We start from the raw sequence: 230686 nt of genomic DNA on the forward strand, positions 1-230686 counted from the left end.
GCTGACGAATACTAATCGATCGAGGACTTAACTAAATCTAATGGAAAGATAGTCGTTGAATGATCTCTTATTTAGTTTTTAAGGTATGATCCATATTTTTTGATAAAAAGTACTTGCTTTTTTTACGAAAACAATTATAATAAGGCTTGTGCCTATTTTTTAGAACAATATAAACATCATGTCTGGTAGCAATAGCGGAGAGGTCACACCTGTTTCCATACCGAACACAGAAGTTAAGCTCTCCAGCGCCGATGGTAGTTGGGGCTTTGCCCCTGCAAGAGTAGGACGCCGCCAGGCATACTAAGAAAAACTGACCTTTTTTAAAATGGTCAGTTTTTTGTTGTTGTGAAAAGGAAATAATGATGATAACAGCACTCTATGTAAGTAGTGAAATAAATCAGGATCTTGTAACTTTAATCGGCCTCAGTTAGGTCAATTTTCTCCTTTTAATAAACACTTGTATAGACGAAATTTTCATACTATATAATTGTCTATTTTTAAGGTAGAATGAATTTAACTTATTAACTCGACCAATGTAGGAATATAAGGAGGGATGATCATTGAAAGAGATGGTGCACGAATTATTGGGTGATAACTTTTATATCATATTGACACGTCTCTTGATAGCATTAGTTCTAGCAGGAGTAATTGGATTCGAACGGGAATTGAAAAATCACTCTGCAGGTTTTCGAACACATATGGGTGTGGGTTCTTGTTTAATGATGCTGTTATCATTATTTGGTTTTGAAATGTTTCTAGAGGAATATGATAATATTCGTTTTGACCCTGCCAGAATTCCTTCTTATGTAATTAGTGGAATCGGCTTTCTTGGTGCTGGGACAATTATTGTTTATGGAGGAACGATAAGAGGATTAACTACTGCCGCTTCCATATGGACAGTTGCAGGTTTAGGATTAGTTGTTGGTGCGGGAATGTACGCAGCTGCTGTATTGACAACAGTAATTATTTTACTTAGTCTTATATTTCTCAATAATTTTGAACGTTTATTTCGACGTGGAAAAGCTCCCAATGTCATTCAAATTGTTACTCTACCGGATGTTCAGATAAATGAGGTAGTTAAAGTATTTGATAAGTTCAATATAGCTATAAAAAAAGTTGAGGTATCAAAAATAGAAAATAATTTGCGAAATATCTTTATCGTTATGGAAACTAATCCGGAATTGGATCGGATTTCTTTATTTGACGAAATAGCTCATGTCGATTATGTAAAAAATGTAACAGAGCTAACATAATTGCATAATTACCCCTACTAGTAGCGTGTATACTGGTAGGTTTTTTCAAGTAAATAAAAATTTATTTCACATTTAAGGTGTGCATTTCAAGAGTGATATGCCCGGGTTTAGCCTTTATTACTACTTATCTGTAGGGGATGAAGGAAAAGTCCTACTGATAGAAGTTTCACTTTATGCATCTTTTTTTTAGGATTTTCAAAAAGGTATAAAACTATAGATATAAAGTTTCGTTTTTGCAGGTAGGCGTAACAAGACAATATTCAGTTCCATAGGATTGATCGGCATCTTTTTTAATCTATCCTGTATTAGTGAGCAATAATCCCATCTTTTGTGGTAAGCAAAAATAGTATTTAAATATTCGTCTGTTGATATTTGGTTTCGTATTCGTGATTTTTGTCTAAAATAAACATATACAATGTATTTGCATCTTCATTAAATTTCCGTATAATAGGAGTATAGTCAAAGATAGTCAAAGTCAAAAGGATGAGGCTGAAGTAAAAGGGGGTGGGCATATGAGTAATATATCAGATATCATTGAGCGATATTTAAAAGAAATCCTTCAACAAAAAGGGAAAAATGTAATTGAAATAAAAAGAAGCGAAATTGCTGACCAATTTAAATGTGTCCCCTCACAAATTAACTATGTGATTAATACTCGTTTTACAGTGGAAAAAGGGTATATAGTAGAAAGTAAGCGAGGCGGTGGCGGTTATATTCGAATTATCCGAGTGACTCATCAAGATGAGTCAAAGCTGATTGATGAAATCATTGAAATGATTAACCCTTCTGTTTCACAACAAAAAGCATTAGGTGTATTAGAACGATTATTAGAAGAAGAACTGATCACAGAACGAGAAGCTAAAATTATGTTAAGTGCTATTAAGCGAAGTACGTTGGCGTTTAAGTTACCATTAAGAGATGAAGTACGTGCTCGTGTACTAACATCAATGTTAACGACACTCAAGTACCTAAATAAGTAAGGGGGGGTATAAATGGAATGTCAAGAATGCCATGAGCGGCCCGCGACAGTTCATTTTACACAAGTTATTCAAGGACAAAAAATGGAGGTTCATGTTTGCAAAGTGTGTGCAAAGGAAATGGGCTACATGAGTTACCCCGAAGAAGGACATTCCTTGCATAATTTACTTTCCGGACTCTTTAATTTTGATACCTCAGGCTTAACTAAACCTCAAGGGAAAACCTATCAACAAATACACGATTTACAATGTCCTAAATGTGAAATGACATTTTCGCAATTTAAACAAGTTGGTAAATTTGGTTGTGCTGTTTGTTATGAAACTTTTAATGACAGGTTAGATCCTATTTTTCGAAGGGTACATGCAGGTAATGTGAAGCATAATGGGAAAATACCAAAACGTCAAGGAGGATATTTGCATAAAAAGAAACAACTGGAGGACTTAAAAGCACATTTAAAGAAACTAGTAGAGAATGAGGAATTTGAAGAGGCGGCAAAAGTAAGAGATCAAATACGTGAATTAAGTCAACAGGATGATTCAGAGGCAGGTGACCAAGCATGACGCTGCAACACTTTATGAACGAAGCAATTAGCCCCTGGATGCGAAAAGAAGGCCCCGATAGTGATATCGTATTAAGCAGTAGAATCCGGCTTGCGCGTAACTTTGCAAATGTCCCTTATCCCATTGCAGCCGATCCAAGTCAACTAGAGGAAATTCGTAGTTTTTTTAAAGAAAAATATGAAGGTAAATCTTTCGGAGCATACAAGAATTTTGCATTTCTATCCATTCGTGATTTAACCGTGATAGAGAAACGTGTTCTAGTCGAAAAGCATTTGATAAGCCCGTTACTGGCCAAACATTCTGAGTCTGCTGCAGCACTAATATCAGAAAATGAACAAGTGTCCCTAATGATAAATGAAGAAGACCATATACGCTTACAATTATATGTTCCGGGTTTTCAGCTATCTGAAGCGTTGCAACAGGCTTTTGAAATAGATAATTGGCTGGAAGAAAAAATTAATTATGCATTTGATGAAAAGCGAGGATATTTAACAAGTTGTCCTACAAATGTAGGTACAGGGATGCGGGCGTCAGTTATGATGCATTTACCAGCACTAGTAGTAACGAAACAAATTAATCGCATGCTTCCAGCTATTAACCAGTTAGGTCTTGTAGTAAGGGGCATTTACGGTGAAGGTAGTGAAGCGCAGGGTAATATTTTCCAAATATCCAATCAAATAACGTTAGGAAAACCTGAAGCGGATATTGTAGCCGATTTACAAAGTGTGGTAAAGCAATTAATTGAGTATGAGCGTTATGCAAGAGAACAGTTAATAAAACAATCAGGAGTTCAATTAGAAGATCGTATTTATCGTTCATACGGTGTTTTAGAATATGCTCGAATCATCGAGTCTCAAGAGGCCGCTAGCTGCTTATCCAATGTTCGTCTAGGAATTGACTTAGGGTTAATAAAAAATATTTCACGAAATATATTAAATGAATTAATGATATTGACACAGCCAGGTTTTTTACAACAATATGCTAAAAAAACTTTAAATGCAAATGAACGTGACCAATTACGAGCATCACTTATTCGCCAACGCTTACAATTGGAGCAATAGCTAAGGAGGTAATTTTTATATGATGTCAGGACGTTTTACAGAAAGAGCGCAAAAAGTATTTGCATTAGCTCAGGAAGAGGCTGTTCGACTGGGTCATAACAATATTGGAACGGAGCATATTCTTTTAGCCCTTGTTCGTGAGGGAGAGGGTATTGCTGCTAAAGCATTGCAATCCCTAGGTTTGGAAGTTTCCAAAATACAGCAGGAAGTAGAGAAATTAATCGGTATTGGAAAGCAACCGATGCAAACAATCCATTATACGCCGCGGGCCAAAAAAGTAGTAGAGCTTTGTCAAGATGAAGCAAGAAAGCTCGGACACTCTTATGTAGGCACGGAGCATATTCTTCTTGGTCTCATCCGTGAAGGAGAAGGTGTTGCTGCTAGAGTTTTAAATAATTTAGGGGTTAGCCTTAACAAGGCGAGACAACAAGTACTGCAGTTGTTAGGGAGCAATGAGTCGCAAGCAAATCGTCAAGGTCGTGGACAGCAATCAAATGCTAATACACCAACACTTGATTCCCTTGCTCGTGATCTTACCGTTAGTGCAAAAGAGGGGAATATTGATCCAGTTATTGGACGTAGCAAGGAAATTGAACGTGTCATTCAAGTGTTAAGTCGACGTACAAAAAATAATCCGGTTTTAATTGGTGAGCCTGGGGTTGGTAAAACAGCTGTTGCAGAAGGGCTTGCACAACAAATTGTTAACAACGAGGTTCCGGAAACGTTACGGGATAAACGAGTGATGACACTTGATATGGGTACTGTAGTTGCAGGTACCAAGTATCGAGGAGAATTTGAGGATCGTTTAAAAAAGGTAATGGAAGAAATTCGCCAAGCTGGTAATATCATTCTATTTATAGATGAGCTTCATACTTTAATCGGTGCTGGCGGGGCAGAAGGAGCAATTGATGCTTCCAATATATTAAAGCCTTCGCTTGCCCGTGGTGAATTGCAATGTATTGGTGCAACAACGTTAGATGAATATCGTAAATATATTGAAAAGGATGCTGCTCTTGAGCGTAGGTTCCAGCCCATTCAAGTAGATGAACCTACTTTAGAAGAAACAGTACAAATTTTAAAAGGCTTGCGTGATCGTTACGAAGCGCATCATCGTGTGACGATTACCGATGAAGCTATTCATGCTGCAGTAAACCTATCTGATCGCTATATTACGGATCGCTTCCTTCCTGATAAAGCAATTGATCTCATTGATGAAGCTGGCTCCAAAGTGCGTTTGCGTTCTTATACGGTTCCGCCAAATCTAAAAGAGCTAGAACAGAAGCTGGAAGAGGTTCGCAAGGAAAAAGATGCTGCTGTACAAAGCCAAGAATTTGAAAAAGCTGCTTCACTTCGTGATTCAGAACAGCGGCTTCGTGAGGAAGTAGAGGAAACGAAGCAAAAATGGAAGGAAAAACAAGGCCAAATGGACTCAGAGGTCACAATTGAGGATATAGCAAGCGTTGTATCCATATGGACCGGAGTACCTGTTTCTAAATTGACGAAAGATGAAAGTGACCGCTTATTAAATCTAGAAAAAATCCTTCATAATCGTGTAATTGGTCAAGAAGAGGCCGTAAATGCAATCGCTAAGGCTATTCGAAGAGCTCGAGCAGGTTTAAAAGATCCGAAGCGACCAATTGGCTCATTTATTTTTTTAGGGCCAACAGGGGTTGGAAAAACAGAATTAGCCAGAGCATTGGCTGAGGCAATGTTTGCAGATGAGGATGCGATGATTCGAATTGATATGTCTGAGTATATGGAAAAACACGCAACCTCTCGCTTGGTTGGTTCTCCTCCTGGCTATGTTGGTTATGAAGAGGGCGGTCAGTTGACAGAAAAAGTACGTAGAAAGCCGTATTCCGTTGTATTGTTAGATGAAATTGAAAAGGCACATCCAGAAGTATTTAACATTTTATTACAAGTACTTGAAGATGGACGATTAACTGATTCAAAGGGCCGTGTAGTAGACTTTCGAAACACTGTGTTGATCATGACATCAAACGTTGGAGCTAGTGAATTGAGGCGAAATAAATACGTTGGCTTTAATATTGGAGACGAAAACCAAGAATATAAGGATATGAAGGCAAAAGTCATGGATGAATTGAAAAAAGCCTTTCGCCCAGAATTTTTAAACCGTATTGACGAAACCATTGTGTTCCATTCCTTAGAGAAAAAGCATATGAAGAGCATTGTTATACTCATGATTGAGCAGTTACAGCGTCGTCTGAAAGAACAAGGGATTGAATTTTCGCTAACTGATAAAGCAATTGAAAAAATTGCTAACAAAGGATTTGATCCTGAATATGGTGCAAGGCCGCTTCGTCGTTCCATTCAAAAGAATATAGAAGATTTATTATCAGAGGAGCTTTTGAAGGGAACTATTGCTAAAGGACAAAAAGTGAAGATAGGCTTGAATAATAAAGGGGCATTTATTATTCTTAAATAACCTTTATAACCAATAGATTAATAAAGTGAAACTTCTATCAGTAGGACTTTTCCTTTACCTCCTGCTGATAGGAGTAGAACAAAAGATAAAAACTGACTTCCTTGAAAAAGCGCTTTTTTGCGTGCAATGTGTCGTTGTTCAAACTTCCTTATCCTTGAAAAACCGCGGTGTATTGCTGCCGTAGTAACTCTGTCCTATCCATCCGAATGAATTGGCCTTTAGGAGAACCGTTATCTCCCATTTAGACTTCTAGTGGAAAACTTACCCCATTTTATATTCGGAATAAACGGAAGTAGCTACACCAAGACTCTTATATAGCCTTCCGCAAGGTTTTGTGGAAGGCGTTTTATCCGTATAAAATAGCCTTCATTTTCCTTTTACTAAGAAGCCTTCAAACAAATATCGGATGGAAATAAAAACTCCCCCTAGATAAAGAGGATGATCAAAAAGGCGGTCAAAAATGATATAACGAATTTCTTGATGGGTTAGAATCAAAATTTAAGCTGTATCAATGCCGTAAATTTCTTAGAGCTTAAGTATTTGTTAACTAGGCGAATTTCTTATCAAAAGAATTAGTGCTAGTCAAATTTTCTTTATTGCCTAGGAAATAATATCCGTTTTTTCCATGGTGGATAACTTTTTTTGTAGTTTCGTCGTTTACTAATGCTCGAGGACTAGCAAAATTCAATTCTTTTCCTACGCTAATCGACATTGATTCGAACCTAAAGGAAGGCCGACTAAAAGCCTGCTTGCCGCCTAATCTCGGCTTACCCTTGTTTTAGAGGCATGTTTACTTTATCTCGAATATAAGGGGTCGTATTTTCCTCATCTATAAAATTTGCTTATTATCTTCCGTTCTTTATGAGAGAAGTGGCTCCTAAACTCTCGATTTGTTCGCATCGATAGGACATGGAACTGAAAGGCTATGACAGCGATGCATCGTACGTAGAAAAAGCGTTCTTCTTTTTCAAGAACAAAAAAACTTCGACAGTGACACATAGTGGTTTTTCAAGGAGAAAAGCACTCCTTGAATGAAGTTACACGTGAAGACATCGGATTTCATCGCTACCGGAGCGCCTTTGTTTTTGTTTGCTTGCTTTTGGAGTTCCTGTTGCTAAATGTAGGCTTCGCTCAATGACATTGCCTCAAACTTCGTGGCTCTTTTTGAACAAACATTATAATATAGAGAATTCTATAGTGCTTCACGCTTTCCAATAAAGAACATTAGAAAAACTTAGCTTGTCGCCAAGTCCTTAGCGAAAGCTGTAGCTTTTCTTATGACTATAAACCCTAAAATTTTATACTTTCCTATAGTATAAAGAAAGTTAATTACACATTGCTTAGAAAATCAAGAGCTGGAGAATGGCGGTTATCCAATATGACGGATAAGTAAAAACTCCTGGGTATGTTGAAACATTTTTTCTATACTAAAATATGTTAAACTTAATTCAATTAGAGAAAAGAAGTAGTCAAAAAAATGGCAAAAAGTTTTAAATGTGTTTCTCGAGTATGTAACTAAAAAATTCCGCTCATCCAAATCATCTTTAAATTATTGGTAATTTTCACCTTTTTAAAACAGAAATCAGCCTTTACTAGATGTTAAAATTATTCTTTGTTTCCTGGTTGCAATCCTGTTAAAAACGCATAAATACAACAGTATCTTCTGAGAAATTGTGGCAGGACTATGGAATTTCGTAGCTAAATTGATAGGAACCTGTAACCTAATGATTGCCAAAATCGTATATAATAGATAAATGAAGGGGTAGTGAATAAGTTGGCAAAGCGAAAAACGAAATTTGTTTGTCAGGAATGTGGCTATGAGTCAGCAAAATGGATGGGAAAATGTCCTGGCTGCAATAATTGGAATACATTCGTTGAGGAAGTTGAAATTACAGGTGGGAGACAGAGCCATGCGTTTCAAACGGGAAAAAGATCTGTTGGTAGACCTGAAAAAATAACAGCTATCAAAGCTCAAAAAGAACCAAGAATAACAACTGCAATGAAAGAATTCAATCGTGTACTTGGTGGTGGAATTGTTCCTGGTTCGCTCGTATTGATAGGTGGCGATCCTGGGATTGGTAAATCCACATTATTATTACAGATATCTTCGCAATTAGCAGATAAGCAATTGTCGGTATTATACATTTCGGGTGAGGAATCAACTAGGCAAACAAAGTTGCGGGCTGATCGTTTAGGAGTGATAGCCGATTCCTTATATGTCTTAGCAGAAACAAATCTGTTAGACATCACGAATACAATTGAGGCAGTTAAGCCATCTTTTGTTGTCATTGACTCGATCCAAACCATCTTTCGTGAAGAGGTTTCTAGTGCTCCAGGTAGTGTTTCTCAAGTACGGGAATGTACAGCAGAGTTAATGAGAATTGCCAAAACGAACGGAATCCCAATCTTTATTGTGGGACATGTTACGAAAGAGGGGGCTATCGCAGGTCCTAGGCTGTTAGAGCATATGGTAGATGCAGTGCTTTATTTTGAAGGTGAACGTCACCATACGTATCGTATCTTACGCGGGGTAAAAAATAGATTTGGCAGTACGAATGAAATGGGAATTTTTGAAATGAAGGAAGAAGGTTTGCGTGAAGTTTTAAATCCTTCCGAAATATTTTTGGAAGAGCGTTCGCAAGGTGCATCAGGTTCGACTGTTGTTGCGTCAATGGAAGGAACGAGGCCAGTTCTTGTTGAGATTCAAGCGTTAATAACCCCTTCGGCATTTGGAAACCCACGTAGAATGGCCACGGGAGTTGATCATAACCGCGTTTCATTGTTGATGGCAGTGCTTGAAAAACGTGTAGGATTAATGCTGCAAAATCAGGATGCATATATTAAGGTTGCTGGTGGAGTGAAGTTAGATGAGCCAGCCATTGATTTAGCCATTGCTGTTAGTATTGCTTCTAGCTTTAGGGATCAACCTACCAAGCCAGAAGATATTTTTATTGGAGAAGTAGGCTTAACTGGTGAAATTAGAAGGGTATCGAGAATTGAACAACGTATTCAGGAAGCGGCAAAGCTTGGCTTTAAACGAGTAATTTGCCCACAAAATAATTTAGGTGGTTGGACAATCCCCGATCAAATTGAAGTCATCGGTGTGGATTCTGTGCAAGAAGCGTTGCAAATCGGAGTAAGTAGATAAGATAATCTATAATTTTCACTGCTATTATATGATAATATAACCTATTACCAAATTTTTTACAGTAATAAAGAGAGCGGTATATGGAAGGTATTTCACTTTATTACTTTTTAAGGATTATTTTTTTTCATCCTAGGCAATAATATAAGTTAGGAGGTGGCATTGCTGATGAAAAAGATTGTTCATCTATTTTTTATTATTTTAGGAGGCACCATCGGTTATTTGTATGTTCCGGTTATTTTAGCACTTTTAAATATTGCCGATGTCAACTGGATATTATCCCCTTATGTGGGTATGATAACAGGTGCTATTATTTTCTTTCTCATTTCATATTGGTTTGTCGATTATATTGTAGGGTTTTTAAAGTGGATTGAAGAAGCGTTAATTCGTTTACCTGCGGGTGATTTATTTGCTGGAACATTAGGGCTGATGGGAGGTCTGGTAATTTCCTATTTAATTACCATTCCTTTAAGAGATATTAATATTAAGCTAGTTTCACAAGTTCTCCCACTATTTAGCACAATCTTATTAGGATATTTAGGATTTCAGGTCGGATTTCGTCGGAGAGAAGAATTTGTAAATATTTTAGCTCTCAATAAACGGGAAAAACGTAAGGCTCCTGAAGCTGATAACGCATCACCAGCTCAGCCAAAAGCAAAGATTTTGGATACTAGTGTTATCATTGATGGTCGGATTGCTGATATTTGCCAGACAAACTTTTTAGAAGGAACGATTATTATTCCACAATTTGTACTTAGCGAATTGCAACATATTGCGGATTCTTCCGATGTATTAAAACGGAATCGTGGTCGTAGAGGTCTTGATGTGTTAAATCGTATTCAAAAGGAATTACCAGTAAAGGTGGAAATCTATGAAGGTGATTTTGAAGAGATTCATGAAGTAGATAGTAAATTAATTAAGCTAGCAAAAGTAATTGATGGAATTGTTGTAACCAATGACTTTAACTTAAATAAAGTATGCGATTTGCAAGGTGTGTCCGTTTTAAATATTAATGATTTGGCAAATGCAGTTAAACCAGTTGTATTACCAGGCGAAGAATTAGTTGTGCACGTTATTAAAGATGGGAAAGAACATAACCAAGGTATCGCATATCTTGATGATGGTACAATGATTGTTGTAGAAGAAGGCCGAGACTATATCGGAAAGACAATTGAAGTTCTAATAACAAGTGTGCTACAAACATCAGCCGGACGAATGATATTTGCTAAACCAAAATTACTTGAAAAAGCCCTTTAAAAGGGGTATAACTTATAGAGGATAGACAAAGTGATAACATCAATTGTTATCACTTTTGTTATACTATAAAGGAAAGTATAATTTGTATAGTGTAAAAGGAGTTAATCGACCTAAGGTTGGCTAAGATCGCAACATCATTTCAGACTTACTTATGCTTGTAAGATTAGATTAGGGAAGCCATCGTAACCATTTCTTTGTAAATGTTCGTAAAAGCGATTACGAGTAGTCTCAGATTCCGTGCATACTTTTAGTCTGATATATTTATTAGCATTTACATGAACTAGCAGTCATACTTCCTCCAGACTTTAGCACAGGCAGATGAGGAGTAAGCTGCATTTTACTAACTACCATGAAGATAGAGAGAATTCTCCGTGGTGGAAAGTCTTACTTTATAACAGAAAGGGGAAGAACCATGACAAATCAGGTTCGAGTACGCTATGCACCAAGCCCAACCGGCCATTTGCATATTGGAAACGCGCGTACAGCATTATTTAATTATTTATTTGCAAAACATTTTTCTGGAAAAATGATTATTCGTATAGAGGACACAGATGAAAAACGAAATGTTGCTGGAGGTGAAGAAAGCCAGCTTAAATTTTTAAAGTGGTTAGGTATTGAATGGGACGAAGGAGCAGATATCGGCGGTGATTACGGCCCGTATCGCCAAATGGAACGGCTTGATATTTACAAAAAATATGTGGATGACCTCTTGGAAAGAGGATTAGCATATAAATGTTATATGACTGAAGAAGAGCTGGAAGCAGAAAGAGAACAACAGCGTGCAAAAGGACAAGTTCCAAAGTATTCTGGTGCACATCGGGATTTAACCCAGGAGCAAATAGCTGCATTTGAACGGGAAGGACGTTTACCTAGTATTCGTTTTCGGGTTCCTGAAAATAAGACGTATATCTTTAATGACCTAGTTCGAGACAATATTACATTTGAATCTAGTGATTTTGGTGACTGGGTTATCGTGAAAAAAAATGGGATTCCAACGTATAATTTTGCTGTAGCAATTGATGACCATTTAATGGATATTTCGCATGTTTTGCGTGGAGAGGAGCATATTTCAAACACTCCGAAACAAATGATGATCTATGAAGCATTTGGCTGGGAACCGCCTAAATTTGGCCATATGACTTTAATTCTTAATGAAGAACGGAAGAAATTGAGTAAGCGTGATCAACATATTATCCAATTTATTGAACAATATCATGACTTAGGATACTTACCAGAGGCGCTGTTTAATTTTATTACATTATTAGGGTGGTCCCCAGTTGGGGAAGAAGAGATTTTTGATAAGGAAACATTAATTGACATATTTGATCCAAATCGTTTATCAACCTCAGCGGCGATATTTGACCGCCACAAATTAAAATGGATGAATAATGAATATATTAAAGCAGCTGATCTATCAAAAGTGATTGATTTGGCAATGCCGCATTTAGTAAAAGCAGGGAAATTACCTGAAGATATGGATGCTCAGACTAGAACTTGGGCAGAGAAGATCATTGCTTTGTACAAAAATCAATTACGATATGGAGCAGAGATTGTAGAATTAACCGACTTGTTTTTTACCAAAGATCTTTCTTTAGATGATGCTGCCTGGGAAGTGTTGCAAGGAGAACAAGTTCCAGAAGTATTACAAGTATTTACAGATAAGTTGATTCATTTGGATGATTTTTCTCAGGATAAGATTAAGGCTCAAATCAAAGCAACGCAAAAAGAGACGGGTCACCGTGGTAAAAAATTGTTTATGCCAATTCGTGTAGCTACTACTGGTCAAACGCATGGTCCTGAGCTGCCAGCGTCTATCGAACTACTTGGTAAAGATCTTGTGATTAACCGGTTGGATACCATTTTAAAAAAGCTTGAGGCTTAATGATTCACAACTTATAAAAAATGTAATATAGTATTACTACACAAATAAAAGAGCGTTGATGAGGGAAAGTAAGAAGCAAATCGCTTATACAGAGAGAATCGCCTTGGCTGGAAGTGATTTTAAGCATTGCTTTTGAAGTGCTCCTCGGAGTCCGTTATGGAAATGAGTACATAACGGCGGTACTTACCGTTATAAGCATGAAGTTGGAAGGAGACCATCTCCTTCAAACAGAGTGGAACCGCGCGAAACAAGCGTCTCTGAATCAAATATACAGAGGCGCTTGTTTTTATTTTTTTAGGAATTTATAAAATTTGTTTATTGTCGTAATCCAGCTTTGCACTTGTCGGGCTGACCAGTTGTTTACGTTCTTGTCTAGGAAAATAATATCTATTTCTACATGGTGGTTAATTTTTTGAAACGTAGTATTGTCTAGCTTTAAACGCTCAAGTTGTAGCAAACTTCACATTTCTTCCTGCGATAAGTCAACATCGGCTCGAATCTAAAGGAAGGCCTGCTAAAAGCGGGCTTGCCGCTAAGGCGTCGGCATACCCCTGTTTTAGAGGCATGTTTCCCTGATCTTGTCGGAAGCTCTCCAGTTTGGATGCCGCCACCAGGCATTTCTAGCTTTTGTTCTATGTGAAAACGGCTAAAAAGGATTATCAAGCTAAGGAATTAAGGGCTTTGTTTCATCGAGTGGAAGGCTTGCCAGGCCTTAGAAACAGGGGGGCTGGAAAAAACCAATAAATAATATTTGCTATACCATGTAATTGTTTTATATGTAACATTAAATTTTCCGCTGCGTTATCTCAACGCCAGCAGCTACAATGATTTTATACATTCTAGGTACAGTTGTTGTACCATTATAATGGCCTTAATAACCCTTTTTAACATTTTCGTAAAAGTAAATATTAACGTTGAAGTTGTTTGTATAAGTATAGATGTAATAGCAGACTGCCTGTCATACTAACAAGGAATAAGTTAACGTCTATCCTGCATCTATAAAAGGTTCACTTTTTTGTTTTTTACCATAAAGAGAAGGAGGTTAATCAAGTGGGAATATGGAAAAGAATGAAGGAAGATATGGATGTGGTGTTTGAACAAGATCCGGCTGCTCGCTCCTATTTTGAAGTTTTCTTAACCTATTCAGGACTACATGCCGTTTGGTGGCACCGAGTTGCTCATATGTTTTATAGGCGGAGAATGTTTTTTATTGCACGTGCAATCTCTCAGCTAAATCGTTTTTTAACAGGGATCGAAATTCATCCTGGTGCAATTATCGGTCGTCGTTTATTTATTGATCATGGAATGGGAGTTGTCATTGGTGAAACTTGCGAAATTGGTGATAATGTCACCATATTTCAAGGTGTCACTTTAGGTGGTACAGGGAAAGAAAAAGGAAAAAGACATCCCACTGTAAAAGACAATGCACTCATTGCTACAGGTGCAAAGGTTCTTGGTTCTATAACCATTGGCGAAAGCGCTAAGATTGGGGCTGGGTCTGTTGTGCTGAAGGATGTACCGGATCACGCAACCGTAGTAGGGGTTCCTGGAAAGGTAGTGAGGCAACGAGGGGAAAAAATTAGAAAAGACCTCGACCATCATAAACTACCTGATCCAGTTGCAAATCGTTGTGAGCATTTACAACAAGAGATTGATGAATTAAGGGCGGAAATAGCTGAATTAAAAGAAATAGTCAAAGGGAAAGAAGGGAATAGATACGATGTCTATAAAAATCTATAATACGATTACACGTAAAAAAGAAGTATTTACGCCTTTACAGCCGGGAAAGGTAAGTATGTATGTTTGCGGACCAACTGTATACAACTATATTCATATTGGTAATGCACGACCTGCAATTGTCTTTGATACGGTAAGACGTTATTTAGAATATAAAGGTTATGAAGTTGACTATGTGCTTAATTTTACAGATGTAGATGATAAAATAATTAAAGTTGCTAAGGAACTTGGAAAAGAAGTGCCTGAGATAGCAGATCAATTTATTTCAGCTTATTTAGAGGATGTAGGAGCTCTAGGTGTAAAGACAGCAACGCATAATCCGCGAGTGACGGAAGCGATGGATGATATCATTGCCTTCATTCAAGCCCTAATTGAAAAAGGATATGCCTATGAAGCTGACGGAGATGTTTATTTTAAACCGAGAGAATTTACTGGATATGGGAAGTTATCGCATCAATCCATTGATGAATTACATTCAGGTGCAAGAATACAAGTAGGTGAAAAGAAAACAGATCCATTGGATTTTGCGTTATGGAAGCAAGCAAAAGAAGGAGAAATTTCCTGGGATTCTCCATGGGGGAAAGGTCGTCCCGGCTGGCATATTGAGTGCTCTGCTATGGTTAAAAAATATTTAGGAGAAACGATTGATATTCATGCAGGGGGACAAGATCTTGCCTTTCCTCATCATGAGAATGAGATTGCTCAATCAGAAGCACTCACAGGAAAAACATTTGCAAATTACTGGATGCATAATGGTTATATTAATATTAATAATGAAAAAATGTCAAAGTCACTAGGCAATTATTTGCTTGCAAGAGATTTAATCAATAAATATGATCCTCAAGTTATTCGCTTTTTTATGTTAAGTGTTCATTATCGTCATCCGATTAACTTTACGGAAGAATTACTAGAAAGCGCAGAAAATAGCTTAGATCGAATAAAAACAGCCTATTTTAATTTGGAGCACCGGAAAACGTCTAGCCTTGATTTAGTAGATCATAAAGAGGAATGGCTGGAAAAACTGGCTACATGGCGAGATCAATTTGAAGCGGAAATGGACGATGATTTTCATACAGCAAATGCTATTTCTGTTCTGTTTGAGGTTGCAAGGGAAGCCAACGTTTATGTACAAATGAAACAAACTTGCAGTCAGGTGATTGAGGATTTTCAAGACACCATTCGTTCACTTTTAAATATCCTTGGGATTGAGTTAAAAATAGAAACGGACTTGCTTGATGAGGAAATTGAGAAATTAATTGAAGAACGAAATGAAGCAAGAAAAAATCGCGATTTCGGGCGTGCCGATGAAATTAGAGATATGCTAAAAGCTAAAAATATAATTTTAGAAGATACACCTCAAGGGGTTAGATGGAAAAGAGGATAGAAATGGATGTTGATGTAAAACAAATGAAAAGCCTTGCTCTCGCTTACATGGGAGATGCTGTTTATGAATTGTATGTAAGGAAGTATCTTCTAAAACATGGTCAAGTAAAGCCGCAGCAGCTGCATCAAAGAGCTATTAAATATGTATCAGGAAAAGCTCAGGCAGCTGTTGTGTTGCACTGGCTGAAATCGGGAACACTAACGAAAGAAGAAGAAAGGATAGTTACTAGAGGTCGGAATGCAAAATCCGGATCGATTCCCAAAAATCTAAATGTACAAATGTATCGTTATAGTACTGCGTTTGAAGCGTTGATTGGTTATCATTATTTACAAAAAAACGAGAATCGACTAATCCAGCTTTTACAAGAGGCAGTGGAGCAAACAGAAAGGAGTGAGCATGAGCATGGAGAAGGAACTAATTATCGGGAAAAACCCAGTCATTGAAGCATTAAAGTCAGGTAGATCTGTAAATAAAGTATTCGTATCCGAGCATTTAAACGCAAACGCTCAAGCAAAGATTTATCAGTTAGGTAAAAAGGCCGGAACGGTTGTTCAGAAAGTTCCAAAGCAAAAAATAGATCAGCTGACGGGTGGCAATCATCAAGGTGTTGTCGCTTATGTAGCACCATATGACTATGCTTCTTTGGACGAGCTATTTCAACGAGCAGAGCAAAAGGATGAAGCACCTTTCTTGCTTATTTTAGACGAATTGGAGGATCCGCATAATTTAGGGTCGATTTTACGTACTGCAGACGCGGTAGGGGCTCATGGTGTTATTATTCCAAAGCGGCGTTCCGTTGGCTTAACTGCAACTGTAGCTAAAACGGCGGCAGGAGCACTCGAACATGTTCCGGTTGCTAGAGTCACAAATATTGCTAATACGATTGATGAGTTAAAGGAACGACATATATGGGTGGTAGGAACTGAGGCAAATGCAAAAGAGGATTATCGACAGTTGGAGGGAACTTTACCGCTCGCTATTGTTATTGGTAATGAAGGAAAAGGAATGAGTCGATTAGTTCGAAAAAAATGCGATTGGACGGTTCGTTTGCCTATGAAAGGAAAGGTGTCTTCCCTTAACGCTTCTGTTGCCTGTAGTTTACTATTATACGAGGTCTATCGTAAAAGATACCCTTATGGTGAATAGTGTATGGTTGTTTTGATAGTGGATGGCTACAACATGATAGGAGCATGGGAAGAACTCCAAAAGTTAAAAGATAGTGATATTGGACAGGCTAGAGATCGTTTAATTGAATTAATGGCTGAATATCAAGCATTTTCAGGACATCGCGTTATTATTGTATTCGATGCTTACTATGTACGGGGCATAGCAAGTAAAATGAAGGCCTATAACGTAGAAATTATCTTTACAAAGGAAAAAGAAACAGCGGATGAATGCATTGAAAAATTAGTCAAGCAAATTAAAGATATCCGAACTCAAGTATATGTTGCTACTTCGGACTATGCAGAGCAGCGCACTATTTTTGCAAGTGGCGCACTGCGCAAATCAGCCCGTGAATTAAGCATGGAAATAAAAAATATAAAAAAGGAAATAGATACAACGATTAAGGACCATCACAAGCAAAAAGTACATACAAAACTCACGTTAGATGAAGAGACGTTAAGAAAATTCGAAAAATGGAGAAGGGGAAAATTGTAAATTTTATATAAATTTAGGCGAATACCACTCCTTCCAGTGTTGACGACTTTAAAGCGCTTCCTGTATAATAAGCTTTAAATTGAGTGCGGTGTAAGTCGGGGGGAGGGTCATCTTGGTGAATCTCAAACAGGAGATTAGCGATAAGCAATTAAACAGGCTGGATGATGAGGGGATTGTGCAGCTTATTCATCAAGGGAATAGCCGTGCCTTGGATTATTTAATACATAAGTATCGGAATTTTGTACGTGCGAAAGCGCGCACCTACTTCTTAATTGGTGCTGATAAAGAGGATATTGTGCAAGAGGGAATGATCGGCTTATATAAAGCTATCCGTGATTATGATGGAGAAAAGTTGTCATCGTTTAAGGCGTTTGCCGAGTTATGTGTAACAAGACAAATTATAACTGCAATTAAGACAGCGACAAGACAGAAACATATTCCTTTAAACTCTTATGTTTCTTTGGACAAGCCTATTTATGATGAAGAGACAGATCGCACCTTATTGGATGTGATTGCTGGTTCGAAGTCGATTGATCCACAAGAACTGTTAATTAATCAAGAAAAATATGGCGACATGGAAATGAAATTATCCGAATTACTAAGTGAATTGGAGAAAAAAGTACTTCGACTTTATTTAGACGGTAAAACGTATCAGGAAATGTCAGTTGATTTAAAGCGGCACGTAAAATCGATTGATAATGCACTACAACGAGTAAAGCGCAAGCTGGAGCAGCTCATAGAAGGAACGGGAATTTCGTTATGAATTCATGTTTCAAAGGACTTAATTGAGTCCAAATGTCAAAGCTGTAAGTTTTCCCATTTAGAAACAAGGATGGCGCTTATATTTAAGCCGTCAAATTTTATAAAGCAGTGAATGAGCTACTAAGCTAATATTTTATACATTTTAATGTAACGAGAAATTTGCTACCCCATTTTAACATGTGACGATCATCTCGTTGTACTTATCCGTTGCAGATAAAGTGTAACTACATTGAAGGACTACTTTTTCAAAGTATAAATTTTTAGAGTTTATAGTATAAGAAAAACTAGGAGCTTTCGCTAAAGACTTGGGACAAGCCAAGCTTTTCCAAAAAGAGTGGGATCAAGGCTAAGTTCGCAAACGTCCTTGAAAAAGAGGTGCATTTTTACTTTATTCCAATGTATTGCATTCGAAGCTTCTCAATCTGAAAAGAAGGACGTTTTTTCTATGTGCGATATATCGAAGACGTAGTTTTCCTTGTCCTTGAAAACCGCGGTGTAGGGCTGTCGTAACATACGCTGTTCTGTAGATTCAAATGAATCGGACATTTAGTCAGCAACCCCGTCTTTTTGTTTTTAAGACAGTAAAGTAAGATAGATTCAATGTCTTTATTTGGTATTATTGCAGGGCCGGCTCAACTTAGTATTAAAAATTATATATATTCTAATATATAAAATTCCATGTGTTATTTTTGTTGGACTTCTTAAACATCCTATATAGGGATACATTGACACATTTTTCTAACCGTGCTAGAGTAAAATAGTAAAGAAAGCTCTCCAGTTTGAGGTGAGAGGATGAAAAAGAAAGTAGCTTTAGCATGTGCAGTGTGTGCTAGCAGAAATTATACAACGAGCAAAAATGTATCCACACAACCTGTACGGCTGGAAGTAAATAAATATTGTAAAGTTTGTGGGAAGCATACGTTACATCGTGAAACAAAATAACAGTTTTGAGTTATGAGAGACGTAAAGAAAAATTGTTTTTAATATACAGCATCACTTTCATCTGCTATATGCGATGGAGGTCGTGATTTTCAGGTGTAGGGGGTACAAGCATGTTTCGTTTCTTGAAAAACGTTTCAAGGGAAATGAAGAAAGTTAGTTGGCCAAGTGGAAAAGAGCTTACTAGTTATACAATCACTGTTATTTCAACAGTAGCTTTTGTAGCCTTGTTTTTCTTTTTAATTGACCTTGGAATTACACAAATTCTGAATTTGCTTTAAGATAGATTGAATATTTACTTGTGAATTATGCTATAATGGTATGTAATAAGAGATTATTTAAAACCCGGTCACTATCGGGTTTTTTAAGTTGGAAGCGAATTTATCGTCGGTTAGCGCAGGAAACGGATAGATTAATCTAAAGGGAGGAAAGGACAAAACAAGTTGTCCAAATAACCATGGAAAAAAATTGGTATGTCGTGCATACTTACTCCGGGTATGAAAATAAAGTGAAAATGAATCTGGAAAAACGAGTGAAATCGATGGGGATGGAAGACAAAATCTTTCGCGTTATCGTACCAGAAGATGAAGAAACGGAAATAAAGAATGGGAAAAAGAAAGTAACCAAGAAAAAGTTTTTCCCAGGCTATGTATTAACTGAGATGATTATGACAGATGATTCTTGGTATGTCGTTCGTAACACCCCGGGAGTAACGGGATTTATTGGTTCCAGTGGCGGAGGAACAAAACCAACCCCATTGCTGCCAGATGAAGTCGAAAGTATTTTAAAACGCATGGGCGTGGCGGACAAAACAGTACAATTTGACTTTGAGCTAAAAGAAAATGTACGTGTAACAGATGGTCCATTTACTGACTTTACTGGTACGATTGAAAATATTGATACGGACAAGCAAAAAGTGAAAGTGCATGTTAATATGTTTGGCCGGGAAACACCTGTAGAATTGGACTTTTCTCAAATTGAAAAGCTAGCATAGCTGATTTAGTTTGTGGAATAACCCCTTGCATTTTTTCATTATTCATGCTAAAATTCTTTTGTTATTCATGCATCTATCCATAGGCTAGAGCAAATAAGAGTGGGAGGGGAAATAAGAGCCCCTATTACCACATCACGGACTTTAAGGAGGTGTGTCTCGTGGCTAAAAAAGTGATTAAACTGGTAAAACTTCAAATCCCAGCTGGAAAAGCAAACCCAGCACCACCAGTAGGACCGGCACTAGGTCAAGCAGGTGTTAACATCATGGGATTTTGTAAAGAATTTAACGCACGTACGCAAGATCAAGCGGGTATGATTATCCCTGTTGAGATAACGGTATTTGAAGACCGTTCATTTACATTTGTTACAAAAACTCCACCTGCAGCTGTACTGTTGAAAAAAGCAGCAGGCATTGAAACTGCTTCAGGTGAACCTAATCGTAATAAAGTTGCAACAGTTAAACGCGATAAAGTGAAAGAAATCGCAGAAACGAAGATGCCTGATTTAAATGCTGCTGATGTAGAAGCAGCGATGCGCATGGTTGAAGGAACTGCACGCAGCATGGGCATTAACATCGAAGACTAATTGTTGCGAACTGGTAAATTAGCATGGATTTAGTAGATGCTAGTTCACTTTCGTTTTTGTTGCCGATTAGTGTGTTAGAAGGATTAACTATACGTGGGTTGCGGTTGGAGTCTCCTCGCAACCTTTTTCGTGAAGATGGTAATTTAGCCCAATAGCTAGATTATCTTCTTAAACTTTATAAAAGCTGTGTGTGGCTTTTATAAGTGGGAGGTACTACCGTTATAACCACATTTGAGGAGGAAATAAAGATGGCTAAAAAAGGAAAAAAGTATCAAGAAGCAGCTAAGCTTGTTGATCGCACAAAAGCATATGATGTAGCTGAAGCAATTGCGCTCGTAAAAGAGACGGCAAAAGCAAATTTTGATGAAACAGTGGAAGCTGCTTTTCGTTTAGGTGTGGATCCTAAAAAGGCAGATCAGCAAATCCGTGGGGCGATGGTCTTGCCGCATGGAACAGGTAAAACACAACGTGTACTTGTTTTTGCTAAAGGTGAAAAAGCAAAAGAAGCTGAAGCAGCTGGCGCTGATTATATAGGAGATGCGGATTATATCAATAAGATTAACCAGGGTTGGTTTGATTTTGATGTTGTCGTAGCAACTCCGGATATGATGGCAGAAGTTGGTAAGTTAGGAAGAGTGTTGGGACCAAAAGGATTAATGCCAAACCCAAAAACTGGAACAGTTACATTTGAAGTTGAAAAAGCAGTTCAGGATATTAAAGCTGGTAAAGTAGAATATCGTGTTGATAAGTCTTCCAATGTTCATGTTCCAATTGGTAAAGTTTCGTTTGATGAGCAAAAGCTTATTGAAAACTTTGTTGCTATTACGGAGACGCTTATCAAAGCGAAGCCACAAGCTGCAAAAGGAAAATACATGAAAAACGCTTCTGTGTCATCTACCATGGGACCTGGAATTCGCGTAGATGTTTCCAGCTTTGTACGCTAATTAGAAAAGTGTTGACTTTTTAGTGTTGTTTCGCTATACTTTGTTTTGTGAATAAAAGAATACGTTGTACCGTAGACAGCAGGGGCATTACACGCTTAATCATCCTGCCGAGGTTATTGATAATGATTTGGTAATATAGAATATTCCAATGATTATAAAGCTCTCATGTCTACGTGAGAGCTTTTTATATGCGTTCGTGCTGGCTAAGATTACGGTATATTATGTATTTTTCAGGAGGTGGAAGAATGTCTAAAGTTATTGAGCAAAAGAAGCAGTTAGTAGAAGAAATTAAAGAAAAATTTCTTGATAGCCAAACATCAGTAGTTGTTGATTACCGCGGTTTGGATGTTGCCGAGGTAACGGAACTACGCAAGCAACTGCGCGAAGAAGGTATTGATTTTAAAGTATACAAAAACACCATGACTCGTCGTGCTGCAGAAGCTGCAGAATTAAATGAACTAACGGAAACACTTGTTGGTCCATCCGCAATAGCGTTTAGTAAAGACGATGCAGTAGCTCCAGCTCGCATTATTAAGAATTTCGCCAAAGACCATGAAGCGCTTAAAATCAAAGGTGGCGTTATTCAAGGTAGTGTTGCTACACTTGATCAAATTAAAGAGCTTGCCGATCTTCCAAGCTACGAAGGTATGGTTTCCATGCTTCTTAGCGTACTTCAAGCTCCGATTCGCAACCTTGCTTACGTTACTAAAGCAGTTGCAGAGCAAAAAGAAGAACAAGGCGCATAATTTGCGTGTAACGGTATAAAAAATATTATTTTAGGAGGATTTTAATTATGACGAAAGAACAAATCATTGAAGCGGTTAAAGAAATGTCTGTATTAGAACTAAATGATTTAGTTAAAGCAATTGAAGAAGAATTTGGAGTAACAGCTGCAGCACCTGTAGCAGTAGCAGGAGCTGCTGGCGGCGGTGAAGCAGCAGAAGAACAAACTGAATTTGATGTTGTGCTTACAGAAGCAGGAGCTTCAAAAATTAAAGTTGTTAAAGCTGTACGTGAAATTACTGGCCTTGGACTTAAAGATGCAAAAGAATTGGTTGATAATGCACCAAAAGCAGTTAAAGAAGGCGTATCTAAAGAGGACGCAGAAGAAGTTAAAGGTAAGTTAGAAGAAGCAGGTGCAACTGTAGAAGTTAAGTAACTTGGTAAATAAACAGAGCTCGTCGTATCTACTGCGGCGGGCTCTCTACGTATCCTAGGTTTGACTTTGGCTGAAATCTTAGCCGACGATCATTCATTCCAACTATTTTAAATAACCTTCAATAATGAATTAAAGTAGGTGCCAAATGAGCGAGCATTACTTTTCACAAAAACCTCAAACAAAAAGTTCACCAAAGACATGGTATTACCAAACAAATGGAAAGCAGTATACGTTTACCAGTGATGTAGGCGTATTTTCGAAAAGAGAAGTGGATTTCGGCAGCCGGCTTTTAATTGAACAATTTAAAGAGCCAACTGTACCTGGAGATTTTTTAGATCTTGGTTGCGGCTATGGTCCAATTGGTATCCTCGTAGCGGATCGTTATCCCTCTCGGCATATGGTAATGGTTGACATTAATGAACGGGCAGTTAAATTGGCAGCGGAGAATGCTCGGCAAAATGGTGTAACCAACCTGACTTGTTTACAGAGCGATAAATTGGCAGATGTAAAAAACCGAACATTTGCAGCAGTTCTGACAAACCCCCCCATCCGTGCCGGTAAGCAAGTAGTACATGAGATGTTTACAGAAGCACAGCAGGTAATTGTACAAGGTGGATCACTATGGGTCGTTATTCAAAAAAAGCAAGGTGCTCCTTCCGCAAAGAAAAAATTAGAGCAATTATTTGCCACTGTTGAGACCGTTGCTAAACGCAAGGGATATTATATTTTACGAGCGGATAAAGTTTGACCAAGAGAAGCTCTTATGGTAAGATAGGTAAATGCTAACATGGCGCTTATTATGTCAAGAGAATAATTGGTGAATTCAATAAGTATATTTCACCAAACTTCGGAAACAATGGTAAAATAGGGAAATTCCCTGCTTGTTTGAAAATATACCCCCACGGAGAGGTGTACGAAATGAAACCATTATTTTCTATCAACATCCATGCGATTAAAAGATACTTGTAATCCTTTTTTGGTTACAAGTTTGTTACTTATGCTTGCACATCATTTGTGAATCGAGCTGATATACGAAAAGCCAAGGAGGCTTTTTGCTTCTAAATTGGCTGTTTTTATCCCGCATGTAAGGTGCCGTAAGACTCCCACTTCAAGAGCCTCCGAGTTGATACAAAAGGTCTAAGTGGGAGAAAACGGCACCTAAATGCCCGATTCGTTCAACTAACATTCCGTAGGAGATGGAAGAAAACTCCTACGGAATGAAGGTTCATTTTATACGTTAAAACGATATATTTTAGTACAGAAGTTGATTCGACGACGTAAAGTTTCTAATGTTTTAGGATAAGTGAAGACTAGCAGGTGCCTGCGCCAGAGGTTTGGCGCTTGCCAAGTTTTCCTTTATTATATTAAATTTCGCGTAGAATTACAATCTACGAAAAAGTATCATTTAAGGGGTGAAGCAGTTGACAGGACAACTAGTTCAGTATGGGCGGCACCGCCAGCGCAGAAGCTATGCTCGCATCAGTGAAGTATTAGAGTTGCCTAATTTAATCGAAATCCAAACAGCTTCTTACGAATGGTTTTTAGAAGAAGGACTGCGTGAGATGTTTCAAGACATTTCACCGATAGAGGATTTTACAGGCAATCTATCACTTGAATTTGTTGACTACAGTTTAGGTGAGCCGAAGTATCCTGTAGATGAGTCGAAGGAAAGAGATGTTACGTATAATGCTCCACTTCGTGTGAAAGTTCGCTTGATTAATAACGAAACGGGCGAAGTAAAAGAACAAGAAGTGTTTATGGGCGATTTTCCATTAATGACAGATACAGGAACCTTTATTATCAATGGAGCAGAGCGTGTTATTGTTTCTCAGCTCGTACGTTCACCAAGTGTTTATTATAATGAAAAAATTGATAAAAACGGGAAAAGAGGCGTAGCTGCAACTGTTATTCCAAACCGTGGTGCGTGGTTGGAATTTGAAACAGACGCAAAAGATGTTGTCCATGTTCGGATTGATCGTACACGTAAATTGCCAATCACCGTACTATTACGGGCACTTGGATTTGGAAGTGACCAGGAAATCCTTGATCTTTTAGGTGAAAATGAATACCTGAAGAATACACTTGAAAAGGATAATACAGAAACAACAGAAAAAGCATTGTTAGAAATTTATGAGCGCTTACGTCCTGGAGAACCACCTACCGTAGAAAATGCAAGAAGCTTATTAATCTCACGCTTTTTTGATCCAAAACGTTATGATTTAGCACATGTAGGCCGTTACAAAATGAATAAGAAACTGCATATCAAAAATCGCTTGTTTAACCAAGTGTTAGCAGAAACAATTGTAGACCCTGAAACAGGCGAAGTGCTGGCAGAAAAAGGCGAGAGAGTTGAAAGAAAGCTATTAAATAAATTACTTCTATATTTAGACCGGGAAGAAGAGAAGCTTGGTCAAAAGGTAATCGATCCTAAAGGTGGCGTGTTAGATGACCCAATCGAGCTTCAGTCGATCAAAATTATTGACCCTACTGACCCAAGTGGTGAGCGAGTACTAAATGTCATCGGGAATGCAAATGTTGAAAGTAGTGTAAAAAATATAACTCCTGCTGATATATTAGCTTCCATTAGCTATTTCTTTAACCTATTACATCAAGTTGGCTATACAGATGATATTGACCATCTAGGAAATCGTCGTCTTCGTTCCGTAGGTGAATTATTGCAAAACCAGTTCCGTATTGGATTATCTCGAATGGAACGTGTTGTGCGTGAAAGAATGTCTATTCAGGATACATCCAGCATTACACCGCAGCAATTAATAAATATTCGCCCGGTGATTGCTTCTATTAAAGAGTTTTTCGGCAGCTCTCAGCTATCCCAGTTTATGGATCAAACAAATCCCCTGGCTGAATTAACACATAAGCGTCGACTGTCGGCACTGGGCCCTGGCGGTTTGACTCGTGAACGCGCGGGTTTTGAAGTACGTGACGTTCATTACTCACACTATGGACGTATGTGTCCGATCGAAACGCCTGAAGGACCAAACATCGGACTTATTAACTCCTTATCCAGCTTTGCTAAAGTTAATAAGTTTGGTTTTATTGAAACGCCATACCGTCGCGTGGATCCGGAAACAGGAAAAGTAACATCACAAATTGACTATCTTACTGCAGATGAAGAAGATAGTTATGTTGTCGCTCAGGCTAATGCCAAGCTGACAGAAGACGGTTATTTTGCTGAAGAGGAAGTTGTAGCGCGGTTTCGTGGAGAAAACACAGTTGTTCCACGTGAAAAAATTGATTATATGGATGTTTCACCAAAACAGGTCGTTTCAGCGGCGACTGCGTGTATTCCGTTTTTGGAAAACGATGACTCGAACCGTGCACTAATGGGAGCAAACATGCAGCGCCAAGCTGTACCCCTATTACAACCGGAAGCTCCAATTGTCGGAACAGGAATGGAATATGTTAACGGAAAAGATTCTGGTGCAGCAATCATTTGCCGTCATGATGGAATTGTTGAAAATGTGGAGGCAAAGCAGGTACTAGTCCGCAGAACTTCTGTAGTAGATGGGAAAGAGGTTAAGGGTGACTTAGATCGATATAAACTGCAAAAATATGTACGTTCTAACCAAGGAACTTGCTATAACCAACGTCCGATTGTACGTGAAGGCGAGCGTGTATCAAAAGGAGAAATACTTGCTGACGGTCCATCCATGGAAAATGGAGAACTCGCATTAGGGCGAAATGTACTCGTTGGATTCATGACATGGGAAGGCTATAACTATGAAGATGCTATTATCATGAGTGAACGCCTTGTAAAAGATGATGTCTACACTTCTATTCATATTGAGGAATATGAATCAGAAGCCCGTGACACAAAGTTAGGACCAGAAGAAATTACTAGAGATATTCCAAATGTTGGTGAAGAGGCTTTAAAGAACCTGAATGAATATGGAATTATTCGTATAGGTGCTGAAGTAAAAGACGGTGATATTCTTGTTGGTAAGGTTACACCAAAAGGAGTAACTGAGTTATCCGCAGAAGAACGGTTATTACATGCTATCTTTGGTGAAAAGGCACGTGAAGTTCGTGACACGTCTTTGCGTGTACCGCATGGTGCAGGTGGAATTGTGCTTGATGTAAAAATCTTTAATCGCGAAGACGGCGACGAATTATCACCAGGAGTAAATGAATTGGTACGTGTTTACATTGTACAAAAACGTAAAATTCATGAAGGTGACAAGATGGCTGGTCGTCACGGAAACAAAGGGGTTATCTCAAAAATCTTACCAGAAGAAGATATGCCTTTCTTACCAGACGGCACACCGATCGATATTATGCTTAACCCACTAGGAGTACCTTCACGAATGAACATCGGACAGGTGTTTGAATTGCATTTAGGTATGGCCGCACGTGCGCTCGGTATTCATATGGCAACACCTGTATTTGACGGTGCTACGGAAGAAGATGTGTGGGAGACACTTGAAGAAGCTGGTATGCCTCGGGATGCAAAAACCATTTTGTATGATGGAAGATCTGGGGAACCGTTTGACAACAGGGTGTCTGTTGGTGTTATGTATATGATAAAGCTTGCTCATATGGTCGATGATAAACTACATGCTCGTTCGACAGGTCCTTATTCTCTTGTTACACAGCAACCACTTGGAGGAAAAGCGCAATTTGGTGGTCAGCGTTTCGGAGAGATGGAGGTTTGGGCACTAGAAGCATATGGTGCAGCTTACACTTTACAAGAGATTTTAACTGTAAAATCAGATGATGTGGTTGGGCGTGTTAAAACATATGAAGCTATTGTTAAAGGTGACAATGTACCAGAACCGGGAGTTCCTGAATCCTTCAAGGTCTTGATTAAAGAATTGCAAAGCCTTGGCATGGATGTAAAAATGCTATCTAGTGAAGAAGAAGAAATAGACATGAGAGAATTAGAAGAAGATGATACTCACCATGCAAGTAAGCTGAATATAGAAGTTGAGGAAAAATAACAATTAACATGAAGCTGGTTGGCTCGATCTGTGGAGCTATCCGCCAGTATTCTACTGATGTACCAACCAGCTGTATACGTTAATCTATCTACAATAAGTATTATTACTGTAAAATAATTGCTCACTAGTTAGGTTTGTCGAAAAACAAGTCGTTGGTAGTTTGCTAAAAACGGACACTAAAAGGGAGGTTGACCCCTTGCTAGATGTAAATAATTTTGAGTATATGAAAATCGGTTTGGCTTCGCCGGAAAAAATTCGTTCTTGGTCATATGGTGAAGTGAAAAAGCCAGAGACAATTAATTACCGTACATTGAAGCCGGAAAAAGACGGTCTATTCTGTGAACGGATTTTTGGACCACAGAAGGACTGGGAATGTCATTGTGGAAAGTATAAACGTGTACGCTATAAGGGTGTTGTTTGTGACCGCTGCGGTGTTGAAGTTACAAAGGCAAAAGTACGTCGTGAACGGATGGGGCACATCGAGTTAGCTGCACCGGTTTCTCACATTTGGTATTTCAAAGGTATTCCAAGTCGAATGGGACTGGTACTAGATATGTCACCTCGTGCATTAGAGGAAGTTATCTATTTTGCAGCTTATATTGTGACAGATGCAGGGGATACGCCATTAGAGAAAAAGCAGCTACTTTCAGAAAAAGAGTATCGAGCTTATTATGATAAATACGGCAAATCTTTTAAAGCTCAAATGGGCGCAGAAGCCATCCGTAAATTATTACAAGACATTGACTTAGACAAAGAAGTAGGATTATTAAAAGAAGAGCTTAAAACAGCACAAGGTCAGCGAAGAACCCGCGCAATTAAACGCTTAGAAGTACTTGAAGCTTTTCGTAATTCAGGCAACGAGCCTTCCTGGATGATTTTGGATGTCTTACCGGTTATTCCTCCTGAAATTCGTCCAATGGTTCAGCTTGATGGTGGTCGTTTTGCTACTTCTGACTTAAATGATCTCTATCGTCGTGTTATTAACCGAAACAATCGGTTAAAGCGCCTCTTGGATCTTGGAGCACCAAGCATTATTGTACAAAATGAAAAGAGAATGCTTCAAGAGGCGGTTGACGCGTTAATCGATAACGGAAGACGTGGTCGACCAGTAATTGGACCAGGTAATCGACCATTAAAATCCTTATCCCATATGCTAAAAGGAAAGCAAGGTCGATTCCGTCAAAACTTGTTAGGAAAACGTGTCGATTATTCCGGCCGTTCCGTAATTGTAGTAGGACCGCATTTGAAAATGTACCAATGTGGACTTCCAAAAGAAATGGCGTTGGAGCTATTTAAACCATTTATTATGAAAGAGTTGGTAGCAAAAGGAATTGCACATAATATTAAATCTGCTAAGCGGAAAATCGAACGTGTTCATCCAGAAGTATGGGATGTACTAGAAGAGGTTATTAAAGAGCATCCAGTACTGCTGAACCGTGCTCCTACACTGCACAGGCTCGGTATCCAAGCGTTTGAACCAACACTTGTGGAAGGGCGCGCAATTCGTTTACACCCATTAGTATGTACAGCATATAATGCTGACTTTGATGGTGACCAAATGGCTGTTCACGTGCCGCTATCAGCAGAAGCCCAAGCAGAAGCCCGTATCCTTATGCTAGCAGCACAAAATATATTGAACCCAAAAGATGGTAAGCCAGTAGTAACTCCATCTCAGGATATGGTATTGGGTAACTACTACCTTACCCTTGAACGAGAAAATGCAATAGGTGAAGGATCTATCTTTAAAGATGTAAATGAAGCGATTATTGCTTATCAAAATGGTTATGTGCACTTGCATACACGGGTTGCTGTTCACGCATCAGGATTAAATAATGAAACATTTACAGAAGAGCAAAACTCTCAACTGCTTATCACAACAGTAGGCAAACTAATCTTTAATGAAATTTTGCCAAATTCCTTCCCATATATAAATGAACCAACAAAGGTTAATCTGGAAGATCGTACTCCAGAAAAATATTTTGTTGAAAAGGGAACGAATATTCCTGAGTTGATTCAATCACGTGAACTCATTAAACCATTTAAAAAAGGTTTTTTAGGCGATATTATCGCTGAAGTCTTTAAACGGTTTAAGATCAGTGAAACATCGAAAATGCTCGATAGAATGAAGGATCTCGGGTTTCGTTATTCTACGAAAGCAGGAATGACAGTAGGTATATCAGATATTGTGGTTTTAGCAGAAAAAGAAGAAATTCTTGATGAAGCACAAAAGAAAGTCGATAACGTATTAAAACAATTCCGTCGGGGTCTTATTACCGAAGATGAACGTTATGACCGAGTTATTTCGATTTGGTCACAGGCGAAGGATAACATTCAAGATAAATTGATGCTTTCATTAAGCAACAGAAACCCAATCTATATGATGAGTGACTCTGGTGCTCGTGGTAACGCATCGAACTTTACGCAGCTTGCTGGTATGCGTGGTTTGATGGCTAACCCGGCTGGTAAGATTATCGAACTTCCGATTAAATCAAGCTTTCGTGAAGGGCTAACCGTATTGGAATACTTTATTTCTACTCACGGTGCTCGTAAAGGTCTAGCTGATACTGCATTAAAGACAGCAGACTCTGGTTATTTAACTCGTCGTCTAGTAGATGTTGCACAAGATGTCATCGTTCGTGAGGCTGATTGTGGAACAGACCGCGGTTTAACGGTAACTGCTTTACAAGATGGTGCAGAGTTGATCGAACCGCTTGTTGACCGTTTGATCGGCCGTACAGCATTTGAAGATGTAAAAGATCCAAAAACAAACGAAGTAATTGTTGCTGCAAATGAATTGATTTCAGAAGATCAAGCAAAGCGGATTACTGCACTTGGTATTGAAGAAGTTACGATTCGCAGTGCTTTTACATGTAATACGAAGCATGGAGTTTGTCAGAAGTGCTACGGTCGAAACCTTGCGACTGGTTCTGATGTAGAGGTTGGAGAAGCGGTAGGTATTATTGCTGCTCAATCAATTGGAGAGCCGGGTACACAGTTAACCATGCGTACCTTCCACACTGGTGGGGTAGCTGGTGATGACATTACACAAGGTTTGCCACGTATTCAAGAGCTGTTTGAAGCACGAAATCCAAAAGGGCAAGCGGTTATCACTGAAATTCACGGTACTGTCCAAGAAATTAAAGAAGTAAAAGACAAACAAGAAATTGTTGTTAAAGGTGAAGTAGAGGAGCGTTCCTACGCTGTTCCTTACAACGCACGTATGAAGGTAACTGTTGGTGATAAAGTAATTGCCGGTCAAGAACTAACAGAAGGTTCTATCGATCCAAAAGAATTACTTCGTGTCCAAGGAGTAGAAGGCGTGCAAAGCTACTTGCTACGAGAAGTACAACGCGTATATCGTATGCAAGGGGTTGAAATTGGTGACAAGCACATCGAAGTTATGGTACGTCAAATGCTTCGAAAGATTCGAGTAATGGATTCTGGCGATACAGATGTTCTGCCTGGATCATTATTAGAACTTCACCAGTTCAAAGATGCTAACCATAAAGTGCTTCTTGAAGGTAAGCAGCCTGCTATTGGAAAACCAGTATTGCTTGGTATTACAAAAGCGTCTCTTGAAACGGATTCCTTCTTATCAGCTGCATCCTTCCAGGAAACAACTAGAGTGCTTACGGATGCAGCAATTAAAGGAAAACGAGATGAACTTCTCGGCTTAAAAGAGAATGTTATTATTGGTAAACTTGTACCGGCTGGAACAGGAATGCAACGTTACCGTAAAGTAAAACCTGCTACAGATGAACCAGTTGAAGCAGAACAGACTGAAGAAACAGAAACTGTACAATAAATAACTGGTGTTTGGTGGACTTCCATTGTACAAAAAGTGATGGTGGAAGTCCTAAGCCAGTTCATTTTAAAAAGAAATATGGCCATGAAACGGAAGCGTAAAAAATATGTAAATTGTGTTGACATTAAAAAAACAGAGTGGTAGAATATTCAAGGTGCTTCCGATATACTTGATGCTTTGGAGGATATGTCATGTCTTATGAAAAAGTAATACATGTGAAGTCACGTGTAGTTATCGGAACCAAGCAAACACTTAAAGCTATGCATAATGGTGAAATAAGTGAAGTGTTTATTGCTGAAGATGCAGATAAACATATGACACAAAAAGTTGTACGTTTAGCTCAAGAGCTTAATATTCCGTATCAATATGTGGATTCAAAGAAAAAGCTTGGAGCTGCTTGCGGTATTGAAGTCGGAGCGGCTGCTGTGGCAATAGAGCATGGATAGTTTTAACGAGTCATTCGTTGAAGCTTTGTTTTTTGCCAAAAGATGAACCACCTGGATGTGTGGGATTACAAGTTAAGCGTAAGAATGGGTTAAACAGATGATATAAAACGAGGAAAGGAGGAAATATAGAATGCCAACAATTAACCAGCTTGTTCGTAAAGGACGCGTAAGCAAACCAAAGAAGTCTGACTCTCCAGCTCTTAATAAGGGGTACAATAGCTTTAAAAAGAAATTCACGGATTTAAATTCTCCACAAAAACGTGGCGTATGTACTCGTGTTGGAACGTTAACTCCTAAGAAGCCAAACTCAGCGCTTCGTAAATATGCCCGTGTACGTTTGTCTAACAACATGGAAGTAACAGCATACATCCCAGGAATTGGTCATAATCTACAGGAGCACAGTGTTGTTCTTCTTCGTGGGGGCCGTGTTAAAGACTTACCTGGTGTACGCTACCACATCGTTCGTGGAGCATTAGATACAGCAGGAGTAGAAGGACGTCAACAAGGCCGTTCAAAATACGGTACTAAGAAGCCAAAATAATTTACAAGTGGTTGTTCAAAAAGAAGGTAAAAAGGACCGAGAACTTTGAGGAGGCGAAGTGTCGAGTGTAGCGCAGTGTATGAAGTACAGATACATGAGCACTAGTGAAGCTTCCTTGAAACACATTCTCATGCAGGAAAAGGGGATATCCTTTTCCAAGGAACGGAGAAACAAGCCAACGCAGAAATTCGATGTGTCATTTTTAGTGCACTTATTGAACGACCTCAACAAGAATAATTATTTTCAGCAGAAAGGAGGAAGGACATATGCCACGTAAAGGACCAGTACCTAAACGCGATGTCTTACCAGATCCAATTTATAACTCTAAATTAGTGACTCGTTTAATTAACCAAATTATGGTTGATGGAAAAAGAGGTAAGGCACAAAAAATTCTTTATAAATCATTCGAATTAGTTGCTGAACGCAGCGGTCAAAATGCAATGGAAGTATTCGAGCAAGCTATGAAAAACGTAATGCCAGTTCTTGAAGTTCGTGCACGTCGTGTCGGTGGATCTAACTACCAAGTACCAATGGAAGTACGCCCAGAGCGTCGTCAAGCTTTAGGGTTGCGCTATATTGTAAACTATGCTCGTCTGCGCGGAGAGAAAACAATGGAAGAACGTCTTGCCAATGAAATTTTAGATGCTTCTAACAACACAGGTGCAGCTGTTAAAAAACGTGAAGAACTGCATAAAATGGCAGAAGCCAACAAGGCGTTTGCTCATTACCGCTGGTAAAATAAATCATATTTAAGTTAGAAAGGAGAAGAATACATGGCTAGAGAGTTCTCCTTGGAAAAGACGCGAAATATTGGTATTATGGCACACATCGATGCAGGTAAAACCACTACTACTGAGCGTATTCTTTTCTATACAGGACGTATTCATAAGATTGGTGAAACACATGAAGGTGCTTCACAAATGGACTGGATGGAGCAGGAGCAGGAGCGAGGAATTACGATCACTTCAGCTGCTACAACAGCTTCGTGGAAAGATCATCGTATTAACATTATCGATACACCTGGTCACGTAGACTTCACTGTAGAAGTTGAACGGTCTTTACGTGTACTCGATGGTGCAGTTACCGTTCTTGATGCTCAATCCGGTGTAGAACCACAAACAGAAACCGTATGGCGACAAGCAACAACATACGGTGTACCAAGAATTGTATTTATTAACAAAATGGATAAAGTCGGCGCTGATTTCCTATATGCAACTGGAACGCTGAAAGAACGTTTAGGTGCCAATGCTCACCCTGTTCAACTTCCAATTGGAGCAGAGGATGAATTTGAGGGGATTATTGACCTAATCTCCATGCATGCTTTCTTTTATGAAGACGATTTAGGTACTCATGCAGAAGAACGTGAAATTCCGGATGAATATAAAGAAAAAGCCGAAGAACTGCGTAACAACTTGGTTGAAGCAGTTTCTGAGCTTGATGAAGATTTAATGATGAAGTATCTTGAAGGCGAAGAAATTACAAATGACGAGCTGAAAGCAGCTATTCGTAAAGCGACGTTAAATGTTGAGTTTTATCCAGTATTTTGCGGTTCAGCATTTAAAAACAAGGGTGTTCAATTAATGCTAGACGGTGTTATTGACTATCTTCCGGCACCAACAGATGTTGCAGATATTGAAGGAATTGTGCCTGGTACAGAGGAGGAAACAACTCGCCCTTCTTCTGAAAATGCACCATTTGCTGCTCTAGCATTTAAAGTTATGACAGATCCATATGTTGGTAAGTTAACTTTCTTCCGCGTATATTCCGGAACGTTAGATGCTGGTTCCTATGTTTTAAACTCTGTGAAAAACAAGCGTGAACGTATTGGTCGTATCCTGCAAATGCATGCTAATTCACGTAAAGAGATCTCGAAAGTGCATGCTGGGGAGATCGCTGCTGCGGTTGGTTTAAAGGATACAAGTACGGGAGATACGCTTTGTGATGAGAAGAATCCAGTTATCCTTGAGTCTATGGAATTCCCTGAGCCTGTAATTGGTGTTGCAATTGAACCAAAAACAAAAGCGGACCAAGATAAAATGGGAATTGCTTTAGCAAAATTAGCTGAAGAGGACCCAACGTTTAAAACCGAAACAAATGAAGAAACTGGTCAAACCATTATCTCTGGTATGGGTGAACTCCACTTGGATGTTATTGTTGACCGTTTAAAACGTGAATTTAAAGTAGAGGCAAATGTTGGAGCTCCACAAGTTGCTTACCGTGAAACTTTCCGTTCTGCTGCCGAAGTAGAAGGTAAGTTTATCCGACAATCTGGTGGACGTGGGCAATACGGTCATGTTTGGATTAAATTTGAGCCAAACGAAGAAGGCGCTGGCTTCGAATTTATCAACAAAATTGTTGGTGGTGTTGTTCCTCGTGAATATATTCCATCTATTCAAGCTGGTATTGAAGAAGCAATGGAGAACGGGGTATTAGCAGGTTATCCGGTAATCGATATTAAGGCAACATTGTATGATGGTAGCTACCACGATGTAGACTCTAACGAAATGGCATTTAAAATTGCTGCATCCATGGCATTAAAAGCAGCAAAAAATAAATGTAACCCAGTGCTTCTTGAACCAATTGCTAAAGTAGAAATCGTTGTTCCTGAAGAATATATGGGAGATATCATGGGAGATGTTACATCTCGTCGTGGGCGTGTGGAAGGAATGGAAGCCCGCGGACCTGCCCAAGTTGTAAAAGGCTTTGTACCACTTTCTGAAATGTTTGGTTATGCAACAGCATTGCGTTCCAACACCCAAGGACGTGGAACATTCACGATGCACTTTGACCATTATGAAGAAGTGCCTAAGAGCATCGCTGAAGAAATTATTAAGAAAAATGCTGGCGAATAATTGATTTTTTAATTAATCTAAAGTATAACTTGTATTAAAGGCTAAGAAGTGATGAATAAGCATTGTTTCTGGCTAACTATAAAATTACAAAACACTTTCATTTAATTAAGGGAGGAACTATAAATGGCTAAAGAAAAGTTCGATCGCTCGAAAAGTCACGTTAACGTTGGTACAATTGGACACGTTGACCATGGTAAAACTACGTTAACTGCAGCAATTACAATTGTAATGCATAAGAGAAATGGTAAAGGTGCGCAAATGGCGTATGACCAAATTGATAACGCACCAGAAGAAAAAGAACGTGGAATTACAATTGCAACTTCACACGTAGAATATGAAACAGAAACTCGTCACTATGCACACGTTGACTGCCCAGGTCACGCTGACTATGTTAAAAACATGATCACAGGTGCTGCACAAATGGACGGAGCTATTCTTGTTGTGTCTGCTGCTGATGGTCCAATGCCTCAAACTCGTGAGCATATTCTATTATCCCGTAACGTTGGGGTACCTTCTATTGTAGTATTCTTAAACAAAGTGGATATGGTAGATGATGAAGAGCTACTTGAATTAGTTGAAATGGAAGTTCGTGATCTTTTAACAGAGTACGACTTCCCAGGAGACGAAGTTCCAGTAATCGCTGGTTCTGCATTAAAAGCTATTGAAGGTGTACCAGAATACGAAGAAAAAATCGTTGAATTAATGAACGCTGTTGATGAGTACATCCCAACTCCAGAGCGTGATAAAGATAAACCATTTATGATGCCAGTTGAGGACGTATTCTCTATCACTGGTCGTGGTACAGTTGCTACTGGTCGTGTAGAACGCGGTGAAGTACGTGTTGGTGATGAAGTAGAAATCATCGGTCTAAACGAAGAAGCTGTTAAAACTACTGTTACTGGAGTAGAAATGTTCCGTAAGCTTCTTGATTATGCAGAAGCTGGAGACAATATTGGTGCATTACTGCGCGGTGTTGCTCGTGAAGATATAAACCGTGGACAAGTGTTGGCTAAACCAGGTTCTATTACTCCACACACTAAATTTAAAGCTGAAGTTTATGTGCTATCAAAAGAGGAAGGTGGACGTCATACTCCATTCTTTGCAAACTATCGTCCACAATTCTACTTCCGTACAACTGACGTAACTGGAGTAATTTCACTTCCAGAAGGAACGGAAATGGTTATGCCAGGAGATAACATTGAAATGACAGTAGAACTTATTGCCCCAATCGCTATTGAAGACGGAACTCGTTTCTCTATTCGCGAAGGTGGACGTACGGTAGGTTCTGGTGTTGTTACAGAAATTGTTGAATAAGAAATTGAAGATAATGGTAAAAACACAGGTGGCGTGACGACGCTATCTGTGTTTTCTGCATGTAATGGATCGGTTTCAATTGAAATCATAAGATGTAATCTATCGATATCTAAAAAAAGTGTAAACCCTCTTGAAATCACTAGTTAAAGTAAGTATAATGTATAAATGTGCAATCACATAGGTTTTTCAAAAAAAGGTTGCAATGACTAGCCATATTCTATATAATGAGAATGTTGGTCATTAAAGGCGATGAAGCAGAAGGTTGTTGGCACACCCGGCCCCTTTGCCATGGCGGTTGGTCAAGAAATTTCTGCAGAGTATGTCTATTTTAATATGGGCGAATAAAGGAGGGAAAATAATGGCAAAAGAAAAGATTAGAATCCGTTTAAAAGCTTATGATCACCGTATTCTAGATCAGTCGGCTGAGAAAATTGTAAATACTGCGAAACGTTCTGGAGCTAAAGTATCAGGACCGATTCCATTACCTACAGAAAAATCAGTATATACGGTATTACGTGCGGTTCATAAATACAAGGATTCACGTGAGCAATTCGAAATGCGTACACATAAACGCTTAATCGATATTGTTAATCCTACACCACAGACGGTTGATTCATTGATGCGTCTCGACTTGCCATCTGGTGTAGATATTGAAATTAAACTATAATGATTGTTTTTAATAGGAGGTGTAACGGATGACGAAAGGAATCTTAGGTCGTAAAATCGGCATGACTCAGTTGTTTTCAGAGAGTGGAGAATTAATTCCTGTAACTGTAATAGAGGCTGAGCCGAATGTAGTATTGCAAAAAAGAACGATTGAAAACGATGGTTATGAGGCAATACAGCTTGGTTTTGCTGATGAAAAGGAAACACGTACAAACAAGGCGGAAAAAGGTCATGCTGAAAAAGCAAACACAACCCCTAAGCGCTACGTTCGTGAAATCCGTAATGCAAAGCTTGACGAATATGAAGTAGGTCAAGAAATTAGCGTTAGTGTATTTCAATCTGGAGATAAAGTTGATGTAACAGGAACAACGAAAGGGAAAGGATTCCAAGGCTCTATTAAGCGTCATAATCAACACCGCGGTCCAATGTCCCACGGTTCTCACTACCATAGAGGCCCTGGTTCTTTAGGTGCGGTAGATCCGATGCGTGTATTTAAAGGAAGACCACTTCCGGGACGTATGGGTGGAGATCAAGTAACTATCCAAAACCTTGAAGTTGTAAAAGTAGATGAAGAGCGTAACCTGCTATTAATTAAAGGTAACGTTCCAGGTGCAAAAAAATCATTCGTAAAAATCACGAGTGCGATCAAGGCTAACTAATCATACAGATGAAGGGAGGATATGTCATGCCTAAAGTAGCACTATTTAAACAAGACGGAGCTCAAGCTGGTGAAATGGAGTTAAACGATTCTGTATTCGGCATTGAGCCAAATACGCATGTTTTACATGAAGCAGTAGTAATGCAACGTTCTTCTATGCGTCAAGGAACCCATGCGGTAAAAAACCGCTCTGAAGTACGTGGTGGAGGACGCAAACCATGGCGTCAAAAAGGTACTGGACGTGCACGTCAAGGTTCTATTCGTTCCCCACAATGGGTAGGCGGAGGTACAGTATTTGGTCCAACTCCACGTAGCTACAGCTATAAATTACCAAAAAAAGTACGTCGTCTCGCATTAAAATCTGCGCTTTCATCAAAAGTAAAAGAAAACGACCTCGTTGTTTTAGAAAGTCTTACTTTTGATGAACCAAAAACAAAAGAAGCTGTGAAAATGCTTGAAGCACTAAAAATTGATAAAAAAGCATTAATCGTAGTTACTGAAAAAGATGACACAATTATTCGTTCAACTAATAATCTTCAATCTGTAAAAGTATTAACAGTTGAGGAAATCAATGTTCTAGACTTGCTTGGACATGACAAGCTGATCTTGACGAAGGATGCAGCTGAAAAAGCAGGGGAGGTGCTTGCATAATGAAAGATCCACGTGAGATTATAAAGCGCCCTGTCATTACAGAGCATTCAGCTGATCTAATGGCAGAAAAGAAATACACATTTGAAGTCGCTCCAAAAGCGAACAAAACAGAAATTAAACTAGCTGTTGAACATGTGTTTGGAGTGAAGGTAGTAAAAGTTAATACAACGAATTTAAAAGGTAAATTCAAACGTATGGGCCGTTATGGTGGTTTTCGTCCAAATCGCAAGAAAGCCATTGTACAGCTCTCAGAAGATAGCAAAGAACTAGACTTCTTTGAAGCATAATTAACAAGATTTCGTGAAGGAGGGAAAAAAGATGGCGATTAAAAAGTTTAGACCAACGTCCAATGGTAGACGTAATATGTCCGTATCTGATTTTGCAGAAATTACAACAGATACGCCTGAAAAGTCCCTATTAAGCCCTTTATATAATCGAGGCGGTCGAAACAATCAAGGGAAATTAACTGTTCGTCATCAAGGTGGCGGTCATAAGCGTCAATACCGTATCATCGATTTCAAACGTGATAAAGATGGTATACCAGGACGCGTTGCTACTATTGAATATGATCCAAACCGCTCAGCAAACATTGCATTAATTCATTATGCTGATGGAGAAAAACGTTATATTTTAGCTCCGAAAGGTTTGAAAGTAAATCAAGAAATTGAATCTGGTGAGAATGCAGACATTAAATTAGGAAATGCGCTTCCTTTAGCAAATATTCCAGTAGGTACAGTCATTCATAATATCGAGTTAAAACCAGGACGCGGAGGACAGCTTGCTCGTTCTGCGGGTGCAGAAGCTCAAGTTCTAGGTCGCGATGGAAAATACTCCTTGGTTCGCTTAGCTTCTGGTGAAGTTCGTTTGATTTTATCTACTTGTCGTGCAACGGTAGGGCAAGTCGGTAATATTGAACATGAGCTCATCCGTATCGGAAAAGCAGGTCGTTCCCGCTGGTTAGGCAAACGCCCTACAGTTCGTGGGTCTGTTATGAACCCTAATGATCACCCGCACGGTGGTGGTGAAGGACGTGCACCAATTGGACGTAAGTCACCAATGTCACCTTGGGGTAAACCTACACTTGGTTACAAAACGCGTAAACGCAACAAACCAACTGATAAGTTTATCGTTCGTAAACGTAAAAAATAATCAAAAAACAGTGGCGGGAAAACAGCCCGTCTTTCCAATCCGAAAGGAGGTTAATCCATGGGTCGCAGTTTGAAAAAAGGACCTTTTGCAGATGACCATTTATTGAAGAAAGTTGAAACGTTAAATGAAAGTGACAAAAAGCAAGTTATTAAAACTTGGTCACGTCGTTCTACTATATTCCCTACATTCGTTGGACACACGATCGCTGTGTACGACGGACGCAAACATGTACCAGTTTATATTACGGAAGACATGGTCGGTCATAAACTAGGAGAATTCGCGCCAACACGCACCTTTAGAGGGCACGGCGGCGATGATAAGAAAACAAAACGCTAATGAGAGGAGGCACATATCATGCAAGCTAAAGCCGTTGCAAAATCGGTTCGTATTGCTCCTCGTAAAGTACGTCTAGTCGTTGATCTTATTCGAGGAAAAAGTGTAGGTGAAGCAATTGCGATTTTACGTCATACACAACGCGGTGCTTCTCCAATTGTAGAAAAAGTATTAAATTCTGCAGTCGCAAACGCAGAGCATAATTATGAAATGGACACGGATAATCTGATTGTTTCTGAAGCATTTGTAAACGAAGGTGTTACGTTGAAACGTTTCCGTCCGCGTGCACAAGGTCGTGCAAGCAGAATTAATAAGCGCACAAGCCACATCACAGTTGTGGTAACAGAAAAGAAGGAGGGATAGTCAGTGGGTCAAAAAGTAAATCCAAACGGTCTTCGTGTCGGTATCATTAAAGACTGGCAGTCGAAATGGTACGCTGATAAAGACTATGCAGACTTACTACATGAAGATATTAAAATTAGAGAATATCTAGAAAACCGTTTAAAAACATCTGCTGTTTCTTCAATTGACATTGAACGTGCAGCAAATCGTGTTAATATCACAATTCATACTGGGAAGCCTGGTATGGTAATTGGTAAAGGCGGTTCAGAAGTAGAATCACTACGTAAAGCTTTGAACAGTTTAACCGGCAAGCGGGTTCATATTAATATTGTAGAAATTAAAAAAGTTGATCTTGATGCAAGATTAGTTGCTGAAAATATTGCTCGTCAATTAGAAAATCGTGTTTCATTCCGACGTGTACAAAAACAAGCCATTCAACGTACTATGCGTGCTGGCGCTAAAGGAATTAAAACACAAGTATCTGGACGTCTAGGTGGAGCAGATATTGCTCGTGCGGAACACTATAGCGAAGGAACAGTACCACTACACACGCTGCGTGCTGACATCGATTACGGTACAGCAGAAGCTGACACTACTTACGGTAAGCTAGGTGTCAAAGTGTGGATTTATCGTGGTGAAGTCCTTCCAACTAAAACTGATAAATAAGGAAGGGGGCACTGCATTATGTTAATGCCTAAACGTGTAAAATATCGTAGACAACATCGTGGAAAAATGAGAGGCCAAGCTAAAGGCGGTACAACAGTATCTTTCGGTGATTACGGTTTGCAAGCAATAGAAGCATCATGGATTACAAGCCGTCAGATTGAGGCTGCTCGTATTGCAATGACCCGTTACATGAAGCGTGGCGGTAAAGTTTGGATTAAAATCTTTCCTGATAAACCATATACTGCAAAGCCATTAGAAGTACGAATGGGTTCCGGTAAAGGTGCTCCAGAAGGATGGGTAGCAGTAGTTAAGCCAGGGAAAATCATGTTTGAAATCGCAGGTGTATCAGAAGAAGTTGCTCGTGAAGCGTTGCGTCTTGCTTCTCATAAGCTTCCGATTAAAACTAAATTTGTAAAACGTGAAGAAATTGGTGGTGAAAGCAATGAAGGCTAATGAAATTAGAGAACTAACCACTGCCGAAATTGAACAAAAAGTTAAATCGTTAAAAGAAGAATTATTTAATTTACGCTTCCAGCTTGCAACTGGACAATTGGAAAACACTGCTCGCATCCGTGAAGTAAGAAAATCAATTGCTCGTATGAAAACTATTGTACGTCAACGTGAATTGGGCGTAAATAACTAGAAATCTCGAGAGGAGGTTAGCCTCAAAATGACTGAACGTAATCAACGTAAAGTATACACTGGCCGTGTAGTTTCCGATAAAATGGATAAAACCATTACGGTATTAGTTGAAACATACAAATTTCATAAGCTATATGGAAAACGTGTAAAGTACTCTAAGAAATTTAAAGCACATGATGAAAATAACCAAGCAAAAATTGGTGATATCGTGACAATTATGGAAACCCGTCCGCTATCAGCTACCAAGCATTTTCGCTTAGTAGAAATTGTTGAAGAAGCGGTAATTATCTAATAAAATTCGCTCGGAAGGTATCTGAAGGGAGGTCACAGCGTTATGATTCAACAAGAGAGTCGTTTAAAAGTTGCAGATAACTCTGGTGCTCGTGAATTGTTAACCATTAAAGTATTGGGCGGATCAGGACGAAAAACAGCTAATATCGGTGATGTTGTTGTTTGTACGGTGAAAGAAGCAACACCAGGCGGCGTTGTCAAAAAAGGCGATGTTGTTAAAGCTGTTATCGTGCGTTCAAAATCTGGTGCACGCCGTAAAGATGGATCATATATTCGTTTTGATGAAAATGCAGCGGTAATTGTTCGTGATGATAAAAGTCCAAGAGGAACTCGTATTTTTGGACCAGTCGCACGTGAATTACGTGATGCAAAGTTCATGAAAATCGTATCTCTTGCTCCAGAAGTATTATAAGAGTGTGTTCAAATAGAGGATAAAAAGGTTTGAAAATTTCATGTCGGTGCCGTTTTGAGCAGCTAGCGTGTAAAAGTTAAATGCATGGGAGCGGAGAAACATGGCAACGATGAATGAAGCGTCGTTTTTATTTGACTTTTTGAACATCCTTTATGAGCTAAAAATTAGCCTTGTTAGGAGGTGCGTTAAGCATGCATGTAAAAAAAGGTGATAAAGTCAAAGTTATTTCCGGCAAAGACCGTGGAAAAGAAGGCACAGTTTTAGAAGCATACCCGAAAAAAGAACGAGTGCTTGTTGAAGGCATTAACATGATAAAAAAACATGCCAAACCTTCTCAGGAGAATCCACAAGGAGGAATTCTGAACCAAGAAGCACCAATCCATGTTTCTAACGTAATGCCGTTAGATCCTAAATCCGGTGAACCAACCCGTGTTGGCTATGAAGTGCGTGATGGAAAGAAAGTCCGCATCGCTAAAAAATCCGGTAAAGCGTTAGATAAATAGGTTTAGCGAAAGGAGGGCGACATGATGAATCAACTGAAGAAAAAATATCAAGATGAAGTAATACCATCGTTAATGAAAAAATTTAACTATAAATCTGTAATGCAAGTACCAGCAATCGACAAAATTGTAATTAATATGGGTGTTGGTGACGCAGTACAAAACTCAAAAGCTTTGGACAATGCTGTTGAAGAGCTTGCATTAATTTCTGGTCAAAAGCCTGTAATTACACGTGCAAAAAAATCAATTGCTGGTTTTCGCCTTCGTGAGGGAATGCCGATCGGTGCGAAAGTAACCCTTCGCGGTGAGCGTATGTACGATTTTTTACAAAAGCTAATTGCTGTATCACTTCCACGTGTACGTGACTTCCGTGGGATTTCTAAAAAAGCATTTGATGGCCGTGGAAATTACACATTAGGTATTAAAGAACAGCTAATTTTCCCAGAAATTAATTATGATAAAGTTAACAAAGTCCGCGGTATGGATATTGTTATCGTGACAAGCTCCAACACTGATGAAGAAGCTCGTGAACTTCTGACTCAGCTGGGCATGCCTTTCCAAAAGTAAGCGAAAGAGCGAATACAAGGAGGGAAAATAGTGGCTAAAAAATCAATGATTGCAAAACAAAAACGACCACAAAAATTTCAAGTTCGTGAATATACACGTTGTGAGCGTTGTGGACGTCCACATTCTGTAATCCGTAAATTTAAACTTTGCCGTATTTGTTTCCGAGAACTTGCCTATAAAGGTCAAATTCCTGGTGTCAAAAAAGCAAGCTGGTAAACCCCTATTCGGGAAGGAGGTAATGATAAATGGTTATGACAGATCCAATTGCAGATATGCTTACTCGCATTCGTAATGCTAATATGGTAAAACATGAAAAGTTAGAACTTCCAGCATCTACTATGAAAAAAGAGATTGCTGACATCCTGAAGCGTGAAGGCTTCGTTTCTGACTATGAGCTTGTGGAAGACAACAAGCAAGGCATTCTTCGTATATTCCTTAAGTATGGTGCAAACGAGGAGCGAGTAATTACAGGTATTAAACGTATAAGTAAACCAGGACGCCGTGTATATGCAAAAGCAACGGAAGTACCTCGAGTACTAAACGGTTTAGGAATAGCTATCGTATCAACATCTAAAGGAGTGCTTTCCGATAAAGAAGCACGTGCACAAGCTGTTGGTGGCGAAGTAATTGCATATGTCTGGTAATTGAGTATTAAATGTTGAGGAGGTGTATGGAATGTCTCGTATAGGACTTAAACCAATCGAAATTCCCCAAGGTGTAGAAGTTAAACTTGATGGTAATGTCGTTACTGTAAAAGGCCCTAAAGGTGAATTATCGAGAGAACTACATCAAGATATTAAAGTAAATATAGAAGGAAATGTGGTTACGTTAGAACGCCCAAGTGATCACAAAGACCACCGCGCATTACACGGAACTACCCGAAGCCTGATCAATAATATGGTTGAAGGTGTAAGTAAAGGATTTGAGAAGTCACTTGAAATTATCGGTGTTGGTTATCGTGCGCAAAAACAGGGAAACAAAGTAGTTATCAATGCTGGTTTCTCTCATCCTGTTGAAATCGAACCAATCGAAGGCATCGAAATCGACGTACCAAAAAACACACAGCTTATCGTTAAAGGAATTGATAAGGAGCAAGTGGGAGCAATTGCATCCAAAATCAGAGCAATTCGTCCGCCTGAGCCTTATAAAGGTAAAGGAATTCGTTACGAAGGCGAATATGTACGTCGTAAAGAAGGTAAAACTGCCAAGTAAGACTAGGTAGCAGAAAGGAGTGACCTAAGTGATTACAAAACCTGATAAAAATGCGGTACGTAAAAGAAGGCACGCTCGTGTTCGTAAGACAGTTCACGGTACAGCACAGTGTCCTCGTTTAAACGTCTACCGTTCAAATAAACACATTTATGTACAATTAATTGATGATGTAAATGGAACTACACTTGCAAGTGCTTCTACCAAAGATAAAGAACTAAATGTAACTGGATCTACTAGCAATGTAGAAGCAGCAAAAAAGGTCGGAGAAATGATTGCTAAACGTGCTCAGGATAAAGGTTACAAATCGGTTGTCTTTGACCGCGGAGGCTACCTTTATCATGGACGTGTGAAAGCTTTAGCAGATGCTGCAAGAGAAGCAGGTCTTGAATTTTAATCGATAAAGGAGGGACATACATGAATAAAAACATTGATCCGAACAAGTTAGATCTTGAAGAGCGTGTTGTTGCGGTTAACCGTGTTGCAAAAGTTGTAAAAGGTGGACGTCGCTTCCGCTTTGCAGCTCTAGTGGTAGTCGGGGATAAAAATGGTCATGTAGGTTTTGGTACAGGAAAAGCACAAGAAGTACCAGAAGCAATTAAAAAAGCAGTTGATGATGCAAAGAAAAATCTAATTACCGTACCAATCGTTGGAACTACAATTCCACATGAAATTCATGGTCAGTTTGGTTCAGGTAATGTATTATTAAAACCAGCAGCAGAAGGTACTGGAGTTATTTCCGGTGGTCCGGTACGTGCTATTTTGGAACTTGCTGGTGTAGGTGATATCTTAACAAAATCATTAGGTTCAAACACACCGATTAATATGATTCGTGCTACTTTAAACGGATTATCAAACTTAAAGCGCGCAGAAGATGTAGCAAAACTACGTGGAAAGTCTGTAGAAGAACTGTTAGGATAAGGAGGGAACTGTTATGTCTAAAAAATTAGAAATCACCCTCACGCGCAGTGTTATTGGTGGAACAGAAGTACAAAGAAAAACTGTTCAAGCATTGGGACTAAAAAAAATTCGACAATCGGTTGTTCATGAAGATACAGCAGCTGTTCGCGGTATGGTTAACAAAGTATCTCATTTACTAACGGTTAAAGAAGTTTAATTACGAAATAAGCGTAAAGAGGAGGTGCTCGCATGAAACTTCATGAATTGAAGGCAGCAGAAGGTGCACGTAAAAATCGTAATCGAGTAGGCCGTGGAATGTCATCAGGCAATGGAAAAACATCCGGACGAGGACATAAAGGACAAAAAGCTCGTTCTGGAGGTGGCACTCGCCCAGGTTTTGAAGGTGGTCAAATGCCACTATTCCAACGCCTGCCTAAACGTGGATTTACAAACATTCATCGTAAAGAGTTTGCCATTGTTAACGTCGATACGTTAAACCGTTTTGAGGATGGTACTGAAATCACACCTGAGCTATTACTGGAAGAAGGCGTAGTTAGTAAATTAAAAGCTGGTATTAAAGTACTAGGTAATGGAACGATTGAAAAGAAACTAACAGTAAAAGCTCACAAGTTCTCTGCTTCAGCTAAAGAAGCAATTGAGGCAGCGGGCGGACAAACAGAGGTGATCTAATGTTCCGTACAATCTCCAATTTTATGCGCGTAGGTGATATTAGACGGAAAATAATTTTCACATTATTAATGTTAGTTGTCTTCCGTCTTGGTACATTTATTCCTGTGCCTTTCACAGATAGGCAAGCAATTGATTTTATGAACTCGCAAAACGTATTTGGCTTTTTAAATACGTTTGGTGGAGGAGCACTGAAAAACTTCTCGATCTTTGCCATGGGAATTATGCCGTATATTACCGCCTCCATTATTATGCAATTACTGCAAATGGATGTTGTGCCAAAGTTTACGGAATGGAAAAAACAAGGAGAAGTAGGCAGAAAGAAATTAGCCCAGATTACACGTTACGGTGCAATCGTAATCGCATTTATTCAAGCAATTGCGATGTCAATAGGGTTTAATACAATGGCAGGCGGTATGTTAATCGCTGATCCTGGTCCGATGAAATTTGCTGTTATTGCCATTGTTTTAACAAGTGGGACAGCATTTTTAATGTGGCTTGGTGAACAGATTACCGCAAATGGTGTAGGTAATGGAATCTCGATTATCATTTTCGCTGGTATCGTAGCAGCAGTACCAAATGGTATCAAGCAGCTATACAGCCAGTATTTTATAAACCCTGGCGATGATCTGTTTATTAATATTGTAATTGTCGCCTTAATTGTCTTGGTAGTTATTGCAGTAACAGTTGGTGTAATTTTTATTCAACAGGCACTGCGTAAAATACCGATTCAATATGCGAAAAAACTTGTTAACCGTTCTCCGGTAGGGGGCAACTCTACACATTTACCATTAAAAGTAAATAGTGCTGGTGTCATCCCGGTTATCTTTGCAATTGCATTTATTATGGCACCAAGTACAGTTGCTAGCTTCTTTGATGGAGATATTGCCGCGACGATTCAACGGATCTTTAATTATACAGAGCCAATAGGTATGGGAATTTATGTCGTACTGATTATTGCTTTTACGTATTTCTACAGCTTTGTTCAAGTAAATCCGGAACAAATGGCAGAGAATTTACAAAAACAGGGCGGCTATATTCCTGGAATTCGACCAGGTAAAAATACGGAAACCTATTTAACAAGAGTTCTGTATCGTTTAACGTTTGTAGGGGCATTATTTTTGGCAGCTGTAGCTGTATTGCCTATTGCTCTTGGTAAAATGGCTAGCCTACCGCAATCCGTACAAATTGGCGGAACGAGCTTATTAATTGTTGTTGGTGTAGCTCTGCAAACAATGAAGCAATTAGAAAGCCAGCTGGTGAAGCGTCACTATAAAGGTTTTATTAAGTAATTTTGCTGAAAACGAGAGCGAGGGGAAATCTGTTGAATTTAATTTTAATGGGTCTGCCAGGTGCCGGTAAGGGTACGCAGGCTGAAAAAATAAACGGAAAATATAACATCCCTCATATTTCAACAGGAGATATGTTCCGTTTAGCTATTAAAGAGGGAACAGACCTAGGTAAAAAAGCAAAAGAGTATATGAATCAAGGGGAGCTTGTTCCAGATGAAGTTACAAACGGCATCGTCAAAGAACGTCTAAGCAAAGACGATTGCAAAAATGGCTTTTTATTGGACGGTTTTCCACGGACGATCGCTCAAGCAGAAGCGTTAGAAAGCATAGTAAAGGATATCAATCAATCCATTGATTACGTCATCCATGTAGATGTACCAGAAGGAAAATTAGTGGAGCGTCTAACTGGTCGTAGAATTTGTCCAACATGCGGAACAACTTATCATGTAGTTTATAACCCGCCAAAAAAAGACGGGATCTGTGATAAAGATGGCTCAGCTTTAATCCAACGGGATGATGATAAACCTGAAACGGTTAAAAAACGTCTATCTGTAAATATAGAGCAAACGAAGCCGTTATTAGACTTTTATCATGATAAAGGTTATCTAGTAACGGTAAATGGCGATCAGGAAATCAATCAAGTGTTTCAAGATATCCAAGCAAAAATAGAAAAATAGTATCTTTAACTGGAAAAGGTGCATTTTTACTGTTGAAAAGTTATAATTAGTCGTGAGTATCATGTGACTATTGATATAAACTTGAATAAATGTGACACAGGATAAAAGTGAGTAAGGTAACTAATCCTTTTGTTCAAAAGGAACCATATAAACTATAGCCTAAGTGAAGGTGATCGCTTGTTGAAGGAAGATGATTCGATTCCGCTGATAGGTCAAGTTGTTCGTATTATGCAAGGACGTGATGCGGGTCAATACGCAGTCGTTATTAATTTAGTCGATGATAAGTATGTCTTGCTTGCAGATGGGGAAAAACGTAAATATGATCGACCAAAGAAAAAGAATCTTCATCATATCGAGTTAATGGATTATATTTCTCCAGAAGTCCAAAACAGCCTTCTAGAAACTGGTCGTGTCACAAATGGTAAATTGCGATTTGCCATAGCAAAATTTGTCAATGAAGTTGTGACTGATTTGAAGAAGGGAGATCAACACGATGGCGAAAGACGATGTAATTGAAGTGGAAGGAACCGTAACTGAAACGCTACCTAATGCGATGTTTAATGTCGAATTAGAAAATGGTCATACGGTATTAGCTCATGTATCTGGTAAAATACGTATGCATTTTATTCGCATTCTTCCTGGCGATAAAGTAACGGTTGAACTTTCTCCGTATGATTTAACAAGAGGACGAATTACGTACCGTTATAAATAAGTGAGCTCCGATATTAAAGGAGGTAAAGATGATGAAAGTCAGAGCATCTGTAAAACCCATTTGTGAAAAATGTAAAGTCATTAAACGAAATGGAAAAGTAATGGTGATTTGTGAAAATCCGAAGCATAAGCAAAAACAAGGATAATAAACAGGAGGTGTTAAAACTTTATGGCACGTATTGCAGGTATTGATATTCCACGTGATAAACGAGTAGTCATTTCCTTAACGTATATTTACGGAATTGGAAAAAAGACTGCACAGAAAATCCTTAAAGAAGCAGGCGTTTCTGAAGACACTCGAGTACGGGATTTAACAGAGGACGAATTAGGAAGAATTCGTAAAGCAGTAGATGAGTATACAATAGAAGGGGATCTTCGTCGTGAAGTTTCTCTAAACATTAAGCGTCTTATTGAAATCGGCTCTTACCGCGGTATTCGTCATCGTCGCGGTCTTCCGGTTCGTGGACAAAAAACAAAAAATAATTCACGTACACGCAAAGGCCCGCGTCATGCGATTGCTGGGAAAAAGAAATAAAAGCTAAAGGAGGTTAACAACTAATGGCACAAAAATCAACCGCGCGTAAACGCCGTGTGAAAAAGAATATTGAGTCAGGTGTAGCACATATCCGTTCTACCTTTAACAATACTATTGTTACCATTACGGATATGCAAGGTAATGCGATTGGCTGGAGTTCAGCTGGTGCGCTTGGCTTTAAAGGCTCAAAAAAATCTACGCCTTTCGCTGCACAAATGGCAGCTGAAACTGCTGCTAAATCTGCACTTGAAAGTGGCATGAAGACACTTGAAGTAACAGTTAAAGGACCAGGTGCTGGACGTGAAGCAGCTATTCGTTCACTTCAAGCAGCAGGATTGGAAGTTACAGCTATTCGTGATGTAACTCCAGTACCTCATAATGGTTGTCGCCCGCCAAAACGTCGTCGTGTATAATTTTACCGTATATAATTTGTCACCCTGTCTATAATGGGTTATGATAGCTAAAAGTCTAAAGGTCGTACTCTTTAGTGAACAGCATCCATGAGACAAGAACGTACGAATGAATAACAGGTAGTGCAGAAACGCCAACTGCCTATTTGGGGAATTTCGGTTAGACATATGGTCTAACCGGGGTTTCGACGTTTTAAAGGAGGGTTTTAAGGAATGATCGAAATTGAAAAACCAAAAATTGAGACGGTAGAAATCAGCGATGATGCTACATTTGGAAAATTCGTAGTCGAACCGCTTGAACGTGGATATGGTACCACTCTAGGAAACTCCTTGCGTCGTATCCTACTATCCTCACTTCCAGGTGCTGCTATTACATCAGTTCAAATTGATGGAGCGCTTCATGAGTTTTCAACAATTGATGGTGTTGTTGAAGATGTGACAACGATTATTTTGAATCTGAAAAAACTGGCTCTAAAAATTTACTCCGATGAGGAGAAGACATTAGAGATTGATGTGCAGGGAGAAGGAAAAGTTACGGCTGCAGACCTAACGTATGATAGTGATGTAGAAGTATTAAATCCGGATTTGCTAATTGCTACATTAAATAGCAAAGGCAGCTTGCATATGAAAATGACAGCAGAACGTGGACGCGGCTATCGTCCTGCTGAAGCAAACAAACGTGATGATCAGCCAATCGGTATGATTCCAGTTGATTCAATCTTTACGCCAGTCTCTCGTGTAACCTATCAGGTGGAAAATACACGTGTAGGCCAAGTAGCCAATTATGATAAATTAACATTGGACGTATGGACAGATGGAAGCATTCGCCCTGAAGAAGCTGTTTCTTTAGGAGCAAAAGTTTTCACCGAGCATCTTAATATTTTTGTGGGATTAACGGATGAAGCAAAGAATGCTGAAATTATGGTTGAAAAAGAAGAAGATCAGAAGGAAAAAGTGATGGAAATGACCATTGAAGAGCTTGATCTTTCTGTTCGGTCTTATAACTGTCTAAAACGTGCTGGAATAAATACAGTGCAAGAACTAGCAAATAAAACAGAAGAAGATATGATGAAAGTGCGCAACCTTGGTCGTAAGTCCTTAGAAGAAGTAAAGTCAAAGTTAAGTGAACTTGGACTTAGTTTGCGTAATGATGACTAATCATATTTGACCACTATAAATAAGCAAATTAAACATCGGAAAGCGGTGTTTGCATATACGAATAACCCATTCATATTAGCCGGCTGCTTCATTCTTTACATCATTTTCCGTTTCACTTAGAGCAAGAGAGATAATTCCGTTTCTGAGGAAGAAAAAAGGTGTACGGTTAAGAGGAGTTTTTGGCATGAATGCCTTAAAAGGCTATAAGTTTCTGGTTGAATGGTTTTTAAGTCATCAAAGAAAAGGAGGGATAGTCCATGGCTAGAAAATTAGGTCGTACAACCGATCAGCGTATGGCTTTGCTTCGTAACCTTGCTTCTGATTTAATTGTATACGAACGGGTTGAAACAACAGAAGCAAAAGCAAAAGAGCTAAAATCTGTCGTTGAAAAAATGATTACATTGGGCAAGCGTGGAGATCTTCATGCACGTCGGCAAGCAGCAGCCTTTTTATACAATAAAGAAGCCAATGAAAATGATAATGTGATTCAAAAACTTTTCAATGATGTGGCTCCGCGTTATGAAGATCGTCAAGGTGGATACACACGTGTTCTTAAATTAGGTGCTCGTCAAGGTGATGGAGCGAACATGGCCATCATTGAACTAGTGTAACTCGGAAAAAAACACCTAGTTTTATGTAACTACAACGACAAGGGCAGGACTGAATCTCTTCTACGAGGTACATCCAAGCCCTTTTTTTGCACCTTAAGAAACGATATTATTTTTTTGAAGTATACTACACAAGTTGGTCATCTGCGCCATTGTTGGTCTAGACAAGCTTTCGCCTGTGATAATCTTTTACTTGTACTATAGGAAAGTATAAAACTTTAGGGTTTATCTATAAGAAAAACGATAGCTTTCGCCATAAACACTTTGGCGACAAGCCAAGTTTTTCTATTGGACAGTGTTGAGAGTTGCTTGTCCACGCAGGTGCTTGTCAGATATCTATGTAGCAATACTAAGTAAGTGAGAGCTGATATAAAAATCGGATACTTTACTTCTTTTGTTTACTAGTATACCAAATCCCCAAGGATAGGAGATATAGGAGGAGTAATAGATGAGCAATAAATTGGTTGAGTTTAGAAATATATCATTTCGATATGGAGAAGAGCAGCCTTGGGTATTAAAAAATTGTAGTTTTGAAATCTATGAGGAGGAATGGGTAGCCATTATCGGCCATAATGGATCCGGTAAATCAACCATCGCAAAACTTATGAATGGACTGTTGTTTCCTCAAGAAGGAGAGATTTATATTGATGGCAAGCTTGTTCAAGAGGAGACGATTTGGGATATCCGAAAAGATGTAGGGATGGTATTTCAAAATCCCGATAATCAATTTGTTGGAACGACTGTACAAGATGATGTTGCATTTGGCATGGAGAATCGAGGCTTTTCAAGAGAAGACATGCTTGCCCGTATAGAAGACGTGCTTGACGCTGTTCGTATGCAAGATTATCGTTTAACAGAACCTCACCGTTTATCTGGTGGACAAAAACAGCGTGTTGCCATAGCAAGTGTCTTAGCTGTATCGCCAAAAGTTCTCATTTTGGATGAGGCAACTGCCATGCTTGATCCAAAAGGAAGAAAAGAAATAATGGCGACCGTTACAGGGGTCCAAGAGAAAAACAATGTAGCGTTACTGACAATTACGCACGATTTACAGGAAATAGTTCAAGCAGACCGCGTTATTGTTATGAATGAGGGTGAAGTATGGCAGGAAACTACGCCAAGAACGCTTCTTTCTCAACAACAGGAGTTGCGGAAAATCGGTTTGGATGTACCGTTTATCGCAACCTTAGCTAATGAATTAAAACAAGCGGGTATTCCGATTAGTCAGGAACCATTAAATCATGAAGAAATGTTGGAGGAATTATGGACATTATATTCAAGAACGTAGGCTATACATATCAGCAGAATTCGCCATTCGCTCATAAAGCTATCGATCAGTTGAATTTTCATATTCCTTCAGGTACATTTGTCGCCATTGTTGGACATACAGGTTCAGGAAAGTCGACATTAATTCAGCATCTAAATGGTTTGCTTCAGCCCACAGAAGGAGAAGTATGGATAGGTGATTATCACTTAACCCCTGATAAGAAGCCAAAGGATATGAAAATGTTGAGAAGTAGTGTTGGCGTTGTATTTCAATATCCGGAGCATCAACTGTTCGAAGAAACAATCGCTAAAGACATTAGCTTTGGTCCGAAAAATTTTGGTGTTGGGGATAGCGAAATACAAAAGCGTATTAATGAGGTGCTGCCAGCAGTCGGATTAACGGAAGACTTTTTAGAACGATCTCCGTTCGATTTAAGCGGTGGGCAAATGCGGAGAGTTGCAATTGCAGGTGTATTGGCGACCAAGCCAAAAGTGCTTGTTCTCGATGAGCCTACAGCAGGACTTGATCCCCGAGGGCAAAGGGAAATGATGGATATGTTCTATGAAAGGCATCAAAAGGAGAAGCTGACGACGATATTAGTTACACATAGTATGGAGGATGCAGTTACCTATGCCGACCATGTTATCATTCTGAACAAGGGGACAAAATATATGGAAGGTAAGCCGGAAGAAGTTTTCGTACAAAAAGCAGCATTACAGAAAGTTCAACTTGATGTTCCAGAAATAGTAGCATTTCTAGATCGGTTTAATAAAAGATTCGGTGTAAGCATTCCTTTTACCCGTCAGACAGAAAAAGAGCTTGCTAGTACGATAGCTAACGTGATCAAGGAGGGAAAAGTCCATGAATAATGCTATTGTTATTGGACAATACGTACCAGGGAATTCCCTTGTTCACCGACTTGATCCACGAACAAAAATCACCATTATTTTTATCTTTGTGTTTATTGTATTTCTAGCGAACAATGTTTGGAGTTATGCCATACTTACTACCTTTGCTTTAGCTAGTATGTTTACATCACGAGTACCGATCCGATTTATTTTAAAAGGTCTCATGCCTGTGTGGTTTTTAATTATTTTTACATTCTTGCTTCACATCATTATTACGAAGGAAGGTACACCCGTTTTCGAGATTTTTTCCTTTACAGTCTATTCAGGAGGCCTTATTCAAGGGTTTGCTATTTCAATGCGCTTCTTTTTGCTTATTTTAGTAACCTCGCTTTTAACACTAACGACAACACCGATAGAAATAACCGATGCGATCGAAAGCCTTCTGCACCCATTAAAACGAGTGAAGTTTCCTGTACATGAGCTGGCATTAATGATGTCTATTTCATTGCGGTTCATACCGACATTATTACAGGAGACAGAAAAGATCTCTAAAGCGCAAGCATCACGAGGAGTGGACTTTCGGACGGGACCGATTAAGGATAGGGTACAGGCTGTCGTACCATTACTTGTTCCATTATTCGTCAGTGCCTTCAAACGTGCTGAGGAACTCGCTATGGCAATGGAGGCTAGAGGTTATCAAGGTGGTGAAGGAAGAACCAAACTCCGTGAATTAAAATTCGGCAAACTTGATATCATTATTTATATATTATTTATGACAGTTATTATTGGATTAATCTTGACAAGAAATTAGGTGAGAAAGGGCAATAAAATGGAAAGATTGAAATGCACCATTCAATATGACGGCTCTTTTTTCTCTGGTTTTCAAATACAACCGGGAAAACGTACGATTCAAGGAATAATAGAAGATGTTTTAATGAAAATGCATAAGGGAAGGCATATCCGGATCCATCCATCTGGGAGGACGGATGGAGGGGCTCATGCCATCGGTCAAACCATTCATTTTGATTCGCCTTATGACATTCCTTTAAATAATTGGAAGCAAGCACTCAATACATTACTCCCTGATGATGTTTACGTTAAAGAGGTAGAGAAGGTTCAAGATACATTTCATGCAAGATACGATGTCGTTGAAAAGGAATATCGCTATTACGTGTTAAATGAAGCCGAACCTAATGTGTTTAAACGTAATTATGCATATTTTTTCCCATATGTTTTAGATATTTCGTCTATCCAACGGGCGTGCCGCTATTTTGAGGGAACCCATGATTTCACGACCTTTTCTTCTGCAAAAGCAGAAACAAAAGGGAGCAGAGAAAGAACGCTGTATCAAGTGTCTTGTGAAAAAAGAGGATCAGAAATCGAATTTATCTTTCGAGGAAATGGTTTTTTGTATAATATGGTACGCATTATCGTTGGATTCTTACTAGATGTGGGCCAAGGGAAGAGAAATCAAGACGAAATAGAGGAATTGTTTGCAAAAAAGGATAGAAGACTAGCAGGTGATACTGCGCCACCACAGGGGCTTTATTTGTGGCGTGTGACGTATTAAAGGAAGGACAAGTACAAAAACCCCTTTAAAGGGTTGAAAAAGCTTGTAAAATGAATATGAGCGATACACGTACTGTATAAATTGTAAGAAGAATAAACGTGTATGTACGTGCTCGTGCTCAAAGGATAAAGAGGAACGAGGTCGGTACAGAACAACGCAATGACCACCTTGAAAGAAAAACATCACTTCTATGAATGATGTTTCACTATTAAAACCTTTTCTTGTCCTAGAAAAATCACTGTGTAATGCTGTAAAGCTACTTTTGTTAATAAAAAAGAAAAGCTCTTTTCTACATGTGGTGTAATGCTGTCGACGGTTTTGCTTGTCGGGGTTACAAAGCTGACACTAGTATGTCCAGTGGCTGTGGCTGCAAAGTTCGAAGCCCGAGGAAGTACTTTTTAATAAACAGAAGGCTTGTATATGGACGTTTTATCCCGCATGAACGGTAGTAAGGACCTCCGCTTTCATGCTACGAGGTGAAACCTAGGAGGATAAGTAGAGGAGCCAACTGCAAGTCAAATGTCCGATTCTGTTCAGAGGCTTTTAGGTCATACTCTTGCGTACTAACATCAGGTAGGGGGAAAGAACACCGTTTTGAAGATCCACTTTATAATGGAAATACAAAGGAAATTCACGGAGGTTATTTTTAAAGGACTTTTGTTTAAAAAGCCTGGTAATAAGGACACTTCGAAATTCTATGTACGTTAGAACGTATAAATGTTTAGTCTTGAAGTTCATTCAACAGAAATTTTTATGTATTAAATGCAATTAAGGCTAGCGTCAACCTTTGCTTGCCACTGGCTAATTTTTCTTTATTGACTTGTTTCTGTGCTCCTTGGAAATGAAGAACACTTTTCCTCCGTGGGAATGAGTCCAAGGAAGCTATACTAGTACTTCATGTATCTAACAAAAGATCTTCTACTAAAAGTGCTCACGTCCTGTGGGCAACGTAGAAGGCATTATGTCCTATACAGCCCATTATCAAAAATTGCGTCGCCTCGAACTTTGATGCAAAGGGATGTGTTAGTGTCGCCGCCGTAACAGGGCAAGGAAATCTATGTCAGCGACGCATCGCACGCAGAAAAAGTATATTGCTTTTTCAAGGACATCTGTGATTTTATCTGACCTTGGCAGTTTTTATCCTCTTTTTGAACACGCACTTATATGAAGAAAAAGTGTGGATAATGAGGAGTAACTCTTGACATTATGCTGGCATTTGGTGTATTATGATCTATGGCATTTTATTTCAAAACCATGATTAGCCCCGGAAACTAATTATGTTGAAATAGACGAACGAATTTGTTTTTGATTTTAAGGATATGGAGGGAAACACTCATGCGCACAACTTTCATGGCAAATGAAAATAACATTGAACGCAAATGGTTAGTTGTTGATGCAGAAGGTAAACGATTAGGTCGTTTAGCTAGTGAAGTTGCTACACTCCTTCGCGGAAAGCATAAGCCAACTTACACACCGCATGCAGATACTGGTGACCATGTAATTATTATTAATGCTGAGAAAATTGAATTGACTGGTAATAAAATTACAGACAAAATATACTACCGCCATACAAATTACCCAGGTGGTTTAAAAGAACGTACTGCAGACGAAATGCGTACGAAATACCCTGAACGTATGCTAGAGATGGCAGTTAGAGGTATGCTTCCTAAAGGCCCTTTAGGACGTAAAATGGCTAAGAAACTACATGTATTCAGAGGATCAGAACATACGCATCAAGCACAAAAACCGGAAGTTTATGAGCTTCGCGGGTAACTAAAAGGAGGTAAAGGAATTTGGCACAAGTACAATACTATGGCACAGGTCGTCGTAAAAAATCAACTGCTCGTGTACGTTTAGTACCTGGAACAGGTAACATTACGATCAACGGACGTAATGCAGCTGATTATTTTCCATATGAAACTCAGCTGTTAATTTTAAATCAACCACTAGTAGCAACTGAAACACAAGGAACATATGACGTAATCGTTAATGTTCACGGTGGTGGTTTCACTGGTCAAGCTGGAGCAATCCGCCACGGAATTGCCCGCGCATTGCTTGAAGCTAACCCAGAATACCGCAGCACACTTAAAGCAGAAGGCTTCCTAACTCGTGACGCCAGAATGAAAGAACGTAAAAAATACGGTCTTAAAAAAGCTCGTCGTGCACCTCAGTTCTCAAAACGTTAAGATGTCTAGTTTCACAAAGCCCCCAACCATAAGTGGTTGAGGGCTTTTACTTTTTATAAGTTTGTTTAAAACGCTGAAAAATCGCACACGTAATATACAAGTAATATACAGGTAATATACATGGATTATGAAAGAAAAAGCTGCTTATTTAAGCGTGTCAATCGCTATAAGCAGCTGTTCAATATCCTTGTGTGTATATACTTTATCTGTAATATCCTTGGATGCATGTCCCATAATTCGTTTGATGGACAACTTGTTCGCCCCGGCGTTATCCATGAGTGTTGCAAATGTGTGTCTGCAGTCATGAGGTCTATGATCCATTTCTAATTGCTCCATGATCTTCTTCCATTTTTCGTGATAGTAGACGTAGTAACTCATTTTGTTGTTTTCGTGATTAGTGACGAGATATTCATTATTTGGATCCATGCGAGCTTCGATAAGTGAATGTATTTTTTTGTGAATGGGGATTACTCGGTTTGTTCCAGCTTCTGTTTTAAAACCCCCCCGGAAGTACCTTTTATCAAGATGAATGTTTTCGTTCTTTACTTCAACTAACTCTCCCGGTCGTAAACCTGTATAGATCATGATCAAGACCGTGTCGATAAAATCTAATCTATCGACGTTTTCCCATAACTTTTTAATCTCATCCAAGTTAAATGGCTGCCTAGAACTTTTCGTGTTATCTCTAGGTAACTCCACAAACCTAGCGTAGTCTTTATGAGTTAGATCATTTTCCATAGCGAATTTATACATCTGATTAAACAGCACTTTTATTTTTCTCTTTGTGCCGTGTGATTTATCACAGTTATCGATAACTGCCTGCAAATGCGCCTTCCTAATATCTACGAATTTTAAGTCATGTAAAGACTCCGAGCGGTTAAAGGCCCCGTTCTTTCTTTAATCTTTCGTACACTTCTTTGAAAGTAATCTTACCGGCAGATTATTTTTTCTACCTGTAGGATTTACCTTTTTTTCTTCTTTTTTCTCAATTTCTAATTTGGTAGCTGCAGCATGTTCTTTTTCCTGCTTTCTTTCCTCAAGCTGGTCTTTTTCTTCTGGTGTTAACTCCGGCATGAAAATACCTGAAATAATAAATACGACTAATGACGATGCTAGTAATATGGATAGTTTTTTAAAGGACATTCCTTTTTTAAATATTGCTCTTACTATAAGTAAAATGATTCCAGCAACAATAGAAACAAAGCTCAAGAAAAATAAGATATCAAATATAAAACCCAAGTTAATTATCTCCTTTCCGTAAAAGTTAGTAAAATAGTATGTGATTCTAATTACCTAGTAATTGTGTAAAATTTTTTAAGGTGACAAATTTCTTTAGGTATTCCATAGGTTAAAGCAAGTTCTTCTATGGTAATGTTTGTGCTTACATACTCATAAATACACTTATCTGGTAAAAGTAGTTCAACAGCAAACTTGTTTGCTTCTTGTTCAATTTTGTCGACAGATAAAAAAGCTGATTTATGATGATCGTATATCAGAAGTAAATAATTTTGAAATTAAACATATTGACGACCAGTTTCACATTAAATTCATGGTTGTAAGTAATGTTGGTGTTTTGGAAATGGAGGAGGTGTTTTAGGTGTTTGAGAATAAGAGCTATGAAAACATTTTGGAAGAAATGCTGGATAGCATCTCTGATGACATAGACAAACGAGAGGGCAGCATTATATATACTGCCATTGCTCCACAAGCGGCGGCATTATCGGAAGCCTATATTTGGTTAGATAACATATTTAACCTAACCTTTGCTGATACGGCAATAGACGAATATCTGGATAGACGTGTAGGAGAGTTTGGGATTCATCGAAGACAAGCTATAAAGGCAAAAAGAAAAGCTGAATTCTATACTGAGAACGATGTACCAATGGATATACCGATTGGTAGTCGTTTTTTTATTGATGATAGATATTATGTGGTAATTGAAAAGCTGGATGATGGTGTTTTCTTATTGGAATGCGAGGAAGCTGGTATAACTGGTAACGTACCAAAAGGGAATTTACTTCCTGTTGACACCATTAGCGGATTAAGTAAAGCGATCTTAACTGACATTATTATTCCTGGGACGGAAGAAGAAACAGACGATCAACTTAGACAGAGGTTTTTTGAAGCTGTTAATGAACCTTCTTTTGGCGGAAACATTTCTGACTATCGGCGGAAAATAAATGCTATGGAAGGTGTGGGCGGAACAAAAGTGTTCCCTGTGTGGAAGGGAGGGGGGACAGTCAAATGTGTTTTCATTAACGCTGATTATGATACACCATCCAGTTCACTTGTAGACAAAATCCAAACGGAAATGGATCCTGAAGTAAATCAAGGAAAAGGAATAGGGTTGGCTCCAATAGGTCACGTAGTAACAATAAAAGGTGTTTCTAGTGTTAATGTAAGTATTGAAACTAAAATCACATTGGGCAATGAATTTACGATAGGTCAAGTAAAAAATGATATTGAAGCAGTTGTGAATAGTTATTTGCTAGAATTACGAAAATCATGGAGTAGCCAAGAAAAATTGATTGTCCGTATATCTCAAATTGAAGCAAGGATTCTAAATGTACCTGGAGTTATTGATATCGCAGATACAAAAATAAATGGTCAAACAGAAAATCTATCTTTGAACGAGGAAGAAATTCCAATTCTAGAAAGGTGACGCTTGTATGATACTTTATAGACTGCCTAAAATCTACCATCAAATTAAGGAGTTTGTAGAATTGATGAATGCTGAGCAGCAGGCATTTGAGAAACTAGAAGCTGCGTTTAATAAGGTGTTAGATAATCAATATGTGGCTACAAGTGATGTTTCGTCTGTAAAGCGGCTTGAGGCTATTCTAAATATCCAAGCAGATCCAACAAAGGAGAGTCTTAGTTTCCGTAGAAAAAGGATATTAAATCGTTATCTTATAAAACCACCATTTACCGTACGTTACCTTCAGCAAAGACTTGATTTTTTGGTAGGTCAAGGAAGAACATTCGTTGAATTAGAGCCGCTAGAGTTTATTATTCGTGTAAAGACGAATGTTGATAATGCTATCCTTTTTAAAGAATTAGAGAGGACAGTAAGGACAACTATTCCAGCAAATTTGATCTATCAGCAACAAACTACTGTACATGACAAGATTCAGTTAAAAGAGCGCATTGTAAGAAAAGAGGTTACTTGGAATTATAAACTTGACTGTACATGGAAACTCGGTGAAAAACCTTTTGCGTCTTACGGTCAGGGGGTTGATGTTAGATGATTGAACAAAAAGTAATCAATGATATTACTAAATTTATATATTCAAAGATCGATAAAGTTGTTTTGAATGGAAATTATTAAATAACAGACTTTATCATGAAGAAAATAACTGAAAATATTATTGTGCTTCATTATCTTGTTCCTGCAGCTGATGTGTCGCATATTAAAAAAATTGATTTGGTGGGTCCGGATGGTGTAGTTAGTTCTAATGATGTAAATATTCCTATGCAAGTAGACCAGAGGATGATTCAGGAAATTGAAGTAGAGGAGGGATAATATGGCGAAAACTGATTGGCATATTGATAGTGATCCTGTCAAGCCGGAGGACATGAACCAAATCGGGCAGGAAATTAACGAAAACAGGCAGGATATAGAAAAACATTCATCCGATAAAAATAACCCGCATGGTGTTACAAAAGCACAGATAGGATTGGGTAATGTTGATAATGTGAAACAAATGCCATTAAGAGAAACTAGGGTTAGTGATATAAATTTAGATGATTATAAAAGTCCAGGAATATATGCTATTGGTGAGCGTAATGAAAATTCCCCCAGTAACTTTAGTACCTTAATTGTTTTTACTTCTTATACCGATAGGATAACTCAAATGCTTACATCAGCAAACAATAGTAAAATATATTTTAGGTTTTTGAGAACTAATGCTTGGTCTAAATGGATAGAAATGGAAAATGTTGAAGGTGCACAAGAAAAAGCAAACAAAGCGAAACAAGATGCAATTAATTGGGCAAAAAGTTTTGGCTTTGGAGCAGAATTAGTTGAGGCAAATGCTGATTCTGTATCTGAAAGTGGCTTATATGCATTAACAGGAAATACACCTGATGGAAATACCTCTTATGGAGTTCATTTACAAAGAACTAATACTCATGCTGCTCAAATTGTAGTAAGACCAACAAATAAAATATATTTTAGGTCTAAAAATAATGGTAAATGGAATGAATGGTTAGTTATTTCAACAACAAACGATTTAGAGAAATTAGCAGCTCTAGTATCTAAGCATACTAGTGACAAAAGCAATCCTCATGGGGTTACAAAAGCACAAGTAGGTTTAAGTAATGTAGACAATGTCCAGCAAGCTACCAAATCGGAATTTAAAACACATGTGGCTGATACCGTCCGCTAAAAGATTGTACAAACCTGTTTTTAAAGATGGGGCGTGGATAAATGGCATATCTGACGAAGAAATAAAGCAGAAACACTTTGACCAAAAGGCTGCCATTCAAACTGAAACTGATCTGCAGGAGAGAATTAGACAAGCACCTGTGGATCTGGTGCAACTTGGCCAAACCACTACGGAACGAGAACTTGAATCAATGGAACAGGGTCAAAAGGTAACCGATTTGGAATTGCAATCCATGGAGCAAGGTCAGAAAACGACAGACCTCGAAATTCAGGCGATGGAGCAAGGTCAACTTGTCACTGAAATGGAACTACGACTACTAACATTGGAGGCGAAAGTAGGATGAATAACATCTTTGAATCTTTAAAAGAACGTTATGAAAGAATTGGTGCCGAAAGGATCAGTTGCAAAGATTTGTGCAGTTGAGTGTAATTACTTCGGAACAATATAAAGAAATTTCGGGGGAACCGTATTCAGATGATAAACAGAACAGATGAAGCTTTCCGTTGAGGAATTTGGATTGTGGTAAGTTAATACATTGCTAGTAAAAAGTTGATTGATAGTAAAGCACTGAAGTTGGTGCTTTTTTTTATGTCAAAATACAGGGGGTTAAGTATGACAGTTGAACTAGGAATTGTAATCGGTATTTTAGGGCTTGCGGTAAGTTATTTGGGTTACCAGCTAAACAAGTCTAAATCAATAAAAATAGACAGCAGAGATACCGCGGAAGTACGTTCAGAACTTGGATATATTCGCAAAGGAGTTGATGACATTCGGATAGATTTAAAAGCCAATGAGAAAAATATTGCGCACTTATCAGAACGAGTTACCAGGGTAGAAGAAAGTAGCAAGCAAGCTCACAAAAGAATTGACAATATGGAGAGTTAAACGGCTAGTCCAAACGGGCAAGTCGTTTTTTAATGTTTAATTTTAAGGGAGGAATTATTGTGAAAATCAATTGGAAAGTAAGAGCAAAGAAGAAATCATTTTAGCTAGCTTTAGTTCCTGCAATTGTATTGTTGATACAAATTGTAGGTAATTGGTTTGGCCCTGAAGTAGCAGCAGAATTACTTAACGCAGAAGCTACTAAATTTATTAATGCTGTTTTCGCTGTTCTAGTTATTTTGGGTATTGTTAATGGCCCAACAACAGCTGGTTTAAACGATAGTAAGCAGGTTTTGAATTATAAAAAGCCTAGAAAGGATAAAGATCGTAATTAAGGTGCTCATATTCATGAGTGCCTTTTTTATCTACAAAAATTCTAAAGGGAGAGGTTATTTTGGTAAAAATTATTAAAGATTTTATATCTGCATCGCAAAAGAAACAGCGACCAGGATATAAAATGAATCCAAAATACATTACAGTACACAACACTGCTAACTCTAGTAAGGCGCTGATGCAGAAATGCATAGCCGTTACTTGCATAATGGTGCAGGTGGTCGTACAGTAGGATGGCATTTTACGACGATAAAGTAATCTATCAGCATTTACCAACAACGAAACTGGCTGGCACGCAGGCGACGGAAACGGCAATGGAAATATGAAATCCATTGGAATAGAGATATGCGAAAACAGTGACAGTGACTTTGATAAGGCTGTTAAAAATGCCCAATGGCTTATTAAGAAACTTATGAAAGAGCATAACATTAGTATTAACAATGTGGTACCACACAAGCACTGGACAGGCAAAAATTGCCCACGACTTTTATTAGGTATGTGGGAAACATTTAAAGATGGCATTAGAAGTGGTAAGCCTGCTAGTGTTAGCAAACCAAGCAAGCCTAAATCATCTAGTAAGAAATATCATAGTGTAGTCGATTATATGAAGGCTCATGGCATGGATTCCAGTTTTGGAAACCGGAAACGTTTAGCTGCTAAATATGGTATTAAATACTATCGTGGTACAGCTGACCAAAATGTTAAGCTATTAAATAAATTGCAAGGTGGCAAATCACGTAAGCCAAGCAAAATCAAATCCTTTAAGCCTGGACAAAAAGTCACTGTAAAAAAATCAGCCAGCAATTTACTACAGGTGAGTCCATTGCTAGCTTTGTTAAAGGTAACAGCTATAAGATTAAACAGGTGAAATCAGATCGTGTATTGCTCGATGGTATTATGTCTTGGGTACGTAAATCAGACGTGTATTTGATATTAAAAAGTCTATTCCTTTGGTTGGGGTAGGCTTTTTTACATATGTTAGACTATCTATTCACTCATGTTTAAAAATATTTATTAAAAACTTAAAGGTAATTGAATGTCCTCACCAAGCGAATCAAGATTTTCATTAGTTGCGCCTGGGATGGCCTACATAATTTTTCTTACTTTGTTTCTATCCCTTCTTTGTTGCTTTTTATAAGCTTTAAATTCTTGTTTTGTCACCTTAAATATTTCACCATTTGCAATATTCTTGACTCTTACCGTTTTAGTTAGTAGCGGTTTAATTATAACATAAATTATAACTAAAACCGTTGATAAGTAATCTGTGGGGACCGATAGTGAAATTCCAGTAATACATAATACAGTATCTAAAGAAAATAAAGAAGGGCGTAATTTCTTTAATATTAATTTTCCACTAGCTGAAGCTTCTGCTTGCTGAAGTAACCTTTCTCTTTGTAAATAGTCTAGTAAATCACCCATACTATATCCCTCTTTTATATATTAATTATTACCAATTATATATCGACCTAAAATTATCTTTATAAATAGCCTACTAAATTTCACGGAAATGCCGTCACGCTTTTTTTGGGAAGATGACACTTTGCCTTTTTTAATACCATTCTTTTCATCCTTTGATAGCATATGACCACCTATAAGTAGTATGCCGATTGATAATGCAATAAACCAAAATTTTGTTAAAAGCCAAATTAAAAGAGCGATTGCTAAAACAGATAATAAAATTGCAATTAGCGTCTCCAATATCAATCCTCCTATGTATTTTATAGGCAAATTTTACCATGAAGAAAAGAATCTATCTATATATTTTAGTACTTTTTTTATGAAGTACCACCTCTTGTAACCATAATCAAAATGAGTTACAGGAAGGTGGCATTTTTATTTTTTCCATAAACAATTCAATAAATTTAGCACTTTTAGTATAATGCAACTAAGGGGGAATTAAGTTTCAACTGAGATGGGAGAAGATGTCTATCAAGGCGCTTTAGTAGGGGAATGTCACCGTCTTATCGACAAAACATTAGCGCAGCTAGAACAAATACATTCACAAATTAAAAACATCCAGAAAAGCATAGAAGGCATTATCGCTTTTAGATGAAGCTTTTAAAGGGAAGATAGCATTCAGGATTATTTTTAGGATAAAAGATCTATCTAAAGTTTACGTAGTTAAAAATATTCATTAAAAACTGGGAAAAATGATGCATGGTGAATGGAAGAATGTAACATTATGATTTATAAAGAGGATAAAATGCTCATTAACAGAAGCAACTAAATGTTCTAGTGATTGAAAAATTAGAAAACAGCATTTTAATTCTAGCATTAAAGGGGTAAAGAAGGAGCTAAGTATAAGGGGGATGGTTCGTGAAGCGGGACTTACAAATCAATTATGGGGTTTTGGATGATATTATAGCGGAGCTTCATTCGTATAAGAATGCTTTGGTAAAAATGAATGATTCCTTAGATAAAGTTTCTACATTTATTCAAACCAACAAGGGAAAAAGTGTTGAGGCATGGGATCAAAATATTGATACATCGAAGGATAAAATCGAAAAATACGAAACACAAATTAATGACTTGTTGTCTTTATTTGAAAACTATTTACGAGACACGACGGTTTACATATCTCCTATTTCCAGAAACCAGATGATGCGGGTAGATCGAAATGATATATGGGCGAATCTCAAGCAAATAGACAAGGGTATGGAAAGAAACGTGCTTAAGGCATTGAACCGAAGTTATCAGACACCTTCCTCTTTTTCGAGCTTGTTTGAGGATCCAACCGATGCGGAAAAAGAAGCAAGCGAGAGTAATAGAAGGAATATGGAACGCATTCAGGAAAGCATTCGATCAACAAGAACAAAACTTCAAAACAACATGGATGACTTGTGGGAGCTGTATAACACAAAGATAAAACGGTTTGAAAATGTTGATGACGCTTATAATGATTTAGCTGGAAATGTAAAGAAAAAATATACGAACTTCTTTGAGGGAGTACAGGATATTGTCGATAGTATAAACAACGGTGTGGATAATCTCGTAAAAGGGTTGGCACATAGCATAGCTGGGTTAGTTGAAGGGTTAGTAACGGTTGCGATGGATGTAGGTGTTGTTGGAATATCAGGTGCTATTCCTGATTCCATTGAACCAGCTTGGTTAAAGGAAAAAGCAGATCAAACGGTTGATAATTACACGCAAGCTATGATACAACTTTTACAAGATCCTATAGGTGTAGTGGAATCTGCTGCCCAGTCTTTCACCGACACTGTAGAACAAGAGGGAGTTATGTATGTAACGGGTGCTGCCTTGCCTTCTTTGATTCCAAGCGCTTGGGCTGTCAAGGGAGTAAAAGGGGTTTCCAAATTAGGAAGTGGAGGAAAATCGCCAAAGCTGACTGGTGGGAAACCTTACAGTAAAAGGTACTTTCAAGAGAAGGTAAATGCAGGTAAAGCAGCACTATCTAAGGTGAAAATGCCTGTGTTCTATCGAGAGCAACTTTCGACAGGCTATTCTACAATTCCGATGATTGGAGTTGGCTCAAAGCCTCTTGGTGAAATTCACCCGCAAATGTATACGGTAACTGAGGGTAGGATTGAAGGTAGTAAGAGAGCTAGTGATATTAAGAAGCATATGGATGACGTTTTAAAAAGATCAACATGTTCTCCAAAGGAATTACACAACTACTTGAATAATATCGATAGTAAATTAGCTGAGGAATTTACCAATACTGGAAAATGGCCAAAAGATATACAAATACCTAAAGACTCTAGCGTATTAACAGCAGATGGAAACATAGACTGGTCACAGGTTCCAAATGGAGGGTATGTGTTGGATGAAGCAGGAAATGCAATCAAAGAGGCATATATACCGAAAGTAGGGGAAATCATTGATAGATATGGAGCAAATAATGGCAGATACACTTCGCCTGTGAAAGATGGTATACCTTATAGTTACGATCAGAGGTCACTACCGTATGTCGAAGACTCCTCAAAATACCATCAGTATAAAGTTGTTGGAGATTTTAACAAGATAAGTAATTATATTGATGATGCTTCTCCCGAATTAAAAAAGGCTGTAGAAGGCTATATGAAAAAATACAACCTAAAAATGGATGATTTAACTACACAAGCTGGAAAAATTGCCCCTGGATTTGGGTCAAAAGGGTATGGCGTACAGTATGAACTTCCTATGCCAGTAAGTTTATTAGAAGATTTAAAGATACTTTTGGAGGTAAAATAGATGAATCTTGAAGAAGCAAAAAAAATTATTGAAAATGAAAAATTGGAGAATTATGTGATGTTTTCTGATGGTTTGAATAAGCCAAACAAGGTCGTTATTCAAGAAGCAAAAAACAATTGGAAGGTTTTTACGAATGATGAAAGAGCTGTCGTAACAGCAGAAAAATGTTATTCATCTTTGTCTGAAGCATTAGACGACTTCATTGAGAGATTAAGAGGAGACAAAGCATATAGGGATTATTTAAGCAGATAATAAAAAAATGAAGTGGATAAAAAGCAATTTATGAATGGAAAAAACTTAAGACACTTTCCGTTTAAAAGATTATGCACAGTTGTCTAAAAATCTGTGGATAAGTGCATGTAATATACGGGTAATATACAAAAGCACTCTAAACCCCTTGTTTTACACGCTACCTCAGTTCTCGAAGCGTTAATATATCAACGTTCAAAGCCCTTTTTCCTCTTTTGGAAAGAGGGCTTTTTTATGATAAAAATTGGTTTGTGACCATGTAATCACTGAACGTATCTGCAGTCTTTTTAGCAACAAATTGGGTGACATGTGTATAACCATTTTCTTTAAAATCTGTAATAGGTAAAGTATTGTTGCGTTTAGGCGCGGGTTTCCCCCTCGTGTTTTTACTAAACGGGGGAAATCATTAGCAATATAGCCATGAGCTTATGCATCACGTAACGATGTTTTTATTTTAAGAAGCACTTCATGTGTTGTTTTTCAAGAATGTGTTTTAGCATATTCATCAATTTTCTTTTGAACGACAATAACATTTAAATCTTTTAATTGGATATCCTAAATAAGTTTAATAACCGCTAAAGTACGAACAATGATGTTTTTCAAATCCTCATCCGAATTGCAATTCTTGATTGCTTCCTGTCAATTGGTGGGCGTATTCGCCTTTATATTCCGCTTCAAATCGCACCCCAATCAATAAGCTCTTTGGCTTCATGACGTAAATGCGCCATGCTTACCACCCAGTTGCTTAGCTTTCTTGTCGTATATGCATAGCGTTGTTAGTTTTGCCGCGTTTGCCAATGTAAATTGTCTCAGTGCGAAAGTCTTTGCTAATATCGCTAATTTTCGATTGATTTTTCTTAAATTTTGTCTGTTCATTCATGCCTGTATCTCACTTCCGTTCGTCCTGCCCTTAAAGAACGATGAATCTGTGCTATATTCACATCCTCATTTTTGAAATCAACCGCCATATCAACACGGCTCAAACGATAAGTTTACTCATCAGATTCAATCAACCTAAAGAATTTGTGTAGATGAATCAAGTATTATCATTTTTCAATAAAATTTTATGCAATTACAAATATTCAAGAAACCGGTATAAATGTATTATACGGATTTTATATACTTAGAAACTATAAATATATTTATTAATATGAACTGGTCTTTATTTTCTCCTAATATACTAGTAAACATTAGATATTAGTATTTAAATTACCTAAAAATAGCAACTCAAATATCGCAATAACACCAATTTTTAAAGCAATAAATATAATTTGGATATTAGTATTGTGTTTGATTTGATAAATCGAGCGAAATGATTTAATTTGTGATATGATAAATTGATATTTTGAAAGAATGGCTTTAATCCAGTTGCGAGTGAGAATATGAAAATTATATGTAGTCCAAGTACTTGTAAAGTACACTACTAAATAAAAAGTGTCTAAGTACAATATAGAAAGTAGGAAAAAAATGATTCCTTTAGTATATGATCAGGTTAATGGTTTGTGCAAAGACGATGAGTTCTTTTTAGCACTATTAAAAAAGTTGCATATAAAAAATAGCTGATTTAGGTTGTGGAACAGGAAGATTGACATCTCATTTTGCGAAAGAGGGCTATCGTATTACAGCTATTGATCCAAATAAAGAAGCGATTGAATATGGAAAAAATAAAAAGTATCCAGGCGATGTGACTTGGATTGTTGGTGACAGCTCAAATTTACAGGAGAATACGTTTGATGCTGTTATAATGACAGCAAATGTTGCGCAAGTATTTCTTACGGATAAAAGTTGGCAACGTAACATTTCCGATGTATATAGGGCATTAAAACCTGGAGGGCATTTTATTTTTGATATTCGTAATCCATTAGCAAAAGTGTGGGAACAGTGGGAAAAAGATAGGACTCCCGACATTGCTATGAATCAAATGAGTGGCGACAAACTTGAAATTTGGACGGAATACGATGGATTTGTTGAAGATATTTATACTTTTTATGAAACTGTGAAAAATGCACATACCGGTGAAGTTCTAATTCGTGAAAAGATGCAACTTAAATTCCGAACACAAGAAGAAATCGATGAATCATTGCAACAAGTAGGTTTCTCACAAATCCAAGTTTATGGAGATTGGGAGTTTAAACAAGCAACTGAGGAAACCAAATCTTTTATTTTTCATAGCGTAAAATAAGTTTCTTAAAAAGTTTTCTTATTCCTTAAAAACAAGATGGAGTATTGTCCCATATGTTTCTCTGATCGGCAGGCCGAATTAAATAAGCATTTGAGATTAATACTTTATTAAATTTTATGTATGAGCTATGGGTTATAGATAAAAGAATAATTAATATTGTATTCAACTAGCAGCTATCATTGGTTCAAGTTAGTTCAAATCACATAGTATCTATGCAGATTGATACTTTTTTATCCAATTATAGTTTTTACGGTTATTGATATAAAAGGATTTTTAAGGAATGGTTATCTTTAGAATTAGGAAGTATATTTCTCAAAACATTAAAAATCCTTGTTACTATTGGGATACAGCTTTTTCTCATATCGTGGAAAGTGCTGTTTTTTGTTTGAAGTTATAGTGACGGCTACCATATTTAAAATCCACATAGTTTTTAAAGCAGATGGGCTGTTTTTTTGTAGCATTGGTGACCTGGGTATAGATAGATGTTCTTCCGTTCGTTTACGTCTTCACTTGCTTCTATCTTTTTGTCATATTCTTTAACCATCACTTTTCCACCACTTTTACAAGTTCTTGGGAGATAGTTCCTCACGCCATCTTTTGAGAGCGTAATAGTTATTCTAAAACGGATTACGATGCCGCTGTCATGCGAATGAAAGATGATTATACACTTGATTATGATTGTTTCCTAATCCAACAGATATATATACATTCATTCCTTTTCTAGATAAAGTCGAGAAAAGCTACCTTGGGTTCCCTGCATATATCATCGCTGATTCAGGCTATGGAAGTGAACAAAATTACGAAGATGTGATGGTTAGCGGAAAGAACACCACGTTGATTACGTTGAACAATTAAAATCTATGAGTGTAGGATTGTTCGGATTATCTGTTGCGTTCGTAATGTACAAAAGCAGAAGGTCGAAAAATATACTGTAACGAAAAATGGGAACAACAAAAATCATGCTTAAGACAGCAGCTTTCAGAATAAAATAAAGTTTAATGCCAATAGTAAGAATAAAAATAACAACAAGATAAAGTGGGTGTTCTGATACTAGTTCGTGCTCAACGCTGATCATGGGACGAAAGTAGATGTGATTCGAAATATAACCGTCACAAATCTCGGTATATTATTGCCTCATTGAGATGTAATATTTCACCTCTTGTTCAATCATCGCTACTGACTTCACAAGTTTAAAGGATAATGTGATTAAAGGTATAGCCAACATTATCGCGATAATTATTAAAAATTTTCGATTCATACAAACCTTCTTTTCTATATTTATTTGCTAAATTATTTGTTTTTCTGTTAACATTCAATGTTGATGATTTACCTATTCTATGAATTCCGCGTATCCAATAGGAATCCATGTAAAGACTAAGTTTACTCACCTCTGCATATCGATCATTTGCTTCGAAAACCTAACAATGAAAGTACGATAACAAGACAATTATTCAGAGAAAAATAAATGTCCGTCTTGAGACAAAACGCATTGCTTTTAATTAACCGGAATTTTATAAAAATTAAACAGAGTTCCAATTAAGGTTGTATTCGTGCAATCGAATTGTAGCGCCATCAGACCATCCCAATGTTAACCATATGTAACCCCTTTATAAAAACGCATTTTTTGTGATGTATATAAGAATGGGTACTTCTTATAATAGCTTTTACTTCTTCCACTTTTTTATATGAAGCTCTAAATTCCACTTTGCATTTTGAACCATAGGATATATTTTCTTTTTTACCTTGAAAGGGGTTAGATGCTTCCAAGGGCTGCCAATATCCTTTTGTTTCACCGTAAGAAACAAAAGGATCATAGTCTCTAACAGTAATAAGTCTATATTTGTTTAGTTCATTACGTAATAGAAATATGTAATCTTCAGGCAGAAGTACTTCAAACTTAACATATTCAAAATTCAATTGGGTTCTTCTTTTTATTTAAATTTCCGTTTTGTAATATCCTCCAGCCAAATACCTGGGGACCTAGGTTCATTATAAATTTTTAATATATTCATGTTTTACTGTGTAATAACTCCTTTTATAAAAAGAAAGGTTGCATGGTTCGTTTATCCCCACCACATAGCTAAAACAAATATAGACCAACATGAAGTAAAAAAACCAACTATAAAAATAACAAACGAATATCTGGAAGAAATGTTTTTACTTAGTATTTTCTTTTTAGCTGCAATGTAAACTAATAGCAAGGAAACTAAAAACATACCAATACTAATTATGGTGCTAACTGTTAAATAATATATAGGATGAATAGCTGAGTACACTTCTTCATTCAAAAAATATGCCAATCCTTGACCGTATAAACCTAATATGGTAGCCATAGAAAGACAAATAACGATGAAAAAATAAAATATCACTATTTGTTTTTGTCTTCCAATCAATTCATATTTCACCTCCAACCAACTACGTAGCTATAGCGATAATAATTCTATTAGGCAATTTTATCGCAAGGTGTTAACTGATTTACATTGTATCGCAATTTCATTCCATGTTAAAATCTTAAATTACCAATATTTTGATCTTTATTCGATTTATAGTAATCTGTTAAACACATTTTTTGATATTTTGTTTAACCAATTAAAGCTTAAAAGCTATAAACAGGAGCTTGTGCAAATAGAAACAATTAAAAAGAGGGTGGCTAAAAAACCAAAGATAAAAAGTGGATTAACATTGGAAACTCATTTTTTTTTATTCCATACTATTAAAACTGTTTATTTTTATTTAGCAAAAACTGACTAGTATCATTCTAGCAGTTACAACACGTATTAAAATATGGAGTACGAAATTAATTTTTAACGTGTTTATTTTCAGATTCATTGCTTCTGATTTTTTCACATAGATCGTACTACTCCCATCAAAGGATATATACCTCAATAAAATTCAAGTCACACAAGTAGACGAGTAAGTCTCTGCCCACTCGCCTTGTCACTTGCTTCGTAGTAATAGATAAATGAAATATGGTGCACCAATAATGGCCACAACAATGCCTGTTGGAATTCCATCAGGCGGTAAGATATTTTTGCCAATCGTATCTGCTATTAATAACAACCAACCGCCAATTAAAACAGCGATAGGCAAGAATAACTGGTGTCTTGGACCCACAAGCCCTCTTGCGATATGTGGTGCCATCAAACCAATAAATGCAATGCCACCTGTAACGGAAACAGTGGCCGCTGCTAATGCTGCTGCTACAATTAATAAGATAACTCTTTCTTTTTGAACTTGCATTCCAAGGCCGATTCCAACTGGTTCACTCATACCAAAAATATTTAATTGATGCGACTTCATGTATGTATATGGAAATAAAATTAGAATCCATGGAAGTAGTGCCAGTATGAACGGCCAGTCCGTCCCCCATATATTTCCTGCCAGCCAGTTCGCAATAAAGTCCACTTTTTCTCTTTTAGCACCGGACATGAGTACGACCATTAAACCAGAAAATGCCATCGAAAATCCGACTCCAACAAGGACAAGATGTACAGGCTTTACTCCCGTTTTCCTTTGATAAGAAAATAAGTAGATTAATATTACAGTGGTCATTGCTCCTATAAAAGCAACGATTGGTATCATATAAACAAAATTTCCAATCTCTATTGGCATGAATAAAAAGAATACTGCAATGGCTACCCCTGCTCCGGAGTTGATGCCAATGATTCCTGGATCGGCCAAGTCGTTTCGTGTTAATCCTTGTAGAATGGCTCCGGAAAGTGCCAACGCCATCCCAGCTAATACAACAATAATAAGCCGTGGTAAGCGAATCGAGAAAAAGACAAAATCTTCTTTGAATGTTCCATCACCCAAGATAGTCGGAATGAAGCGATCAATAGACACAGATGACGGGCCAACACCGATTGCTATAACGGAAGTGATGAAAATGAGCACTACTAAAATGAGTATAATAATACGTTGTTTTCGTATCAGATGTGATGAGATCATTGTAATGCTCTTCCTCCTTTTCGAACAACGAATAGAAAGAATGGAAGCCCAAGAACAGCTACAATGGAAACAACTGGCGTTTCCATTGGTGCGTGAATCGTTCGACCAACCAAGTCTGCAAGTAACATAAAGATGGCGCCGGTAAAAATGGACATCGGAATAATTTGACGATAATCTACACCGACTATTGCTCGTACGATGTGTGGAATCATTAATCCGATAAACGCCAGATTGCCAACTAAGGCCACTGCAGCACCTGCTAAAATGACAATAACGATAAATAATAACCAGCGAATCCGTTTGGTATCTTGCCCTAAGCCAATGGCAACCTCTTCATTTAAGCTTAAAATGGTAACCTGTCGAGAAAGGAATAAGGTAATTACCAACCCTAAAATAATAAACGGAACAATAATAGATAATTGGTGCCAAGTAGTTCCAATTGCACCACCAGCAGTCCAAAGGGAAATGTTTTTCGAAAGTTTGAAATATAACCCAATACCATCGGCAACGGCTTGAAGAAAGATAGAGATTGCCGCACCTGCTAAGACTAACTTTACAGGGGTAAATCCACCTTTTTTTATCGATCCGATACCAAAGACAAGCCCGGCCCCCATGGCAGCACCAATAAAGCATGCGATCATAATACCAAATGTATCTACTTTTGGTAAAAGTGCGAGCGCAAATGCTAATGCAGCATTTGCGCCGGATGTTAAACCAAGTAAACCTGGATCTGCTAATGGATTTCGTGTCATCCCTTGCATAATCGCACCTGATACAGCTAGTGCAGCACCAACAAACATCACTGCAACTTCTCGCGGCAAGCGAATATTTCGGATAATAGAATAACCATCTCCATTATCTTGTTGGATGAGTGCATGAAAGACATCGGAAAAGCTGGTCTCTTTTGCTCCTACTTTTATTGCAATAATGAAGGTGAATAAGCATAAAGTGATGGCTATTATTAATTTGATTGGGAAAGCTGAATCATGGATTTCTTTTTCTACTTGCTTCACTTTTTATTCCCCTAAAAATTTTTCTTTAAAGAACTCGAGTTGAAATTCAAGTGTGGATGCATCATTGAAATAAAATTTTTTCCCATCAATGACGAATACATTTCCTTTTTTTACAGCCGGGATACTTTGGAAAATGTCTGATTTTAAGTATGATGTATCTTTCGCACCGGATTGATCACTAATAATTAAATAATCACCAGCAAATTTTGGAATTACTTCTTCCGACAGTGCATAATATCCGTCTTTTAAGGCGTGTTTCTTCACAGACTCCGGCATTTTCAGCCCCATTGCTTGATATAAAATTTCTGTACCTCTACCCCAGTTATTACCAAATACATACCATTGTTTATCAAATTTTTCGATTACCGATACGGTTGCATCTTTGCCGATTTTATCTTTGATTTGTTTACCTACTTCAGCAGTTTCTTTCTTAAAGTTTTCTACCCACTCGCGTGCTTCTTTTTCTTTATTCACTAGCTTTCCAATTTCAATATGTTGTGTTAAATAATCTACTTTTCCATAAGTATAGGTGACGGTCGGAGCAATTTCTTTTAGTTTATCCAAGTTTTTTGTGGTAGATAAACCAATGATTAAATCCGGTTTTAATTCGATTATTTTTTCTAAATTATCTTCTGAAACGGTTTCAACATCTTTTAATTCTTTAAAACGGGGATTATCTTTTGCCCATGAATCAACTCCAACCACATTGACTCCAAGTTTCAATAAATCACCAGTAAATTGACTTAGTACGACAACACGCTTTGGATGGGCCGGAACTTTGATAGGACCGTTCTCAGATTCATATGTAATCGTATCTTTTTCCGTTTTACTTGATTCATCATCTTTGTTCTTTTCTTCGTTCGTATTACAAGCACTAAGTAAAAGAATGATACTAAATAGCAGTATGAATAGTCTTTTCATGATTGTTTTTCTCCTTTTGTTTTACAAGATCATAGGTCATACACATCGGCTTTCCTGTACGTGGGTCTTTTCCAATCTCGCCATCAATTTCATACACATGTCGCAACATTTCCTTTGTAAATACTTCCTGTGGACTGCCGGATTGAATAATTTGACCTGCACGCATGGCGATTAAAAAGTCACTAAAACGAGCAGCCTGATTAATATCATGCAGTACCATGACGATCGTACGACCTTCTTCTTTATTCAGTCGTTCCAATAATTGTAAAACATCCAGTTGATGTGCCATATCAAGATATGTTGTTGGTTCATCGAGTAAAATAATATCGGTCTCTTGTGCTAGAGCCATTGCAATCCATACACGTTGTCTTTGTCCTCCAGATAACGCATCAACCGTTCGATGTTTAAACGGTAAAATAGCAGTTACTTCCATTGCCCAATGAATAGCTTCTATATCTTGCTGTTTTAATCTGCCAAATCCGTTTTGATGTGGGAAACGACCATAAGATACTAATTCCCCAACCGTTAACCCACTTGCACTATCCGGTGTTTGCGGGAGAATTGCCATTTTCTTTGCGACGTCTTTTGTCTTCATGGTTGCAATTTGGGAACCGTCTAAAAGTGCCGTTCCTCCCTCGTATGGAATAATCCTTGTAATTGCTTTTAACAAAGTAGATTTTCCACAACCATTACTACCAATAATAGAAGTAATTTGTTTATCTGGAATTTCAACGGATAAATTATCGATAATCGGTTCTTTACCATAACCAACACTTAAGTCGTTCGTCGCTAAACGAGACATCATATACTCACCTCTGCTTATTTTTCACCAACTAAATTTGATAATGACCATTGAATAATGCAACGGTTGATAATCGGCTACAGTTTTTGCAAAACTTATCCCGTATCTAAGGTGCCGTCAGGCTCTTACTGCAAGAATTTATAGAGAATACGAAAAGTAAAGTCTAAGTATGAGATAACGGCAATAAATGCCCGATTCGTTTGGAACGACAGGATTAGAGATACTGCTAATAGACATCGCACGCAGAAAAGTGTTTTTCTTTTCAAGGATAAGGAAAGCTTCTTGAATAAGCATCGCGATTTTTCAAGAACAAAGAAGCTTCGAGAGCGATACACCGCAGTTTTTCAAGGACAAGAAAAAGCGATTGTCGGTGATACATCACGGTTTTTTCAAGAACGCACGAGATTATAGCCTTTGTTCTACTTCTTATAAGTAGTGAATAATGCAAATCCGTATTGAATAAAGGTTCACCTTATATTAAATTTATCAATAATTGATAATGATTATCATTAACAAATGATATATTCTTTTCCCATGATTGTCAATTACTTTCTAGTGAGAATACGACATAAATTAAAGTAAAAAATACTTTAGAAGTTCATAACAATAGTTTGATATTTTTCACTTTTAGGCAAAATATTTAGTATAAAAGGTTGAATCATTTCTTAAAATAATGTACGATAAATGCAACTGATAATCATTTTCACTTGCTAGGAGCATTTACATGGTACATATTCCTGATTCAGATCTTTATGATGTCACGATTATTGGAGGAGGTCCCGCTGGTTTATTTTCCGCATTTTACAGTGGACTTCGAGAAATGAAAACAAAAATCATTGAGTACCATTCTTTTCTTGGTGGTAAAGTTCATGTTTATCCTGAAAAAATTGTGTGGGATATCGGAGGACTGCCTCCTATTCCTGGACAACAATTAGTAGAAAATTTAACACAACAAGGACTCACATTTGATCCTGAAGTGGTACTGAATGAGGAAGTTATCTCTATAGATAAAAATGAGGAAGGTATATTTATTATAGAAGCAGCATCAGGAAATAGTCACTATTCCAAGACAATAATCGTTGCTGTTGGCGGCGGTATTCTAAATCCTAAACGGTTACCGCTTCATAACGCAAGAGATTTTGAAGATACCAATTTACATTACGCTGTTAAGTATCTGAAAGACTTTAAAAATAAACGCGTGCTTATTTCTGGTGGTGGTAACGCTGCAACCGATTGGGCAAAGGAATTATCAGGCATTGCAAAAGAAGTATATATTGCTTGCCGTAGTGATTTTTCCTGTCATGAATCACAGATTACATATCTCAAAAATAATTCTGTCGTTTGTTTTACACAAACAGAAATAACGAAATTAGAAGCTAATCGTGCTGGTGACCGTATTGAGAAAGTTGAACTCAGAAACCGAGAGTCTGGTGTGGTCCAGCATTTACAAATTGATGAGGTAATTGTAAACCATGGCTATGAGCGGGACACATCATTACTAGAAAACAGCCCACTTGATATTCAAATTACGGATAACTATTTCATAACTGGATCAAGCAGCAGTGAAAGTTCTGTTCCTGGTTTATTCGCTGCTGGAGATATTTTACACCATGATGGAAAACTGCATCTAATTGCTGGTGCTTTTCAGGACGCAGCAAATGCAGTTAATCAAGCCAAGCTTTACCTTGAACCTGAAGCAACCAAAACTGCAATGGTATCCTCGCACAATGAAAAGCTTTATAAGAGAAACGAAAAGATTGTTGAAGATTTATTAAAAGAATAAAGTAATGTAAAAAATTGGAAATTGCAAAGTTTTTTTATAATCCTTGTAATGTTAAGCCATGGACGAACAAGTTGCGAGCTAAATTCTATAAGAGGTAAATGATACACATAACCTTAGATTCTTGGTTGTTTCTCACGATATGATAGACTAAACTGTAACAATAATATATAGAACGCTAGGGGAGCTATAGCTGAGAAGAGGAAACTCTGACCCTTTGAACCTGATGCAGTTAAAGCTGACGTAGGAAAGTGACTACTATTGATACACCTGTAATGAGATCACTGCCTTAGTGATCTTTTTTTGTATGAAAATTATAAAATTCTACAACTGTGGATAAATAACTTTTTAAAAGTAGTTGTCGCCGTCTAGATTAAGCGCTTCTTTCTGCTTATAAGGAATCTCAAGGAAGGCCAACTAAAAGCGGGCTTACCGCCAAACGTCGGCATACTTTGTTTTAGAGGCATGTTTTTTTATCCCAGATGTAAGAAACCGTAATTTTTTCATTTCAAAAATCTGCTTATGATGTTGTATAATGTTGAGAAAAATGGCTTGTAGACCCCTGAATTGTTTGGGGCGACAGGACAAGGGAAGTTATGTAGCGGCGCATAGCGGTTATTCAAGGGGAAAATCGTTCCACGGAATGATAGTATCACTTTATCTCGTCAGAAGCTCTATCTTCTGTACATCACTAACCTGCGCTTCTAGCTTTTGTTCGATGTTGGAAAAATCATCATGTCGTTGAACAAATTTTAATTATAAGGAGTTGTTTTGGTATGGATATAAAAGAACAAGTTGTCTTGGTTACAGGAGCAAGTAGAGGGCTTGGAGCAGCTATTGCCAAAGCTTTTGGGAGAGCTGGTGCAAAAGTAGTTGTCAATTACTATACGAATAAGGAAAAAGCTGAAGAAGTGGTTGAACAGATTGGAAGGGATCATGCTCTTGCTATTAAGGCAGATGTTCGTAATCAGGAAGAAGTAAATACAATGTTTATAAAGGCGAAAAAGCATTTTAGGAAACCAATTTCAACGATTGTGAATAATGCACTTATTGATTTTACATTTAGCGGTGAGTTACGTAATGAGTTAGATTCGATAAAGTGGAGTGAGTTCGAAACACAATTTGAAGGAAGTGTAAAGGCTGCGTTCCATACAATGAAAGCAGGAAGATCAGATATGGTCAAGCAAAAGTTTGGGCGTATCATTAATATTGGAACGAATCTTGTGCAACATCCAGTCGTTCCCTATCATGATTATAATACTGGAAAAGCTGCATTACTTGGTTTCACTCGATCCATGGCTAAAGAGCTTGGTCCAGATGGAATTACAGTGAATATGGTATCTGGTGGTTTGTTAAGTAAAACAGATGCGAGTGCTGAAACTCCGGATGCCGTTTTTGAGCTGATTAAAGAAGGTACCCCTCTACAAAAAGTGACAACGCCCGAAGATGTCGCTGATGTTATTCTATTTTTTGCCTCTCCATGGAGTCGAGCTGTAACAGGGCAAAATCTGGTGGTCGATGGCGGGTACGTCATGGATTAACAAATTGTATACTATTATTATTATTATTAAAGCTTAGTCATTTTTTGTAGATTTATCCCTTACTATTTAAAATTTACCATTCTGGATAAAATAGATAGAAGCCGTACTATTACTGCTTTATGAAATCCGAAACTAGCACAAAGTGAAGGATAAGTTTGTAAAAGTATAAATGAATTGTACAAGACCCTGAAAAGATAACATTAAAAACGGTTGAAATTTTACATGCAAACCGCTAAATTACTCAATTTATTTGGCGATAAGAACCGCTTTAACTTATATCTTTGTGTCATTTAAACTGTTTAGTGGGAGATAACTAAGATAACTTAAATAATTCATTGCTATCCTATTAAAATAGGTTATAAAATAGGATTTATTTAAAGAAAAAACATCTTTCTTTATGTGTCTAACATACGGAAGCCCCACTATAAAACAAGTTCCAAACGGTGATCCTCCTCAAAAGTTAGATTTTTTACCCTAACCTCTGGGGGAGTATCAACTGTCGGAGCTTGTTTACATAGATAGGCAATTATCTTCATTATACCCAAAGCATCTGACTGTAATTTTAGTGAGGGGAATATGGCTTCAGATATTTAATAATGATACGAATACAGATAAAATTAGTAAAACCACTGGCATACCTGATTGGGAAAGAGGATCTTTTGCACGGATATGTGTAATAATAGCAAAAAACATAATAATTGCTATCCAAATTCCTGACAGGACAGCCACAATTGGATACCATATTCCGACAATCAACCCGATAGCTCCAATCCATTCGAAAATTCCTGTCACAATTCGAAACCACTGTGGCAATCCAAAATGGTTGAACCCTTCAACCATTTTTTCGGAAGTGAATTTCACCAAACCAAACATAAAAAAACCTAATGCCAAGATGATTTGTAAAATAATTGCTAACATAATAATAGTGCCTCCATTTCTCATATTACATTATAGCCCGTATAGTATTTAATGGAAGTAGGCACTTAAAAGTGGTATAGTATCAAAAAAGATACTTAAGGGGATGTGTGTATGCAAGACAATACCTGCAATGGTGTTGAAGTTGCTATAGAAGCGATTGTGGGGAAATGGAAACCGATAATTTTATATCACCTCATGGAAAATAAAATTATGAGATTCAATGAATTAAAGCGATCTATTCCAAACATAACGCAAAAAATGTTGACATCACAGTTAAGAGAACTCGAGCAGCATAAAATCGTGCACCGAAAAGTGTATCCACAGGTACCACCGAAAGTTGAATATTCTTTAACGGAATATGGCCAAGAAGTGATTCCGATCTTGAAATCAATGCAGAAGTGGGGAACATCCCACAAAAACTATTTGCAACAATCATAACAACATAAATAAATGTAAAGTAATTTTTGCCCTTCTCACAGAATAAGAAGGGCTATTTTTAGTTTTATAACAAATTTACTGGTTCTAAAAATATCGAAAGTATAGAAACAGTTAAAGAAAAAGGCATTATGTATAAAACATTCAAAAGACACGTAGCATGTTAATCTTCTTTTATACGTATGGACCACTTGAATTCTTTGAACGCATTTTTAGCAAATTCGTTTCCATATTCAATAATACAGTCACTTACCTTATTTAAATTTTTTCCAAACAAGGATGTTTTTTAGTGTCAGCTATGCGGTATAGTCCATGCAGGTAATTCATTGCTTCTCTAATTAAAAAACTGTCTTTTAGTTTTAGTAGCACAGAAATCACTTCAGGGATACTCTCAAAAGCTTCTTCAGAAGTAAGGTTTTTTAGTGATTTCTTCATAACAATCACTTAAATACCATTCCTTATCTTCTGTTTTATTTTCCCAACTTTGAATGCATCCCATAGTTTCAATATTATCTACAATTATAATCACCTATTTATTCTTGAGTTTAAAGTCATCGAATTTTATGTTCACGGCACCACGCAACTGCACTCATAACACTTTCCTTCCAGGCATCATACGACTCTTTCCATTCTATTCTTTTATTCACTAAAGTCGTTCGACACATTCAAAAATATTGCTAAAGAGATTATGCATGGATGACCTTCATATGTGGATATCTGGATAGCGCTTGACGAATGTGAGCATGTCTGAATAAATGTCCATTGCAACGGACATATTAAAGAAAAAAAAGCACAGATATATGTGATAAAATGAACGTAAAAGAAAGGAGGGTAGATAAACAAGATGTATTTAAGTGAGCGAGAACAGAGCATTATTGATATATTGCTTCAAGAAAACGCTTATATTCCTGCATCAAAAATTGCTGACGCATTAAGTGTTTCTACAAAGACAGTCTATCGAACCATAGATAAAATAAATAAAGATTCCGGTTCTCAACCATTAATTGATTCCAAACTTGGTGATGGATTCAAATTAAATTATGAAGAATATGTAAGAAAGAAATCAAATAAAGATGGTTTTGTTAAGAACTTTACGCCGGTAGAGCGAAGAAACCAGATTCTTATTGATTTACTATTTAGATCACCAAATCCAATAAAAACGACAGACATTTATAATAAATACTATGTTAGTGAGACAGTTATTTATAATGATATCACGATGCTTAATGAAAGACTAGAAAATGATAACTTAAATATATTGAGAAGAGGTAAATATCTTTCAATAAATGGAAATGAGGTTGATATAAGGAAAGTACTAATTAATACGATTAATATTTTTAATTTAGATCATCTTTTATCTAAAGAAAGCCTTAATCAATCCGATACAGAATTTATCATTTCTAACATAAATAGAATGGAAAGCCAACTAAATGTTACGATCCCGTATCCATATAATATTAATATCTTCTCGCATCTCTATATATTAATTAACAGATTTAGAGAGGGAAAAGTAAATGTAGAAAAAATGATAGATGAGCTGAATAAACCCTATAGAAATTTAATTCAAGAAAATATGGAAATTTTTGAGTGGGCAAAGGGCATCATAAGAAATATTTCAGATTACTTGAATATACACTTACCTGAAAATGAAGCGTGGTATTTATTTCAATATTTATTGTCGTCTCGTCTGTTAAACAATAATAGTAAAGAAAACATACAGATACGTAGAGGAATAGAAAGAGAAATAACCGAATTTTATATAAAAGAAGCAGGTAAAGCTTTGAGCAAAGATTTTGATAAAGATATTGTATGGGAAGAATTAATCAATCATATAAGACCAATGGTCAACCGGATGAAAAATAATATTCAAATAAAGAATAATTTACTGGAAGAAATAGAAATAGAGTACGAAGAACTTTTTGGTATTATTAAAGCCATTTCAAAAAACGCGGAAAATAAGTTTAAATTAGGAAAAATCAATAATGATGAGAATGGTTATTTAACTATATACTTTGCTAAATACCTGGAGCAAATGTTTGATACGAAGAGAATCGTTATTATTTGTACTAGTGGTATCGGGACTTCCGAATTACTAAAAGTAAAGGTAAAAAAGGCGTTTCCAAATATTGAAATAGTGGATGTTCTTTCGACTACAGATTTTATTGATCACTATAATACGTATAATGATGTTGATTTTGTTCTTACCACAGTAAATTTGGAAGCGCTTGTAAAGGAAGCCCCCATATTAAAGGAAGTACCTATAATATTAGTAAGTCCTGTTTTTGGAGATAGAGACAAAGAGATAGTAAGTACCTTCATAAAAAGTAAATAATATAGGAAAGGTAATGGGACTTGAATGTTTAAACTAAATGAGGATTTAGTTATTTTGTGTGACAAACCGGTTAATAAAGAAAATGTTATTAAAAAAATATCATTATCATTATATGAACAGGGTTACATTAGCAATATGGAACTTTTTATTGAACATGTACTCGAAAGGGAAAAGGCAGGATCGACATATATAGGAAATAATATAGCGATGCCGCATTGTGAATCAGCAAGTGTCGAATCAAATTCCTTTGTTATTTTTAAAAGTAACCAGCCCCTTAGTTGGAATGAACATAAAGTAAATATTGTAGCTTTGTTTGTACTCCATCCAAATAGCAGTTCTTTGGAAAAGCAATATTACAAGAAATATATAAAAGCACTTGGTGACGAAAAAATAGTAAACGATTTGAAAAAAGCTAACGATAAGGAGAAGATCGTTATGTTATTTGAAAGTTAATAAAGGTAAATTTTAAAGAGAGAAGGATCTTTGATGTATTTTAATAAAGAAATAGTATTGTTTAATTTTGATGAAAGCTCTAAAGAACAGGCTTTAAGGGTCTTATCCGATTATTTTATTAAATATGGTCTAGTTACATCAGATTTCTATGAAGGAATAATATCCAGAGAATCTAATTTTCCGACCGGATTATTTGTTAATGGAACTGGTGTTGCAATACCGCATACAGATAGTGAAAAAGTAATACATCCTCAGATTGGGTTTATGTCACTAAAAAAACCTGTCAAATTTAGGGATATGGCCAATAAGGATAATGAAATAGATGTATCATTAATTTTTATGCTGGCATTAAAAAAATCGGATGAACAGTTGTCCATGCTGCAAAAGCTTGTTGATCTTTTCCAAAACGAAAGATCAGTCAATCAATTAAAAGAATGTACGTCACGGATTGAATTTAAAAACATAATGAAAAATGCAGGAATAGAATAAGGCTCTTTAAAAAGGAGGAGTTTCGATGCAAGTCTTTCAACAGGTAATTCAATGGTTTGTTGATTTAGGAGCAAGTGTCATGCTTCCAATTATTTTCTTGGTATTTGGCTTGATTTTAAGGATAAAGCCAGGGAAGGCCTTTAAATCTGCTTTAACCATTGGGATTGGCTTTATTGGCTTGAATTTAGTCATTGGTCTTTTGACTGATAACTTAGGTCCGGCCGCTGAAGCAATGGTTGATAATTACAATTTATCGTTACAAACAATAGATGTTGGTTGGCCGGCAGCATCAGCGATTGCATATGGTACCCTTTTGGGAAGTATGGCAATAATTGTCGGTATTTTAGTAAATGTGGTGTTACTTTTATTTGGATTGACCAAAACGTTGAATGTTGATATTTGGAACTTTTGGCATATTGCCTTTACAGGATCAATCGTATATGCAGCAACAGCAAGCTTTGCTTTAGGTATTTTCACCATGATTACGCATTCCATGCTTCTCTATTTTATGGCGGATAAGAGTGCAATTTATGTTCAAGAATATTATCAGTTACCTAATATGTCATTTCCGCATGGTTCTTCGACGCCGGGTTTTCTTTTGGCATTACCATTGAACTGGGCTTTTGACCGAATCCCCGGTTTAAATAAAATAAATATCAGCCCTGAATTAGTTCAGAAAAGATTTGGTGTTTTTGGTGATACAACGGTTTTAGGTTTTATTATTGGAATAATTATTGGGTTATTAGCTGGTTATGATGTTAATAATACTTTAAATCTGGGTGTTGCAACAGGTGCTGTCATGTTGCTTATGCCTCGGATGGTTGCTTTATTAATGGAAGGGCTTACCCCCATTTCTGAAGCCGCAAGTAGTTGGGTGCAAAAAAGATTCCCCGGTAAAGAATTATATATAGGAATGGATAGTGCATTGGCTGTTGGTCAATCATCCGTTTTATCTGCTTCGCTATTATTGGTACCGATTGCATTACTGTTAGCAGTCATTTTACCTGGAAATACGGTACTGCCTTTAGGCGATTTAGCCACGATTCCTTTTATGATTTGTTTAATGGCGGCAGTCTTTAAGGGAGACATATTTCGTACCGTGATAGGAGGGGCATTATATATTGTTACAACACTGTATGTGGCATCTTGGGCAGCTCCGCTCATCACCAAGTCCGCAGTAGCATCCAACTTTGATTTAGGAGGAAATTCCTCTATAAGTGTATTAAGTGATGGCGGTGCATGGACGACCATTTTATTTAGCGGTTTGGGAAAAACTTGGTTAGGGATCGGCTTCATTTTCGTTGTTGTCTTATTTGCCTTGATTTACCAAAGCAAGATCAAAGGCAGTAAAAAAATAGAGTCTTAACGCTTGGGTAAAGACAAGATTGGTAAACTTCTATATTAAGGGTTTACATGGAAATAGGGTTTGGAATTTATAAGTTAAAATTTATGGGAGGAATTTAAATGAAAAAATTATTAATTATGTGTGGAACAGGAGTTGCAACATCAACTGTCGTTACAGGCAAAATAAAAGATTGGCTTAAGGAAAACAATTTGGAAAATACAGTGAAGTTATTCCAAAGCAAAATTTCAGATGAAATAAATAGTATTGACAATTATGATGTAGTTATTAGTACAACCATTGTGCCTGATCATCTTAAAAGTAAGGTGATTAATGGGGTCCCTTTATTAACCGGGGTCGGCAAAGAGGACGTTTTTATTCAACTTAAAGAAAAGTTAACAAATTAATATCTTCATTAACAGAATACTAGAAAGGAAATTTTCAATATGATTAACTACAATTTTAAAAAACCGGTTTTTATTGTAAATCCTAAATCATATCTTTACGGAGATGATTTATTAAAGCTAGCTAAGATTTCTAATAGATTGGCAGAAAAATATGATATTGACATACTATTTACAGGGCAATTAGTGGATCTGCCAAAGATAATAGAGAATACAAATCATTTAATCATTACCGCTCAACATATGGATCATTTAACACCGGGAAGAGGTATGGGTCATGTTCTTCCGGATGCTTTAAAAAATATCGGCGTGAAAGCTGTAGTTTTAAATCATGCAGAAAATCCGTTAACTTTATCCAGCCTAGATAAAACAATACGAAGAGCTGATGAATTGGGACTTATTACAATTGTTTGTGCTGACACGGTACAACAATGTAAGGCAGTTGCAGAGTTAGAGCCTAATATGATTATTTGTGAACCAACCAGTTTAATTGGAACCGGTACTACGAGTGAATCGTCTTATCGAGAAGAAACAACATCTGCAATCAAACATGTGAATTCAGATATCCTGGTTCTTCAGGCAGCAGGTGTAAGTACCGGAGAAGATGTCAGACAAGTTATTCGAGAAGGTGCGGATGGTACTGGTGGAACAAGTGGAATTATTAAGGCTCCTGATTGGGAAGCAAAANTTGGTGCCTAGATGCCTTTCGGAAGGACAGTATTATCATCCGGGACCTGAGCATACAAAATTCGGAATAGAACTGCCAAAAGAAGAAATGAGCACTGAGGGCACAGATTTAGTCCCGGATAAACGGTCGTTATTAAATACAGAGGCTCATATAAAAGGTACACTGATTGGCTCTAGTGAGACGTTTATTATTGAGGATTCAGAACTGCAAATTGGAAAAGTAGGTTACATTTATTTTGTAGATTGGGATCAGAATCGAGAAAGAAATAGACAATGCAAAGTGCAAGTTCTTGGGGAATAATGAACCAAACCTTGAAACTTCAATCAAAGGAGAGCGGGCTTAATGCTAGTTACGTTAAAAGAAATTTTGGAGATCGCGGAAAAAAGAGATTGTGGAGTTGCAGCAATAAATACACCCACATTTGAAAGTCTAGTTGCTGCCATAAGGGTAGCCGAAAAAAATAATGCTCCGATAATTATTCAACATGCACAAAGCCATGAATATATTAACCAAATAGAAATGATCGGACCAGCTATGATTGCCTTGGCCAAAAATGCAAGTATACCGGTATGTGCACATGTTGATCATGGTGAATCCATAGAGTATCTGGAGAAAGGTTTAAAGCTTGGATTTACATCCATCATGTATGACGGATCGAGACTAACATATGAGGAGAATGTTAAAAACACGAAAAAGGCGGTAGAACTAGCTCATAAATTTGGTGCAAGCGTGGAAGGCGAACTAGGTATGATGGCAGGAAATGAGCTGGGGGAAGATTCACCAGATGATAACGAAGAAAGTTATTATACGGACCCACAATTAGCCCATCAATTTGTAAAAGAGACAAATATAGACGCATTGGCAGCTTCTTTTGGTACAGTTCATGGATTTTATAAAAGGCAACCAAAATTAGATTATGAATTAATAAAGGAGATTGCTGAACTAACAAAATTACCATTGGTCATGCATGGGGGCTCAGGCCTAAGCCCGGAAGAATATAAACGATCGATTAAAAACGGCATAAGAAAAATTAATTATTATACGTACGGCGCTAAAGCTGGTGCAGATGCCACTAAGGACTTTATCAAGAATAATAAGGCAGTTTTATTTTCTGAAATATCACGTGTGGCACAAGATGCTATGGAAAAGGATTTTCAACACATCATAGATATTTTTTATTAAGTCATCGTAAAAGTGTGTCCTGAAGAGTTTCTTGTACGGAAAACATGGGGAATTTATGCTTTGTAAGAGATGAGGAAAATCTCTTTGAATCGGTATTTGGGTACAGGTTTCAAGCTGCCTTGAATGAGAAAGCATCGCAGTCACAATCGCACCACTATAAATTTGGAATGGTACGTAAAGAATAATGATTTTTAAAAAAGGAAAATAGCTCAAAAAGGTGAAAATGACGCCCCAAAGAATGTTAAATCAGCATTCTTGGGACGTCATTTAGATGCTAATTAGTCAAAGTCGGACTTTTTAGTAACCCAACTTAGCGATCATTTTGCCTCCTAATCTGTGTAAAAAATTCCTTTTTTATCGACACGTTTGTACGTATGGGTGCCAAAATAATCGCTTTGTGCTTGAATAAGTTTCGCTAGTTGGAGAGCGTAGCTGTCATAAAAGGATAGTGATGAGCTAAAGCATAGTAAGGGTAAACGGTTTTCCATACTTTTTATAGTAACTAGCCTTAAAGCTTCTTCATGTTATTAGCCTTGAGAGTGCATGTAATACATGTATTAAGTTTGGATTCGATTTATAAGCTCCACTTCACTATTATGTATCCTATTTTTTGCTAGACTTGATCCCATAACTCTCCAAAAATGCCGATTGTATTTTTCAATGTATGCAAATCATTGCAAGTTTGAGTATTAGTTAAACAAAAATACTTAAAAGCAAGATAAATCCAAGACCTAAAATAGAGATAATCGTTTCTAGTAATGTCCAAGTTGAAAATGTTTCTTTCATTGTTAAACCAAAGAATTCTTTAAACATCCAGAAACCAGCATCATTAACATGGGAGGCAATAAGACTTCCTGCACCAGTAGAAAGAACCATCAAAGCAAGATTAACATCAGACCCTTGCATTAATGGGATAACTAAACCAGCGGTTGTTAATGCAGCAACAGTTGCTGAGCCCAATGCAATCCTTAAAACAGCGGCAATCATCCAAGCTAATAGGATTGGTGAAATGCTACTATCTGAAAAAATGTTGGCGACAGCATCTCCTACTCCCCCATCAATTAAAACCTGCTTAAATACACCGCCCCCACCAATGATAAGGAGCATCATACCGATAGAACGAATCGATTCCTCAGCTGAATTCATAACTTGTTTCATTGGAATACGTCTCGCAATTCCCATCGTATATACCGCAATCAAAACGGAGATTAGTAGAGCTGTTGTAGGTTCACCGATTAATTGGATGATATCAAAAAGGATATTGTCCGAAAGTTTCCATATATCTTGTAAGAGCTGGATGATTGTTGCTATTGCCATTAAAATGACTGGAAATAAAGCCGTCATTACACTGATACCAAAACCAGGTGTTTCCTCTAGTTTAAAATCCTTAACTTCGCCTACAGAATCAACACTTCCAGTTTTTAAAAAAGCATCTGGGACTAACTTTTTCGCTAAGCTAGTAAATAAAGGACCAGCAATCATTACAGTAGGAATTGCAATGATAAGTCCATATAATAAAACCATTCCAATATTTGCTTCATACTGCTGGGCAATGACAGTTGGTCCTGGATGTGGTGGTAAGAAACCGTGAGTGACTGATAACGAAGCAGCCATTGGTATACCTAAATATAAAATAGACACTCTTAATTGCTTGGCAATTTGATAAATAATTGGAATAAGTAAAACGAGTCCGACCTCAAAAAACAAAGCAATACCAATAATAAATGAGGCAATGACAACAGCCCATGAAATATTCTTTTCACCGAATCTATGAATCAATGTCATTGCTATTCGCTGAGCACCACCAGCATCTGAAACTAATTTTCCTAAAATAGCGCCAAAACCAAAAATTAATGCAATACTGCCCAATGTCCCCCCCATACCAGCTTTAATTGAAGATACAATTTCATTAAGTGGCATGCCTAAAGCTAAAGCAACTAAAAATGCTACGACTACTAATGAAATAAAGGTGTTCAAATGTAACTTCATAATTAAAAACAATAAGACAATGACTCCTAAGGCAACAATAAGTAAAGGGAATAAGTTATCTGTAAATGACATAGGATTTGTGCTCCAATCTATTTTTTAGTTGAACGATTGCTACAAGGTTAATTGCATTTATCCCGCATTAAGGTGCCGTAAGATTCCCACATTAAGATCTTGAGTGATACAAAGGGTCTAAGCGGTAGTTAACGGCACCTAAATGCCCGAGCCCCCTGAGGTACTAACATTCAGTAGGAGATGGAAGAAAACTCCTACTGAATGAAGTTTCACTTTATTGTTTTTCTTTTTTTTGAAAGGCAGCGAGTTTTTGGTATTCTGATTCTAATCGTCTTGATATGTTGATAAAAATAGGAATCAGCTCTCTGTAAACGTTTTTATTTTCGGGATTTGGTTGATGTGTATAAGTAGTACCAATAAGATCGTTGAAGACTTCAAAAGAGTCTATTTTTTTCTCAGCATATAACCCTAAAAGACAAGCGCCTAAACATGAGGATTCATAGCTTTCGGGAATAATAACGTCATGATCAAAAATATCAGCCATCATTTGTCGCCATACTTTAGAACGCGAGAATCCACCTGTTGCTTTAATGGAGGTGGCAGGTGTATCCATCACTTCTGTTAAAGCTAAGAACACCGTATATAAGTTAAAAATAACGCCTTCTAGAGCAGCCCGAATCATATGCTCCTTTTTATGATTTAAAGTGAGTCCAATAAAAGAACCTCGAACATCTGAATCCCATAGAGGTGCTCTTTCACCCGTTAAATAGGGGTGGAACAGAAGTCCATTGGCACCAGGATTAACGCGTTCTGCAATTCGAGTTAAAACGTCATATGGGTCAATTCCTAGACGCTTTGCAGTTTCAATTTCACTTGCTGCAAGTTCATCACGTATCCAGCGTAACACCAAACCCCCATTGTTTACTGGACCACCAATAACCCAATGATCCTCTGTTAAGGCGTAACAAAAGATTCGCCCTTTTGAATCTGTTCTTGGTTGAGGGATAACAGTCCGGATGGCACCACTTGTTCCTATCGTGACAGCAACGTCCCCCTCTTTTATCGCGTTTACTCCAATATTTGAGAGTACACCGTCACTAGCTCCTATGACAAAGCGTGTGTTTTCCAAAATCCCCATTTCTTGGGCAAATTCAAGATGGCAACCTGTAAATGATTCTTTTGTTGAAACGAGACGTGATAATTTTTCTTCTGTAATATTCGCAATTTCTAGGGCGCTCTCTTCCCATGCCAATAATTGAAGATTCATCAATCCCATAGCGGAGGCTATTGAGTAGTCAACAACATATTCATTGAAAAATTTGTAAAAAACGTATTCTTTAATACCGATGTACTTTTTGGTTTTTCGCGCAATATTTGGTTTTTCATGTTCCATCCAAGCTATTTTACAAAGTGGGGACATAGGGTGGATGGGCGTCCCTGTTTTTAAATAAATCTCGTGTCCATTATGTTTATCTTTTATTTTTTTAGCCCATTCAGAGCTTCTATTATCAGCCCAAGTGATACAGCGAGTTAATGGCTTGTCCTTTTCATCTATTGCAATAACACTGTGCATCGCACTGCTAAAAGAGATAAAGGATAAATCCTTAGGGTCTATTTGTGAATGTTGCATTACATTGGTAATGGATAGAAGAACTGCTTGGAATATTTCTTCAGGGTCTTGTTCCGCGGTTGAAACATCAGGCGTGTATAACTCATAGCCGTTGTTGTCCTGGCTTATAATTTCACCCGTTTCACGAAAAAGAACCGCTTTTGTACTAGTCGTTCCTATATCTACGCCAATCATATATTTATTACGATCCATTAAATTCCCTCGCTTTTTTCATCATCTCTGGGTCAGTCCATAAATCTTCTGCTTTGTTTTGAACATCATGAAAGTTTTTAAAAAAAGCTTCTTTGATAAGCGTTTTTTCTTTCTGTGCCAGGGCTTCAATAATAAGTTCGTGATTTTTAAGAATACGATTAAAGTCTTGATAGTTTACTTGGCTTCTATATCGCATCGATAAAATAATCAGACACTCCATGACAGGTCTTAAATGTGTCCATACCATCATAATTTGCCTATGATGAATAGATTTAATAATGGTTTCATGAAATTCTATATCTTTTAAAGAAAATTCATCAATATCTTTATACTTTATCGCTATTTTCATCATTTCCAGAATTTTATTTAGTTCGTTTAGTAATGCATCGTTTTCTGAATTTAATAAACGCTGAACAACAAAGGATTCAATCATTAATCGAATATCATAAATTTCTTCAATATCCGTTTCTGAAATGCCAATCACTGTTGCTCCCATTCTTTCTAAGCGAATTAACTGTTCTTTTTCTAACACTTTTAGGGCCTCCCTTACAGGGGATCTACTTACTTGATATTCTTTTGCTAATTGATTTTCTGATAAAACGGTTTCTTTTTGGATATCTTGAGAAATAATTCTCATTCTTAATTCGGTAACGAGTCGCTCTCCCATTGATGAAGAAAAAGCTAAGCCTTTTTCAGGGTAGAATTTTTTAGATGTCATATCTCTCCTCCTATTTACAGCTAAAACAATCAAATTGAATACTTGTATACAAGTATAATATCACAGGGAAACAACTTTGTAAACGGATTCACAAATGACTCTTTTGAGATTATTGTAAAATTGTTGTACCTTTTAAGAATTTGCTATACTTTATTTTAAATTGGCTAAATAGCTGTGGAGAGTAATGACGGCAGTGTGAGTGGGTAGTCAAATGATTGATATATGGTATTGAACATTATTATTATTTTATTTATTGCCGGTTTTATAGGGGGGGAATTTATCGAGTGATTTGCTCTTCTTTATTTACGGATTTGTTTTTTTGTACCATGAGCTTTACCACTATTTTATTCCCTAGGTAGAAATGTGAAATTTTAGGGTTAAAATATTTCAACAAAATAAATCATCTAAGAGGTTCGGATCTAGCTATGATAAACACAATATCTAACAAAATTTATTTGACCAACAAATAATTCTTTACGATTAGATTGGACAGCCTCTCCAATCTAATCGTAAAGGAATAAGTCACAGTTAAAATACACAAATGGTTAGCACCAAACTTTTAAAATAAATTACTAATTTGAATAAAGATAATATACAAAGAAACTAACATTAGAAGCTTTTATCAAATAATTCTTGTATAAAGTTTAAAAAAAATGGACAGGTTCACCTTTATGAAGTTGACTCTAATAAGAATTGGGGGCTGAATTGATAGAGTATACTTTTTCCTTCTTTTATACAACGCTAGTTAGGCGGTATAGCTTATTGACCTGACTATTTATTATTGATTGAAACAACCTCTACTACCAATTGTTGTCCTGGTGGATAACATTACATAAATTGGCAGAAAAAGAGACATTTTTCATCTTTATAATAATATGTGGGATAACGATCTTCACCTTGATTACGTTGTGGATAGAAGCGAATACAATCATATCATCGGACAAACAGATGAACATGGCAAATGGTTTAGTTGGAATTTAGCTTGAACTAATCGATGACGAAAGATAATTCCAAGAGTTATCGTTGATGGCATGATAAAAGTTATTTAAAAATGCTTTATGACTATGTTGCGATAGTTTCATCAATTATCGTAAAAAGGGCTTTATTATACCGCTGATTAATTTTTAGCGTCTGACAATTTTTTTGCCTCTTGAGCTATTTTTCTTCTTCTTGTTTATACCTTCTTGTGGTAAGATAAGACAACAGGAGGTAGAATAATGCAATCATTCGTCAAATTCAGTCATTTTATTGGGAAAACTTTTGCCCTTTGGGTACTTCTTGTGGCAGTTGTCGCATTTCTCATCCCAGAGCAATTTTTATGGATTAGCAAGTACATATCCATTCTGCTTGGGATTGTCATGTTTGGTATGGGGATGACATTGTCTTTAGCAGACTTCAGTGAAGTAGTTCGACATCCAAAGAGTGTAGTTATTGGTGTTGTTTCACAATTTTTATTAATGCCACTCATCGCGTACGGTTTAGCAAAAGGTTTAAACTTGCCGCCTGAAATTGCGATTGGTGTCATTCTTGTTGGTGCATGTCCAGGTGGGACTGCTTCTAATGTCATGACATTTCTGGCAAAGGGTAATACAGCGCTTTCCGTAGCTATTACAACTGTATCGACATTACTTGCTCCCTTGTTGACGCCTGCTATTATCTATTTCTTGGCAAGGGAATGGCTGGAAGTGTCGGCATCTAGTATGTTCATGTCTGTTATAAAAATTGTTTTGTTGCCAATTATTCTTGGTTTAATTGTCCAACTATTCTTAAAAGAACAAGCGAAGAAAACGGTCGATTTGCTGCCTCTTGTTTCTGTAGTGGCTATCGTGCTTATCATGGCAGCGGTTGTCGCAGGAAGTAAAGAGAAAATTGTCGAGTCGGGCTTACTAATTTTTGCGGTCGTTATTTTACATAATGGTTTCGGGTATTTGATCGGGTTTTTCATCGCAAAACTGTTTAAGCTTCCCTATAATGATCAAAAAGCGATTTCCATTGAAGTTGGAATGCAGAACTCCGGATTAGGTGCAGCATTAGCGGCTGCTCATTTTAATCCGATTGCAGCAGTACCTAGCGCTATTTTTAGTTTTTGGCATAATATTTCCGGCCCGTTATTAGCCACGTATTGGACGCAAAAAACGAAAAAATAAGTAAACGACCCTTGCAATAGTTCTATTCTTGCAAGGGCCGTTTAAGTTTGAAGGGAAATTATATTGATATAATACTAGGTAAAAAATTAGATCCATAGATAACGAATGCCTTCGCTTAAGCCTTTATTGATATAAAAAACCTTCATGATAGATACTAGCTCAGCCAAGTTTTTAAAAGGTGCTTCTAAATCTTATCAGAAATAATACATTGAGTTGTCTTGTTGTCTAGGAAAGGATTTCCGTTTCTACAAGCTATAACCTTGTTGAAAAGAGATCGCCGCCTAGCTTATGTGCTCAAGCTGAAGTAAAATTCGATTTTTTATATTTAAAAGCTTAGTATACTAAAGCCTTTTAGAGCATGTATTAATGTATAAAATTTGCCCCGAACCATAGGAAAAAGATGATCGTTACGGTATTGGCTATTAGCAGTGTAAGCGAAAGGGCTGCCATAATCTTTTTTTCTTTCCTACTGATAAAAGCTAAAAAAGTAAATAATGTGCAGGCAATGAAAGAGATAGCTATTAAAGTCATACCAACCCTTTCGCTAATCAGACTGCTAACAATCTCTAAACATAGCATCGACATGGATAAAACTATACTAGTAATCAGCGATAAATAACTTCTCCATGAAAAATATTTGTATTCCATACATACACCCCAACTAAAATGTTATAAAACTCCCAACCAGCTACCCCTTTTAAGTATCAGATTTTAAAAATGTTACACTATCAATCTATGATGTGGTAAAAAATTCGAACTGTCAGATCTTAAGATGCGTAAAGTTTTGTTGGCTAAGTGATAAATAAACGTAAAGAATTCAGATAGGTTGTGCTCAACATATAGAAAAGTTTCTTAAATATGCTGGCATAGCGGCTTTATTTTTTTCTATAGGAATCTGCTCTGCTCGCTTTTATATGATACCAAATGGGTTGAAAGCTTTCCCTTCCAATCATTTTACAATAGATATTCAATAAGCTCTAGTAAGGCTCATTAAAAATAGAATGTTGAAAACAAATTCCATTAGACAGGAAGAAAGTTAGAAGAGGTAGCAATTGCCATAATCGTACCTTTCTCTTCGTTTAATGAACTATCTATTTTTTTAGCTGCAGCAATAGCAGCAGCTGATGATAACTCTAAATGAATTCCTCTTCGACTAGCTAATTTTTGAGCAACTTGAGCTTCTTGGTCAGAAACAACAATAGCAGTTCCATTACTTTCTTTAACTGCTTGAATCGCTTGGAAGGTAACGGTTTGACCATTGATTGAAGTAAGTTCAGTAGTCCCATCGAATATACTCGTATATGGTTGTCCCTCTAATACTTTACTGATTCTTTGAAATGGTTCGACGGCAAGCATTTTAGGTATATCATCAATAAGATTACTTTGCTTCAGTTCTTTAAATCCCTCATAAATTCCCCATATCAAGTCTCCCCTAGAAGTAGGCACAATCACTTTCGCTGGTATTTGATTATTAAGTTGGGTATAACACTCACGAGCAATATTCTTAAAGGCTTGAACACCAATTGGTTGACTGAAAGAAATTAACTATTTTTAATCTAATCTTCATTTTACATATAAAGTATCATGTTATGGTTGCGAAGTACAAAATAATAATTTTATTAATAATTATACTCCATTGTCTAACCATCTTTTTTGAACATCCTCTTATATGCTATTATCATACATAATAAGATTGACCTACCATAGAAGGGATTTAGAATATGAGTCACTTAATCAATCAATTTACGATGGATTTTACGTTTACAACTGATAAATCAATGATTGAAAAGAAAAAGAAAGACTATGCTAATGTTTACCGAATAGATGGTGAATTAAAGCTAGAAGTTAATGGAGAAGTGTTTTTTCAAGAAGATATAGCGATATTAGAGTTTTATTTACAGTTGAAAAAGTGGTTCAGCAAAAAAGTTAATAATAGCTTTTATTATCATACTTTAGAGGTAGAGGATGATGAAAATCCAATCATAAAATTTGTCGCAGCGGGGGACAATTATTATCTTTCTTCCCCTTGGAGCCAAGGAAAGCTTGTTTATATAATCGAAGCAAGCCTATTAGAGAAAACTGTAGAAAGTTTTGTGGAAAATTTTTCCGAAAAATTAGATAATCATTTTAGCTTGAAAACAAAATGGTTTGAATAGGCAATAATGTAAAGATGTATTTTTAACTCATTGGGTTTAGCTAAGTGGTGCGCGTTTAGATTAAATCGAAAATGTGGACGATGAGTGAAAAATTTATTTTCCTAGTCGGGGGGTTAAAAGAAAGTCCATATGATGAGCTTAACTGTGGATAAGTATAAAATTTGCCCCTCTGTAATTTGGAGCGTTGGGAGATACGCTCAGCAGCGTTTTAATTATACAGAAAAAGTCTGATTGAACAAGGCAATGATTGCTCATCAAGAAAATATTTATCGAAAGAAGAAATTCCAAAATAACGGAAAGGTTTTACTCTAACAATTACTTCGAGCATACTCTAAGCAGAAGCTTGTCGTTTGTTTAGTTTTTAGATGTAGTTATCTTAAAGAAAGTTTATTTTACATATATTATGGTAATAAAAATATTTTCACAAAATCTATAGAAAAACAGGTGATCCTATGACAAACATCATACCAGAACCACATCGTTATGCCGTGTGTGCCCCGGAAGACACTTCGATAAAAAAGTTTTATCAAGGAGTGTATGAAAAAACTTTTCTTTTTTTTCATCCATTTATAAAACCGAAACGAACTGGAAGTGAGGAGATTAGTTTCCGCGATTTTCCAGATAAAAATGAAATAAAAGATACATTTGAAGTGGTCACGTGGGAAAGATTTTTAAGCTTATCAGGTATTACAAATGTTAAGCAGCTTGATATCGGACTGCGGTCGAGCATTTCTGGTTTAACAAATAGCGCCAAGGATGACGAGATGGCTAATCTTATTCGCAGAGTCTGTATAAAGTATAATTTGTTGCAGCCAGGTGAGGGCCAACTTCCTGACATACTAATAAATAGTCTATTTAATAGTATAAATCAGCTTGGTTATGACTGGATATGGTGTGGAGATCAGTTTTGTACGGAACGTAGACTGGAGAAGATTTCAGATTTAATCAACAGCCGTAATCGATTTAGTGAGTATAGAAACTTTTTCACCCATCATAATGAGCTTCTCGTTACTACCCATTGGGATAACCATTATTCTATGCTTTGTTCCAGTAAAAAAATAATTGAAGCCATCGTTACTGCCAGTAATTTGGAAGGATTTCATTGTGATGATAAAACAGAAATGTACTGGAGCTTGCAATAGATGATGATTATAACAGCATATTACACACAATGACTACTGCCATCATTGGAACAGATAATTACTTTTTTGTCTAGAAAAACATGGTATAGTAGATGGTAGGAGGAAGAAAAATGGGTAAAAAGTTGATTCGTTCATTCATCTTGCTCGTGCTTATTAGCCTATTGGTTAGTCAAGCACAACAGAAATTAAATCAAATACAAATCGATAACAATGAAGCGACAACAATTACTTCGGTTATGCAAGTATTTAATAGTGAAGCTGTACAGCTATCAACTTCTGCAACTCTTATGCAACAGAATGAAATGGAGCTTGACTCTGATGTTCCTCCTGTAAAGCAATTACCATCTCCGCCGCTTCGCTATCATTATGCCAAAGCACCTTTACAAACAACCTGGTATGTTACAGATACAAGTCGGATGGTGGATGTCATGAAGTATCATTCCAATTATCTCTCTCCCTTTCATGTTTAAGAATAACTGTTAGAAAACATGAAAAGGAGAAAAGAACCATGAAGCAAATAGAGAAACCGGAATGGAAAGAATCATTAGAATGCTATCTGTTTATCTTTATCATTTTATTATTGTTTTTTGGTACGATTGTAATGAGTGGTCAATTAACTGGCACAGATTGGATTAGTCTTTTTAGTAAGTTTACCTTTGATGTAAATGTTGATGTATTAAAGCAGTTATTTCTGTTGGAGTAAGTGACAAAAAGAGGTTAAACTAAAAGTAAATTAAAATCGTTAGGTGAACAATTTACACAAGCCCCACTATTACTAAACTTTAAATGGCAACTGCCCTACGCTAATAGGGCGGCTGCCATTTTTATGAGATTGTGTGCATGATTTTTTAATAGAAAAGAATAGATTCATTCATATAAGTTATATCATGTTTTTTTATCCATAACCATACGAAAACCTGCCAGGGTGGACAAATAAAGACTTGGTTGGGCAAAGTTCTTTGATTTTCATGTTAAATCCATATCAGCTTTTGTTCTACTTATCGGTAGAGGATGAAGGAAAAGCTCCACTGAATGAAGCTTCCCTTTATCGTGCACCTCTATAATCAGTTTCTTAAGTTGTTTGTTCGTGCCAAGTCAAATTTGTAAATCATATTACAGTTATTATTTATAATGCTAGTTTTAAAATCTTTACAATATCTTCAGCGCTTAATTTTTTCAGGTGGCCAACTGGTTGGGTGTCATCTTTAGTTGCTCGATTAGCCATCTTTATAAAGTGAGTATCATCGATTTCAAATTCAGATAGGCGCGACTTCATGCCCATGTTCGTAAAGAATTCACGTGTTTTTGCAATGCTTAATTGAATAATTTCCTCCTCCGAATAGGCAAAAGGATCAAGATTAAAAACTCGAACTCCATACTTAACAAAAATAGCTGGGTGAAATTGACTTACATATTGCATCCATGCTGGAAAGACAATCGCCATTCCTTCACCGTGAGTAATTCCATACTGTCCGCTAATTTCATGTTCAATTCGATGTGAAGCCCAGTCTGGCTCACGTCCTAGTTCTAAACTATTGTTATGAGCCATCACTGCTGTCCACATAACTTCAGCTCTTAAATTATAATTATCAAGTTGTGCCATTAATTGATTCCCACTAATTAAGAGTGATTTAATTGCACCTTCAAGAAGAAAGTCCGTTAAATTAACGTTCTCAACACGAGTGAAATAGCGCTCCAACAGGTGGGTTAAAATATCGGATACTCCTACGCCTGTATGATACTTGGGCAGTTTTAATGTAAATTCCGGATTGAGTATGGAAAATTTAGGAATAATTAAATTAGTTTCCACTCCTAATTTATGTTCTCCATTAGAGACGATAGTTGCGTTTGACATTTCAGATCCAGAAGAGGCAACAGTAGATATAACGCCAATGGGTAAAGCTTTTTCTACTTGAGCTTTACCAATGAAGAAATCCCATACGTCTTCTTCGTACAGTGCACCAAAGGATACGGCTTTAGCTGTATCAATAACACTACCGCCCCCTACAGCTAAAATAAAATCAATTTGGTTTTCTTTTACAAGAGAAACTAAGTGACGGATTAAGGAAATCTCAGGGTTAGGTACAACTTCTCCATTTTTGAAAATGGTAATTTTCTTTTTATTTAGCTCTTTTTCAATCGTATCGTAAATTCCCAAATCAAAGATATAGTCACCGCTATAGAGTACTAAAACATTTTTTGAATGACTCTCTAAATCGATAAGTTCTCCTACCTGACTTTCTTGCCCTTTTCCAAAATAAATATTTGCTGGATTATAGTAATGAAAATTTAGCATAGTCATCATAAGCTCCTTTAATTTATATGTGATTGTTGGGATACGTATATCATAAAGGAGTCAATCGTTAATATATTAATTGAATTTTACTGTTTTTAAAGAAATCGATCCATTCACCAGATGGTTTTTTATCTGTAATAACCGTTGAAATGTGTGAAAAATCATCAATTAAATGAATGGTTCTAAAATCAAATTTCGTATGATCAACCACTAAATAATTTCTCTGGGATTGTAGCAAGAATTGTTTTCTAACAAGCGATTCATCTTCACTATAATCCGTCGGCCCAATATTTAGGCTAATACCTGAACTACTAATGAATGCTTTATCAATTAAGTATCTTGAAATATTTGCTTGAGCGTTCACCCCAATAAAAGAATGCGATACATTCCTAAAGTTTCCTCCAATAATAATCAGTTTAATGGTTTTATGATCCTTTAAGACGTTGGCTATATCTAAAGAATTTGAAATGACGGTAATTTGTAGTGTAGTCATTTTTAATAGAGTTGCAATCGAAAGTGCTGTAGTTGAACTGTCTAAAGCGATAGAGTCCCCATCTTCAATAAACTTTAAGCATTTTTTAGCCATAATTTGTTTTTCTTCTTTAAACATTGTCTCCCTTAGTAGAACAGGGACTTCTTTATCAAAAGTATTTGGCAGATAGGCTCCTCCACGTACTCGCTTTAGTTTTTTTTCTTTCTCTAATGTTGCTAAATCTTTACGGATAGTTTCTTCTGTTACATTTAACTTTTTACTCAAATCCGTCACTTTTACGCTACCTGTATTATTAAGTTGTCTTAAAATTTCTTGTAATCTATCATATTTCATCAAAAGAACCTTTCCTTTCGATTTATTAATTGTAACCTTACCACAGAATAAAGAAAAAGTAAACAAAATATATACTTATTCCAAATAATTAACCAATATAAACCAAAATTACAAAAATATTAGTTTTGAACTTCTGTGAAATGTATTGACTTTTCGTGTTACCCAATTTATGATTAAATCGTTGGGAACGTATACATGAAGTTTCATAAAACAAATTTATATAGAGAGGAGTATATTTTTGTTAACTTTGGGGATGGACATGTTTTACGAATTATCTAATAAAAAGGAGAACTGTAAATGCAGAAAAACAAAGAAAAAACAAAAACTCCGAATAAAGGTCAGTTTATGGGGCTTGTCCCACTTTTAATCTTTTTAGTTTTGTATATGCTGACAGGGTTAATTTCAGGTAATTTTGAAAATATGCCATTAATGATTGGAATTCTGATTGCCTCAGGAATTGCTTTAATGATGAAAAATAAAGATAATCCACTCAAGTTTGAAGAGCGGATTACGATGTTTTGTAAAGGTGGCGGTGATCACACCTTAATTCTAATGGTTATTATTTTTATTCTAGCTGGAGCATTTCATGGGGTTGCCAGCGGAATGAATGCAGTTGATTCAGTGACAAACCTAGGTTTGAGTGTTTTACCATCGAATTTAATTTTGCCAGGACTGTTTATTATTGGGTGTATATTAAGCTTTGCTATGGGAACATCAATGGGGACTGTAGCAGCATTGGCGCCATTAGCAATAGATATAGCTGACAAAACTGGAGCAAATATAGCGCTAGTATGTGGAATTGTTGTTGGAGCAGCGATGTTTGGTGATAACTTATCTTTTATTTCAGATACAACTATTGCAGCTACCCGTACGCAAGAAATTTCAATGAAGGATAAATTTAAAGCTAATATTTTAATGGTTCTACCAGCAGTTGTGATTAATCTGGTCTTGTTAATACTCGTACCAATTGATACAGTGGCGATTTCCGGTTCTTATGATTATAGTTTAATAAATATCATCCCATACGTATTGGTTATTGTTCTATCATTAATTGGTATTGAAGTAATTACGGTAATGGTCATGGGGATTTTTTCGGGTATGATTATTGGTTTAGTCCACGGAGATTTTACCATTATTGAATTTATGAAGATCGCTCATGAGGGAATGAAAGGTATGGAAGACATGGCCATAATTGCGATTCTAGTAGGTGGTCTTGTTGCGCTAATGAAGTATTTAGGCGGTATAGATTGGCTTTTACACGCACTTACCAAGAAAACAAAAACTGCTCGTGGTGGAGAGCTATCCATTGCGGCCCTTGTTAGTTTAATGGATATTTCGACTACGAATAACACAATTTCAATTATTGCAGCAGGCCCATTAGCAAAAGATATTTCAGACGAGTTTGGTATTTCACGTTCTCGTACAGCAAGTTTATTAGATGTATTCTCCTCTGCATTCAATGGTTTATTACCATATGCAGGCCAATTGCTGGTAATTGGAGGGATGGCAGGGGTCTCACCTGTAAGTATTATGCCGTATAACTGGTATTCTATTTTAATGATTGTTGTCGGTTTAATTTCTATCGCCATCGGTTTTCCAAAAGGTAAGGATACAAAAGTAAGCTAAGGAAGGGAGATTACTCACCATTAGGCCTAAGATTTTAAATGGGAGTTTCTCATATCTATGACGAAAACAATCCTTCGTCTTTATAAGTGTTACTTCGGGAGTTTCTGCTCGGATGCCCGAAGTCTAATATTCTTTCGTACCTTGAATATTTTACGCATGGAAGGTTAACATGTTGTTTTCTCCATGCAACCTTATATATTCAGTTGTTAAAGAGCAACTTATATAAGTAACAGTAACATATGATCGTTCAAATTACACGTCTAAGGAATGTATGTTGACTAAAAACAAAGTTTATCCCCCTCTTTATCGTTGAGTTAAAGTCCTCACATGATGAAAAAGGGAGACTTCTTATCTGTAATCATGAAATCAGGGAATGTATAATAGGAGGAAATACAATGTCTAAATTTACAAACCATTTTTTGATGTCTCCTGAAGATATAAAAGAATACGTAATCGATGAGCTTGGCTTATTTACCAATAACGCAGATCTGACTGTGAGTGAAATTGGAGATGGCAATATCAATTATGTTTTTAAAGTAGTAGATATGAAATCCGGGAAAAGTGTAGTAGTAAAACAAGCAGATGTTTTGCTTCGATCTTCCGGACGCCCACTCGATATTTCACGAAATAAAATTGAAGCAGATATATTGAAAATTCAGTATGATTTAATGCCGGAATTTATTCCTCAAGTCTATGATTATAATGAAACAATGTGTGCATTAACAATGGAAGATATTTCAGCTTATAAGAACTTACGCTTTGAGTTGATGAATGAACATATCTTTCCGAATTTTGCAGAGGATATTAGTACTTTTTTAGCTAACACGCTATTGCCAACAACAGACTTATGTTGGGAACGTCATGAGAAGAAAAAGTTAGTTAAAAATTTCACCAATGTGGATATGTGTGATATTAGTGAGGATCTTGTCTTCACTGAACCATATTATAATTATAAGGATCAAAATGTTATTTTGGATGAAAACAAACCATTTGTTGAAGAACATATTTACCGAAACGATGAATTGATTTATCATGTTGCAAACTTGCGTAACAATTTTATGAATAACGCACAAGCATTGATTCATGGTGATCTACACTCTGGATCCATCTTTATTAACCAAAGCGGAACAAAAGTTATTGATCCTGAGTTTGCTTTCTACGGACCAATGGGATACGACATTGGAAATGTCATCGGTAATTTATTTTTCCCATTAGCACGTGCTCATTATTACAATGGAAAAGCAAATTTTCGTGAATGGTTACAACATACGATTCGTGATATTTATGATGGGGTGAGTCGCAAATTAGCTGATACTTACGATGAGCGAGTAACATTGCCATTGTATACGAACCATCAATTTAAAAAGGCTTATCTTGATCATGTGATGTCCGATTCATTGGGTTATGCTGGAACAGAAATGATTCGACGTGTAATTGGTGATTCAAAAGTGAAAGAAGTATCAGAAGCACCTCTAGGAAAAGAACGAATTGAAATGGAACGAGCTTTGCTTAAAATGGGTATAGAATTAATCATTCAGCGTGCCGAGATAACAACAGGAACGGAATTAGTTCGTCGTTTCAACATGATAATTAGTTAAAAGTAGTTTAGGAGGAAGAATAGATGCAACGAGCAGACTATGATTTACCTTTTTTATTAACTTATGAAAATGTAGCTTGGTATGATAATGGCAAAGTAAGAATATTAGATCGACGGATATATCCGACTGAGGTTTGTTTTGTCGAATGTACAACCTATCAAGAAGTCGCGCAAGCAATAACCGACATGGTAACGCAAAGCGCAGGCCCGTATACAGCAGCTGGTATGGGAATGGCTTTAGCGGCTTATCAAACTCGAGGGAAAAAAGAGGCAGAACAAATAGCTTTTCTAGAAAAAGCGGCTCACGCCATTGCTTATGCTCGACCAACGACTGCAAACCGAATGGGAAAAATTACGCAAAGTTGTCTAGAAGTCGGAAGATCGGCACTTGCAAAAGGAGCTAACCCTGTTGAGGCAATCTTCTTATCCACGGTTGAATCTTTAAACCGACGCTACACAATTATGGATAAAGTGGGAAAAAATTTGATTAAATTAATGCCCAATCATGGTCGCATTTTAACACAATGTTTTGGAGAAACCATTATTGGTACTTTTTTACGAGCTGCGAAAGCTGAAAACAAGAATTTGGATATATATTGCGCAGAAACCCGGCCATATCTTCAAGGTGCAAGATTAACTTCTAGCTGTGCAATTGACCTGGGTTTTCCAACCACTGTTATTACCGACAATATGGTAGCTTATGCGATGGAATACAAAAAAATTGATGTGTTTACTTCAGCAGCTGATTCCATTGCAAGAGACGGTCACATTGCCAACAAAATTGGAACGAACCAAATTGCGATAGTAGGCCAGCATTATGAAGTCCCTTATTATGTGACTGGTATTCCTGATGCTGATAAATATTCAAAAGAAGATATTATAATTGAAGAACGTGACCCTAAACAGGTTTTAGAATATCGAGGAATTCCTAATACTTTAGCAGGTGTGCAAGCTATTTATCCATCTTTTGACATCACGGGACCATCTCGAATTAGCGGAATTGTGACAGATCGAGGCGTGTACTCCCCTTATGATTTAGATGCTTATTTTTCAGAGGAACAGGCGCGTTTTTATTAAGCCTTTTCCTATATTAATCATATGGAAAGGATGGTTGACACAGGTTGCACTAAATTACAAAGTGTGATCAAGTGTAAAAAAATATATAGAATGAGTGATAATGAATGAAATATGTAGAAGAGCGAAAGCAGATTGTAGAATACGGAAAAAAACTATTAGAAGAAAAACTAACGACAGGAACCGGTGGTAATATCAGTATCTTTATTAGAGAAGATCAAGTGATGTTGATTACACCAAGTGGTATTGCTTACCCAGAAATAACAGAAAAAGATATTGTTCTATTAAATTTAGATGGAGAAATATTGGAGGGTAATCGTAAGCCTTCAAGTGAGTATGACATGCATCGGATTTTTTATCAAAATACGGATCATATTAACTCTGTGGTGCATACTCATTCTGAATATGCTACAGTATTTGCTTGTTTGCATGAAGAAATCTTGCCTCTTCACTATATTATAGGGTCAGTCGGTAACAAAATTCGCTGTTGTGAATATAAAACGTTTGGTACTTATGAGTTAGCTGAAGAAGTATTTAATTGTATTGGAAATGATAAAGGATTACTTTTAGGGAATCATGGAGTTATTGCAGTTGGGGAAGACTTACCCTCTTCCTTTTCAGTGGCAAAAGATATTGAATTTATTGCAAAACTGTACTATCGAGCACGAAATATAGGAAACCCAGTATTATTGTCAGAAGATGACCTTGACAAAGTGATTGATAAATTCGATACGTATGGTCAATTAAGAACATATGGGCAAAAATAGCGTATGCTGTATAAAATGCTATCTCAGCATGCTTAGTAGATTTTAAAGAACTTCAATGGTGAAATCAAGTCTGTTTTTTATTAAATGGCCTCGATGGCCTCGTATACAAAGTAGGTTACAGCTAGACATTTAGATGGAAAGAGAAGACTCCTTGTTGAAAAGTTTCAGCAAGGAGTCTTATTTATGCATTAGAAAAGTATACTATTTTAGGGATGTTATGAAGACACAGTGAAATTTTTAATGTATAGAGTATAAGTCAACTAGAGATAGCCACCAAAGTCTTGTTCCAGATAAATTTTCTATAGGAAATCATTGAATGAATTGCTATCACCTTTGTACTAGTCTGGAGAAAGTATAAAATTCGGCATTTGTGAGAAATGAAAGTTATACTTCATAACAATATTAGTGAAAGTGTGGTTTAAAAAGACCTAGCGCGACAGAAAGGTTCGTGTTTTATACCTGTATATGTAAAAAGCGTAGATGTAGTTCAAAGAGGGTTAAATACTTGGCATAGGATAGGGGCTGGTGTACTAAAAAATCCCTGGTACGTGAAGTTTTAAGGAAATATAGCATAGTTTGATGGATAATTTTAAGATACGTGATTAGCAGAGAACAAACTATGAGGAAATTCTCTGTGTTATTTTTATTTGGCTTTTTGAATGTCCTGTACAAGTATTGTACAATACTTGTAATTGAAAGAATGATACTTTTTAGTGTTGGTCTAGCTAAAAAGGGGTAAACAGATAAAAAGTATGATTGAAATTTGGAGGATTTGGAGGAGGTTAATGATGAAGCAACAGCAACTTATTTTACATGAGCGACCAAATGGGTTACCAAATGCAGATACGTTTGCGTTTAAAGAAGTAGAGGTTGGAAGTCCCGGGACAAATCAATTGTTATTAAAAACACTATACGTTTCCGTGGACCCTTATATGCGGGGAAGAATGGCAGATGGACCTTCGTATATTGAACCGTTTCAAGTCGGTAAGCCATTAAACGGTGGTATTGTCTCTCAGGTGGTGGAATCGAATAACGAAAATTTTTCCGTTGGTGATATTGTTACGGGTATGCTGGACTTTCAAGAATATCATGTTGTTGAGGAAAATCAGGTACGGAAAGTAAATACATTTGGCTTACGTCCTAGCGTCGCACTTGGTCCCTTAGGAATGCCAGGATTAACTGCTTATTTTGGCATGACGTATATTGGAAAGCCAAAGCAAGGTGAAACGGTAGTCGTTTCAGGAGCTGCTGGTGCAGTTGGTCAAGTGGCGGGGCAGCTTGCTAAGAAAGCTGGCGCTCGTGTTGTTGGGATTGTTGGTTCAAAGGAAAAAGCGCATTATATTACAAATACATTAGGTTTTGACCATGCCATTGAATATAAATTAGGTAACGTGCACCAACAATTAAAGGAAGCATGTCCAAACGGAATTGATGTTTATTATGAAAATGTGGGCGGAGAAATTTCAGATGCCGTATGGTCATTATTGAACACATTCGCGCGTGTGCCTGTATGTGGAGCTATTTCTTCCTATAATTTAGAAGAGGGAGAATATGATGTTGGCTTACGAGTTCAACAATACTTGATTAAATCAAGAGCAAAGATGCAAGGTTTTATAGTGAGTGACTACGCGGACAACTTTAAAGAAGCGTATAAAGAATTAGGGAAAGCAATTGCCAGCGGTGATTTGAAGTTTGAAGAGACGATTCGGGAAGGATTTAGCTCGATTCCAGATGCATTTATTGGTCTGTTTACAGGTGAGAACATTGGAAAACAGCTTGTTAAAGTAGCGGAACAGGAGGAAACTGTGTAGAGGCAGAGAGGCTAATGAATCAAGTGATTTTTTGTGATTGGTACGCTTTTCCTGTTTGTCCTAGCTATCGTCATTATGGTTAGCTATAATAGTGTTGAGGTTAATGAGACAATTAACAAATTAGGAACCATTGTCATTTCATATCCTGTATTATTTATTTTCTTTTTGATGGTGGATGCGTTTTATAGCCTGTTATTTGATGTGCACCGTGAAAAACGATATTTATTAGATCTATATCGATTCTGTTTATTTTAATAGCGATTATTTTGTTTATTTAAGGTAATGTTTTGGAGAGCGTAATCAATTTTATTGGTTTGCGCTCTCTTTATTTTTACAAAAATCCCGGGTTCGTAGATCAAACAGCAGACTTTTGTAAATCGTCTAAACAGGGTACAATAACCTCTGAAAGGAGTATTATACGTATGCAAATGAATTATGATTTACCAGAGAACATGAAAGAACAATTGCAGCATTATAAGCGAAATGTTGATACTTATCCCGAGTTAATCCGCCCGGGCGGCTATTTACCGCCAAATCAGGAGGTTTTAATAGATGCGATTACAGCCCTTAGTATGGGGAAAAATATACTGTTAAAGGGTCCTACTGGAGCTGGAAAAACAAAGTTTGCTGAAACCCTTTCTGCCCTGTTCCAACAGCCAATGTTTAGTGTCAACTCGTCTGTTGATATAGATGCAGAAAGTTTACTCGGTTTTAAAACACTTAGCTATGAAGATGGAAAGCAAGTGATTGAATTCATTCCTGGCCCCGTTATTAATGCAATGCAGCATGGAACTTTTTTATATATTGATGAAATTAATATGGCAAAACCGGAAACATTGCCAATCATAAATGGAGTGCTTGATTATAGGCGCTCGATTACAAATCCCTTTACGAATGAGATTGTTACGGCAAATCAAGGGTTTAATGTGATTGCTGCGATTAATGAGGGTTATGTAGGAACAGTCCCTTTGAATGAAGCATTAAAAAACCGTTTTATCGTCATTGAAATTCCTTATATCCAAGGTGAACAACTAAAGCAGCTGATCAAGAGTAATACAAAGTTAACGGATAAGACGATAATTGATCTATTTGTAAAATTATCTAATGATTTAATTCAGGCGGTGGCCCAAGGAAAGCTTGCAGAGGATGCGGCGTCGATTCGTGCTTTGTTGGATGCTTGCGATTTAAGTGCAGCCATCCCTGCAAGGCGTGCCATTCAACGAGCGATTGCAGATAAACTGGATGAAGATCGTGAGCGAGCGTTCATTATGAACTTGGCAGAAACACTATTTTAGTTAGGAGTATAGCGAATGTACCGATTCCACCATTCCACTGTTGATACGAATGTATTCCGTCAATTACAGGACTTAGCTACGGTGTTATCCGGGATTCCCGAGCTTACTCTTGCGTATAGTTTTGGTTCGTCTATAGATTTAGTAGAAAGACAAGTGACAGCAAGCAAAGCATGGGATACGGTAAAGCCGGAATACCAAGAGGCCGGCTTAAAGACAGACGTTTATTTGCGAACAATTGGTTCCCTTTATTATACAGATGTAAAAGCAATGCAGGACTTTGTAGAAGGGTTACAGGAGTCTTCTCTAATCAAATTTGCCGGACAGTTATTCACCTTATTTGAAGACATACGGCTGGAGGAGATCATTAAACAGGAACGTCCCGGAACGAAAGAAGTATTTGCTAAAAGAAAAAGTTATTATCAGCATAAGTTTTCCAACGAGCGAATGGCTCATGTGACACGAGGTCTTCCGTTAGATGAGTTATTTTGTCTTATTTATTTAAATTTACAATCTGACCGCCCAGAGCCGGACTTTCCAAGAGCTGTTTCCACACAGCTTGAACAATTAAAACAAATCCGACCGTTCATTTATGAAGTATTTGAAGCAAAAAGCACGGACGATATTACCAGAATTTCATTGGCTATTGTTCATCAATTAGCAACTAATTATACCGACATGATTCATGATTATTTTGTAATACCAATTCAACATGTCGAGATGTTTACGAGAAATACATTATTTGATGAACTGACTCGAACGGATGAATTAGCAAATGATGACAAAGAACGATTAGATGAAGATAAAAATGAATATATTGATGAAACGTTTTCGACATGGCATCGGGAAAATGAAAATAGTGATCGTAAGCAAACCTTTTTGCAGTTTGAATTAGAGGTTGGAACAAAAACAAATATGAAAGGAAAAGGAGCCAGGGAAACCGAAGATGGTGATCAAGCAATGGGAACCATTCAAGGCGCATCAGGACAAACAAAAAACAAAGATTATTCGGATTTGGAAGCATTGGATAAACAGGAAAATAAAAAAGGACAGCGGAGAGAGAATGTGTATGGAGAAGAAAACAGAGATGCGGTTAAATTAATAAAGCCGTCTGTACCCCCAACAGAAAAAGATATAGCTTTGTATGATGAGTATAAGAAAGAAATTGAGCCATATAAGCGAAAGCTGGAAGCCATATTGAAAAAGACGATTGAGCATAAGCAAAATGCACCAAGAAAAGATGTCATGGCAGGCCGTTTATCCAGAAAGCTTTTGCCGGTTATCTTAGATGAAAAACCGCGGATTTTTTATAAAAAAAACCAAACGTCTAAAGAATTGGATGCAGTCTTTACCCTGCTTGTTGACTGTTCTGCATCCATGCAGGGGAAAATGAAGGAAACAAAACGCGGGATCGTACTATTTCATGAAGTGTTAAAAGCTTTTCATATTCCTCACGCTATTGTTGGCTTTTGGGAAGACGCGATGGAAGTAAAAGAGTATTACCAACCAAACTATTTTCATGTGATTCATTCCTTTTCGGATTCATTCTATGAGCAACATGGACCGAAAATTATGCAACTTGAACCCCAAGAGGATAATCGGGATGGCTTTAGTATTCGTGTAGCCACGGACGAGCTTGCTATAAGACGAGAAAAGCATAAATTTTTACTTGTATTTTCCGATGGAGAGCCGGCTGCTGCTAATTATAATCAAAATGGAATTATTGATACAAATTTAGCCGTAATCGAAGCGCGTAAACAAGGCATCGAGGTGATCGGAATATTCCTTACAAATGGAGAGGTAGACGAGACAGAGGAGCAATTTATGAGAAATATCTATGGCAGGGAACGGGCACTTGTACCGAATATTGCAGAATTACCAGAGCATTTTTCGCCACTCATGAAGAAGTTATTACTAAAAGTACTTTAACGATGTAGGAAAATAAAGCGTACGGATAGCTATAAATGTTTTCATAAAAAATGAGCGTCAAGCAATTAAAAGACTCCTTTTGTGTAAAGGGAGACTTTCTCTCTTTGCCTCTTCTGTCATTCTTTTTTAAGAGATGTTCATAAATCCTAGGAAAATGGACGTAGCGAATTTTGTCGTACGTGAAGATCATATACAATTTTTTATGAAAGCTAATTTGATGTAGTAGAAATTTTTAATTAGCGTCTTCATTTCTAGTGCTTACCTTTCTCATTTATCTACATGTAATTGGCAGTAAGACCTTCCTTCCGTGCTACAAGGTGAATAGTGGAGGATCCAACTGCTAGTCAAATGCTTCATTCTGTTCATTTTAATAATCAGTGGGGGATAAAAGAAAACCCCACTTAGTAAAGATTCACTTTATCAGCATATTATCAGAACAAACAAATGGAAATAATAGTATGTTTTTTTGCACTATAGAAAAGTATAAAACTTTAAGCTTTATAGTATAAGAAAAACGATAGCTTTTGCCAGAAAACTTGGCTTGTCGCCAAGTTTTTCTAAAAAATAATTCGCTAAAAGGTAACTAATCAAATTCCAGAGCATCTATTTCATGGAGGATGCTTATTGTCGATATACTTACTATATGAAAAGGTTAGCAGAAATTGACAAAAATAATAGCTTTTTATCTTTTTCTGCGATAAAATTGAAGAAATATTGCAAATTATAATCGCTGATATATAGAAAAGGGCTGTGACCAATGATTTATCATAACAACTTATTTAAGTTTCTTCTTTCCATGGACGATCATTTATTTCGCATTAAGCAGGCAGAGAAAATCCGCCATATATGGAAGGTAAATGGTATTCTATTGGTATGTGCCATTCTAATATATGGCTGGATGGCTTATCTAGGTATGGGGACGGCTATTCTATCACCTCATATCGCAAATCTAAGTCCACTAGAATACGAGCAACAGAAGTTTTGGTTTATGATTGGTAGAATGGTATACGCCACTTTGTTTGTAGGATTTGTCTTGTTTGTCCCATCACTTTTTTATTACGCACTTTTAGGTATCTCCTTGCAAAAATTAATCGTGATGCAACAAGTAGTTTTACTTGTAATGTTAGCAGAACGCCTGATCTGGATTCCATTAGCTGTTTTTAATGGGTTAGATTGGTATGTGTCCCCGTTTTCATTTGGAATTATTGCTTCCTATCTGACGGAGCATGTTTATTTTATTTACTTTTTTGGAATGATCTCGCTTTTTCAAATTTGGATTATATATTTTCAAGTTAAGTACTTGCGTTTTCTATCGGATATAAGGCACCAATGGTTATCGTTCATCGTCATTGGCTGGCATTTGTTTTTTTGGGCGATTGCGGCTGTATTCGTATTTGCTGATCAATACTTACTAAGTAGGTGGTTTGGTTAATGCAAAAATATAAAAAACGATTACTTCAACTAGGTGTGATCTTATTTATTTGTATGAATTTTATATTAGTTTATGTCGATGATGAAGGAAGGGTAGATCGTCTAGCTTCTATATCTGACTGGACTCAAACTTTTGAAGCAAATTTAGAAGAGAAGCTATATACAAAAGGTGTGCTGGCAGCCAAGGAGGAGCACAATATCTACTTTGATAAAAATGTTGGAAGCTTTAAATCATTTATGGTAGAGGAAGGCAGTCGTGTAAATCGCGGCGATCCGCTATTTTCCTATCAGGTAGTTCAGTATCATCAAACAGAGGCAGAATTATTAGAGAGAACGAATCAATTAGAGGCGGAAGTTGCTGCAATCGAGCAAGCGATTAGGAAAATGACAGCCTTTCAAATACCAAAGACGAATACAAACAGAGAGTCAAGTTTTGCAATTACCGAGGATGAGCTAAAGCTTGAGTTTCCTCAAGACTCCATTCAGGCAAATTTATTAAAAGAGCAATTTTTATTAGAGAAAGAGCAAGAATTAGCTGAAAAAAATGCAACTTTAGCTCATGTCAGACGCCAATTAAATGAACTTCAATCTAGTGAGGACACGATAACGGTTGAGAGTCCTTACGCAGGAGTAGTAACTCATGTATCAAAGCAATTAGAGGACCCAATTATAACGATTGCCAGTAATGATTTACACGTGAAGGGGGAACTTTCTGAAAAAGAGCGTCCGATTGTAAAAAGCGATCTTCCAGTGGAAGTACAGGTAGTAGAAACAAAAATGAACTTGAAAGGAATAGTTTCCAACGTCAGTGATATAACGAAAGAGACGGCTGCTGTCCAGAGAAAAAGTACATATCCGTTTATGGTTGATTTGCAGAAAGGAAACGAAGGTACTGATACGGAAGAATCGCCAATAGATCAAGCTCATTTAGTAAACGAAGCTCAAAAAAAGCAAACCGATAGCAATGAAGAAAACGAAACTAGCAAGCGACAAAAACCACAAGAACAGGCACAAGCTGTCGAGCAATTATTACCTGGTTATCATGTCAATCTAGCAATTACGACAAAGGCTTCACAACGAGCTACAACTTTACCTGATCAAGCTGTTCATCACCGCGTGGTGTGGAAAATGACAGATAAAGGCAGGCTCATAAAACAAAAAGTGAAAACGGGAATTGTCGAGGACGATAGGGTTGAGCTAACCTCTGGTATACTTACTGGAGAAATAGTCGCTACAGAACCAGAAAGTCAGTTGCGACATAATGCTATATTTATTACACCGTTGAGTTGGGAAAATGGCTTTAAGCATACAATTTCACCAAAAGGATTTAGTTGGTATGAATTTTTAATTACAGGTATCGTTGCTAGGTGAATAAGAAAAGTGTGAGGGTATCGGGGGATGTGCAAGGGCAAGGAAAGCTAATAAAACGGTTATTGCACGCAGAAAAAGTTTTTTTGAAAGCCGCTTAAGATTTTTTATTCTATGTTCTACTTCCATCGTAGGGGATGGAGCAAAAGCCCTATGAAATGAAGTTTCCTTTATATCGTTAGAATAAATGTCTCCAGTTTAGTACGTTATTAAATAAGTGTTTTTACAATGAAAAACCAAGTAAGGTAGTCGGCTGGACTGGGTTTAAAAAGAGGATACGTGATAAATGATCATCTAGCTTTTTTGTTTGGTTATTATGGTATCAAACATTAATAACTTCACCGCTTAAAAAATTATCCCGATAGGAAAAACCAGTGAAGTAAAATAATAATACCACCAAGACTGCCATAAGTTGCAGAATAGTTGCAGAAATTGCTAATATAGAAGAAGAATCCAAGAGAGATAAGCGGCCATAATACTTGCAGTAATTGCTTCAGGAAAAATATGGTTAAAGAAAAGCTGTTTATTTAGCGCAAATCGGTATAAAATAAGAAGAAATCCAGTTAATATAATAAAGCTGATAAGCCATCTTAATGCTTGAAAGAACAAGTCTAAGCTCTTGTAAAGTCAAAAAAAGCATCTAAAAAAGCGAAAATGACATCACCAAATACTAGAACAATATTCGCAATCATAAAAGTAATGATCATGTGAAGGGTTAGACCTAGAGCGACAGGCGAACAAGTATGAAATGCCTTCTACTTCAAAGCTGGTTTGATAGCAGAAGATAGGTATTAAAGAACGTTACTTTTTTGTACGTAGTGTAGATGGTGAATTAGTGTTGCAATTTGCAGGTAGGGCTCTTCGTTTGGATTATGCAAACGTTACTTAGTCTTAGTTACATAAGGGCAGGGGACACGTATAACGTTTCATTCCACTTGACGAGTGGTATAATGCAAAATAGAGAAAGGGGGACGTCCCAAGGTGGAAGATATTTTATATTTGACGCTATTAATCGTTGCAATTGCATTTGCCATAACGGTTATATATATTGCGGTTGTGCTCTTCCGTGTAGCGAAGTTGCTAAAAACAATGGGGGGTACATTAGGACGAGTTGACGCAGAAATGAAACAAGTACTTCCTGATTTAAAAAATACACTACACGAAGCCCATGTTGCAGTTAGTGATGTAGAAGAAAAGTTAAAATCAACCGATCCATTATTTGCAACAGTAGAGAACTTTGGTAACTCTGTGAACAATATCAATCAAGCCTTACAAAAGGCGGATTCTACATTAACTAGCAGTGAGTTTGAGAAGCAAACGAAGCCATATATTGAAGGAATTCGTTGGACAGAAACAGCTTTTTATTTATATAACAAGTGGAAGAAAAAAGAACAGGATATGGAAGTATCCAACGTATCGATGAAACATACTGGGAAAGAGGGATAACATGTTAGAGGTAGGAGTATTACTAATTGGAGTAGCCTTCTTAGTCATTGCTATCTTTGTTAGTCATGTATTAAATAATTTAGCTGGCGTACTACGTGGGGTGGAGAAAACAATCGAGAAATTACCTGATCAAATGGACTCGATGGTGAAGGAAACAAGTGGATTAATTCGTGAAAGCAATAATACTTTAGCAGATATTAATGATAAAATGAAACAATTAAGTCCGTTATTTTATGTGATGAACGATGTAGGGAATGTAACACAAAAATTTTCTTCCTCGTTAGTTCATGTAACAGAGACACTAAAAAACAAAGCAGAAACAGCAAAAGATGAACTAGGTAAAAATAAAGGCGGCCTATATGGCTCATTTGCTATGGGCTATTATTGGTTGAAAAAACGCCTGCAGCAAAAAAAGCAACCGCATGAAGGAACAACGAACCATACTGAGGAAAAGTAGGTATCCTTATTAGACCAAATTCCATTAGCTTAGATAAGAGCGGTGACTAGAGAAGGATTATATAGCACTGGTTAGCCGGTTGTTAGAAGTGAAGATGTCTTGTAAATAAGAATACAAAAAAAGGATCTATTTGTTATCTGCTTGATAGATTAGTCAATAGAAAAATAACAATATAACGCTTTAATAGTTTCAAATAAATACCGATATTAATGAAAGAAATAGGTGGCTTATTTAGAGATCTACTTCAAATAGGTTGCCTTTTCTAATTTATGCAAAAAATTATCACGGCATATTAAGGTTCTGTGAGACTCCTATGTTTAGGAAAAAAGATTTGTGAATGGGATGAAGCTTTATAAAGCCGTTATAAAATGTTAGAATATTCATTTAATGTTAATCGATCTATTATGTATTACAGATATTAGCGGTTATTACTTTTGCTAGGAAAAGAAGTTCAATTGTACTCTTAGAAAACGTCAGTCATACCCGAATAATCTAAAATGATTTTTTCAGAAGGTGGAGGGCGATGACTATAACAGATATTACTTCATGGTGTAGGAGGATAGCATTGAAAAATTTTATCGAAATACAGGGGAGCTATAGTAGTGCAAAAATCTTTACTGATAATATTGAAGAAGGAGCACTTCAGCAAGTAAATGATATTTGTAACCAAGAATTTGCTAAGGGGAGTAAAATACGAATCATGCCAGACGTGCATCAAGGTATAGGGTGTGTGATTGGCACAACGATGACCATTACAGACAAAGTAGTTCCCAATTTAGTTGGCGTCGACATAGGTTGTGGTTTAAGCTATACGTTTATTAATGTAGATAAAAATGACATTCCTTATGAAATGCTGGATGATGTAATTCGTAAGATGATCCCAAGTGGACAAAAAGTAAGAGGGCGTGTACACCCTGCTGTAAATGTGTTTGACGATTTTAATAGTATTCGTGCTCCTTTAAGAAAGGTAGATCGGATTAAAAAAAGTTTAGGTACTCTTGGTGGTGGTAACCATTTTTTGGAGTTAAATGAAGTAGAGCCAGGAAAGGTTGCACTTGTCGTTCATTCTGGTTCCCGTAACTTAGGAAATCAAATTGCTTCTTATTATCAAAACCTAGCATACCAACAACTGACAGATATTTTCCTAAAACGGGAGCAGCTTATTCTGAAACTTAAACAACAAGGTAAGGAAGAAGAAATTAGTGCAGAACTTAAGAAATTAATACCGAAAAAAATACGCAAGGATATAGCGTATTTACAAGGAGACGCACTAGATGATTATCTGAATGATATGAGAATTACACAGCACTATGCTTGGTTAAACAGAAAGGTGATGCTAGAGGAAATATGTAAACATATGGGCTGGGATGGAAAAATAGCGAGTGAGATATACTCAACAGCACATAATTATATCGACTTGGATACGAAGATATTACGTAAAGGTGCTATCTCTGCACAAATCGGAGAGAAAGTAATCATTCCGATAAATATGAAGGAAGGTAGTATTCTGGCTAACGGAAAGGGAAACCCGGATTGGAATTGTTCCGGTCCACATGGAGCAGGAAGGGTAATGAGTCGCTCGAAGGCTAGAGAAAGTGTCAGCTTCAAGGAATTTAAGGAGTCTATGAAAGATGTATGGACTTCTTCAGTCACAAAAAGCACCATGGATGAAGCGCCAATCGTCTATAAACCGAAAGAAGAAATCATCGATAAAATTGCCGATACTGTTACGATTGAAAAACTAATCAAGCCTGTATATAATTATAAAGCTAATTAAGAAAATATACGTTACGGTTTTTATTTAAGACTTTTCTTCCGAGTTGATAAATTATTATGACGCCGCTTAGGTCGATCAATAGTTCATATAAAAAGACCAGCCATTCATTTAAAACTACTTGGGCTGATCTTTTTTACGTTGTCTAAAAATTTATATATGATTCAGCATGGCAATAAACTTTTTTGAAAATTAGCTACGTCTAGCCTAAACGCTTCATGCTGCTAGCAAAGTTAAACCCTCTTCCTACGATAGTCAACATCGGCTCGAATCTAAAGGGAGGCCAACTAAAGCAGGCTTTTCGCTCAGGTGTCGGCATAACCCCTGTTTTAGAGCATGTTTTCTTTATCTTTAATGTGAGGAACCGTATTTCTGTCATTTGAAAAATCCGCTTACTATTTTACGAACTTGATGAGAGAGGAAAGGCTCCTAAATTCCCGATTCGTTTGAAAATTACAGGACAAGAAAAGCTACGTCAGCGATACATCGTACGCAGAAAAGTGATTTCCTTTTGGATGGAGAAAAGCACTTATTGAATGAAGTTTCACTCTATCCCGTCAGAAGTTCTGCCGTTTGTACGTCACCCGAGCGCTTCTAGCTTTTGTTATGTTAAGAAGCGTAGAAGTTGATGTTACATCGTAAACATGTTGATTCTTGGTAGATGTACAACCAGTGTCCTTGCCAAGCTCTAACATAGGTCAATTATTACTAGCTTTCTTTAAGTATTCGTTTAGTTCATATCGATGGTATTATGCTTTTTATTATACTGCATAATAAAATATGCTAATGTTACAAGACCGTATATGCCTTCTAAGTGATTCTTGCTTGTAAATGCATTTCCTTCTGATTTGGAATTTCTAACTTGCATGATAGCATTTGTCATCGATGCTGAGATTGAATTTGCAGCACGGGTCGCATCTCCTACCATATGGAAAATAGGCGTTAATTCCTTTACTTGTTTGTTGACTTCATGAAGTGTCTTATTTCCCATATGAAGTGTATCTTTCACTTGGTCTGTAAGTTCTTCTACTTGCTCAGGGAGTTTACTTGTCGTATTTTGTAGGTTCCGTAACACCCCTGCTAATTTTAAAAGTGGTTTAATTAATAAAATCACAAGTACAAATAGAGCAATACCAATAATTGTAACTCCTATTCCTAACCAATCCATTCGCTAAAAAGCTCCTTTCTTCAAGCTTGGTAAAAATTCTTTGCTTCTCACTAAAACCGGATTACAAAAGTTCTAAAATGGTTGCCTATTGCCTATGAAGTAACGCTTTTTTACAAACATTTTCTTTACTCCATTTGCAACGTTTCGAACGGGGAAGGACATTTTAATCATATCACGGATGTTTAAGTACGTCGTAAATGTAGCTTAGATTTACTGTTCAAAAAATACTTCTCGCACATATTTATCCCCTAATTTTGCTTAATCATACTCTTAATATCATTCTAAAGGGTGGCGCTAAACAGTCGTTTTAACTAGCCAACCATAAACTTCCTTTCACCACTAGAAGCTCAATAATCGAAGGTGAATTGCCCTGAATCGTCATTTATCCCGTTTTTCCGATGAATCGAATTACTTTTTACGCATTGTTTAATGGTAAAGGGCAATTTTAGTACTGAATTTATGGAATGCTGTCGTTTTTAATAACCTTAAGCGCTGTATAACAGTTAATGACCTTAACAAAAACAAGATATGTATCTCGTTAATATACCACGAAATAATGAAAAGTAAACAAGCAGTAAACTGTTTATTGACATATTTTCATTGCCTGTCCCATAAACTAGAACACGATAATTAAAAGGGGACGAGACTATGAAACGAGGTTACCAAATTATTATTTGGATAGCGGGAGCAATTTTATTAGTATATCTCATATGGCTGCCAATAAGGGAAAATCAGGCGAGTACGTCAGGATCTTCTTTTTCATTACCTTTATCGGGAAAAACGATTGTCATTGATCCGGGGCATGGTGGTCCAGATGGAGGTGCGGTAGGCAAAGACAATACACAGGAAAAGGATATTTCGCTAAAGGTTTCTAAAATGCTACAGAAGTATTTACAACAGGTAGGTGCACTTGTTTACTTGACGCGGGAAACGGATAAAGACTTAGCTTCAAGTGAAACAAAAGGCTTTTCAAAACGCAAATCGGAGGATATCCGAAATCGCTTGGCTTTTATTCATGAAAAAGAAGCGGATTTTTTTATAACCTTACATTTAAATGCGTTACCGTCACCGAAGTGGAGGGGAGCACAAACATTTTACAACCCCCGTAAGGATGAAAATAGACATTTAGCTAAGATGATACAGGCGGAATTAATTCGTAATTTAGAAAATACCAACCGGACAGCATTAGCTATTAATAATGTTTATTTATTAAAGCATGCAGAAGTGCCAGGGGCTTTAGTTGAAATAGGGTTTTTATCAAATGAATCTGAGCGCGAGCTGTTAAAAGATGAAAATTATCAGCAAAAAGTAGCGGCAAGCGTGTACAAAGGGATTTTACGCTACGCAACGGAAGACGTAGAAAATGAAGAAACGAAGAATTAAGAAATGTATAGTTTATAGTAACTTATGCTGCATTAAGGTCCCCGTCTTCGAGAGAAAAAGTTAACGGTACTTCATGCATATCCGATCGGAACAACAGGAAAGGAAAACTACTTGAATAAGCATGTATTAAGAAAAAGTATTTCAAGCATCATCAAGAACATATTGACAGCGGTATATCGATTTTTCAAAAGCTACCCGAGATCATCACCTTTTTTGTCAGTAGCTGTTGTCTAGCTTATGTGATTGAGCGACTAGTAAACTTAAATCTTTTCCCACTACGATAAAAATCGGCTTGAATCTAAAGGAAGGCCGACTAAAAGCGGCTTGCTGCTCAGGCGTCGGCATACCCCTGTTTTAGTGGCATGTTTCCTTCATCCCGAATGTAAGAATCTGTATTTTTCTCGTTTTAAAATTTGCTAATGATTTTGTGTCATGTTGAGAAAAACGGCACCTAAATTTCCGATTGGTTCAGATGTCTTAGGTCATACCTTTACGGTACTAACTTTTCTTGGGAAAAGCTTCCAAGAAATGAATGTCACTTTATCTTGACAGAAACTCTCCAGTTTGTACATCGCACCGAGTGCTGCTTTTGTTCTATTTCTCATCAGTAGGAATTCTAGGAAAAGTCCCGTTTAAAGAGTTTCATTTTTCAGTTACTTGGCCCTATTTGAACACATATAAGTAAGTAAACATTTTAAAGCAGGGAATCATTATACCAGAGGTTTAGTGGTATCCTAGTTTCTTTCATTTAAAAGAATTTTATGGTGATAATGGAGCAAACTCATAAACTGCTGGATGATTTATCCCGCATGTAAGGTGTCGTAAAACTCCCACATCAAGACCTGAGTTGATACAAAAGGGTCTAAGTGGGAGAAAACGACACCTAAATGCCCGATTCGTTCAACTAACATTCAGTAGGAGATGAAAGAAAACTCCTATTGAATGAAGTTTCACTTTATTTTATGTTATACTGACGTTGTATGCATTTACAAAGGGATGGTGATTCGAATGCTAACTAAAGAAGAAGTAATCCAACTGCTTAACCCTGTTAAGGATCCGTTTTTACATATAACGTTTGAAGAAACGAAAGGCGTAAAAGAAGTAACCATAAGGGAAGAGAAAAAACATGTCAGTGTTAAGCTTGCCATTGCTAAGACCAATACTGCTGAACAGATGCAGCTTCAGCAGGAAGTTGTTGGAATTCTAAAAAGAAATGGTGCTTCAACAGTAGGTTTACGGTTTGAACAGTTGCCGGAAGAAATTATTCGGAAGTATCAGCCTGTTGCTGATCAAAAGCAAGAGGCTGCTCTAATGGGGGGGGACACCAAAACGAAATTTATTGCCGTCTCCAGTGGAAAAGGCGGTGTCGGAAAATCCACTGTAACTGTTAATTTAGCCGTTTCTTTAATGCGTTTAGGGAAAAAGGTCGGAATAATTGATGCCGATATTTATGGGTTTAGTGTACCTGATATGATGGGAATAGAAGAACGTCCTAAAGTGCGTGGAGAGAAAATCATACCAGTTGAACGATTTGGAGTAAAAGTGATTTCTATGGGCTTTTTTGTAGAGGACAATTCGCCGATTATTTGGCGTGGTCCAATGCTCGGCAAAATGCTAAATAGTTTTTTTAAAGAAGTAGAGTGGGGAGACTTGGACTACTTATTACTTGATTTGCCACCAGGAACTGGAGATATTGCCATGGATGTACATGAATTACTTCCATCTTGTAAGGAGGTAATTGTAACAACACCACATCCTACCGCGGCATTTGTTGCAGCTCGTGCTGGGCAGATGGCGTTAAAAACAAATCATGAAATATTAGGTGTAGTTGAAAACATGGCTTATTTTGAGAGTGAACTTACTGGACAGAAGGAGTATGTATTTGGTCGCGGAGGTGGAAAAAAGCTCGCGGAAGTATTGAAAACAAAGGTACTTGGTCAATTACCGCTACAACAGCCGTATGAAGAAGAGGATGTATTTGCACCATCTGTGTATCAACAGGATCATCCAATTGGACAAGCTTACCATAAAATTGCCGCTAGAATCGTTGCCCAATTAGAGGAATAAATAAAAGGGTGTCTCATCCGTAATTTGGATTTGAGGCGCCCTTTTGTTTTATATTAATTTATAATTAGCTGCCGCCACCTGATTCGCCGGCACCGCCGCCACCGGCACCACCGCCATCACCGCCATCACCATCACCACCGCCGGCACTCTGTTCTTGATCCTCTTTTCCTTGTTGTTGTTTTCCTTGTTTTTCTGCCGCTTTAAGCAAGGTTTCCTGCATTTTTTCTTGGAAAAGTGGTGTTTCCAATGTTTGTTGGATCGTTTCTTCAAGGTGTTCGCGGAACTGTTGACTCTTAACTACTTTGAGCATTTGCTCATTCATTTCTGGATTTTGCAATAGTTCAAGCATTTGTTTTTGATAATCAGCATCATTCATTAAACTTTTCATCAGTTTAATATGTTCTTCCTTCATTGATTTTGTATATTCTTTTACAAAATCGACATCTTGAAACAAAGTAGTCCACATTTGTTTCCCTTTGTCGGATACAAGTGCTTCGTTTATAGATTTTTTTACAACATCTGATTCCAAAACTAATTCTTGCTTCATTTTTTCATCTGTCATAATTTCACGTAATGCTTTTTTACCATCTTCTGTTTGTAATATATCAACAACCATTTTCTTAGTTGCATCATAATCTCCTTCTTTGTCAGAGGCATTTCCATTGTTACAGCCACTGATAAGCATGACAGCTAATACGATAACAGTGATAATTATAAGCTTTAGTTTAAACCGATTTATGATCATTTGGAAATCCTCCCTCCTTCCTCCTTAATATGAGTAACTAAGTAAAAAATATTCGTTTTGTAAGGAAAAAACGGTTACTTCATGATAGAATACGGAAGGGAGGGAACTTTTTTCAAACAAAGACAATCAACTTATGTTACATATATAGGGGGAAATGGGTTTGAATAGTCGAAAATTAGTGCATTTCTTTTTTAAAACCTTGTTTATTGGCGGACTTACAGGCCTTTTCACCAGCTTTTTTGTAAAAGCTGAGGAGTATGCAGCGAATCTAAATCCCATTAATTGGATGGAATTATTTGGACTCATTCTATTTTTCATAGGTTTAGGACTAGTATTTAGTGTAGTGAGCCAAACCGGTTTTTTTGCTTACTTATTTATCAATCGTTTTGGGTTAAGCTTATTTCGCTCATTTTGGCCAACTGTTCAGGTCTTATTAATCGCAATTGTTGTTTTTGACTTGGTTTATTTTCCGTATCAAGCTACGAAAGATGAGGTAGCTATTTATTGGTATATCATCATGTCAGCAGTAATTTTAACTTATGGCTTCATCGTGGCAAAATTAAAGGCTAAAGAAACGAATAAGAAAGCGTTTATTCCAGCCTTGTTTTTAATGGTAGTCATAACTACCATTGAGTGGGTTCCTGGCTTACGCACAGAGGGGACAGATTATGCGTGGTTAATGATTATTCCATTACTTTCATGTAATACATACCAACTATTGGCATTACATCGAATTAATCGTGATAATTCCAACTCTAAATCAACCAGAACTGTAAACAAGCAGACAAAAAATAAACAAAGTGGCAAAAATGTTAAAACGTCGGTAAGATGAATTCTTACCGACGTTTTGTTTGTATTTTAAAACAAAAGATGTAGTCGAATTTATGTCGTAAATATTTTGTAACTATGTGTACTAAGATATTCCTTTTGTTAACGATAGACTACTTTTGAATTAGTCGACCAGTTTTGAATTGGCATGTGCTTGGTTAATTAATTCTGTCATCGGAACAAAGTTAAAACCTTTGTTCTTTAAACCTGGTAAGACCGTTTTTAGTGCTACTGCGGTTTGCTTTGCTGAATCAGATGCATGAAGCAAAATAATATCACCATTTGTCGTGTTTTTCATTACATGATCAACGATTGCTTCGGTGCCAGGACTTTTCCAATCGTTCGGATTAACGTTCCAATGGATGATGTTATATCCCATATTTTCAGCTAACTCAATAATTTCTTTATTAAAGTGGCCATTAGGAGGTCGAAGCAACTTTACTTCTTTATACCCCATTTTATCAAATACTTCACGTGCTTTTCGTAAATCGGCTTGAACAGTTTCAATTTCTTGTTCCAAATAACTTTTATAGCGATAACCAAGAATCCCTAATTCATGCTTATTTTCTGTAATCTTTTCCACGATATCCGGATGCCTCTCTGCCCATTCTCCGCTGAGAAAAAATGTAGCTTGGATATTTTTCTCTTTTAGCTGTTTCAGGATATCATGCACTCGTTCTTCTCCCCAGCTAATATTAAAAGTTAAAGCGATGTTTTTTTCATTTGCATTTCCTTTCGTCATTGCAGTAGGTTCATTATTGGAAAACACAGAAAAGGATCCATCTCTTTCAAGCCAAATTAACGTTGCTGTAAAAAAAGCGATAATCAGTAATGTAACCCAGCGCTTCCATTTGTTAAAGCGCCATACATAGAAGTGCTCCATTTTATTTTACTACCTCCTCTTCCATCTTGGTTTATCCCCCATTTAAGGTGCTGTAAGATTCTCTCTCGCTTCAAGAGTTGTAGAGAATACGACGAAGTCTAAGTGGAGATATTAGCACCTAATGTCCGCTTCATTTAGGGAAACAGGACAAGAAAGACTACGAAGCGATACATCACAAGCAGAAAAAGCGTACTTCTTTTTCAAGGGCTCCCGAGATTTAGCCTATATTCCTTTCTAATCTGTAGAGTTGTGAAGGAAAGGCCTACTGAATGAAGATTTTCTTTATCTGATGTATGTTCATGAAATATTAAGTAGGGTATTCTGCAGCATGACAGTACTTTTTTGAACAAGCCTTATTAAAAACGTATGTAATCAGCAATGAATTAAGAACAATCATTTAAAAGTATGAATAGATGGGAGCTTTATTACGAAGAATAAAATCTTAATAGGTGAGAGAAAATTTTACCTTACAATGACAACTGGATGATTTGCTCGCTTCATAGGCTTGAAAGTTAGTGGAGTTTTTAAGTATAAGAAAAAAAGAAAGTATTTATCGCTAAAAACCGACATAATTCGCTATAAGATGCGAATAGTTGTATATGATGTTTGTTTTTACCTAAGATAGTCATTACCTCAAATAAAGCTCTAAACCAAAAGGAGCTTTTTCTACTATATCTATTTATGAAAAGTTAAATCCCCAGCTACCGTCCGTTACGTAGAAAAAAGTGAATAGAAGTTAACTTTACCAGTAGGGAAATTTTTTCTTATTTCTAAAATAGCCTTTGTCTAAACTAATAATGAACATAATTGCATAAAAATTCTAGGCGGTGAATATAATTGTTAGGTTTATTAATCAATGACACAGAACAAAAGGAATTAGAATATTTAATTAGAAGAGAGTTAGAGGAACTATTAATGGATTTAGAAGATCGACGTATTGATAATATAGTTAAAGAAGCTATGAGAGAAAGGTACCAAATGTTGTTTCAATTATTTCGTAGAGTAGCAAGTGAGAGGGAGTGCTTAAAATATATGCCAAAACATAGCGGTAATCACCAATAATGACAGCTGTGTTGGTGGGAGAAAAGAAAAGTCTTTAATAATTCCATATGGTAGCTTGGCTATACCGAATAGAATGTCTTTTTTTGGAAAAAATCGGAATGAACATTCTAACTTATATTTAAGGTGCTGTAATATTTTCGCTTCAAATAAAATACGAAGAAGTATAAGTAGGAGATAACGCACCTAAATGCCTAATTCGTTTGGTCCGGTGGACAGGGCAGAGAAGCTTGGAAGGAAAAAGCTTCACAGCAACACATCGTGATTTTTTCAGGGTGCTCTCCGAGATTTTAATCTTTATTCTACTACCGATCAAAAGGGTTATGGAAAAATCTCACGGAAGAGAGTTTCTCCTTATATGAAGGAACGGGTCTAATTTATAATGGAGATATTTAATTAGATGAAGTGACGAATTATGGCTTGTGTTATAAGTAAGGATCCTTTCATGTCTTAAAGGACGTGTTTCAAAAGAAATAAAAAGAAATTGAGAAGATCAAAGTAGCATAATGTCGATGGTACATTTAACTTTATCTGACCTAAACCATAAGAATTCGAGCGGCTTTTTACCTGCTTTTTGGAGTATCGTTTTTGAAAGTGGATTTGTCTAGCTTGAGCTGTAGTCTCGCTCTTCTGCCTACAATAAGTCAACATCGGTTCGAATCTAAAGGAAGGTCGACGAAAAGCGCCTGCCCTCTCAGGAGTCGGCATACCCCTGTTTTTAGAGGTGTGTTTTCTTTTAACACGAATGGAAGGAGCCGTATTTCCCTCGTTTGAAAAATCTGTTTATTGTTTTTTGAACTTTATCAGGAAATGGCTCCTAAATTCCCGGATCTTTTAGGTATACGGGACAGAAAAGCTTCTTGAATAAACTTCGCATCTTTTTCAGAGAGAAAAGCTCTTCTTGAATGCCGTTTCGCTTGATCTTGAGAAGTTCTCCAGTTTGTACGGCGCTACCTAAGCGCTTAACGCTTTTTTTCCTTCCAAAAGTGTTAGGGGGCTTTTAATCTGATAGGAAAGTCTAGAGAGCGGTGTAAGATCACCCTGTTTTGGAAATACAAATACAATTTAAGTAAATAGTATGAGTTATTATTAATGTGTTTTGTCACGAGCTTATCTCTCTTTTAAAGTCTGTGCGCAGAAACGGTTACTCCTAGTAAATAAAAATAAAATTGTTAACCTTTTTTGACGGTGTTATATGGATATAATGTTAGTTTTCTAGACAGATTCTTTTACAAAAGAATTTTTTTGTTTTTTCTATTGCTATTTATGTGTTTATATGCTATATTAGTTTCTGTTGTCAACAAATGACACAATCAATAATCGGAGAAAACAAAGCAAAAAATATTTAAAAAAACTGTTGACAATCACTTCAAACCATGATAAATTATATCTTGTCGCAAAAAACGACAAAATAAAAAATTGCTCTTTGAAAACTGAACAAAACAACCAGTATGTCAAGAAAAGCAGTCTCTGTTTTTCTAAGAAATAACTCAAGAGAGATCTTGAGAGAAGCTAAGAAATAATGAAGAACGGTGTTTTTCATTACAAACTTTTTTGGAGAGTTTGATCTTGGCTCAGGACGAACGCTGGCGGCGTGCCTAATACATGCAAGTCGAGCGCGGGAAGCAAGCAGAACCCCTTCGGGGGTGACGCATGTGGAACGAGCGGCGGACGGGTGAGTAACACGTGGGCAACCTGCCTGTAAGACTGGGATAACTCCGGGAAACCGGGGCTAATACCGGATAATACGTTTTCTTGCATAAGGAGACGTTAAAAGGCGGCGCAAGCTGTCACTTACAGATGGGCCCGCGGCGCATTAGCTAGTTGGTGGGGTAAAAGCCTACCAAGGCGACGATGCGTAGCCGACCTGAGAGGGTGATCGGCCACACTGGGACTGAGACACGGCCCAGACTCCTACGGGAGGCAGCAGTAGGGAATCTTCCGCAATGGACGAAAGTCTGACGGAGCAACGCCGCGTGAGTGAAGAAGGTTTTCGGATCGTAAAACTCTGTTGTTAGGGAAGAACAAGTGCCGTTCAAATAGGGCGGCACCTTGACGGTACCTAACCAGAAAGCCCCGGCTAACTACGTGCCAGCAGCCGCGGTAATACGTAGGGGGCAAGCGTTGTCCGGAATTATTGGGCGTAAAGCGCGCGCAGGCGGTCTTTTAAGTCTGATGTGAAAGCCCACGGCTTAACCGTGGAGGGCCATTGGAAACTGGAGGACTTGAGTACAGAAGAGGAGAGTGGAATTCCACGTGTAGCGGTGAAATGCGTAGAGATGTGGAGGAACACCAGTGGCGAAGGCGACTCTCTGGTCTGTAACTGACGCTGAGGTGCGAAAGCGTGGGTAGCAAACAGGATTAGATACCCTGGTAGTCCACGCCGTAAACGATGAGTGCTAGGTGTTAGGGGGTTTCCGCCCCTTAGTGCTGCAGTTAACGCATTAAGCACTCCGCCTGGGGAGTACGGCCGCAAGGCTGAAACTCAAAAGAATTGACGGGGACCCGCACAAGCGGTGGAGCATGTGGTTTAATTCGAAGCAACGCGAAGAACCTTACCAGGTCTTGACATCCTCTGACGGCCCTAGAGATAGGGAGTTCCCTTCGGGGACAGAGTGACAGGTGGTGCATGGTTGTCGTCAGCTCGTGTCGTGAGATGTTGGGTTAAGTCCCGCAACGAGCGCAACCCTTGATCTTAGTTGCCAGCATTCAGTTGGGCACTCTAAGGTGACTGCCGGTGACAAACCGGAGGAAGGTGGGGATGACGTCAAATCATCATGCCCCTTATGACCTGGGCTACACACGTGCTACAATGGATGGAACAAAGGGCAGCGAAGCCGTGAGGCCAAGCAAATCCCACAAAACCATTCTCAGTTCGGATTGCAGGCTGCAACTCGCCTGCATGAAGCCGGAATCGCTAGTAATCGCGGATCAGCATGCCGCGGTGAATACGTTCCCGGGTCTTGTACACACCGCCCGTCACACCACGAGAGTTGGTAACACCCGAAGTCGGTGAGGTAACCGTAAGGAGCCAGCCGCCGAAGGTGGGACCAATGATTGGGGTGAAGTCGTAACAAGGTAGCCGTATCGGAAGGTGCGGCTGGATCACCTCCTTTCTAAGGAATAAGATAAAGCGTAAGCGTTCGTTTAGCGACGAATGAACTGGACGGAACTGAAGGAGATGAAGGAAACACGAAGAGCCGAAAGGCGAATTGATGTTGACTTATCGTACGGAGGTGAAGGAAGTTTCACTAGTCGCTGAACGCTGGAGCTGACTATACGGAAGACATATTAGGTTGTTTGGTTCAGTTTTGAGAGAGTGATTTATCACTTTTACATTCGAAGATGGGCCTGTAGCTCAGCTGGTTAGAGCGCACGCCTGATAAGCGTGAGGTCGGTGGTTCAAGTCCACTCAGGCCCACCATCTGATCATAAAAATTTACATGGGGCCTTAGCTCAGCTGGGAGAGCGCCTGCCTTGCACGCAGGAGGTCAGCGGTTCGATCCCGCTAGGCTCCATTTTTGTACCTTGAAAACTAAATAAGAGTAACAACGACATCAAACCAAAAGCTGAAGCGAATGCTTAGCGACATACGGACTGGACTGAACCGTAGGAGATAAAGGAAACACGAAGAGCCGAAAGGCGAATCGATGTCGACTTATCGTACGAAGGGGAAGGAAGTCAGGCAAGTCGCTATGAGCGGAAGCTAGATTAACCAAAAGCAATAAAGGCGAAAAAGCGTCTAGCTTATTTCACATAAAGCGAGTTAGTTAAGTGAATAAGGGCGCACGGTGGATGCCTTGGCACTAGGAGCCGAAGAAGGACGGGACTAACACCGATATGTCTCGGGGAGTCGTAAGTAGACGTTGATCCGGGAATTTCCGAATGGGGGAACCCACTGTTCGTAATGGAACAGTACCTCTATCTGAATACATAGGGTAGAGGAGGCAGACCCGGGGAACTGAAACATCTCAGTACCCGGAGGAAAGGAAAGCAAATGCGATTTCCCAAGTAGCGGCGAGCGAAACGGAACGAGCCCAAACCAGAAGGCTTGCCTTCTGGGGTTGTAGGACACTCCATAGGAGTTACCAAGAAGTTCTTTAGATGAAGCGATCTGGAAAGATCCGCCAAAGGAGGTAACAGCCCTGTAATCAAAAAGGAACTTCCTCCGGAGTGGATCCTGAGTACGGCGGAACACGAGAAATTCCGTCGGAATCCGGGAGGACCATCTCCCAAGGCTAAATACTCCCTAGTGACCGATAGTGANTCTAGTGAGCTCATAGGTGCCCGTACCGCAAACCGACACAGGTAGGCGAGGAGAGAATCCTAAGGTGAGCGGGAGAACTCTCGTTAAGGAACTCGGCAAAATGACCCCGTAACTTCGGGAGAAGGGGTGCTCCTTGTAGGAGGAGCCGCAGTGAATAGGCCCAAGCGACTGTTTAGCAAAAACACAGGTCTCTGCGAAGCCGAAAGGCGAAGTATAGGGGCTGACACCTGCCCGGTGCTGGAAGGTAAAGGGGAAGCGTTAGTACTTCGGTACGAAGCGTAGAACTGAAGCCCCAGTGAACGGCGGCCGTAACTATAACGGTCCTAAGGTAGCGAAATTCCTTGTCGGGTAAGTTCCGACCCGCACGAAAGGTGCAACGACTTGGGCACTGTCTCAACGAGAGACCCGGTGAAATTATACGATGCGTGAAGATGCGCATTACCCGCGACAGGACGGAAAGACCCCGTGGAGCTTTACTGTAGCCTGATATTGAATGTTTGTACAGCTTGTACAGGATAGGTGGGAGCCATCGAAGCGTGAGCGCCAGCTTACGTGGAGGCACCCGTGGGATACCACCCTGGCTGTATGAACCTTCTAACCCAGGGCCGTGATCCGGTCCGGAGACAGTGTCAGGCGGGCAGTTTGACTGGGGCGGTCGCCTCCCAAAAGGTAACGGAGGCGCCCAAAGGTTCCCTCAGAATGGTTGGAAATCATTCGCAGAGTGTAAAGGCAGAAGGGAGCTTGACTGCGAGACCTACAAGTCGAGCAGGGACGAAAGTCGGGCTTAGTGATCCGGTGGTTCCGCATGGAAGGGCCATCGCTCAACGGATAAAAGCTACCCCGGGGATAACAGGCTTATCTCCCCCAAGAGTTCACATCGACGGGGAGGTTTGGCACCTCGATGTCGGCTCATCGCATCCTGGGGCTGTAGTCGGTCCCAAGGGTTGGGCTGTTCGCCCATTAAAGCGGTACGCGAGCTGGGTTCAGAACGTCGTGAGACAGTTCGGTCCCTATCCGTCGTGGGCGTTGGAGGTTTGAGAGGAGCTGTCCTTAGTACGAGAGGACCGGGATGGACACACCGCTGGTGTACCAGTTGTTCCGCCAGGAGCACAGCTGGGTAGCTACGTGTGGCAGGGATAAGTGCTGAAAGCATCTAAGCATGAAGCCCCCCTCAAGATGAGACCTCCCATCACGTCAAGTGAGTAAGATCCCTCAAAGATGATGAGGTAGATAGGTTCGAGGTAGAAGCGTGGTGACACGTGAAGCTGACGAATACTAATCGATCGAGGACTTAACTAAATCTAATGGAAAGATAGTCGTTGAATGATCTCTTATTTAGTTTTTAAGGTATGATCCATATTTTTTGATAAAAAGTACTTGCTTTTTTTACGAAAACAATTATAATAAGTCTTGTGCCTATTTTTTAGAACAATATAAACATCATGTCTGGTAGCAATAGCGGAGAGGTCACACCTGTTTCCATACCGAACACAGAAGTTAAGCTCTCCAGCGCCGATGGTAGTTGGGGCTTTGCCCCTGCAAGAGTAGGACGCCGCCAGGCATTTTTCAATACATATAGCATGAGGTGTATATATTAAATCTCAAAATAATTATAAATACATCTATTTTGTGGTATAATATTTATTGATGCTATCTGTTGAGAACAGTGGCTATCTCATATATTTAGATTATTCCACAGTAGCTCAGTGGTAGAGCAATCGGCTGTTAACCGATCGGTCGTAGGTTCGAATCCTACCTGTGGAGCCTTTTTATGCTTCCATAGCTCAGTCGGTAGAGCACCACCATGGTAAGGAAGGGGTCGCAAAATAAAATTTTATAAAATACGCTCCCATAGTTTAACGGCAAAACATTGCCATGGTAAGGCAAAACTGTCGGTTCGATTCCGACTGGGAGCTTATTTTTTTTGGCTTTCTAATTGAGAAAATGAGTTTTAGGGGCTTATTAGGGGCTTATTTTTTAAAAGTGTATAGAAAAAGAAGGATATATTATTTCGTAATTGGCTGGCCTCTTATAGTATTCAATTTCTAATACCGCGGAAAAAGTACTAAAGCTGGGTGTAGAAATTCTTCCACACATGTGTGGAAATTTTTCTACACCCTAAAAGTGCAAAAAAAGCGATAATATCAACGTTTGTGAGCTTTTTGTCTATGGTGTCCTATCTCACTCTCTATATATACGGCAGAAAAAAATAGTATATGTTTTGTTATGCTGTGAATAGTCTTTTTGTGCGGATCGATTATTGAACAATTTAAAGAAAAACTATTAAAGGTAGTATTACTACATAGAAACTATCGGAAGAATACCATGATGCCATAAAAAACCTGGGCTGGATGGATATGATATGGGAACATGATGTTGGACAAGCCTTTTTTATTGGTGCTACCTCTTTTTTCACGTGTCTGGACATGGCTGATAGATTTTCTTAAGCTGTTGATAGACACGTTAGGGGTTCCCTCGCAAACTTCCATCAGCCCATTATTGCAATAAAAAACACCATGCTAAATGGTGTATGTGATGGCTTACAAAATATCATTAAACATGTCAGCCAATTTTTTATCTTTTTCTTTATCATAATGACCATAAGTATCAACTGTAGTTGAAATATTGGCATGTCCCAATCTTTTAGAAATGTCTTTAATTCCAGCTTCCTTATTTAATAAATATGTTGCGTGAGTATGTCTTAAATCGTGAAAACGAACTTTTTTAAAACCAGTACGTTCTAAAAATCGACTAAACCATCGGCTAGGGACGGCAGGGTATAATGGCTTACCAAATTCACTTGAAAATACAAAGAAATGTTTACCACTTTCCCATAATTCCTCTGTCTTTATTCGATCAGTATTTTTTACATGCTTATGTTTTTTTAATTCATTCATAATTTCTGGAGCAACCGCAACTTTTCTAATAGAATTGGGTGTTTTAGGCTCTTTCAACTTATATCCGCTATGCTTGGTGTATCCAATCGAATAGCGTACATTAATGGTGTTATCTTTAAATTTCACATCATCCCATTGTAAGGCTAACAATTCGCCTCTACGCATTCCCGTTGTAACAGCTAGTTTAATTAACAGACTCATTTGTTTATTTTTTTCTTTATCAAGCAAAATCATTAGTTCTTTTATTTCATCATTTGTGTATACCGAACCTTTTTTATACTTAACAGAAGGACGATCTACTTTATCCATAGGATTCTTCTTTATAACTTCATTTGTTACCGCTAATTTAAAGATGCCATTTAATATATTGTAATGCTTATTAATAGTACTGCTTGCAAGACTTATTGCATCTAGCTCTTGAATATATTGCTTAATATGATTATGGGTTAATTGATCCATTTGGTAACCACCTAAATGTTTATAAATGTGGTTATTTAATATTCGTTGATATGTGTCAATTGTGCTATCAGAAACGCGTTTCTTTAGGTTGCTCATATATTGTTTTTCAGCGTAAATTTTTAATGTTGTGTTGGAAGGTGCAACATATTCCCCAGTTTCAACCTCTGTAATGAACTCAGCACGTTTTTTTCGTGCTTCAACAATTCCCGAAACAGTGACAGTTCGCTTTCTTTTTATTTGTTTACCATTGCTATCATACCCACAATAGACAATTAGCCGATACCTTTCTAATTTACCATCTTTCGCTTTCCCCATGTATTCAATACCAGCATTCTTACTCATAATCAATCATTCCTTTCCTAGTTTCTCTTCTTTTTTCTTTTATTCCTAGATGCCATTTCGCAACTTGAACGAGCTCTAAAGGGTAGTGTCGGACAAAATTTCATCTTATCATTAGGTGCTTCAAATAAATGCTCACAATACTCACATTTTTTAAAGTTTGGCTTTTTAAGCATTGCGTGTATGATTTGGTTGTAGGCAAACTGAAACAAATTATTATAATGACTTTTAAGTTTATGTCCCTTTTTAGTACTAACCAACGACCAATTAAACAGTTTAGAAAAAATTGAGTTATTGATTAAATCGGAAAGATATTCTGTTTCATATTTTAAAAGTGTTTCATCATCAATCGTTTTAAAATAATCAAGTTTAGACTTTCTTAACGCGATATTAATATGTTTGTTGTTACTATCATTTGTAGTTGATTCTATATATTGAATTTCCCTCTCTTTAATTTTTTCCGTATTATTCATCATAATGCTTTCAAATACTTCGAAAATTACCTTATACTCCATTAGTTGTAAATTGAGCTCTACAAAATTGCAACTCGGTATGCAAATCGAATTATTAACAAGAGTTTTATCAAATGTATTAGGAAATGAAATATTACCAGTTGGTAAGCCAAATGTTTTTGAAAAATTAATGATTGATTTTATATTAAAAGGTTCTACCTTAGCAAGTTCTGTATAGAGTCCCATTGCATTACCAAGATTATAAACTTCATAATAATCTACACTTTTATCATCTGCGACAATAACGGAATTTTTAATGTCCTTCACAATATCCTCTTCTTTTTGTAAATTTTGTAAATATGAAATGATTTCTTTGGCTGAAGTTTTCTCATACTTCGCAAGTCTTACAAGATCACTATAAAGTGGTGACTTGGATTTTGAAAAATATTTATGGCTGTTGAATTTGGATTGTTCGATAAAAGACTTATAGTCATAATACTTATTTTCAATGCTATTCAACTTATTTATGTTCTTATATTGCTTGTAATTATGGAAAACAACCACGGATTGGTCGTTATATATATCATATTCAAAAAGTAGGCTCATGACGTTTTTTCTCCTTTTTAATTTTGGGTCGTTGACTTACGTTAATTTTCGTTAACTTACGTTGTTTCAACATTACATATTTATATAAATAACCACATATAAAATCTAATAAAGGTGGTTAGTGATTGAAAAACATACAAATATCTAATAATATTTACTTAACAACATCAAGTTATAAATGATGTTGTTAGGATTATATCATTATGATTAGAACTTATCAATTTACAACATTAAATTTTGCATTTATGTTGTAAATTTGAATTAATGATTGAAAGGAGTGATTAGATGCAAAACATGGATGTAAGGATTGCAATCATTGAAGCAGGATTAAAATTCTGGCAAGTAGCTGATTGCTACGATTTACATGAAGGAAATTTCAGTAGGTTGTTAAGGAAGGAGCTAAGCGGAGATGAGAAAAAAAGAATTTTTGAAGCAATTGAACAAGCTAAAGAAAAATATAAAAAATCATAAGGAGTAGATGATAATGGATAAAAAATTTCAGCAAGCGGTCATTGAATTACGAGAATATGCCACGCACCTTTCCCTTTTATTTGAAGGCTAAAAGATTTGCCAGTGCTTGTTGGTGAAGCAAATGATAAGACAGGGAAAATTAAAAGCAGTAATAGTCTGTATAATGTACAGGCAACTTTAACAACAATTCATAGATTGCTATTTTACTCAATAGTAGACTTAGACCAAATACAACTGAAAATTTCTGATATTGCTCTTACATTTGAAGAGTTGGAAGAAAATAAAAAAGCGTTTGAAAATGATATTGATTAATTCCTGATTATTATTTAAGAAAGGAGCAAGTTGAATGAATATCAAATTTGAACCAATCAAACGAAATACACTTACTGTTTCTGAAACAGCAAAATATTTAGGCGTCTCGACTGATTTAATTTATTTATTGGTGCGGGAAGGAAAAATTATTCATTTTCGTCTTGGGAGACGCATTTTATTTAAGAAAGAAGAAATAGACAAGTGGGTGCAGTCCCAAATGGTTGGTGGTTTAGATGATGAACAATAATAAAAAAGGCGTGAATGTTGCAGCATCCACACCTTCACAAGAGAGCACTAACCTTAAGGCAGCATTAGCTTATTCCGAAATGCTTAACTGGTCAGTGTTTCCTATCCATTATAAAAGCAAAGTTCCCATTACGCAACATGGATTCAAGGATGCTACTACTGACGAAAACCAGTTAATCGAATGGTGGACAAGATATCCTCATGCAGGGATAGGTCTACCGACTGGAAAAATTAATAATCTGGTGGTGCTTGATGTAGATCCAAGAAATAATGGCATTTATTCACTAGATAGATTAATAGATGAATATGAGCCTTTTCCTTATACGGTTGAATGTCTAACAGGTGGTGGAGGAAATCATTATTATTTCAGATATGATGAACGAATCAAAAAAAGTCATATACCAGGTTTTGAAGGAATCGATATCCAGAGTGATGGAAAGTACGTTGTTTTACCACCAAGCACTCACCCTAGTGGAAGAAAATATTATTGGGAAGAATCTTCTAAACCAGTCGTAAATCCTATTGCAGATATGCCTAACTGGTTAATTGATCAGTTAAAACAAAATCAAACAAACACCAATTATAATGCAAGATCAATAGAAGATTATTTAATGATACTTCAAGGGGTTCCAGATGGTAATAGAAACAACAGTATGATGACGTTAATAGGCTATTTATTAGGAAAAGGGATTGATTATAGAGTTGCTTACATGCTAGTTCTGTTATGGAACGAAAATAACGATCCTCCCCTAGACAAAAACATAGTAACGAAAGCCTTTAACAACATATTAAGAAAAGAGGCTTCAAGGAGGCTGACTCATGATAGAGGAATTGGATCATGAAGCAGGGAGGGCAGCCCAACAACCAATAAAGAAGGAAGAGAAAACACAGTCTCAAAAATTAATTGAACTTACTTCTGATATGACGCTATTTTATGACGATCAGGGAGAATCATACGCAAAAATGAAAGTAGACAACCATTATGAAGTGTGGAATGTTGAATCCGAAACAATGGAACTTATGCTAATTGATCGTTATATGAATGCATATGAAAATAAAATTCCTTCCAAAAAAGGATTAAAAGAAGCAGTCCAAGTGTTAAAAGCCAAAGCTAGATTAAGAGGGAAAAAAGAAGTTATTCATACACGAATTGCTGAAACGGATGACGCCGCTTACATCGATTTATGTAATGGAAACTGGGAAGTAATCGAAATAAAAAAAGAGGGCTGGAAAGTTATATCCAGCCCACCAGTATACTTTAAGCGCTCAAAAACTATGAAAACTTTGCCAAAGCCAAATAGAAATGGCAAAATCGATCATTTAAAACCGTTTGTTAATTTCTCGGATAAATCTGATTTCAAATTAATTATAGCATGGTTGTTATCCACGTTAAAGGAGAATAGTCCCTTTCCAATATTAATTTTACAAGGTGAACAAGGGAGTGCAAAAAGCACAACTGCTAACATATTAAGGTCAATTATTGATCCATCCAGTTTGCCATTAAGAACATTTCCAAACGATGAAATGACGCTCGCTATCGCATCTAGTAATACATGGATACTTGCATATGACAATTTAAGTGGTCTTTCTAATAAAATGAGTGATGCACTTTGTAAAATGTCTACTGGCGGAGGAATAACAACAAGAACACTTTATACTACGAATGAGGAAACAGTCTTAAAAATAAAAAGACCATGTATTTTAAATGGTATTGATGATATAGGACAAAGACCTGATTTATTGGAACGTTCGATAGTCCTTACATTACCAAGCATAAAAGCAGAAAAAAGAACAGATGAAAAAACTTTTTGGAAAGATTTTAAAGATCAACATGCAAACATTTTAGGAGCGTTATGTGACGTTGTAAGTGGGACTTTAAGAGAGCTACCATACACAAAACTAAAAAGTAAGCCAAGGATGGCAGACTTTGCTTTGTGGATTACGGCAGCTGAAAAATCCCTTGATTGGGAAAGCGATTCTTTTATAGAAATTTACAAAGCAAATATGAGTAAAGCTATAGACCTGGGGTTGGAGTTAGATCCAATTGCAGTTGCAGTTCAGGAGTTAATGTCAGAAAGAAATGAATGGATTGCAACAACAACGGAAACATTAAATCAATTAAAATCTCATGCGGAAAAAGAAGTGATAATTTCGCCATCATGGCCAACTCCGAATAAATTAAAAGACAGATTAAGAAGAATTGCACCTTCATTAAGAACAAAGGGAATTGAATATGTTGAGTTACCTCGCAGTAGTAAAGGTGGGATGATAAAAATAAATAAATTTTAACCTACACAGCCTACATTGTCTTCATTCTTTATCCTTCAAAAGTGTATGTAGTGTAGGTAATGTAGGCAGGTTTCGACTTTAGAAAACTGTATGATTTCTAGAAATATACTTTTTAATTTTGGAAGAGGAAAAAATATATTGCTTATCTATTTGTCTGACAGAAATAATCATTAAAAAGTTTAATTTACCAACACTTTTAAAATAAAAGCTTATAATTTTGTCAGACAAATAGTCGCTAACTATAAAAATATAATTATGTCGGACAAAAACCTTTGAAAAACAAGTCTAACCATTGGTATTACAGTTTTGAGTGTGTCGGACAAAGAGGATATTCAATTTTTATCTAACACATTACTTTAAAAAGATGGTCTAGTGCTTGGTATGAAAGGACTATCCTAGTCTGACAAGGAGGTAATAAGAATATGGAAATCATATATAAAATGTTAAAGGATGTAGAACGATTGAGGCAAGATGTTATGCGAGAAATCAATGAAATTGGTGCTAATGATCAAACCACGAAAAAAACTACAGTTTATCCAATGGCAAAGATAGAACCGTTAATGGTTGAGGGCTATCCTGTTTTTCGATTTGGGTATGAAGGGTTGTTACCCATATTTATAGAAGATGATTATGAATATTTGTCGATGATTAGGAACTATTATTTCCGTGCAACGCTTGATAGTTACGATTTTAAAAGATTTAGGCTACCTGTTATGAAGGAAGTTGTTGTCATATTCGTTCAATATTTTCTAAATAAAAAAATCGGGGATTTGAATAATCGTAACAAAAAATATATCCAAGATGCAATACGACAGACAAGACTCTTTGGTGATGATGACTGGCAAAACGTTTGGAACATGGATATTGGTTTTTTGGATAACGAAAAAGATCACATTCAAGTGTATGTGGTCGAAAGAAAAAACCTATCATCTTTTATGGGTTACCTAATGAAATATCATGAAAAATTAAAGGATGGTACAAATTATTTGCCGACAAAAGCGGAATATGAAAAATATTTCGCTAACGAAAAATAAGATAAAAGCACACACTAATATTAATGGTAAAAAACTTTAATGTTGGATGTAAAAAAATTTTAATATTGGACTCCAACATTAAGCATTTTTTAGTTTATAACGTTGGTAGTCCAATATTAAGAGATGTTGGATAGAAAACATAGGATAAAAAGCAGTCATGTCATAGGTTATTAAAATAATTCTCAAATTGAGAAGTAAGTCATTTTACAATGAAGATTGTTGAAGCCATCTCGAATTCGTGGAGAGTTACTGGAAACAATCAGCCATTTTTCCGATATGACAAACCAAGGGGAGGTGATATTCGAAATGCACCCACAAAACAGTAGACAAGCACTACCCAAACAAGATATACAATTGTTATACCAGCTTTATAAATACCGTGCGTTAAGTACAGTTCAAGTCGCCAAAGTGATGAATTATAGCATTTGGACTGTGTACAAGAAAATCAGCCAATTAAGGGGGCAAGGTTATCTGTACAGTGAGCATATAAAAGGAAATTATATCCTAAATCAAGCTAGACAAGGAAATTATCACCGAATTAGTGGCAAGGGGATAAGTCTATTAAACCTATATGGTTATAAGGTCGATTATACAGCAGAAGAATTAAAAATATCGGTATATCGGGTTGCTTACTTACTGACAGTGAATGATTTGATTATTCCATTAGCCCAAAAAGGTTGGGGATACCAAGATAGTAGAGCAACGAAGAATCTTCTTTCTCTTAACCGTGGGGATATTGTACAAGGAATGTTGACAAGTCCTGATGAGGGAAAGGAGTATGCACTATATATCATTTTAAAAAAGGCAAGAAAAGACACCCTTGTTCGTCTTAAACAGGAAATTATTCGGCTTCCACTCGAAAGGATACTGGTCATCGCACGGGGCATTGATAGCTTCACCTCTATCGTAGACTCTTTTATGGATAAAGATAAATTGATCAAAGGTGAAGCAGTAAAGGTTCTTCCTTTGAAAATAGCACTTGCTCACTTGGCCATTTCCGATGGGGATGAAGAAAATTACAAACGCTATATTGAAAGCCTAGGTATAACCATCCTAGGAGATTCATCAAACAAAAATGAATTTGAATCAAACGTTCATTTTGACTATCTAATCGAATGCAACGGTGAAGAGATGTACCTTATGGACCTGTTAGGGAACGATTTGATGAAAATTGATGAACTAAGACATTATCGAAAAGAAGAATATGAACGTGATGGCAGAAAGGTACTTGTATTAACAAGTGGTGCTGAATTTCATAAGGATTTGCACCAACAACTGCTAGGTCATATGAACCATGTGGAATACCTTTTCGTAAACCTTAACGAAACCATTGCTTTTGCAAACGACCTTTCAAACAAAAACGTTTTTGGAGAAAGGGTAAAAGAGGTTTTGAAACGTAACAGAAACTGAACAAAAGGAGTTGTTCGAAGTGAGCGATTTATCATTTGATAAATTTATAACCAAACTAAAAAAACAGTATGAATATCTTCAAGATGGTGGAACAATTTATCGTCAACAAACGGCTAAATTATCTTTAGAAGTTGCTTTAAAAGTAAGAAAGGTAACTTTATTTTTAGATCCAGACGAATCGGAAAGAATCGTATCAAATTACCTTTCTGATTATGACCAAGAACGTAAAAATGATGTCTCCAAAATGCTTCGGATGATTGCTAAAAGTATCTATTTAGAAAAAACTACTCCTGATGAAGTAAAAGAGTATGTTAACAATAAAATGAAGAATAAAGCAATATTAAAAAGGCAGAAAAAGTAAAAAATGTCCCATCTGAATATTGGATAAAATTATTCAAATTGTTCATTATCTAGAAAAACACTCCGCCTTCATTCAAGGCGAAGGTCTTTATAATACCCAAAGGATTTGAAAGGAGGCGCATGATGGCATTTAAAGGCATACATTGGCGTGAATTGGCGGAACACTGGGGAATAAGACGAGAAACCAGAGAAATTACAGACGGAATCGTTTTCCCAGAAACCATTAAGAAAAAGATTACAGTTAATGCAAAGGTCGTTATTTTTGAAATCGATGACGAAGATGAACTTATTGCTGAGAAAATTAAACAGTATATATGGAATTATTTCGACATGGAAGATGCGAAGCTTGATGAGCAAATAAAACGGGATATGAAAGACTTTCTTTGTGCTCTCTGCAAAGATAAATATCATAACACACAAATGTACGAAGCTTTAGTAAATGTTGATGAGGATTACACCTTCATAAAATGGTTTACGCATAATTTAGAAAGCATGTGGACATAGTTAGGGGCTTGGTATACCCCAACTATGTCTATTTATTCTTTGGTTAATCAGATAATAAAATGGCATATTTAATCGACCAAATCCTTCTATTACTCTACAATCGCACCCGGTTGTGGAGTATTGAGATTAAATCCCTATCATGGTGTGTGATAAAGCATTAAAGCTACTTTAATTTCATTATTCTTATCATCAATAGTATGAAAGGTATAATTTGCCCATGATACATCTGATTTATTATTGTATTTAACGAAATTAGGATGTTTTTCTATGGTTTCTTTCGCCGTTTTTATTACACTGGAAAAATCCTTATTAGGTACGAACATAATAATTGCAGCTTTAGAATCTCTCCAGGTTAAGTATCCTAATAGCTGATCAATAGTTTTTAGCAAACCCTTTTGACCAGTCCAGAATTTACATTCTCCAACAAAAATATTACTTCCTTCATACCTGAGTAAAATATCTGTCTTCCCGCTTTTATTGAAGGTTTCCCCTGTTGCACTCCCTTCAAAGTTCGGCTCCAACATCATCAAGAAATGATCTCTTAGATCCTCTTCCCCTTTGTCTTTATATACTGAAGGTTTTCTTTCAAATTCTCTCCCCATATCGTTAATAATTTTTAATATTTCTATATATTCATCATTATTTAAAGTAGGTACCGGAGTATAGTCATGCTTATTCTGAATTGGTTTTATCTGAATCTTCTTTTTAACCTTGGGTGAAGGAACCGCAAAGGTAGTAGGGACATTTGACTACTTTCTAATCGGAACAATTAATCCCGAATGTTGTTTCCTTCTCTTTAATATTTGAGTTTTTCTGTCATTGAATAACCTTATGATAAGATCCTCTAGTCCATTATTATAACTATCTACATCTCTATTCACATTGTTAACCATATTAGATAGGCTATCTACGAATGCCTTGTACTCTATATTAATGTTTTCAACATCCTCATTAAATTGTATGTATCCCTTAATAATTTCCATCCCCCTAACCTCAGCACGAGGTGGAGAAAGTGTATAGGTAGAAGGTCTACACTTTAATAAATAGCTCTCTCCTTCAAAGGGAATATGAAAATAATAAACTTCTCTAGGGTATGTTTGCCCATCCCTTACAAAAAATGATTGGGGAAAATATTCTGCTCTAACTTGTTCTTCTCTCACAGTTGCTTCAGCTTCGCCAAATCTTAATACCAATGGCTCTATTTTAAACTTATCTTTAAGATACATTATATATTGTTCCTGCCCGACATTGAGAAGGTAGTCTTCCTCTTCTTCTAGTATAGTTTCCTTTACTTCTTTCTTCCTATTCTCAATAACTCTGTAAAGATCATTAGTATTAAAAAGCAATTCTCCGAACACCATACTTTAACCTCCACTCCTTATTTAATTTTCACTTCATATATTGTTTTACTGTGCAACAACAATCAGACATGCTATAATTTTTAATAATTTATTGTTCCTTTTTCCAGGCTCAACTCCCTGAGCAGGTTCAGGCCCTGGTCCAATCACACGCCCCAGTACAAAAAAATGAAAAGGGAGTGGTGTTTATGAAGAAACTATTTAAGACTAATCTAGGATTAAAATTAATCTTAAGTTTAATGATTTTGACAGTCGATATGTATAGCTTTGTGAATACCAGTGCTGGGGAGCCTGGAAAAAGGAATAAGTTCATTAACTGTTTGCCTCCCAGATAATTTTGGGTATTCGGATTATCATGTGGAATTAAAATTTGCTTGTATATGTTAAAATAGATTAAAGGATCAATTCAACAAAGTTTTTGTTCGACAAACGCGCCCATATTGTATAATAACATATAAAAAGTTGACCCCTTAATCAAATGGAGGATTAAGGGGTGGACTGTTATTAATCAAACAATTACTTTTTTACAGCATGGATGTAATGAATCGTTTCAAATGCTTTTAAATAATCCGAACGATCGCTAAAGAATTTATTATTTATAACATCGGGTGATAAATGTTCGTAAATAAGTAATCCTGCATCTTCTAACAATTTTTCTATTTCATCATAAGTAAAACATGATTTCATTGGTTCGCCACTAGCCGATGCCATTTGCACCATATTCTGAACTCGGTTAGACACTCCTTTTTCTTCAAATAGTTTATCATCTGCATAATCAAAAACGATGGAACTTCCCAATGGAATCTCTGCAAATAATTCTTTAATTAAATTAGAAATTTCCTCTTTTGTTAAGTAATAGGAAACACCTAAGAGACTATAAAAAGTTTTTTTGTTTGGTTGAAAACCCTCATCAATAAGGTTTTGCAGGATAATATCTTTGGTGAAATCCATTGGAACAAAGTGAAGGTTATCCGGAATTTGATAATTAGATTTAGCTAGCCTATTCCTTTTAAAGTCTTGTGTAGACGGATAATCAACTTCAAATATTTCCAACTTAGTGTCTAATTCTGGGTTCCGAAAACAAAATGTATCCAATCCAGCTCCTAGAATGACGTATTGTTCAGCTTCTAGTACTATCTCATGGAACAATACTTTTTCACAATAGGCAGCACGTGCTAATGGAGTTGGTGAGAGTTGGACTTGTGTAATCCATTTTAATATTTCATCGGGTTGATCTTGAAATTTTATAGCAATTTCGTGATTAAAAAATTGAATTCCTTGAATCATGTTTTTACGAATATCTTCAAATTCCTTTTGGGTAATTAAATCTTTTGCAATATAATCATCAAAAATCTTTGGTGTGTCATATTTACTGTGGTATGCTCGACCAAAAGCTGATATTAAGGAAGTTAAATTTGATTCGTTTTTCTCCATACATTGATCCCCCATATAACAAAAATAAGATCCCCCCCTGGCCAGGAGAATCTTATTATATACAAAAAATCAATAAATGTAAATTATAGCATAAATAAATTATTTTGTCAATAAAATCGACTTGTTTTTTAAATGTTATCGCATGAAAAAATCAAAAAATACAATATAACAGTCGGGCCCGATTGTGGAACAAACAGGATAGCACGTAGGAACCATAAAAAGGAGTAATATTCTTTTTTTACATTTAGTAGTTGGGGAATCAATCTTTTATTATTTTTCCACACTATTTTCCGATTACCCATAATTTTAAACTCTTAATACAGCATAATTAGCGTCCCTCTCTCATGCACATAATTGGGCAAATAAAAAAAGAGGATCTATTTTCAAAAGGCTGTCCTGTTTGATGGCTCTTTTGTTATTTTCATATTCATATTCTTTACACACGGTAAAATAAACTGATTAGCTTTAAAATCTATTATTTTCTACATTTACCACCGAAGCTCTATCTAGTAATGATGTAATCCTAATCAATAAAGTCTTATTAAAAGTTCGCACCGTTACTTTAAGCACATACATTTACAGCATCACCCAAAACTCAAGATCTTTTCTGTAGTAATCGTCCAATATGTAATATAAAAGTTCCTCCATACTCTACCCCGATTCAGGCACAGCGTTTATTCAACAACTGCGCCCGTTTATCGAAAGACGATACCCATTAATATTCCCCAAATCACTGTTCCGACTAACACCCAAACTGTTTCTGATCGCAAAAATGAATGTAATGCACTACTTTTTCTTGCAACTGCAATACTGCGTGTAACCTTTAAATTAATAGGCAAAAAGTATAAAGAAAAAATACAACTACCCGAAAATGAAATCCCTAAATAAATAAGAAATCGACTAGTGATTATATTATCGAGTGCATTCCCAACAAAAAATATCGGTATACCTACCCAAATAAAAAAAGTAGGAAATAATAATATCAAAGCTATTACAACTAGCATAAAGTTTTTCTTAAGAATATCCCTATATATATCGTAATAATAACCCATATACCCCCCTCGCCTCCTCCATTTAATGACCCTTTTGTTGAATAAGTCCTGTATAACTTACTAAAATTACAACGCATATATTTGTTTAAAAAAATTAATTGTATCTAACATTTCTACACAATATTCCGGGTACCTTACTCTTTTACTCTAGACATCATTTTTTTATGTACTTTTTTAATTCTTGATAAAAAGTTTCCCGTGTTCCTGCTAAAACAACAACAATGATTTCTCCATTTACATTTTCAGAAATGCGATATGCTAAACGGTATTGGGTCCCGCTATAACGAATATTGTATGTATAAAGTCCGGCTAGATCTCCTGTTTTGGGCTCTCCAATATAGGGATTCAGCCGGATTTGTTGTATTGCTTCATAAAATTGCTTTTTAAGTGATTTTTCCTTCAACTTTTTTAAATAGCGCTTGGCAGGGTTTAAATACGTAATGGGTAACATGATACATCACTCCCTTACGTCATCAAAAAGAGATTCTGTTTCTTCGTCACCTGTTTCCGTAGCTTGTTGGGCTGCTTGATCGGCTTCCTCAATTAAAGTTTCAATGGCTGGACGAATTTGTGCTTTTCTTTTTTTAAATTCCGTAAGAAGGAACTCCCCATCATACCCTTCTTGAATCAAATCTTTCAATATTTGTTCTGAAAAATCATCGTCTGTAGGAACAGGTCGTAGCACTATTTCATCGTCCCGCAGTTCACAAATAAGAGATTCCTTAATTCCTAATTTCTCAAAAAAGCGTTTGGGAATGGTGATTTGTCGTTTTTCAGATACGCTAATTCGTTTAGCTTCGGAAGGTTGAGATCCCATAATGTTCTCCCCTTTGTGCCTGTTATTCATTAAATCTATATTCATATCCATAGTATTCCCTTCTTTGATAAAATATACAAATTTCCTTGTTCTTTGTTTTTATGTTACCACTACTTCTAATAAAGTTACAAGGGGCAACTGCCTAATTATATAGTCTAACATCTATGAATATAACAAAATGATTATTATGTTAGATTCATAATCACCAATAATACCAATGAAAAACCTTATTTACAAAGGATTTTTCATTATTTTTAATAAAAAAAAGGATTTTCAATGCTACATATAGTATATTAATGTTAGATTGAATATGAACTTTTAAAGGTGATTGGGCATGGAAAATTCATTTTATGTAGGATGGGGAACTCTTGCCTTAATTAATGCAGGATTGGCTCAAGGGAAAAATCGAACAGGTCTCAATTGGTTTTTACTGTCCTTGTTATTAGGACCAATAGCGACGTTGATTTTATTATTTGTCGAAAAACGGCATGAGGAGTGAAGGGAGTGAAAAAAGGCCAAGGAGCGAATACGGTTGAACCAATTCGTGATCCAGAAAAGATTCGGGAAATGAAAGAGATTTTGTTACATCAATCCTATCGTAATTATTTTTTATTTACGTTTGGAATTAACTCTGGTCTTAGGGTAAGCGATATCTTACCTCTACGTGTAATGGATGTTCGTCACGCAGAACATTTACGAATACGCGAAAAAAAGACGAGGAACACTCGGAAAATCCCCATGACAGCTGCGTTACGCAATGAAATCGACAAATACATTCGTGGAATGGCTGATTCTGATTACCTGTTCCCATCACGGAAAGGGAGTAAGCCTATTACCCGTGAAACAGCATGGAAGATTATCAATGATGCAGCTAACATATGTGGAATTGAAGGTTCTATCGGGACACACTCTATGCGAAAAACCTTTGGATACCATTTTTATCAGCAAACAAAAGATATCGCCATGTTGCAACAGATCTTTGGTCATTCAGCCCCGTCTATTACACTCCGATACATTGGAATTAATGATGATATGGTCGATAAAGCACTTAAGGGTTTTTCATTATAAACCGATATTTTAAATGTACTTAAAATGATGGAGGTTAAGGAATGGATACAACATTATTATCACAAGTAAAATCTGTTCTGTTATCCTTTCCGCAATATTGGGAAGAAGATACTTTAATTAAAAGCAAAGTAATTGAGGACTTAAGAGATTATAAGGAAGAATTAATTGGTGGATTACTTTCAAATGAAACAATAAAAAAAGCCTATTCTTTAAATATAGATGGCAATAACATTTTTAAAATTGATGAATTTATCAGTATGTTACGTTACAAAAATTATTGGGAAAATAGCTATACAAAGTACAGCAATGAAATCGGTCTGACAAGTGATGGGAAATATCTGAAATACAATACAGACGTTGTACTCGACTTCCCGCATAAGGATTGTGTACTGGAAGGTGGCATGACAAAAGAGGATGTTGGTAAAAATGAGGTGTTTTACCACCAAGTATTGGCCAAAGAAGAGATTGATATTATGCTTTCCCCAAAAGTATTGACGAGTATTAAAAAATATGATGAAAACGGGGTGCATGAGGTTACCGAATTCAAGAACACGGACAATCTCATTATTAAAGGGAATAACCTAATTGCTTTACATACATTGAAAGAACGCTTTGCTGGAAAAGTAAAATTAATTTATATTGATCCGCCTTATAATACTGGGGGAGATAGTTTTAAATACAATGATCGTTTCAATCATTCAACTTGGCTTACTTTCATGAGGAATAGACTTATGATTGCTAAAGAAATGCTTCACGAGAAAGGTAGTATTTTTATACAGATCGATGATTTTGAGGATGCTTATTTAAAAGTATTAATGGATGATATATTTGGAAGAGAAAATTTTCGAAACAAAATAACCTGGAAAAGACGCGGGGGGAGTGCAAATCCTAGTAATAGGTTAAATAACGTTGTTGAATATATTTTGTGGTATGTGAAAGATGTTGACCTTTTTGACTATACACCAGTTTACTCTCTAAATGACGAAAATACTCAAAAGTATATTAAAGAGAGATTTAATAATATTGATGAAAACGGTAGGAAATATATGAAATCCCCTATTCAAAGCCCAAACTATCGTGAAAACCTTATATATGACTACAAAGGTTATAAAACACCTCCGAAAGGTTATTCTATTTCAAAAGAGGTAATGGAAAGATGGGATAGAGAGGGAAGATTAGCATTCCCAGACGATAAAAGTAAAAATATTAATAGAAAAATATATTTAGATGAGTATAAAGGACAACCAATCAATTCTTTATGGAATGATATTTATGTTATTAATCCTATGTCAAAAGAAAGAACTGAATTTAGTAGCGGACAAAAACCAGAAACTTTAATACAAAGAATTATTCAGATGGTAACAAAAGAAAATGATATTATATTAGATTTCCATATGGGATCTGGAACTACACAGTCAGTAGCGATGAAAATGAAGCGACAATTTATTGGTGTTGAACAAATGGATTATATAAACACTATAACCGTACCACGGCTAAAAAATGTAATTAACGGGGATCAAGGTGGAATATCAAAAGAAGTTAATTGGCAAGGTGGAGGAAGCTTTATCTATGCTGAATTGTACGAACTAAACCAACAATTCATAAGCAAAATTCAACAAATCCAGTCCGATGATGAAATCAAAACTATTATTGATGAAATTAAAAATTCAGCATTTCTCGATTTTAAGGTGAACATTGAAAAAGTAACAAGTGATGAAGAACACTTTGCTTCACTTTCTTTAGCAGAAAAGAAAGACATTCTAATAAAAGCATTGGACGCTAACCAGATGTATTTAAGCTATTCAGAGATTGATGATTCCCAATATGAAATACCCGAAACAGTCAAACAGTTTAACCATTCTTTTTACAATCGTGGTGATAAATCATGACGAATGAAATATTACACAGTCAAATTGAAGATCGATTTAATAGTATTTTTGAAACACCGCCTGATGTGCCCCAATATATTTATGATAATGTTAGTCATGAATTAAGGCCTTATCAAGAACAGGCGCTACGCCAATTTATTTATACACAACGATCGGATACAGCTGATGTTGCTTTTAACCATCTTTTGTTCCATATGGCAACAGGTTCAGGGAAAACATTGGTATTAGCTGCAACCATTCTTTATTTATATAAGGAACATGGTCACAAAAACTTTATTTTCTTTGTAAACAGCGACGCTATTATCAAAAAAACCTATGATAATCTAACTAATGTGAGTTCTTCCAAATACCTTTTTGATAAAGAAGGTATTGTCATTGATGGCAACCATGTATCTATTCAGGTAGTGGATACATTTCCATTCAACCCTGCGGGAAACACTATTTACTTAAAACTTACTACGATCCAAAAGTTACATATAGATTTGACCAACCCAAGAGAAAATGGGCTGACGTATGAGGCACTAGAAGGAATTAAACTTGTACTTTTAGCGGATGAGGCTCACCATATCAATGTCTTAACGAGAAGTGACAAAAGAAATTTAACAACTAAAGAAGCTCAGGAGAGAACATGGGAACACACAGTAAACAGGTTGCTACGCCTTCATCCAGCCAATCGCTTAATTGAATATACGGCAACTATTGACTTAAACAATGACTCATTATTTCACAAATACCATAATAAGATTGTTTATCAATACGATCTAAAGAGATTTATGAACGATGGCTATTCAAAAAATGTTGTATTACTACGTGCCAATGAAGACGATAACCAAAAAATGTTACATGCCATGCTGTTAAGTCAGTATCGTAAATATATTGCTAAGGAAAATGATATTGATTTGAAACCGATTATCCTGTTCAAGTCGAATAAGATTGCCATTTCCAAAGAAGCTAATGCAGCGTTTTTCAATATTGTAGATGAACTAACTGTCAGCAAACTACAACAAGTGATCGAACATGGTCTGTCAGTCCATCAGAATAAAGGTAGTATTTGGAATCAAATGTTCCAATATTATGGTCGACAAGAATTAACAAAAATTGTTCAAGATCTTCAATGGGATTTTACTGAACAGACTACAATCAATGCCAATGACAGCTCTTTCTTATCAGAAGAAAATGCTTTGCGTTTAAACACATTGGAAGATATGAATAACCCGATTCGTACCATTTTTGCAGTGGCAAAGCTAAATGAGGGCTGGGATGTATTAAACCTCTTTGATATTGTCCGTATCAGTGAAGGGGCTTCTAACACCAAAACAACAACCGATAGTGAAGCGCAATTGATTGGACGAGGGGCAAGATATTATCCGTTTGAACACAAAGGGGAACAATCATTTATTCGGCGTTTTGACTTGTCTCCAAGTAATTTGAAAGCTATTGAAACGCTGCATTATCACACAATAAATGAAAATGCCTATATCAAGAACTTGGAGAAATCATTAAAAGCGGCGAATATTCAGGTGAAAGAGGATCAATTTGATCGCTTGGAAGCAAAGGTTAAACCTAAAATCCGTAAAGCGGACTGGTTTCGACATGGGAAAATATATATCAATAAAGTAGTTCCAACTACGTCTGAGGATTATCAATCTTTTCAGGACTATAATATCTATCCAGTGTATGAAACTGATTATGAAAAATCTGTTGAACAGAGATATGGTTCTAAACAGGAAGTCATTACTAGCATAAGGAGTCATGTTCAGCCATTAAAAATAGATAAGAGACTCCTGCAAAAAGCAATTCAACGGAATAAGTTTTTTCATTTTCATAACTTGAAAGAATATGTCCCAAGCATTTCAGGCATGAAAGAATTTATCGAAAGTCCTGATTTTCTAGGGGGATTATCCATTCAGGTATCGCTTCCGATAAACCTTACTATTGATGAATTTTCACGCCATCAGCAATTGAAGGTTATTGAGAAATTTCTTGGTTATGCAGAAAAAAATATCCGTTCCAATTATATGAAAGAAAAAGGAACACCGGTATTCGAAGGAGTAGCTTTTCCTGAACTAATCAACGATTACGTTGTAGAAATGAGTAAAATTAATAACAAAGTTACTGATTTTGACGAATTCAAAAACCGAAGAAATATGCGTGAATATGATTGGTACATTTATAACCAGGCAATTGTGAATGGACTAGAAAGCAGTTTCATTGATTTTATCAATGACTATATTGAGCAATTAAAAGAGAAATACACGGATGTTTACCTCATCCGTAATGAGCGGAAAGTGAAAATTGTGGAAATCAATGGAACACGGGGATTTATGCCAGATTTTTTGCTGTATTTAAAGGATGACAACTGTACATATCAAGTCTTTTTAGAGCCTAAAGGTAAACATCTTTATGATAAGGATCAATGGAAACAGGATTTTATCATGTCGCTGAACGATAACCCAGATGTTGAGATACTGAGTGAAAACGAAGAAATAAGACTTATTGGAATTCGATTTTATTCAGATGAACCAGATCTAAAACAAGCTTTTAAGGAAGACTTTACAGAAATGTTAATTGGACAAGAAAAATAATATTTTTAGCAAAGTCCACTCTTTTTGGCAGGAGAGTGGGCTTTTTCCTATTATGAAGTGCCATAGGGGTTAATTCACTTAAAATTATTTAATCAGCATGAACATGACTAACATTTACCAACAAGATCATTGTACAGATCCTCATCTTCTAACCAGAATTTATAACCTTCATTTTCTTGTAGTACTTAACAAGATTTATTTCGATTATAATAACGCTCCTTTGCTTTGTCGATAATCTGGTCAATTTCATACTTATAATTTTGTACTTCTTCTTTGGTTGAAGCACCCATTATTTTTTTATTCAAACGGTGAACTTGTTCTAATTCCTTATCTGACATGACATCTTTAACTCGTTTTTCCATGATTAGATTTCCCTCTCGTTTTCAACTAGTTCCTCTAAACACAATTCAATTGCTTCCCTAATATTTTCAGTTGCTTCTAGTAACGTTTTCCCTTGAGAATAACAACCATCAAAATCGGAACATGTTGCTATAAAATAGCCATCTTCATCATGTTCATACGACACATTTATCCTTCTTTTCCATTTTTTTCGAAAATAACGATCTTTTGCTTTCTCAATCAGGTTTTCTATATCCTTGTTGTAAAAATTTCGTTTCATCTTCGTTGCTGATGTTAAAACAGCATAATTTAATTCCTCAAATTCTTCCAGTTCATCATCAGTCATTACATCTTTAACTCTTATCGGCTTCATGTGATAAACACACTCCATTTACATTTCTTTAAATTTATTATAGTTCAGCAATATGTAAAACGATATAAAAATGCAGACTAGGGAAAAATCTAATTTATTTTATCAGCAGGACGCGGATTTAAACCCATTTCCGCAACAATTTATATTCAAATGGTCAATAAAGTTATTATTCGCCAGATAGCAAAAGTTTAAGTTGCCTGATACGTTTTCATGTGTGGAGATCGTGAATGATCGATCTCCACACTATGATTGTTTCTTTTTCCATTTATAATAAACACCGACACCTATTCCCAAAATTAAAACGCTAATTAAAGCAATTACGAAAAACTTGTTTCCAGAACTGGATTCTTCATCTTCATCATCCATTACTGTTGTTTCGACAACTTCCTCGTCCGTTTCTTCTTCTTTTTCTTCTTCATCCTCTGATTCTTCAAATCCTAATTGTTTAGCCTCATCTTCTGATATTTCTTGTTCTACTTCCTTACCTTCATCATTTTTTACAACTGCAACAAACTTATCTCCGTCTTTTTTAATTTCTGCTTTTTTGTCCTTTAATTCTGTAATTGTTAATTTTGTAGATTGCTTGTTATTATTTTGTTTATCATCAGCTTTTGCAACACTTTTTGTATCTTGTTTTGTATTTGTCGAAGGTGTTGACTTATTTGTTTCCTTTTTAGAATCTGTATTAGGTTTAGTTGGCTTTGGATCAGGCTTCGGTTGCGGTTTCGGTTGTGGTTTTGGCTCAGGCTTCGGTTCTGGTTTTGGATCTGCTGGTTTAGGTTTCGGGTTAGGCTTTGGCTCTGGTTTTGGTTCAGGTTTTGGTTCTTGTTTTAAAGGAATCGTTGTCACCGTTAGATTATGATAGCCTTTTCCACTAATAAGAACTTTTACGACTTCTCCGTTTTTTACTACTTTTGTTGTAGGACCAATTATCATAAATTCTGAACCATATTCTCCAAATACAGAACCTTTACACGCACCAGTAGCATCTGCATGGTTATATCCACTTTTATGTTTATTTGCATCAATGGTAATAGAACAATTCCCTACAACTTCTGCATGTGCTGAACCACTAGGTAAAATCATAGCAATCACTAAACCTAGCATCATCATTCCTGTCAATAGTTTTTTAAACATAATTATCCTCTCCCTTTTGTTCCTGCATTTTTTGTTTAACGCTTTCTGAATCTACAATAACGTGAACAGTTGTTGCCTTCCTATAAATCACCAAAAGTTATAAGTGGCAATAATTAATCCAAACACGAAATTAAAAATAAGTTGTGCTTGATTTACCTGAACAAATAAATCTTTGAACATCAGGTATGGCAATGACACAATGACTAACAATAGACTAATTCCAAATAGAATTGCTCTTTTAAAAACAGTCATTTCCTTTGTTCACCCCCATACCTCCCAAATAAACGGATAACCATTCTGTTATGACTCAACACTCCTACAAAGGCAATAAACATAACGACAGGTCTTAAAATAAAGTTCAAGAAAAGAAAGGGAATCATTACAATTTCACATATAATTAGTGGTATTGCTGTTCTTGGTGCATATAAAAGTAAAATAGGACTACCAAATAAAAGCCCAATCAACAAAGCTATTACCATTGACTTCTTTTTTGGGATTTCTCCTGTTTCCCTGTATTCTTGCAACATCTTTCTCTCATTAAATACATCAAACAAAACCCTTGCCCCATAACCGACAGCGACTCCATAAGCAGTTTTACGAACGGTTTTTCTACCAAAGCTCCCCATTATTTTCAATCCTTTATTAAATACTAGAAGTAACCTTGATCTTATCATTGAAAATCTTCAAAACTAGATATAGTGATAAAAAGGGTCGAAAATCACTATATTTAGTGAATTGTGTAATTGTGTAATTGTGCTATACGTGATATAATTTAATCAATAATATTTTCAAAGGAGGGAAAGCAAAATGTCAAAACCAAATAAGGAAGGAAAGAAACAAGAGTATAAAACCGTACGGATATACCCAAAAGATTACGTTAGGTTAAGAAGGCTTTCCTTCTCCCAGGACAAGCCAATTGTCCGACTCATTTCAGAAGCTATCGAATTACTAGAAAAGAAGTACGGAAAAAATTATGACACTTATGACTTGAATGAAGATTAGTAAAGAAGATAATGACACTATCCTTTTTATCGGTAGTAAGTTTCCTTATTTAAATTCATATGCTTATAAGCAGAGTAGGTCATTTAATCAATAAACAAGTATCAATGTATAATTTAAATAAGAAGTTGTAAGCGGTACCACTAAAATTATAAAGTGAAGAATGATAACAATTTAAGAAATAATAGAGTTTGTGGTCGTCGATTATTGTACAAGTGAATGGGGGCGAGGGGTTTTGGATATTGTCGAAACAAGGTTTGGAAAAAACAAATTTTCTGGCTATCAAGTTGATTCTGAGTATCAAGAATCAGATGTTATAGTATCTAGCTGGAGTAACGGAATACATGAGGTTGTTTCAAAAGGGACAGGTAGCTCTGGATTGAGAGCACCTCAATTTGGAGCATTATGTTCGATACGCTCGCATTGGACTGTTAGTAAAAGCGCTGCAACAATTGTTATGCCTACAGGAACAGGAAAAAGTGAGACAATGCTAGCTACTATTGTCACTGAAAAGATTCCTAAATCGTTAATTATCGTTCCTTCTAATTTATTGAGAAGTCAAATTTATGAGAAGGCTAAATCATTTGGCATTCTATATGAAATCGGTATGCTTAGTTCAGAAATTATACCACCTAATGTTTTTCTGCTTGGGGAAGGTATTAAAGAGAAAGAAAAATTTGAGGAAATTGTTATGAGGTCTAATGTAATAATTACCACTATGACGCTGGCCTCAAGAATGTCTCAACAATTTATTTCATTTTTATCTGATAATATAGATGTGCTTTTCGTTGATGAAGCACATCACGTTAGTTCCAAAACATGGTCGTCCTTCAAAGAGTCGTTTAATAATAATAGAATTTTACAATTTACAGCGACACCTTTTAGAGAAGATGGTAAAAAAATCGATGGTAATATATTGTATAATTTCCCCCTTCGGTTAGCTCAAGAACAGGGATATTTTAAAGAGATAGATTTTGTTCCTATTGAGGAATTTGATGAAAGAAAAGTTGATTTATCTATCGCAAGAAAAGCTATCCACGTATTGGGGAAAGATATAGGAGAGGGGTATCAACATATATTACTCGTCAGAGCCAATAAAGTAAAGCGGGCAGAGGAATTATTCTCGGAAGTCTACCAAAAATTCTATAAGAGGTTTAATCCTGTATTAATTACTAGTAAGCAAACTACTCGTGAAAAACAAGAAAGAATGAAATTATTGCAAAATTATTCATCAAAAATTGTGGTGTGTGTTGATATGTTTGGTGAGGGGATTGACATCCCTAACCTTAAAATTGCCGCAATCCATGACAAGTACAAATCAATGCCTATAACGCTACAATTTATTGGTCGTTTTGCTAGAAGTAAAAATGGATTAGGAAACGCAAAATTAATTACTAATATCGCAGATGATAATATAGCAGAATCCTTACAAGACTTATATGATAAAGATGCGGATTGGAATAAGCTTTTACCTAGAAAATCAAATGAATACATTGATAAAGAAGTTTCTTTGCAAAGGTTAATTGATGGATTTAACAGTAATGAGCTAGAAGACATCAGTTTGATACAAATGAAACCAAAGGTTAGTATGGTTGCATATCAAATTGATGATAAGGTATGGGATTGGAAAAATTGGGAGAGTGTATTTGATCCAGACCAATGTAGGTGTTACGTCAATGAGGAAGAAAAGATTTTAATAATTATTGAACCTAGAGAAGTAAATGTTAGGTGGACTACCCAACAAAATCTAAATAATTTAGAATGGAATTTTTACCTGGTTTATTGGAATGTCAAGAAAAAGTCGGCTTTTTTAAATGCATCTGATTTATCCAAAGGTTTTAAACTACTAAAAAATATCTTTCTCACGGAACCAACCACTATTAATAATGAGCAAGTATTTAAATGCTTACACGGGATAAAAAGGTTATCGTTAGGTACAGTTGGTTTAAATAGCGGAATTGATGGGCCTATCAGATATAAAATGTTTGCAGGGATTGATGTAGCAGAAGGAATTTCTGAATCAAACAAAGCAAACAGTTACAAATCAAATGTTTTTGGGCATGGATATGACGGCAACGGTAAGGTAAGTATCGGATGCTCGTATAAGGGGACTATTTGGTCAAGGTGGGTTGAAAGTATAGATTATTGGAAAAGTTGGTGTAATCAAATTTTAGATAAACTTTTAGATCCTACTATTGATGTAAAGGATATTATGGAAGGTGTATTAGTTCCAGAAGTAATAGACCAAATTCCAGAAAAACATCCTTACAGAATAGACTGGCCGAATGACTTAGAATTTGAAACAGATCGTAAAATAACTTTATCAAATATTACGGGCGAGTACGATATATCCAATGTTGATATATTGCTGGATGAAGTACAAAAATCTCAGGGGATAATCCATTTTTCAGTAGGAAATGAATATTTTAAAGAAAGATTTAGTTTTGAAATAGAATCCAAAAAAACTACATTTAAATCTAAGGGGAACGTAACTACTGAAATAAAAATTGGAAATGGCACATTTGTTAGATTACCAGATTTCTTTCAAAATAATTCCCCTACAATCTGGTTTGTGGACGGTTCTTCTATTCAAGGTAATATTTTGGTTGAATTGAAGAAAGAAGGATTGACTGAATTTCCCAATTCCTCTATTCATTATTGGGATTGGGAAAGTTTAGGCGTAGATATAAAAGTTGAATCACAACGTGATCAGAAAACTTATGATATAAGAGAAAATTCGATTCAATATAATGTAATTAGAGAATTAAATGGAACTGGTGATTATAGCATAATATTTGATGATGATGGAGCTGGAGAAATTGCAGACATTGTTGCTATTGCTGAACAGGAAAAATCCATTCGTATTGACTTTTTCCATTGTAAGTACTCACACAGAAAAAAACCCGGTTCACGAGTTGGGGATTTATACGAAGTTTGTGGACAAGCGGATAAATCAGTTTTCTGGAAGCAAGATCCTATAGGTATGATTGGTCGAATGATCCACAGAGAAAACCTTCGTATTAGAGAAAATAAGCCATCGAGATTTGAAAAAGGTGACATTACAGCATTAAAAGCAATAAAAAATAAACTCTTAATACAACCATCAGAACTGCATATTATGATCGTCCAGCCTGGTGTCAATGGAGCAGAAATTACTAAAGAAATGCATAGTATATTGTCCACTTCACATTCGTATTGTCTCGATACATTTTCAGTTCCCCTGAAGTTAATTTGTAGTAAGTAAAAAAAGAGAGCAATACGAATTTAAATTTATCAATAGTTTGTGTAACTTAGACTTTGTGTCTCACTTATTTGTAAAAGTTAAAAAAGGTGATGAAAAATGGGTATAATAAATTTTATTAAAAAGCTAGTTGCGACAGAGCCAAACAGTACTAAAAGTGGCGCAACAAATGAGAAATTCAAATCAAAAATGAACCCGATTAGCAAGGATTACTTAATTCCCGTTAGAAAGAATAAGTTCCAACAACATCCCGCAGAAAAAAACCAAGCTGAACAACAATCCTCATGGAACGAGTTCTTCTCAACTTCTAAGACTGATCCTAAGCTAATTGGTTTTAATAAACGTTCTCGTAGAAAATATAAATACTTATATCACGATAACAATACATTAGTTGTTGAGGCAGCAAAAGCAATTGAAATTGTCACCCGAGATCAAATAAAAAAAATACCTTTAAAAGGGACAAGTTTTGAAGGCTTAAATGCCGTTTGTGCCAACCCATCAGGAGCAATTTTAACAAAGAAAGAAACTGTTGCCTTTATTAATTTCGACACCAACCATGGGTACCGTTTTGAATTTAATTGGCAGGCCTTCACATTTGCGATAGGCTATGACTACTGGCTGATAGGAACAAGAGAAAGTTATGAAGGACCCGGGGAGTTATATTGCTTCAATCTGGATGGTTCTTTAAAATGGGCAACAGGATTCAAAGAACAAATAGATTCCATATTTGGTAGAATTTCATTCATGCCATATTTACTTGATGTCTCCTCAGATTCTACGGATATCTTTGTCGGCAGTATGGATAGACTTTATCGTTTAGATACTGATGGTAATTTAAGAGCTCGCATGGCGATCTCAGATATAAAAGAAAAAGAGCTTAAAGAAAAACATAAGCAATTAGAGAAGGAAATATCCATAAAACCAAAATCGGAAGAAGAAGCAATCAATATGATCGCAAAGAAAATGGCAGCTGACTTTATGGCAGGATTCGAACGTATGAGTATAAATTCCCCATTCTCCAATTTTGCTCACGATCCAGAAACGGATATGGTATTTATCCTCGAACAAGAAGGGCGTATATCTGCATGGAATGAAAACGGACAAATGCAGTGGATCAATACTTTCAAAAATAAAGGGAGATACCTTGATTGGCTAGATGGTAAACTTATTGCTTCGTTTGAAACTGGGGAGACATTCTGGCTGGACAAAAACGGTCAATTCTTGTACGGAGCACAACTACCTATGCAAGCGGCAACCATTGCTGTAATCCCAAACCAAGAAAAATACCTTATTGTAAACAAAGACAATCGTCTTTATGAACTAGATAAAAAGACGGGGGAATTAATTAAAGGTTCAGAAGGGCACCCAGGGATGAAGTTATTTACGTTCCAAGGCCAAAATGTTTTCTTTGATGGAGAAAACGGTAAACAAGGGTATTTTTGGTTAGCACCAATAGGTCATCAATGGAAACACTTTGAAACAACAACAGTTGCTGATAATCAAACTAATATATCTAATGAAAATCAAGTTGCTCCTGAGATTATAGAAACGAAGAAATTTAAGAAAGAGTGGCAATTAAAGAGTAAAAAGGACTGGTTCGGAAATAGACTTATTGATTTTAAAAACGAACGGATCTATGTTGTAGATCGAGAAGAAAGAAAATCAACTAAAGAGATGGTAGAATTATCTGACAGAGAACGACAGAAGGAGTACAGAAGCCACAATCTTATTTGTTTTGATTTCAATCAAAACGAACTTTGGAAAAAACATTTGTATTCATCTATGCACACGTTATATTTATCACCTAATGGTGAGACTATTTTTACGAGCATTCCAAGCAAAGAAGAAATCACTTATTTACCTGGTTATATGCTTTTGTTTTCTAAAGATGGGCAAGACTTAGGTAAAATCAAAGTGCCCGCGCATGGATATCATTTGGATTTTATAGCAGAAGATAAAGCAATCGTTAACTTTTCGGCTGATCGAGGGCAAGATCGTATTACAGGTTTATTAAAACGGGAATCAGAAAAGTGGTCCTTAGTCAAGGATTATGATCCTAAAATGAATGAAAGCCCATTTGGAAAAGGAATAAATGATTTCAATGGTAATCATTACACGTTAAAAAGAGTTGATAAAAAGAAATACAACATAAAAATAAACGATTTAGAAAAGGAATTAAATTTTTCCGCCGCTCTTTATGAGGCTTACGAAGCAAAAGATTGCCTCATTGTACGTGCAGGCAATCGTTCCATTGAATTTTATAATCAATCACTAGAAAAAACACTACAAATTAAAGAGAAACAAAATATTCTTAGTATTATCCCAAGTGATAACACTTTCATGGTAATTCTTAAAGGAGAAGTTAGAGGATACAATTATGATGGTGAATTGATGTGGAAATTTAGTGGGATGCCAAAAAGCTATGGTGCTCGTGGCTATTGGATGCCATCTAAGCAATGTTTCATTTGGATTGATCGCAATAACATGGAATCTTTAGTAGCAACTATCACAGAAGATGGTAAAATTCTAAACAGTCACTCTTTCGACCAAAAAGAATACCATAGGGAAATTAAGGTTTCTCAACGGGATGAATGCTTTGTAGCCCAAACAAATGCAACGATCGAATGCTATAACTTTTAAAGTGCATACCTGTATTAATAGCACACTCTTTCTACTCTATTTTAAGAGTTTTTTTATTACGTGATCTACTTTACGGGTTTAAATGTTACCCACTAATCATTGATAGAAGGTAATAATCTGATTGAATGATTATTGATCTTAAATAACTATTGTAATTTTAGTTGAGTATTCGGATTATCGTGTGAAAAAAATATTATGGGTAACTAACTTCGGAAGGATAGTTTATAGAATCTTTTTCTTCAACAAACGGGCCATTTAGTGGAATAAGGTATATAAAATGATTTTTGACTTTTTATAACAAGCCAGATATAATATATATTGTAAATTAAATTCGTTTTGAGGAGGATTATTAAAAAATGACACACGCTATGAGATTACGATTCCCAACTTTGAACCAGTAATTAAATACGTTCAAAGCCTCTGTTTGTGAAACAGAGTAAACGGGATTAGTCTGTCCTTTTTTAATAATCTTCATTGCATACATGAAAAAGTCATCCATCCATCTAATACGAACAGTTTTTCCACTTACTTTATTAATTATAGTGGTGTTCGTACTACCTATGAGAGATAAAAATATGTAATGTGTAGAAAGGCAGCTTCTTCTGCCTTTCTTTTTTTGTCAAATAATCATCACCTTGCTTTACTCTACGCCAAAGGTAGGTTTATTTGTTGACGGATTGATTAACAGTCCCCTAATGGAATAAGGATAGGTCTCTTTCCCTTTACTCTCAAGTCACAAGCAGATGCTTGTGATTTTTTTATTTGTGAAAGGAAGTGGAATCATGGCCAATAAAGAAAAAAGTGCTGAAATGGTGAGCGAAAATGTGGAAGTGTTTAGATGTCCGATTTGTCATTTTCCAGTAAAGGTTTTTGGCTTAAAAAGCCTCGTTTGTCCCAACAATCATACGTTTGATTTTGCAAAACAGGGTTATGTCAACATGATGACTCGCCCTTCAAGTAGTCATTACGACAAAAAGTTATTTGAAGCAAGGCAAAAAATAATTATGAAAAGTAACTTATACACATTCTTGCATGAGAAAATTTCAGAAGTGATTGGGAAGTATTTGGATGCTTCTCATGCTCCAGCTGTCATTCTTGATGCTGGATGTGGTGAGGGTTCTCATTTACAAAGGATTTTAGAGGAATGCAATAATGATTCGATAACTGCTATTGGGTTGGATATTTCAAAGGAAGGTATCGTGATGGCTGCTAAAAATTATCAAAGCCCCATTTGGCTTGTCGGTGATTTAGCAAACGCACCCTTGGAAGATCAATCATACCAAGTTGTTTTGAATGTCCTTTCACCAGCAAATTATATGGAATTCAAAAGAATATTGACTTCGGATGGTCTCATTATTAAAGTTGTTCCTCGCTCCAACTACCTAAAGGAACTGCGAGAAGCCCTTTTCATTGATAAAAACAAAAGAGATTATGACAATGATGAAATTGTATCGCTTTTCAAGCAACATTTTCATCTGGAAAAATATTTCAAGCTAAGCTATGTCAAAGAATTAAGTCAAACAGAGTTAATGAATCTCGTTCAAATGACTCCACTTGCTTGGAAGTCGGAAAAAGAACAAATTGATACATTTATAAAACAGAATTCTGTTGGGGTAACCGTTGATCTAGATATTTTGGTTGGGTATAAGCGAAAGAAAAGAGGTGGAAAGTGATGAAAAACGTATGTATTGAATTGGAAAACGTCGAGATTTCATTTTTAGATCGAGTAGTGTTAAGTATCCCACGGCTTGCTGTCCACCAATTTGAGCGTATCGGTATTGTTGGTAAGAATGGAGCGGGTAAGAGTACACTCCTAAAACTTCTAGCAGGTCAAATAACACCAGATCACGGAGATGTGAAACGATTTACTGATTTTGCTTATTTTGATCAATTGGACTCAACGGATGATCAACATGCTGATTATGATTTAATAGGAAAGCTGTCTATACCGAAAACGAACCTTGAAAACTTTAGCGGTGGCGAACAGACAAGGCTGAAGCTTGCAAGTCTTTTTTCAAATTATCATGAAGGTTTGTTGATAGATGAGCCAACGACCCATCTAGATGAAACAGGGAGACAGTTTTTGCTAGATGAATTGGCCTACTACTACGGCGCGCTTGTACTTGTCAGTCATGACCGGTATGTATTGGATCAGCTGGTATCGAAAATTTGGGAGATAGAGGATGGAAGCGTAACGGAATATACAGGGAATTATTCCGATTACGTGGAACAAAAGGAACTATCCAAAAAACAGCAGCAAGAGCAGCATGAAAAGTATTTGAAAGAGAAATCACGATTGATGAAGGCCGCTGAGGTAAAAATGAAGAAGGCTGATAAGGTGACACAAGCAAGTAAGCGTGTTACGAAGAAAGATGCAAAAGCCAAAGCGAATAAAATGTTCATGACAAAATCCAAGGACACAAGCCAAAAGGGAATTCAAAGAGCAGCAAAAGCACTTGAGCAGAGAGTGGAACAGTTGGAAGAGGTTGAAGCACCCAAAGCAGAAAACATCATTCGCTTTCAACAGCCACAATTCCTTCAACTACACAATAAGTTTCCGATCATGGCAGACCAGTTAACGTTGAAAGCTGGTGATAAAGTCCTTCTCGAAAATGCAAGCTTCCAGTTCCCATTGGGGAGAACCATTGCCATTACGGGAAAAAACGGTTCGGGGAAAACAACATTACTTCATCATATTTTACAAAAGGGCGAAGGGCTTACAATTTCTCCGAAGGCTGTCTTTGGAGCCTATGAACAGATGGATTATCAATTTACGGAAGATAAGACCGTACTAGGATATATGAAGGAAAAAACCGATGATCGTGAAAGTAAAGTTCGCTCTGTTCTCGACAAAATGGAATTTAAAGGTAATGATTTAAAAAAGAATGTCCGCCATTTAAGTGGTGGAGAAGCCATTCGACTTGTGCTGTGCCACCTTTTCTTAGGAAGATATAATATTCTAGTTTTGGATGAACCAACCAACTTTCTGGACGTTTTTTGTATTGAAGCGTTAGAACAATTTTTGCAGGGGTACGAAGGAACAGTGCTTCTTGTATCACATGATCGAACTTTTATTGACCGAGTTTCCGATGATGTATATGTGCTGGCGAATCAAAAATTGGAGTTAAGAGACTAATAATGAAAAAGCAGGATAATCCTGCTTTTTCATAGAACTTATTTAAAATAGCTAACCTGGAGTATGGCTACGATTTATAGGCCCACTGTGATCAATCGATATTATATTTTGTGCCACAAACGGGCGCGATTGTGGAAGAACAGAAAAGTTTCGGAAATTGGAATAGAGAATTCCACACGATATTTCGAATACCGTTTTAGTTAAAGGGTGCTTCAGTGAAATAAAGGAGCATAAAAAGAACATCTCCATACATTTCTACCCTATTTATTATTTTTGATCATTTTTTCAGGGGCTTATTAGGGGCTTAATTTCATCATTAGGGGCTTAATTTCATCCCAGCCAATAAAATGGATCACATGATAAATGCTGTTATATCAATGTTTATCGCACTTAATCCTAATTGATAAAACGAATTAATGGAAATGGTAAGGTGGGGGTCAGCGGTTCAAGTCCGCTTGGAAGCTCTCTTATAAACGTTGATATCATAGGCTTTTACTCCATTAAGGGTAGAAGCCTATATTTTTTTGTGGCGTTTTTGCTGATATTTTGTCGACCAATTGCTTGTTTTAAATATTTTTTATTAGTTTTTATTGGTTTTTAACATCATTTAATTGCAAAATATCGTCTAACTGTTCGGAGACAAAAGGTAGGTGGGCATACTTTTAAGATAACCAAAACTGATATGAAACACATGCTAGAAAGACACACCCAAAATATTGGAATAGTACAGTGAAGAAGAAGCAAACTTTTTATAATCCAAATTTATTCTGTAAATGATGTGAAAAATATTACTTTAAGTATTGCGAAACAAAATAGAAACAAATTAAAATCAAAAGGTACCAATTTCAACTTTTCAAGTACAAGGAACAGTAAAAGGGGTTAAATATGTGTTAGGATAAGTAAAGGACAAATAAAACAACTTTATCCCAAGTAAAAAGTGGGGTGATTTTTAGTGGAAATAAAAAATTTCTATCTTAAAAAGGAAGTATATGATTTAAATGATTTAATTCAAAACTCTGAGTCTTATATTGGTGATTTTAATAACGAATTTTTAGTTAAATTTATTGAGAAAATAGAGATGAACATGTAGAAAATGGTACATTGATGGTATAAAGAAGTATAGTTTTTACCTCAAATTATAAAGAAATTGGTAACATACCGATTTTTGACGACTTGCCTTCCTTATATTCTTACTATTTGAATGCGATTGAAGAATATCTGGATAATGGAGTGGCTACTTTTTATTATCCTAGTCAACCAATTGTAGTAATTTTAAAAAAGGACGTTAGCAGAAAAATAAAATTAACGATAGATGAAGATTCTTTGGTGGTTAATGAGCAAGTTTTGATGGAAGCTCTCATTAATAATTCACAACAATTCTTTGATATATTGTTAAATCAATTAAAGCTTAAAAACTATGAGCATGAACTTGCTCAAATAGAAGCTATTAAAAGATGCTTACTAAATAAAGGACATAGTAATTGAAATCGGCACCCCCATAACGAGGTGCTTTTTTATATGCTCAAAACAAACTCGTTAAAGCTGGAGGTAAAGAAAAAGTGGAAGAAGAGGCAAATATCATGATTGGTTAACTGGGTCTAATCAAACTCGATGGATGGGCTGGATACGGATTAACCGATGAACAAATCGCTAATAACATGGGTATATCTCCTTCTACATTGTGTGAATGGAAAAAGAAGTATTCGGAGATTTCGGAGTCCTTAAGAATAGGTAAAGATGTTGTTGACATTGAAAATGCAATGCTTAAACGCGCCTTGGGTTATAAATAAGTTAAATAGTATAAATCCCCTCTTGGTTGAGAGGGGCTTATTGAATGTTACAATGAATTTCAATAAGAATAGGTAATTACTTAAAGAGAACGTTTGTTATTTTTGTAATATGTTTTAAAGGTGGTGTTAAAATGACATCTCCAAAGTTTAGTAAAGATGAACTAGCTCTAATTTATGAAGTGTTCAACATATAGCTTTTCATAGAGATGTCTTGGACAAAGATAATAAAATAGGCGATGTAGCTCGAAATATACTTGAGAAGATTTCTGAATATGAGTAGAGATAACTTCTTTCTTTTATGTATCCGAGCACTTATTAGAAGATTAAAAATGCGTTTCTACAATTTCTGAAATTGTATTAAGTATAAAATGGCAATCACTTTTAACGATTTTTCCTGGACTGGTGTGAGAAGCTAAGTTTCAGGTAAAGTATTACTATCTAAGGTGAAAATGCCTGTGTTCTATCGAGAGCAACTTTCGACAGGCTATTCTACAATTCCGATGATTGGAGTTAGCTCAAAGCCTCTTGGTGAAATTCACCCCACAGATATTTTCTGTGTAGATAGGTAATAAAGAAAAAATTAATTATTCAAGTAATGCCAGTGGGCCAAAAATATATATAATTTGACTGTGAAAGATATACTAACTGCTAAAAGTGGAAAATTTAACAAATTTTTTAATTCGTTAACAAGTAGTGAGTTAAATGAATTATGGAAAGATAAAAAGATTAGAAAGAAAATTGAACGGCAACTGAGAGCTCCGGGAGGATTACATGAATGGCATCTAGTTTCAAGAGCTCCACCGTTTAAGTTTTGGAATGTGAGTACTGAATAAATTAAAGATTTAAGAACAGCTATTTCAGATGTCAAATTCGTTAATCCTAAGGCGTTCATGGGGGGTAGGTTCAACAAAAGCACATAATGAATTATTGGCAATTATTGATACTTCAAATGATTATGCTACCTTTATTTAGAAGGCTTAATAACTGGGCTAACTATAGACTAGAAGGCGGTATTTTATCTTTACCAGAAGACCTTAGGTTGAAATAAATAGGAGGGATTAATCATGGAAAAACAGGGAACGATTTCTATATGGTTAGGTAATGTTAAAAAAGAAAGTTTTTTAGAAGAATATGTGAATTTAACATATGATGAAGAAGGTGAATCTGTACCTTCAAAATTTTTTATTGATTTTAATATTGAAATAGATGAAGACTTCATTGAAAAAGCGATGTTAGATGAGCATAGTAATGATATTTCTTTCTTATTAAAAGGTTGTTCATACGAAGAAATTATAATTCGTAAAATTAAACACATTAAATTAACAAGGTCTTATAATGCTGTAATTCTAATTTATAATTTTGAGTACAATAATGAAATTAATTCGACTGGTGAGTTTGATTTTATTACTTCTACTAGATATTTACAATAGAAGTACAGTTTTATAAAACGATTAAATTAGTTGATCATATTCTGATTTATCCCTAGTCACTTAAAAAGCCGATACAAGATGTGCTAATCAGAGATAACATTAATCAAAAAATGTGATTGCCTACTCTTACGGGTAGGCTTTTTCTATGAGAACTGAATTAAAGGATAGCAAAAATAGCTTCTTCATATAATGACAAAACACTAAAGTAATCTAACAACAAATGAATTGTTAGCTGATTGATATATGGAGAAGAGTAATCTGTGAGATATAAGATTAATTTTTCCTTCTGACATTTTGTCGGCCAACTTATTGGTTTATATTATTTTAAAGGTTTTGTTTTAAATCAGAAATGCTACTAAATGGGGATGTTTGTAGGTTGAAGTTGGTTGATGTATCCTAATATTTCACCATGGTAAGGTCGGGGGCAGCGGTTTAAGTCCACTTGGAAGCTTTACCTGAAACGCTTGTCCTGCAAGGAATTGAGCTTTCTTTTCCTTTTTTATCTCTGCTAAATAAAAGTGACCACTTAGTGACCAAATTACATAAATTTATCTTGTCATCCTCTTCTGTTATATGGGAATTTAGGTTCAAAGTTGTTTGTATATCTTTATGCCCTAGCCTCTTTTGAACAATTTTCATTTTTACCCCTTCATTAATATTAAACTTGCTGATGAATGCCTTAAATCATGAAACCTTACTCGCCTTAATTCACTTTTATGTCTTTCTACAAATCTATTCCAAAATTGAGTTAGTGTATCCGGTCGGCGCGGTATGCCGTATTCGTTTGAAAACAAGAGGAAAACTTTTTGACCGTTGACATCTTTAAAACCCTCCCATAAATTTGCCCTAGGCATTTTTAAATTCAATTTTTTTACATAATATTTATACAAATCCTTCATGAAATGTTCTGGCCAAGTGATGATTCTTGTATTTTCTGTTTTCGTTTCTTTTATAACCTTAGTCCTTCGTTAGATTGTTGCAATGACCTTTTTATTTCTATTTGATTTGATTCAAAGTCAACCAGCCACAACTTTAAATAACAAGGCTACACTCATTTTCACCTGTAATGAGATACTTGTCTTTAAAGATAAAAGTGGTGGAATAAAAAAGCGTATGCGTGTTATTCCTTGTGAAGCAAGAGTAGTTAAGAGAGATATGGAGATTGATAACAAATTATCTTCAGAAAATGCAAAGTCTTATATCTTAAATTAGCCATCGAAGGAATGCAACGCATTATTAAACAAGGTGATTTATCAGAATGTAAAGCTGTAAGTGATATAACAAAAGAATACTTTGTTCAGTCTGATAGTGTACTTGGCTTCTTGGAAAATTACAGTGTTGATGGGAAGGATACAAAGAATACTTATTACAATACACATTATATTGTGATGAATCTGGATTAAAAGCTGTTGGATCTACCGAGTTTGGTAGAAGGTTGAAGAAAGAAGGGTTATGAAACGAAACAAATACGTAAGAATAATAAACGTATTCGTATATTTAGAAAAAGCATGTCAAGTAGATTTAGGACAATCAGCTAGAAGTCATATAGTTGTAGCTTGAAGGTGTTTTCGATCTATGGACAGATTAATCAGTTATTTAAGGCAGGTGAGCATGTTTTGTACGAGTAGTTAAAGGATTAGCAACGATTAAAACAGGATATCGATTACCTAGAATATAGGCTAGATCGTGAAGAGACCAAGCTCAAAAGTTGGGTTGAGGGTAACCTAGCTGGTGTTAAACTCACGAATTTATAGCTGCTAAATTGCATATTCAACAGTTGAAAAAAGAAAAGGAGTTGATAATAAAATATTAAAAATGGAATATATCAATGGTATGACTTTAGAGGATATTACTGAAAGGTTGAATTATAGTGCAAGCCATATAAGAAAGAAACGTGCTGAATTAGTTAAAACAATTAAGTTTGATAGAAATGTATCATTCTTGTTCAATCATAAAGTGAATCGAAACCATTGAAAAAATAGTAGTAGCATAGAAAATCGACGAAAGGGCAGCTATTATTTTTTTTACGTATGTACTCAAGTATATAGCTTGGGTACTTTTTCATATATATTGAAAAATATTGTTAACTACTCCATAATTATGGTAATTACATAATCTTGGGGGAGAAACGTATGAAGAATTATTTGTTTTTTTTAATTTCAGCACTAATATTATTTTTAACAGCATGCGGAGAAACAAAGGAAACAGAAGTTAATAATGCTGATTCAGCAGGGGGAGAACAGGAAGAAGAAGTAGCGGAGACAGAAGAAGTTAAAGATGTGGACGTTAAAGAAGAAATTGAGGAAGTAGAAGAATCCGAGACAGAAGAAGCTATTGAAGAAACGTCAGAAGAAGAAATAGCAGAAGAGACTGTAGAAAGTCCTGATGAAACTCTATCACAGAAAAATGCAGTAGATATGGCTGAAAACTATTTAAGCTATACAGCTTTTTCTAAAAGCGGTCTAATAGAACAACTAAAATATGAAGGTTTTGATGACGATGACGCTAATTATGCAGTAAACCAAATAAGTGTTGATTGGCAAGAACAAGCAGTACTGATGGCTCAAAATTACTTAGACTACTCAAATTTTTCAAGAAGCGGCTTAATAGAGCAGCTAGTGTATGAAGGCTTTAGCAACGAAGATGCTACTTATGCTGCAGATGAAATGGGTCTTTAATTTTCCGATAGGTAGTATTCAGTATCTCAAGAGGAAAAATAGAATCTATAAGACACCACACCAGGTGTCTTTTTCTTATATAAAACCTCCTAATGTAATTTATCTGCAATAAGTACTAAGGAAATGGCTCAAATTACTCTTTCGGGAACGTTTGTTTTGATTTGTGATTAAAAATTTCTGTTCAACCACTCTATAACACCAAGTGGTTCAAAACAAATGGTGTATCCTTTATAGCTAACGGTTTCACCGTATTTCTCTTTATAACGTTTAATGGCGTTATCTAAAAACTCCTCTGTAATTTCAAGATATTGAGCTAATTCGTATCGGCTTCTTATACCTTCTTTATGAGCATGGATTATTTTAAATAGTGGAACTAGTTTTTTATAAGCCCAGGATCTGGCTACCTTTTCTTGTTTTCTGTTTTGAATTATATTTTGATTAATTATATCTCCACTTGATGTATGATAATGCCCTAGTTCTTCGGCAAGTATACATCCTTTTTCGTAAGAGGTTTCCATATTTTTATTAATCCAAATAACGTTATTAGCGTACAACCCTTTGATTCTATGAGACATTTGTTTTTCGTAGGTATCTATGCCAAGGTAAGTAGCCTCTATAAGTAATGTTTCGTACATCGCAACTACTCCTATTGTTTTCTTTTTAAGCGAACAAATTCTTTAAATCGTTCAATTTCTTCCAACTCTTTTTCTGTCCATTCTTCGCCATCATGGTGAGCGGCTATAGTGTCTATATTTTGTTCAGGTAATTTTTTTTTATCAGTACGACCAAGGAGAAAATCTACAGATACATTAAAGTAATCTGCAACTTTCTGTACTTTATCTATAGAAGGCTTTTGTTTTTTCCATTTATAAAGCGTATTTGAGCCCATTTCTAACTTTCTTTCCAATTCAGCTATCGTCATCTTATTTTTGCCAGCTAGTTTTTTTACCCGTTCAAATAGAGTCATACTATCACCTTTTCCGACTTAAAACACATGTTTTATCTATTTGGGTAGAATTTAGAATTGACATCTATCTTTTTGGATAGTAAAATGTGTTCATAAGCTACTTATTTAACTTTTTAAACATTACATAGCCATAGATCACGTTCCCCAACGTTAATAGGCTATGTATGTAGGTTTAACTATGCACTTATTTTAGCTAATTGGATAGAATTTGTCAATAGAAAAAGCTAAATAACTAGCAAAAAAGTATAAAGGGGGCGACTCCTCTTGGAAAAGGAATTCGGAAAATAAGTTAAAACATGGCTGATTCTTAAGAAGAATTTGCAGAAATGCAAGGTATTTCAGACGACTACCTATCTGATAATCTTACTTGAAAAAGGAAGGGTAAGAAGATCAGGGAGAAATTCTATCACAATCATTGATATGAAGGAGGTATCATAAGTTACCGATTGCTGAAATCAATATTAGTGTCAACAAGTCAGAAATAAAAAAGTGGATAAAAGAATTTATGTTTATTCTATGAAACGAGATTTTGTCCCATGATGTGGCCGAAAAATAAACTTTGATCAGGGACAGCTTTAAACGTTGTTATATCAATGAGTTGAGCAACTTTTTATAAAATGTCTGTCCCTATAAATTAATAATATTAATAGTAAAAATAAAGATTAAGTACTTAAAGAGAAGTTAAAAATTAAAAAAGAATTTCAAATAGATTTAGAACAATCGGCTAAGCCATATGGTTATAAGCTTCAAGCTGTTTTCAATCTATGGACATTAATCAGTTATTAAAGGCAGGTGAGTATGTTTTGTACGAGTGGTTAAAAGATTATCAACAATTAAAACAGGATATTGACTACCTGAAATATAAGCTAGATCGTAAGGAAACTGAATTTAAAAGTTGGGTTGAAGGTGATCTAGCTGCTGAATTAGAAGAGGGTATTCAACAGTTAAAAAAAGATACTGATCTTAAAAAGCAACAGTTAAAAAAGCTTATTGATTTAGTGAATACGTTTAAAGGAGTTGAACATAAAATACTTAAATTAAAGTATGTTGACGGATTAACGTTAGAGAAAATAGCAGATGAATTGAATTATAGTTATAGTCACATTAAAAAGAAACATGCTGAGTTAGTAAAGCTAATAAAATTTATAGATGAACAAGGTATCATTTAAGTTCACTCCTAAAGTAAATCGAAACTATTGAAATTCTGTTTTATAGTAATAGCATAGACAACTGACAAAAGACCAGTTATAACTAGTTGTCCTTTTATAAAATATTTAGGAGGCTGAAATATGGGAATCCAAATTATTAATCCACTTGATTATGGCGCTGTTGGAGACGGAATTGATGATGACACGCAAGCTTTTATAAAAATTGAGGAAGAAAATCATAATATGCTTGTAAATTTATTGGGAAAAACTTATTTTGTTACTAAGAAATTTTCTGGAAACATTTATCTTAATGGCTCTTTTAAAATTAACAATATATTATATGATGCTCCGTTTCAAATAACACGGGCTGGAAACACAAATGTATTTTCCGGAAAACAAGCAGGTGAATCTAATGACTTGTATTACGAAAAGTCAGGTGGTTATAGAAATGTAGGCATCGGAGAATTATCATTGAACAAAAACGGTAGTAATATTGAAAAGGCCGGATGGCGCAACGTTGCCATTGGACATTCATCTATGAGAGATAATATTGTAGGTTATAATAACGTTGCGGTTGGTGATTCCGCACTTGAGAGGAATATTGGACGTATTATTAATTCTGAAGGTAAACCTGATAGAAATGATGAGGGAAGTCGTAACACAGCACTTGGATCCTACGCTTTAAGATATAATGTTTCAGGAAGAGGGAACGTTGGAATAGGAAGAAATGCAGCCCATGCAAATGAAACAGGAAATTATAATACAGCTGTAGGAACAAATGCTTACTCTGGAACTGTAACAGAAGGCGGTCAACAAGACAGAAAACAAGCGAGTGAAAATACTGCTGTAGGTTATAACTCGCTATTTAACACAAACGAAAACCGCAATACTGGTGTTGGAGCCTGGTCTTTATACAATAATAAGACAGGTATTTACAATACAATAATGGGATGGCGATCAGCGTTTTCCTCAACTGCAAATAACCGTTTAATCTCCATCGGTTCTTCTACAATGAGAGATTTAGAAGGTTCAGGAAATCACGATAATGTTGCTGTAGGAACTGAAGCAATGCGCTATTTAAAGAAGGGGCATTCTAATACTGCTTTAGGTGATAAATCTCTTTCCTATGATATAAATGGTAATCCTTTAACAAATGTTAAAAATTCAATAGGAGTTGGCAAACAATCAAGAGTATCAGGAGATAATCAGTTACAATTAGGAAGCAGCGGAATAACAACATATGCCTATGGAGCAATTCAAAATCGTTCAGATAAAAGGGATAAAGCAGATATAAAAGATACAGCTTTAGGATTAGATTTCATTTTAAAATTACGTCCTAGAGATTTTAAATGGGACTATCGTGATGATTATATTGAACTCAACAATGATGGATCTGTTACTAAATTAAAAAAAGACGGCACCAAAAAACGAAATAGGTACCATCATGGTCTTATTGCTCAAGAAGTTAAAACTGTGATGGATGATTTAAATGTAGATTTCGGTGGTTTCCAAGACCATAAAATGGATAATGGTAACGATATTCTGACAATTGGTTATACGGAGTTAATCGCACCATTGATAAAAGCAATACAAGATTTAAATGTAAAAGTTGAATCACTCAATTTTGAAATTGAGGAATTAAAAAATATATAGACAACTATATTAATTTAGTTCGAAGACACCACATCAGGTGTCTTTTTCTTTTAAGTAAATTATGGAAGGAATATCTTCCTTTTTGGCGATATTGTTAAAGACGGAGAAGAGGATGATTTTATTAATGATAACTTTAAGATGAATTTTAGTAACGTATACCCAAAACTTAAACGATAGCGGATAATCGAAACAGCTTTCACAAATCCAATCTGGGTTAATCAAGGTATCATTGATGAAATGAAGTAAATGAATCTATAGAGGAAAAAGAAAAGTATAATAACGAAGTACTCAAAACGTTGAAAGGTATAGAGGCTAAAACAGCAGGATTACAAGAAATTGTTCAGTAATTAGTAAAAAGTGTTGAGAATCAAGGAGAAATATTGAACTTTTTAAAAGAAATTTATAGTTGGTAATAGTACTGTATCAGTACGCAAAAGCAAAGGTTTATTTTATGTTGATGATTAGACAGCTAATCAGATTGATAAGACGGAGCTTTTATTAACTGATAGTTATCCGTAATAGAGGGTAAGAGAAGGTGGAACAGTTCGAAATACCTACTGAGGAACAACAAAAACAAAAAGAAATTGAAGAATTAGAGCGAAATTTAAAAGAATTAAGAGGGGAAGAAACACCGATTGAAGAATAGGCGTTATTTTTTATGCAGGAAAAATGTTCCTTCTTGTCGAAATCAGTATCAAGGGAGAAGTTAAAATAATAAAGGGAGTGTCTTAAATGCAACCAATTGAAAAAAGATATAGAAACATTGAAGATTTAACGTTTGAAGAAGCAAAAAGAATAATGGAAAGTGCAGGTTACAAAACTTACAATTTAGTCTTTGATAGAGGGGATGAGCTTTTAATTAATGATAAAACATCATATGGTGTTTTAATCCCTGAAACTGCACCCGAAGAATTATTAATTGTAGATGAAGATATGGGCTCTAAATTTTACACTTATGATGTAGGTTCCATGAATTCAATAGTTGCAAAAGTGGTTCAGGTTTTATTGAAACGGGTTGAGGAATTAGAAAAAGAAGTACGTGAACTTAAAGAGAATAAATAAGTATTAAAGCATCTCTAACGAGCAGCTTTTTTCATGCCAAATTACAGAGGGTTAATCATGAGTGAAGATAAAGAACAATGGTATACAAATAAAGATTTACACACACAAATAACACCATTAAGAGACTTGGGTCACGAAAATAAAAATAATTCGTACAATTATTAAACAAATACAATGGTTTACGTAAAAACTCGGTGTTTAGAGGAAAAGGTAGACAAAATCAAAGCAAAAACAGAAGGACAACAATCGGTTGGAGAAGCTATATGCCTGTGGGATGGGTGGCTTTTTGCTTTGCTTACGTTAGTTATATCTTTAAATGATAAATTTTAATTTACGCTAGTCCAATTTCGGGCAAGCCGTTTTTTAATATTTTATATTAAAAGGAGGAATTAACATGAAACAGGCAATTGTAAGGTTAGTCGTATTATCCATTTTATTTGGTTAACCAAGCTCTAATTATACAAGGGTGTAATAAGTTTCCATTCAGTGAAGATCAATGGTTGCAACAGTAGCTAAGGAAATTTATGCATGGTGAAAAGACAATAATATAACTAAAAAAGCGCAGCATTATGACAATAGAAATTTTGAAAACTCTAGGAGTTGTGGAAGGTGCGACAACTGCAGAAAACAGGAGAATCTGGCTATCGGCAGAGAGATAGTGTGGAACATGAAGGGTATGTCGAAGCTCATAGTACCTTTCATGGTGAACAGAACAATCAAAATAGTATATCCAATCTGTTTGAAAGAATCCTATCAAGGAACAACTTAAATCAAGCTTTCAAGTAGTCAGAAATAAGGGGGCAGCAGGGGTCGACGGTATGACGTAAGACCAGCTACTTCCATACTTGAAGGAACACAAGGAGGAATTATTAACCCAGTTACGTCAAGGAAAGTATAAACGGCAACTCGTTCTGCGGGTTGAAATTTCGAAACAAGATGGTGGAAAGAGGAAACTGGGGATACCCACAGTCATCGACCGGATGCTTCAACAAGCTATCAACCAAGTGTTACAACTAAATTTGAACCAACGTTCTTCGATAACAGTTTTGGGTTTCGTCCAAAACGTAGTGCGCATCATGCCATCATATGGGCAAAATCGTACTACGAACAAGGGTACAAATATGTTAGTAGACTTGGCTATGAAATCCTACTTCGATACGGTAAATCATCGTACGGTGGTGTGAGAGGTGCGAAAAGTTACTTAACTTTTCCCTCTACTCGATTTACTACAAACCGGTGAATTATATAAAGAAGTACGTGCGTAATGTAAAAAAAAGTGAACCTATGGTAAATAGCGTTGCAATAATCTCAGATTTTACACTACAAATAAGCTTGATGATTAATTTGAAATTCACAAATCATCAAGCTTATTTGCCATGCCCCAAAACTTCTAATGGAAAATACTAAATTAATTGCTAAAACCTTATTGACTTTATATAGTTAGCCTGTATAAATCATTTTATTGTAAATCACTTCCATCATTCAATCCTTTTACACCACTTGTCGATAATCCTGAAAAGTTATTTCCTGAGCGAACAATATCAGTTCCACTTGTTATCGATAAAGCAAAGGTTGCAACATAGTTGGAACCTAGATTCCTACAAGTATTTCCTGTTATACTAATTCTTCTAACATTATTTGTAAGCCTGATATGAGCATATAAAGATGTATCCTTTTTACCATTTACTCCTCCTATGGTGTTTCCTGTAATTGTACAAGTATCTACTTTTGTTACATAGATCCCATTTTTACCAGTCTTTTTAATGTTGTTATTACTTATTGTGGAGTATGCTGATTCACCAGAAACTTCAATACCTTGTCCTTCAACATAGTCAATTACATTCCCCGTAACAATTACGCTCCATACATTTCTACAAGCAATACCAGATTTTTTAGCCCCGTATACTCTATTTCCAGTAACTGTGCTTTCTTGGGTGTAATTAAGAAGGATAGCGTCATTTATAGAACGTGATGGGATTAAGGTTATTACATTTCCCGTTACTGTCAAGCCTTTAGCTTTTCCCGTATTTTCTCCATATATTTCAATTGCACGACCATTGTTCATACCTCCTTCCACAATGTTACCGGAAATAACCCCATTCTCTACTATTTGAGATTTTCCTGTTTGAAAACCATCTTCATCTTCCGTATGACTATCCATTGAATTACCCACCATATTTGTTCTCCAATTTATTCCTGCTCCGCAGTTGATAAGTTTATTGTTTGTAATAGAAACATTTTTCCAAGCATATGCTCTGAAAGCAAAACTTAATGAGTTCTCTACCACGTTATTTTCTATGTTAATATTTTGATGATAAACTCCAATGGTGGCAGTATGTGAACCAATGGCTCTAGGAATGTGATTTGAACCTTCTGTCTTACTATCAGAAAAGAAGCAATTTTTAATCCAGACATTTTTGCAGGGAGTTTCATCGTCTTTGCCTAGTATGGTTACTCCCCTTTTACTTAAATCTAGTTGTATAGATTCATTTAGTGTAGATTCTCCAACATGACCTAGAAACTTACATTCTGTGATATAAATATCTTTGGAAGCATTAAATTCAATGTGATGTGAATTTGCCACGTCTAAAAAGGTTGCCTTTTCTATTCTTAAATTACATCCATGACCGAAATGAAATATGGAAGCTTTACTTTTTTGGTTAATGCCGTTTCCATTCCAGATACCTCCATATATTGAAATATTTCCATTCCCATTATACCTAGTGAATTTAGAAGGCGGGAATTTAGATTGGGTGTTTTTGTATCCATTAATTAAAAGGTATCCTGGATGATCTCGCACTACATGAGCGTTAGAATCAGCTAAAATAGTAGTATTACTAAAAATAACTAATTCTTCAGTTAACCGATAGATACCAGAAGGAATATAAACTTGTATACCTGCTGAACTCTGAGCAGATTCTAAAATTTGTTTAAAAACTAAAGTATCATCAGCTATTCCATCTCCCTTAGCTCCTTCTGCTTTTACATTCAATACTGGCGATTTGTTTTCTTTATTTGAGAATATCATATAATCACTCCTTATATACTAAGAACATATGTTCTATTATATAAGAGTAAATGTTATTTATCAACTGTTACTTTAAAGTGTTTTTAGGCATTATTGCTTTCACCATAAAACCACCTCCTATAACCATCGACATAAGCCAAAGAGCCAGAAAAAAGCTGCTTAGATAAGGCTGCGGTGGTGTGAAAGATACAATTGTAATAGTAGGGGAATTTGGTGCAATGGCTGTAAAAGAAACTGCTGAATTTCTCATTTTAGATGATGTTAAAACGGTAATGGATCCAGAGGATTCTACAGTTGATAGAGTAATTTCTGGGGCTTCTATTATTCCAGCGGGAAAATCTCTAAAGCTGATTAAAGCTGGCGGAAGTATGTTTAAATTTGCGAATAAAACTATGTACAGCTAAGAAGGGTAATGATAAAGGTAATACTGTAAAACCATTTTCTAATATGATTATAAAAATTTACTTTACTTAGATAATTTATAAACTTGATATAGGTCAATTCATTTCCTTATTATTTCAAATAAAATAAAGGTACATCATAAATAAGGAGGTTCTAAAGATGACAAAGGTAATTTTACAATTAGAGCCATTGACCTGTCCATCATGTATTAAAAAAATCGAAACAGCACTGATAAAAGTTACAGGAGTAAAAACTGCAAAGGTTCTTTTCCATGCAAGCAAGGCAAAAGTGGAGTTTGATGATGCAAAAACAAATATAGAACAATTAGAAAAAACGATTACGAAATTAGGATATACTGTTTTATCCCGTAAGGTGCAAGACTCCCACTTCAATAGTTGAGAGCGATACAAAGAAGTCTAAGTAAGAGATATCGGCACCTAAATTCCCGATTCGTTCGGTGGCAATAGGATGTTGATCGCAAAGGGTTACATTATGACGTCTGCGAACTTAGCCTTTGATCTACTATTTCAGTGGGGGATGTAAGAAAACTCCCACTGATTGAAGTCTCACTTTATCTAAAAGAAGTAAAATTTTAGTGCTGGAAGTTATGACGCCACAGTGTAATTTTGCTATTCTACGTATAGCTATAACGAGGCAGTCTCTTGTATCCCAGACAGCTTTTTAAATTTAACAGTAAAAGCTTTCATTTGCTAAAAACAATCGCGAACTTGATAGAGCTCAATTACTTAAAAGAAAAAAGCAATTAGGATAAAAGTATAGAGTTACTCATATTTCATAAAGGAGATGAGAAACGTGTTTGCTTTTATTCAAAGATATAAAAAGCATCAGACCGTGTTATCTTTTCTGTTTATCATGCTCGGGATACTTTTAGGCATTTTGGGTAAGCAGGAGATAAAAAATAGTTTCCTAATCGTTGCCACGGTTATTGCAGGGATACCAATTCTGATAAAAGCTTACCAGGCCCTACGAATGAAGGTATTTAGTATCGAACTATTAGTCATTATTGCTATAATTGGAGCGTTATTTATTCAAGAATATATTGAATCCTCAGTCGTTGCTTTCTTGTTTTTATTTGGGGATTATTTGGAAGCACGTACACTGGAACGGACAAGAGCATCATTAAAGAAATTAATGGACATGGCGCCGCAAGAAGCTAATGTTATTCGTAATGGGAAGACACAAAAAATTCCTGCTGAAGAAGTAAAGTTTGGCGAGCGTGTCATCATTCATTCAGGTGGAAAAATTCCAGTGGACGGGAAGATAGTGACAGGGCATGCCTCCATTAATGAAGCGGCAGTTACTGGCGAATCGATTCCAGCAGCAAAGCGAGCAAATGATGATGTATTTTCTGGAACGATTGTTGATCAAGGATATATCGAAATTACTGCTAAAAAAGTTGGTAATGATACAACCTTTGCAAAAATTATTGAACTAGTGGAAGAAGCTCAAGAATCCAAATCAAGAACAGAGAAGTTTTTAAATAAATTTTCGCAATTTTATACCCCAGCAGTAGTTGTTCTATCAATACTTGTTTACATTTTGATAAAAGATCTTCATATGGCTATTACGTTTTTAGTCATTGCCTGTCCAGGTGCTCTTGTTATCGGGGCTCCAGTATCAAATGTAACTGGTATTGGAAATGGGGCGAAACAAGGTGTACTTGTTAAAGGCGGCGAAGTAATGGATCGATTTGCAAACGTGGATACGATTGTTTTTGATAAGACTGGAACATTAACAAAAGGGAAGCCGGAAGTCACTGCAATTAAATTATGGGATCACGGTTTGCAAGAAAATGAATTTCTTCGCATTATTGCACAAGCAGAAACGGTATCTGAACATCATATTGGACAAACGATTGTCAAAGAAGCAAATGCGCGAAATTTAGAGATACATGAAGGTTCGGCAAATGGAGAGATTATAAAAGGAAAGGGGATTCGCGCAAAGCTTGATGGGATGGAAGTAATTATAGGTAATGAAAGTTTAATGAAACAAGAATTCATTATGTTAGATGAAGAAATGCTTCATTATAAGGAAAAACAAGAGAAAAATGGAAATACCGTTGTTTTTGCTGCGGTAAATGGAACCATCGCTGGACTTGTGTCCATAGCAGATCAAATTAGAGAGGATGCTTCTTTCGCATTAGCAAAAATGAGAAGCGATGGGATTAAGCAGATAATTATGCTAACTGGAGATAATAAGCATACAGCTGCACTCGTAGCGAAAAAATTAAAGCTGGATAGCTTCCATGCTGAGCTATTACCTGAAGATAAGGTAAACTTTATAAAACAATTAAAGAAAGCCGACCATACTGTTGCGATGGTGGGAGATGGAATTAATGATGCACCCGCAATTGCTATAGCAGACATTGGAATAGCTATGGGAGATGGCGGAACGGATATATCTATGGAAACAGCAGATGTTGTACTCATGGCAGATAAACTAACACAGTTATCGCACGCATATGCGTTAGCAAGAGCAACAAATCGTAATGTAAAACAGAATACATGGTTGGCTGTAGGTACCGTTTTCCTATTGCTATTAGGGGTTCTGAATGGTTCTGTTCATCTAGCTTCAGGTATGTTTATTCATCAGGCAAGTGTATTATTAGTTATATTAAATGGAATGCGTCTAATTCGGTTTGACCCTAAAACAGTCAAAGAAAGTATGAACAAAACAACTCAACTACAATAACAATATAAAAACTAAGAGAGCTTGGATTATCTAATGTGTTTCACATGAAATAGCTTTGAATATTAGTGTAGAAGTTTGTTGTAACAGAAACTTATAATTTTATATAAGAAACATGACATTAATCGCATGTTATAATGGATAAAACTTTAGCGCTAAAGTTTAGATGATGAAGTGGAGATTTAATGGTAAATAACTAGGAAGACTACGACGCTAAAAGTTTGGAACCAGCCAATTTTCTGTAAAGCATCTAATCAATTGGATATTGATTGGAAGGAGGGATGTCATGGCGTCAAATAACCAGGAAAATCTTTTTCAAAACACTTGTGAAAATGGATCGGAACACTATTGTGTATCGATCGTACCTATCTTTAATCATTTGGAGAAATCACAGATGGATGAAATTATGAAAGCTGTTCATTCACTTACTTATAAACGAGGAGAAATTATTTATCATGCGGGAGACAAGGCAGAATGGCTGTATATTGTGAATACAGGAAAAATAAGGATTTATCGTCTTTCAGAGAGTGGTAAGGAGCAGCTTGTTCGTATTTTACAACCTGGTGATTTTACAGGAGAATTAGCTATTTTTAAAGATACGGTGCATGAAGCATATGCTGAAGCAATGTCACCAGCAAAAGTTTGCATGATTAGTCGTACTGCTATGCAAAATTTATTATTAAAATATCCTTCCATCTCTTTGAAAATACTAGAGGAATTTGCTAACAGGTTGGAACAATCGGAAACACAGACCACTCGTTTTGCCACAGAGCCAGTCGATACGAGGTTGATTCTGTTTCTTGTTGAAAATATGGATGTTCATAATCAACGAGTAGAGCTACCAATGAGCTATAAAGATTTGGCTTCTTATCTGGGAACCACGCCGGAAACGGTTAGCAGAGTATTAAAGGAATTAGAAATGAAAGGTTATATTAGGAAAAAAAGCCATAAGCGAATTGATATATTAAATGTAGATGCGCTATTACTTCTTTAAAAGCCATTCAGAATAAGCCCTTTAAGAGTGATTAGTATCAGCAATTACCGACAAATAAATTTAAACGATAAGAGATAGAAAGCAAAACATTAAAATGTTAAACTAATTAGAACCAAGTTATACATTTTTCTCTTTATAGAATGTTGACTATCTTGTACCATCTTGATCATAAAATGTGATCCATACCTGATTTCCATAAATCTAAAAAGGGGAATAAAAGAATGAGTGTTAAAAAAGTTAAATATATTTTTCTGGTTTTGTATTTAATTCTACTTGTTTTGAATATTACAATCGGTCTGAAACATACTTTTTTGATACTAATGGGATTAGTTATCATTCAAACTATAGCATATACTATTGCTGAAAAAGCAGATAAATGTATAGAAGCGGACTTACAAAAAGAATAAACAATATAAGTGTATTTTGAAAAGGGAGTATGTCGATACTTTTTAGATAGTTTTTTGAGGTGTTTTAATTTAAATTGGATAGGGCTGAAATAATCGAAATGTTCATGTACACGGTGATGATTAAACCAATGTATATCATTTGCTAACTCTAGTTGTAATCAAATTCTCTTTTACCCACAAATTTAGTTTTAAACGCTTTAATGTAGCCTCTGCTACCGTATTAAGACAACCTTTTGTACTTCCATATCAAATATTTTCCCACGATCCGTGTTTATAGAAAGTGGGTTAATTAAAATTTAATCCCGCATGTAACCGCCAGTAAGACTTGCCCTTCCATGCACGAGGTAAAACCTAGGAGGATAAATGGAGGAACCAACTGCAAGTCAAATGCCCGATTTTGTTCATTCTAACAATCAGTGGGGGATAAAAAGAGCCCCCCACTGATTGAAGATTTGCTTTATTAAGGAGTTACTTTATGGATCTACAACAGTTAAATGAAAAACTAAGTATTTATAAAGATGTTTTTAGAAAAAAGAAAATCATTTTTCTTGGTGAAAACGGACATGGCGTTTCTGAAATACAAAAACTAAAAATAAAAATTGTTGAACACCTGCATGAAAATTTTGGTTTTAATAAGATTGTCTTTGAGAGCGGTATTGGAGAAATTGCAATTGCAAATCATCATAAACACCATTTGTCCACCAAAGAGTTTTTAATGAATTCATTGTATGATGTGTGGCATACGAAGGAATTATTCAATTTATTTAGGATCATACAAAATAGGGAATTGGCGATTTTTGGTATAGATCTACAATTCCAAAATTATTACTTTCATGATTACATTTTTTCAATTATAGATAAGTATGATCATGATTTAGCAAATGAGTTTTCATATGCTGAGAAAACGTTAGATACCATAAGTATGAAAATTTTTAAGAAAAAGAAAATGTTGCTACAGAAGAAAAGGCTGGATTTAATTTATTGCAATGTATGTATCTTATTAAGAGGTATGAAAAAAGAAATTATGTTAAGTCAAGATATTAGTGAGACTGCCTTCACTATAATTCTAAAAGCTATAGAGAATAGGTTAAAAATGATAGAATTATGTTTAATGAATTTTAAAATGTATTCTTACTATCGAGATAGGCATATGTTTGAGCATCTTTCTTTTTTAGTAAACAAATGGCCTGAAGATAAATTTATAATTTGGGCACATAACTATCATATTAGAAAAAATAATTCATTAAGCAAGGGTTGGTTAAATGAAAAATCATTAGGTGAATTCTATTCAGAAAAGTACAAGGATAGTTATCATTTAGGCATTTACATGGAAAAAGGAATAATTGCAAACAATATAGGTAGACCCTATAAAATAAAAAGGCATAAAAAAAACAGCCTTGAAAACAATCTTTTTTCTAATAGCAATAATGATATCATATTAGAATCTTTTGAAAGCATGGATCATCAAAAGTGGTTTAATAATGAGCTGATTGAACACGAATCAGGTGCAGATAAACGTAAACTTATTGTATCTGAACAATATGATGGAATAATTGGCATTAGACACGTCACGCCAGCAAAGTATATTAATACTTAATCATAAAAGTCAATATGGCTAAAAAAGACGATGATTTCTAGTCAAGTTACTTCTTTCTGTAATGTTTTAAGATCCAACTGCTAAGTCCAATTTCGATTCTGTTCAAAGGCCTTTAGGTGATACCCTTGCGGTACTAACCATCCGTGGAGTTTGATAATCAAAACGCAAATATAGATCAAGTAGAAAAAACAATTACGAAATGAAGGAGCTAGTAAGAAAAGACTATGTTAAGAAAAAGAAAAAAATGAATTGACGTATTAGATATTGATGCTTTAATTACTTATGAAGAAAGCTGTTTTTACCGGTATTTTCCCCATCTTTGTTTTCAGATGGGGATTTTCAGGAATATACTCTAACGAATGATCGACAGTTGTTTTAAACCCTCCAATTGATTTAACTTGTTGCTATTCAGAAGTTGTTTTTACCCACATTTTTTTTCTCTTTAATTGGCTGGAAAGATACGCTCCTTCCCTGTCTGCATAATCATTTAACATAAAAAATAGAGTTTTTTTCAAATTTACCCCTTTAACCACATAATTATTTAAACCCAGATGCCCGTAAGCCATAACGTCAATTGCACCATCATTTGTGACTTAGTCGTTTTCATCAATATGAACTAAACCGCCAATCTTCAGCGTCACTTAAATTTAATTCCTTATGTATTCCTTCTTCAAACCGCCATAAGAAATCAAGGTTTATAAGCTAATGCTGTTTAGGTTATTTATCCCTAGGAAATTATCACTCTACTTCACTTTAAATACTACTCTCCAGGAGATAATGGTTGTACTAAGTAAAATCACGAGATACATAAACAGTCCGTAGTCTATTTGGCTAAAAAATTGATGTACGAAGAAAAATAAGCCAATCACAAACATGAGCAGGAATGTTTTCATTGTAGAGCCGCCTTGCTGTGCGGACTCAAAGGCTTCTGAAAATGGATATTTCCGATTATTAACAACTTTATAACTGATTAAAGTGTGCAGAATACCTGTCATAAAGACAACTAAAAGATCTGGGATAATTCGTGCAGAAAACAGAAAAATAAAAACAATCGATAATAAGGTATATAGCGGCAAATATAATTTTATGAGGAAAGCTTTTAATGTTCCGCTATAAATAGCCGAATGATGTTCAATCGGTGCCGTTTGAAAAATCCATGCTCCCTTATATTTGCTTGAAAAACGAAGCATCATCACAACAACGCCAATCATAATATTGCTAAAATAGATCGTGAAGTACATATTACTATTTGAAAATTGTTCAAAGGAGTTTTGACTCAAGTAATTAAAATGAAAAATGAACGGAAAAATGAGTGAAAATCCTAATGTTGGATATACCTTCAGCTTAAATTCTCGCTCTCGAGCCATAATAATCGATGAGAATCGAAAAAATTGGCGTTCCTCCTTGCTTCTGCAAAAGAGACGCTCCCATACAGAATGAATCTTCCGATGTTTCTGATTAGATTTCTCCGTGCTTTCCATTAGCTTTTGCAAATTACGCTCGAATGCTGGCATCAATTGATAGTATAAAACAATGGAAATAATTGGGCCAATCACTGCCAAAGAAGATAGGATAATCATTCCATATGAAGTATTCCCATTTAAAAATAATTCAAAAGGAGCACCGAACCAAATAGGCGGAATAATTACATGCCACCAATGGAAATTATACACATAATTATAATCAACAAATTCAAAGGAACGAATGACAATTTGATAACCGATTATAATTCCTACAGATAAAAGAATTTGCACATAATTGATGATATCTTTTAGTTTTTCACCACTGAAAAAACGTAATATAAAAATATATACTAATGCTGTGATAGTCATGATGAACAAATTTAATAAAACGACCTCTGCTAAAAAAAGGAGAAAATAGCCGATACCATGAACTCCTAACATAACGATGGATGGAATTCCAATAAATGCTCCTGTTAGCATGCTCATATAAATCGCAACATGGACAATTTTCGCAGCACTAATTGTACGTATGTGAATAGGTTTAGTGTGAAGGATGGTTTTATCTCGCACATCTAAAAGTACCGATGAAAAATCAGAAACCATGGATGTCATTAAAATAAACATGGAGATACCAAATATGATACTGATTTGAAAGATATAATTTTCCTCAAAAAATATAAAAGGAATGAGTATTAAGCCGTATAATACATAAATAAATAACGATTTTACAAACTGATTCCCGTCTTTCTTTTTATTGGATACGTCTGAAGCAAAAATAGTTGGTGTTCGACGTCCGTCCATCGTTAGCTTGACTTCAAGTATTTTACGCATCATTGGATAATCAATTCGGAGCATACGAAAAAACGGTTGAAGCAAATCAAGTAATTTTAACCAAAAATTAATCATTGTTATCACCATTTGTCACAATCCGTACAAATTTCTCTGCTGTTTGTTTATGCGCATCAAACCCGGTTAATTGGTTGAAAATACCTTCCAAGGAACCTTGCTTATTCTGCTCTCGTAATTCTTCAAACGTTCCATCTGCGGCAATATCTCCATCTAGAAGGAGTACAATGCGATTACTAATCTTTTCGACAACATCCATAATATGCGAAGAGTAAAAAATCGTTTTCCCATGTGCGACTAGCTGCTCTAAGATGTCTTTTATAATCATCACACTATTGGCATCCAGTCCACTTAATGGTTCATCAAGAAAAATCAAATCTGGGTTATGTAAGAGGCTGGAAATAATTAAAACTTTTTGCCGCATCCCCTTGGAAAACGAAGAAATACGTGTATGTAAAACATCTTCCATGCCAAATTGCTGCATGAGGCTTTCGGCTTTGTTTGCTGCTTCGTTTTGCTCCATGCCGTAAAGCTCACCAATAAATGTTAAATACTCATTTGCTGTCAGATTATCATAAATCTCTGCATTTTCTGGAACATAACCAATTTTACGCTTATATGAATAATCACTTGTTGCAATATCTTCGCCAAAGATTTCTACCGTACCACTATATTCTTCCACTAAACCGAGCATAATTTTAAGGGTGGTACTTTTTCCGGCACCATTAGGTCCAATATATCCAATAATTTGTCCTGGATATACATCGAGATTAATGTTATTTAATACGTTTTTGCTCCCATAACTCATAGATACATTTTTTAATGACAGCACTTTTTCCGTATACATCAAGCTCACCTGCTTCCTGGTAAATTTTTAAATTCAATGTCAACCACCCAGCCTTCAAGTGGTAAGGAATAAAAAAGAAGTGCTTTCCTAACTAAATAATGACAGTTTGTGAAAAAACGAATAGATTGTAGGAGCACTTCATAGGATCATTATACGGCAATAGAGATTATTTATCATCCAATTTTTATAATATGGGAAACAATTTCAAAATAGGAAATCTATTGGGGGTAGATTCAGGAAAATCTGATTTATAACATGATGGAAATGACATGATGAAAAGTTAAATTTCCCAGTGTTAAAATAGGAAGTCCTTTCTAGTTACTAGTAAAATAAGTATCACAAGTTTATCCACATAACAAACATAAGTAGATGATACTATGCTTATTAACATAACTGAAAAGCTTGTAATCGTAAATGTAAAATAACCTCCCAGTTTTTTAACTTGTTTTCGCAAATTTTAAATAAAATATTGACAACGATATATTTTCCGTGTAGAGTATAAACAAATTTAATATACATGTATTTCTTATCCAGAGAGGTGGAGGGACTGGCCCAGTGAAGCCTCGGCAACAGACTTTGTTAAAGTACTGTGCCAATTCCAGCAAGCACAATGCCTGAAAGATAAGAAGAGTGATAAAGACGTTAATCAACCAACCTCTTCTTATTTCTATTAGGAAGAGGTTTTTATATTTTTATTGGATCATTCAATAATAGGTAACTCTTCCTAAATAAAATGGGCAATTGCTTTACGAGTTCCAAATCATTTTGGTGCTTGTACTTTTTACAATGAAAAGAAGGGAAGATGAGAAAATGAGTAAATTAGATGAAGTACAATGGCAATATTTAAAGAAAAGCTTAGATGAAATGGAATACGGATCTGTCGTTATTACCGTCCATGATGGAAGGGTTACGCAAATTGACACAACGGAGAAAAAGCGGTTTACCAATAATAACAATCGTTCATTGCAAAAATGTAAATAATTACTGCCGATTAGACAACTAAAGGCATCTTTCACCTATCAAATTATTAGAGAAGGTGTAGGATGCCTTTTTCTATGTCAGGAAATCGTTATACGTAAGAGAGTATAAATTTTTATTCAAAAACGGATTCGACAGCGAAAAGGTACGCGTGTGGATGAGGCACGCTAGCCCTGTTCAAATTTTTGTTATTTCATAGAAAGGAGAGCTTATATAATGACGGAACGATGTAGGCAAGAAACGTTTGTCACGCAAATTGGAAATCGTAAAGATGAGCCATTTCATGCGGTAAGTACGCCGGTCTATTTCTCTACTGCTTTTCGCCATACGGAAATTAGCTCGAATGAGGGCTATGATTATTCCCGCTGTGGAAGTCCTACTCGTGATGTGCTTGAAGAAGCAGTGGCCCAGCTGGAATACGGAGACAAAGCCTTTGCTACAGCTTCTGGGATGGCAGCAGTACATTTAGTATTTTCCCTGTTTCATAAAAATACGCATTTTATTTCGTCACGAGACATTTACGGAGGAAATTATCGGTTATTTGCAATGCTTCAAGATAAATACGGGTTTGAATTTACCTACTGGGAAGGCGATTGTTACGATACATTAGCTTCAAACATCAAAGAAAATACACAGGCAATTTTTATTGAATCACCCACGAATCCGTTAATGCGAACGGTTGATTTAGTAAAAGTTTCGAACATCGCTAAACAGTATGATCTGCTTTTAATTGTAGATAACACGCTGTATACCCCGTTAATTCAACAACCGATTAAAGAAGGAGCTGATATCGTCATTCATAGTGCAACGAAATACTTAGCTGGGCATAATGATGTGTTAGCAGGATTGGTCATTGCCAAAGGAGAAAAACTTAGTAAACAACTCGCTTTTCTTCATCAGTCGATAGGAACGGTCTTATCACCATATGATTGCTTTAGTCTGATCCGAGGGATAAAAACGTTAGCGTTGAGAATGGAGAAGCAAGAATCGAATGCAAAGCAAATCGTTCCGTATTTGCAACAGCACCCGCTTGTTACGGATGTTTACTATCCCGGTCGAGGCGGGATGGTCAGTTTTGAAATTCTCGATGAAGTTTATGCACCACTGTTTTTAAAGGCTGTACAATTATTTACCTTTGCAGAGAGTCTAGGAGGAGTAGAAAGCTTTATTACGTATCCTGTTACCCAAACACATATGGATATTCCGGAAGAAATTCGCAATGCATATGGTTTGTCTAATCGTTTACTGCGGATTTCAGCAGGTATTGAACACGCAAATGATCTAATTGCAGATTTAAATCAAGCGTTTGATTTAATCGTAAAGGAGGATGTGAAACAAACATGAGCTTATTGCAACAACTACAAGAGCAAATTTTAATTGCAGATGGTGCCATGGGAACGATGCTATATTCGTATGGCATCGATCAAAGTTTTGAACAATTAAATATAACCCATCCAGATCAAGTTCAACAGGTACATGAAGCGTATATTCATGCTGGAGCAACAGTCATTCAAACAAACACATATGGTGCAAATTATATTAAATTGGCACGATACGGCTTAGAAGAGCAAGTTAAAAAGATGAACCAAAAAGCAGTACAAATTGCAAAGCAAGCTCGTCAACAAGGAGTATACATTTTAGGGGGGATTGGCGGTATTCACGGCGTTCAAGCATTAAATGAAACAAAAGAAGAAATTAAACGAAGCTTTCGAGAACAATTATATTGTTTACTTTTAGAGGGAGTAGATGGGCTTATTTTAGAAACCTATTATAATCTCGATGAGTTAACGATGGTGTTAGAAATTGCCAGGGAGGAAACAGAAATTCCTATTATTGCAAATGTGTCCATGCATGTTCCGGGAGTTTTGGAAAATGGAATACCGTTGGCTGAAGCGTTACACCAACTGGAATCTTTAGGTGCGGATGTTGTTGGTGTTAATTGCCGTTTTGGACCATCCCAAATGATTACATCCTTACAATCCGTTCCTTTACCAAAAAAGGCCTTTTTAGCTGCATATCCAAATTCAAGCTTGCCTGCATATCGGGATGGTGTACTTTATTACGAAAATGAACCGGCTTATTTTAAACAGTGTGCCCGACAATTGCGAGAGCAGGGGGTACGTTTAGTAGGTGGTTGTTGTGGAACAACTCCTGATCATATTAAAGCATTAGCTGAAGGATTAAAAGATACGGACCCGATTACAGAAAAAGTGGTAGAAATTCCGAAGCGAGAGAGAGTAGTTGTAAAAAGGAAACGAAGAAAAATCGCTGGCAGAATTAGCAAAAGAACGACATACTATTATCGTTGAATTAGATGCTCCGAAACATTTAGATATGACAGAATATCACCAGGGAATACAAGCGTTAAAAGAAGCTGGAATCGACGCAGTGACACTTGCCGATAATTCGCTTGCAACACCGCGAATATGTAATACAGCTATTGCAACAACTATTAAAGAGCACGGGATTAAACCGTTAGTCCATATAGCTTGCCGAGATCGTAATTTAATTGGTTTACAGTCGCATTTGATGGGATTAGACATTTTAGGAATTCATGAAATTTTAGTTATAACAGGGGACCCAACTAAAATTGGCAGTTTCCCAGGAGCAACTTCTGTTTTTGATGTTAATTCGTTTAAGTTAATTGAATTAATTAAAAAAGGAAATAAAGGCATATCATTTTCCGGGCATTCTCTAAGAGAACATACCTCATTTACAGTAGGGGCAGCTTTTAATCCAAATGTGAATAATATAGAAAAAGCGGTTGCTCGATTGGAGAGAAAAATAGCAAGTGGTGCTGATTTTATCATGACACAGCCCGTTTATAGCAAAGAGAAAATAATTGCTTTGAAACAAGCGACCTCACATATAGAGACACCGATTTTTATTGGAATTATGCCATTAACGTCTACAAGAAATGCTGAATTTTTACATCATGAAGTTCCGGGGATAAAGCTTACGGATGAAGTTCGATCCCGTATGAAAGCAGCAGAAGGAAATCGAGAACAATCAACAAAAGAAAGTATTGCTATTTCGAAAGAGCTACTTGATACAGCTTTTGAACATTTTCACGGGATATATCTTATCACTCCGTTTATGCGTTATGATATGATCGTCGAATTAGTTAACTATATTCATCAAAAAACAAATTCCATGCGAGTACAACCAAGCTTATCCTTACATTAATTAGGGGTCTAGGATTTAGAATAAATAAACTTCAAATTTAAAGGATAGTCGTTAGGACATAATGATTAACCTATCCTGGAACCCGAAAGAAAATGTCAATAGTATTTATTTCATGATTTTCTATTATATAAAAAATGGAGGAGTATATATGTCAAAAATAAAGAGTTCGAATATTGGTTATCCGAGAATTGGAGAAAATCGCGAGTGGAAAAGAGCATTAGAAAATTTTTGGAGTGGAGTCATTTCTGAGACGGAATTAATTGAAAAAACAACAGAAATCCGTTTACGCAATTTGAAAAAACAACAGGAAAAAGGAATCGATTTAATCCCGGTAAATGACTTTTCCTTATATGACCATGTTTTAGATACGGCCATTATGTTTGGAATCGTACCGAAACGTTTTAACTATACTGGTGGAAAAGTAGATAGGCACACGTACTTCGCTATTGCGCGTGGAACAGATGGGGCCGTCGCTTCAGAAATGACAAAATGGTTTAACACAAACTATCATTATATCGTTCCGGAATTAAATGGCGTTAAGCCTTCATTAGTAGAGAACCGTGCTTTAACCTTTTATCAAGAAGCTAAAGAAAAACTAGGTATTGATGGAAAGCCTGTCCTTTTAGGACCTGTAACATTTGTAAAACTGGCAAAGGGTTATGACCCGCAGGAGTTTTCAACAATTGTGGAGAAATTTATACCACAATATGTACAGATCTTACAGGAACTTGTCGAAGCGGGGGCATCTTGGATTCAAATAGATGAGCCAATCTTAGTAACGCAATCATCGAAAGAAGAAATCGCAGTAGTTGAAAAAGTGTATCAGGCTTTTGCTGAACACGTACCTCATGCGCAAATTATTTTACAAACGTATTTTGAAAAAATAACTGCTTATGAAAAAATAGTGAATCTTCCAGTAAAAGCGATTGGCATGGATTTTGTTCACGGAGATTCTTTAGAACTATTAAAAACATATGGATTTCCCAAAGATAAGGTGTTAGCAGCCGGGATTATTGATGGACGTAATGTTTGGCGAGCTAATTTAGCAGAAAAGCATACGATTTTGGGAGTGATTAGACAGCTAGTTCATCACGACCAGCTTATTATTCAACCATCTTGTTCGCTCTTGCATGTTCCGGTAACAAAAACATTAGAACAAAAGCTGGATCAGGTCATTTTAGAAGGACTTTCGTTTGCTGATGAGAAGTTGGATGAAGCAGTTACATTAACGAAAGGGTTGAATGATGGTATAGTCTCCGTTCAAGCAGAATTCGATCAAGCGAATGAAGCAATTAAACAATTAATAAAGACGTATCAATCCAATAATGAGGTAAGAAAAAAAGTAGCCAATTTAACAAGTGATGATACACACCGAACCGTATCATTTGCAGAACGGATTGAAAAGCAAAAGCAACGTTTACAATTGCCGTTACTGCCGACAACGACAATTGGCAGTTTGCCGCAAACGCCTGAAGTGAGAAAAACACGTACCAAATGGAGAAAAGGCGAGATTACGGATCAAGCGTATGAACAGTTTGTGAAGGAGCAAATTAAATGCTGGATCAAAATTCAGGAAAAACTCGATATCGACGTTCTCGTTCATGGTGAATTTGAGCGAAATGACATGGTTGAATACTTTGGGGAAAAATTGAATGGTTTTACTATGACAGAGTTTGGCTGGGTGCAGTCGTATGGCTCACGTTGTGTCAAACCGCCATTGATTTTTGGAGATGTGTCTTGGGATAAACCGATAACAGTAAAGGAGAGCGTTTATGCACAGTCATTAACAAAACGTCCGGTGAAGGGAATGTTAACGGGGCCGGTAACCATTTTAAACTGGTCTTTTGTTCATGATACAACACCACGCTATGAAATTATGAAACAAATTGCTCTAGCATTGCAAAAGGAAGTGGAGGCTTTAGAAGAAAATGGAATTAACATTATTCAGGTAGATGAACCAGCTTTACGTGAAGGGTTGCCGCTTAATCGAACAAAGTGGGATGAATATTTAACAGAATCGTCACTTGCCTTTCGCCTCGCAACGGCAACCGCTAAAGCCGATACACAAATTCATACACATATGTGCTATTCCAATTTTGAAGATATTTTTGATTGTATCGATGATCTTGATGCAGATGTAATTTCAATTGAAACGTCACGGAGTCATGGTGAAATGGTCTCTACCTTTGAAGATAATACGTATCAAAAAGAAATTGGCTTAGGTGTTTATGATATTCATAGTCCACGTATTCCATCTGTTGATGAAATTAAACAAAATATTAATCGTGCATTACAAACGATCGCACCTAACCAATTTTGGATTAACCCAGATTGTGGTTTAAAAACACGAAGAGAAGACGAAACCATTGCCGCATTAAAAGTTATGGTGCAAGCTGCAAAAGAAGTGCGAAATAAACAGTTGGCCTCTCAAAAGTAATCTTGTTGCTAGAATAAAATTTTCGTATAGGGTAGATACGACGACGAAAAATTTTCTATGCAGTATATGTACAGCTGGTCAATTACTACACGAACTAAATTTTTTCTTCATTAACGCATTGGTTAGTACATGACAGTTGGCTCTTCGCTCAAAAGCGTACTCTAAGTAGAGCGGGAGGTAAACGGCCAAAGTGATTATTAACAAACTGCAAATGAAAAGTAAGTCTATTATGTAAGGCTCGTTTCAGATAGAAGCGAGCCATTTGTTGCGATACATTTCTAAACGCTTACAGGCAAACTCGTATTCAACATTAAATAAATTCATCACATACTTTGGGGTTATTTTCGTTTTGATCCGTTGTAACATAAAAGTTGGTATACATAGGTGGTAGCTGAAATAATTAGCTTGCCATTCTTGTAATTCAATAAACGTGGATGGTAAGAATTCTTGCCTTCCAGTATGCCACAGAAAATGAGCAATTTCATGGCTGAATTCTTGCCATTGTACTTGTTCACTGTTTGTCGCTTGTAAGAAAATAAGGCATTTCCCGTTTCGATAAACCGTTTCACTGCTAAATTCCCAATAATAAACGGGAATCTGTAATGCATTGGAGATTTTATCAATAGTTAAATCAGAAGGCTGATTCATATTTAATTTTAATAGTAATTGTTTGACATAGTCCTCTGTACGTGTGTAATGAAACATTAGATCCCCCTAAACGGAATATATGTTCGTTTATTTGTGAAAAATAAATAGTGTACATCAAATACACTATAAGTGCGTATTCAAAAATAAATAATCTGATGTCGCTAGGATCGCAATCTCCTTCGAAAATGGTGGTGTGTCGCTGGCGAAGCATTTTTTTATTACCCCTTGAAAAAGAAAAGCTCTTTTTTGCTTATAAATTCGCCGCGTCATTCTTACCAGACTTTTTGAACATCCTCTTATTTCTCTTCTTCTTTAAAAGCTTCCCATATTCTTTTTAATCTTCGTAGATCTTCTTCTTTACTCTTTGGTAATTCTTTGTACCATCTTTCTAGTGAAGGATCATTACGAAATGCTGTAAATGCTTCTTCTTCTGTGAGCTTAGGATTATCGGATCTGCCTAGTAAATAGTCGGTGGTAACATTTAGTACGGTTGCTAGTTTGTCTAATTCATGATCTTTTATTGGTCTATCTCCGGATTCAATTCGATTCATCACACTGACATTTATGTTCATGCGTTTAGCGAGCTCACGTTGCGTCCAGTTCCTAGCTTCTCTTAATGTAACAATTCGTTTTCCAATTTTCAATGTAGACACCACTTTCTATACTAGCAAATAAATCATAACATGATTGCTAAAAAAGAAACAGGCATTTCTATATTAGCAAGGACACAATTTGACATTTCTGTTTTAGCAATGTAATATAAGAACAAACGTTCTATAGTTAAAATTTGGAATGATTGGAGGAGATGATGATGGCTTACAAACAAGATATAAATAAAAGAATTAATAATGACATTCATTGGGTTGTTAGTGATTATAGAAAGGATAAACGAACAGGAGCACTGTCTCCAGTTATTCGTAGTGAATATGCAGAGCAATTGTTTAAGAAAGGGGCAGGGTTTTGTGAACAAACAACAAATGGAACGGACGTTAAAGGATTATCATTGGATGATTAGAGAAATAAAAAGACAGCAGGATATACTTAATGAAGATATCGGCACAAGAGTTGTTGCTGTTTCTGGTCTTGAGTCCACACTGCCTAAAGCAAAAGGGATAGTCGGTAATCCAGTTGTAAAGGAAGTAATTAGACGAGAGCAGAAAAGTTCGTGGTTAATGAAGTTGGAAAAAAAAGTACTATTTATTCAAGAGCGCTTGCCAGCTGTTGATGAGCCGAGAGAAAAGGCGGTGTTAGAATGTATGTTAGATGGAATGACGATAAGCGCTATCAGTAAACATATGGGGTTATCAAGAAAGCATATTTATTCGATTAGAGATTCTATCATAGACAAAATGTTACAGTTTACACAGTCTTCACAGTAGATGACAGGGAAATCAAACCAATTGTACAATAGAACCAGCAAGATTTGTTAATTGATTAAGCAACGATTACTTGTTAAGAAAATAATATGGAAGTAAGTCTTGTTCGAGAGTGACGTTAAACTAATTATTAAAAAACAGCATAATAGTCAAAGAGCAAAGTCTTAAATTCACCAGAATGGTATTTGAGGCTTTTTTATTATGGAGGGAGACAATATCCGTTTTGTACAAGATGGATATTCTTTTTGTACTATAGGAAAGTATAAAATTTTATGGTTTATCCCGCATGTAAGGTGCCGTAAGATTCCCACTTCAAGACCTGAATTGATACAAAGGATCAAAGTGGGAGAAAACGGCACCTAAATGCCCGATTGGTTCAACTAACATTCAGTAGGAGAGGGAAGAAAACTCCTACTGAATGAAGTTTCACTTTATTGCATGGATACCAACTGCCGTAAACTTTTATGTTTAAGCGCAACCGGTGATCACCTGAAGACTAGGCATTAGCCAAAATTTTCTTAAATAACTTAAGGAGGTGATGAAAATGGTGTAATGCATGGGTGATGGTAGTAGAAGATATGTAGTTGTTTTTAATTTATTAAAAAATACCTAGGAGGATATAAAAAATGACAGATACACAAATTAAAATGCAAAAAGGAAAAAATAAAATCTTATTATTCCGTTTATTGGAAAAACAAGATGAGGAAGCTGCAAAGTTAGTATTTCAAACTGAACATACATTTAGCTATTCTCGTGAATTGGAAAGGATTGTTACAAAGGATGGATCGTTAATTCTTGTTGGCGGGTTAGAATCCGAAGTTGCTATTGAAGCAATTCAAGCAATGGATGATCCTGTTGCTAATATGCTTCGTCAATCTGTGATTAATGGGCAAAAATTAGAAATATGGGAAGTTGCTGTGGATGACGAATTGAAATCACCAGATAATAAGTACCCTGCAATTTATGCACAAGGCTATTTAGACTCATGGGAGGACCCGGCAAATGCCGAGGAAAATGCAGCAATTTCTGCTAACTTTACAGTGGAATTAGAGCCGCAATTTGGTGAAGCAACGCTTACAGATGCGCAGCAATTAGCCGTGCAATATGCATTCCAGGATACGCAAGCAGAATCGGCTGAAGGCGCAGAGAATCAATAAGTTTGCTGCTTGTGATGATAAGGACAATAATTGTAATGTTTTTATCGCACAAGAAAGCAGGATTTATATATAAACAATGGTTTATTTCTTAATTAGTTCGTAGGTATAGAGAATTACCGACGACTTTTTATTAACATATGAATTCGTCTGTCACCAGATGAATTCATATGTTATTATTGAACTTTTTTAAAAATGAGGATAAAAAAAGCTATCATTGTAGGAACGCTAGAGTTAAAGTTAAAAAACGTCCCGAAAATAGAGGCAATGAAAGCAGATTTGTACCATCCTCTTATAACATTTCTTACAAAGAAAGGTGATACAAAATGGAATTTATGATAAACGAAAAAGCATATGCATTGAAATTTGGGATTAAATTTATTCGTGAACTAGATAAAATATACGAAATTGATTATCAGGGGATGAAATTTGGCATGGGTGTGAATATGGCTTTTATGAATCTTCAGCAATTAAATCCAGCAGTTCTTCAAGACATCTTGAAAGCTGCCGTTTCACATTTAGATACGCCACCAAGTAATAAACAAATTGAAAAAGCAATTGAGCAGTATGCAATAGATAATGATGGACTTGGTGATCTATTTGCGGAGTTAAAGAATGAATTGGGAAAGTCACCAATTATGAAGGATACCATCAAACAGCTTCAGGCAGCCAGCGTGAAAGAAGTTTGACTTCAGAGGAAACCTATCATGAAATTATCATTAACTGTTTTCGTTATTTAAATTTTACAAGTCTTTATCACATTGAGATTTTAACATTAAGAGAATACGCATTAAGAGTGCGTGCATTCCAATTACAGCAAATTGATAAAGAATACAGGATGTATAAACAGGCTTGGCTTAATCATCAGGTGACACTTACAAAGGAACAGGGGAAAAAGCAAGTGCCTATTTATAGACGGTTTAAAGATTTCTTTGATTATGAGAAGCATTTAAAAGAAGTAAGTAAACCAAAGATTTTAAATGATAAAATGAGGCGTTTAGCGGATCTTGCTAAACAGGTTAATTCTGAAAAGGAGGTGCCTTATGGGGGGTAAATCAAATGCAGCAGGTGGGTTTATGGAAGCTTTTGTCTCACAAGCAGACGGTTTAAAAAGTGCGGGGGACTCATTTGCTGTTTTGCAGGAACAAATAGACCCAGTTGTTAATAAATTGGCTGAAATGGAGCAATCATTAGGGTTTATTCCGGGAATGTCAGAAGGAATCGCTCAAGTTCAGGCAGTGCTTGAGCCGTTCCTTGGAATGATTGGTGGGATGTCCACACTGCTACTTACGATTTCTTCAGTAATGACTAACTTTTTACCAAAGATGATGGTATTAAAGGAGGCGGTGATGGGGCTATTTGCTATATTAGCTGCTAATCCACTAGCTTTAATTATTACACTAGTTACCTTGTTAGCGACAGCATTTGTATATCTCTGGACAAATAGCCAAACCTTCCGGGATATCATGATGAGTGTTTGGGAAACAATATTAGCCTTCATCATGCCAATTATTCAAGAAATAGTCGGGTTTGTCATGAGTGTTTGGGGACAACTAACCGCGTGGTGGACTCAAAATCAAGCGTTAATATTGCAAACTTTTCAGACCATATGGGGAGCAATCCTAGCGGTTATCACAACAGTAATGAACTTCTTAATGCCTTTTTTAACAGCAGCTTGGCAAACGATTTCAACCGTAATTACAACGGTTTGGAATACAATCAAGACAGTCATTCAACTCGCTATGACCATTGTTATGGGAATCATTAGAACGGTGATGCAGGTCATTACCGGTAATTGGTCCGGGGCATGGGAAACGATTAAGTCTACCTTTCAAAATGTGTGGAGCATCATGAAAGAGTTCGTTACTACGATGGCAACTAGGATATGGGAAACGATTCAGACTAAATTTACTCAAGTCAAAGAAACGATTTCAACCTTAATTGGTAATGCAAAAGATGCAGTAGTCCAAGGGTTTTTAACGATGGTGTCAAATGCTGTAGAAAAAGCTCAGTCCATTGTTTCTACTGTACGCCAAAAGTTTCAGGAAGTGTTTAATGCAATAAGAACAAAACTTACCGAGGCTGTTACCGAAGTGGGAACACAAATAGCCAAAATGCCTGGGAAGGTAATTGAGTTTTCCGGGAGAATGATTTCAGCCGGAAAGGACTTAATTATGGGGCTAATAACTGGAATCAAGGATAATGCAAAAAAGGTGGGAGAAGCAGTCTTAAAAGCTGCAAAAGATGCTGTAGACGGTGTTTTGAGTTTCTTAGGGATTAAATCTCCTTCGCGCCTGTTTAGAGATATTGGAGATGACACAATGGCAGGCTTTGCCTTAGGAATTAATCAAATGGCTAAAAGTGTAATTGCAGCAGCGAGTACAGTTTCAGATAAAGTACAGGATTCGTTTGATCCTCAATTCGCTTTACCAGCTATTTCTGGACAGGTTCATCAATTAAATCAAGCAGCAAACCATAAACTGTCGAATCAGGTTTTAAATGAATGGCATGTACAAAAGCAGCATGCAATGGTAAATGTATCTATTGGCAAGCAGCAATTTAGTGCGTTTGTAGAAGACATTACGAATGCCCAATCAAGAAAAACGAATCTAACAAGACAACAAGGCTGGTAGGAGGTGCATGATGTATACTTTTAAAGATACGGTTGCAGGTAGTAAGAGTGGAGGAAAAAGCTCGCTTTTGCAGACATTATTTAACGGGATTAATCTAGATGAACGATTAACCGATAAAACAGGGAGCTTTATAACATTAACCATTTCCGGAAGAGGAAATATGGAGCAACGAATCACTACAATTGAAGTACCTGGAATTCATGGAATGTTGGAGGCAAATAATCCAACATGGAGTGCAAGAGAAATTACAGTGAAATATAAATTATCTGATCAAACAAAAGAAGGGTTTAGAGAGCGATATAATCAATTGAATTATTTAATGCAAGGTTCAAAAAGAAAATTAGCCTTTACAGACGAAGAGGCTTTTTTTTATGCAACATTATCGGCAAATGATGTACCCGAGGAAACTGCAAATAGTTTGGTGGGCGAGCTAGTTTTTTTATGCTCAGATCCATTTAAATATGGTAAAACACACCAAACGATTTCTTTAAAAAAGTTTACTTGGGAAGAATACAAAGATCAAAAGTGGGGTGATTTAATTGGCAACTAATACACCAAATTTAAAGTTAGTAAAGCCGGAAATAACGGATAAAATCGATGTTTCCATTGCTAACTTTGCGCAAAATGCAGATAAAATCGATAGAGAGGCAAAGCGGCTTCAGGATAGGGATCAAGCATTACAATCAAGTTTAGATAATACGAAGGAAGATATGACGGTAGTACAAAACGGTTTAGTAGCGGTCAATCAACAATTAAAAACAAATAAAACAGCTATTGATCAAATCCATGAGAATACCCGTGCAAATTCCAATAATGTCACGAGAAATACAACTGATATTGGAGCAATAAATGAGAGAACTACATCCATGCAGGGGAGTATTCATAATTTAACTCAAATAAGTCAAGAAAATAAATCGACCATTACTTTCATCTCTAGCGAAATAGAAGGGATTAAAAAGCGATTAACAGCTTTAGAAGGTCAGCAAGAAATGCCTCCATCAGAGGGTGAAGAATAGTGCGTTGGATAGAGATAGCTCAAAGGAATGAAGTAAATGTTGAAGGAACAGTCCGTACAGCTCCTATCATTACTTCGGTGATAAAAAAAGAAATACCTTATGTGGAATACAGTGTAGATGACCAAAAGCTAAGACTGCACTACCCATTTAAGGTTAATGATGTGGTTAGAGTAGACTTTTCTAAACAAAAAGTATTTATTAATGAACAATTGCAAATGGAAACAATTGACCTCGTTTATGCTGATTTTTTCAGATTAAAACCTGGCTTAAATGAAATAAGCACAGTTCCAGCAATGCAATTGGAGGTTAAGTATACAGAGAGGTGGTTGTAGAAATGAAAGAAAGAATTTTCATTTTTGATAAATACGATAAGCTATTAGCAATCACTCACAATTATGTTGAAGCAGTTTTTGAAGAGACGGTTGAAAAGCCCGTCTCTTTTACAATTACTTTTCCGATGTCTGATGATGATGCATCGTATTTAATTGGTGGTAACCAAGTTGCATTTAAAGATTTAACAGGGAAATTCCGCTTGTTTACTATCCGTGAAGTCGATGATGTTGATGGAGAGTCCTCGGAAAAGATTGTCCAATGTATGCCTGCTATGCAAGAATTAGCTGATGTGATGGTTGAAAACAATGCACTTGAAAGTGAATCAGCTGACGTTGTGTTAGGTGCTATTTTAAAAAAATCACGCTGGCTAGTCGGTAATGTAGCAGATTTAGGGTTAAACACAATAAGCTTTTCGTATCAAAATGCTTATATGTGTTTAGGGAAATTAACGGAGCTTTGGGGCGGTGAAATCGTTGATCGTGTAGAAATAGCGGGGAATAAAATTGCCGGCCGTTATTTGGACATTGTACAACGAAAGGGCGCTGATACAGGGAAGCGCTTTGAAATGGATAAAGATATAAAAAATATTACAAGAACCGTGCTCTACTATCCAAAGACAGCTTTATATGGGCATGGTAAATCCATACAATCAGAAAAAGAGGGCACCGGGAAGATTACGTTTCGTAATGTAGAGTGGATTAAGGAAAATGGCGATCCAACTAATAAACCCAAGGGCCAAGAATGGGTTGGTGATCCTGAGGCACTTGAGAAACACGGTGTTCCCAATCACGAAACAGGGAAGCTGATGCACCGCTTTGGCTTATTTGAAGATAATGAAGAAGAAGATCCGGAAAGGTTACTAGCCAAAACATGGCAGGCTGTCCAACATGAAAAAGACCCAAAGGTTCAATATGAAATGGACATCATTACATTTTATGGTATAGCAGATTATGAGCATGAACAGGTGTTTCTTGGTGATACAGGAATTGCTAGAGATAAAGACATGAAGCCAATGATTCTGATTGAAGCGCGAATTATGTCATGGGAATATGATATTGGTAATCCAAGAGATGGAAGCCTGGTTTTAGGAAATATCTTGGACTTGGATCCAGATGATAGTGAAATCGAATGGGTAATTGACAAGGTGAAAGAAGGTAGCGGAAATTGGGATGCTGGTGGTGGTCCCATTACGGATGAGAGATTTCCAGATATTGTCCCAGATGCTCCGCAGAATGTTTCAGCCATTGGCTTATTCAAAAAGATTATGCTGTCGTGGACATTTGAATCTACCTATATGATAGCAGCCTACGAGGTTTATGCTAGCCAAATGAACGGTTTTGTTCCAGACTCTACGAATTTAGTCTTTCGCGGGAAGGTAGGAGCTTACAATTTTGATGCCAATACAGATGAAAAGTGGTACTTCCGAGTGCGAGCCGTTAACACGCATGGTACAGCAAGCGAGTACTCTGAACAGGTTAGCGCTTCAACTGTACAATTGGATTTGCCAGATATAGAGAATATTGTTCCCGATTTTATTGAATATGGAATCTATAAAGGTGAAGAATCTCCTAGTTCAAAAGATTATAAATATTGGCTGGATATAAGTAAAGAACCAAATATACTACGTCATTGGGATGAAGAAAGTGAAATATGGAAGCCGCTTGCTCCAGAATACGCCGGCGATATTGGCGCTGTTTCTTTAGCCAATTATCATGAACAAGTTAATGAAATTATTGCAGATATAGCTGATAAAGCGGATCTTGAGTGGGTAAATGGACAACTAATATCTAAAGCGAATAAAGATGATATTTATACGATGGAGCAGTTGGATAATAAATTCGATAATGTTGTTTCCAAAACTACTTATGAATCCGATAAACAAGGTATTATTACTGATTTAAGAGATCAAGAATCACGTATTACTCAAACTGAAAAAGACATTAAAACAAAAGTATCCAATACGCAGTATCAGCAAGATAAAAAAAGCTTGGAGACATCCATTAATGAAAACAAGTCTTCTATCGAGCAAAACGCGAAAGCAATTGTAAGCAAGGTTTCCAGTAGCCAATATAAAGCAGATAAAGAAGGCATAATTAAAGATATCAAGGAAAACCAATCCAAAATTGAACAAAATGCTAATCGTATTAAAAGTAAAGTAGATGCTACGTATGTTCAAGGTGAGATTGGAAAGATTGAGGTTGGTGGAAGGAATTTATTACCAAAAACATCATCAAATTTTAAAAATGTCACATTTAATGATTGGGATAGGGTTTTAGGTGTATATGAAGGGATTACTGTAGGAGAAACATATACAGGTAGAGTATATTTAAAACCTCATAACTATCCTGTTAAATTAAATTTGGATTTTAGGACATCGGACGATCTTGGTTATTCACAATATTTTTCTGCACCAGTACCTGTTGGGAAAGAAGGATATAGAACTGTAACTATGGTTGCTCCTAAACTAGCAAGCAGTAATGGAAAACCAATAACCAAAGTTAGATTATCGATTAGAAAAGATAAAAGAGAGTATAACGACGTCAAAGTTGACTATAAAGAAGAGAAACTCGAAAAAGGCAACAAAGCCACTGACTGGATGCCTGCTCCGGAAGACACCGAAGCAAAAATAGAAGCTGTCAAACAACACACTTCCGAAATCGAACAAACAGCCAAGGGAATAAAGCAAGAGGTAACAGCTCTTGAAACAGACTATTCTACATTTAAAAATCAAACGAATTCAACGATTAAACAGCATGCTGATCAAATAGCGTCAAAGGTAACCAAAACAGAATATAACGCGGATATAGGCGGACTTAGGGCTAAAGTGAGTAAAGCAGAATCAACTATTAAGCAAAATGCGGATAATATTTTGACCAAAGTAAATAAAAACGGTGTAGTATCTAGTATTAATCAATCTCCAGAACAGATTAAAATCAGTGCCAATCGAGTATCTATTGATGGTGATTTAGTTGTTAGAAATGGAAAAGTTTATATAAAAGATGGCGTAATTACAAACAAGCTTATTGCAGGAAATGCAAAGATAGATGGAGCTAAAATTGCTGATGCAACGATTACAAGTGCAAAGATTTCTAACATTAGCGCTGATAAAATAAGGACTGGTATTTTAGATGCGTCTAAGGTGTCTATTAGAGTTAAAAATGGTATACAGGCTATACAAATTGATGATAAAGGCTTTGAGTCAATTGATAGTAAGGGAAATGTACGTATTCATATTGGCATACGTGATATTGCTGGCAAAGGACAGTCAGATCCTAGTACAATAAGGTTTTTTAGTGGGAATGGTAGTAACGTAGCCAGTATAGGAATGAATGTAAATGATGATTTTATAATTGGTAGCCAAAATAGAAATGTTTCTATGTCCTTGTACTCTGGAAAATCAATGCTGTACTGGGCGAATTCACACAAATTTGCATTTAACAATGGACCAAATTCTAATTTTTGGCATATGACGGCGTATAAAGATGCGGATGGGCATTGGCATCCACGTCTTTTTTCTGAGCGATACAACAGTGGATATGTAGGGATCAGTTCTCGTCCATTATGGCAAGTTTATAGTTCAAATATTAATGAAACCTCTACAAAAAAAGCAAAGACAAATATTAACCATTGTGATGTCAGCCAATCCTATAGAGTGTTACAAAATATGGATATCAAAAGATATAATGGACTAAATTGCAAGGGAGAAGCTGATTCAAATGAAAAATATGGAGTCATTGCTGAGGAAGCCCCAATCGAAATATTAGATGTATCAGGAAATGCTGTTAATTTATATTCAATGATTTCACATGTTGCTAATGTTGTTAAAGATTTAATTAACCGCATTGATAATTTAGAAAAAACAGTTAAAGGGTGGTCTTAAATGGAACAGGAAGTTAATTTGCAGTATGTCGTTAATTCATTATCTAATCAAGTATCTCAACTTTCAAGGGAAAAAGCTTATCATGAGGCAATTATTGCAGCACAGCAGGAAGAAATTTTAGAGTTAAAAGGAGAGAAGGAAGAAGTCTCCGAGTAGACGTTATTATCCCGCATATAAGGTGCCGTAAGATTCCCACTAGATAATAAGAAGAAGTCTATGCGGGAGATAACTGCACCTAAAGCCCGATTCGTTCGGATCGGCAAGACAAGGAAAGCTGCGTAGCGACGCACCCCGGTTTTTAAAGGATGTCAATCACAAGGGCGTTGCAATAGGACGAGAAACTTCGGAAGCGACACATAGCGGTGTTTCAAGGACGCCCGAGATTCTAGCCTCTGTTCTACTTCTATCAGTAAGGGATGAAGGAAAATCCCAACCCTACTGGAAGTTCAAACTGAAAAGATAGAATATTATTAATAGTAGAAAGACGGGGATTTCAATAGTATAAAATTAAAGCAACAGGATGATTTAGATTGTAAAAATTAGGGTTTAAGTTTAAGCGACTAGGCAAACGTCTAGTTTTCTTTATGTCAAAACCAAGGAGGTAAATATGATTGAGAGAGAACAATGGTATACAAATAAAGAATTATGGGAGCAATTAAACTCCTTGCGTGCTGACTTTAAGGACTTCCGTCATGAAATGCAAGAAACGAGAAATGTTATTAGAAAGTACAATGGGTTGCGTGAAGAACTAGGGGTAGTGAAGGAAAAGGTTGAGCGTATAGAGGCGAAAACGGAAGGTAAAAAAACAGTATTAGAAGCTGTCCGCCTATGGGGGGGATGGCTTTTTGCCTTTCTTACACTAATAATTTTAATGATTCAACACTTTTAATGAAAGGAGGTGTGGAGAATGGATAAAGGAACGATAGTAAGAACAGTTCTTTTAGGAGTAACTTGGCTGAATATTTTACTAGTCAATTATAATTTGCAGCCTGTTCCAGTGTTAGATGAGGAGTCCATTGCATATGGACTAACTTTTCTGGCATCGGTATGGGCCTGGTTTAAAAATAACTATATTACTTTAAGAGGAAAGCAGCAAAAAGAAGTACTGGAAAAATCAAATCTAATGAAGTAAAAAAACGGTTAGTCCATACGGGCAAGCTGTTTTTTTATATAAAAATTAAAAGGAGTGATTTACAATGGCAAAAATAGCTATTGGGGCTGGACATGGAATAAATACACCGGGTAAAAGGAGTCCGGAAGGAGAAAGGGAGTGGTCATTCAATAATAAAGTAGTTTCTGCAGCAATAAAGTATTTAAATGGGTATACAAATGTATCTGTTATTCGTTTGGATGATTCAACCGGAGCAACCGATGTTCCTTTAACAACTAGGACAAATAAAGCAAATAATGCAAATGCTGATATTTTAATATCCTATCATCATAATGCGAATACAGGAAATTGGGGTTCTTGGACAGGAACCGAGACCTATTATTATCCGGGTTCATCTACTGGATTAGCTTTGGCAAGAGCCATTCATCCTAGCATTGTTGGTGCAATGGGCTTACGCGATCGTGGAATTAAATCAGCTAATCTTCATATGGTACGAGAGTCTAGAATGCCAGCAATTTTAATTGAAGGGGGCTTTATGGATTCTACGATTGATATTGTAAAAATGCGTAATAATTCAGTAATGGATAAGACTGGAAAATCATTAGCAGGCGCTATAGCTTCCTATTTAGGATTGCAAGAAGAAGGGAGCGGTGGAAACACCTATACAGTCAAACCTGGAGACACATTATGGGGAATTGCTCAAGCCCATAACATGTCTGTTAATGAATTAAAGAGATTGAATAATCTCTCTGATGACACTATTTATCCTGGCCAAGTGCTGATCGTTAACGGTTCTGCTTCTAGTGGTACAGGGTATGTGGAAGTTATAACTTCAAGTCTTTGGGTATATGACGCACCGGATTGGAATGCGAAACACTCCATTGTAAATCAAGGAGAAGTATTTACAGTATTAGACGACTTGCAAGTAAATGGATCTAAAATGTATAAATTAAAATCAGGTTTATATATTACTGGAAATTCCCAATATGTAAGGTATTTTTCCGGGTAATATAATTTAGTTCTACACAAGATGCAGAATAAGGAGTTCAGATGAACTAAAATGAATCAGCGACATTGTTGGTATACGTAAAAGCCAATTTGTCGCTGTCTATTTTTTGTTATATATTGTGATAGTTAGTGTTAAGATTTCAAGTGAAACCTCAAATTGATATTTTTATACTATTATACTATAGAAAGTAAACGTTATGGTTTATAGTATAAGAAAAACTATAGCTTTCGCTAAAGACTTGCGACAAGCCAAGTTTTTCTAAAAACACTAACTGTGAATTTCTAAAACTAAAATTATAAAAATAGTTACCCGCCAATAATATGATATCCAGCGTCGACATGAAGTACTTCCCCTGTGATACCCCGTGATAACTCACTCATAAAGAACATAGTTGCATCACCCACTTGGTCTTGGTCGACATTTTTTCGCAGTGGCGCTTTTTCCTCAATAAGATTTAATGTTTTACTGAATCCAGAAACTCCCTTTGCAGATAGTGTACGAATAGGACCGGCAGAAATAGCGTTAACACGGATTCCGTATTTACCCATATCCTCAGCAAGATAACGAACACTTGCTTCGAGTGAGGCTTTAGCAACACCCATAATATTATAATTTGGAATAACTCGTTCTGCTCCAAGGTATGTTTGTGTTACTATGCTTCCGCCTTCTGTCATCAGAGTTTTTGCTGCTTTTGTTACAGCGACTAATGAGAATGCACTAATTTCATGAGCCAATAAGAATCCTTCCCTAGATGTATCTGTATATTCCCCTTTTAGCTCTTCCCGATTAGCAAAGGCAATCGAATGAACAACACCATGAATGATCCCTATTTTTTCTTTAATTGTGGAAAAAGCTTCGTTAATACTTTCGTCACTTGCTACATCGCAGGGGACGATTAACTGTGCATCTATTTCATTTTGTTCTAATAGCTTTGTTAGTTTTTTATAAGAACGCTCTTGTCTATATGTGAAAATTAAGTTTGCTCCAGCTCTATGTAATGAAGAAGTTATTCCCCAAGCGATACTTCGTTCACTTGCAACACCCATAACTACAATATTTTTTCCTTCTAATAAGTTACTCATTAACGTACCTCCATTATTGCTTCTTTTGTACATTATAACTTAACTTGCATTTTGAAAGAAAGCAATATTCGTTTTATCTCGGATCTAAGGCATCGTACATCGTAAGACTCGGTGTGTTTTTTACGGTCAATACTAAATATCTTGATCGTTCTCTATTAGTATCTACAACCGCAACAGCAATTTTTTCCTTTGAGATGTCTATACCCACATATTTTGTGATACCATCCATATTAACGGCTCCTTTGTAGCTCTGATTTAGTTTCTTTGGAAATAGTATCGCCAAGTTAACCTATGAAATTACATTTCAGGGTCATTTTTGTTCATAATAACTTATTAAATCCCTATTAAAAAGAAGGAGAAAAGCTTATTCTAACAGGTTTTTTCTAAGAAATTTTAAAAAAATATAATTTACCCTTTACAAACGTTGCAGAACTAGGTATAATGAAATTCGTCGGTTTCGACAAACGTTACATAGAAGGCTTGAGATCGACAAATGATAATTGATGCATGGCCCGTTGGTCAAGCGGTTAAGACACCGCCCTTTCACGGCGGTAACACGGGTTCGAATCCCGTACGGGTCACCATTAGGAGGATTAGCTCAGCTGGGAGAGCACTTGCCTTACAAGCAAGGGGTCACAGGTTCGAGCCCTGTATCCTCCATCATTTGCCGGCCTAGCTCAATTGGTAGAGCAACTGACTTGTAATCAGTAGGTTGGGGGTTCAAGTCCTCTGGCCGGCACCATTTTAAAAATCAGTGAATAAACAATAAATTATTGTAAATAATATGGAGGGGTAGCGAAGTGGCTAAACGCGGCGGACTGTAAATCCGCTCCCTCAGGGTTCGGGAGTTCGAATCTCTCCCCCTCCACCATTTTTTATTTGTTGGGCCATAGCCAAGCGGTAAGGCATCGGGTTTTGATCCCGTGTACCCTAGGTTCGAATCCTAGTGGCCCAGCCATTTTTTTGTTTTATTTTAGACAAGCTTTTACATATATTTCGTGAATAACGAGCATTGCATCTGCCGAATAACCTGCGAGTAACCCCGATGCACTTAGCATCTATCAAAAGGCGAGAAGAAGCAGGGGTCAGCCAACAGAACAAAACCATTAAATCAACTGATAAATATTTGAGCCATTAGCTCAGTCGGTAGAGCATCTGACTTTTAATCAGAGGGTCGGAGGTTCGAATCCTCCATGGCTCACCACTTTAATTATGCTATAATAAATAATGCAAATACTTGATAAACAAGGTCGTATGAACAGTAAGTAGCCTTGTTTATTTTCATTTCATAGTGATTTAAAAGTCGTGGAAAAAATTAGAAGTATCCAAGTAATAAAAAAACTATAACTAGCTACAATCGCTTATGCCATAGGCTTGAGGCTAGCCAGTTTTTTAAACGGTAAAAGAACTTAAAATTTGAAGTTGTTTTGGTGTTGTAAAATTGTACTCTCCTGAGTATAACGTAACTATGTTATCAATCTACGCCAAACGCTTGGTATATAAACGTTTTTTAAAAGCTTTTCAATATAAATATAATTAAAAACTTTGTTTCCTCTATAAACCATTTCCTCAAAACATAATACGCACACGTTCAATAAAACAATTAAATAAGAATCAAATATACATAAATAGAGATTATAATGAATACCCAGTTAGTTTTACTTTATATTACTTAGGATACTATGGTATTATGTGTTTGTTTAAACTATATTCTTCATGTTTTTAATAAATAGCATGTAATCATGATATAATTTTTCTATAGGAATATTTGAAATAAAATAGAAAAACTATTTCTTATTATAAAGGATGAGCGGCAATGAAGACCTCCAGAATTCCTGGGTTTTATAAGCAAACGATAACCGAACGCAGAGAATTACTAAAAAACATGGATGCGTTTTCCGAAGAAACCTTAAAAGATCTTATTGCTAAGGAACCCTTACCACTTGAAACAGCAGATAAAATGATTGAAAATGTTATTGGAACGTTTCCTCTTCCTTTAGGTTTAGGATTAAATTTCTTGATAAACAGGAAAGAGTATTTAGTGCCAATGGTTATTGAAGAACCTTCAGTTGTAGCTTCTGCTAGTCATATCGGTAAAATAGTAAGGGAAGCTGGAGGGTTTACAACGGAAGCTACTGAGAGGATTATGATAGGACAGATCCAAGTAGTAGGGTGTCCAGATTACCAAGTAGCAAGAACAGCTTTACTTAATGAACAAGCTACATTATTGGAACAAGCAAATGCTTCCTATCCAAGTATTGTAAAACGTGGTGGTGGAGCGAAGGATTTAGAAGTTCGTCTTTTAAATGAAGATACAGACTCAACCTATCACCAAATGCTTGTGCTTCATATATATATCAATACATGTGATGCAATGGGAGCGAATATTATTAATACGATGGTCGAATCCCTTGCTCCTACTGTTGAGAAAATAACAAAGGGAAAAGTGTATCTACGTATATTATCTAACTTGGCTGATCGTTGTCTTGCTCGTGCAAAATGTGTTATCCCACCACATTTATTGAAGACGGGGGCTTTCTCTGGTGAAGAAGTTAGAGATGGGGTTATTCATGCATATGAATTTGCTGCTGCTGATCCTTACCGAGCAGTTACCCATAACAAAGGGATTATGAATGGTATTGATCCAATTGTTATAGCAACCGGAAATGACTGGAGAGCAGTAGAAGCAGGCGCGCATGCATATGCAGCTCGTCATGGACAATACTCCTCTATGACAACTTGGTCAGTTGACAATGAAGGAAATCTTGTTGGAGAGCTGGAATTGCCAATGTCTGTTGGAACCGTTGGAGGTTCAATCAATGTACATCCACTTGCAAAAGCATCACTTCAGATGTTGGGTGTAGAATCTGCTCAAGAGCTTGCTCAAGTTATTGTGGCTGTTGGATTAGCCCAAAATCTTGGTGCATTAAAAGCGTTAGCTACAGACGGTATACAGAAAGGTCATATGGCTTTGCATTCTCGTTCTGTTGCTATAGCAGCAGGAGCTACTGGGGAGTTGATTGATATCGTGTCACAAAAATTAATAGAACTAAACGAAATCCGTGTTGGAAAAGCTAAAGAATTGGTGGAAGAGTATACAAAATGAGTGCAGAAAAGGTAACAACCACAGAAAAAACAGCTATCGGAGTAGCTTATAGTAAATTAATCTTAATAGGAGAGCATGCGGTTGTACACGGACAGCCGGCAATTGCTATACCCTTTCCATTAGTAGGCGTTGAGACAATCGTGGAACATGTACCAGGACCGGTAATAATTGATACCGAGTTTTACTATGGACCTATAGAAGACGCTCCTCGGTCATTAGAAGGAATTGTTAGATGTATTGAGGAAACAGTGAATCATCTGGGCTTTCTATGTCAGGACATGTTAATTCGAATTAAATCATCGATTCCAACCGGTAAGGGATTGGGCTCAAGTGCTTCTGTAGCTATTTCTGTAGTTCGATCATTATTTGCTTATTATGATGAAACTTACACTGATGAAGAGCTATTAGAACTAGCTAATATCGCTGAGACTTACGCGCATGGAGCTCCTTCAGGAATTGATACATTGACGATTACAACACAATCACCAGTTTGGTATGAAAAGGAGCATCCAATAAATTTTATTAAGCTAAGTGATGATTTTCATTTTGTTGTAGCAGATTCTGGACGAGTAGGCGATACTCGTTTAGCTGTAGAATCTGTTGCAAGATTATTGAAATCTGCTCCAAAGAAGATACAGCGAAAGCTAGAACGAATCGGCAAATTAACTCACTATGCAAAACAAGCATTAGAGAAAAAAGGCAAGCATATTTTAGGACATATGTTAAATGAAGCTCAAAAGGAGCTAGAAGCTTTAGGAGTTAGTGATACAGGACTGAATCGATTAATTGATTTTGCCAGAAAAGAGGGGGCACTGGGCGCTAAATTAACTGGTGGCGGTAATGGCGGCTGCATTATTGCGCTTGCCCAAAATGAAGTACACTCCAGACAATTGGCAGATAAGCTAAGGAAGTTTGGAGCTCAAGCGGTATGGCCATTTGTTCTAAAAGGAAAGAAAGATCAATAAGCTTGAAAGCGCAAGTAGAAGGGGAATAACAATGAAAGCAACTGCTAAAGCACATACAAACATTGCCCTTATTAAATATTGGGGAAAGCGGAATGAGTTGATTATTTTACCAACCAATAATAGCCTTTCGCTTACATTAGATGGTTATTTTACAACGACAACAGTTGAGTATAATCATTCCTTATCTAAAGATGAGTTTACGTTGGACGGGCTAGCCGTTTCAGGAGAATCGTACAACCGTGTTTCCGCTTTTCTCGATCTGATTCGAAATATGGCTGGAAAGCAGGTGTTTGCACGTGTTGAATCCGTAAATGATGTGCCGACTGCAGCTGGTTTTGCTTCGTCAGCCTCAGGTTTTGCTGCATTGGCTGCTGCTGGTACAAAGGCTATCGGACTTAAATTAAATGATCAAGAACTCTCCCGACTAACACGTCAAGGTTCGGGTTCTGCTTGTCGTTCCATTTACGGTGGTTTTGCTGAATGGGAGATGGGAATGCGTGAGGATGGTTCTGATTCTTATGCAGTACCAATTGCTCCAGCTGATTATTGGGATATCCGTGTTGCTGCGGTTGTACTATCTTCAGAACAAAAGAGTGTTTCAAGTCGTGTAGGGATGCGCCGAACTGTGGAGACATCGCCATTTTTCAAAGGATGGTTGGATAGTATTGGCAAAGATTTATTAGAAATTAAACAAGGAATTCAAACTCGAGATTTTGAAAAAGTTGGCGAAATTGCTGAAGCGAATTGCTTGAAAATGCATGCAACTACACTGGGAGCTTCTCCTCCATTTACATATTGGCATGATGCAACATTAGTGGTCATGCAAAAGGTCTGGGAAATGCGCTTACAAGGTACACCGGTATATTTTACGATTGATGCTGGCCCAAATGTAAAAGTTCTCTATTTACCTGAGTACGAGGATCAGGTGAAGCAAACGTTGGCCAGTTTACCAGGTGTAAGCGATATTCGCTTAAGTAAACCCGGCCAAGGAATAACATATTTATAGGGGCTGAAACATGGTGTCACAATCATCTATGAAAGTAGAAGTACCAGGGAAGTTAATGGTTGCTGGAGAGTTTGCAGTATTAGAGCCTAATCAGCATCTAATTGTAATGGCGGTTGATCGGTACGTTTATGCAACTATTAATCATAGTAAAAAAAATTATCTTCATCTCCTAGATTTTCAATTAGAAACAACTTGGGAATATAAAGACAATAGAATAGTTGTTGCTTCAGATGATTCCAGAACTAAATTTGTTGAAGAAGCGATGACCGTTGCTGTTAATTATTTGAGAGAAAGGGGTTATACAGTTACCCCTTTTCAATTATCGATTAAAAGCGAGCTAGATGATGAATCTGGTGTGAAGTATGGATTAGGATCAAGTGCAGCAGTAGTTACTTCTGTGATTACTGCGATTTTAAACAAGTTTCTTTCCTTTACGCCTTCACCCAAGCTTATTTATCAATTAGCATCGATTTCGCATGTGTTGACGCAAGGTAATGGGTCCGGCGCTGATGTTGCCGCCTCATCCTATGGGGGCTTCTTGAATTATTCTTCCTTTCAAGCAGATTGGTTACAAGCAGCTTACCAAGAATCCCGCTCGTTAACCGAATTGTTGGAATGTGATTGGACTTATGCGTCACTAGAGCCCGTTACGCTGCCTAATTCTATTTATCTTTGTATTGGCTGGACTGGAAAACCAGCATCCACAAAGAAACTAGTCGATGAGCTTATGCAATTAAAAACGAAGAATCCAGATAGTTTTTTAACTTTTCTATTACAAAGTGAGCAGGCTGTTAATAAGGTATTACAAGGTATGAAGGAAAATAAGACAGAAATTCTGCTCGAGGGAATTAAGGAAAATCGCCAAGCATTAGCTTCTGTTGGGCGACATGCTAATGTAGATATTGAAACTTCTTTATTAACTAAACTGTGTGATTTAGCAGAGACGTTTGGTGGTGCAGGAAAGCCTTCTGGAGCTGGTGGAGGCGATTGCGGTATTGCTTTTATGCCATCTAAAGAAGCGGCTGATAAATTAATTACAGCATGGAAAGACGTCGGGATTAAACCCCTTTCTTTAAAACCGTATCCATATGGGGCAAAAGTTATCAAAGCATGAGTGCAATTAAAATAACAATATATTTATATTTATATTTAAACTGCGCATGGACCCGGGGTTGTCCAGGCGTTTTTTTGATTGTGTAGAAAACGATATCCGTTTGAACATGGCGAAAGTATCTTTGTCTAACTTAAGCACTCATACTGCTAGCAAACTTCGCTCTTCTTCTTACGATAAGTCACATTGGCTCGAATCTAAGGTGCCGTAAGACTTCCGCTTCAAGCATTATAGAACGAAGAAGTCTAAGTGAGTGATAGCGGTACCTAAATGCCCAATTTATTCGAGCCGATAGGACTAGAGATACTGCTTGAATAGGTATCGCACGCAGAAAAAACGGATGTCTTTTTCAAGGACAAGGGAAGCTACGATAGCGATACATCGCAGTTTTTCAAGGACAAGAAAACTTTGACAGGCACACATCGCGCGCTTTTTCAAAGACTCACGAGATTAAAGCCTTTATTCTACTTCATCAGTAGGCGTAGGGAAAGGCCTATTGAATGAAACTTCACTATATTTCGAGTAGACAAGAAAGCAAATAAAAAAACACAGTTAGAATATTTTGCATATTTATACATCTTTATGTTAAGTTGAGTCACTTCCCTTTTTTTGTCTACAATAAGGAGTGAAGGGAGGCGTTTTCATGAAAAAAAACATATCGATTATCGGGGTTCCAATGGACTTAGGTCAAAGCAGGCGGGGTGTTGACATGGGGCCAAGTGCAATGCGGTATGCCGGTGCTATGGAGAAGTTGGAAAGGTTGGGCTATCACATACAAGATCTTGGGGATATTCCTATTATTAAACCTGATAGGAAATCGTCGGATCAAGTAAGTAATTTAAAAAATTTACAGCAAGTAGTTGAAGCAAATCAGAAACTTGCCGATATGATAGATAGAGAAATAAGCAAAGGGTATTTTCCACTAATTTTTGGTGGGGATCATAGTATTGCGATTGGTAGCTTAGCAGGTATTTCTAAGCATTACGAGAATCTGGGTGTGATTTGGTATGATGCACATGGAGACTTAAATACAGCAGAAACTTCACCATCTGGAAATATCCATGGCATGCCACTTGCTGCTAGCTTAGGATTAGGAAACGAAGAGCTGACAATGATTGGCGGATATGCTCCTAAAATAGAGTCAGAAAATATTGTAATTATTGGCGCGCGATCTCTTGACCCAGGAGAGCGTGAACTGATTGAGAATAAAGGAATCAAAGTCTTTACCATGCATGAAATTGATCGAATTGGTATGCCAAAAGTAATGGAAGAAGCGATTGCTTATTTCCAAGATCGTACCGACGGTGTACATCTGAGTTTAGATGTTGACGGGCTTGATCCCTCAGAGGCGCCAGGAGTAGGCACACCGGTTATTGGTGGTATGACCTATCGAGAGAGCCATTTAGCGATGGAGATGTTAGCAGAAGCAGAGATAATTACTTCAGCAGAATTTGTAGAGGTAAATCCAATTTTAGATGAAAAAAATAAAACTGCTATTCTGGCAGTTGGGCTTATGGGTTCATTGTTTGGTGAGAAAATGAAGTAATATGGTAAAGCTATTTTCAGCTGACACTTTATTTTTTCAAAACGTTAAAAGACATTAAATTTCAAACTGGAAATTTGATGTCTTTTTTAACCCTATTAAATGTTCTCTATTTTGTTAGAATTTACGTGCAGGGATTTTTTTCATGCCTACATTTACTCACAAAACTCTTTTTTAGCTTCATTATGTTGGCTGTTTAAATATTCTAAAATTAATTGATCTAATTTCATACTTGAGGAGATGACTGGCTCAGAAGTCAATGCATGCGAGTTAGTAAGTGAAATCATTTCTTTACGACATTGTTCAATTTTTTCCAATAACCTAGAATTACTCACAAAACTATCCTCCTATCTAGTATAATTATAGTAGGATAGTAACCAATATTTTGCAATCATAAACATTTACATTTTTTTAATGTTTTTTGAAACCTTTATGCGAACCGATTCGTAATATAATTTACCGCATAGTTGGCGGAGGTACCAATATGGATGAAATGATAAGAGACAGAATCAAACAAGTGAAAAGAGGAGATCAGTCCGCTTTTGAGGATGTGGTCTCATTCTTTCAAAATAAGATTTACCAACATTGTTTTCGTATGCTTGGTAATGCGCACGAGGCGGAAGATATAGCGCAAGAAGCTTTTATTCGTGCATATGTAAATATCCATTCGTTTGATGACCGGAGAAAGTTTTCAACGTGGCTATACCGAATAGCGACAAATTTAACAATTGATCGACTTCGAAAGCGAAAACCGGATCATTATCTTGATGCTGAGGTAAAGGGAACAGAAGGATTAGATATGTACTCGCAGTTAGCCGATCAAGGTCGTCTCCCTGAGGAAGAAGTAGAGGGGTTGGAACTGCAACGCTATATTCAATACGAAATATCAAAGCTTCCTCCGAAGTACCGTAGTATCATTATGCTACGATACATTGAAGAGTTTTCCTTACAGGAGATTAGTGAGATCCTGGATATCCCACTTGGAACAGTAAAAACCCGTATCCATCGTGGAAGGGAAGCTTTACGGAAAAAGCTTCGTCACGTGTAAAGGAGTGTGGCTCACTTGAATTGTAATAAAGAAGCTGTAGAATTAATGCATTATTATTTAGATGGGGAAATTACCAAAGAGCAAGAAAAGGCTCTTAGTCACCATTTAGAGAATTGTGAAGTATGCCAAAAGCATTTTCACGAATTAAAGCGGACGATCACACTAATCCAAAGTACAGAACAAATAAAAGCACCTGCTAATTTTACGGCGAGTGTAATGGAAAAGCTCCCCGCTGAACGAAAGCGTGTTAAATATAGAAGATGGTTTAAAGCCCATCCTATTTTAACGGCTGCTGCCATATTTTTTATATTTATGTTAAGCGGGTTATTTTCGTTATGGAATCAGGACAATCAGTTGATCGTTTCTAAACAGGAAAACCTCGTCATTAAAGGAGATACAGTTATTGTACCAGCAAATGAAACTGTAAAAGGTGATCTGCTTGTTAAAAATGGCGATTTAATTATAAATGGAACCGTAGACGGTAATGTAACGTTAATCAACGGCAAACTAATTAAAGATCCGATTGATAAAGACGGGCTGAGGGCATCAGTTGGTGAGATAAATGGAGAGCTGGAGCAGGTTGATCAAATGTTTGAATGGGTATGGTACAGTATAAAGGATTTGTTCCAACGCATTTTTTCATTTTAGTCGAAGCGAACCTGAAGGACGAAGGTATATTCCCGTACTTCAGGTTTTTGTTCTTGTTTAGGGATTTATATCCGTTTGTACGTCTCTAAGCGAGTGATTCTAGCTTTAGTGTTTGCTTAAGCGCTTAAACTAACAGCAACCCCTTCATTCTCCTTCTCACAATAAGTTAACATCGGTTCGGATCTAAAGGAAGGGAATAAAGCGGTTTGTCGCTTAAGGCGTCGGCATCCCCCTGTTTTAGAGGCATGTTTTCTTTATCTCGAATGTAAAGAACCGTATTTCTCTCGCTTTAAACATTTTTATTATCCTGACGAGTTAGTGAAAGAAATATCCCCTAAATACTCGATTCGTAAAGGAATCAAGATTTTCAGTATATATAGATGAGAAAATTGTCAGGTCAGCCACGTTAACTATGTTTTCCTTATAGATGGAATTCTGTTTTTAGGAAAGCAACCTTTCCTAATGTGATTTTTTGTAGTCCTTTAAAATGGATGATATATGAAAAATTTGCTAGCTAACTGCATAATAAATCGTACGTCTCATTGGTGATTTTATGTTACAATAAGAATGTTATTAAATGTTGATAAGGCAAGTTTTATCCCGCATGTAAGGTGCCAAAAGACTCCCACTTCAAGACCCGAGTGATACAAAAGGTCTAAGTGGGAGAAAACGGCACCTAAATGCCCGATTCGTTTAAGGGCCTTTAGGTCATACCCTTGCGGTACTAACATTCAGTAGGAGATGGAAGAAAACTCCTACTGAATGAAGTTTCACTTTATTGCATTTTATAGAACCTATATTATTATGAATACCTCTGATTCAATACCACTACTTTATTTTATATAACAAATAGTTAAGTAAATGGTAAGACATCGACGTTTCCTTAATCAAGTAAGGTGCTTTAGCTCTTATATTTTTAATTAAATTAGGTCAAAAATAAACTTGTTATTTCGAATTATTTACATGTCGTTATGATTTAAGTTATTATTAGCAAAATAATCAGGCAACTTAGGAAGTGATTTAGTACGAAAGCTTGGTACATAAGTATATATGTTTAAGCTGAAGGCGTACTTTACGGATAGAGTATAGTCAATACGGATGACTTACAAGGAGTTGGCTTTTACATTTCCTCTGCTCGCTTGTCATAACGAATTATACTTCTCGCATAGGTTTTGCGAATAACGTAAGCAGTTTAAAAGCAAACTACGAAGAACCTGACTTTTTAAATAATTTTTCATAGAATTTATATAGAAGGATGTGTAATCATGCTTGATGGGGGATTTGATTTAATACAGCTCCTTAGGATAGGCGTGGATATAGCTCTCGTCTGGTATGTTTTATATAAATTAATCATGCTGATAAGAGGTACAAAGGCTATCCAGTTATTAAAAGGGATAGCGGTTGTACTAGCTGTATGGCTGTTAAGTATTGTATTAGATTTACAAACTGTACAATGGCTTACTAGTCAAGCAATTGACTGGGGACTTATTGTTATTATTATATTATTCCAACCAGAGCTACGGAGAGCTTTAGAACAATTAGGTCGAGGAAATATTTTTGGTCGCAGCTCGCGTTCTGAAGAAGAAATAATTGAGGAAAATATTGATGCTATCATCCAGTCCTGTAATTATATGGCTAAACGACGAATTGGTGCTCTTATTTCTATTGAAAGAGAAACAGGAATCGGTGACTATGCAGAGACGGGGATCCAAATTAACGGCAAACTCACACATCAGCTTCTAACAAATATATTTACACCGAATACCCCGTTGCATGATGGCGCAGTCATTTTAAAAGGGGATACAATCATAGCTGCCGCATGCTATCTCCCATTATCTGAGAGCCCGTTTATTTCAAAAGAATTAGGTACGAGACATCGTGCTGCAATGGGCATAAGTGAAGTAACGGATGCATTAACCATTGTTGTATCAGAAGAAACTGGTGGTATATCTTGTACGAAAAACGGCGAGCTACATAGAGATCTTAGTCAGGAAAGTCTACGAAATTTATTAAGGTCTAACTTGCTAATAAATATAAAGACCCCTGATAAAAAGTCAAAAAAATGGAGGGGAAACAAAAATGGATAATTGGTTTAGAAGTAAATGGTTTGTCCGTGTCGTTTCCTTAGCTTTTGCCGTTTTCTTTTATGTTTTCGTAACCGTAGATCAAGCAGATAAATTACCAGATAACAATGATGCTACATTTTCTTCTGAAGATGAAGCGCAAAATTTGGAAACATTGGATGATGTTCCAGTAAATATTAAAATTGATGATGAGAAATATGTAGTTAGCGGTGTACCTGAATATGTATCTGTTTCGTTGGAAGGCTCAGCCTCTATATTGAAGCCGACTATTCGCAATCGGAATTTTGAAGTGTTTGTTGATTTAAGAGACTTAGGTGCTGGAGAACATACCGTAGAACTACAGCACAATCTATCGGATAAGTTAGATGCTTATATTGAACCAAAGCGCATTGATGTGGTGATTGAAGAAAAGGCTACAAAAGAATTTAATGTTACAGTTGACTTTTTAAATAAAGATCAAATGGCTAAGGGATTTGAACTGGGAGATTATGAAGTCCATCCAAAAACTGTGACGATTACAAGTGCTAAGAGTGTGATTGATAAAATAGGAATTGTAAAGGCTTATGTTGATGTTAGTGGGCTGGATGCACCAATTGATAATCGGGAAGTTCCTGTTAATGTATATGATAGTCAAGGAAACGAGTTGAGAGTCAATGTAAAGCCTGAAAATGTGGTCGTGTCAGCAGATGTCAGTAACTTTAGTAAAAAGGTTCCAGTAAATGTAGAAACAAGTGGAAAGCTTCCTGATGGGTTTGAATTGAACTCAATTTCTGCTAATGTAGAAGAAGTGGAAGTGTTTGGAAGTAAAAGTGCTTTGCAAAATTTAAAGGAAATTAGAACAGAAGCGATCGATTTATCCAAAATAACCAATTCAGGTACCATTGAAACAAATCTTGCCATACCAGAAGGTGTAAGTGTCGCTGGAGGAAAAAAAGTTGAAGTTACAGTTGAACTGGAACAATCAAGACAAACAAGCCAAAAAACAAATCAAGAATCTAGTCAAGAAACTAGTCAAGAAACAACCCAAACAAGAACAATAGCTAATTTGCCGATCGAGATAGAGGGCATAGGTGAAGGTTTAGAAGCTTTTTTTAAGGAGCCAGCTAATGGGGGGATGAATATTACTGTTTCGGAAAACAGGTCTGTTGACGCAGGGTTAAAAAAAGATGATTTCAAAGCATCTGTCAATGTGAAAGGACTAAAAGCAGGCACACATGACGTGCCGATCTCTGTGGACGCGCCTGATGGAGTAACTGTAAAACCTGAATTTAAACAAGCTACGATTGAAATTAATGAATCTTAATATATTGGTTACGTTTGTTTGAGAAACGGTGGAAATGGATAAAAAGGAGAGAATTTTACATGGGAAAATATTTTGGAACAGATGGTGTACGAGGAGTTGCTAATAAGGACCTTACACCAGAGTTGGCATTTAAGCTAGGAAGGGCTGGCGGTTACGTGTTAACGAAAGAAACAGAGCGTCCGAAAATCATTATTGGTCGTGACACACGCGTATCTGGTTATATGTTGGAAGGGGCATTAATTGCCGGCCTGCTGTCAATTGGTGCTGAGGTAATGCGTTTGGGAGTCATCTCTACACCTGGTGTTGCCTATTTAACAAAGGCAACTAGTTCGCAGGCTGGTGTAATGATCTCCGCTTCGCATAATCCAGTAGAGGATAATGGTATTAAGTTCTTTGGACCTGATGGTTTTAAGCTAACGGATGATCAAGAAGAAGAAATTGAAGCTCTTATGGAGGGCGAAGATAACTTACCTAGACCAATTGGTGGGGACATTGGGATTGTAAATGATTATTTTGAGGGAGGGCAAAAATACTTATCTTTCCTTAAAGATACAGTTGATAATGAATTTGATGGTTTAAAGATTGCCTTTGATTGTGCACATGGTGCTACCTCAAGTCTGGCTACCCACTTATTCGCTGATTTAGAGGCAGATATTTATTCTATAGGTTCTTCGCCAAATGGTCTAAACATTAATGATGGTGTAGGATCAACTCATCCAGAAAAGTTGCAGGAGTTTGTCAAAGAAAAAGAAGCCGACGTAGGTTTAGCTTTTGATGGTGACGGTGACCGCTTAATTGCTGTTGATGAAAAAGGGAAAATTGTTGACGGTGACCAGATCATGTTCATCTGCGCTAAGTATATGAATGAAAAAGGACTCCTGCGCCACAATACAGTTGTATCTACGGTAATGAGTAACATAGGTTTTTATAAAGCATTAGAAGCAAATGGAATGCGTAGCGATAAAACAGCAGTAGGAGACCGCTATGTAATGGAGGAAATGCGAAAGGGCGGCTATAATTTAGGTGGAGAGCAATCCGGCCATATTATATTTTTAGATCACAATACAACTGGCGACGGGATGCTATCAGCATTACAGTTAGTCAATGTTATGAAAGAAACGGGTAAACCTCTATCCGAATTAGCCAGTGAAATGACAGTTTATCCCCAAGTACTTAAGAACGTAAAAGTAACGGATAAAGAGAAAGCATTAAATCACCCTGAGATTAAACAGGAAATCGAAGCAGTAGAACAAGAATTAGGCACACAAGGTCGTGTATTAGTTCGTCCTTCTGGTACGGAACCGTTAATTCGTGTGATGGTTGAGTCACCAACAAAAGAAGAGTGCGATAAATATGTAAATCAAATTGTAGAGCGGATAGAAAAATTAATTGGAGCGGAATAGAAATTTTATATTAGCTGAGCATCCTTCTATTATTTAGGAGGATGCTTTTTTGTCTAGAATACGATACATGTTGGCTATCCTTTTTGAAAGGTAGCCTCGCCTAAAGCTTATACCTTATAGCTGTAGCAAACCTCGCTCTTATTCCTGAGATAAGTCAACTACAGCTTGAATCTAAAGGGAGGCGACTAAAAGCAGGCTTGCCGCTCAGGCGTCGGCATCCGCCTGTTGCAGGGGGGATGTTTCATGTAAGGATCGTAATTTTATCATTTTTGACAAGATAGTGAGAGAAACTGCTCCTAAATGCCGAATAGTTCGGGACGACAGGGCAGAAAAAGCTTCTTGAAAAAACATGCGCAGCAAAAGTGTACTTCTTTTATAAGGGCAAGAAAAACTTCGACAGTTACATATTACACGCAGCAAAAGTGTTTTCTTTTCCACCCGACATTTTAGCCTTTGATTTACTTTTGTCATTCGAAGATAAATGAAAGAAAGCCGCTACTTGATGAAACCTCACTTTATGTAAGAAGGTTCATTAGTATTGCGGTTATCCATAAATATTTAGCTAAAATATAAGCTGTAAAAATTTAGCTAAAATATAAGCTGTTCAAACAAAAATGAGTAAGGTATAATTAGGTGTAGAAATATTTCGATAATTCTTTGTGGAAGGACAGCAGCTTGAAATGCTTTGTTTTAGTATACTTCACGGGGATTACTACCGCTAAAAAAAAGGATAACGCAAACCTGCTTAATCCTCTTTTTCTTTGATAGGACGATTAGGAGGGAATCTATGGTTCCATTTGCAAGGCCAACTGTAGAATAATTTTTTCACACATCTGTTATTACCAATTTTACAGTAAATAAAGATAAAACAAGGTTGCTTTTTAGCACCAATCTCAAGCGAAAAATGAATATTTGTTGTTCCATCTAATTTATTTAAATACTACGAACGCTACGTAAATATAAAGGGGGTAGAGATCACCGAAGGGCGCCTGATGCCTGATCACGTGCACATGTTAGTAAGTATTCCACCAAAAATATCTGTTTCAAGTTTTATGGGATATTTAAAAGGTAAAAGCACACTTATGATATTTGATAAGCATGTAAACCTAAAATATAAGTTTGGCAATAGAATGGGCGGAAGGATATTCTTTATTACTAAATATTTATATGTCTGTAAAAATATAAGGGGGAGAGCATTATGCGTTCCTATCAAATGTTTATTAATGGTCAATGGGTTGAAGCTGTTTCGGGGAAAACATTTGAGGCATTCAATCCTGCAACAGGGGAAGTCAATGCTACAATTGCAGAAGGTGGAGTAGAAGATATAGATCGAGCAGTTAAAGCGGCGAGAAACGCTTTTGAATCTGGGCCTTGGGCAGATACGACCCCAAGTAATAGGGGAAGATTATTATTTGAAGTGGCACAAGAACTAAGGAATACATCAGAATTTTTCGCCGAAGTAGAATCCAGAGGAAACGGTCTTCCTATTAATGAAACAAGGCATATTGCAATTCCGTCCATGATTGATGTATTAGAATTTTATGCTGGGTTAGCGACTAAGATTCAAGGGGAAACGCTAGCTTCTCCAAATAATCGGTTTAATTTCACGTTAAAAGAACCGATTGGTGTGATTGGCGCTATCGTTCCATGGAACTTTCCTCTGATGTTAACGATGTGGAAGCTGGCTCCAGCCTTAGCAGCAGGGAATACAATTGTGATTAAACCCGCTGAGCAAACTCCGATAAGCACACTAGAATTGGTAAAAGTTTTTCAGGAGGTTGGAATACCGGATGGGGTAATTAATGTTGTTCCAGGATATGGACAAGGGGCGGGGAGAGCACTTTCTTCACATACTGATGTTGATAAAATAGCTTTTACAGGTTCGACACATACGGGAAAATTAATTATGCAGGCGGCAAGTAAGAATTTGAAACCAGTCAGTCTAGAATTGGGAGGAAAATCTCCTAATATTATTTTTGCGGATGCCAATATAGAAAATGCTATTAGAGGATCCATGTTCGGTATTTATTTTGGTCAAGGGCAAGTTTGTGCCGCTGGATCAAGAATGTTCGTTCAGGAAAGTATATATGATACGTTTATGGATGCGTTCACGAACAAGGTGAAAACAATTAAAGTGGGAGACCCATTAGATCCAAGTACACAGATGGGACCGCAAATATCTTTACAACAATTAGAACGTATTGAAAAATATGTTGCATCTGGTATAGAAGAGGGAGCAACATTGTCACTTGGGGGAAAGAGAAGTGCTCCTGTCAATAATGGATACTTTTTTACACCGACTATTTTTGAAGATGTTACAACAGATATGACAATTGCAAAAGAAGAGATTTTTGGTCCAGTTTTATCAGTTATCCGATTTAAAGATGAACAAGATGTTTTAGAAAAGGCCAATGACACCATTTATGGATTAGCTGCTGGAGTTTGGACGGAAAATGTAAAGAGAGCACATCGGATGATCAAGGGGCTTAAAGCAGGAACAGTATATGTAAACACATTTAGCATGCTTGATAGTGTATCTCCATTCGGTGGAACAAAACAGAGTGGGTTTGGAAGAGAGCTAGGCTTTCAAGCTATGGATATGTATACAGAGACAAAAAGTGTATGGATGGATTTAAGTGATGATCATTTGAATTGGTATGGAATATAAGGAATATAGTATTATCCATGGGAAATTCATTAATTATAAAGGAAGTGATGGGCTGGATTATCGGGAAGCTTTGATAATACAAAGACAATAGAAACGACAGCTTCTAGAAAAATACCTAAAGGTAAAAAAGGGCAATTTCAGGTAAGAAATGTTTTAAGTATTATAAAGTAACTATGAGACAATGGGTTAGCATTGAATGGGCGTAAATCCAAAACAAAGAAAAAAAGACGGTAACTATTAAAAAGAAAACAGGAGTAGAATCCAGAATAATACTCAAATAAAAAATCCGTGTGATTTTGATATGCTCCCTCCTAAGTAGACAGATTAAAAAATATAAACTTGCTACTAGGAGGGAGTTCATTTTATGTCCAGAAAAGTATACTACTGAATTTAAACAGATGACAACTGACTCAGCTTGAAATACCTGTTGAATGGTATCCTTAAATAAACACTTATCATTTCTTGAACATCTTCTACAGTATTGCATTTCTTTGCCAATTCTTTTACAGTTATCTCATGAGAAAAGTCTTACATAAATGATTCTTTTTCTTATTGGAATTGATATCCATCACACGAAACTTTTTATGCTCCCCATAAAAAAGAACCCTCACCAAAATGATATGCTCCCTTAGGTAGACAGATTAAAAAAATAAAATCTGTTATTTCTAGGAGGAGCTTTTTATGTCCAGTGCTTAATGGCAACCTCTTTCAATGGTGCCGGCTGAACAGGCTTAAGCATTATTTTTTATCGATCGGGAGTTCATAAACACATCTTCTAATGAATTTTCGTCAATTTTTATCTCGTAAAGGGAAAAATCTGATTGGAATAACGCTTTGGACAACCTGGAAATCTCATCATCAGATGTTATATTTAGCCGTGTGACTTTTTTATTAATTTCTACGAAAGTTACATTTATCTTAAATTTGGTATTAAGCTCTTGAATTTTATCAACTGTGAGGACGGGTTTTGTTCTAACAGAGATCCTGATTCCTTCCTTAGTTGCCGATTTCAATTCTCGTGGCGTACCCAATTTCTTGATGATGCCGTCGCTTAAAATTCCTACTCTATCACTGATTTTATCAATTTCATCAAGATTATGAGACGTCAGAAAAACCGTTTTTCCCTGCTCTTGCAGTCGTTTAATAACCTTTCGAATTTCTATAGTTGATTCTGGATCAAGCCCGGAGGTGGGTTCGTCAAGAATGATCAATTCGGGGTCCCCTAAAAGTGCTTGGGCAATACTGATTTTCTTTTTCATACCGAAGGAATAGGTTTTTATTTTTCTCCTTTCAGCACCTTGTAATCCCAACTCGTGTAAAAGTATTTCGTATTTTCGTTCTGAACGTTGATCCTTAACCAAGCTCCCCATATATTTTAGAAAGTTTATGCCCCTCATATGATGGTACAGGTTCGCTACATCTGGCATTACGCCTATTCTTTTCTTCACTTGATTTAGCTTTCTATCCGGTACCCCCAGGATTTCGAAGGAGCCCGAAGTTTTGTTAGAAATGCCTGTTAGTATATGGATAAATGTTGACTTTCCCGAACCATTATGGCCAACGAATCCAAATATTTCTCCTTTTTGTATTGTTAATTGAATTCCCTTTAGAACTTCTGTAGCACCGTAATTTTTGGTTAGATTGTTCACTTCGATTGCATTCATCACTTACAAGTCCCTTCTTTTTATGATCAACATAGATATGCCAAAGAGAGTCATCGCTACAGCAAATGGGATAAACATATAACCAAACGGTTTAGACAAATAATTAAAAGGTAAGATATATTTGAATGGCATCCAATACCATTCATTCGACATAGTGGCTACCAGACCTATTATAGGCAAGGAAATACCGGAAAAGATTCCAAGAAACATAGATAATTTAGCCTTCGTAATAATCGTTGAGATTAAAAGCACGAAACAGATGATATAAAACAATAATACGAGTGTCTGCAAATATTTATTCATCGACCATGTGCCGGAAAGCGCAAAAACTATAGCGTAAGAAATTGAGATTATTGCAATCCAGAATAGCAGTGTTCCCACTAATTTCCCGAGCATAACTTCTAATCTTGAGATTTTTGTAACAAGCAACCGTATTGTATTCATTTCTGTTTCACTGTTAATGAGGTCGTGAGAAATTGTAGACACAAACAAAAATCCAAATAAGAGGATAATGAATGATATCGACACATTATAGATCGTATTCTCATCAAGACCTTCTTCAAGAAAGATATTGATAATGTCTTGGTTGTTTTCTAAAAAATTGGCTGACTGGTAAGAAACAAAAGTCAAAAAAAGAATAATTAATATTGATCGGATACTCTTGAAAGAATTAATAAATTCCCTATATAACACTGTAACCATTTTCATTCCCCATCATAAAATTTTTACTGTACCTAAATTGTTACACACAAGATCCACTTTGCGGACTAATCTTTGAGTTTAGGTAATGTTAATCAAGTTTAGAAACAGGTTATGCAAAGTTGGAGTAAGCCTTTCAAGTTCAAAGATGAATTTTCAAAACCTATAATGCATGTAGGACAACTTCAATAATATTTATCTAATTAGCTTCAACTATAATAAAATTGATGGTAGAAATAATAATCATAAATATTGTAGCAACAGCATAGGTATTTCTTGCATTTTTATTATTCCAAGATATGATAGTCATAACAGCACATACAATCGTCAATATAAGCAATAGAATCAATGTACGGATTCCTCCTGTCTAATGAATTACTCTATGTTTCCTTCAAAATACTCTTCTAGGGAACCATAGGTCTGTAAGATTTCTGATACCCTGGTTAGGTTACTTACGATCTTACCCTGATTTATAATCAATACGTAATCACAATAATTTTGTACAACATCTAACTGATGAGTTGATAAAACAAGGCTATTACCCTTTTGAACATACGTATTTAGTTCTTTTTTTATTTCTCTCATGCTTATAGGGTCTATGTTAGAAATGAATTCATCTAATAGCATTACTTTAGGATTTTTTATTAATAGAGGTATTAGGGAAATTTTTTTCTTCATCCCTAAAGAATAGTCACCTATTTTTCGGTTAATTACCTCCTGTAAACTTAATTTCTCAATCAAAGGGTATGTTTCTTGTATGTCAAAATCTAGCAGTTCACTCATAAAGGACAAATATTCATTACCTTTTAATACTGGATACACTAACGGATTGTCAGGTAAAAACATGATAGAATTACTATTGTCATGAGCCATTTGCTTTCCATCTATAACGATATTTCCCTCGTCTACAGAAATAATATGGCTTATAGCCATTAAAGTAGTGGTCTTTCCCGCTCCATTCAACCCTAAAAATCCCACTTTACTTCTACCTGGGATTTTAAATGAAATATTTTGTAGAATGTGTTGCTGGCCTATCTTTTTAACCAAATTGGATACTTCTAGTATCGTTCTGTTTTGATCTTTCATAATTCACCTCGAAAACATTAAATCCTTTTTAATAGTTCTTTTTTTTAACATAAGTAATACAGGAATCATTATTGCAATAATCATCAAAAGACTCAAAGCATTGAATAGTAACAGAGCTTTTAAATCAAAACTACCAATCATGTAAAAAATACATGGTATCATCATTATTGGTAATAATATTCCAACGATTGTTAGTGTCACAGTCGATGACGTGAACTTTCTATCAGCGTAATCGTCTAGCTGTTCAATATTAAAAAAGTTAAAATGAGGATTATATACGCTAGGGATAAAAAGCAGTATATTAAAGGCTGCCATTACAATGAACTGATTTATTAGTATCCATATCATAACTATAAGGTCAGTAGAGGAAATCAAAAAAATCGCTATATCACTGAATAGAAGGGTTGTCCCAATGTATATGTTTGCTGTGAATATTTTTTTCTTTAATAGAATCCATAAATTATCAATAGTATATGAGTATAACAAGGCATTTTGACCTTCACCATCTAATGAAATTAAACCTTTATAAGATGAGAAGAAGCTTTCACAATAGAAAAAAACATGATAATAACTAAGAAGAAATATGAACAACACTCCCCCTTTTCCCTCAAATGAAACACCTCCTAATAATCCTGCAAAAACTCCAGTTAAAATCCAAAAGAGCAAATCTCCACCAAAACCGTTTATTTTTTTTAACATAAGGGGAGATCTATAAAATGTTTTTAAATAATTGGCGTTTTTCCTCACAATCCCTGTGTTAAACAAAAACCAATGATGTATTTTTTCCAAAATAGGTAAAATAACATAGCCTGTATTAGTACTATACGTATCAATTTTAACCATACTTATAGATTTGTAAACGAAGATGATTATAATAAAAATAACACATAAACAAATAAATAATACTAGTAAATTATCATGATACAGATTAATACTCCAAAAATTATGAGGAAGACCTACAAACCTTATAGGAAAAAATAATAATTCCTCGACCCTCTCAATCCCCATAAAATACCAATCATTTAATTCCTGTGAAGTAAATTCATTAGAAAAAAAGGTGCTTGTTGGACCCAATTATATAGTTGAGATGCTGATAGGAATCCTATATAAATAGCGAGAAGTTTAGTTGAGATTAATTGAAAAATTAGAAATCTACCATTTATCCAATGAGTACGGTAAACCACGTATAAATAATGTAAACATGTAAATAATAAACTTAGAAATATATATAATAGAACTGAACTACATATATAAATGAAAATATCAAAAAAACTGGAGTTTGTTGCAAGTAACAAGGCTATATTTAATGACAATAGGTTCATTATAAAAGTCCTAAAATTCCAAGCTATTGATTCTAGGAATAAAAAGAAATTTACTTGTCTATCAGGCAGACCTAAGTGACTTTCTAGTAGAAATTTATCCTCCGAAAATTGAGCCCACCTGGAAGATTTGTAGCCAACGAACAAGCAAAAGATAAATAAGACTAACCAGTATAAGTTCCAAAAATAGATTTCATTATTTTGTATTATAGCTAATTCCTGCAAAAAGAATTTTATTATAGGTGTTTCACTCTCAAATTGAGTTATAGATCTATTTAATAAAACCAACTTAAATACTGAGTAATAAGCAACAGAGAAAAATAAAGCTTTAACACAGTCTATTAAAACAGCTATAAGACCTATGGTTGAACTGACTTTCCCTTTTGTGAAAAAAAAAGTACCCCACGTATCTTTCCATCTTATGTATGTCTTCCATTTTATCCAATTCCATAATACTCTCACGTTTATCACCGACTTTTAAAAGGAAGTTGAAATATATCCTTCAATAAATGCAGCTAATGATATCATTGTTATTATAATTATCGTATAGTTTAAAAATGGTCTTATTTGGATTCTATATCCTAAATAAAAAGTAAATCCATATAACCCAATAGCTCCTGACAAGATAAAGGCAGGTATTTCTAGTATAGCATGAGGTAACAATTTCATAAAAAATTCATTCAAAGGTATTCCTATACTAATTAAATCATTTACTCCTATACCCAATACAAACCCATTTAGCAATAAGTAGAACAATGTAGGAATTCCAAAGGTAACAATTCCCAACAATAATAATAGACAGATAGTTATATTATTTGTAAATAAGTCTAAAGTTAATTCTAAACCTGGGGTATGTATGATTAACTCTTCTTGGTTTTTCACTATAGATGTATATTCTCCCATAAGATAACCAATTAAAAAAGAACTGCCAAATAACAATATTGATAAACCACATAACACCTTAAAATTAAAGAGTAACTTCATAATATCCCCCCTGGTTGCATAAAAAACATAGTAAAGGGCTAAGATAATAGTTTACCTCTTAGCCCCAACTAATGTGATTTAGACTAAACGAAGTAAATTAACCTACAATAGCTTTTTTCCCAGATTTACGAAGGGCCATTCTAAGCGCAGCTAGACCAACGCCCATTCCGCTAAGCATAGTCACGATAGATCCAATAGCCATTCCTGCGTCTACCATGTTTGCAGCTACCTTAGCCGCACTTTGTGGGATGCCAAGGGCTACTAGTGCATTTAATGTGTCTATCATTTATTTCACCTCCTTTCAAAGCAGTAATGTTGTCATAATACTTATAGTAAAGTAGAAGGAAAACGCAATAATAAAGCTAGACTTTAAGCTTTTTGTACTTCCAAAAACATATAAACCTCTAGCTATAATAAGTGCAGCCCAGACATCAAATAGTTCAAAAACGTTCATGGTTTGTAGTAATAAATCGTTTTCCGTAAATAGAGAACCTAAATATCCAAGACTAAATACTGACAGAATAGTTCCCTGAGAAGTCATACTTGTGGTAAAAAAAGAGTTAATTAGTAACCCGATAAATATGGGAATT

At 36.3% G+C, this 230686-nt stretch carries 224 protein-coding genes, 10 tRNA genes, 3 rRNA genes, 8 pseudogenes, 2 riboswitches and 3 other annotated features (1 of these 250 cut by a window edge); of the genes and pseudogenes, 189 read left to right on the top strand and 56 right to left on the bottom strand.

What is annotated here, in order from left to right:
- Positions 1-181: 181 nt before the first annotated feature.
- The 66 genes from rrf (BN1066_RS07940) to rpsI all read left to right on the top strand — a co-directional run bounded on the left by rrf (BN1066_RS07940) (position 182) and on the right by rpsI (position 57595).
- Positions 182-297, top strand: a 5S ribosomal RNA gene (gene rrf / locus BN1066_RS07940).
- Between the two features lie 272 nt (positions 298-569).
- Positions 570-1253 carry an MgtC/SapB family protein gene (locus tag BN1066_RS07945; RefSeq protein WP_077321412.1) on the top strand — a complete coding sequence of 228 codons (684 nt, stop codon included), beginning with the start codon at positions 570-572 and terminating at the stop codon, positions 1251-1253.
- Positions 1254-1765: 512 nt separating this feature from the next.
- The gene (locus BN1066_RS07950; protein ID WP_077318952.1) at positions 1766-2233 is read left to right on the top strand and encodes a CtsR family transcriptional regulator; all 468 of its coding nucleotides are present in this window, start codon (positions 1766-1768) and stop codon (positions 2231-2233) included.
- Between the two features lie 12 nt (positions 2234-2245).
- Positions 2246-2791: a protein-arginine kinase activator protein McsA gene (mcsA, locus tag BN1066_RS07955; protein ID WP_077318953.1), complete on the top strand. Its 546-nt coding sequence runs from the start codon at positions 2246-2248 to the stop codon at positions 2789-2791.
- Positions 2788-3852 carry a protein-arginine kinase McsB gene (gene mcsB, locus BN1066_RS07960; protein WP_077318954.1) on the top strand — a complete coding sequence of 355 codons (1065 nt, stop codon included), beginning with the start codon at positions 2788-2790 and terminating at the stop codon, positions 3850-3852. Before mcsA ends, mcsB begins: the two co-directional genes overlap by 4 nt.
- Before the next feature lie 19 nt (positions 3853-3871).
- Positions 3872-6298, top strand: a complete 2427-nt coding sequence (gene clpC, locus BN1066_RS07965; RefSeq protein WP_077318955.1) for an ATP-dependent protease ATP-binding subunit ClpC — start codon at positions 3872-3874, stop codon at positions 6296-6298.
- 1774 nt (positions 6299-8072) lie between these two features.
- Positions 8073-9446 carry a DNA repair protein RadA gene (radA, locus tag BN1066_RS07970; RefSeq protein WP_077318956.1) on the top strand — a complete coding sequence of 458 codons (1374 nt, stop codon included), beginning with the start codon at positions 8073-8075 and terminating at the stop codon, positions 9444-9446.
- Positions 9447-9608: 162 nt separating this feature from the next.
- Positions 9609-10700 carry a PIN/TRAM domain-containing protein gene (locus BN1066_RS07975; RefSeq protein ID WP_077321413.1) on the top strand — a complete coding sequence of 364 codons (1092 nt, stop codon included), beginning with the start codon at positions 9609-9611 and terminating at the stop codon, positions 10698-10700.
- Between the two features lie 412 nt (positions 10701-11112).
- Positions 11113-12582: a glutamate--tRNA ligase gene (gene gltX, locus BN1066_RS07980; protein WP_077318957.1), complete on the top strand. Its 1470-nt coding sequence runs from the start codon at positions 11113-11115 to the stop codon at positions 12580-12582.
- A gap of 46 nt (positions 12583-12628) precedes the next feature.
- Positions 12629-12844, top strand: a binding site (T-box leader).
- A gap of 806 nt (positions 12845-13650) precedes the next feature.
- A complete protein-coding gene (gene cysE / locus BN1066_RS07985) occupies positions 13651-14322 on the top strand; it encodes a serine O-acetyltransferase (RefSeq protein ID WP_179104446.1) in 672 nt (223 codons plus the stop codon).
- Positions 14303-15703, top strand: a complete 1401-nt coding sequence (cysS, locus tag BN1066_RS07990; RefSeq protein WP_077318958.1) for a cysteine--tRNA ligase — start codon at positions 14303-14305, stop codon at positions 15701-15703. The genes cysE and cysS overlap by 20 nt, the downstream gene beginning before the upstream one ends.
- A 2-nt stretch (positions 15704-15705) precedes the next feature.
- Positions 15706-16146 carry a Mini-ribonuclease 3 gene (locus BN1066_RS07995; protein ID WP_143695763.1) on the top strand — a complete coding sequence of 147 codons (441 nt, stop codon included), beginning with the start codon at positions 15706-15708 and terminating at the stop codon, positions 16144-16146.
- The gene (rlmB, locus tag BN1066_RS08000) at positions 16106-16849 is read left to right on the top strand and encodes a 23S rRNA (guanosine(2251)-2'-O)-methyltransferase RlmB (protein ID WP_077318960.1); all 744 of its coding nucleotides are present in this window, start codon (positions 16106-16108) and stop codon (positions 16847-16849) included. The genes BN1066_RS07995 and rlmB overlap by 41 nt, the downstream gene beginning before the upstream one ends.
- Before the next feature lie 3 nt (positions 16850-16852).
- Entirely contained in the window at positions 16853-17362 is a 510-nt protein-coding gene (locus BN1066_RS08005) for an NYN domain-containing protein (protein WP_077318961.1), read from the top strand.
- 112 nt (positions 17363-17474) lie between these two features.
- Positions 17475-18125 carry an RNA polymerase sporulation sigma factor SigH gene (gene sigH, locus BN1066_RS08010; RefSeq protein ID WP_077318962.1) on the top strand — a complete coding sequence of 217 codons (651 nt, stop codon included), beginning with the start codon at positions 17475-17477 and terminating at the stop codon, positions 18123-18125.
- 791 nt (positions 18126-18916) lie between these two features.
- Positions 18917-19066, top strand: coding sequence for a 50S ribosomal protein L33 (rpmG, locus tag BN1066_RS08015; RefSeq protein WP_077318963.1), 150 nt, complete (start codon positions 18917-18919; stop codon positions 19064-19066).
- A 110-nt stretch (positions 19067-19176) separates the two neighbouring features.
- A complete protein-coding gene (gene secE / locus BN1066_RS08020) occupies positions 19177-19344 on the top strand; it encodes a preprotein translocase subunit SecE (RefSeq protein ID WP_077318964.1) in 168 nt (55 codons plus the stop codon).
- A 176-nt stretch (positions 19345-19520) separates the two neighbouring features.
- A complete protein-coding gene (nusG, locus tag BN1066_RS08025) occupies positions 19521-20057 on the top strand; it encodes a transcription termination/antitermination protein NusG (RefSeq protein ID WP_077318965.1) in 537 nt (178 codons plus the stop codon).
- Positions 20058-20215: 158 nt separating this feature from the next.
- Positions 20216-20641: a 50S ribosomal protein L11 gene (gene rplK, locus BN1066_RS08030; RefSeq protein ID WP_143695764.1), complete on the top strand. Its 426-nt coding sequence runs from the start codon at positions 20216-20218 to the stop codon at positions 20639-20641.
- A 248-nt stretch (positions 20642-20889) separates the two neighbouring features.
- Positions 20890-21585, top strand: coding sequence for a 50S ribosomal protein L1 (rplA, locus tag BN1066_RS08035; RefSeq protein WP_077318967.1), 696 nt, complete (start codon positions 20890-20892; stop codon positions 21583-21585).
- A gap of 51 nt (positions 21586-21636) precedes the next feature.
- Positions 21637-21781: a sequence feature (ribosomal protein L10 leader region), on the top strand.
- Between the two features lie 49 nt (positions 21782-21830).
- On the top strand, positions 21831-22331 hold the full coding sequence (gene rplJ / locus BN1066_RS08040; RefSeq protein ID WP_077318968.1) for a 50S ribosomal protein L10: 501 nt from the start codon (positions 21831-21833) through the stop codon (positions 22329-22331).
- A gap of 47 nt (positions 22332-22378) precedes the next feature.
- On the top strand, positions 22379-22744 hold the full coding sequence (rplL, locus tag BN1066_RS08045; RefSeq protein ID WP_077318969.1) for a 50S ribosomal protein L7/L12: 366 nt from the start codon (positions 22379-22381) through the stop codon (positions 22742-22744).
- Positions 22745-22889: 145 nt separating this feature from the next.
- The gene (locus BN1066_RS08050; RefSeq protein ID WP_077318970.1) at positions 22890-23492 is read left to right on the top strand and encodes a class I SAM-dependent methyltransferase; all 603 of its coding nucleotides are present in this window, start codon (positions 22890-22892) and stop codon (positions 23490-23492) included.
- 664 nt (positions 23493-24156) lie between these two features.
- On the top strand, positions 24157-27702 hold the full coding sequence (gene rpoB, locus BN1066_RS08055; RefSeq protein WP_179104333.1) for a DNA-directed RNA polymerase subunit beta: 3546 nt from the start codon (positions 24157-24159) through the stop codon (positions 27700-27702).
- Positions 27703-27898: 196 nt separating this feature from the next.
- Positions 27899-31507 (top strand): DNA-directed RNA polymerase subunit beta', encoded by a 3609-nt coding sequence (gene rpoC, locus BN1066_RS08060; protein ID WP_077318972.1) that lies wholly within the window; start codon positions 27899-27901, stop codon positions 31505-31507.
- A 191-nt stretch (positions 31508-31698) separates the two neighbouring features.
- Positions 31699-31953, top strand: a complete 255-nt coding sequence (locus BN1066_RS08065) for a 50S ribosomal protein L7ae-like protein (protein ID WP_077318973.1) — start codon at positions 31699-31701, stop codon at positions 31951-31953.
- A gap of 130 nt (positions 31954-32083) precedes the next feature.
- Positions 32084-32494 (top strand): 30S ribosomal protein S12, encoded by a 411-nt coding sequence (gene rpsL / locus BN1066_RS08070; RefSeq protein ID WP_077318974.1) that lies wholly within the window; start codon positions 32084-32086, stop codon positions 32492-32494.
- A gap of 266 nt (positions 32495-32760) precedes the next feature.
- Positions 32761-33231, top strand: a complete 471-nt coding sequence (rpsG, locus tag BN1066_RS08080; RefSeq protein ID WP_077318976.1) for a 30S ribosomal protein S7 — start codon at positions 32761-32763, stop codon at positions 33229-33231.
- A 36-nt stretch (positions 33232-33267) separates the two neighbouring features.
- Positions 33268-35346, top strand: a complete 2079-nt coding sequence (gene fusA / locus BN1066_RS08085; protein WP_077318977.1) for an elongation factor G — start codon at positions 33268-33270, stop codon at positions 35344-35346.
- Between the two features lie 123 nt (positions 35347-35469).
- Positions 35470-36660: an elongation factor Tu gene (gene tuf / locus BN1066_RS08090; protein WP_077318978.1), complete on the top strand. Its 1191-nt coding sequence runs from the start codon at positions 35470-35472 to the stop codon at positions 36658-36660.
- Between the two features lie 358 nt (positions 36661-37018).
- Complete coding sequence (gene rpsJ, locus BN1066_RS08095; RefSeq protein WP_143695765.1) at positions 37019-37327, top strand: 30S ribosomal protein S10; 309 nt, start codon at positions 37019-37021, stop codon at positions 37325-37327.
- 28 nt (positions 37328-37355) lie between these two features.
- On the top strand, positions 37356-37985 hold the full coding sequence (rplC, locus tag BN1066_RS08100) for a 50S ribosomal protein L3 (RefSeq protein ID WP_077318980.1): 630 nt from the start codon (positions 37356-37358) through the stop codon (positions 37983-37985).
- A gap of 26 nt (positions 37986-38011) precedes the next feature.
- Positions 38012-38635 (top strand): 50S ribosomal protein L4, encoded by a 624-nt coding sequence (rplD, locus tag BN1066_RS08105; RefSeq protein WP_077318981.1) that lies wholly within the window; start codon positions 38012-38014, stop codon positions 38633-38635.
- Positions 38635-38922 carry a 50S ribosomal protein L23 gene (gene rplW / locus BN1066_RS08110; RefSeq protein ID WP_077318982.1) on the top strand — a complete coding sequence of 96 codons (288 nt, stop codon included), beginning with the start codon at positions 38635-38637 and terminating at the stop codon, positions 38920-38922. The genes rplD and rplW overlap by 1 nt, the downstream gene beginning before the upstream one ends.
- A 31-nt stretch (positions 38923-38953) precedes the next feature.
- Positions 38954-39784 carry a 50S ribosomal protein L2 gene (gene rplB / locus BN1066_RS08115; RefSeq protein ID WP_077318983.1) on the top strand — a complete coding sequence of 277 codons (831 nt, stop codon included), beginning with the start codon at positions 38954-38956 and terminating at the stop codon, positions 39782-39784.
- A 57-nt stretch (positions 39785-39841) separates the two neighbouring features.
- Entirely contained in the window at positions 39842-40120 is a 279-nt protein-coding gene (gene rpsS / locus BN1066_RS08120) for a 30S ribosomal protein S19 (protein ID WP_077318984.1), read from the top strand.
- Positions 40121-40138: 18 nt separating this feature from the next.
- A complete protein-coding gene (gene rplV / locus BN1066_RS08125) occupies positions 40139-40480 on the top strand; it encodes a 50S ribosomal protein L22 (RefSeq protein ID WP_077318985.1) in 342 nt (113 codons plus the stop codon).
- 3 nt (positions 40481-40483) lie between these two features.
- Entirely contained in the window at positions 40484-41125 is a 642-nt protein-coding gene (rpsC, locus tag BN1066_RS08130; protein ID WP_077318986.1) for a 30S ribosomal protein S3, read from the top strand.
- 18 nt (positions 41126-41143) lie between these two features.
- On the top strand, positions 41144-41578 hold the full coding sequence (gene rplP, locus BN1066_RS08135; RefSeq protein WP_077318987.1) for a 50S ribosomal protein L16: 435 nt from the start codon (positions 41144-41146) through the stop codon (positions 41576-41578).
- Positions 41568-41768, top strand: a complete 201-nt coding sequence (gene rpmC, locus BN1066_RS08140) for a 50S ribosomal protein L29 (protein WP_077318988.1) — start codon at positions 41568-41570, stop codon at positions 41766-41768. The genes rplP and rpmC overlap by 11 nt, the downstream gene beginning before the upstream one ends.
- Positions 41769-41795: 27 nt before the next feature.
- Entirely contained in the window at positions 41796-42059 is a 264-nt protein-coding gene (gene rpsQ / locus BN1066_RS08145; protein ID WP_077318989.1) for a 30S ribosomal protein S17, read from the top strand.
- A gap of 42 nt (positions 42060-42101) precedes the next feature.
- Positions 42102-42470: a 50S ribosomal protein L14 gene (gene rplN / locus BN1066_RS08150; RefSeq protein ID WP_077318990.1), complete on the top strand. Its 369-nt coding sequence runs from the start codon at positions 42102-42104 to the stop codon at positions 42468-42470.
- Between the two features lie 191 nt (positions 42471-42661).
- Positions 42662-42973 (top strand): 50S ribosomal protein L24, encoded by a 312-nt coding sequence (rplX, locus tag BN1066_RS08155; protein ID WP_077318991.1) that lies wholly within the window; start codon positions 42662-42664, stop codon positions 42971-42973.
- A gap of 24 nt (positions 42974-42997) precedes the next feature.
- Positions 42998-43537 carry a 50S ribosomal protein L5 gene (gene rplE, locus BN1066_RS08160; protein ID WP_077318992.1) on the top strand — a complete coding sequence of 180 codons (540 nt, stop codon included), beginning with the start codon at positions 42998-43000 and terminating at the stop codon, positions 43535-43537.
- 30 nt (positions 43538-43567) lie between these two features.
- Positions 43568-43753 carry a type Z 30S ribosomal protein S14 gene (locus tag BN1066_RS08165; protein ID WP_077318993.1) on the top strand — a complete coding sequence of 62 codons (186 nt, stop codon included), beginning with the start codon at positions 43568-43570 and terminating at the stop codon, positions 43751-43753.
- Between the two features lie 29 nt (positions 43754-43782).
- Entirely contained in the window at positions 43783-44181 is a 399-nt protein-coding gene (gene rpsH / locus BN1066_RS08170; protein WP_077318994.1) for a 30S ribosomal protein S8, read from the top strand.
- A gap of 31 nt (positions 44182-44212) precedes the next feature.
- Positions 44213-44749, top strand: a complete 537-nt coding sequence (gene rplF / locus BN1066_RS08175; protein ID WP_077318995.1) for a 50S ribosomal protein L6 — start codon at positions 44213-44215, stop codon at positions 44747-44749.
- 28 nt (positions 44750-44777) lie between these two features.
- Positions 44778-45143: a 50S ribosomal protein L18 gene (gene rplR, locus BN1066_RS08180; RefSeq protein WP_077318996.1), complete on the top strand. Its 366-nt coding sequence runs from the start codon at positions 44778-44780 to the stop codon at positions 45141-45143.
- 20 nt (positions 45144-45163) lie between these two features.
- Entirely contained in the window at positions 45164-45667 is a 504-nt protein-coding gene (rpsE, locus tag BN1066_RS08185) for a 30S ribosomal protein S5 (protein WP_077318997.1), read from the top strand.
- 13 nt (positions 45668-45680) lie between these two features.
- Positions 45681-45863 carry a 50S ribosomal protein L30 gene (gene rpmD, locus BN1066_RS08190; protein WP_077318998.1) on the top strand — a complete coding sequence of 61 codons (183 nt, stop codon included), beginning with the start codon at positions 45681-45683 and terminating at the stop codon, positions 45861-45863.
- A 32-nt stretch (positions 45864-45895) separates the two neighbouring features.
- Positions 45896-46336 (top strand): 50S ribosomal protein L15, encoded by a 441-nt coding sequence (gene rplO / locus BN1066_RS08195; RefSeq protein WP_077318999.1) that lies wholly within the window; start codon positions 45896-45898, stop codon positions 46334-46336.
- Positions 46336-47625 (top strand): preprotein translocase subunit SecY, encoded by a 1290-nt coding sequence (gene secY / locus BN1066_RS08200; RefSeq protein ID WP_077319000.1) that lies wholly within the window; start codon positions 46336-46338, stop codon positions 47623-47625. The genes rplO and secY overlap by 1 nt, the downstream gene beginning before the upstream one ends.
- Before the next feature lie 32 nt (positions 47626-47657).
- Positions 47658-48302 (top strand): adenylate kinase, encoded by a 645-nt coding sequence (locus BN1066_RS08205; RefSeq protein WP_077319001.1) that lies wholly within the window; start codon positions 47658-47660, stop codon positions 48300-48302.
- Positions 48303-48482: 180 nt separating this feature from the next.
- The gene (locus BN1066_RS08210) at positions 48483-48818 is read left to right on the top strand and encodes a KOW domain-containing RNA-binding protein (RefSeq protein WP_077319002.1); all 336 of its coding nucleotides are present in this window, start codon (positions 48483-48485) and stop codon (positions 48816-48818) included.
- Complete coding sequence (gene infA, locus BN1066_RS08215) at positions 48796-49014, top strand: translation initiation factor IF-1 (RefSeq protein ID WP_010095735.1); 219 nt, start codon at positions 48796-48798, stop codon at positions 49012-49014. The genes BN1066_RS08210 and infA overlap by 23 nt, the downstream gene beginning before the upstream one ends.
- A 31-nt stretch (positions 49015-49045) precedes the next feature.
- Positions 49046-49159, top strand: a complete 114-nt coding sequence (rpmJ, locus tag BN1066_RS08220) for a 50S ribosomal protein L36 (protein ID WP_005999442.1) — start codon at positions 49046-49048, stop codon at positions 49157-49159.
- A gap of 23 nt (positions 49160-49182) precedes the next feature.
- Positions 49183-49548, top strand: coding sequence for a 30S ribosomal protein S13 (gene rpsM / locus BN1066_RS08225; protein WP_077319003.1), 366 nt, complete (start codon positions 49183-49185; stop codon positions 49546-49548).
- A 23-nt stretch (positions 49549-49571) separates the two neighbouring features.
- Positions 49572-49961 (top strand): 30S ribosomal protein S11, encoded by a 390-nt coding sequence (gene rpsK, locus BN1066_RS08230; RefSeq protein WP_077319004.1) that lies wholly within the window; start codon positions 49572-49574, stop codon positions 49959-49961.
- Positions 49962-50171: 210 nt separating this feature from the next.
- Complete coding sequence (locus BN1066_RS08235; RefSeq protein ID WP_077319005.1) at positions 50172-51116, top strand: DNA-directed RNA polymerase subunit alpha; 945 nt, start codon at positions 50172-50174, stop codon at positions 51114-51116.
- 257 nt (positions 51117-51373) lie between these two features.
- Positions 51374-51727, top strand: coding sequence for a 50S ribosomal protein L17 (rplQ, locus tag BN1066_RS08240; protein ID WP_077319006.1), 354 nt, complete (start codon positions 51374-51376; stop codon positions 51725-51727).
- Positions 51728-52172: 445 nt separating this feature from the next.
- Positions 52173-53012, top strand: coding sequence for an energy-coupling factor ABC transporter ATP-binding protein (locus BN1066_RS08245; protein WP_077319007.1), 840 nt, complete (start codon positions 52173-52175; stop codon positions 53010-53012).
- Complete coding sequence (locus BN1066_RS08250) at positions 52988-53860, top strand: energy-coupling factor ABC transporter ATP-binding protein (RefSeq protein WP_077319008.1); 873 nt, start codon at positions 52988-52990, stop codon at positions 53858-53860. The genes BN1066_RS08245 and BN1066_RS08250 overlap by 25 nt, the downstream gene beginning before the upstream one ends.
- On the top strand, positions 53853-54650 hold the full coding sequence (locus BN1066_RS08255; protein ID WP_077319009.1) for an energy-coupling factor transporter transmembrane component T family protein: 798 nt from the start codon (positions 53853-53855) through the stop codon (positions 54648-54650). The genes BN1066_RS08250 and BN1066_RS08255 overlap by 8 nt, the downstream gene beginning before the upstream one ends.
- 18 nt (positions 54651-54668) lie before the next feature.
- Complete coding sequence (truA, locus tag BN1066_RS08260; RefSeq protein ID WP_077319010.1) at positions 54669-55409, top strand: tRNA pseudouridine(38-40) synthase TruA; 741 nt, start codon at positions 54669-54671, stop codon at positions 55407-55409.
- A gap of 1335 nt (positions 55410-56744) precedes the next feature.
- Positions 56745-57182, top strand: a complete 438-nt coding sequence (gene rplM / locus BN1066_RS08265; RefSeq protein ID WP_077319011.1) for a 50S ribosomal protein L13 — start codon at positions 56745-56747, stop codon at positions 57180-57182.
- A gap of 20 nt (positions 57183-57202) precedes the next feature.
- Positions 57203-57595, top strand: coding sequence for a 30S ribosomal protein S9 (gene rpsI, locus BN1066_RS08270; protein WP_077319012.1), 393 nt, complete (start codon positions 57203-57205; stop codon positions 57593-57595).
- A 144-nt stretch (positions 57596-57739) separates the two neighbouring features.
- Here rpsI and BN1066_RS08275 read toward each other — a convergent pair whose 3' ends face one another.
- The 3 genes from BN1066_RS08275 to BN1066_RS08285 form a co-directional block, all read right to left on the bottom strand.
- Positions 57740-58420, bottom strand: a complete 681-nt coding sequence (locus BN1066_RS08275) for a tyrosine-type recombinase/integrase (protein ID WP_245799747.1) — start codon at positions 58418-58420, stop codon at positions 57740-57742.
- A 72-nt stretch (positions 58421-58492) separates the two neighbouring features.
- Entirely contained in the window at positions 58493-58834 is a 342-nt protein-coding gene (locus BN1066_RS08280) for a hypothetical protein (protein WP_077319013.1), read from the bottom strand.
- Between the two features lie 50 nt (positions 58835-58884).
- Positions 58885-59091 carry an ImmA/IrrE family metallo-endopeptidase gene (locus tag BN1066_RS08285; protein WP_077321415.1) on the bottom strand — a complete coding sequence of 69 codons (207 nt, stop codon included), beginning with the start codon at positions 59089-59091 and terminating at the stop codon, positions 58885-58887.
- 101 nt (positions 59092-59192) lie between these two features.
- On the opposite strand from BN1066_RS08285, the gene BN1066_RS08290 reads away from it, so the two are divergent.
- The 9 genes and pseudogenes from BN1066_RS08290 to BN1066_RS21195 all read left to right on the top strand — a co-directional run bounded on the left by BN1066_RS08290 (position 59193) and on the right by BN1066_RS21195 (position 64066).
- Positions 59193-60257 carry a baseplate J/gp47 family protein gene (locus tag BN1066_RS08290; RefSeq protein WP_077319014.1) on the top strand — a complete coding sequence of 355 codons (1065 nt, stop codon included), beginning with the start codon at positions 59193-59195 and terminating at the stop codon, positions 60255-60257.
- Positions 60258-60264: 7 nt separating this feature from the next.
- The gene (locus BN1066_RS08295) at positions 60265-60843 is read left to right on the top strand and encodes a putative phage tail protein (RefSeq protein WP_077319015.1); all 579 of its coding nucleotides are present in this window, start codon (positions 60265-60267) and stop codon (positions 60841-60843) included.
- Positions 60844-60938: 95 nt separating this feature from the next.
- Positions 60939-61118, top strand: a complete 180-nt coding sequence (locus BN1066_RS08300; RefSeq protein ID WP_077319016.1) for a hypothetical protein — start codon at positions 60939-60941, stop codon at positions 61116-61118.
- A gap of 1 nt (position 61119) precedes the next feature.
- The gene (locus tag BN1066_RS21190) at positions 61120-61983 is read left to right on the top strand and encodes a pyocin knob domain-containing protein (RefSeq protein WP_077319017.1); all 864 of its coding nucleotides are present in this window, start codon (positions 61120-61122) and stop codon (positions 61981-61983) included.
- Positions 61961-62326 carry a hypothetical protein gene (locus BN1066_RS08310; protein ID WP_077319018.1) on the top strand — a complete coding sequence of 122 codons (366 nt, stop codon included), beginning with the start codon at positions 61961-61963 and terminating at the stop codon, positions 62324-62326. The genes BN1066_RS21190 and BN1066_RS08310 overlap by 23 nt, the downstream gene beginning before the upstream one ends.
- A gap of 70 nt (positions 62327-62396) precedes the next feature.
- Positions 62397-62477 carry a hypothetical protein gene (locus BN1066_RS20710; protein ID WP_245799832.1) on the top strand — a complete coding sequence of 27 codons (81 nt, stop codon included), beginning with the start codon at positions 62397-62399 and terminating at the stop codon, positions 62475-62477.
- A 118-nt stretch (positions 62478-62595) separates the two neighbouring features.
- Positions 62596-62868, top strand: a complete 273-nt coding sequence (locus BN1066_RS08320) for a hypothetical protein (RefSeq protein ID WP_077319019.1) — start codon at positions 62596-62598, stop codon at positions 62866-62868.
- Between the two features lie 116 nt (positions 62869-62984).
- Positions 62985-63200: pseudogene (locus BN1066_RS08325) on the top strand (phage holin); the annotation flags it as partial.
- A 59-nt stretch (positions 63201-63259) separates the two neighbouring features.
- Positions 63260-64066, top strand: a pseudogene (locus BN1066_RS21195) (N-acetylmuramoyl-L-alanine amidase).
- Between the two features lie 218 nt (positions 64067-64284).
- On the opposite strand, the gene BN1066_RS08335 reads toward BN1066_RS21195, so the two are convergent.
- Together BN1066_RS08335 and BN1066_RS08340 are read right to left on the bottom strand one after the other, a co-directional pair.
- Entirely contained in the window at positions 64285-64617 is a 333-nt protein-coding gene (locus BN1066_RS08335; protein WP_077319020.1) for a hypothetical protein, read from the bottom strand.
- A 21-nt stretch (positions 64618-64638) separates the two neighbouring features.
- Entirely contained in the window at positions 64639-64896 is a 258-nt protein-coding gene (locus tag BN1066_RS08340) for a hypothetical protein (protein WP_077319021.1), read from the bottom strand.
- A 618-nt stretch (positions 64897-65514) separates the two neighbouring features.
- Between BN1066_RS08340 and BN1066_RS08345 the strand changes: the two genes are divergently transcribed.
- The 4 genes and pseudogenes from BN1066_RS08345 to BN1066_RS20725 all read left to right on the top strand — a co-directional run.
- Positions 65515-67389, top strand: coding sequence for a TNT domain-containing protein (locus BN1066_RS08345; protein ID WP_077319022.1), 1875 nt, complete (start codon positions 65515-65517; stop codon positions 67387-67389).
- On the top strand, positions 67390-67641 hold the full coding sequence (locus BN1066_RS08350; RefSeq protein ID WP_077319023.1) for an Imm59 family immunity protein: 252 nt from the start codon (positions 67390-67392) through the stop codon (positions 67639-67641).
- A 1582-nt stretch (positions 67642-69223) separates the two neighbouring features.
- A complete protein-coding gene (locus tag BN1066_RS08360) occupies positions 69224-69820 on the top strand; it encodes a class I SAM-dependent methyltransferase (protein ID WP_245799749.1) in 597 nt (198 codons plus the stop codon).
- 604 nt (positions 69821-70424) lie between these two features.
- Positions 70425-70669 (top strand): annotated as a pseudogene (locus tag BN1066_RS20725) (IS5/IS1182 family transposase); the annotation flags it as partial.
- A 723-nt stretch (positions 70670-71392) separates the two neighbouring features.
- Here BN1066_RS20725 and BN1066_RS08365 read toward each other — a convergent pair.
- From BN1066_RS08365 to BN1066_RS08395, 6 genes are all read right to left on the bottom strand, one after another.
- Positions 71393-71737, bottom strand: coding sequence for a YqfO family protein (locus BN1066_RS08365; protein ID WP_179104334.1), 345 nt, complete (start codon positions 71735-71737; stop codon positions 71393-71395).
- A 146-nt stretch (positions 71738-71883) separates the two neighbouring features.
- A complete protein-coding gene (locus BN1066_RS08370; RefSeq protein ID WP_077319024.1) occupies positions 71884-72213 on the bottom strand; it encodes a hypothetical protein in 330 nt (109 codons plus the stop codon).
- A gap of 544 nt (positions 72214-72757) precedes the next feature.
- Positions 72758-73768 (bottom strand): FecCD family ABC transporter permease, encoded by a 1011-nt coding sequence (locus BN1066_RS08380; protein WP_077319026.1) that lies wholly within the window; start codon positions 73766-73768, stop codon positions 72758-72760.
- On the bottom strand, positions 73765-74781 hold the full coding sequence (locus BN1066_RS08385; protein ID WP_077319027.1) for a FecCD family ABC transporter permease: 1017 nt from the start codon (positions 74779-74781) through the stop codon (positions 73765-73767). The genes BN1066_RS08380 and BN1066_RS08385 overlap by 4 nt, the downstream gene beginning before the upstream one ends.
- 3 nt (positions 74782-74784) lie before the next feature.
- Entirely contained in the window at positions 74785-75702 is a 918-nt protein-coding gene (locus tag BN1066_RS08390) for an iron-hydroxamate ABC transporter substrate-binding protein (RefSeq protein ID WP_077319028.1), read from the bottom strand.
- Positions 75674-76504, bottom strand: coding sequence for an ABC transporter ATP-binding protein (locus BN1066_RS08395; protein ID WP_077319029.1), 831 nt, complete (start codon positions 76502-76504; stop codon positions 75674-75676). Before BN1066_RS08395 ends, BN1066_RS08390 begins: the two co-directional genes overlap by 29 nt.
- A gap of 733 nt (positions 76505-77237) precedes the next feature.
- On the opposite strand from BN1066_RS08395, the gene BN1066_RS08400 reads away from it, so the two are divergent.
- Both BN1066_RS08400 and BN1066_RS08405 read left to right on the top strand, forming a co-directional pair.
- Complete coding sequence (locus BN1066_RS08400; protein ID WP_143695887.1) at positions 77238-78287, top strand: NAD(P)/FAD-dependent oxidoreductase; 1050 nt, start codon at positions 77238-77240, stop codon at positions 78285-78287.
- A 167-nt stretch (positions 78288-78454) separates the two neighbouring features.
- Positions 78455-78551: riboswitch (TPP riboswitch) on the top strand.
- 509 nt (positions 78552-79060) lie between these two features.
- Positions 79061-79825, top strand: a complete 765-nt coding sequence (locus BN1066_RS08405; protein WP_077319031.1) for a 3-oxoacyl-ACP reductase — start codon at positions 79061-79063, stop codon at positions 79823-79825.
- A gap of 582 nt (positions 79826-80407) precedes the next feature.
- On the opposite strand, the gene BN1066_RS08410 is transcribed toward BN1066_RS08405, so the two are convergent.
- Positions 80408-80743: a DoxX family protein gene (locus BN1066_RS08410; protein ID WP_077319032.1), complete on the bottom strand. Its 336-nt coding sequence runs from the start codon at positions 80741-80743 to the stop codon at positions 80408-80410.
- A 111-nt stretch (positions 80744-80854) separates the two neighbouring features.
- Here BN1066_RS08410 and BN1066_RS08415 point away from each other — a divergent pair, with 111 nt between their 5' ends.
- A complete protein-coding gene (locus tag BN1066_RS08415) occupies positions 80855-81181 on the top strand; it encodes a winged helix-turn-helix transcriptional regulator (RefSeq protein WP_077319033.1) in 327 nt (108 codons plus the stop codon).
- Positions 81182-81436: 255 nt separating this feature from the next.
- On the opposite strand, the gene BN1066_RS08420 is transcribed toward BN1066_RS08415, so the two are convergent.
- Together BN1066_RS08420 and tnpA (BN1066_RS21200) are read right to left on the bottom strand one after the other, a co-directional pair.
- Positions 81437-81622: a hypothetical protein gene (locus BN1066_RS08420; RefSeq protein ID WP_077319034.1), complete on the bottom strand. Its 186-nt coding sequence runs from the start codon at positions 81620-81622 to the stop codon at positions 81437-81439.
- Positions 81623-81729: 107 nt separating this feature from the next.
- A complete protein-coding gene (gene tnpA, locus BN1066_RS21200) occupies positions 81730-81843 on the bottom strand; it encodes an IS66 family insertion sequence element accessory protein TnpA (protein ID WP_425445274.1) in 114 nt (37 codons plus the stop codon).
- A 179-nt stretch (positions 81844-82022) separates the two neighbouring features.
- Here tnpA (BN1066_RS21200) and BN1066_RS08425 point away from each other — a divergent pair, with 179 nt between their 5' ends.
- The 8 genes from BN1066_RS08425 (at position 82023) to BN1066_RS08460 (ending at position 88068) form a co-directional block, all read left to right on the top strand.
- Positions 82023-83510: a BglG family transcription antiterminator gene (locus tag BN1066_RS08425; protein ID WP_077319035.1), complete on the top strand. Its 1488-nt coding sequence runs from the start codon at positions 82023-82025 to the stop codon at positions 83508-83510.
- Between the two features lie 24 nt (positions 83511-83534).
- Complete coding sequence (locus BN1066_RS08430) at positions 83535-83963, top strand: PTS sugar transporter subunit IIA (protein WP_077319036.1); 429 nt, start codon at positions 83535-83537, stop codon at positions 83961-83963.
- Between the two features lie 33 nt (positions 83964-83996).
- A complete protein-coding gene (locus tag BN1066_RS08435) occupies positions 83997-84452 on the top strand; it encodes a PTS sugar transporter subunit IIA (protein ID WP_077319037.1) in 456 nt (151 codons plus the stop codon).
- A 25-nt stretch (positions 84453-84477) separates the two neighbouring features.
- Positions 84478-85818 carry a PTS galactitol transporter subunit IIC gene (locus tag BN1066_RS08440; protein ID WP_077319038.1) on the top strand — a complete coding sequence of 447 codons (1341 nt, stop codon included), beginning with the start codon at positions 84478-84480 and terminating at the stop codon, positions 85816-85818.
- 98 nt (positions 85819-85916) lie between these two features.
- Entirely contained in the window at positions 85917-86201 is a 285-nt protein-coding gene (locus BN1066_RS08445) for a PTS sugar transporter subunit IIB (RefSeq protein WP_077319039.1), read from the top strand.
- Positions 86202-86240: 39 nt separating this feature from the next.
- A complete protein-coding gene (locus BN1066_RS08450) occupies positions 86241-86897 on the top strand; it encodes a triose-phosphate isomerase (RefSeq protein ID WP_077319040.1) in 657 nt (218 codons plus the stop codon).
- Positions 86890-87186, top strand: coding sequence for a YjbQ family protein (locus BN1066_RS08455; protein WP_245799750.1), 297 nt, complete (start codon positions 86890-86892; stop codon positions 87184-87186). The genes BN1066_RS08450 and BN1066_RS08455 overlap by 8 nt, the downstream gene beginning before the upstream one ends.
- Positions 87187-87228: 42 nt before the next feature.
- Entirely contained in the window at positions 87229-88068 is an 840-nt protein-coding gene (locus tag BN1066_RS08460) for a class II fructose-bisphosphate aldolase (RefSeq protein ID WP_077319042.1), read from the top strand.
- A gap of 329 nt (positions 88069-88397) precedes the next feature.
- On the opposite strand, the pseudogene BN1066_RS21205 reads toward BN1066_RS08460, so the two are convergent.
- The 4 genes and pseudogenes from BN1066_RS21205 to BN1066_RS08480 all read right to left on the bottom strand — a co-directional run.
- Positions 88398-88577: pseudogene (locus BN1066_RS21205) on the bottom strand (NADP-dependent phosphogluconate dehydrogenase); the annotation flags it as partial.
- 184 nt (positions 88578-88761) lie between these two features.
- Positions 88762-90129 (bottom strand): gluconate:H+ symporter, encoded by a 1368-nt coding sequence (locus BN1066_RS08470; protein ID WP_077319044.1) that lies wholly within the window; start codon positions 90127-90129, stop codon positions 88762-88764.
- Positions 90130-90343: 214 nt separating this feature from the next.
- Positions 90344-91891 carry a gluconokinase gene (gene gntK / locus BN1066_RS08475; RefSeq protein ID WP_077319045.1) on the bottom strand — a complete coding sequence of 516 codons (1548 nt, stop codon included), beginning with the start codon at positions 91889-91891 and terminating at the stop codon, positions 90344-90346.
- Entirely contained in the window at positions 91881-92609 is a 729-nt protein-coding gene (locus BN1066_RS08480; RefSeq protein WP_077302729.1) for a GntR family transcriptional regulator, read from the bottom strand. Before BN1066_RS08480 ends, gntK begins: the two co-directional genes overlap by 11 nt.
- A gap of 836 nt (positions 92610-93445) precedes the next feature.
- On the opposite strand from BN1066_RS08480, the pseudogene BN1066_RS20730 reads away from it, so the two are divergent.
- Positions 93446-93595: pseudogene (locus BN1066_RS20730) on the top strand (DUF2332 domain-containing protein); the annotation flags it as partial.
- Positions 93596-93826: 231 nt separating this feature from the next.
- A complete protein-coding gene (locus BN1066_RS08485; RefSeq protein ID WP_077319046.1) occupies positions 93827-94756 on the top strand; it encodes a bile acid:sodium symporter family protein in 930 nt (309 codons plus the stop codon).
- A 1020-nt stretch (positions 94757-95776) separates the two neighbouring features.
- Here the strand turns inward: BN1066_RS08485 and BN1066_RS08495 are convergent.
- Positions 95777-96298, bottom strand: coding sequence for a pyridoxal-phosphate dependent enzyme (locus tag BN1066_RS08495; RefSeq protein ID WP_077319048.1), 522 nt, complete (start codon positions 96296-96298; stop codon positions 95777-95779).
- A 179-nt stretch (positions 96299-96477) separates the two neighbouring features.
- On the opposite strand from BN1066_RS08495, the gene BN1066_RS08500 reads away from it, so the two are divergent.
- The 4 genes from BN1066_RS08500 to BN1066_RS08515 all read left to right on the top strand — a co-directional run bounded on the left by BN1066_RS08500 (position 96478) and on the right by BN1066_RS08515 (position 98757).
- The gene (locus BN1066_RS08500) at positions 96478-96912 is read left to right on the top strand and encodes a DUF7878 domain-containing protein (RefSeq protein ID WP_077319049.1); all 435 of its coding nucleotides are present in this window, start codon (positions 96478-96480) and stop codon (positions 96910-96912) included.
- Between the two features lie 452 nt (positions 96913-97364).
- Positions 97365-98054 (top strand): DUF2711 family protein, encoded by a 690-nt coding sequence (locus BN1066_RS08505; protein WP_077319050.1) that lies wholly within the window; start codon positions 97365-97367, stop codon positions 98052-98054.
- A 110-nt stretch (positions 98055-98164) separates the two neighbouring features.
- Entirely contained in the window at positions 98165-98524 is a 360-nt protein-coding gene (locus tag BN1066_RS08510; protein WP_077319051.1) for a hypothetical protein, read from the top strand.
- Positions 98525-98562: 38 nt separating this feature from the next.
- The gene (locus BN1066_RS08515) at positions 98563-98757 is read left to right on the top strand and encodes a hypothetical protein (protein ID WP_077319052.1); all 195 of its coding nucleotides are present in this window, start codon (positions 98563-98565) and stop codon (positions 98755-98757) included.
- Between the two features lie 423 nt (positions 98758-99180).
- Here the strand turns inward: BN1066_RS08515 and BN1066_RS08520 are convergent, their stop codons facing one another.
- Together BN1066_RS08520 and BN1066_RS08525 are read right to left on the bottom strand one after the other, a co-directional pair.
- A complete protein-coding gene (locus BN1066_RS08520) occupies positions 99181-100356 on the bottom strand; it encodes an iron-containing alcohol dehydrogenase (RefSeq protein ID WP_218668072.1) in 1176 nt (391 codons plus the stop codon).
- A gap of 61 nt (positions 100357-100417) precedes the next feature.
- Positions 100418-101176: a DeoR/GlpR family DNA-binding transcription regulator gene (locus BN1066_RS08525; protein WP_077319053.1), complete on the bottom strand. Its 759-nt coding sequence runs from the start codon at positions 101174-101176 to the stop codon at positions 100418-100420.
- A 297-nt stretch (positions 101177-101473) separates the two neighbouring features.
- On the opposite strand from BN1066_RS08525, the gene BN1066_RS08530 reads away from it, so the two are divergent.
- From BN1066_RS08530 to BN1066_RS08570, 10 genes are all read left to right on the top strand, one after another.
- Positions 101474-102802 (top strand): Na+/H+ antiporter NhaC family protein, encoded by a 1329-nt coding sequence (locus BN1066_RS08530; RefSeq protein WP_077319054.1) that lies wholly within the window; start codon positions 101474-101476, stop codon positions 102800-102802.
- 395 nt (positions 102803-103197) lie between these two features.
- On the top strand, positions 103198-104400 hold the full coding sequence (gene mtnK, locus BN1066_RS08535) for an S-methyl-5-thioribose kinase (RefSeq protein WP_077319055.1): 1203 nt from the start codon (positions 103198-103200) through the stop codon (positions 104398-104400).
- A gap of 23 nt (positions 104401-104423) precedes the next feature.
- Positions 104424-105476, top strand: coding sequence for a s-methyl-5-thioribose-1-phosphate isomerase (locus BN1066_RS08540; RefSeq protein WP_077319056.1), 1053 nt, complete (start codon positions 104424-104426; stop codon positions 105474-105476).
- Between the two features lie 104 nt (positions 105477-105580).
- Positions 105581-106240: an L-fuculose-phosphate aldolase gene (locus tag BN1066_RS08545; protein WP_077319057.1), complete on the top strand. Its 660-nt coding sequence runs from the start codon at positions 105581-105583 to the stop codon at positions 106238-106240.
- A 788-nt stretch (positions 106241-107028) separates the two neighbouring features.
- Positions 107029-108051, top strand: coding sequence for an NADP-dependent oxidoreductase (locus BN1066_RS08550; protein WP_077319058.1), 1023 nt, complete (start codon positions 107029-107031; stop codon positions 108049-108051).
- Between the two features lie 33 nt (positions 108052-108084).
- Entirely contained in the window at positions 108085-108306 is a 222-nt protein-coding gene (locus tag BN1066_RS19790) for a hypothetical protein (protein WP_143695767.1), read from the top strand.
- Between the two features lie 167 nt (positions 108307-108473).
- The gene (locus tag BN1066_RS08555; RefSeq protein WP_077319059.1) at positions 108474-109346 is read left to right on the top strand and encodes an ATP-binding protein; all 873 of its coding nucleotides are present in this window, start codon (positions 108474-108476) and stop codon (positions 109344-109346) included.
- Positions 109347-109361: 15 nt separating this feature from the next.
- Positions 109362-111272, top strand: a complete 1911-nt coding sequence (locus BN1066_RS08560) for a vWA domain-containing protein (RefSeq protein WP_077319060.1) — start codon at positions 109362-109364, stop codon at positions 111270-111272.
- Between the two features lie 757 nt (positions 111273-112029).
- Complete coding sequence (locus tag BN1066_RS08565) at positions 112030-112704, top strand: hypothetical protein (protein ID WP_077319061.1); 675 nt, start codon at positions 112030-112032, stop codon at positions 112702-112704.
- Positions 112704-114074, top strand: coding sequence for an efflux RND transporter periplasmic adaptor subunit (locus BN1066_RS08570; protein ID WP_077319062.1), 1371 nt, complete (start codon positions 112704-112706; stop codon positions 114072-114074). The genes BN1066_RS08565 and BN1066_RS08570 overlap by 1 nt, the downstream gene beginning before the upstream one ends.
- Before the next feature lie 350 nt (positions 114075-114424).
- On the opposite strand, the gene BN1066_RS21210 is transcribed toward BN1066_RS08570, so the two are convergent.
- Complete coding sequence (locus BN1066_RS21210; RefSeq protein WP_077321417.1) at positions 114425-114598, bottom strand: YhjD/YihY/BrkB family envelope integrity protein; 174 nt, start codon at positions 114596-114598, stop codon at positions 114425-114427.
- Positions 114599-115052: 454 nt separating this feature from the next.
- Here BN1066_RS21210 and BN1066_RS08580 point away from each other — a divergent pair, with 454 nt between their 5' ends.
- From BN1066_RS08580 to BN1066_RS08590, 3 genes are all read left to right on the top strand, one after another.
- The gene (locus tag BN1066_RS08580) at positions 115053-115517 is read left to right on the top strand and encodes a DUF948 domain-containing protein (protein ID WP_179104335.1); all 465 of its coding nucleotides are present in this window, start codon (positions 115053-115055) and stop codon (positions 115515-115517) included.
- 1 nt (position 115518) lies between these two features.
- Complete coding sequence (locus BN1066_RS08585) at positions 115519-115974, top strand: DUF948 domain-containing protein (protein ID WP_077319064.1); 456 nt, start codon at positions 115519-115521, stop codon at positions 115972-115974.
- Positions 115975-116539: 565 nt separating this feature from the next.
- Entirely contained in the window at positions 116540-117751 is a 1212-nt protein-coding gene (locus BN1066_RS08590) for an RtcB family protein (protein ID WP_483887727.1), read from the top strand.
- Between the two features lie 727 nt (positions 117752-118478).
- Here the strand turns inward: BN1066_RS08590 and BN1066_RS08595 are convergent.
- Positions 118479-118916 carry a DUF948 domain-containing protein gene (locus BN1066_RS08595; protein WP_077319066.1) on the bottom strand — a complete coding sequence of 146 codons (438 nt, stop codon included), beginning with the start codon at positions 118914-118916 and terminating at the stop codon, positions 118479-118481.
- Positions 118917-119564: 648 nt separating this feature from the next.
- Here BN1066_RS08595 and cwlD point away from each other — a divergent pair.
- Positions 119565-120299, top strand: coding sequence for an N-acetylmuramoyl-L-alanine amidase CwlD (gene cwlD / locus BN1066_RS08600; RefSeq protein WP_077319067.1), 735 nt, complete (start codon positions 119565-119567; stop codon positions 120297-120299).
- Between the two features lie 1008 nt (positions 120300-121307).
- Positions 121308-122366 carry an Mrp/NBP35 family ATP-binding protein gene (locus BN1066_RS08605; RefSeq protein WP_077321418.1) on the top strand — a complete coding sequence of 353 codons (1059 nt, stop codon included), beginning with the start codon at positions 121308-121310 and terminating at the stop codon, positions 122364-122366.
- A gap of 64 nt (positions 122367-122430) precedes the next feature.
- Here BN1066_RS08605 and gerD read toward each other — a convergent pair whose 3' ends face one another.
- Positions 122431-123111, bottom strand: a complete 681-nt coding sequence (gene gerD / locus BN1066_RS08610) for a spore germination lipoprotein GerD (protein ID WP_077319068.1) — start codon at positions 123109-123111, stop codon at positions 122431-122433.
- 160 nt (positions 123112-123271) lie between these two features.
- Between gerD and BN1066_RS08615 the strand changes: the two genes are divergently transcribed.
- Entirely contained in the window at positions 123272-123943 is a 672-nt protein-coding gene (locus tag BN1066_RS08615) for a KinB-signaling pathway activation protein (protein ID WP_077319069.1), read from the top strand.
- Between the two features lie 120 nt (positions 123944-124063).
- Here BN1066_RS08615 and pdaB read toward each other — a convergent pair whose 3' ends face one another.
- A complete protein-coding gene (gene pdaB / locus BN1066_RS08620) occupies positions 124064-124822 on the bottom strand; it encodes a polysaccharide deacetylase family sporulation protein PdaB (RefSeq protein ID WP_077319070.1) in 759 nt (252 codons plus the stop codon).
- A gap of 837 nt (positions 124823-125659) precedes the next feature.
- On the opposite strand from pdaB, the gene BN1066_RS08625 reads away from it, so the two are divergent.
- The 7 genes from BN1066_RS08625 (at position 125660) to BN1066_RS08655 (ending at position 132064) form a co-directional block, all read left to right on the top strand.
- Positions 125660-125884, top strand: a complete 225-nt coding sequence (locus BN1066_RS08625; RefSeq protein ID WP_077319071.1) for a hypothetical protein — start codon at positions 125660-125662, stop codon at positions 125882-125884.
- A gap of 1548 nt (positions 125885-127432) precedes the next feature.
- Positions 127433-128997: ribosomal RNA gene (locus tag BN1066_RS08630) — 16S ribosomal RNA — on the top strand.
- 231 nt (positions 128998-129228) lie between these two features.
- Positions 129229-129305: transfer RNA gene (locus tag BN1066_RS08635), tRNA-Ile, on the top strand.
- Positions 129306-129326: 21 nt separating this feature from the next.
- A tRNA-Ala gene (locus BN1066_RS08640) sits at positions 129327-129399 on the top strand.
- A 250-nt stretch (positions 129400-129649) separates the two neighbouring features.
- Positions 129650-131447 (top strand) — a sequence feature (mutual gap in cmsearch alignment for this rRNA model is longer than 100).
- Between the two features lie 146 nt (positions 131448-131593).
- Positions 131594-131709: ribosomal RNA gene (gene rrf / locus BN1066_RS08645) — 5S ribosomal RNA — on the top strand.
- A 131-nt stretch (positions 131710-131840) separates the two neighbouring features.
- A tRNA-Asn gene (locus BN1066_RS08650) sits at positions 131841-131912 on the top strand.
- A gap of 81 nt (positions 131913-131993) precedes the next feature.
- A tRNA-Thr gene (locus BN1066_RS08655) sits at positions 131994-132064 on the top strand.
- Between the two features lie 624 nt (positions 132065-132688).
- Here the strand turns inward: BN1066_RS08655 and BN1066_RS08660 are convergent.
- Positions 132689-133846, bottom strand: a complete 1158-nt coding sequence (locus tag BN1066_RS08660; protein ID WP_077319072.1) for a tyrosine-type recombinase/integrase — start codon at positions 133844-133846, stop codon at positions 132689-132691.
- A gap of 17 nt (positions 133847-133863) precedes the next feature.
- Positions 133864-134901 (bottom strand): hypothetical protein, encoded by a 1038-nt coding sequence (locus BN1066_RS08665; protein WP_077319073.1) that lies wholly within the window; start codon positions 134899-134901, stop codon positions 133864-133866.
- A gap of 285 nt (positions 134902-135186) precedes the next feature.
- Here BN1066_RS08665 and BN1066_RS08670 point away from each other — a divergent pair, with 285 nt between their 5' ends.
- The 9 genes from BN1066_RS08670 to BN1066_RS08710 all read left to right on the top strand — a co-directional run bounded on the left by BN1066_RS08670 (position 135187) and on the right by BN1066_RS08710 (position 141527).
- Positions 135187-135372 (top strand): hypothetical protein, encoded by a 186-nt coding sequence (locus BN1066_RS08670; protein WP_077319074.1) that lies wholly within the window; start codon positions 135187-135189, stop codon positions 135370-135372.
- Positions 135373-135468: 96 nt separating this feature from the next.
- The gene (locus tag BN1066_RS08675; RefSeq protein ID WP_077319075.1) at positions 135469-135684 is read left to right on the top strand and encodes a hypothetical protein; all 216 of its coding nucleotides are present in this window, start codon (positions 135469-135471) and stop codon (positions 135682-135684) included.
- 34 nt (positions 135685-135718) lie between these two features.
- A complete protein-coding gene (locus tag BN1066_RS08680) occupies positions 135719-135931 on the top strand; it encodes a helix-turn-helix domain-containing protein (protein ID WP_342745596.1) in 213 nt (70 codons plus the stop codon).
- Positions 135921-136772, top strand: a complete 852-nt coding sequence (locus BN1066_RS08685) for a bifunctional DNA primase/polymerase (protein WP_179104336.1) — start codon at positions 135921-135923, stop codon at positions 136770-136772. Before BN1066_RS08680 ends, BN1066_RS08685 begins: the two co-directional genes overlap by 11 nt.
- Positions 136750-138219: a hypothetical protein gene (locus BN1066_RS08690; RefSeq protein WP_077319077.1), complete on the top strand. Its 1470-nt coding sequence runs from the start codon at positions 136750-136752 to the stop codon at positions 138217-138219. The genes BN1066_RS08685 and BN1066_RS08690 overlap by 23 nt, the downstream gene beginning before the upstream one ends.
- Positions 138220-138641: 422 nt before the next feature.
- Positions 138642-139253, top strand: a complete 612-nt coding sequence (locus BN1066_RS08695; protein WP_077319078.1) for a hypothetical protein — start codon at positions 138642-138644, stop codon at positions 139251-139253.
- Positions 139254-139559: 306 nt separating this feature from the next.
- Positions 139560-140663 carry a hypothetical protein gene (locus BN1066_RS08700; protein WP_077319079.1) on the top strand — a complete coding sequence of 368 codons (1104 nt, stop codon included), beginning with the start codon at positions 139560-139562 and terminating at the stop codon, positions 140661-140663.
- A gap of 19 nt (positions 140664-140682) precedes the next feature.
- On the top strand, positions 140683-141024 hold the full coding sequence (locus BN1066_RS08705; protein ID WP_077319080.1) for a hypothetical protein: 342 nt from the start codon (positions 140683-140685) through the stop codon (positions 141022-141024).
- Positions 141025-141146: 122 nt separating this feature from the next.
- Entirely contained in the window at positions 141147-141527 is a 381-nt protein-coding gene (locus BN1066_RS08710; protein WP_077319081.1) for a hypothetical protein, read from the top strand.
- A gap of 137 nt (positions 141528-141664) precedes the next feature.
- On the opposite strand, the gene BN1066_RS20435 is transcribed toward BN1066_RS08710, so the two are convergent.
- From BN1066_RS20435 to BN1066_RS08740, 6 genes are all read right to left on the bottom strand, one after another.
- On the bottom strand, positions 141665-142057 hold the full coding sequence (locus BN1066_RS20435) for a hypothetical protein (RefSeq protein WP_218668073.1): 393 nt from the start codon (positions 142055-142057) through the stop codon (positions 141665-141667).
- A gap of 219 nt (positions 142058-142276) precedes the next feature.
- Positions 142277-142888 carry a hypothetical protein gene (locus tag BN1066_RS20440; protein ID WP_077319083.1) on the bottom strand — a complete coding sequence of 204 codons (612 nt, stop codon included), beginning with the start codon at positions 142886-142888 and terminating at the stop codon, positions 142277-142279.
- A gap of 513 nt (positions 142889-143401) precedes the next feature.
- Positions 143402-144319, bottom strand: coding sequence for a class I SAM-dependent methyltransferase (locus tag BN1066_RS08725; RefSeq protein ID WP_077319084.1), 918 nt, complete (start codon positions 144317-144319; stop codon positions 143402-143404).
- Between the two features lie 695 nt (positions 144320-145014).
- Positions 145015-145371, bottom strand: coding sequence for a hypothetical protein (locus BN1066_RS08730; protein WP_077319085.1), 357 nt, complete (start codon positions 145369-145371; stop codon positions 145015-145017).
- A gap of 154 nt (positions 145372-145525) precedes the next feature.
- The gene (locus BN1066_RS08735) at positions 145526-145822 is read right to left on the bottom strand and encodes a type II toxin-antitoxin system RelE/ParE family toxin (RefSeq protein ID WP_077319086.1); all 297 of its coding nucleotides are present in this window, start codon (positions 145820-145822) and stop codon (positions 145526-145528) included.
- Between the two features lie 6 nt (positions 145823-145828).
- Positions 145829-146239: an AbrB/MazE/SpoVT family DNA-binding domain-containing protein gene (locus BN1066_RS08740; protein WP_245799751.1), complete on the bottom strand. Its 411-nt coding sequence runs from the start codon at positions 146237-146239 to the stop codon at positions 145829-145831.
- Positions 146240-146522: 283 nt separating this feature from the next.
- Here BN1066_RS08740 and BN1066_RS20165 point away from each other — a divergent pair, with 283 nt between their 5' ends.
- The 4 genes from BN1066_RS20165 to BN1066_RS08755 all read left to right on the top strand — a co-directional run bounded on the left by BN1066_RS20165 (position 146523) and on the right by BN1066_RS08755 (position 151730).
- Positions 146523-146687, top strand: a complete 165-nt coding sequence (locus BN1066_RS20165) for a hypothetical protein (protein ID WP_179104337.1) — start codon at positions 146523-146525, stop codon at positions 146685-146687.
- Between the two features lie 68 nt (positions 146688-146755).
- Positions 146756-147256 carry a site-specific integrase gene (locus tag BN1066_RS08745; protein ID WP_077321421.1) on the top strand — a complete coding sequence of 167 codons (501 nt, stop codon included), beginning with the start codon at positions 146756-146758 and terminating at the stop codon, positions 147254-147256.
- Between the two features lie 41 nt (positions 147257-147297).
- Positions 147298-149145 carry a site-specific DNA-methyltransferase gene (locus BN1066_RS08750; protein ID WP_077319087.1) on the top strand — a complete coding sequence of 616 codons (1848 nt, stop codon included), beginning with the start codon at positions 147298-147300 and terminating at the stop codon, positions 149143-149145.
- Positions 149142-151730, top strand: a complete 2589-nt coding sequence (locus BN1066_RS08755) for a DEAD/DEAH box helicase family protein (protein WP_077319088.1) — start codon at positions 149142-149144, stop codon at positions 151728-151730. The genes BN1066_RS08750 and BN1066_RS08755 overlap by 4 nt, the downstream gene beginning before the upstream one ends.
- Positions 151731-151915: 185 nt before the next feature.
- Here the strand turns inward: BN1066_RS08755 and BN1066_RS20170 are convergent, their stop codons facing one another.
- The 5 genes from BN1066_RS20170 to BN1066_RS08770 all read right to left on the bottom strand — a co-directional run bounded on the left by BN1066_RS20170 (position 151916) and on the right by BN1066_RS08770 (position 154205).
- Positions 151916-152092: a hypothetical protein gene (locus BN1066_RS20170; protein WP_179104338.1), complete on the bottom strand. Its 177-nt coding sequence runs from the start codon at positions 152090-152092 to the stop codon at positions 151916-151918.
- 2 nt (positions 152093-152094) lie between these two features.
- Complete coding sequence (locus tag BN1066_RS08760; protein ID WP_218668074.1) at positions 152095-152442, bottom strand: type II toxin-antitoxin system HicB family antitoxin; 348 nt, start codon at positions 152440-152442, stop codon at positions 152095-152097.
- 243 nt (positions 152443-152685) lie between these two features.
- Positions 152686-153579 carry a hypothetical protein gene (locus tag BN1066_RS20175; protein WP_179104339.1) on the bottom strand — a complete coding sequence of 298 codons (894 nt, stop codon included), beginning with the start codon at positions 153577-153579 and terminating at the stop codon, positions 152686-152688.
- 87 nt (positions 153580-153666) lie between these two features.
- Positions 153667-153831 (bottom strand): hypothetical protein, encoded by a 165-nt coding sequence (locus BN1066_RS20180; protein ID WP_179104340.1) that lies wholly within the window; start codon positions 153829-153831, stop codon positions 153667-153669.
- The gene (locus BN1066_RS08770) at positions 153828-154205 is read right to left on the bottom strand and encodes a hypothetical protein (protein WP_077319090.1); all 378 of its coding nucleotides are present in this window, start codon (positions 154203-154205) and stop codon (positions 153828-153830) included. The genes BN1066_RS20180 and BN1066_RS08770 overlap by 4 nt, the downstream gene beginning before the upstream one ends.
- Positions 154206-154386: 181 nt before the next feature.
- Between BN1066_RS08770 and BN1066_RS08775 the strand changes: the two genes are divergently transcribed.
- From BN1066_RS08775 to BN1066_RS08850, 10 genes are all read left to right on the top strand, one after another.
- Positions 154387-154581, top strand: coding sequence for a hypothetical protein (locus tag BN1066_RS08775; RefSeq protein ID WP_077319091.1), 195 nt, complete (start codon positions 154387-154389; stop codon positions 154579-154581).
- A gap of 232 nt (positions 154582-154813) precedes the next feature.
- Positions 154814-157822 carry a DEAD/DEAH box helicase gene (locus BN1066_RS08780; protein WP_077319092.1) on the top strand — a complete coding sequence of 1003 codons (3009 nt, stop codon included), beginning with the start codon at positions 154814-154816 and terminating at the stop codon, positions 157820-157822.
- A gap of 96 nt (positions 157823-157918) precedes the next feature.
- Positions 157919-160459, top strand: a complete 2541-nt coding sequence (locus tag BN1066_RS08785) for an ornithine cyclodeaminase (protein WP_077319093.1) — start codon at positions 157919-157921, stop codon at positions 160457-160459.
- Between the two features lie 356 nt (positions 160460-160815).
- Entirely contained in the window at positions 160816-160860 is a 45-nt protein-coding gene (locus BN1066_RS21215; protein ID WP_142301762.1) for an erythromycin resistance leader peptide, read from the top strand.
- A gap of 381 nt (positions 160861-161241) precedes the next feature.
- Positions 161242-162132 (top strand): putative RNA methyltransferase, encoded by an 891-nt coding sequence (locus BN1066_RS08790; RefSeq protein WP_077319094.1) that lies wholly within the window; start codon positions 161242-161244, stop codon positions 162130-162132.
- Positions 162132-163595 (top strand): Msr family ABC-F type ribosomal protection protein, encoded by a 1464-nt coding sequence (locus BN1066_RS08795; RefSeq protein ID WP_077319095.1) that lies wholly within the window; start codon positions 162132-162134, stop codon positions 163593-163595. The genes BN1066_RS08790 and BN1066_RS08795 overlap by 1 nt, the downstream gene beginning before the upstream one ends.
- Positions 163596-164825: 1230 nt before the next feature.
- Positions 164826-165080, top strand: coding sequence for a hypothetical protein (locus tag BN1066_RS08800; protein WP_077319096.1), 255 nt, complete (start codon positions 164826-164828; stop codon positions 165078-165080).
- Between the two features lie 1369 nt (positions 165081-166449).
- Entirely contained in the window at positions 166450-166815 is a 366-nt protein-coding gene (locus BN1066_RS08820; protein WP_077319099.1) for an immunity 22 family protein, read from the top strand.
- 1223 nt (positions 166816-168038) lie between these two features.
- Positions 168039-168218: a hypothetical protein gene (locus BN1066_RS20185; RefSeq protein WP_077319103.1), complete on the top strand. Its 180-nt coding sequence runs from the start codon at positions 168039-168041 to the stop codon at positions 168216-168218.
- A gap of 729 nt (positions 168219-168947) precedes the next feature.
- On the top strand, positions 168948-169493 hold the full coding sequence (locus BN1066_RS08850) for an Ltp family lipoprotein (RefSeq protein ID WP_077319104.1): 546 nt from the start codon (positions 168948-168950) through the stop codon (positions 169491-169493).
- Between the two features lie 167 nt (positions 169494-169660).
- Here the strand turns inward: BN1066_RS08850 and BN1066_RS08855 are convergent, their stop codons facing one another.
- Positions 169661-170128 carry an ImmA/IrrE family metallo-endopeptidase gene (locus BN1066_RS08855; RefSeq protein WP_077319105.1) on the bottom strand — a complete coding sequence of 156 codons (468 nt, stop codon included), beginning with the start codon at positions 170126-170128 and terminating at the stop codon, positions 169661-169663.
- Positions 170129-170139: 11 nt separating this feature from the next.
- Entirely contained in the window at positions 170140-170460 is a 321-nt protein-coding gene (locus BN1066_RS08860) for a helix-turn-helix domain-containing protein (RefSeq protein WP_077319106.1), read from the bottom strand.
- Positions 170461-171224: 764 nt separating this feature from the next.
- Here BN1066_RS08860 and BN1066_RS08865 point away from each other — a divergent pair.
- The 5 genes from BN1066_RS08865 (at position 171225) to BN1066_RS20445 (ending at position 175109) form a co-directional block, all read left to right on the top strand.
- Entirely contained in the window at positions 171225-171629 is a 405-nt protein-coding gene (locus BN1066_RS08865) for a sigma-70 RNA polymerase sigma factor region 4 domain-containing protein (RefSeq protein ID WP_342745597.1), read from the top strand.
- Positions 171630-171749: 120 nt separating this feature from the next.
- Complete coding sequence (locus BN1066_RS08870; protein ID WP_077319107.1) at positions 171750-173261, top strand: tail fiber domain-containing protein; 1512 nt, start codon at positions 171750-171752, stop codon at positions 173259-173261.
- Positions 173262-173993: 732 nt separating this feature from the next.
- The gene (locus tag BN1066_RS08875; protein ID WP_077319108.1) at positions 173994-174323 is read left to right on the top strand and encodes a hypothetical protein; all 330 of its coding nucleotides are present in this window, start codon (positions 173994-173996) and stop codon (positions 174321-174323) included.
- A gap of 33 nt (positions 174324-174356) precedes the next feature.
- The gene (locus tag BN1066_RS21020; protein WP_281250266.1) at positions 174357-174488 is read left to right on the top strand and encodes a hypothetical protein; all 132 of its coding nucleotides are present in this window, start codon (positions 174357-174359) and stop codon (positions 174486-174488) included.
- A 444-nt stretch (positions 174489-174932) separates the two neighbouring features.
- Positions 174933-175109, top strand: a complete 177-nt coding sequence (locus BN1066_RS20445; protein WP_218668075.1) for a hypothetical protein — start codon at positions 174933-174935, stop codon at positions 175107-175109.
- 673 nt (positions 175110-175782) lie between these two features.
- On the opposite strand, the gene BN1066_RS08885 is transcribed toward BN1066_RS20445, so the two are convergent.
- Positions 175783-177351: a right-handed parallel beta-helix repeat-containing protein gene (locus BN1066_RS08885; protein ID WP_077319109.1), complete on the bottom strand. Its 1569-nt coding sequence runs from the start codon at positions 177349-177351 to the stop codon at positions 175783-175785.
- Positions 177352-177530: 179 nt separating this feature from the next.
- On the opposite strand from BN1066_RS08885, the gene BN1066_RS08890 reads away from it, so the two are divergent.
- The 5 genes from BN1066_RS08890 (at position 177531) to BN1066_RS08910 (ending at position 181863) form a co-directional block, all read left to right on the top strand.
- A complete protein-coding gene (locus tag BN1066_RS08890) occupies positions 177531-177755 on the top strand; it encodes a hypothetical protein (RefSeq protein ID WP_077319110.1) in 225 nt (74 codons plus the stop codon).
- A 157-nt stretch (positions 177756-177912) separates the two neighbouring features.
- On the top strand, positions 177913-178152 hold the full coding sequence (locus BN1066_RS08895) for a heavy-metal-associated domain-containing protein (protein WP_077319111.1): 240 nt from the start codon (positions 177913-177915) through the stop codon (positions 178150-178152).
- Positions 178153-178626: 474 nt separating this feature from the next.
- Positions 178627-180465: a heavy metal translocating P-type ATPase gene (locus tag BN1066_RS08900; RefSeq protein WP_245799835.1), complete on the top strand. Its 1839-nt coding sequence runs from the start codon at positions 178627-178629 to the stop codon at positions 180463-180465.
- A gap of 283 nt (positions 180466-180748) precedes the next feature.
- Positions 180749-181456 (top strand): Crp/Fnr family transcriptional regulator, encoded by a 708-nt coding sequence (locus BN1066_RS08905; RefSeq protein WP_077319113.1) that lies wholly within the window; start codon positions 180749-180751, stop codon positions 181454-181456.
- Between the two features lie 221 nt (positions 181457-181677).
- The gene (locus BN1066_RS08910; protein ID WP_077319114.1) at positions 181678-181863 is read left to right on the top strand and encodes a hypothetical protein; all 186 of its coding nucleotides are present in this window, start codon (positions 181678-181680) and stop codon (positions 181861-181863) included.
- Here the strand turns inward: BN1066_RS08910 and BN1066_RS21220 are convergent.
- Positions 181794-182006: pseudogene (locus BN1066_RS21220) on the bottom strand (hypothetical protein); the annotation flags it as partial. The gene BN1066_RS08910 and the pseudogene BN1066_RS21220 overlap by 70 nt on opposite strands.
- Before the next feature lie 332 nt (positions 182007-182338).
- On the opposite strand from BN1066_RS21220, the gene BN1066_RS08915 reads away from it, so the two are divergent.
- Positions 182339-183460, top strand: coding sequence for an erythromycin esterase family protein (locus BN1066_RS08915; RefSeq protein WP_077319115.1), 1122 nt, complete (start codon positions 182339-182341; stop codon positions 183458-183460).
- A gap of 743 nt (positions 183461-184203) precedes the next feature.
- Here the strand turns inward: BN1066_RS08915 and BN1066_RS08920 are convergent.
- Both BN1066_RS08920 and BN1066_RS08925 read right to left on the bottom strand, forming a co-directional pair.
- Positions 184204-185829, bottom strand: coding sequence for a hypothetical protein (locus BN1066_RS08920; protein WP_077319116.1), 1626 nt, complete (start codon positions 185827-185829; stop codon positions 184204-184206).
- Entirely contained in the window at positions 185822-186616 is a 795-nt protein-coding gene (locus tag BN1066_RS08925; RefSeq protein WP_077319117.1) for an ABC transporter ATP-binding protein, read from the bottom strand. The genes BN1066_RS08920 and BN1066_RS08925 overlap by 8 nt, the downstream gene beginning before the upstream one ends.
- Positions 186617-187139: 523 nt before the next feature.
- Positions 187140-187244: riboswitch (SAM riboswitch) on the top strand.
- Between the two features lie 182 nt (positions 187245-187426).
- On the opposite strand from BN1066_RS08925, the gene BN1066_RS08930 reads away from it, so the two are divergent.
- From BN1066_RS08930 to metE, 4 genes and pseudogenes are all read left to right on the top strand, one after another.
- The gene (locus tag BN1066_RS08930) at positions 187427-187597 is read left to right on the top strand and encodes a YezD family protein (RefSeq protein WP_077319118.1); all 171 of its coding nucleotides are present in this window, start codon (positions 187427-187429) and stop codon (positions 187595-187597) included.
- Positions 187598-187810: 213 nt separating this feature from the next.
- Positions 187811-188938, top strand: a complete 1128-nt coding sequence (locus tag BN1066_RS08935; RefSeq protein ID WP_077319119.1) for a PLP-dependent transferase — start codon at positions 187811-187813, stop codon at positions 188936-188938.
- Positions 188935-190780: pseudogene (locus BN1066_RS08940) on the top strand (bifunctional homocysteine S-methyltransferase/methylenetetrahydrofolate reductase). Before BN1066_RS08935 ends, BN1066_RS08940 begins: the two are co-directional and overlap by 4 nt.
- Before the next feature lie 148 nt (positions 190781-190928).
- Positions 190929-193217, top strand: a complete 2289-nt coding sequence (metE, locus tag BN1066_RS08945; RefSeq protein WP_077319120.1) for a 5-methyltetrahydropteroyltriglutamate--homocysteine S-methyltransferase — start codon at positions 190929-190931, stop codon at positions 193215-193217.
- 243 nt (positions 193218-193460) lie between these two features.
- Here the strand turns inward: metE and BN1066_RS08950 are convergent, their stop codons facing one another.
- Together BN1066_RS08950 and BN1066_RS08955 are read right to left on the bottom strand one after the other, a co-directional pair.
- The gene (locus tag BN1066_RS08950) at positions 193461-193922 is read right to left on the bottom strand and encodes an ImmA/IrrE family metallo-endopeptidase (RefSeq protein ID WP_077319121.1); all 462 of its coding nucleotides are present in this window, start codon (positions 193920-193922) and stop codon (positions 193461-193463) included.
- 239 nt (positions 193923-194161) lie between these two features.
- Positions 194162-194509, bottom strand: a complete 348-nt coding sequence (locus BN1066_RS08955) for a helix-turn-helix domain-containing protein (RefSeq protein ID WP_077319122.1) — start codon at positions 194507-194509, stop codon at positions 194162-194164.
- Positions 194510-194676: 167 nt separating this feature from the next.
- Here BN1066_RS08955 and BN1066_RS08960 point away from each other — a divergent pair, with 167 nt between their 5' ends.
- The 14 genes from BN1066_RS08960 to BN1066_RS21025 all read left to right on the top strand — a co-directional run bounded on the left by BN1066_RS08960 (position 194677) and on the right by BN1066_RS21025 (position 206377).
- The gene (locus BN1066_RS08960) at positions 194677-194880 is read left to right on the top strand and encodes a hypothetical protein (RefSeq protein WP_077319123.1); all 204 of its coding nucleotides are present in this window, start codon (positions 194677-194679) and stop codon (positions 194878-194880) included.
- On the top strand, positions 194828-195244 hold the full coding sequence (locus tag BN1066_RS08965; protein WP_077319124.1) for a helix-turn-helix transcriptional regulator: 417 nt from the start codon (positions 194828-194830) through the stop codon (positions 195242-195244). The genes BN1066_RS08960 and BN1066_RS08965 overlap by 53 nt, the downstream gene beginning before the upstream one ends.
- 623 nt (positions 195245-195867) lie before the next feature.
- On the top strand, positions 195868-196398 hold the full coding sequence (locus BN1066_RS08970; RefSeq protein ID WP_077319125.1) for a phage major tail protein, TP901-1 family: 531 nt from the start codon (positions 195868-195870) through the stop codon (positions 196396-196398).
- A 323-nt stretch (positions 196399-196721) separates the two neighbouring features.
- Entirely contained in the window at positions 196722-197084 is a 363-nt protein-coding gene (locus BN1066_RS08975; protein ID WP_077319126.1) for a tail assembly chaperone, read from the top strand.
- Positions 197081-197449 (top strand): hypothetical protein, encoded by a 369-nt coding sequence (locus tag BN1066_RS08980; protein WP_077319127.1) that lies wholly within the window; start codon positions 197081-197083, stop codon positions 197447-197449. The genes BN1066_RS08975 and BN1066_RS08980 overlap by 4 nt, the downstream gene beginning before the upstream one ends.
- A complete protein-coding gene (locus tag BN1066_RS08985) occupies positions 197439-199028 on the top strand; it encodes a phage tail protein (RefSeq protein ID WP_077319128.1) in 1590 nt (529 codons plus the stop codon). Before BN1066_RS08980 ends, BN1066_RS08985 begins: the two co-directional genes overlap by 11 nt.
- Before the next feature lie 10 nt (positions 199029-199038).
- Entirely contained in the window at positions 199039-199578 is a 540-nt protein-coding gene (locus tag BN1066_RS08990; RefSeq protein WP_179104341.1) for a distal tail protein Dit, read from the top strand.
- Positions 199568-200044, top strand: coding sequence for a hypothetical protein (locus BN1066_RS08995; RefSeq protein WP_077319130.1), 477 nt, complete (start codon positions 199568-199570; stop codon positions 200042-200044). The genes BN1066_RS08990 and BN1066_RS08995 overlap by 11 nt, the downstream gene beginning before the upstream one ends.
- The gene (locus tag BN1066_RS09000) at positions 200044-200376 is read left to right on the top strand and encodes a phage distal tail protein (RefSeq protein WP_179104342.1); all 333 of its coding nucleotides are present in this window, start codon (positions 200044-200046) and stop codon (positions 200374-200376) included. The genes BN1066_RS08995 and BN1066_RS09000 overlap by 1 nt, the downstream gene beginning before the upstream one ends.
- Positions 200377-200378: 2 nt before the next feature.
- Positions 200379-204257: a phage tail spike protein gene (locus BN1066_RS09005; protein ID WP_077319132.1), complete on the top strand. Its 3879-nt coding sequence runs from the start codon at positions 200379-200381 to the stop codon at positions 204255-204257.
- A complete protein-coding gene (locus BN1066_RS20190) occupies positions 204258-204413 on the top strand; it encodes a hypothetical protein (RefSeq protein ID WP_179104343.1) in 156 nt (51 codons plus the stop codon).
- A gap of 451 nt (positions 204414-204864) precedes the next feature.
- The gene (locus tag BN1066_RS09010; protein ID WP_077319133.1) at positions 204865-205146 is read left to right on the top strand and encodes a hypothetical protein; all 282 of its coding nucleotides are present in this window, start codon (positions 204865-204867) and stop codon (positions 205144-205146) included.
- A gap of 18 nt (positions 205147-205164) precedes the next feature.
- Positions 205165-205389 (top strand): phage holin, encoded by a 225-nt coding sequence (locus tag BN1066_RS09015; protein ID WP_077319134.1) that lies wholly within the window; start codon positions 205165-205167, stop codon positions 205387-205389.
- Between the two features lie 64 nt (positions 205390-205453).
- Positions 205454-206377: an N-acetylmuramoyl-L-alanine amidase family protein gene (locus BN1066_RS21025; RefSeq protein ID WP_281250267.1), complete on the top strand. Its 924-nt coding sequence runs from the start codon at positions 205454-205456 to the stop codon at positions 206375-206377.
- 305 nt (positions 206378-206682) lie between these two features.
- Here BN1066_RS21025 and fabI read toward each other — a convergent pair whose 3' ends face one another.
- Positions 206683-207459 (bottom strand): enoyl-ACP reductase FabI, encoded by a 777-nt coding sequence (gene fabI / locus BN1066_RS09025; protein WP_077319135.1) that lies wholly within the window; start codon positions 207457-207459, stop codon positions 206683-206685.
- Positions 207460-207532: 73 nt separating this feature from the next.
- Positions 207533-207688 carry a hypothetical protein gene (locus BN1066_RS20195; protein WP_179104344.1) on the bottom strand — a complete coding sequence of 52 codons (156 nt, stop codon included), beginning with the start codon at positions 207686-207688 and terminating at the stop codon, positions 207533-207535.
- A 280-nt stretch (positions 207689-207968) separates the two neighbouring features.
- Between BN1066_RS20195 and BN1066_RS09030 the strand changes: the two genes are divergently transcribed.
- The 11 genes from BN1066_RS09030 (at position 207969) to rocF (ending at position 215193) form a co-directional block, all read left to right on the top strand.
- Positions 207969-208043, top strand: a tRNA-Glu gene (locus tag BN1066_RS09030).
- A gap of 3 nt (positions 208044-208046) precedes the next feature.
- A tRNA-Val gene (locus BN1066_RS09035) sits at positions 208047-208119 on the top strand.
- Between the two features lie 6 nt (positions 208120-208125).
- Positions 208126-208201, top strand: a tRNA-Thr gene (locus BN1066_RS09040).
- A 44-nt stretch (positions 208202-208245) separates the two neighbouring features.
- Positions 208246-208330 (top strand) — tRNA-Tyr (locus BN1066_RS09045).
- A gap of 12 nt (positions 208331-208342) precedes the next feature.
- A tRNA-Gln gene (locus BN1066_RS09050) sits at positions 208343-208417 on the top strand.
- A 170-nt stretch (positions 208418-208587) separates the two neighbouring features.
- Positions 208588-208663, top strand: a tRNA-Lys gene (locus BN1066_RS09055).
- A gap of 612 nt (positions 208664-209275) precedes the next feature.
- Positions 209276-210565, top strand: coding sequence for a hydroxymethylglutaryl-CoA reductase, degradative (locus tag BN1066_RS09060; RefSeq protein WP_077319136.1), 1290 nt, complete (start codon positions 209276-209278; stop codon positions 210563-210565).
- The gene (gene mvk, locus BN1066_RS09065; RefSeq protein WP_077319137.1) at positions 210562-211530 is read left to right on the top strand and encodes a mevalonate kinase; all 969 of its coding nucleotides are present in this window, start codon (positions 210562-210564) and stop codon (positions 211528-211530) included. Before BN1066_RS09060 ends, mvk begins: the two co-directional genes overlap by 4 nt.
- A gap of 31 nt (positions 211531-211561) precedes the next feature.
- Positions 211562-212536: a diphosphomevalonate decarboxylase gene (gene mvaD / locus BN1066_RS09070; protein WP_077319138.1), complete on the top strand. Its 975-nt coding sequence runs from the start codon at positions 211562-211564 to the stop codon at positions 212534-212536.
- Between the two features lie 10 nt (positions 212537-212546).
- Positions 212547-213650 carry a phosphomevalonate kinase gene (locus tag BN1066_RS09075; protein ID WP_077319139.1) on the top strand — a complete coding sequence of 368 codons (1104 nt, stop codon included), beginning with the start codon at positions 212547-212549 and terminating at the stop codon, positions 213648-213650.
- A 640-nt stretch (positions 213651-214290) separates the two neighbouring features.
- Positions 214291-215193: an arginase gene (rocF, locus tag BN1066_RS09080; RefSeq protein ID WP_077319140.1), complete on the top strand. Its 903-nt coding sequence runs from the start codon at positions 214291-214293 to the stop codon at positions 215191-215193.
- A 152-nt stretch (positions 215194-215345) separates the two neighbouring features.
- On the opposite strand, the gene BN1066_RS09085 is transcribed toward rocF, so the two are convergent.
- Positions 215346-215525 (bottom strand): aspartyl-phosphate phosphatase Spo0E family protein, encoded by a 180-nt coding sequence (locus BN1066_RS09085; RefSeq protein ID WP_077319141.1) that lies wholly within the window; start codon positions 215523-215525, stop codon positions 215346-215348.
- Between the two features lie 149 nt (positions 215526-215674).
- Here BN1066_RS09085 and sigW point away from each other — a divergent pair, with 149 nt between their 5' ends.
- From sigW to BN1066_RS09120, 7 genes and pseudogenes are all read left to right on the top strand, one after another.
- Positions 215675-216238 carry an RNA polymerase sigma factor SigW gene (sigW, locus tag BN1066_RS09090; RefSeq protein WP_077319142.1) on the top strand — a complete coding sequence of 188 codons (564 nt, stop codon included), beginning with the start codon at positions 215675-215677 and terminating at the stop codon, positions 216236-216238.
- A gap of 15 nt (positions 216239-216253) precedes the next feature.
- Positions 216254-216886 (top strand): anti-sigma factor family protein, encoded by a 633-nt coding sequence (locus BN1066_RS09095; protein ID WP_077319143.1) that lies wholly within the window; start codon positions 216254-216256, stop codon positions 216884-216886.
- 1265 nt (positions 216887-218151) lie between these two features.
- Entirely contained in the window at positions 218152-218973 is an 822-nt protein-coding gene (gene cdaA / locus BN1066_RS09100; protein ID WP_077319144.1) for a diadenylate cyclase CdaA, read from the top strand.
- The gene (locus BN1066_RS09105) at positions 218966-220273 is read left to right on the top strand and encodes a CdaR family protein (RefSeq protein ID WP_077319145.1); all 1308 of its coding nucleotides are present in this window, start codon (positions 218966-218968) and stop codon (positions 220271-220273) included. The genes cdaA and BN1066_RS09105 overlap by 8 nt, the downstream gene beginning before the upstream one ends.
- A 59-nt stretch (positions 220274-220332) precedes the next feature.
- A complete protein-coding gene (glmM, locus tag BN1066_RS09110; protein ID WP_077319146.1) occupies positions 220333-221676 on the top strand; it encodes a phosphoglucosamine mutase in 1344 nt (447 codons plus the stop codon).
- 908 nt (positions 221677-222584) lie between these two features.
- Positions 222585-222806, top strand: a pseudogene (gene tnpA, locus BN1066_RS09115) (IS200/IS605 family transposase); the annotation flags it as partial.
- A 68-nt stretch (positions 222807-222874) separates the two neighbouring features.
- On the top strand, positions 222875-224344 hold the full coding sequence (locus BN1066_RS09120; RefSeq protein ID WP_077319147.1) for an aldehyde dehydrogenase family protein: 1470 nt from the start codon (positions 222875-222877) through the stop codon (positions 224342-224344).
- Positions 224345-225075: 731 nt separating this feature from the next.
- Here BN1066_RS09120 and BN1066_RS09125 read toward each other — a convergent pair.
- The 7 genes from BN1066_RS09125 to BN1066_RS09160 all read right to left on the bottom strand — a co-directional run.
- Positions 225076-226008: an ABC transporter ATP-binding protein gene (locus BN1066_RS09125; RefSeq protein WP_077321424.1), complete on the bottom strand. Its 933-nt coding sequence runs from the start codon at positions 226006-226008 to the stop codon at positions 225076-225078.
- A 3-nt stretch (positions 226009-226011) separates the two neighbouring features.
- Positions 226012-226710, bottom strand: a complete 699-nt coding sequence (locus BN1066_RS09130) for an ABC transporter permease subunit (protein WP_077319148.1) — start codon at positions 226708-226710, stop codon at positions 226012-226014.
- Positions 226711-227082: 372 nt separating this feature from the next.
- Positions 227083-227793, bottom strand: coding sequence for an ABC transporter ATP-binding protein (locus tag BN1066_RS09135; RefSeq protein WP_077319149.1), 711 nt, complete (start codon positions 227791-227793; stop codon positions 227083-227085).
- A gap of 3 nt (positions 227794-227796) precedes the next feature.
- Positions 227797-228636: a hypothetical protein gene (locus tag BN1066_RS09140; RefSeq protein WP_143695770.1), complete on the bottom strand. Its 840-nt coding sequence runs from the start codon at positions 228634-228636 to the stop codon at positions 227797-227799.
- A gap of 953 nt (positions 228637-229589) precedes the next feature.
- A complete protein-coding gene (locus BN1066_RS09150) occupies positions 229590-230096 on the bottom strand; it encodes a stage II sporulation protein M (protein WP_077319152.1) in 507 nt (168 codons plus the stop codon).
- A gap of 97 nt (positions 230097-230193) precedes the next feature.
- Positions 230194-230382: a hypothetical protein gene (locus tag BN1066_RS09155; protein WP_077319153.1), complete on the bottom strand. Its 189-nt coding sequence runs from the start codon at positions 230380-230382 to the stop codon at positions 230194-230196.
- 15 nt (positions 230383-230397) lie between these two features.
- Positions 230398-230686: the 3' end of a YIP1 family protein gene (locus BN1066_RS09160; protein ID WP_179104345.1), read on the bottom strand. 332 nt of this gene lie beyond the right edge of the window; 289 of the gene's 621 nt are visible here — the last part of the coding sequence; the start codon falls outside the window, past its right edge; its stop codon occupies positions 230398-230400.

The sequence above is a fragment of the Virgibacillus proomii genome, from assembly GCF_900162615.1.
In the GTDB taxonomy this organism is placed as follows: domain Bacteria; phylum Bacillota; class Bacilli; order Bacillales; family Amphibacillaceae; genus Virgibacillus; species Virgibacillus proomii.

What these genes read in the sequence shown, in the direction of transcription:
- BN1066_RS20190 (WP_179104343.1), top strand. Translation starts at nt 204,258, where the DNA reads ATGGAACAGGAAGTTAATTTGCAGTATGTCGTTAATTCATTATCTAAT.
- rplM (WP_077319011.1), top strand. Translation starts at nt 56,745, where the DNA reads ATGCGCACAACTTTCATGGCAAATGAAAATAACATTGAACGCAAATGG.
- BN1066_RS08770 (WP_077319090.1), bottom strand. Translation starts at nt 154,205, where the DNA reads ATGGGGAGCTTTGGTAGAAAAACCGTTCGTAAAACTGCTTATGGAGTC.
- BN1066_RS08820 (WP_077319099.1), top strand. Translation starts at nt 166,450, where the DNA reads ATGGAAAAACAGGGAACGATTTCTATATGGTTAGGTAATGTTAAAAAA.
- BN1066_RS08350 (WP_077319023.1), top strand. Translation starts at nt 67,390, where the DNA reads ATGAATCTTGAAGAAGCAAAAAAAATTATTGAAAATGAAAAATTGGAG.
- rpmD (WP_077318998.1), top strand. Translation starts at nt 45,681, where the DNA reads ATGTCTAAAAAATTAGAAATCACCCTCACGCGCAGTGTTATTGGTGGA.
- fabI (WP_077319135.1), bottom strand. Translation starts at nt 207,459, where the DNA reads ATGAGTAACTTATTAGAAGGAAAAAATATTGTAGTTATGGGTGTTGCA.
- BN1066_RS08860 (WP_077319106.1), bottom strand. Translation starts at nt 170,460, where the DNA reads ATGACTCTATTTGAACGGGTAAAAAAACTAGCTGGCAAAAATAAGATG.
- BN1066_RS21020 (WP_281250266.1), top strand. Translation starts at nt 174,357, where the DNA reads ATGCCAAATTACAGAGGGTTAATCATGAGTGAAGATAAAGAACAATGG.
- BN1066_RS07945 (WP_077321412.1), top strand. Translation starts at nt 570, where the DNA reads ATGGTGCACGAATTATTGGGTGATAACTTTTATATCATATTGACACGT.
- BN1066_RS08545 (WP_077319057.1), top strand. Translation starts at nt 105,581, where the DNA reads ATGAAATATGTAGAAGAGCGAAAGCAGATTGTAGAATACGGAAAAAAA.
- BN1066_RS08425 (WP_077319035.1), top strand. Translation starts at nt 82,023, where the DNA reads ATGTATTTAAGTGAGCGAGAACAGAGCATTATTGATATATTGCTTCAA.
- rplW (WP_077318982.1), top strand. Translation starts at nt 38,635, where the DNA reads ATGAAAGATCCACGTGAGATTATAAAGCGCCCTGTCATTACAGAGCAT.
- cysS (WP_077318958.1), top strand. Translation starts at nt 14,303, where the DNA reads ATGTCTATAAAAATCTATAATACGATTACACGTAAAAAAGAAGTATTT.
- gerD (WP_077319068.1), bottom strand. Translation starts at nt 123,111, where the DNA reads ATGATCATAAATCGGTTTAAACTAAAGCTTATAATTATCACTGTTATC.
- BN1066_RS08295 (WP_077319015.1), top strand. Translation starts at nt 60,265, where the DNA reads ATGATACTTTATAGACTGCCTAAAATCTACCATCAAATTAAGGAGTTT.
- BN1066_RS08480 (WP_077302729.1), bottom strand. Translation starts at nt 92,609, where the DNA reads ATGACATCTAAAAAATTCTACCCTGAAAAAGGCTTAGCTTTTTCTTCA.
- BN1066_RS08405 (WP_077319031.1), top strand. Translation starts at nt 79,061, where the DNA reads ATGGATATAAAAGAACAAGTTGTCTTGGTTACAGGAGCAAGTAGAGGG.
- BN1066_RS08435 (WP_077319037.1), top strand. Translation starts at nt 83,997, where the DNA reads ATGTATTTTAATAAAGAAATAGTATTGTTTAATTTTGATGAAAGCTCT.
- BN1066_RS07950 (WP_077318952.1), top strand. Translation starts at nt 1,766, where the DNA reads ATGAGTAATATATCAGATATCATTGAGCGATATTTAAAAGAAATCCTT.
- BN1066_RS20180 (WP_179104340.1), bottom strand. Translation starts at nt 153,831, where the DNA reads ATGACTGTTTTTAAAAGAGCAATTCTATTTGGAATTAGTCTATTGTTA.
- BN1066_RS08730 (WP_077319085.1), bottom strand. Translation starts at nt 145,371, where the DNA reads ATGGGTTATTATTACGATATATATAGGGATATTCTTAAGAAAAACTTT.
- rplA (WP_077318967.1), top strand. Translation starts at nt 20,890, where the DNA reads ATGGCTAAAAAAGGAAAAAAGTATCAAGAAGCAGCTAAGCTTGTTGAT.
- BN1066_RS09130 (WP_077319148.1), bottom strand. Translation starts at nt 226,710, where the DNA reads ATGGTTACAGTGTTATATAGGGAATTTATTAATTCTTTCAAGAGTATC.
- BN1066_RS08380 (WP_077319026.1), bottom strand. Translation starts at nt 73,768, where the DNA reads ATGATCTCATCACATCTGATACGAAAACAACGTATTATTATACTCATT.
- rpmC (WP_077318988.1), top strand. Translation starts at nt 41,568, where the DNA reads ATGAAGGCTAATGAAATTAGAGAACTAACCACTGCCGAAATTGAACAA.
- rpsJ (WP_143695765.1), top strand. Translation starts at nt 37,019, where the DNA reads ATGGCAAAAGAAAAGATTAGAATCCGTTTAAAAGCTTATGATCACCGT.
- BN1066_RS09155 (WP_077319153.1), bottom strand. Translation starts at nt 230,382, where the DNA reads ATGATAGACACATTAAATGCACTAGTAGCCCTTGGCATCCCACAAAGT.
- BN1066_RS20440 (WP_077319083.1), bottom strand. Translation starts at nt 142,888, where the DNA reads ATGGTGTTCGGAGAATTGCTTTTTAATACTAATGATCTTTACAGAGTT.
- BN1066_RS20175 (WP_179104339.1), bottom strand. Translation starts at nt 153,579, where the DNA reads ATGTTTAAAAAACTATTGACAGGAATGATGATGCTAGGTTTAGTGATT.
- pdaB (WP_077319070.1), bottom strand. Translation starts at nt 124,822, where the DNA reads ATGGAGCACTTCTATGTATGGCGCTTTAACAAATGGAAGCGCTGGGTT.
- cwlD (WP_077319067.1), top strand. Translation starts at nt 119,565, where the DNA reads ATGAAACGAGGTTACCAAATTATTATTTGGATAGCGGGAGCAATTTTA.
- BN1066_RS08990 (WP_179104341.1), top strand. Translation starts at nt 199,039, where the DNA reads ATGTATACTTTTAAAGATACGGTTGCAGGTAGTAAGAGTGGAGGAAAA.
- BN1066_RS08555 (WP_077319059.1), top strand. Translation starts at nt 108,474, where the DNA reads ATGCAAATGAATTATGATTTACCAGAGAACATGAAAGAACAATTGCAG.
- rpsK (WP_077319004.1), top strand. Translation starts at nt 49,572, where the DNA reads ATGGCACAAAAATCAACCGCGCGTAAACGCCGTGTGAAAAAGAATATT.
- BN1066_RS08985 (WP_077319128.1), top strand. Translation starts at nt 197,439, where the DNA reads ATGGGGGGTAAATCAAATGCAGCAGGTGGGTTTATGGAAGCTTTTGTC.
- BN1066_RS08685 (WP_179104336.1), top strand. Translation starts at nt 135,921, where the DNA reads ATGAACAATAATAAAAAAGGCGTGAATGTTGCAGCATCCACACCTTCA.
- BN1066_RS08885 (WP_077319109.1), bottom strand. Translation starts at nt 177,351, where the DNA reads ATGATATTCTCAAATAAAGAAAACAAATCGCCAGTATTGAATGTAAAA.
- BN1066_RS21025 (WP_281250267.1), top strand. Translation starts at nt 205,454, where the DNA reads ATGGCAAAAATAGCTATTGGGGCTGGACATGGAATAAATACACCGGGT.
- BN1066_RS09125 (WP_077321424.1), bottom strand. Translation starts at nt 226,008, where the DNA reads ATGAATGCAATCGAAGTGAACAATCTAACCAAAAATTACGGTGCTACA.
- secE (WP_077318964.1), top strand. Translation starts at nt 19,177, where the DNA reads ATGTTTCGTTTCTTGAAAAACGTTTCAAGGGAAATGAAGAAAGTTAGT.
- rplQ (WP_077319006.1), top strand. Translation starts at nt 51,374, where the DNA reads ATGGCTAGAAAATTAGGTCGTACAACCGATCAGCGTATGGCTTTGCTT.
- BN1066_RS08560 (WP_077319060.1), top strand. Translation starts at nt 109,362, where the DNA reads ATGTACCGATTCCACCATTCCACTGTTGATACGAATGTATTCCGTCAA.
- BN1066_RS08735 (WP_077319086.1), bottom strand. Translation starts at nt 145,822, where the DNA reads ATGTTACCCATTACGTATTTAAACCCTGCCAAGCGCTATTTAAAAAAG.
- BN1066_RS08870 (WP_077319107.1), top strand. Translation starts at nt 171,750, where the DNA reads ATGGGAATCCAAATTATTAATCCACTTGATTATGGCGCTGTTGGAGAC.
- rpsH (WP_077318994.1), top strand. Translation starts at nt 43,783, where the DNA reads ATGGTTATGACAGATCCAATTGCAGATATGCTTACTCGCATTCGTAAT.
- BN1066_RS08585 (WP_077319064.1), top strand. Translation starts at nt 115,519, where the DNA reads ATGTTAGAGGTAGGAGTATTACTAATTGGAGTAGCCTTCTTAGTCATT.
- BN1066_RS08505 (WP_077319050.1), top strand. Translation starts at nt 97,365, where the DNA reads ATGACAAACATCATACCAGAACCACATCGTTATGCCGTGTGTGCCCCG.
- BN1066_RS08660 (WP_077319072.1), bottom strand. Translation starts at nt 133,846, where the DNA reads ATGAGTAAGAATGCTGGTATTGAATACATGGGGAAAGCGAAAGATGGT.
- clpC (WP_077318955.1), top strand. Translation starts at nt 3,872, where the DNA reads ATGATGTCAGGACGTTTTACAGAAAGAGCGCAAAAAGTATTTGCATTA.
- rocF (WP_077319140.1), top strand. Translation starts at nt 214,291, where the DNA reads ATGAAAAAAAACATATCGATTATCGGGGTTCCAATGGACTTAGGTCAA.
- BN1066_RS09060 (WP_077319136.1), top strand. Translation starts at nt 209,276, where the DNA reads ATGAAGACCTCCAGAATTCCTGGGTTTTATAAGCAAACGATAACCGAA.
- BN1066_RS08430 (WP_077319036.1), top strand. Translation starts at nt 83,535, where the DNA reads ATGTTTAAACTAAATGAGGATTTAGTTATTTTGTGTGACAAACCGGTT.
- BN1066_RS08760 (WP_218668074.1), bottom strand. Translation starts at nt 152,442, where the DNA reads ATGAAGCCGATAAGAGTTAAAGATGTAATGACTGATGATGAACTGGAA.
- BN1066_RS08750 (WP_077319087.1), top strand. Translation starts at nt 147,298, where the DNA reads ATGGATACAACATTATTATCACAAGTAAAATCTGTTCTGTTATCCTTT.
- truA (WP_077319010.1), top strand. Translation starts at nt 54,669, where the DNA reads ATGGAAAGATTGAAATGCACCATTCAATATGACGGCTCTTTTTTCTCT.
- mvk (WP_077319137.1), top strand. Translation starts at nt 210,562, where the DNA reads ATGAGTGCAGAAAAGGTAACAACCACAGAAAAAACAGCTATCGGAGTA.
- BN1066_RS08250 (WP_077319008.1), top strand. Translation starts at nt 52,988, where the DNA reads ATGGACATTATATTCAAGAACGTAGGCTATACATATCAGCAGAATTCG.
- rplJ (WP_077318968.1), top strand. Translation starts at nt 21,831, where the DNA reads ATGTCTAAAGTTATTGAGCAAAAGAAGCAGTTAGTAGAAGAAATTAAA.
- BN1066_RS08725 (WP_077319084.1), bottom strand. Translation starts at nt 144,319, where the DNA reads ATGGAGAAAAACGAATCAAATTTAACTTCCTTAATATCAGCTTTTGGT.
- rplO (WP_077318999.1), top strand. Translation starts at nt 45,896, where the DNA reads ATGAAACTTCATGAATTGAAGGCAGCAGAAGGTGCACGTAAAAATCGT.
- cdaA (WP_077319144.1), top strand. Translation starts at nt 218,152, where the DNA reads ATGCTTGATGGGGGATTTGATTTAATACAGCTCCTTAGGATAGGCGTG.
- mcsA (WP_077318953.1), top strand. Translation starts at nt 2,246, where the DNA reads ATGGAATGTCAAGAATGCCATGAGCGGCCCGCGACAGTTCATTTTACA.
- BN1066_RS20165 (WP_179104337.1), top strand. Translation starts at nt 146,523, where the DNA reads ATGGAAAATTCATTTTATGTAGGATGGGGAACTCTTGCCTTAATTAAT.
- rpsQ (WP_077318989.1), top strand. Translation starts at nt 41,796, where the DNA reads ATGACTGAACGTAATCAACGTAAAGTATACACTGGCCGTGTAGTTTCC.
- BN1066_RS08595 (WP_077319066.1), bottom strand. Translation starts at nt 118,916, where the DNA reads ATGGATTGGTTAGGAATAGGAGTTACAATTATTGGTATTGCTCTATTT.
- BN1066_RS08245 (WP_077319007.1), top strand. Translation starts at nt 52,173, where the DNA reads ATGAGCAATAAATTGGTTGAGTTTAGAAATATATCATTTCGATATGGA.
- rpsL (WP_077318974.1), top strand. Translation starts at nt 32,084, where the DNA reads ATGCCAACAATTAACCAGCTTGTTCGTAAAGGACGCGTAAGCAAACCA.
- BN1066_RS08690 (WP_077319077.1), top strand. Translation starts at nt 136,750, where the DNA reads ATGATAGAGGAATTGGATCATGAAGCAGGGAGGGCAGCCCAACAACCA.
- BN1066_RS08605 (WP_077321418.1), top strand. Translation starts at nt 121,308, where the DNA reads ATGCTAACTAAAGAAGAAGTAATCCAACTGCTTAACCCTGTTAAGGAT.
- BN1066_RS08445 (WP_077319039.1), top strand. Translation starts at nt 85,917, where the DNA reads ATGAAAAAATTATTAATTATGTGTGGAACAGGAGTTGCAACATCAACT.
- BN1066_RS09140 (WP_143695770.1), bottom strand. Translation starts at nt 228,636, where the DNA reads ATGGTTAAAATTGATACGTATAGTACTAATACAGGCTATGTTATTTTA.
- BN1066_RS08670 (WP_077319074.1), top strand. Translation starts at nt 135,187, where the DNA reads ATGCAAAACATGGATGTAAGGATTGCAATCATTGAAGCAGGATTAAAA.
- cysE (WP_179104446.1), top strand. Translation starts at nt 13,651, where the DNA reads ATGAAGGAAGATATGGATGTGGTGTTTGAACAAGATCCGGCTGCTCGC.
- BN1066_RS08920 (WP_077319116.1), bottom strand. Translation starts at nt 185,829, where the DNA reads ATGATTAATTTTTGGTTAAAATTACTTGATTTGCTTCAACCGTTTTTT.
- BN1066_RS08960 (WP_077319123.1), top strand. Translation starts at nt 194,677, where the DNA reads ATGGCTTACAAACAAGATATAAATAAAAGAATTAATAATGACATTCAT.
- BN1066_RS08410 (WP_077319032.1), bottom strand. Translation starts at nt 80,743, where the DNA reads ATGTTAGCAATTATTTTACAAATCATCTTGGCATTAGGTTTTTTTATG.
- BN1066_RS21190 (WP_077319017.1), top strand. Translation starts at nt 61,120, where the DNA reads ATGGCGAAAACTGATTGGCATATTGATAGTGATCCTGTCAAGCCGGAG.
- BN1066_RS08745 (WP_077321421.1), top strand. Translation starts at nt 146,756, where the DNA reads ATGAAAGAGATTTTGTTACATCAATCCTATCGTAATTATTTTTTATTT.
- tuf (WP_077318978.1), top strand. Translation starts at nt 35,470, where the DNA reads ATGGCTAAAGAAAAGTTCGATCGCTCGAAAAGTCACGTTAACGTTGGT.
- BN1066_RS08865 (WP_342745597.1), top strand. Translation starts at nt 171,225, where the DNA reads ATGGACATTAATCAGTTATTAAAGGCAGGTGAGTATGTTTTGTACGAG.
- BN1066_RS08395 (WP_077319029.1), bottom strand. Translation starts at nt 76,504, where the DNA reads ATGTCTCGTTTAGCGACGAACGACTTAAGTGTTGGTTATGGTAAAGAA.
- BN1066_RS08235 (WP_077319005.1), top strand. Translation starts at nt 50,172, where the DNA reads ATGATCGAAATTGAAAAACCAAAAATTGAGACGGTAGAAATCAGCGAT.
- metE (WP_077319120.1), top strand. Translation starts at nt 190,929, where the DNA reads ATGTCAAAAATAAAGAGTTCGAATATTGGTTATCCGAGAATTGGAGAA.
- BN1066_RS08065 (WP_077318973.1), top strand. Translation starts at nt 31,699, where the DNA reads ATGTCTTATGAAAAAGTAATACATGTGAAGTCACGTGTAGTTATCGGA.
- rplE (WP_077318992.1), top strand. Translation starts at nt 42,998, where the DNA reads ATGAATCAACTGAAGAAAAAATATCAAGATGAAGTAATACCATCGTTA.
- rplF (WP_077318995.1), top strand. Translation starts at nt 44,213, where the DNA reads ATGTCTCGTATAGGACTTAAACCAATCGAAATTCCCCAAGGTGTAGAA.
- BN1066_RS08895 (WP_077319111.1), top strand. Translation starts at nt 177,913, where the DNA reads ATGACAAAGGTAATTTTACAATTAGAGCCATTGACCTGTCCATCATGT.
- BN1066_RS09015 (WP_077319134.1), top strand. Translation starts at nt 205,165, where the DNA reads ATGGATAAAGGAACGATAGTAAGAACAGTTCTTTTAGGAGTAACTTGG.
- BN1066_RS20195 (WP_179104344.1), bottom strand. Translation starts at nt 207,688, where the DNA reads ATGGATGGTATCACAAAATATGTGGGTATAGACATCTCAAAGGAAAAA.
- BN1066_RS08460 (WP_077319042.1), top strand. Translation starts at nt 87,229, where the DNA reads ATGCTAGTTACGTTAAAAGAAATTTTGGAGATCGCGGAAAAAAGAGAT.
- BN1066_RS08850 (WP_077319104.1), top strand. Translation starts at nt 168,948, where the DNA reads ATGAAGAATTATTTGTTTTTTTTAATTTCAGCACTAATATTATTTTTA.
- nusG (WP_077318965.1), top strand. Translation starts at nt 19,521, where the DNA reads ATGGAAAAAAATTGGTATGTCGTGCATACTTACTCCGGGTATGAAAAT.
- BN1066_RS08695 (WP_077319078.1), top strand. Translation starts at nt 138,642, where the DNA reads ATGGAAATCATATATAAAATGTTAAAGGATGTAGAACGATTGAGGCAA.
- BN1066_RS08855 (WP_077319105.1), bottom strand. Translation starts at nt 170,128, where the DNA reads ATGTACGAAACATTACTTATAGAGGCTACTTACCTTGGCATAGATACC.
- BN1066_RS08790 (WP_077319094.1), top strand. Translation starts at nt 161,242, where the DNA reads ATGGCCAATAAAGAAAAAAGTGCTGAAATGGTGAGCGAAAATGTGGAA.
- BN1066_RS08440 (WP_077319038.1), top strand. Translation starts at nt 84,478, where the DNA reads ATGCAAGTCTTTCAACAGGTAATTCAATGGTTTGTTGATTTAGGAGCA.
- BN1066_RS09005 (WP_077319132.1), top strand. Translation starts at nt 200,379, where the DNA reads ATGAAAGAAAGAATTTTCATTTTTGATAAATACGATAAGCTATTAGCA.
- BN1066_RS08255 (WP_077319009.1), top strand. Translation starts at nt 53,853, where the DNA reads ATGAATAATGCTATTGTTATTGGACAATACGTACCAGGGAATTCCCTT.
- BN1066_RS08975 (WP_077319126.1), top strand. Translation starts at nt 196,722, where the DNA reads ATGGAATTTATGATAAACGAAAAAGCATATGCATTGAAATTTGGGATT.
- rplV (WP_077318985.1), top strand. Translation starts at nt 40,139, where the DNA reads ATGCAAGCTAAAGCCGTTGCAAAATCGGTTCGTATTGCTCCTCGTAAA.
- BN1066_RS20185 (WP_077319103.1), top strand. Translation starts at nt 168,039, where the DNA reads ATGCAACGCATTATTAAACAAGGTGATTTATCAGAATGTAAAGCTGTA.
- rplL (WP_077318969.1), top strand. Translation starts at nt 22,379, where the DNA reads ATGACGAAAGAACAAATCATTGAAGCGGTTAAAGAAATGTCTGTATTA.
- mtnK (WP_077319055.1), top strand. Translation starts at nt 103,198, where the DNA reads ATGTCTAAATTTACAAACCATTTTTTGATGTCTCCTGAAGATATAAAA.
- rpmJ (WP_005999442.1), top strand. Translation starts at nt 49,046, where the DNA reads ATGAAAGTCAGAGCATCTGTAAAACCCATTTGTGAAAAATGTAAAGTC.
- BN1066_RS08935 (WP_077319119.1), top strand. Translation starts at nt 187,811, where the DNA reads ATGACGGAACGATGTAGGCAAGAAACGTTTGTCACGCAAATTGGAAAT.
- BN1066_RS08570 (WP_077319062.1), top strand. Translation starts at nt 112,704, where the DNA reads ATGCAAAAATATAAAAAACGATTACTTCAACTAGGTGTGATCTTATTT.
- BN1066_RS08300 (WP_077319016.1), top strand. Translation starts at nt 60,939, where the DNA reads ATGAAGAAAATAACTGAAAATATTATTGTGCTTCATTATCTTGTTCCT.
- mvaD (WP_077319138.1), top strand. Translation starts at nt 211,562, where the DNA reads ATGAAAGCAACTGCTAAAGCACATACAAACATTGCCCTTATTAAATAT.
- fusA (WP_077318977.1), top strand. Translation starts at nt 33,268, where the DNA reads ATGGCTAGAGAGTTCTCCTTGGAAAAGACGCGAAATATTGGTATTATG.
- BN1066_RS09150 (WP_077319152.1), bottom strand. Translation starts at nt 230,096, where the DNA reads ATGAAGTTACTCTTTAATTTTAAGGTGTTATGTGGTTTATCAATATTG.
- rplC (WP_077318980.1), top strand. Translation starts at nt 37,356, where the DNA reads ATGACGAAAGGAATCTTAGGTCGTAAAATCGGCATGACTCAGTTGTTT.
- secY (WP_077319000.1), top strand. Translation starts at nt 46,336, where the DNA reads ATGTTCCGTACAATCTCCAATTTTATGCGCGTAGGTGATATTAGACGG.
- BN1066_RS08700 (WP_077319079.1), top strand. Translation starts at nt 139,560, where the DNA reads ATGCACCCACAAAACAGTAGACAAGCACTACCCAAACAAGATATACAA.
- BN1066_RS08565 (WP_077319061.1), top strand. Translation starts at nt 112,030, where the DNA reads ATGATTTATCATAACAACTTATTTAAGTTTCTTCTTTCCATGGACGAT.
- BN1066_RS08320 (WP_077319019.1), top strand. Translation starts at nt 62,596, where the DNA reads ATGACAGTTGAACTAGGAATTGTAATCGGTATTTTAGGGCTTGCGGTA.
- rplB (WP_077318983.1), top strand. Translation starts at nt 38,954, where the DNA reads ATGGCGATTAAAAAGTTTAGACCAACGTCCAATGGTAGACGTAATATG.
- BN1066_RS08515 (WP_077319052.1), top strand. Translation starts at nt 98,563, where the DNA reads ATGAAGCAAATAGAGAAACCGGAATGGAAAGAATCATTAGAATGCTAT.
- BN1066_RS08500 (WP_077319049.1), top strand. Translation starts at nt 96,478, where the DNA reads ATGAGTCACTTAATCAATCAATTTACGATGGATTTTACGTTTACAACT.
- rplP (WP_077318987.1), top strand. Translation starts at nt 41,144, where the DNA reads ATGTTAATGCCTAAACGTGTAAAATATCGTAGACAACATCGTGGAAAA.
- BN1066_RS08970 (WP_077319125.1), top strand. Translation starts at nt 195,868, where the DNA reads ATGACAGATACACAAATTAAAATGCAAAAAGGAAAAAATAAAATCTTA.
- BN1066_RS08775 (WP_077319091.1), top strand. Translation starts at nt 154,387, where the DNA reads ATGTCAAAACCAAATAAGGAAGGAAAGAAACAAGAGTATAAAACCGTA.
- BN1066_RS08795 (WP_077319095.1), top strand. Translation starts at nt 162,132, where the DNA reads ATGAAAAACGTATGTATTGAATTGGAAAACGTCGAGATTTCATTTTTA.
- BN1066_RS08900 (WP_245799835.1), top strand. Translation starts at nt 178,627, where the DNA reads ATGCTCGGGATACTTTTAGGCATTTTGGGTAAGCAGGAGATAAAAAAT.
- rpsM (WP_077319003.1), top strand. Translation starts at nt 49,183, where the DNA reads ATGGCACGTATTGCAGGTATTGATATTCCACGTGATAAACGAGTAGTC.
- BN1066_RS08415 (WP_077319033.1), top strand. Translation starts at nt 80,855, where the DNA reads ATGCAAGACAATACCTGCAATGGTGTTGAAGTTGCTATAGAAGCGATT.
- gntK (WP_077319045.1), bottom strand. Translation starts at nt 91,891, where the DNA reads ATGGATCGTAATAAATATATGATTGGCGTAGATATAGGAACGACTAGT.
- BN1066_RS08665 (WP_077319073.1), bottom strand. Translation starts at nt 134,901, where the DNA reads ATGAGCCTACTTTTTGAATATGATATATATAACGACCAATCCGTGGTT.
- BN1066_RS08930 (WP_077319118.1), top strand. Translation starts at nt 187,427, where the DNA reads ATGAGTAAATTAGATGAAGTACAATGGCAATATTTAAAGAAAAGCTTA.
- BN1066_RS08530 (WP_077319054.1), top strand. Translation starts at nt 101,474, where the DNA reads ATGCAGAAAAACAAAGAAAAAACAAAAACTCCGAATAAAGGTCAGTTT.
- rplN (WP_077318990.1), top strand. Translation starts at nt 42,102, where the DNA reads ATGATTCAACAAGAGAGTCGTTTAAAAGTTGCAGATAACTCTGGTGCT.
- BN1066_RS09135 (WP_077319149.1), bottom strand. Translation starts at nt 227,793, where the DNA reads ATGAAAGATCAAAACAGAACGATACTAGAAGTATCCAATTTGGTTAAA.
- BN1066_RS08925 (WP_077319117.1), bottom strand. Translation starts at nt 186,616, where the DNA reads ATGTATACGGAAAAAGTGCTGTCATTAAAAAATGTATCTATGAGTTAT.
- BN1066_RS08915 (WP_077319115.1), top strand. Translation starts at nt 182,339, where the DNA reads ATGGATCTACAACAGTTAAATGAAAAACTAAGTATTTATAAAGATGTT.
- BN1066_RS08680 (WP_342745596.1), top strand. Translation starts at nt 135,719, where the DNA reads ATGAATATCAAATTTGAACCAATCAAACGAAATACACTTACTGTTTCT.
- rplX (WP_077318991.1), top strand. Translation starts at nt 42,662, where the DNA reads ATGCATGTAAAAAAAGGTGATAAAGTCAAAGTTATTTCCGGCAAAGAC.
- BN1066_RS08510 (WP_077319051.1), top strand. Translation starts at nt 98,165, where the DNA reads ATGGGTAAAAAGTTGATTCGTTCATTCATCTTGCTCGTGCTTATTAGC.
- rlmB (WP_077318960.1), top strand. Translation starts at nt 16,106, where the DNA reads ATGGAGAAGGAACTAATTATCGGGAAAAACCCAGTCATTGAAGCATTA.
- rpsG (WP_077318976.1), top strand. Translation starts at nt 32,761, where the DNA reads ATGCCACGTAAAGGACCAGTACCTAAACGCGATGTCTTACCAGATCCA.
- BN1066_RS08740 (WP_245799751.1), bottom strand. Translation starts at nt 146,239, where the DNA reads ATGGATATGAATATAGATTTAATGAATAACAGGCACAAAGGGGAGAAC.
- BN1066_RS08755 (WP_077319088.1), top strand. Translation starts at nt 149,142, where the DNA reads ATGACGAATGAAATATTACACAGTCAAATTGAAGATCGATTTAATAGT.
- BN1066_RS08785 (WP_077319093.1), top strand. Translation starts at nt 157,919, where the DNA reads ATGGGTATAATAAATTTTATTAAAAAGCTAGTTGCGACAGAGCCAAAC.
- BN1066_RS09075 (WP_077319139.1), top strand. Translation starts at nt 212,547, where the DNA reads ATGGTGTCACAATCATCTATGAAAGTAGAAGTACCAGGGAAGTTAATG.
- BN1066_RS20170 (WP_179104338.1), bottom strand. Translation starts at nt 152,092, where the DNA reads ATGGAAAAACGAGTTAAAGATGTCATGTCAGATAAGGAATTAGAACAA.
- rpsE (WP_077318997.1), top strand. Translation starts at nt 45,164, where the DNA reads ATGAATAAAAACATTGATCCGAACAAGTTAGATCTTGAAGAGCGTGTT.
- BN1066_RS07995 (WP_143695763.1), top strand. Translation starts at nt 15,706, where the DNA reads ATGGATGTTGATGTAAAACAAATGAAAAGCCTTGCTCTCGCTTACATG.
- BN1066_RS08520 (WP_218668072.1), bottom strand. Translation starts at nt 100,356, where the DNA reads ATGACTATGCTAAATTTTCATTACTATAATCCAGCAAATATTTATTTT.
- BN1066_RS08875 (WP_077319108.1), top strand. Translation starts at nt 173,994, where the DNA reads ATGCAACCAATTGAAAAAAGATATAGAAACATTGAAGATTTAACGTTT.
- BN1066_RS08540 (WP_077319056.1), top strand. Translation starts at nt 104,424, where the DNA reads ATGCAACGAGCAGACTATGATTTACCTTTTTTATTAACTTATGAAAAT.
- BN1066_RS08550 (WP_077319058.1), top strand. Translation starts at nt 107,029, where the DNA reads ATGAAGCAACAGCAACTTATTTTACATGAGCGACCAAATGGGTTACCA.
- BN1066_RS08310 (WP_077319018.1), top strand. Translation starts at nt 61,961, where the DNA reads ATGTGGCTGATACCGTCCGCTAAAAGATTGTACAAACCTGTTTTTAAA.
- tnpA (WP_425445274.1), bottom strand. Translation starts at nt 81,843, where the DNA reads ATGTGTCGAACGACTTTAGTGAATAAAAGAATAGAATGGAAAGAGTCG.
- BN1066_RS08485 (WP_077319046.1), top strand. Translation starts at nt 93,827, where the DNA reads ATGCAATCATTCGTCAAATTCAGTCATTTTATTGGGAAAACTTTTGCC.
- BN1066_RS08470 (WP_077319044.1), bottom strand. Translation starts at nt 90,129, where the DNA reads ATGTCATTTACAGATAACTTATTCCCTTTACTTATTGTTGCCTTAGGA.
- BN1066_RS08950 (WP_077319121.1), bottom strand. Translation starts at nt 193,922, where the DNA reads ATGTTTCATTACACACGTACAGAGGACTATGTCAAACAATTACTATTA.
- BN1066_RS08910 (WP_077319114.1), top strand. Translation starts at nt 181,678, where the DNA reads ATGAGTGTTAAAAAAGTTAAATATATTTTTCTGGTTTTGTATTTAATT.
- BN1066_RS08710 (WP_077319081.1), top strand. Translation starts at nt 141,147, where the DNA reads ATGGCATTTAAAGGCATACATTGGCGTGAATTGGCGGAACACTGGGGA.
- BN1066_RS08335 (WP_077319020.1), bottom strand. Translation starts at nt 64,617, where the DNA reads ATGGGTGATTTACTAGACTATTTACAAAGAGAAAGGTTACTTCAGCAA.
- BN1066_RS08050 (WP_077318970.1), top strand. Translation starts at nt 22,890, where the DNA reads ATGAGCGAGCATTACTTTTCACAAAAACCTCAAACAAAAAGTTCACCA.
- rpmG (WP_077318963.1), top strand. Translation starts at nt 18,917, where the DNA reads ATGAAAAAGAAAGTAGCTTTAGCATGTGCAGTGTGTGCTAGCAGAAAT.
- mcsB (WP_077318954.1), top strand. Translation starts at nt 2,788, where the DNA reads ATGACGCTGCAACACTTTATGAACGAAGCAATTAGCCCCTGGATGCGA.
- sigW (WP_077319142.1), top strand. Translation starts at nt 215,675, where the DNA reads ATGGATGAAATGATAAGAGACAGAATCAAACAAGTGAAAAGAGGAGAT.
- rpsS (WP_077318984.1), top strand. Translation starts at nt 39,842, where the DNA reads ATGGGTCGCAGTTTGAAAAAAGGACCTTTTGCAGATGACCATTTATTG.
- BN1066_RS09010 (WP_077319133.1), top strand. Translation starts at nt 204,865, where the DNA reads ATGATTGAGAGAGAACAATGGTATACAAATAAAGAATTATGGGAGCAA.
- BN1066_RS09105 (WP_077319145.1), top strand. Translation starts at nt 218,966, where the DNA reads ATGGATAATTGGTTTAGAAGTAAATGGTTTGTCCGTGTCGTTTCCTTA.
- BN1066_RS08390 (WP_077319028.1), bottom strand. Translation starts at nt 75,702, where the DNA reads ATGAAAAGACTATTCATACTGCTATTTAGTATCATTCTTTTACTTAGT.
- BN1066_RS08905 (WP_077319113.1), top strand. Translation starts at nt 180,749, where the DNA reads ATGGCGTCAAATAACCAGGAAAATCTTTTTCAAAACACTTGTGAAAAT.
- rplD (WP_077318981.1), top strand. Translation starts at nt 38,012, where the DNA reads ATGCCTAAAGTAGCACTATTTAAACAAGACGGAGCTCAAGCTGGTGAA.
- BN1066_RS09120 (WP_077319147.1), top strand. Translation starts at nt 222,875, where the DNA reads ATGCGTTCCTATCAAATGTTTATTAATGGTCAATGGGTTGAAGCTGTT.
- gltX (WP_077318957.1), top strand. Translation starts at nt 11,113, where the DNA reads ATGACAAATCAGGTTCGAGTACGCTATGCACCAAGCCCAACCGGCCAT.
- BN1066_RS08525 (WP_077319053.1), bottom strand. Translation starts at nt 101,176, where the DNA reads ATGAAATATGATAGATTACAAGAAATTTTAAGACAACTTAATAATACA.
- infA (WP_010095735.1), top strand. Translation starts at nt 48,796, where the DNA reads ATGGCGAAAGACGATGTAATTGAAGTGGAAGGAACCGTAACTGAAACG.
- glmM (WP_077319146.1), top strand. Translation starts at nt 220,333, where the DNA reads ATGGGAAAATATTTTGGAACAGATGGTGTACGAGGAGTTGCTAATAAG.
- BN1066_RS08005 (WP_077318961.1), top strand. Translation starts at nt 16,853, where the DNA reads ATGGTTGTTTTGATAGTGGATGGCTACAACATGATAGGAGCATGGGAA.